This is a genomic window from Luteimonas sp. J29 (assembly GCF_000472505.1).
Lineage (GTDB): Bacteria > Pseudomonadota > Gammaproteobacteria > Xanthomonadales > Xanthomonadaceae > Luteimonas.
Map to the genome: position 1 here is coordinate 111,422 of NZ_AWZR01000007.1, position 164,072 is coordinate 275,493.

Sequence of the window (164,072 nt, forward strand, 5' to 3'; positions counted from 1 at the left end):
GATGGGCGCCTTGCACGGGCATTCGCCGGATCCCGGCCCGCGTGGGGCATGCGCGCAAGACGGGGCAATCCCACGTCCCCCGGCCGGGAGCGCGCGTGACCGGCACGGCGACGCGGAGCTACTTGGTCAGGATCAGCTTGTCGTTGCGCGTGTGCCGCAACCGGTAGCACTCGCCGCCGTGGCGGATCAGCACTTCGCGCCTGCCCTGGAGCAGCTGGCCGCTGTCGATCTCCACGGCGCCGGCCCGCTGGCGCGACGACCGCACGTCGTCCGGCACAGAAGCGGTTCCGGGGTGGTCATCCGGGGTCACGAACATCGGGCATCCTCGCCGGCGGGATTGTCGATGCTAATGATTCTCATTCGGCTGTCAACCGCGATGCCACGCTCAGCCGACGACCGCCTCCAGCCGCCGCCACACCGGTTCGTCGAACCGCCCCGCCAGCTCCAGCGCACCGAGGTTCTCGACCAGCTGGTCCGGCCTCGATGCGCCGAGGATGACGCTCGACACGTGCGGATTGCCCAGGCACCAGGCGATCGCCAGCGGCGCCGGCGCCACCCCGAGTTCGGCCGCGACCGCGCTGAAGCGGCGCGCCCGCGCCAGCCGTGCCTGCCCGTCCGGACTGTCGAGCCGGCCCGGCGCGTCCGGCCGGGCCATCCGGCTGCCTTCGGGGATGCCGGCGTCGTACTTGCCGCTGAGCAGGCCGAAGGCGAGCGGCGACCACACCGTGGTCCCCAGGCCGCACTCGGCGTACAGCGAGGCGTATTCGAGCTCGACCCGCTCGCGATGGAGCAGGTTGTACTGAGGCTGCTCCATCGTGGGCGGCGCGAGGTGGTGCGCGCGGGCAACGTCGAAGGCTTCCCGGATGAGCGTTGCCGGCCACTCCGACGTGCCCCAGTACAGCACCTTGCCCTGCCGCACCAGGTCGTCCATCGCGCGCACGGTTTCGGCGACCGGGGTGTCGGGATCTGGGCGATGGCAGAAGAACAGGTCGAGGTAGTCCACGCGCAGGCGACGCAGCGCGTCGTGGCAGGCGTCGCGCACGTGCTTGCGCGACAGACCGGCCTGGGTCGGGCGCGGCTGCGCGGCCGAACCGAAACAGACCTTGCTCGACACGCAGAACCCGTCGCGCGGCAGGCGCAGGTCGGCGACCACGTCGCCCAGCACCCGCTCGGCCTCGCCGTGGGCGTAGTTCTCGGCGCTGTCGAAGAAGTTGACGCCGTGGTCCCAGGCCAGCGCCACCAGTTCGCGCATCTCGCCGCGGCCCAGGCGCGCGCCCGCGGTAAGCCAGGTGCCGAGCGACAGGGCCGAGAGCTTCAGGCCCGAACCGCCGAGCCGGCGATACTGCATGGCTGTCCTCCGGATGGGATGCGCCACAGTCTAGCCGTGCCGGCACCCTCCGGGGCCACGCGCAGGCGCGGCGCGGTATGCTCGCGCGGCGTTCACGGCTGCCAAGGTCCATGCACGATTCCTCGCTCAGGCGCTTCCTCGCCAGCCTCTTCGGCCGCCCCGACGAGGTGATGCTCGAACTGGGCGCCGTCGGCGAACGGATGGTGGCGAAGGTACGCGCGCTGCTGTCGCTGCTGGCGCTGGCGCTGCCGCTGGCCCCGGTGCTGACCCACGGCGACACCGGCCGCATCCTGGTGGGCCTGGGCGTGGCGGTGTTCGTGAACCTGATGGCGCAGATCTGGCTGGCGCTCGCGCGCGACCACCGCCGGCTGCGCTGGCTGCCCTACGCCACGGGTACCTACGACATCAGCATCATCACGGCGGTACTGGCGCTGCAGGCCACGGGCGATGCGACGGCCGCCCTCAACGGCGTGGGCGTGTGGAGCTTCTACCTGTTCGCGATCGCGCTCACCGCCCTGCGCCACGACGGCCGCCTCACCCTCTGGGTCGGCGGGCTGGCGGTGCTGCAGTACGGCCTGCTGGTGGCGATGGTGCTGGGGATGGCGAACGAGCCGCTGCTGTCGATCGAGCACGGCGCGGTCACGGTGCGCGGCCAGGGCACGCGGCTGGTGCTGCTCGGGCTGATGACCCTGCTCGCCGCCACCCTGGTGTACCGGATGCAGCGGCTGATCGAGATGTCCGGGCGCGACAGCCTGACCGGGGTGCCCAACCGCGCCTGGCTGATGCAGCGGCTGCCGCGCATGTTCGAGGCCGCGCGGCGCGAGGGCCGATCGGTGTCGATCGGGCTGGTGGACCTGGACCACTTCAACCGCGTGTACCAGGAGCTGGGCCAGGCCACAGGCGACCGCGCCATCCGCCACCTGGTGGGGCACCTGCGGGAAATGCTGGACGAGGACGAGCACCTGGCGCGGATCGGCGGCCAGGAGTTCGTGCTGGTGCTGCTGTGCCCGATCGGCAGCGCCTGGGAGCGGATCGACCGCTACCGCCGCAGCCTGGCCGAACGCCCGTTCCAGACCGACCGCGGCAACGAACCGGTGGCGCTGAGCTTCAGCGCCGGCCTCGCCGCCTTCCCCCAGGACGGCGCCACCGCCTCGGCCCTGCTCGGGGCCGCCGACCGGCGGCTGCAGGAAGCCAAGCGCTGCGGGCGCAACCGGGTGGTCGCCCGCGACGGCTGAGCAGGTCGGTCGGGAATTTTCAAGGTTGCCGCGCGCGGCGCGCTGCTCTAGGCTGCCGCGTCAGTCAGCGCCGGAACAGGGTCGATGGAAGCAGTAGCACGGGTCGGTTTCGGCGTCGTCGGCCTGGCGGTGCTGATCGGGCTCACGTGGTTGTTCTCCAGCAACCGGTGGAAGGTGGACTGGCGACTGGTGGCGATCGGCCTGGTCCTGCAGGTGCTGGTGGCGGCCTTCGTGCTGCTCACGCCGTGGGGCGCCGGCGTCTTCGACGCCCTGTCCGGCGGCTTCGTGAAGCTGCTCGGCTTCACTTCCGAGGGCGCCCGGTTCATCTTCGGCGACTTCGGCGACCCGTCCAAGTTCGGCTTCGTGTTCGCCTTCCAGGTGCTGCCGACGATCATCTTCTTCGCCAGCTTCATGAGCGTGCTCTACCACCTGGGCGTGATGCAGAAGGTGGTCCAGGGCATGGCCTGGGTGATCACGCGGGTGATGCGCGTGTCCGGCGCCGAGACCCTGTCGGTCTGCGCCAACGCCTTCATCGGCCAGACCGAGGCGCCGCTGGTGGTGCGCCCCTACATCGCCGGGATGACGATGTCGGAGCTGCTGACCCTGATGGTGGGCGGCATGGCCACGATCGCCAGCGGCGTGCTCGGCGCGTACGTCCTGCTGCTCGGCGGCGACGACCCCGCGCTCCAGGCCGCCTACGCCAAGCACCTGATCACCGCCAGCATCATGGCGGCGCCGGCGACGCTGGTGATCGCCAAGATCCTGGTGCCCGAGACCGGCACCCCGCAGACGCTCGGCACGGTGCGCGTGCACGTGGAGAAGACCACCGCCAACGTCATCGACGCGGCCGCCGCGGGCGCGGCCGACGGCCTCAAGCTGGCCCTGAACGTCGGCGCGATGCTGCTGGCGTTCATCGCCCTGATCGCGCTGATCAACGCGCCGCTGTCCTGGCTGGGCGAGATCACCGGGCTGGAGCAGGCCTTGGGCAAGCCCACCACCCTGTCCACCCTGCTCGGCTACCTGCTGGCGCCGCTGGCCTGGGTGATCGGCGTGCCGTGGCAGGACGCCGGCACCGTGGGCGGCCTGATCGGCACCAAGGTGGTGCTCAACGAGTTCGTGGCCTACGTGCAGATGGGCGACATCCTGCAGGGCCGGGTGGAGGGCGTGTCGCTGACGTCTCAGGGCGCGCTGATCGCGACCTACGCGCTGTGCGGGTTCGCCAACTTCAGCTCGATCGCGATCCAGATCGGCGGCGTCGGCGGCCTGGCCCCCGAACGGCGCCAGGACCTGGCGCGGCTGGGCCTGCGCGCGGTGCTGGGCGGCTCGATCGCGACCATGATGACCGCGACCATCGCCGGCGTGCTCACGGGCCTGGGAGGCTGAGGCAGGGGCGATGTCCGCCGCAACCCACCCGCGCGTCGTCGTCGTCGGCTCGTTCAACGTCGACCATGCGTGGCAGTGCGACAGCCTGCCGCGCCCGGGCGAGACCCGCGCCGGCAGCTACCGCACCGGACCGGGCGGCAAGGGCTTCAACCAGGCCACCGCGAGCGCGCGCTGCGGCGTCGACACCGTGTTCGTGTGCGCGCTCGGCGACGACGACGGCGGCCGCCTCGCGCGCACCCTGGCGGCGGCCGACGGCATCGACCTGCGCGCAGAGGACAGCCCGGAACCGACCGGCACCGCGGGCATCCACGTCGATGCCCACGGCAACAACAGCATCGTGATCGGCCCCGGGGCGAACGGGGTCCTCTCGGCCGAGTTCGTGGCCCGCCAGGCCGAGGCGATCTCCGGCGCCAGGATCGTGCTGGCCCAGCTCGAATCGCCGGTGGAGAGCGTGCTCGAGGCGATGCGCATCGCGCGTGCGGCCGGCGTGCGCACGATCCTCAACCCCGCCCCGGCCAACGCGCAGGCACCGCGCGAACTGCTCGCGGTGGCCGACGTGCTGACGCCCAACGAGACCGAGTTCGCCGCCCTGCTCGCGCACCACAACAGCGGGCGCATCGACCCGGCCGACGTCGCCGGCGCCGACGACGGACACCTGCACGACCTCTGCCGCACCCTGCTCCCGCGCGGCACGGTCGTGGTCACCCTGGGCGCGGCCGGGGCGTTCGTCTCGCATCGCGAGGACAAATGCCGCGGCGACGAACTGCCGTTCTACCGGGTGCCGGCCTACGAGGCGGCGGTGGTCGACACCACCGGTGCGGGCGACGCGTTCAACGGCGCGCTGGCCGCCTCGCAGGCGCGTGGTGGCGAGGGCGGCTTCATCGCCCACGTGCGCTTCGCCGCGCACTATGCCGCGCGCTCCACCGAACAGCCGGGCGCCGCCGTCGCGATGCCACGGCTGCCACGCCAGCCCGAAGGTTGACCGCCGCGCGGCACGACCAAGGCTGGCTCATTCCCGCCCACCGGGCACCACGAGCGAGGTCGACATGGCCGGCAAGTTCGAAATCGGCAAGCGCAAGAACGGCGAATTCCAGTTCAACCTGAAGGCCGGCAACGGCCAGGTGATCCTTTCCAGCGAGGGCTACAAGGAGAAGGCCTCGGCGCTCAACGGCATCGAGTCGGTGCGCAGGCACGCCGCGGACGAGGCCAACTTCGAGCGTCTCACCGCGAAGGACGGCAGCCCCTACTTCAACCTGAAGGCCTCCAACGGCCAGGTCATCGGCCACAGCGAGATGTATTCCAGCGCCGCGGCGCGCGACAACGGCATCGAGTCGGTCAAGTCCAACGCGCCCGGCGCCGCGGTGGCCGACCTGACCGCCTGACCCGGCACGGACGGGGCGGCCGCGCCGCCCGCTCGCGCGGCCGCGGCGCGGCTGCGACAATGGCGGGATGCGCATCGGCCCCCATGCCATCGAACCGAAGGTGGTCCTCGCCCCGATGGCGGGGGTCACCGACAAGCCGTTCCGGCTGCTGTGCAAGCGGCTGGGCGCGGGGCTGGCGGTGTCGGAAATGACCACCAGCGACCCGCGCTTCTGGAACACGCGCAAGTCCGTGCACCGCATGGACCACGCCGGCGAACCCGACCCGGTGAGCGTGCAGATCGCCGGCACCGAGCCGGCCGCCATGGCCGAGGCCGCGCGCCACAACGCCGCGCACGGCGCGCGCATCATCGACATCAACATGGGCTGCCCGGCGAAGAAGGTGTGCAACGCCTGGGCCGGGTCGGCGCTGATGCGCGACGAGCTGCTGGTGGCGCGGATCCTGGAGGCCGTGGTCGGCGCCGTGGACGTACCGGTGACGCTCAAGATCCGCACCGGCTGGGACGCCGGCCACCGCAACGCCCCGGCGATCGCGCGCATCGCCCAGGAAAGCGGCATCGCCGCGCTCGCCATCCACGGCCGCACGCGCGACCAGCACTACACCGGCCAGGCCGAATACGACACGATCGCGGCGATCAAGGCCCGGGTGGCGATCCCGGTGATCGCCAACGGCGACATCGATTCGCCGGAGAAGGCGCGCGCGGTGCTCGACCACACCGGCGCCGACGCGGTGATGGTCGGACGCGCGGCGCAAGGGCGGCCGTGGATCTTCGGCGCGATCGCCCACTACCTCGCCACCGGCGAGCGCCTGCCCGAGCCGACGCCGGCGCAGGTGCGCGACATCCTGCTTGGCCACCTCGAGGCGCTGCACGCCTTCTACGGCGAGCAGGCCGGCGTGCGCATCGCGCGCAAGCACCTGGGCTGGTACGCGAAGGACCGGCCGGAGAACCGCGCCTTCCTCGCCCTGGTCAACCGCGCCCAGACCGCGCAGGAGCAGCTGCGCTCGACCCGCGACTACTTCGATGCGCTGGCGGCAGGGGTGAAGCCGGAGCTGCCGGCAGCGGCCTGATCGCACGCCGCCGCGGCACGCCGGGGTCGCGCTGAGGGCGCGGGCTTGCCAGCGCGCCGCTGCCTGCCCATCATCGGCCGCTGGCATCGGATCGCGGCCGGGGTCGCGATCGCATCGGGGACATTGCATGGAACAGCAGCCGCCGGGGACGGACGCGTCGCGCCGGCCGATCAAGGCACGCGGCAACGCCGTCATCCAGCGCATCGCCGCCGCGCTCGCGCGCACGCCGCTCACGCCCAACGCGATCTCGGTGCTGAGCATGGTCTTCGCCGCCGCCGGGGCGGCCGCCCTGCTGTGGCTGCCGGACTGGGGCGCCTGGCTGTGCGCGCTGGGCATCCAGCTGCGGCTGCTGTGCAACCTGTTCGACGGCATGGTGGCGGTGGAAGGCGGCAAGTCCACGCCCGCCGGCGCGCTCTACAACGAAGTGCCCGACCGCGTGGCCGACAGCGTGCTGCTGGTGGCGCTGGGCCATGCCGCCGGCTTGCCGTGGGCCGGATGGCTGGCGGCGCTGTTCGCCGCCGCGACGGCCTATGTCCGCACGCTCGGCGGAGCGCTCGGCCAGGCCCAGGACTTCCGCGGGCCCATGGCCAAGCAGCACCGGATGGCGGTGATGACCGCGGCTTGCGTGCTGGCGCCGGCCGAGGCGCTCGCGACCGGCACCGGCTACGCGCTGCCGGTCGCGGTGCTGACGATCGCCGCGGGCGCCCTGCTCACCTGCTACACCCGGCTGCGCGCGATCGCGGCGCGGCTGGAGCACGCGCCATGATCGCGCGCCTGGCCGGCGCGGCGCTGGTCGGCTTCACCCGCACCCTGGTCGGCGCGCGCGCGCACTGGCGTGCAGCACCGCCGCCGGGCCAGTGCATCTACTTCGCCAACCACTCCAGCCACCTGGACACGGTGGCGATCTGGTCGGCGCTGGCCCCGCACCTGCGCGCCCACGTGCGGCCGGTGGCGGCGCGCGACTACTGGGACCGCCCCGGCCTGCGCGGCTGGCTGGCGCGGCGGGTGCTGCACGCGGTCCTGATCGACCGCCAGCGCGGCGACCCCGACGCTGATCCGCTGGCACCGGTGCGCGCGGCCCTCGACCAGGGCGATTCGCTGATCCTGTTCCCCGAAGGCACGCGCAACAGCGAACGGCTGCCGCAGCAGTTCCGCCCCGGCCTGTTCCGGCTGGCCACGGACTACCCGCACGTGGAGCTCGTGCCCGTGTACCTCGACACCCTGCACCGTGCGCTGCCCAAGGGCGCCCTGCTGCCGTTGCCATTGCCGCTGTATTGCAACGTCCATTTCGGCGCGCCGCTGCCGCGCCTGCCGGGCGAAGGGCGCGATGCCTTCCTCGAACGCGCGCGCGCCGCGGTGGAGGCGATGGCATGAGCGCACAGGCCAGGATGCTCTGGGTATTCGGCGGCATCGTCGCCCTGCTGGTGGTGGCCTCCGTGGTCGGCTGGCTGCTGCACCGGCGCGGCGGGGACGGCGGCGGCCCGACGGTGCGCAACCTCAACGCGCGGATCCGCGCGTGGTGGGGCATGGTCGCGGTGCTGGCGGCGTGCTTCGCGATCGGGCCGGTCGCCACCCTGGTGGTGTTCGGGGTGATCTCGTTCTTCGCCCTGCGCGAGTTCATCACCCTCACCCCGACCCGCGCCGGCGACCACCTGCCGCTGGTGGTGGCGTTCTACCTGCTGATCCCGCTGCAGTACTGGCTGATCCACGCCCAGTGGTACGGGCTGTTCGCGATCTTCATCCCGGTCTACGCCTTTCTCGCGCTGCCGGTGCTGGCGGTGTTCGGCGGCGACACCACCGACTTCCTCGAGCGCAGCACCAAGGTGCAATGGGGCGTGATGGTGGCGATCTACTGCATCAGCCACGCGCCGGCGCTGATGATCCTGCGGCCCGGGGTGGAAGGCCAGCTGCTGCTGCTCTACCTGATGCTGGTGGTGCAGATCAGCGACGTGATGCAGTACGTATTCGGCAAGCTGCTGGGCCGGCGCAAGCTCGCGCCGGTGGTGAGCCCGTCCAAGACCGTCGAGGGCCTGGTCGGCGGCGGGTCGGCGGCGGTGGGCATCGGCACCGCGCTGTGGTGGATGACGCCGTTCGCGCCGCTGCAGGCGGCCGCCATGTCGACGGTGATCATCATCGCCGGCGCCTGCGGCGGGCTGGCGCTGTCGGCGGTCAAGCGCAGCCTCGGCGCCAAGGACTGGGGCCACATGATCGAAGGCCACGGCGGGATGATGGACCGGATGGATTCGGTGGTGTTCGCCGCGCCGGTGTTCTTCCACTTCACCCGCTACTGGTTCCCCGGCTGAGCCGGTGCCGGCGCGCCAGGCGCCCCGGCGACCGCGGCGTCGGGCTCGTTCCAGATGCGGTGCCACATCTGCGCCAGGCGCCGCCGCGCCTCCCACGGCCACGACAGCTGCTCGGGCGCGATCGCGCGCCAGCGCCGGCCGTCGCGCTCGGCCACGGCGAAGTTGAAGCTGTAGTCGGGTTCCGCGCCCATGCGCAGGTCGCTCACCACCAACCGGCCGTCGCGCACCGTGGCCTTCATGAAGCCGCGGTTGAACCAGGCCAGCCGCGCCACCGCCGGCGCGTGCGCCACCTGCGCAAGCGCGTCGACCTCGGAGCGATGGTGGCGGAACGCGATCGGACGGCGGTCGGCGACGAGCGAGTGCTCGCCCTCGACGAAGCCGTCGGGCGTCATCGCCACCACCCGCCAGAGCAGGGTGTTGAACGGCATCGGCACCGAGAAGCGCGGTGCATCCGCCAGGCCCAGCGCGGCCAGCGAGCGCTCCGCCTCGCGTTCCACCATCGCCTTGGCCACCAGCGACCAGCCCAGGTAGGCCGTGCTCAGCGCGAGGCCCAGCGCCAGCGCGCGCCCCGCCACCGGCCGCGCCCCTGCCCACGCCGCCACCGCGACGCCCAGCAGCAGCCAGACGGTGTAGCCCGGGTCGATGATGAACACGCTCGACCACATCGCCGGCGGGACCGGGATCGGCCACAGCAGCTGGGTGCCGTACACGGTGAACGCATCGAGCAGCGGGTGGGTGACCAGCGCCAGCTGGATCGCCCACAGCCATGGCCCGGGCGCCTGCGCCACGCGTCCGCCCCGGCGCCGGAAGAAGGCCCAGATCGCCCAGGCCACCAGCGGCAGCACGAGCAGCGAATGGCTGGCGCTGCGGTGCAGGGTCATCAGCGCGACGGGGTCGTCGGTGACCATCGCCACCGGCAACGAATCGAGGTCCGGCAGGGTGCCGAGGACGGCCCCGGCCAGCATCGCCGCGCGCCGGTGCCCGGCCGGGACCACGGCGCCGGCGACGGCGGCACCGAGCAGGATCTGGGAGAGCGAATCCATGCCGGCATTCTAGGCAGGCGGTGCGACGGCGCCGCCGGTGCGGGAGCGTGCCGCAGCGCGCGGGCCGCCTGCCGCGGCCTGTCCACTGGAGTAGCCTCTGGCCTGCCGGCCGCCGTGGCGGGCGGACCACCGGGAGCGGGTGCACGCCGGGGCCGGCGCGTGTATCATCCGCACCCATCTTTTCATCCGCATTGAAGGATATAACCGATGTCCAGCTACCTGTTCACGTCCGAATCGGTCTCGGAAGGCCATCCGGACAAGATCGCCGACCAGATTTCCGACGCGGTGCTGGACGCCATCCTGGCCCAGGACAAGCGCGCGCGCGTGGCCTGCGAAACCCTGGTCAAGACCGGCGCGGCGATCGTCGCGGGCGAAGTCACCACCAGCGCGTGGGTGGACATCGAGGCGCTGGCGCGCCGGGTGATCAACGGCATCGGCTACGACAACTCCAACGTCGGCTTCGACGGCCACACCTGCGCGATCATCAACATGCTCGGCAAGCAGTCGCCGGACATCAACCAGGGCGTGGACCGGAAGAGGCCCGAGGAACAGGGCGCCGGCGACCAGGGCCTGATGTTCGGCTACGCCTGCACCGAAGCGCCCGAGTACATGCCCGCCCCGCTCTACTACAGCCACCGCCTGGTCGAGCAGCAGGCGAAGGTGCGCAAGAACGGCAAGCTCAAGTGGCTGCGCCCGGACGCCAAGAGCCAGGTGACCCTGCGCTACAGCGGCGACGGCAACGAGATCATCGGCCTCGACGCGGTGGTGCTGTCGACCCAGCACGACCCGGACATCAAGCAGAAGGACCTGGTCGAGGCGGTGCGCGAGCACATCCTCAAGCCGGTGCTGCCCAGGAAGTGGCTGGAGTCGCTGCCGAAGAGCAAGGTGCACATCAACCCGACCGGCAAGTTCGTGATCGGCGGCCCGGTGGGCGACTGCGGCCTGACCGGCCGCAAGATCATCGTCGACACCTACGGCGGCATGGCCCGCCACGGCGGCGGCGCGTTCTCCGGCAAGGATCCGTCCAAGGTCGACCGCTCGGCCGCCTACGCCGCGCGCTACGTGGCCAAGAACATCGTCGCCGCCGGCCTGGCCGCGCGCTGCGAGGTGCAGGTGAGCTACGCCATCGGCGTGGCCGAGCCGACCTCGATCTCGGTCACCACCTTCGGCACCGGCAAGGTCCCGGACGCGGTGATCGAGAAGCTGATCCGCAGGCACTTCGACCTGCGCCCCTACGGCATCACCCGGATGCTCGACCTCGAACACCCGATCTACCAGGCGACCGCGGCCTACGGCCACTTCGGCCGCAAGCCGAAGGAGATCACCTACACCGACGGCGCCGGCAAGAAGCACAAGGCCACGGCCTTCTCGTGGGAAAAGACCGACCGCGCCGAGGAGCTGCGCAAGGCCGCCAAGCTGTAACCCGCCGGCGGCGTCGCCGCCGGCAACGCCCGCCGCCTGCCGCTGGCGACGGGACGGGACGCAACCCACGGGCCGCGCAACGCGGCCCGTGTCGTTTCCGGGTGCCGGGCGTCGACGCCGGCCCGGCAGGCAGGAGCCCGTCGTGGCCAGCCCGGTCGCGACCCCTCGACCGCAGTCGACGGCCTCCGTTTTCCGCACTGCAACATCTAGGCAATCCCCGCCCTGCGTGGTATGACGGAACGACGCGGAGCACCAGGGGCCAGCCAGGCGATGCCGGACGGTTACGACGAGATGTATGCCGCCGACGGCAGCGTCCGCCCCCACTACGCGGCCTTCCAGCGCTGGCTGGAGGAAACCCCCGACCTGCAGGTGGCGCACAAGCGCCGCCAGGCCGAGATCTCGTTCCACCGCGTCGGCATCACCTTCTCGGTCTACGGCGAGGAAGCCGGCACCGAGCGCCTGATCCCCTTCGACCTGGCGCCACGCATCGTCCCCGCCGCGGAATGGCGGATGCTCGAGGCCGGGCTCCGCCAGCGCGTGCATGCGCTCAACCTGTTCCTCGGCGACGTGTACGGCGAGCAGCGCATCCTCAAGGACGGCCGGATCCCGCTCGACCTGGTCACGGAGAACGGCGAGTACCGGCACGAGATGCGCGGGTTCCAGGTGCCGGGCGGCGTGTACTCGCACATCTCCGGCATCGACCTGGTGCGCGCCGGCGACGGCGAGTACTACGTCCTCGAGGACAACCTGCGGGTGCCGTCGGGCGTGTCGTACATGCTCGAGAACCGGCGGATGATGACCCGCCTGCTCCCGGAACTGTTCGCGCGGCTGCAGATCGCGCCGGTCGAGCGCTACCCCGACACCCTGCTCGACGTGCTGCGCCAGGCCGCGCCGGGCGGCATCGACCACCCGGTCGTGGCGGTGCTCACCCCCGGCGCGGCCAACTCCGCCTACTTCGAACACGCCTTCCTCGCCCAGCAGATGGGCGTGGAGCTGGTGGAGGGCGCCGACCTGTTCGTGCGCGACGACATGGTCTACATGCGCACCACCCGGGGGCCGCAGCGGGTGCACGTGCTGTACCGGCGCATCAACGACGACTTCCTCGACCCGACGGTCTTCCGCCCCGGCTCCCTGCTCGGCGTGCCGGGCCTGTTCCGCGCCTACCGCGCCGGCAACGTGACCCTGGCCAACGCGCCTGGCACCGGCGTGGGCGACGACAAGTCGGTCTATCCCTACGTGCCGGAGATGATCCGGTACTACCTGAGCGAAGAACCCATCCTGCACAACGTGCCGACCTGGCAGCTGCGCCATCCCGACGACCTGAAGTACACGCTCGAGCACCTGCACGAACTGGTGGTCAAGGAAGTGCACGGCGCGGGCGGCTACGGCATGCTGGTCGGCCCGGCGTCGACCAGGGCGGAGGTCGAGGCGTTCCGCGAACGGATCCTGGCCAACCCCGCCAACTACATCGCGCAGCCCACGCTCTCGCTCTCGACCTGCCCCACCTTCGTCGAAAGCGGCCTCGCCCCCCGCCACATCGACCTGCGCCCGTACATCCTCAGCGGCCACCGCATCCAGGTGGTGCCCGGCGGGCTGACCCGGGTGGCGCTGCGCGAGGGCTCGCTGGTGGTGAACTCCTCGCAGGGCGGCGGCACCAAGGACACCTGGGTGCTGGAATCCGACGGGGGGCGGCCCTGATGCTGTGCCGGACCGCCAGCGACCTGTACTGGGCCGCGCGCCACATCGAACGCGCCGAGAACACGGCGCGCCTGATCGACACCACCCTGCGGATCGCGATGCTTCCCGAGCGCTACGACCGCGGCAAGGCCGAAGCCGCGCCCTGGCGGCGCGCGGCCGATGCGCTGGGGCTGGCCGACGTGGTGCGCAACCGCTACGGCCGCATCGACTCCGACAGCGTGCTGCGCCACCTGCTGCTGTCGCCGGAGAATCCCTCGTCGGTCTACAGCAGCCTGCGCACGGCGCGCGAGTGCGCGCGCGCCCAGCGCGTCGCGATCACCTCGGAGATGTACGAGGACCTCAACACCTCGTGGCTGGAGATCCGGGCCCAGACCTGGGGCAGGCTGCATGCCGACGGGGTCAGCAACCTGCTGGAGTGGGTGAAGGGGCGTTCGGCGTCGTTCCGCGGGGTCACCATCGGCACCCTCGGCCGCGGCGAGGGCTACCAGTTCCTGCAGCTCGGCGCCTTCATCGAACGCGGCGACTGGGCGATCCGCCTGCTCGACCTCGCCGGCAGCGAAAGCAGGACCGACGGGCGCGAACAGGACGCGGTCGACTACTTCCGCTGGAGCGCGCTGCTGCAGTCGCTGTCGGCGTTCGAGACCTACCGCCGGCTCCACCGGCAACCGGTCGGCGCCGCGGGCGTGATCGACCTGATGCTGCTGCAGGACCGCAACCCGCGCTCGCTGCTGACCTGCACCGCCAAGGCGCACTCGGTGCTGCAGGCGCTGGCCGGCGGCGCGAACCTGGAAGTCGTGCGCCAGGCCGGCGCGCTGTCGGCCCAATGCCGCTACGCCCGCATCGACGAGATCCTCGGGCTCGGCCTGGAACCCTGGCTGCAGGACGCCATGGCCCGGCTGACCCGGCTCGGCGACGCCATCCACCGCCAGTTCATGGTGTCCACCGACGTCGCCGCGCCGGTCGCGCCCGGTCCCGCGCGCCACTGGGGCCAGGACCAGTAACGCATTCCACAAAGGTATGCCGGGCCTGCACAATGCATGGACCCGGGGCCGCAACCCGAAGCCTGACGACATGACCTATTGCATCGGCATCAACCTCGACGAAGGCATGCTGTTCGCCTCCGACTCCCGCACCAATGCCGGCGTCGACGACGTCCGCCGCTTCGGCAAGATGCGCGTGTTCGCCGTGGACGGCGACCGGGTCATCGTCACCCTGTCGGCCGGCAACCTCTCGCTCACCCAGAACACGCTCAACCTGCTCGAGCACCGCGCCAACCACGGCGACGGCGTGGGCCTGTACAACGCGCAGTCGATGTTCGAGGTGGCGACCCTGGTCGGCGACGCCATGCGCGAGATCCGCAAGCGCGACGAGCCGTACCTGCGCGACAGCGGGATCGACGCCAGCGGCACCTTCATCGTCGGCGGCCAGATCAGGGGCGAGGCGCCGCGGCTGTTCCTGGTCTATTCGGAAGGCAACTTCATCGAGTCCAACCCTGACACGCCCTGGTTCCAGACCGGCGAGATCAAGTTCGGCAAGCCGATCCTCGACCGCGTGGTCACGCCGCAGACGAGCCTGTCCGAGGCGGCCAAGTGCATGCTGGTCTCGTTCGACTCGACGATGCGATCCAACCTCTCGGTCGGGCCGCCGATCGACGTGCTGATGTACCGGCGCGACGCGCTGTCGGTCGGCGTGCAGCAGCGCCTCGACGACGACGACCCGTACCTCAACCAGGTCCGCACCTACTGGAACGACAGCCTGCGCACTGCGCTGCAGGCGATGCCGGCGCCGGGGTGGCTGCCGCCGGCGTAGGCCCGGGCCCGCCCCCTGCCGCCGCGGCGGCGCAACCGGCGTCCCGCACCGGCTTCCGCGCCCTCACAGCCGCACCACGACCTGCACGTCCTCCGGGCCGGCGGCGCGCGCGGCCAGGACGCGTTCGCCCACGCGCTCGAACGCCAGGTCCACGCGCACGCCGGCCACGTCCACCGCATCCACCCGCAGGCGCTCCACGCCGGGCGGGAGCTGTGGGTGGTCGATCACCACCCGGCCCTCGACCGCGTCGACCTCCACCCCCAGGCAGGCGTGCAGCAGCATGAACACCGCGCCGGCCGACCAGGCCTGCGGCATGCACGCCACCGGATAGGCGATCGGCGGCTCGCCGGCGCTGCGCGGGAAGCCGCAGAACAGCTCCGGCAGGCGCATGTCGAAATGGGTCGCAGCCTCGAACACCTCGTCCAGCAGGCGCGTGGCCTGGCGGCGCGCGCCATAGCGGGCCATGCCCGCCGCGCACAGCGCCACGTCGTGCGGCCACACCGAGCCGTTGTGGTAGGACATCGGGTTGTAGCGCGGCTGGTCGGTGGCGAGCGTACGCACGCCCCAGCCGTTGTCGAAACGCGGCGCGGAGAGTTGCTCGACCACGCGCAGCGCGCGCCCGGGCGACGGCAGGCCCACGTACAGCAGGTGCCCGGGGTTCGATGCCAGCACCCGGCACATGCGGCCGTCTCCGTCGCGCGCCAGCGCGTAGAAGCCCAGCGCCTCGTCCCAGAAGCGCGCCTCGACCGTGGCGCGCAGGCGCTCGGCGCGCGCCTGCCGGGCCGCCGCCGCCGCGTCGTCGCCGCGCACCCTGGCGAGCATCGCCATCGCCAGCAGCGCCTCGTACGCATAGCCCTGCACCTCGACCAGCGCGACCGGCCCGGCCGGCAGGCGGCCGTCCTCGTGGAACACGGAGTCCTCGCTGTCCTTCCAGCCCTGGTTGGCGAGGCCGCTGTCCTCGCCGCGCGCGTACGCGAGCAGGCCGTCCGGATCGGCGTCGCAGCTGCGCTCGATCCAGCCGGTGGCGCGCTCGAGCGCCGGCCACAGCCGGTCGAGGAAGGCGCGGTCGCCGGTGCGGCGGAAGTGGCGCCCGGCCAGGATCACGAACAGCGGCGTGGTGTCGACTCCGCCGTAGTACAGGCCGAACGGTACCTCGCCCAGCGCCGCCATCTCGCCCTTGCGGGTCTCGTGCAGGATCTTGCCGGGCGCCGCATCGCGGAAGCTCGACTCCTCCGCCGCCTGGCGCTCGGCCAGGAACGCGAGCACGCCGCGCGCCAGCCCCGGGTCGAGCCACAGCGTCTGCAGCGCGGTGATGATCGCGTCGCGCCCGAACGGGGTCGAGAACCAGGGAATGCCAGCGTACGGATAGCGGCCCGACGGCAGGTCGCTGGCGAGCAGCGCGATGTCGGTGCGCGAGCGCTCCACCCAGGCATCGAACAGCAGGCCGCCGCCGTGCAGGCGTGCGCCCGAACGGCGGCGCGCGCGCAGTGCGCGGCGGGCCTGCACCATCGCGCGGCGGTGGCGGGCCGCACCCGGCTGGCCCACCTCGACGCCGGCTTCCAGGTACAGGTCCACGCTCTCGTGCGGCGCGAGCCGGAACTCGAAGCGCGCCGCGTCCTCGGACAGCGCGCGCGGCGGCATCGAGAACGCCAGCACCGTGCGCCGGGCCACGCCGTCGAGGCCGTCGTAGCGCAGCACGACGCGGTCGCCGTCGACCTCGACTTGCGGATAGCTGCCGCGCCGCGCGCGCGCCATGCCGCGCACCTCGAACATGTCGCGGAAGTCGGCGCCGAACTCGACCACCAGCGGCACCGACACCGGCGCCGGATCGTAGTTCGAACAGGTGATGCGCTCGTGGAGGCGTCCCTGCCACAGGAAGCGCGAGCGACGCAGGTGGATCACCCCGCGCGCCGCCGCGCTTCCGCCGATCGGCGGAAGCGGCCGGTTGGTCAGGTGCGCGCTGAACACCACCCGGTCCTGGGCGACGGCGGAGCTGAGCAGGGTCGGCACGGTGTCGCCCAGGACCAGGCGCAGCCGCGACAGCACCCGCGTGCCTTCGTGGAACAGGCCGTCGGCCTCGTCGCCGCCATGCAGGTCCCCGCGCGCGTCGCAGACCAGGAAGCTGTCGCCGTCCTTGAGCGACCAGCTCGCCTGCCGGGTGGGCGGAAGCGTCGGCGCCACGGCGGCGGCCTCAGGCCAGGCGCGCCAGGCGCGCGCCCTCGTCGTCGCCGGGCAACCCCGGCAGCCGGCGGTACAGGTCGAGGTAGGCGCGGGCCATGACCGTGGCCGAGAAGCGGCGCTCGAACTCGCGCCGGATCGTGGCGCGGTCGAGCTCGTGCAGGCGGCCGATCGCCGCCACCGCCTCCGCCTCGGACTCGACGATGAAGCCGGTGACGCCGTGCTCGACCACCTCGGGCACCGAGCCGTTGCGCCACGCGATCACCGGGGTGCCGCAGGCCATCGCCTCGATCATCACCAGGCCGAACGGCTCCGGCCAGTCGATCGGGAACAGCAGCGCCGCGGCGTGGCCGAGGAAGCCCGGCTTGCGCGCGTCGCCGATCTCGCCGATGAACTCCACGCCGCCCCCCTCCAGCATCGGCTCGATCGTCTGCCGGAAGTACATCGTGTCGGCCGCGTCCACCTTGGCCGCGATCCGCAGCGGCATGCCGGCGCGGCGGGCGATGTCGATCGCGCGGTCGGGCCGCTTCTCCGGCGAGATGCGGCCGAGGAAGGCCAGGTAGTCGGCGCGTGGCGACGACACCGGCCGCAGCAGGTCCTCGGGCAGGCCGTGGTACACGGTGGCGGCCCAGTTGGCGAAGCGCAGCGGCGCGCGCTGCTGGTCGGAGATCGAGACCAACGGGAACCGGGGCCAGCAGCGGTACGCCTCCGGCAGTCCGGCCAGGTCGAGGCGGCCGTGCAGCGTGGTCACGGTGCGCCCGGCCATGTCCTCGAACAGCGGGAAGTGCAGCAGGTCCACGTGGAAATGCAGCAGGTCGAACTCGTCGGCGCGCCTGCGCACCTCGTGCAGCATCGCCAGGTGCGCGGCGATGTCCGACTTGAGCGGCTGCGGATCCAGGCGCAGGGCGCGCTCGCGGCACGGCACCAGGCGCGCGCGGGTGCGGCTGTCGCCGCTGGCGAACACGGTCACGTCGTGGCCGAGGTCCGCCTGCGCGTCGGCCAGCCAGGCCACGATCCGCTCGGTCCCGCCGTACAGGCGCGGCGGGACGGCTTCGTACAGGGGCGCGATGTGGGCGATGCGCATGGCGGCCTCCTCAGGCGGACGTCGCCTTGCGCCGGGCGGCCGCGCGCAGCGCACGGGCGTGATGGACCGGGATCGGGGTTCTCGCGTTCATCAGGCTCCTCCTCGTTGCATCGCCGGCGGCCGGCCACGGGCCACCCTGCGGCCCGGCACGCCGGGTCGCAGGCGATCGGAAGGACGCACGGCCAGCATCGTCGGCGGGCCCGGCGTGGACACGGGCGGACGATGAGCGGTGTCGGATCCGCGGCCGGCCGTGGGCGCCGCCGCGCCGGACATGTAGGGACGCGGCGCGGCTTTTCAAGGGCCGCCGTGCGCACGCGATCGCGCGGCCCGCGCGTGGTGGGCGGCGTGCGCACCGCTTACCATGGCATCCATCGCCAACCGCCATCGTGGGATCCCGACATGACCGACGTCTTCCTGGTCTCCGCCATGCGCACCGCCATCGGCACCTTCGGCGGCGCGCTCAGGGACGTGCCGCCGTCCGACCTCGGCGTGGCCACGGCCAAGGCCGCGATCGCGCAGGCCGGGGTCCCGGTCGACGCCATCGGCCATGCCGTGTACGGCCAGGTGCTGCCGAGCGAGCCGGCCGACGCCTACCTCGCCCGCGTCATCGCGGTGAAGGCCGGCGTGCCGGTCGAGACGCCGGCGTTCACCGTCAACCGCCTGTGCGGCTCCGGCCTGCAGGCGATCGTCTCCGCGGCGCAGGCGCTGGCGCTGGGCGACTGCGAGGTGGCGCTGGCCGGCGGCGCGGAGTCGATGAGCCGCACGCCGTTCCACCTCCCCGGCCACCGCTGGGGCCGCAAGCTCGGCGACGACACCCTGGTCGACGCGCTCAACGAGGGCCTGAAGGACCCGTTCGACAAGGTGCTCATGGGCATCACCGCCGAGAACGTCGCCGAACGCCACGCCATCGACCGTGCGCGCCAGGACGCACTGGCGCTGGAGAGCCACCGCCGCGCCGCGCGCGCGATCGCCGAGGGCCGGTTCGAGGGCCAGATCGTGCCCGTGACGGTGGGCCGGCGCGGCAGGGAGACCGTGTTCCGCGTGGACGAGCACGTGCGCGCGGACGTGGGCGCCGACGACCTGGCCGGACTGCGTCCGGTGTTCAAGGCCGACGGCACGGTGACCGCGGGCAATGCCTCGGGCATCAACGACGGCGCGGCCTCGGTGGTGCTGGCCACGGGCGAGGCGGTGCGCCGCCACGGCCTCAAGCCGCTGGCGCGGCTGGTGGCCTACGCGCACGCGGGCGTGGAGCCGCTGTACATGGGCATGGGCCCGGTGCCGGCCACGCGCGCGGCGCTGGCGCGCGCAGGCCTGACGGTCGAGGACCTGGACATCGTCGAATCCAACGAAGCCTTCGCCGCGCAGGCCTGCGCGGTCGCCGACGCGCTGGGGTTCGATCCGGAGAAGACCAATCCCAACGGCAGCGGCATCTCGCTGGGCCATCCGGTGGGCGCGACCGGCGCGATCATCACCGTCAAGCTGGTGCACGAACTGCACCGCACCGGCGGCCGCTACGGCCTGGCGACGATGTGCATCGGCGGCGGCCAGGGCATCGCCGCCATCTTCGAACGCACCTGAAGCCCGCGCGGCGCCGCGCTCAGTACATGCGCGTGGCGCCGCCGCCGTCGACCTCCAGCACCGCGCCGTTGACGTAGCCGGCCTCGTCCGAGCACAGCCAGGCGATGGCGTTGGCCGCCTCGCGCGCCTCGCCCAGCCGGCGCATGCCGCCGTGGCGCGCGACCATCCGGGCATAGTGCTCCGCCGCCCCCGGCCGCCCGGTGTCGACCATCTCCGAACGGGTGTAGCCGGGCGCCACGGCATTGATGCGCAGCGCCTGCTGGCCGTAGTCGGACGCGGCCGAACGGGTCAGCCCGACCACGCCGTGCTTGCTCGCGGCATAGGCCGAATGGCCGACGTCGCTGGGCTTGAGCCCGTAGATCGAGGCGACGTTGACGATGGCACCGCCGCCTCCGGCGAGCATGGCGGGGATCTCGTGCTTCATGCACAGCCACACGCCCTTGAGGTTGACCTCCATCACCGCGTCCCACTGTGCCTCCTCCACCTCGGCCAGCGGGGTGCGCATGGGGCCGGCGATGCCGGCGTTGTTCACCGCGCAGTCGAGCCGGCCGAACCGGTCGAGCGCAGCCGCGATCATCGCCGCCACGTCCGCGGCCCGGGACACGTCGGCCTGCACCGCCCAGGCCTCGCCGCCGGCCGCGCGGATCCGGCCTGCAAGCGCCTGGCAACGGTCGCTGCGCCGCGCGGCGAGCACCACCTTCGCGCCGCGTTCGGCCAGCGCGAGCGCGGCGGCCTCGCCCAGGCCGGAGGACGCGCCGGTCACCAGCGCCACCTTGCCCGCGAACGGCCGGTGGCCGCCGTCCTTCGACGACGTTGGTCCGCCGGCGGGAGACGTGTTCACGCCGGCGCGTCCGCCCCCGCGTGGGCGCGGGCGCTCGCGATCTCGCGCTCGGCCTGGGTGAACCCGTAACCGGGGATGACCTGCCCCTGCGTCGACGACACCGCGTCCCAGGCCGCGATCAGCCGCTCGCCCGCATCGTCGCCTCCGCCGATGTAGCGGCCCTGCGTGAGCGCGACGTGGGCACGCGCGAAGTGACCGGCGCCGGCGCAGACGATGGCGCGGGTGGGCGCGTCCTCGACCACCAGCGGCAGCAGCGCGGGGCTGACCAGCCGCGGGTCGAGCGCGTCGAGCTGCTCCTGCGGCAGGATGCCCTCCATCATCCGCGTGTACGCGGTCGGCGCCAGGCTGTTGACCGTGATCCCGTACTTCGCGCCCTCGATCGCCAGCGTCTGCATCAGGCCGACCAGCGCCATCTTGGCCGCGCCGTAGTTGGCCTGGCCGAAGTTGCCCCACAGGCCCGACGAGGACGTGGTCATCACGATCCGCCCGTACCGCTGCGCGCGCATCGTGTCCCAGACCGCCTTGCAGCAGATCGCAGCGCCCACCAGGTGCACGTCGAGCACCTGCCGGAACTCCTCCAGCGACATCTTGCCGAAGCTCCTGTCGCGCAGGATGCCGGCGTTGTTGACCAGGATGTCGATCCGCCCCCACTCGGCGAGCGCGGCGTCGACGACGGCCTCCACCGCGGCGGCGTCGGCCACCGAGCCGGCGACCGCGATCGCCGTCCCGCCCGCGGTGCGGATCTCCGCGGCGACGGCCTCCGCCGCCTCCTGCCCCAGGTCGTTGACCAGCACCTTCGCGCCCTTGCGGGCGAGGTAGAGCGCGTGCTCGCGGCCCAGGCCGCCGCCGGCGCCGGTGACGATCGCAGTGCGTCCCTCGAGTGGCATCGTGTGCGTACTCCCGTCAATGGATGGCGCGGGACGGGAGCGCGCCGGCGGCGATCAGCCGGATGCCTTGCGCGTCCCCTTCCGCGGTTTGCAGATGGCCTTGAAGCCGGCGGCCATGAAGGTGGCCATGCGCGCCTTCACCGCCTCGTAGTCGTCCGACCGGCACAGCCCGCCCGACAGCCGGTCGATGCGGCCCGTGCGCGCCAGGGTGAGCATCAGCGCGCCGGTGACGAAGTGGTAGCCCCAGAAGACGTCCTCGTCCGCGGCCTCGGGCATGGCCTTCTTGAGCAGCGCGACCAGGCGCAGCACCACCGGATCGAAGTGCTGGTCCATCAGTTCGCCGCCGTGGCGGGTGTTGGACATCAGCGCGCCGAGCGCGCCGTAGTTCTTCCAGGCCTCGCCGCCCTGGCTGTACAGGTCCAGGTCGGTGTCCAGGAACGCGCGCAGCGCGCCCTCCACGGTCGGCTTGCCGTTGCAGGCCTGCTCGTACTCGTCGAGCGCCCGCATGCGCGCACTGCTGGTCACGCCGGCGCGCCGCGCGATCACCGCGTCGAACAGGGTCTGCTTGTCGTTGAAGTAATAGTTGACCAGGGTGTGGTGCACGCCCACCCGCTTGGCCACGTCCTTGAGCGTGACCCCGTACAGGCCATCGCGCGAGAACAGGTGCTCGGCCGCGTCCAGGATCTGCTCGGTCATCTCCGCGCGCTGCGCGGCCTTGGTCATGCGCTTGCCGGTCGCCGCGGCCTTGCGGCGCTTCGCACCGGCGCCGGCCTGCCTGGTCCTGGAACCCGTGACCTTGTCTGCCACCCTGCAGCCTCCCATGCCGCCCCGGATGCGCGCTGGCCGGAGACATCACGCCTCCCGTCGCCACCGTGCGCTCCCGTATTCGGCCTTCAGCCGCATTTTGTCAACTTTGCCGGTCGCTGCCAAAGGCATGCGTTCCAGGCGGATCACCTCGTCGGGCACCCACCACGACGCGACCTCCTTGCGCAGCACCTCGAGCAGGTCCTCCTCGCGCGTGGTGCTGTCCGGACGCATCTCGACCAGCAGCACCGGCCGTTCGCCCCACCTGGGATGGGCGCGCCCAATCACCGCCGCCAGCGACACGCCGGGCACGCGCCCCACCACCTCCTCGATCTCGGCCGGGTTGATCCACTCGCCGCCGGACTTGATCAGGTCCTTGGCGCGGCCGGTGATGACCAGGTTGCCGGCCGCGTCGATCCGGGCCAGGTCGCCGGTGGGGAACCAGCCGTCGGCATCCACCGCGGGCGCGGCCTCGCCGAAGTAGCGGCGGATGGCGCTGTCGCCGCGCACGCGCAGGTGGCCCTCGTGCCCGCGCTGCTCGGGCAGCGGCCTGCCTTCGGCATCGGTGAGCAGCAGATCCACGCCGAGCGAGGGTCGGCCCGACAGGTGCGCGGCGCGCTCGGGATCGTCGGGCGCCGCCACGGTGCCGGTCGGGGACAGCTCGGTCATGCCCCAGCTGGTCTGCACCACCACGCCCAGGCGCTGTTCGATGCGCTCCATGAGCGCGGGCGCCAGCGGCGCGCCGCCGACGATCACGCGCCGCAGCGAGGGCACGTCGCCGCCGTGCGCGTCGAGGAAGTCCACCAGGCCCAGCCAGACCGTGGCCACGCCGATCGCCACGGTCACCGATTCGGCGCGGATCAGGGCCGCCAGGCTTTCGCCGTCGAGGAAGCGGCCGGGCAGCACCAGCCTGGCGCCGACCGCGGGCGCGGCGAACGGCACGCCCCACGCGTTGGCATGGAACATCGGCACCGCCAGCAGCACGCTGTCGCGGCGGGTCAGGGCCATGGTGTCGGCCTGCAGCGCGCGCAGCGTGTGCAGGTAGCTGCCGCGATGGGTGTAGGTCACGCCCTTCGGCGCCCCGGTGGTGCCGGATGTGAAGCACAGCCCGCAGGGCGTGCGCTCGTCGAAGCCGCCCCACGCCGCCTCGTCGCCGGACTGTTCCAGCAGCGCTTCGAGCGGTTCGCCCAGGTGCGCGTCGTCGCCCGCGTCGACGGCGTCGTCGATCCACAGCAGGCGCTTCACCGCGCCGGAACGCTCGGCCACGCGGCGCGCCATCGGCAGCAGGTCGGAGGACGCGACCAGTACCGTCGCCCCCGACTGTTCGAGCATCGACGCCAGGTGCGCCTCGCTCACCCGCGGATTGAGCGTGTGGCAGACCGCACCCATGCCGACGACCGCGTACCAGGTCTCCATGTGCGCCTGCGTGTTCCAGGCGAGCGTCGCGACGACGTCGCCCCTGCCGATGCCGCAACCGGCCAGCGCCGACGACAGCCGGCGGCAGCGCCGGTACAGCCCGGCGTAGCCGATGCGAGCCACCACCGCGCCCTTGCGGCCGGTGACGACTTCGCGATCGGGATGCCACTTCGCGCCATGCTCGAGGATGCGGTCGAGCGTCAGCGCGGTGTCCTGCATCTCGCCGTGGATCAACGGCATGCGTCCGCCTCCGGCGGAAGCGGCGGCGAGATGATGCCCACGTTCCAGTGCCAGGGCTGGTCGCCCTGCGCGCGACGGCGGCAGACCACCTGCTCGAGCAGCTCGAACATGCCCGGCATCAGGTGCGTGCCCGGCTGCGGGTTGCCGGCGATGCCGAGGTAGGCGCGCGCCTCGCCGTAGGCCGGCCACTCCGGCGCGCCCTCGGCGGCGGGGCGGCCGTCGCGCGCGAACGAAGCCCAGTAGCCGAGCATGGTCGTGCCCAGCGCGCGCTCTGCGGCGGTGTCGGGCACCGCCGGCCAGTACGGCGGGGTGCCGTCGCGGGTACCGAGCACGTAGGGGATCTCGCTGGCGTGGAAGGCGTGCAGGCCGGCCTCGTCCGCGGCGCGATAGCCGTGGTCCCAGAAATACAGGTAGGACGGCTGCCCGAGCGCGGTCTGGCTGCGCACCAGCCGTTCGGCGGTCCAGCCGTAGAGCGCGTCGCGGGTGGTCGCGAGCATCGCCGCGTCGAGGTCGTGCGACGGGTAGCGCTCGAGCATCGCGTCGGCCAGGTCGCGATAGGCGCCGCGGATCGCCGCCTCGTACGTCGCCGCGTCGGCGGGCGCCGGGGGCAGCAGGAAGCGCAGCGAGCGGATCTCGCCCTCGTTGAAGCCGGCCAGGATCGGCACCGGCGCCTGTTCGCCGCGGTCGAACACCTCGACCAGCTGCGCCGGCAGCACCTTGCCGTCGACGTTCCCCAGCGGCATGTAGCCGGCCATCGCGGCCTTGACCGTGAGTTCCTGCGGATCGGCCGCGCGCAGGCGCGGCAGGCCCCGGATCCCGAGCTTGCGGGCCAGTTCGACGCCCGCGGACTCGGCCGGCGGCGTGCCGTGGACGTCCTCGCGCAGCGCCGGCATCGAGATCATGTACGCGCTCTGCGCGATCGCCTTGTGGAACAGCCCGCGCGCCGGCGGCGCCGCCATCAGGTACATCACGCTCAGCGCGCCGGCCGACTCGCCGGCGATGGTGACATTGCCCGGGTCTCCCCCGAACGCGGCGATGTTGTCGCGCACCCAGCGCAGGGCCTGGATCTGGTCGAGCAGGCCGTAGTTGCCGGACACGCCATCGGGCGACTCCTCGCTCAGCTGCGGATGGGCGAGGTAGCCGAGCACGCCGAGGCGGTAGTTGATCGACACCACCACCAGCCCCTGGCGGGCGAGCGCGGCGCCGTCGTACAGCGGCTCGCTGGTGCTGCCTCCGCTGAGCGCGCCGCCGTGGATCCACACGAACACCGGCGCCGACCGCGCGCCTTCCGGGGTCCACACGTTGAGGAACAGGCAGTCCTCGCTCATCTTCGGCGCCTCGGCCGGCGCGTAAAGGCTGCCGGGGCGGGACGGCGGCTGGTGGCAGGACGCGCCGAACCGACTGGCGTCGCGCACGCCTTCCCAGCGCGCCGCCGGCTCCGGCGCGCGCCAGCGCCGCTCCTTCACCGGCGGCCTGGCGTACGGAATGCCGCGGAACGCGTGCACTCCGTTCAGGGCCTCGCCGCGCACCGCGCCGGCGGGCGCCTCCACCACCGGCGCGGCGGCAAGCGCCGGCGCGGCGAACAGGGCCGCGACGCCCAGGGAAAGCAGCAGGGAACGGATCATGGCTCCACCTCGTGGTGCTGTTGTCGGATGGCCTTCGCGAGCCAGAGGAACAGGCCGATCGCCACCGCGTAGAACGGCAGCAGGGTGTAGAAGGCCAGCTGCAGGGAATTGTCCGGATGGCTGGCGCGGAACAGGTCGCTGGCGAAGCCCAGGTAGGTCGGGCCGAGGCCGAGGCCGACCAGGTTCATCACCAGCAGCAGCAGCGCGCCCGCGAGCACGCGCTGGTCCGGCGCCACTTCCTGCTGCACCAGGGTTACGGCCGGCGACAGGTAGAAGTAGTTCAGGCCGATCGGCAGCAGCAGGAAGGCCAGCGCCAGTTCCCAGCCCGGGGCCCAGATGAAGGCGACGAAGAACGGCACCGCCAGCGCCAGCCCCGCGGCGGGGACGTAGGCGTAGGCCGTCTTGCCGCGCGGCACCAGCCGGTCCACCAGGCGCCCGGACACCACCATGCCCGCGCTGACGCCGAACAGCACGACCAGCGCGTACCACACCGCCACGTCCTCCAGCCCCATGCCCTTCTCGCGCATCAGGAACAGCACGGTGAAGTTCATCGTGGCGTAGGTGATGAACTGGGTCGCGGCGCAGGCCAGCGACACCCGCAGCAGCACCGGGTCGCGGAAGAAGCTCGCGCAGCCGGCCCAGAAGCCCACCGGCGCGCCTTTCGGCTTCGCCGCCGCCGCGCCGTCGAGGCCGCCGCGCGGTGGTTCGCGCACCGCCAGCCAGACCGCCAGGCCGGTGACCACGCCGACGAGGCCGACCCAGATGAACGCCTGCCGCCACGAGTAGGCGGCCGCGACCGACGCCCCGAACGCCACGCCCAGCGCCTGGCCGATCGGTGGTCCCATGTTGAACAGGCTCAGCGCGGTGCCGCGCAGCCCCGGCGGGAAGTAGTCGGAGATGATGGCGTACGAGGGCGGCACGCCGCCGGCCTCGCCGACGCCCACCGTCATCCGCGCCAGCACCAGCTGCGGATAGGTGGAGGCCATGCCGCAGGCGGAAGTGGCCGCGCTCCACAGCATGCAGGCGAACGCGAGCACCCGCACCCGGCTGGTCCGGTCGGCCAGCCAGCCGACCGGGATCGCGAGGATGCAGTAGAACATCGCGAAGTACAGCCCGCCGATCAGGCCGAGCTGGCCGTCGCTGACCCCGAGGTCGTCCTGGATCGGCTTGGCGAGGATCGACAGCAGCTGCCGGTCGAGGAAGTTGAGGACGTAGACGAAGGTCAGGATGCCCAGCACCACCCAGGCCCGCGCCCCCGGGCGCGCGACCGGCGCGCCCGGACTGGCCGCGGCGGCGGGGACGCCGGCCATCAGAACCGGTATCCCACGCGCACGCCCACGGTCCGCGGCCGCACGACGCCGTAACGGCTGTCGAGGAAGGCCTCGGGATGGACGTAGTTGATCGAGCGGTCGTCGAACAGGTTCTCGGCGTACACGCCGACCGTGAACCGCTCGAACGCCGCCGCCAGCGATGCGTTCACCAGGGTGTAGTCGTCGGTGTAGTCGAAGGTCGGGCTGACCACGCCCGGCTGGCCCGGCACGTACGGGAACGAGCCCGGGAAGTCGCCGACGTGGACCACCGCCAGGGAGGCGTTGCCTACCGAGTTGCGGAACCAGTCGAACTGGTAGTTGACCGTGAACGAGCCGCTGACCTCGGGGCCGGCCAGGCGCGCGCCGCGCACCGCGCCCGAGACCGCCGCCTCCTCGTCGGTGAGCGAGTCGACCTTGGCGCGGTTGGCCGAGCCGTTGAGGGTGAAGGTCCAGTTCTGGTTCGGCATCGCCATCAGCTCGAACTCGACGCCGCGGCTGTAGGCGCCGCCGATGTTGGTGGCGAACTGGATCGAATCCGACACCCGGTTGGCCTGTACCTGGATGTCGTTCCAGTCGATGTTGAACAGGGCGATGTTGGCCGCGAGGCGCCCGTTCCACCAGCGCCCCTTGAGTCCGACCTCGTAGCTCACCAGGTCGTCGGAATCGGCGCCGAACGGGATCACGAGATCGTCCGGGTCGATCGTGCTGACCGCGCCGGCGCGGGCGTTCACGACCGGCGCGCGGAAGCCGGTGGCCACCGCCGCGTAGGTGGTGATCGACGGCGTCGGCCGCCACGAGGCGCTGACCCGGTACGACGGGCCGGTTTCCTTCGCCACCAGGCCCTCGGCGGCGTCCACCGGCGCGACCGTGGCCGGCAGCCCGCAGATGCCGAGGAAGCTGCAGTAGTAGGCCAGGGTGAGGTAATCGCTGGTGTAGCCGCCCGCCAGGGTGGAGCCCTGCGCCTCGATGCTGCCGTAGCGCAGGCCGAGGGTCGCCCACACGTCGTCGGTGAAGTGCCAGGTCAGCTGCCCGAACAGCGCCTGCTCCTTCGTCACGTCGCGGGTGCGGTAGTCCATGAAGTACTCGTTGGGCAGCCCGGTGATGCCGCTGCGGGCAAGGTACTCCTCGTTGGAGCGGTAGCCGAAATTGACCACGCGGTCGCGCTCGAAGTAGAAGCCGCCGAGCACCCAGTCCAGCTTGCCGCCGGTGTCCGAGACCAGGCGCACCTCCTGGACGAAGGTGTCGCTTTCGAACGGCGCGTCGAGCGCGAAGGCGAAGGCCTGGCCGTAGGTGCCGGCCAGGTCGACGTTGAACAGGGCCTCGTAGTCCGACCAGGTCGAGGAGCTGGTCAGCTCGGCGCCGTCGAACTGGTAGCGCAGGGTGAGGTTGTAGTTGGTCATCTCGCCCGAGAACATGTCCGGGCGGTCGGACAGGCGCTTGTCCTCGCCGAGCTCGGGATTGACCAGCGAGGAGTCCTCCGGCGTGCTCTCCTCGCGCGAGACCCGCACCTGGGCCGAGAAGCGGTCGGTCGGCTCCCACAGCAGGGTGGCGCGGCCGCCCCGGCTCTCGAGCGAGTTGGCGTTCTCGATCCCGGTGCCGACGTTGTCGATGTAGCCCTCCTCGTCGCGCGAGAAGGCGACCACGCGCAGCGCCAGGGTGTCCTGCGCCAGCGGGATGTTGAGCATCGCGTTGTAGCGCTGGCGCAGCGAGTTCGAGCCGGTGATGCCGACGTCGGCCAGGAACGAGCCTTCCAGCACGTTGGGGTCCGGCGCGTGGGTCAGGATCCGCAGCGCGCCGGCCAGCGAGCCGGAGCCGAACAGCGTGCCCTGCGGGCCGCGCAGGAACTCCACCCGCTCCACGTCGTACAGGCTCGGGTCGAGGATGGTGGAGTTGCCGTTGGCCGAGATCGGCAGCTCGTCGATGTAGATCGCCACCGTGCTCTGCAGGTTGGCGTTGTAGCCGTTGGTGGCGATGCCGCGCGCGGTGAAGTTGTTGAAGTTGGCGCTGGCGCGGTTGAGCACCACGCCCGGGGTCTCGTGGGCCAGGCCCTCGTAGCCGACCACGCCCTTGGCGTCGAGCTGGTCCTGCGAGAGCGCGGTCACGCTCAGCGGCACGTCCTGCAGCCGTTCGCTGCGGCGCGTGGCGGTGACGACGATGGCGTCCAGTTCCTGGGCCTCGGCCGAGGCGGCCGATCCGGTACGCTGGCGTTCGGTGTCGATCGCGTCGGCCGTGGCCTGGGCCATGGCCGACACGGGCATTGCAAGCAGCGCGGCCACGGACGCGGACGCGATCAGGCGGCTTCCCATCTCAGATCCCTCCCACAGGATGCTGGTGAACCAGTCTGCTCGGGATACTGCCGGCCGCTCACCCGCGTGTCAACATTCACTCTCGCGAATGTGAATTTCTTTTGCGGGGCGGCAAATTCCTTTGAAATCAGTGCTGCGGCGCAACAAGCCAGCGCGCCTGGATGCGCCCTGGCCGCCCCGCCCGCCCGCCTGCGGCCGGCCATCGCTCATCTTCGCGGCCGGCGGATCCGGTAGAATCCGAGCCCCCGCCGAGGGGCGCTGCGACCGTCGCGACACGGCCAGGCTCGGCGCGGTCTCCCCGTACCAACGGCGCCCGTTTGAACCGTGCCCCTGCCGGGGCCCCGTTGAACGGAGTGATCGCATGAACGCTGTCTCGAAGAGCTTCTCCACCGCGGGCGACTACAAGGTCGCCGACATCTCGCTGGCCGACTGGGGCCGCAAGGAAATCGACATCGCCGAGCACGAGATGCCGGGCCTGATGTCGATCCGCCGCAAGTACGCGCCGCAGGCCCCGCTCAAGGGCGTGCGCGTGACCGGCTCGCTGCACATGACGATCCAGACCGCGGTCCTGATCGAAACCCTCAAGGACATCGGCGCCGACGTGCGCTGGGCCTCGTGCAACATCTTCTCCACCCAGGACCACGCCGCCGCGGCCATCGCCGCCACCGGCACCCCGGTGTTCGCCTGGAAGGGCGAGACGCTCGAGGAGTACTGGGACTGCACCCTCGACGCGCTGAGCTTCCCCGACGGCAAGGGCGGCTTCCTCGGCCCGCAGCTGGTGGTGGACGACGGCGGCGACGTGACCCTGCTGATCCACAAGGGCTACGAGCTCGAGCAGGGCGACGAGTCCTGGGTCGACTCGCCCTCCTCCAGCCACGAGGAGCAGGTGATCAAGAACCTGCTCAAGCGCGTGCGGAAGGAGCGCCCGGGCTACTGGACCCGCGTGGTCGCCGACTGGAAGGGCGTCTCCGAGGAGACCACCACCGGCGTGCACCGCCTCTACCAGCTGGCCGAGGCCGGCAAGCTGCTGGTGCCGGCGATCAACGTCAACGACTCGGTCACCAAGTCGAAGTTCGACAACCTCTACGGCTGCCGCGAGTCGCTGGCCGACGGCCTCAAGCGCGCGATGGACGTGATGCTGGCCGGCAAGGTGGCCGTGGTCTGCGGCTACGGCGACGTCGGCAAGGGTTCGGCCGCCTCGCTGCGTGCCTATGGCGCGCGCGTGATCGTCACCGAGATCGATCCGATCTGCGCCCTGCAGGCGGCGATGGAGGGCTACGAGGTCAAGACCGTCGAGGACACCCTCGGCGAGGCCGACATCTACGTCACCACCACCGGCAACCGCGACATCATCCGCGTCGAGCACATGCAGGCGATGAAGGACCAGGCCATCGTCTGCAACATCGGCCACTTCGACAACGAGATCCAGGTCGATGCGCTCAAGGCGCTGCCGGGCGTCAAGCAGGTCAACATCAAGCCGCAGGTGGACCGCTTCGACCTGCCCAACGGCCGCTCGATCTTCCTGCTGGCCGAGGGCCGCCTGGTGAACCTGGGCTGCGCCACCGGCCACCCGTCGTTCGTGATGTCCAACAGCTTCTCGAACCAGACCCTTGCCCAGATCGACCTGTGGGCGAACAAGGACCAGTACGAGCCCCGCGTCTACATCCTGCCCAAGAAGCTGGACGAGGAAGTGGCGCGCCTGCACCTGGAGAAGATCGGCGTGAAGCTGACCCAGCTCACGAAGGAGCAGGCCGACTACATAGGCGTGCCGGTCGAGGGCCCGTACAAGCCCGAGCACTACCGCTACTGATCCGCCCCGCGCGGCACGAGACCGGGCGCCCCGCGGCGCCCGGTTCTTTTTTGAGGATCCACTCCAGGATGAGCAGCGCTTCCCGACCGGTGCCCGTGGCTGGACCGGTATTCCTGCGCCAGCTGGCCCGCGTGGCCGGTCCCGGCCCGGACGCCGGCGCGCAGGCGCCGCTGGCGGCGACGCTGGCGCAGTGGATCGACTGGCCGCGCGCGGTGGCGCTGGCGGGTGCGCTCGACGGCCGTCCGGCCGATGCCGGCGAAGCGCCGGCGCCGGATCCCGCCATCGCCGGCGAATGCACGGCCGCGCAGGCGCGGCTGCGCGAGGCGATCCTCGCCGACCCGCTGCTCGCGGTGTCCGGCCCCTCGCCCGCCGACGCGGAACCCGGGTTCGCCCCGTTCCGTGCCTGCCACCAGGCGCACCAGCGCGCCATGCTCGCGGCGACCGGCCGGCTGCGCGGACGCCTGCGCGACCTCGTCGCCGCGGCGCCGACCCTGGCCCGGCTGGCCGAAGTGGACGCGGCCCTGGAGCAGGCGCTGGCGCCGCGCGAGCACGCCCTGCTCGGCCGGCTGCCCGATCTGCTCGACGGCCACTTCGCGCGCCTGCGGGCGCAGCACGTGCCCGGCATGCCGGGCGCGTGGCTCGACCGCTTCCGCCTCGACCTGCGCGACCTGCTGCTGGCCGAACTCGACCTGCGCTTCTCACCCGTGCACGCGCTGCTTGCCGCGCTCGCCAACGACGAATCCCTGCCATGACCCGACTCCCACGCCTCCTCGCGCCCTGCATCTTCGTCGCCGGCCTGTCCGTCGTCGGCTGGATCGGCGCGGGCTACCTCGGCACCAGCCTGCTGGGGCTGGCCGTGGTGCTGCTGGTCGCGCTGTGCTACCTGGCCGGCGCGCTCGACCTGCGCCGCCACCGCGCCGGCACCGCGGCGCTGACGCGCGCCCTCGACGACGTGGACGCCGAAGCCGGCGACCTGCAGGCCTGGCTGGCGCGCCTGCCCCCGCCGCTGCGCCAGCCGGTGCGGCTGCGCATCGAGGACGGGCGCGCCGCGCTGCCCGCGCCCGCGCTTGCGCCGCCACTGGCCGCGCTGCTGGTCCTGCTGGGCATGCTCGGCACCCTGCTCGGCATGATGGCGACGCTGCGCGGCACCGGCCTGGCGCTGGGCAGCGCGCTCGACCTCGACGCGATCCGCGCGTCGCTGGCCACGCCCGTGCATGGACTGGCGATCGCCTTCGGCACCTCGATCGCCGGCGTCGGCGCATCCGCCGCGCTCGGCCTGCTGTCGGCGCTGGCGCGGCGCGAGCGGATGCAGGTGGCGCAACGGCTGGACGAGGCCATCGCCGGCCCGCTGCGCATCCACACGCGCGCCCACCGCGACGAACAGGCCTTCGTCCTGCTGCAACGCCAGGCCGGACTGATGCCCGCGCTGGTCGACCGCCTGCAGGCGATGACCCACGCGATCGAACAGCAGGCCGCCGCCTCGAACGCACGGCTGGAGGCGCGGCAGGACGCGTTCCACGCCGAAGTGCAGCGCAGCTACGAGGCGCTCGCAGCGTCGGTCGGGCAGTCGCTCGCGACCAGCGTCGCCGAGGGCAGCCGCGCGGTCGCCGCATCGCTGCAGCCGGTGGTGGCCGACACCCTGGCCGGCGTGGCGCGCGAGACCGATGGGCTGCGCCAGGTCGTCGCCCAGGCGGTGGAACGGCAGCTCGCGCAGCTCTCGTCCGGATTCGAGGCCGCCAGCACCCGCGCCGCGGACGGCTGGCGCAGCGCCCTGGACGCGCAGCGGCAGGCGAACGAGGGCCTCGCCGGCGGACTGGCCGCGCTGTTCGAGCGCTCGGCGCAGGCGCAGGAACGACGCGCGGCCGAACTCGTCGATGGCATGGCGACGCGGCTGGAGGCCGCCAGCGCCGCCGTCGCCGACGCCTGGACCGTCGCGCTCGCGCGCCAGCGGGCCACCGCCGAGGCGCTGGCCAGTCGCAACGAAGCCGCACTGGTTGCGGCCACGACGGGACTGGAACGCCAGGCGGCGGCGCTGGTCGACGGCCTGCGCGCCTCGGGCGACGCCCTGCAGTCCACGCTCGCGGCGCGGGACGAAGCGCGCCTGGCCGCCTGGAGCGAACGCCTCGAGGCCCTGTCCACCGACCTCGTCCGCCGCTGGGAGCAGGCCGGCGAGGACGTGGCCGCGCGCCAGCGCGCGATCTGCGACACGCTCGAGCGCACCGCGTCCGCGATCGCCGCGCAGTCGCAGAAGCACGCCGACGCGACGATCGCCGAGGTCTCGCGCCTGGTCCAGACCGCGTCGGAAGCCCCGCGCGCAGCCGCGGAGGTCGTCGCCGAGCTGCGCCAGTCACTGTCGGAGAGCATGGTCCGCGACACCGCCATGCTCGAGGAACGCACCCGCCTGCTCGCCACCCTGGAAACCCTGCTCGACGCGGTGAACCACGCCTCCGGCGAGCAGCGCGCCGCGGTGGATGCGCTGGTCTCGACCTCGGCCGACCTGCTCGAACGCACCGCGGCGACGCTGGGCGAGCGCATCGATGCCGGGGCCGGGCGCCTCGACGCCGCCGCCGCCCAACTCACCGGCAGCGCGATCGAGGTGGCCAGCCTGGGCGATGCCTTCGCCGCGGCGGTGGAGTCGTTCGGCGCCGCCAACGAGGCCCTGCTCGAACGCCTGCAGCAGGTGGCCGCCGCGCTCGACGGCTCGCTCGCGCGCAGCGACGAGCAGCTGGCCTACTATGTGGCCCAGGCGCGCGAGGTGGTCGAACTGAGCGTGTCCTCGCAGCAGCAGATCCTGGCCGGCCTGCAGCGCGTGGCCGGCACCGGCGAGGCGGCCGCGGCATGAGCGCCGGGATCGACCGCGGGGACGGCGACACCGCCACCGTCTGGGCCGCCTTCGGCGACCTGATGGCGGTGATGCTGGGCGTGTTCGTGCTGATCCTGCTGGGCGTGGTCGCCGTGCACCTGCACACCGCCGCGAAACTCGAGCACGTCGAGCGCGAACAGGCGCGCCTGGCCGCACAGCGAGAGGCGCTCGAGCGGGCGCTCGCCGCGCCGCTCGCGGCCGGGCGCGTGACCCTGGTGGACGGACGCATCGGCATCCGCGGCAGCCTGCTGTTCCCGGTCAACTCCGATGCGCTGCAGGACGAGGGACGCGCCCTGCTGCGCGAACTCGCCGCCCCGCTTTCGGGCTACCTGTCCGCACGCGAGGAAATCCTGATGGTCAGCGGCTTCACCGACGACCGCCCGGTGCTGGAGGGCAACCGCCGCTACGCCGACAACTGGGAGCTGTCGGCGCAACGCGCGCTCACCGTCACCCGTGCCCTGGTCGAGGAAGGCGTGCCCGCCGATTCGGTGTTCGCCGCCGCCTTCGGCGAGCAGCAGCCGGTCGATTCCAACGACGACGAGGCCGGCCGCGCCCGCAACCGGCGGGTGGAGATCGCGCCGGTGCCGCGTCCGCGCCAGCCGCAGGCCCCTGCCGATGGGCGATAACGCGCCGCACCTGCAGCCGCTGCTCTCCACGCTGCGCGTCGACCCGCCGTCGTGCGGCCGCGCGCGGCTGCAGCGTATCGACGCGCTTGCGGCGCGGACGGCGACGCTCGAGCCCGGCCCGGTGCGCGCGGTGCTGGAAGACAGGCTGCGCTGCCTGATCGAAGCGGTTCCGCAGCAGCAGGCCGGTCCTGCCCGCCCGACGCGCGCGCTTCCAGGCCACGGCCTGCTGGCGCTGGCAGGCCTGCTCGCCGAACTGCGCGCCCGGCGCGCATCGCCGGCCGCACCCCCGGCTCCGGCCGGGCGCACGGAACCGGCGGCGCCGAAACGGTCCGAAGACGGCCACGGCTTCGCGCCCCTGCCCGCACTCGACGCCGCGCGCCAGGCCTGGGCGCGGCTGCGCCTGGATGCGCAGCTGCGCGACGTGCTGGCGGAAATCCCGGACGACGCCGGGCCCATGCACTCGACCGTCCTGGTCCATCGCGCCATCGCCGTGATGCTGGAATCCGCACCCGGCTATCTCCGGCACTTCCTCGGCCATGCCGACGCGCTCGCGACCCTGGAACGGCACTGTCCGGCAGCCGCCGCTGCGCCGGCGCGGCAGCGCACGCGCGGCAGGCGGCGACCGGGTTGAGGCCAGGCAGGACCGCCAGGTCGGACCACCGCACGGGCTCCAGCCCGGCTGACGACGCGTGCCGCGCGTGAGCGCGCGGTCGAACGATCCGGCAGCGCGCGGCCAATGCGGCGCGCCCGCCTTCCGCCACGCAGGAACGACGCCTGAACGCCAACGCTGCTCCCGCGCAGGTTCAGCTCCGATTCCCGGCTCGCGGACGCTGCCTCGACGTGCGCGCGCCGATCATGCGTGCGTGCCGCGAAGGCATGCCACGCACACGCCGCCATGCGCCCCTTCCTCGTCTCGATCCTCGCCTGCGCGGCGCTCTCCACATGCGCCCTGGTGTCCTCGCCCGGCAGCGTCCGGGCCGCGACCGGCGTGGCGCGCTGCGCGATGCCCGACGGCACGTTCGCCTACACCAACGTCGCGTGCAGCCGCCTGGGCGGCCGCCACGTCGCCCTGCCGGCGGACGTGCAGAACCGCATCCGTCGCGAGCGGGTGCACGAAGCGCGGCTGACCGGGGCGCCGCCACCGGTGGACGACGGCCTGCTCGTCGCCGCTTCCCTCGACCCGGGGCGCCCGAAGGGACAGGGTTGCGCGACCACGCCCAGGCAGCTCGCGGTCGACCTGCGCGCGTCCATGGCCCAGGGAGACGTCAACCGCATCGCGGAAAGCTTCGACTGGGCCGGCATGTCGCACGCCACGGCGATGCGGATGATGGCGCGGATCCAGCGACTGGGCGGCATGGCCCTGGTGGACGCCGAATTCTTCGGGTCGCCCGCCGCCGGCGGGACCCTGCAGGTCGTCCTGCAGGATGCGGGCGGACACAGGGTCACCGACTTCGACGTGCGGCGCCACGGCGGCTGCTGGTTCGTGCGCCACACCTGGTCGGCCTGAGCCGCGTTCCCGGCCGCATGCGGGGCCGAACCGTGCCCGGCGACGGTGAATCCCCTTACAATTGCCCCGCGGTCGGCAATGCGACCGCACCACTCCTTGGGGAGTAGCCGGCCGCCGCGACCCGCGGCGGCGCGCCCGTCAACACACTTGGCCTGCACCGGCCATGGCGGTCGCAACCTTCCGGTTGGCGAGACCAGCGAGCCATGCACGTCAGCCGGCCGGGCGCGTGCTGGTCCGTTGCGCCCAGCCCCGGCCGCGTGGCGATGCGATGCACCCCGTTTCCATCCTGCTCCTGGGCCTGGCGCTGTCGACCGATGCCTTCGCCGCCGCGATCGGCAAGGGCGCGGCGATGCGCCTGCGCTGGCCCGACGCCCTGCGCACCGGCGCGATCTTCGGCGTCGTGGAAGCGCTCACGCCGCTGTCAGGCTGGGCGCTGGGGTCGGTCGCGCAGCGCTGGATCGAGGAATGGGACCACTGGATCGCCTTCGGCCTGCTGTGCGGGCTCGGCCTGCACCTGGTCTGGAAGGCATTGCACGGCGACGGCGCCGGCGACGACGCGCCGCGTGGCACCGGATTGTGGGCGGTGGCGGTGGCCGGACTGGCGACCAGCATCGACGCGATGGCGGTCGGCGTCGGCCTGGCCTTCGTGGACGTGAACATCCTGCTCGTCGCCACCGTGATCGGCCTGTGCACCTTCACCCTGGTCACCATCGGAGTCATGGCCGGGCGCGCTCTCGGCCGGATGATCGGCCGCCGGGCGGAGATCGTCGGCGGCCTGGTGCTGATCGCGGTCGGCACCACCATCCTGCACCAGCACCTGGCCGGCTGAGCGACGGCCTCCCGCACCGCACGCGCGCTGCCCGTCGCGGCGCGCGCCCGCCTCAGCGGCGACGCAGCAGGCCCCAGGCGACCAGCCCCAGCGCGCCGATCCCCGCGGCCACCAGCGCGGTCTTCGCCGGCGAGCGCCGGGCGTCCTCGCACAGCCCTTCGACCACGTCGACCCGGTCGGCGGCGACCAGCAGCAGCCAGTGGCCGATGTCGTTCTCGCTGCGACGGAAGGCGGCGCGGCGGATCGCCCCGCTCAGCCCCTTCGGCGGCAGCCGCGTGCCGAAGGTGCGCGAATGGTCCGGGCGCTCGACCGACTTCAGTACTTCCACCGTCATCGGCTGCTGCGGGGGCGGATCGCTCCACGGCACGTCCAATCGCGGCGGCGTGCGCTCCATCGGCACGGCGGGGCGGTTCTCGCGCGGCAGGTCGGAACCCCATCCGGGGATGTGGGCGTACGGGCGGTCGCTGGTTTCCATGTCCGTCTCCATGTTCCCGGTGCTCATGCCGCGTCGCGTGCCGAAGGCGGCACCAGCACCGGCTTGATGCAGTTGTCGCGCTTGTTGACGAAGATGTCGTAGGCGTCGGCCACGTCCTCGAGCGGGATGCGATGGGTGATGACCTCGCGCGGCGAGATATGGCCGGCACGGATGTGCTCGATCAGCCGCGGCAAGTGCCGCTTCACGCTGGCCTGGTTCATGCGCAGGGTCAGGCCCTTGTTCACCGCGTTGCCGATCGGAATCATGTTGAAGGTCGGCCCGTAAACGCCGACGATCGAGATGCGCCCGCCCTTGCGCGCGCTGTTGATCGCCCAGTGCAACGCGATCGGCGAGCCGGCCTGCAGCATCAGGATCTTGCCGGTGATGTCGTGGAAGGCGCTGCCGGTGGCGTCGCAACCAACCGCGTCGATGCACACGTCCGCGCCCAGCCAGTCGGTCATCTTCTTCAGGTGGGTGGCGACGTCGTCCACCTCGAGGAAGTTCACCGTCTCGGCATGCGCGAACCTGCGGGCGAACTCCAGCCGGTAGTCCTCGCGATCGACCACGATCACCCGGCCGGCGCCGAAGAACCACGCGCTCTTCGCCGCGAACAGTCCGACGGGGCCGGCACCGAAGACCACGACGGTGTCGCCCTCGCGGATGCTGCCCATTTCCGCCGCCTGGTAGCCGGTCGGGAAGGCGTCGGTGAGCAGCACCGCGTCCTCGATGTGGATGTCGTCGGGGATGATCGTCGGGCCCACGTCCGCGAACGGCACGCGCACATACTCCGCCTGGCCGCCGTCATAGCCACCGGCGGTGTGGGTGTAGCCGTAGAAGCCGCCCATGGCGCTGGCCTGCGAATTGACGTTGTGGCAGTTGCCGTACAGCTCCTTCTGGCAGAAGAAGCAGCTGCCGCAGAAGATGTTGAACGGCACCAGCACCCGGTCGCCGACCTTCAGGTTCTGCACCGAGGGCCCCACTTCCTCCACCACGCCGCAGAACTCGTGGCCGATGATCGAGCCGACCCGGGTGTCCGGCACCAGGCCGTTGTAGATGTGGATGTCCGAGCCGCAGATGCACGAGCGCGTGACCCGGACGATGGCGTCGTTGGGGTGCTCGATCCCGGGTTCGGCGACGTGTTCGATGCGCATCCTGCGCGGACGCCGGTAGGTGGTGGCGAGCATGGCGGAGCTCCGGACGGGACGGTGGTTGGCATACGCCGGCACCGCCCCACCTTCACGGTTGGGCCGTGAACGCAGTGCGTGCGTTCCGTGGTCGATGCGTGAGCGCGGCGCCCGCCCGGCCGGAACGTGGGTGTGGCCGCCCGCTGGACGGTATGCTTGCGTGCGCCCCGCGCCATCCCTGGCCGCGGGGCCGATCCAGGTGAGGCGACGATGCACGCGACGGTTCCCGGACCCGATGGCCGGCCCCGCTGCCGCTGGTGCGCGGCGGCGCCGGAGTTCTTCGCCTACCACGACGGGGAGTGGGGCTTCCCGGTCGCCGACGACCGGCGCCTGTTCGAGAAGCTGAGCCTGGAAGCGTTCCAGTCGGGGCTGAGCTGGCGCACGATCCTGGCCAAGCGCGACAACTTCCGCGCCGCCTTCCACGGCTTCGACTTCGCGCGCGTGGCGCGCTTCGGCGAACGCGATGTCCAGCGCCTGCTGCAGGATCCGGGCATCGTCCGCCACCGCGGGAAGATCGAGGCGGTCGTCAACAACGCCCGCCGCGCGCTGGAACTGGTCGAGGCGGAAGGCTCGCTGGCCACCTTCGTCTGGCGCTTCGAGCCCGACCCGCGCAGCCTGCCGCCGCCGCAGTCGCGCTCGACCTCCCCCGAATCGGTCGCGCTGTCGAAGGCGCTGAAGAAGCGCGGCTGGACCTTCGTCGGGCCCACCACCGTCTACGCCTTCATGCAGGCGATGGGCCTGGTCAACGACCACGTGCCCGGCTGCGTGGTGCGCGAGCGCGCGCAGCGCGCGCGGCGCACGTTCCGCCGCCCCGGGTGAGCCGGCGGGCGCTCAGCGCCAGTTGGCGTTGCGCTCCCAGAACCCGACGCTGCGCAGGTAGGCCTCGCGGTCGATCGGCACGCCGGAGCCGCCTTCCTCCACGCCCAGCGCGTTGCGCATCATGGTGATCGGCGCCATCGGGATCTCCTCCGGTTCGGCGGTGTACAGGCAGCCGACGATGCCCCAGTCGCCGTCGATCGGCGCGCCCTCCTTCGCCATCTGCTCCGCGCTGTAGAGGATGGGGATGAGGTAGTTCGCCACCGGCGGCTCGACGCCCTCGAACCAGCGCACCAGCACCGGCAGCTCCTGCTTCGTGCGCGCTTCGTAGGCCGAGCGCAGCAGGTGGCGGTTGTCGTCGGTGATCGGCACGGTCAGGCAGCGGGTCGAGGTCCAGTTGCGGTGGACGTGCAGGCGGCAGAACGGCGCGTAGCCCTCGAGCACCTTCAGCGGCGGCTCCTCGTTGAGGCGCCGCTCGAATTCCTCGGGGCTGCAGTCCTGGATGGTGTTGGGGCGCGCCTCGCGCGGGAACAGGCGCGCGCGGGCGAACGGGGTGAGCACGATGCGCATGGGGCGCAAGGATGCCAAATGCGCGCGCCCCCGTGCGTTCCTGCAGGAGCGGCTCCAGCCGCGACCCGTCGATGGCCGGGATACGGAGCGCGACCTGGCGCCCCGGAGGTCGCGGCTGAAGCCGCTCCTACAGGTCGCCGGGGGAACATCCCACCGGCGTCTCTTAACATCCATCGCGATAAAGAGATATGATTTCCCGGTCCCCGCCCGGCCGCCCGCGATGACCGCCATCAGCTTCGAGTTCTTCCCGCCCAAGACCGACGAGCAGCGCGCGCAGCTCGACCGCACCGTGGCGAAGCTGCGCCCGTACCGGCCCGAGTTCGTCTCGTGCACCTTCGGCGCGGGCGGCTCGACCCTGACCTACACCTCCGGTACCGTGCGCCACCTGCTGCGGGAGCACGGCCTGGACGCCGCGCCGCACCTGTCGTGCGTGGGCGGCAGCTGCGACGAGATCGCCGCCCTGCTCGACGAGTACCGTGAACTGGGCTGTCGCCGCATCGTCGCCCTGCGCGGCGACCTGCCGTCGGGCATGGGCCAGCCCGGCGAACTGCGCTACGCCTCCGACCTGGTGGCGTTCATCCGCAAGCGCCACGGCGACCATTTCCGGATCGAGGTCGCCGCCTATCCCGAGACCCATCCGCAGGCCGACGACGCGCTGGCCGACCTGCGCCACTTCCGCGCCAAGGTCGCGGCCGGCGCAGACTCGGCCATCACCCAGTACTTCTACAACGCCGACGCCTACTTCCACTTCGTCGACGCGGTGCGCGCGCTGGGCGTGGACGTGCCGATCGTGCCGGGCATCATGCCGATCTCCAACTTCTCCCAGCTGCGCCGGTTTTCCGCCCAGTGCGGCGCCGAGATCCCGCGCTGGGTCGAGAAGAAGATGCAGGCGCTGGGCGACGATGTGGACGCGATCCGCGAGTTCGGCGCGGACCTGGTGGCGAAGCTGTGCCGGCGCCTGCTCGACGGCGGCGCACCGGCCCTCCACTTCTACACCCTCAACCTCGCGCGGCCGACCCAGGCGGTGCTCGCGCGCCTGCAATAGGCGGTCGAGGACGCGCGACGCGGTCCCTGCCGGCGCTGAACGCCGCGCCCGCCCGGCTTCCCGCAGGCGCGCCCGGGCGCTAGGCTGCCGCGATGATCCGCCGGACCACCTGTGCCCTGCTCCTGCTGACGTCCGCGCTGGGAGCCGGCCCGGTCGCCCACGCCCAGGTCCGCCGCTGCACCACCGACGACGGCCGCCACGTCTATACCGACCGCCAGTGCGCCGACGTGGGCGCGAGCGAGCGCGTGTCGCCGCTCGGCCCCGCCGGCTCCACCGGCGCCCCGTTGCGACGCGACTGCGCCCGGCGGCTGCAGGACCTGGTATTCGAGCTCACCGCCGCGATCGACTCGCGCGACGTGAACCGGCTCGCCGGGATCTACCACTGGCCCGGCATGTCCTCCAGCGCGGGCTACGCGGTGATGTCGCGGCTCGATGCGATCGTGAACCGGCCGCTGGTCGACATTACGCCGCTGCATCCGCAGCCCCCGCCGCCGCCCGAACCGGTGCCCGCCGCCGGGCCCGCCCCCGCATCCGGGTGGGTGGAACTGCCGTCGGGGGTGCGGGTCTGGCGCACGCTGCCCCGACCAACGGACCGGGAAGACGCATCGCACCCGGATGCCATGGCCGGTGACTCCAGCGTCCGCGAGCCGACCGCCGCCGCGCCCGGGCCGCCGCCCCCGCGCCTGTCGGGGCCGCCCACCGCACTGGTCGTCGACCAGACCGCCCCCAACCGGGTCACCCCGATGCAGACGGTGTTCTCGCTGCGGCGCCACCTCGGCTGCTGGTGGCTGAGCCTGTAGCCGCTGCCGGAACGCCGCCTGCGCCCGGGCCCGCCGTCTCCGACCCCGTCTGGGGCGCCGGGCGATCGTGCAGAATGTCGCTTTCCGCATCGAGAGCGTCCCCATGCAGTATCCCGACTGGATCTGGCACAACGGCGCGATCAAGCCGTGGGCCGAGGCGACGACCCATGTCATGGCGCACGCCCTGCACTACGGCTCGTCGGTGTTCGAGGGCATCCGCTGCTACGACACCGCCGGCGGACCGGTGATCTTCCGCCTCACCGACCACAACCGCCGCCTGTTCATGTCGGCGAAGATCCACGAGATCGACATCCCCTATTCGCTCGAGCAGATCAACGCCGCCTGTCGCGAGGTGATCGCGGCCAACGGAAACAGCACCGACTACCTGCGCCCGGTCGCGTTCCGCGGCCTGGGCGGCTTCGGCCTGTCGGCGGAAACGCCGGTGGACGTGGCGGTGGCGACCTGGAAGATGGGCAAGTACCTCGGCGACGAGGCGCTTTCGAGCGGCATCGACGCCTGCGTGTCGAGCTGGCAGCGCTTCGCGCCCAACACCATCCCGGCCGGCGCCAAGGCCGGCGGCAACTACCTCTCGGGCACCCTGGTCGCGCGCGAGGCGCGGCGGCTGGGCTTCGGCGAGGGCATCGCGCTGGCGTCCACCGGACTGCTGAGCGAAGGCGCGGGCGAGAACCTGTTCCTGGTGTTCGACGGCGCGCTGCACACCACGCCGGTGAGCGCGGCCCTGCTCAACGGCATCACCCGCAACTCGATCCTCACCCTGGCGCGCGATGCGGGCATCGAGGTGGTCGAACGCGACCTGCCGCGCGAATACCTGTACCTGTGCGACGAACTGTTCATGTGCGGCACGGCGGCGGAGATCACCCCGATCCGCTCGGTGGACGGCCGCCAGGTCGGCGCCGGCAAGGCCGGCCCGGTGACGCGCCGCATCCAGGAACTGTTCTTCGGCCTGTTCGACGGCTCGACGCCCGACCGGTACGGGTGGCTCGAACCGGTCTGACCCACCGTCGGGCGACCCTACCCCGGCCCTCCCCCGCAAGCGGGGCAGGGAGCCAGCGCCCGCCGCCCCGCCTTCGGTCGCTCCCGCGCCCCGCCCGGCCCTAGCGCCCGCCCCGGTCCCGGTCCGCCGCCTCGCCCGTCAGCGGTACGAACCGGACCGGCGTGACGCTGCGCTCGCGCAGTTGCCCGCCTGCATCCTTCTCCACCAGCCGCAGCTCCTGCGTCGCGTGCACCGGGCCGACCGGGATCACCAGCCGCCCGCCCGGCGCAAGCTGGTCGAGCAGCGGCCGCGGAATCCGCTCCGGCGCCGCGGTCACGACGATCGCATCGTAGGGCGCATGCTCCGGCCACCCCGCGTACCCGTCGCCGGCGCGCACGTGGACCCGGTCGTAGCCCAGCGCTTCGAGCACCTGCGCCGCGCGCGCGGCCAGCGGCTCCACGATCTCGATCGTGTAGACCTCCGCGCCCATCTCGGCCAGCACCGCGGCCTGGTAGCCCGACCCGGTCCCGACCTCGAGCACCCGCGCGCCCGGCGCCGGCCGCGCCAGCGACGTCATCAGGGCGACGACATACGGCTGGGAGATGGTCTGGTCGTGGCCGATCGGCAGCGGCTGGTCGAGGTAGGCGCTGGCCGCCACCGCCTCCGGGACGAAGCGGTGGCGCGGCACCGCGCGCATCGCGGCGAGCACGCGCGCGTCGTCGATGCCGCGCGACGCGATCTGGCGCTCCACCATGCGCTCGCGGGCCTGGGCAGTGGGATCGTCGGACGGCGGGGACGTGGCGCAGGCCGCGGCCGGGACCCAGAACAGCCCCAGCAGCCACTGGCGCAGGCGCGAACCGCGACGCGGTGCGTTGCTGGACATCGGCACCCTCCTCCGCCGTACCGCAACGGGCGATCATGCCACGGGGGCGGTGGCGACGGCGTTGGCGTCACCCGTGCAGGGTGCGGCGACGGGTCCGGCGCTGGCCCTGGTGTTGGGAGGAGCGCGGCGACCGGGACCCCAGATCGCGGCAGAAGCCGCTCCCACGAGGGGCGGATGCGGGGCGTGGGGTCAGGCGTCGTCGCGCGAGAACGTCAGCGTGGCGACGACGCCCTGCTGCTCGCCGGGCACCACGCGCACGCTCCAGCCGTAGAGGTCGCACAGCCGGCGCACGATCGACAGGCCGATGCCGCCGCCCTGCGAGTGCTCGGCATGGGTGCCGCGGTAGCCGCGCTCGAACAGGCGCGCGGCATCCTCCGCGCTCAGTCCGGGGCCCGAGTCGATGACGTCCACCGCGTTGTCGCGCAGCCGCACCACGACCTCGCCCTGCTGGGTGTACTTGACCGCGTTGCCGACCAGGTTGCCCAGGGCCACGGTGACCGCGGACTCGGGCGCGTCCACCACCACCTGGCCCGGCCCGCCCTCCAGCCGCAGGGTGAGCGGCTTGCTGCCGAGCTGTCCGCGGTGCGCGTCGAACAGCTGTTCGGCCACCCGCGCCACGTCGGTGTTGCCGTGCCCGCGCTCGTTGCGCGAGAGCAGCAGCAGGGCGCTGATCAGGTCGGTGCACTGCTGCTCGGCGCGCTGGATGCGCAGCAGGCGCGCGCGCGTGCGGTCGTCGAGCTCGGGCTTGGACAGCAGCAGCTCGACCGCACCGCGGATCACCGCCAGCGGCGTGCGCAGCTCGTGGCTGACGTCGGCATTGAACTCGCGGTCGCGCTGCACCACCTCGGTCAGGCGCGAGGCGTAGTCGTCCAGGGCCTTGGCCAGCTCGCCGACCTCGTCGTCGGCGAAACGCGGCGCGAGCGGCGCCGACAGCCCGCCCTCGCCCGAGCGCGACAGGCGCTTGGCCAGTTCGGACACCGGGCTCATCACGCGCGAGGCCGACCACCAGCCCACCAGCAGCGACACCAGGCTCAGCGCCGCCACCAGCAGGATCAGCGCGGTGCGCAGCTGCTCCTCGCTCTCGCGCTCCTCGGCGATGTCGTAGCCGAGGAAGAACCAGTACTGCGGGTCCTTGCGCACCGCCAGCTTGTAGACCCGCTTCTCGCCGCCGGGCCCCTCGGACTCCAGTTCGTGCACCCCGTTGGGCAGGTCGCGCCATTCCGGCGGCACGCGGTCGAGCCGGTCGACGCTGAACATCCGGCCCTGGATCTTCTCGAACGGTACGCCCACCGCGTCCGGGTCGGCGTACCAGCCTTCGGCGAAGATGTTGTTGTTCTTGAGCAGGGTGTCGGAGATGACCTGGTTGTCCACCCGGTTCTGGACGTAGAAGGTCGCGGCCGCGATGAACGCGGACAGGAACATGCCCAGGGTGAAGAATGAAACGATGATGCGGGTGCGCAGGCGTCGCCGGTAACGGCGCCTGCTGCGAGCGGGCCGTGCCGCCTGCGCGTCAGCCTGCGCCATCGGGCGCTGCGATCCGGTAGCCGATTCCGTGGCGGGTCTGGATCAGCGGCACGTCGAACGGCTTGTCGATCACCGCGCGCAGGCCATGGATGTGCACGCGCAGCGAGTCCGAATCCGGCAGCTCCTCGCCCCAGACCCGGGTCTCCAGGTCCTGCCGGGTGACCACCGCCGGCGAGGCCTCCATCAGCGCCTGCAGGATCTTGAGCGCGGTCGGGTTGAGCTGGACCAGCTTGCCCTGGCGCCGCACCTCGAGGGTGTCGAGGTTGTACTCGAGGTCGCCGACCTCCAGCACCCGCGTCTGCACGCCCTTGCCGCGGCGCGAGAGGGCGTTCAGGCGCACCTCCACCTCCTGCAGGGCGAACGGCTTGACCAGGTAGTCGTCGGCGCCCGAGTCGAACCCGGCCAGCTTGTTCTCCAGGCTGTCGCGGGCGGTGAGCATCAGCACCGGGGTCTGCTTGCGGGCGTCGTTGCGCAGCTTGCGGCAGACCTCCAGGCCGTCCATGCCCGGCAGGTTCAGGTCGAGCACGATCGCATCGAAGTCATGGACCACCGCCAGGTGCAGGCCGGTGACGCCGTCCGCCGCGAAGTCGACCGTGTGCCCCCGGTCCTCGAGGTAGTCGCCAAGATTGGCGGCGATGTCCTGGTTGTCTTCGATGACGAGGATGCGCATGAGCGGATTCCATGTGGGCGGCCTGCTTGGACCGCGGGGGCAGGTGGCGGTTCCGCCATCGCGGGAGAGCCGGGATTCTGTCACACGGCCGGGTCGCCGCCGCGTGGACACGCGCCTACAAAAGAGCCCAGACGAGGCCATCGCCTGGGCCCAAAAGGACTGCCCCGATTACCGTAATCCGTTGTGCTGTCCCATGGACAAGGAAACAGGAGAGAGCGCGGAATCCGGTGCCGACAAGGTAGCCCCGGAAGGGTTAAACACCCGTTAATCCAGGCCACCCGCAGACGTTAAGGACGGGGTTTGCGGCGCGTGTTCATTTTCGCCGACGTTCCAGTATTTTTCGCGATGTTAGCGGCATATTCGACGATTTTTGTGGCGATGTCGATCCCCGTCGCGTCCTCGATCCCCTCCAGTCCCGGGGACGCGTTCACCTCGAGCACCAGGGGGCCGCGCCGGGACTGGATCAGGTCCACGCCGGCCACCCCGAGGCCGACCGCGGCCGCCGCGCGCACGGCCACGTCGCACTGGTCCGCAGTGGGTTCGACCGCCACCGCGGTCCCGCCGCGATGCAGGTTGGAGCGGAAGTCGCCTGCCGCCGCCTGGCGCCGCATCGCCGCCACCACCTGGTCGCCGACCACGAAGCAGCGCAGGTCGGCGCCCTCGGCTTCGGCCACGAACTCCTGCACCAGGAAGTTGGCGTACAGACCGCGCAGGGCCTCGACCACGCCGCGCGAGGCCGAAAGCTTCTCGGTCAGCATCACCCCGGCGCCCTGGGTGCCCTCGTTGAGCTTGACCACATGCGGCGGCGGCCCGAGCAGGGACAGCAGGTCGGCGGTGTCGTCGGGGTTGTCGCCGAACACCGTGGCCGGCAGCCCGATGCCGCGTGCGGCCAGCAGCTGGTGGCACGCCAGCTTGTCGCGCGCCAGAGCGACCGCGGCGGCGGGGTTCGGGGTGCGGCTGCCCATCAGCTCGAACTGGCGCAGCACCGCGCAGCCGTAGCGGGTGATCGAGGCGCCGATGCGCGGGATCACCGCGCCGTAGCCGTCGATCGCACGGCCCTTGTAGCGCATCGCGAAGCCGTCGCTGGCGATGCGCATGTAGCAGCGCAGCGGATCGAGCACGCGCGCGCTGTGGCCCGCCGCGCGCGCGGCCTCGACCAGCCGCCGGGTCGAGTAGAGCTTGCCGTTGCGGGAGAGGATCGCGAGCTTCATGCGGGCGCCGGTCGGGCCGGAAAGAGAAACGGCGGCACCATCGTAACGATGGTGCCGCCGCCTGGATGTGGAGCGGGCGATGGGAATCGAACCCACGCTAGCAGCTTGGGAAGCTGCAGTTCTACCATTGAACTACGCCCGCGCGTGGCCCCAGTCTAAGCCCATGCGGCGCGGCCGTGCAACGCGGCGCCGGGGGCCCGGCGCCGCGCCGCGGAGCCTCAGAATCCGGCCCCGATGGTGGCGAACGCGGTGGTCTGGCGACCGCCCTTCTCGCCCTGGTTCAGGCTCACGCCGAGGTTGGCGTCGAGGCCGAACAGGCGGGTGCGCGCACCGATGGTCAGCGTGGTCCAGCCGTCGTCGTAGCCCGGACCGGGGACCGCGTAGTCGAGCCCGGTGGACTGGGAACGGGCGAACACCTCGTCCGGGCCGTCCTCGAACTCGCGATCGAGCGTCAGCCGCGCGTACGGCGCCAGGTGGGCACTGATCGCGTAGCTGGCCTGCCAGCCGATGCTCCCGACCAGCGAGTCGAACTTCTGGTCCGGGTAGGCGAGCGAGGTGGAGCTGGCGGGCGCGTCCTCGGCGAAGCCGTCGATGTCGATCTGCTGCGACACCAGGCCGATCACCGGCCCGTGGCTCAGCGCGCCCTCGCCCAGGTTCCAGCCGGCATGCACGGCCGCGGTGAGGTTGCTGCCGTCGGTGCCGCCGCGGTGGCGGCGCAGCGCCGGGCCGATCGGCGCGGTGCGGTCGGTGTCGATGTCGAGCCAGGTGTAGCTCAGCTGCGCGCCCACCCAGGCGCCGCTGTCGCCCTTCCAGCCGAGGAAGCCGCCGACCGTGGCCTCCGACTGGTCCCAGCTGCCGCGGCGCAGGCCCCAGTCGTTGTCCTGGCGGCCGTAACCCACGAAGCCGCCCCAGGACAGGTGGCCATCGCCCCAGCCCAGGCCCGCGGTCAGCGCCGGGCCGGCGCCGTCGTAGCGGTCGCCGTGGTCGTAGCGCTGGAAGTCGCCGCGCACGTCGGCCCACCAGCGGCGGCCATCCGCGCCGGCCAGCGACGACAGCTGCGCGCCCACGCGCTCGGCGCGGCCGCGTCCCGTCGTCGCCGCCGAACGCGGCAGCACCGCGATCTGGCGCGGGCCTTCGATCTGGGCGATGGCGAGGTCGGCCAGCCCGCGGTGCGCGGCCGAGGACGGATGCACGCCGTCGGCGAACAGGTAGGACTGGTCCGCGCCCGGCGACACGTAGGTACCCGGATGGCAGGTGATCGACTGCGCGGTGATCTGCGGCTGGCACGCGGTGCCGGTCACGTTGCCGTAGCCGTAGGCGGCCGGATCGGCCACCACTTCGCGCAGGAAGGTGAAGGTGTCGAGCGGGATCACCCGCAGGCCCTGGGCCTGGAGCCCGCCATAGAGCGCGTTGTTGTACGCCGTCGACAGCGCCGTGCCCTGGCCCGCGGCCACCGGGCCCCGGGCCAGGAAGGCCGGGGTCAGGCCGAGGTCGGGGATGTTGGGCACCAGCACGTAGCGGGCGCCGGCCGACTGCAGCGCACCGACCAGACCCACCTGCGCGGTGACCGCGGCGCCGATGATCTGCTCGGCCTGGGCCGGGTTGGCTTCGACCGAGAACAGGTCGTTGGCCCCGCCCCACACCGTGTAGAGGGCATCCGGATCGGCGCGGCCGCCGCTGGCCGACAGGTGCGTGGCGACCTGGGTGGCGAGCGAGGGCGTCAGCCCGAACGGCGGGCCCATCCGGTCGGTGGCGACCATCGCGCCGCCGGCCGCATGGTTGTCGCCGGACTGGCCGTTGCCGTTGGGCGTGGCGTCGGCGCCGTAATGCAGCGCCAGCCACTCCGCCCAGACCAGGCCCGGGTTGGTGGTGAAGCGTCCGAGCACCGCGGCCGCCGGATCCTGCTGCACCAGCAGCGGGCGGAAGTAGCCGGCGTCGGTGAGGCTGTCGCCGAAGAACACGGTGCGCGAGAAGGCATCGCTCGCGAAGGTGGGGGCCGCCGCCAGCGCCACGGCGGCAGCCAGCAGGCGGGGCACGAGGCGGGATCGGGTCTTGCTGTGGGACATCCTTCTCTCTCCATTTGGACGTCGCGGCACATACGCGGCCGCACGGACGGCCAAGTGTCCACGCGCCCACCGCGCGGTCAAGCGTCGGTGCATCATTCGCCGCGCCCGGCGGGCGCCCGGCGGCGGGATGCAGCCCGCGCGCCGACGGGCGACAATGCAGGCATGGACATCCAGCTCAATGGCGAAACCGTCGCGGTCGGCGACGGCATCACGGTGGTCGCCCTGCTCGAGCAGCAGGGCCTGGGCGCGCGCCGGGTGGCGGTGGAGGTCAACGGCGAGATCGTGCCGCGCGGGCGCCACGCCGAGCACCGGCTGCAGCCCGGCGACCGGGTCGAGATCGTGCACGCGCTCGGCGGCGGCTGAGCGAGACGCAACGCCGCGCGGAGGACGCCGCGCACGCCGACGGCTTTGCGCGATAATCGCGTGATGACCACGCACCCCCAGCCCGAAGACGGCCTCGTCATCGCCGGCCGCACCTATCGCTCGCGCCTGCTCACCGGCACCGGCAAGTTCAAGGACCTCGACGAGACCCGCCGCGCCACCGAGGCCGCCGGCGCCGAGATCGTGACCGTGGCGATCCGCCGCACCAACATCGGCCAGAACCCGGACGAACCCAACCTGCTCGACGTCCTGCCGCCGGACCGCTACACGATCCTGCCCAACACCGCCGGCTGCTATACCGCCGAGGACGCGGTGCGCACCTGCCGCCTGGCGCGCGAACTGCTCGACGGCCACAACCTCGTGAAGCTCGAGGTGCTCGGCGACCAGAAGACGCTCTATCCCGACGTGGTGCAGACGCTCAAGGCCGCCGAGCTGCTGGTGGCCGACGGCTTCGAGGTGATGGTCTACACCAGCGACGACCCGATCCTCGCCCGCCAGCTGGAGCAGATCGGCTGCGTGGCGGTGATGCCGCTGGCCGCGCCGATCGGCTCGGGCCTGGGCATCCAGAACCGCTACACGCTGCTGGAGATCATCGAGAACGCGAAGGTGCCGGTGCTGGTCGACGCCGGCGTGGGCACCGCCTCCGACGCGGCCATCGCGATGGAACTGGGCTGCGACGGCGTGCTGATGAACACCGCCATCGCCGGGGCCCGGGATCCGGTGCGCATGGCCCGGGCGATGAAGCTCGCGGTCGAGGCCGGGCGCGACGCCTTCCTCGCCGGGCGCATCCCGCGCAAGCGCTACGCCTCGGCCTCCTCGCCCATCGACGGGCTGGTGGGATGACGCGCACGGCCGCGCCCGCGCCACTGGCGGCGGTCGGCGCCCGGGGCGCGCGATGACCGACCCGCTGCACAAGAAGCCCTACACCGCCGAGCCCGGCCGCCGCGCGGTGCGCAGCTTCGTGCTGCGCCAGGGCCGATTCACCGAGGCCCAGCAGCGGGCGTTCGGGTCGCTGTGGCCGCGCTACGGCCTCGACTTCACCGGCAACCCGCGCGACTTCGACGCGGTGTTCGGCCGCAGGGCGCCGCGGGTGCTGGAGATCGGCTTCGGCAATGGCGAGGCACTGCGCTTCGCCGCCGCCCATGACCCCGACCGCGACCTGGTCGGCATCGAGGTGCACGCGCCGGGCGTCGGCCGGCTGCTCAATGCCCTGGCCGCCGATGGCGCGACCAACGTGCGGGTCTACCACCACGACGCGGTCGAGGTGCTCGAGCGCGAGATCGCCGACGCCAGCCTCGACGAGATCCGGATCTACTTCCCCGACCCCTGGCACAAGAAGCGGCACCACAAGCGGCGCCTGGTGCAGCCGCCGTTCGCCGCCCTGCTGGTGCGCAAGCTCGCGCCCGGCGGACGCTTGCACCTCGCCACCGATTGGCGGGACTATGCCGAGCAGATGTGGGACGTGCTCGACGCCACCCCGGGACTGCGCAACCGCGCCGGCGCGCGCGGCCACGTGCCGCGTCCGCACTGGCGACCGCAGACCCATTTCGAGGCCCGCGGTCAGCGGCTCGGGCACGGGGTCTGGGACCTGATCTACGACCGCGTGGACGCCGGCGACCAGGGACCGGGGCCGGAGGGCGCGTGACCACACCCGCGCGAGCCTTCGTCCTCCAACACCCGACCACCGGTCCGGGCACGCCCGGCCTTCCCTTCCCGGCGGGAGCCCCGCCCCGGCCCTGATGGACACCCAGCTCGCCCTCACCACGGACATGAAGATCGTCCTCGGGCTGGTGGCCCTGACGATGCTCCTGTTCCTGTTCCAGCGCGTGCGCTCGGACCTGGTGGCGCTGGTGGTGCTGGTGATGCTGGGCCTGACCGGCCTGGTCCAGCCCGAGGACCTGTTCAACGGCTTCTCGTCCAACGCCGTGATCAGCGTGATCGCGACCATGATCCTGGGCACCGGCCTGGACCGCACCGGCGCCCTCAACCGCCTCGCGGCCTGGCTGCTGCGGCGCGCGCGCGGCATCGAGCAGCGGCTGCTGCTGCTGGTCTCGGGCATCGCCGGCCTCAACTCCTCGGTGATGCAGAACCCGTCGGTGATGGCGCTGTACCTGCCGGTGATGTCGCGGCTGTCCTCGCGCACCGGCATCCCGCTCTCGCGCATGCTGCTGCCGGTGGCGGTGGCCATCGTCACCGGCGGCACGCTGACCATGGTCGGCACCTCGCCGCTGATCCTGCTCAACGACCTGCTGGTGGCGGTCAACGCCAACCTGCCCTCGGGCGCCGCCACGCTCGAACCGCTGAACATGTTCGCGCCGCTGCCGATCGGCCTGGCGCTGCTGGTCGCGAGCCTGGCCTACTTCCGCTTCTTCGGCGACCGCAAGCTGCGCGGCGAGGGCGACGCCAACGTCACCCCCGCGCGCACCGAGAGCTACTTCTCGCGCACCTACGGCATCGACGGCGACGTGCACGAGCTCACCGTCACCGCCGACAGCCCGCTGGTGGGCATGACCTTCGGCGAGGCCGAGGCCCTGCACAACGCGCCGCTGCTGCTGGCCCTGCAGACCGGCAACGAATCGCGCCTGGCGCCGCCGGCCGACGCCCGAATCTGGGTGGGCAGCGTGATCGGCGCGATGGGCCCGCGCGACCAGGTGATGGACTTCGCGCAGAACCACTTCCTGCGCATGAGCTCGCGCCTGCGCCAGTTCGCCGACCTGTTCAATCCCAGCCGCGCCGGCATCTCCGAGGCGGTGGTGCCGCCGACCTCGCGCTTCATCGGCAAGACCGCCGCCGACCTGCAGCTGCGACGCCAGTACGGCATCAGCCTGCTGGCGATCAACCGCGACAAGACCGTCATCCGCGACAACGTGCGCAACACCCCGCTGCGCGCGGGCGACATGCTGGTGCTGCACAGCATCTGGCAGGACCTCGCCCAGGCCGCCGGCAAGCGCGACTTCGTGATCGTCACCGACTACCCCAAGGGCGAGCAGCGGCCGCACAAGTTCCGGATCGCGATGGTGATCTTCGCCGTCACCATGCTGATCGCGGTGTCCGGGCGCGTACCCACCTCGATCGCGCTGATGACCGGCGTGGCCGGCATGCTGGTGTTCGGCGTGCTGAAGATGGACGAGGCCTACTCGGCGATCTCGTGGAAGACCGTGTTCCTGATGGCCTGCCTGATCCCGCTCGGCTGGGCCATGGACGGCAGCGGCGCCGCGGCCTGGGTGGCCGGCCACACCATCGAGCGCATGCCCGAGGGCATGCCGATCTGGCTGATCCAGTTCGCCGTCGCGCTGCTCACCGCCGCGTTCTCGATGGTGATCAGCCACGTCGGCGCGACGATCGTGGTGGTGCCCCTGGCGATCAACTTCGCCCTCGCCGCCAACGGCAACCCGACCGCATTCGCCCTGATCGTGGCCCTGTCGGCCTCGAACAACTTCGTCACCCAGTCCAACCCGGTGATGTCGATGATCACCGGCCCCGGCGGCTACCGCGCCCCCGAACTGCTGCGCATCGGCATCCCGCTGTCGCTGCTGTACTCGTTCATCGTGGTGCTGATGGTGAACCTGATGTTCTGAAGCCGGGCCTCGCGCGCAACGCGCACCGCCCGGCACCCTTCAGATGGCGCATGGAGGGAAGGCACCGATGCGTCGTCCGCACCAGCCAAGCGCATCCGGGAGCATGCGGATCGTGGCCACCGTCGCCTTGGATTCGGCCAATGACCCGGCCTCGCCAGGCCCGCACGCGGATCGCGACGAGAGCGTGCGGAGAAGCCGTCAGCCCGCCGCCCACACCTCGCCATCCACCACCCGCACCGGCACCGCGCGCAGCGACTCGCCGCGGCACGGCCCGGCCACGCACTCGCCGTGGTCGAGCTCGAAGCTGGCGCCGTGGGCGGCGCAGACCAGCAGGCCGTCCTTCGTCTTGAGGAACTGGCCCGGCGCCCAGTCGAGGCGGCGGCCGGCGTGGGGGCAGACGTTGAGCCAGGCGCGGACCGCGTCGCCCTCCCGGTACAGCAGCACGGACTCGGCGCTGCCCTCCACATCGGCCTCGACCTCGGCAAAGCCGCCGTCGGGGATGGCGTCGAGGCGGATCAGGGACCTGGGCGTTTCGGAGACGGTCATCACGCCGATTTAACGAACCTGTTACACGTGAAAGTCGGAGGCCACCGATACTGGCCGCCTCGCATTGTGGCACCGATGATGACCGTACTGTTCCGCACCCTCCATGCCCGTTTCGACGCCTCGCCGCTGCGCGGGGCGTTCACGCCGCGCAAGCCCCGCAATCCGCTGGTGCGCGTGCTGCTGGGCCTGGTCGGGGTGGCGATCCTGTCGCTGCTGCTGGTGGTGGGGCTGGTGGTAGGCGCGGCCATGGTGTCCTTCGGCCTGCTGCGCGCCGCCTTCCGCCGTCGTCCGGCCCCCGCCCGCGGGGACGTGCTCGACGCCGAGTACCGGGTGGTGACCAAGCCGGGCCAGCCCGTCCTGCGCTGAGGCCCATGCACGACCACGACGTCGTTCCCGCGGCGCCGGTGCCGCGCATCCGCGTGCGTGGCGGCGGCACGTTCCCGGTCCGCCGCGTCTACTGCGTGGGACGCAACTTCGCCGACCACGCCCGCGAGATGGGCGCCGCCGCCCCGGCCTCGAAGGCCGATCGCGGCACGCCGGTGTTCTTCCACAAGCCGGCCGATGCGATCGTCACCGACGGCGTCGTGCCCTATCCGCCCGCGACCTCCGACCTGCACCACGAGGTCGAACTGGTGGTGGCCCTGGGCCGCGACGCGCCGCCCGGCGTGCTGCCGGTGGCCGACGCCGGCGGCCTGGTGTTCGGCTACGGCGTCGGCCTCGACCTGACCCGCCGCGACCTGCAGGCGAAGGCCAAGGCCGGCGGCCTGCCCTGGGACACGGCCAAGGGCTTCGACGCCTCCGCGCCGGTCAGCGAACTGCTGCCCGCGGCCGACGTCGACGCGCTGGGGCCGCGCGTGCTGTCGCTCGAGGTCAACGGCCAGCTGCGCCAGCGGTCCACGCTCGACCAGCTGATCTGGGACGTGCCCGAGATCCTGCACGAGCTGTCGAAGCTGTACGCGCTGCGCGCCGGGGACCTGGTCTTCATGGGCACGCCCGCCGGCGTGGCCGCGCTGCAGCCGGGCGACGCGTGCGTGGCCAGACTCGACCGGCTGGTCGAACTGCGTTGCCAGGTGGGCGCGTCCGTCGCATAGTGCGCGCGACCGCTACGCGGCCGTTCCCCCGACACAGGAGACGCCCATGGGCATGATCACCGAGTTCAAGGAATTCGCGATGCGCGGCAACGTGATCGACCTCGCCGTCGGCGTGGTCATCGGTGCCGCGTTCGGCAAGATCGTCACCTCGCTGGTGGACCAGATCATCATGCCGCCGATCGGCCTGCTGCTGGGCGGCGTGGACTTCTCCGACCTCGCCTGGACCCTGCGCGAGGCCACCGTCAACGCCGCCGGCGAGGAGGTGCCCGCGGTGACGATCGGCGTCGGCGAGTTCATCAACACCATCGTCCAGTTCCTGATCGTGGCCTTCGCGATCTTCATGGTGGTGCGCACCATCAACCGCCTGCACCGCAAGCCCGAGCCCGCCCCCGAAGCGCCGCCGGAGCCGTCCGAGGAAGTGGTGCTGCTGCGCGAGATCCGCGACTCGCTCAGGAAGTAACCCGACTTTCCGCACATGCGGATCCCGCCGCGGGCCGGCAGGCTCGCGCGGGCACGCTTTCCCCGGAGGACCCCCACGATGCGCCTTGCCACGCTGCTGCTGGCCGCCTGCCTGTTGCCCGCCCAGGGCGTCGCCGCCGAGACCCGCATCCCGCCATCGGCACTCGACACCGCCGCCCAGCTTCGCGAGCGCGCCCTGGCCGACGGCACCGCGTGGCAGGTGCTCGAGTCGCTGACCACCGAGATCGGCCCGCGCCTGGCCGGAAGCGAGGCCGACGCGCGCGCCGTGGCCTGGGCCCAGGCCAAGCTGCGGGAGCTGGGCTACGACAAGGTCTGGATCGAACCGGTCACCTTCCCGACCTGGGAGCGCCGCGGCGAAAGCGCGGAGGTGCTCGGCGCACACGCGCAGCCACTGGTGGTGACCGCGCTCGGCGGCAGCCCGGGCGGCACGGTCGAGGGCGAGGTCGTGCGCTTCGAGAGCCTGGAGGCGCTACGTGCGGCTCCGGAGGGTTCGCTGGCGGGCAAGATCGCCTTCGTCGACCAGCCGATGGAGCGCGCGCACGACGGCAGCAATTACGGCAAGGCCGGCCCCGTGCGCAGCCGCGGCCCGTCCGAGGCGATCCGCAAGGGCGCGGTCGGCTTCCTGATGCGCTCGCTCGGCACCACGCGCCACCGGGTGGTGAATACCGGCCTCACGCGCTTCGAGGAGGGACTGGAGCCGATTCCGTCGGCGGCGGTCGCGCTGCCGGACGCCGACCAGCTGGCGCGGCTGCTGCGCCGCGGCCCGGTGCGCGTGCGCCTGGCGCTCGACTGCGGCTGGACCGGCGCGGACTACACCTCGCACAACGTCATCGGCGAAATCACCGGCCGCGAGGCGTCGGAGGAAGTGGTGCTGATCGGCGGCCACCTCGACTCCTGGGACCTGGGCACCGGCGCGGTGGACGACGCATCGGGCATCGCGATCACCATGGCCGCGGGGCACCTGATCGGGCAGCTCCCGCAACGCCCTCGCCGCACGATCCGCGTGGTCGCCTTCGCCAACGAGGAGCAGGGGCTGATCGGCGCGCGCGAGTACGCGCGGCGCCATTCCGGCGAGGTCGCCAACCACGTCATCGGCGCGGAAAGCGACTTCGGTGCGGGCCGCATCTACGGCTTCGACGCCAGCGCCCCCGAATCGGCGCAGGCGGCGGTGCGCGACATCGCGGCCGCGCTCGCGCCGCTGGGCATCGAATACATGCCCGGCGAGGGCGGGCCGGGGCCGGACATCATTCCGCTGGCCACGATCGGCGGCGCCTGGGCGTGGCTGGGCCAGGACGGCAGCCGCTACTTCGACCTGCACCACAACGCCGACGACACCATCGACCAGGTCGATCCGGCCGACCTCGCCCAGAACGTCGCCGCCTACACCGTGTTCGCCTGGCTCGCGGCCGAGGCCGAAGGTGGCTTCGGCAGCGCCGCCAGGGCGATGCAGGGCGCGAACGAGTAGCCGGGCGGGCGCGCCGCCCGCGGACGCCGACCCCGGCCCGCCCCGCAAGCGGGGGCCGGCGGTCGGCAGGCGGTCCATCCGCGGTCGCCCTTGACGATCATTTCCCCGCGCGGCCGTCCTCCCTCCCGCGACCGCGTGGGAGGGCCGGGATGGAGGCACGCCGCCGTCCCGGCCCTACGAGGTCGACCGCGCCCACTGCGCGAGCAGCACCGCCGTGGCCGACGCCACGTTGAGGCTCTCCACCGCACCGGTGCCCGGGATCGACAGGCGCAGGTCGCAGGCCGCGGCCAGCGCTTCGCCCATGCCCTCGCCCTCCGCGCCGAGCACGTACACCAGGCGCCGCGGCAACGTGGCCCGGAACAGGTCGTCGCCGTCGCGCACCACGGTGGCCGCCAGGGTCAGCCCGGCGGCGCGCAGGCGCGCAATCGCATCGTCGGCGGGCCCGAGCCGCACCAGCGGGACGTGCTCGGCGCCACCCTCGGCGACGCGGGCGGCCGCACCCGACAGCGACAGCGTGGACGACTCCGGCAGCAGCAGCCCGGCCACGCCGAAATGCGCGGACGCGCGCAGGATCGCGCCGAGGTTGTGCGGATTGCCGACGCCATCGAGCCACAGCGCGCAGCAGGGACCCTCCGGCAGCGCCGACAGCCACTGCGCGAGCCCCAGTGGCGCCTCGCGCAGGACGTCCGCCACCACGCCTTCGTGGTGGGTGCTGGCCGACAGCCGGCGCAGCTCCTCGACGTCCTCGACCACGCGGTAACCGACGCGGTTGGCCACGCACCACTTGAGCAGCGACTGCAGCGCGGGAATGCGCTCGGACGACAGGTAGAGCTTGCGGATCGCCTGCGGCCGGCGCGCGAACACCGCGTTGACCGCGTTCAGGCCGTAGAGGCGCACTTCGTCGCGGGCGCCGCTTTCGGTGCGCGGGCGCGGCGAGGGCTCGCGCGCGTCGCGGCCGGACGCCGCGCGCCGCGACCCGTGACCGGCCCATGGCGCGTCGCGTCCGGGCGACGGCGGCGGGCGGCGGCTCATCTCACTTCGGCCGCCGCCAGAACTCGGCATTGCGGATCCCCAGCGCTTCCGGGTCGAACACCGGGTCGACGCCCTGCGCCTTCTGCCGCTCATAGTCGCGCAGCGCCAGCAGCGCCGGCTTCTGCAGCACCAGGATGGCGACGATGTTGAGCCAGGCCATCAGCCCCACGCCGATGTCGCCCAGCGTCCAGGCCGCGCCGGCGCTGCGCACCGCGCCCAGGATCACCGCCAGCAGGATCGCCACGCGCAGCACCAGGATCATCCACGGCCGGTGCACCTTGCGGTTGATGTAGGCGATGTTGGTCTCGGCCATGTAGTAGTAGGCGACGATGGTGGTGAAGGCGAAGAACAGCAGCGCCAGCGCCACGAACCCGGCCCCGTAGCCGGGCAGCACCGATTCCACCGCCGCCTGGGCGAAGCCAGGGCCCGCCTCCACGCCCGGCAGGGCCTCGACCAGCATCCCGGCCTCCGGCGAGGCGACGTTGTACATGCCGGTGGAGATGATCATGAACGCGGTGGCCGAGCACACCAGCAGGGTATCCACGTAGACCGAGAACGCCTGCACGTAGCCCTGCTTGGCCGGATGGCTGACCTCGGCCGCGGCGGCCGCGTGCGGACCGGTGCCCTGCCCGGCCTCGTTCGAATATATGCCGCGCTTGACGCCCCATTCCACCGCCAGGCCCAGCAACGCGCCGAAGCCGGCCTCCATGCCGAAGGCGCTGCGGAAGATCAGCGACACCATCTGTGGCACCTGCTCGGCGTTGAGCACCATGATCACGAACGCCACCAGCATGTAGGCCAGCGCCATGAACGGCACCACCAGCTCGGCGAAGCGGGCGATGCGCTTGACCCCGCCGAAGATGATGAAGCCCAGCGCCAGCACCACGCCGGTCGCGGTGACGGTGACCGGGATGTTCCAGGCGTTGGCCATGCCCGAGGCGATGCCGTTGGCCTGCACGCCGGGCAGGAAGAAGCCGGTGGCCATGATCGTGGCGATCGCGAACAGCCACGCGTACCACTTCTGGCCCATCGCCTTCTCGATGTAGTACGCCGGGCCGCCGCGGTAGCGGCCTTCGTCGTCGCGCTCCTTGTAGATCTGGGCCAGGGTCGATTCGACGTAGGCGGTCGAAGCGCCCAGGAAGGCCATCACCCACATCCAGAACACCGCGCCCGGGCCGCCGAACGCGATCGCGGTGGCCACGCCGGCGATGTTGCCGATGCCCACCCGCCCCGACAGCGACATCGCCAGGGCCTGGAACGAGGACACCCCCGCCTCCGAGGACTTGCCCGACAGCAGCAGGCGGACCATCTCCCGCACGCTGCGCAGCTGCATGAAGCGCGTCCGGATCGAGAACCACAGTCCCGCGCCCAGGCACAGGGCGATCAGCGCCTTGCTCCAGATGACGCCGTTCAGCCAGTCAAGGAATGCTTCCACGGATCGGTTCTCCCCGGTGATGATGGGTCGCGGCGCCGGGCGCCGGGCGACGAAGGCGACACGATAACGGCATCGGCCCGGCTCGCGCCACGCCCGATGGGCATCCGGCGACTCATCCTTCCCTGATGCGGGCGAACAGGCGCAGGTCGTGGACCTCGCCGCGTTTGCGCACCGCCCGGCGCAGGACGCCCTCCTCGACGAAGCCGTTCTTTTCCAGCACCCTGGCCGAGGCCTGGTTGAAGTCCAGCACGACGGCCTGCAGGCGCAGGATCTCGAGCACATCCATCACCCAAGGCGCATACGCCGCGACGACGCGCGTCATCAGCCCCCTGCCCCAGCAGTCACGCCCGAGCCAGTAGCCCAGCTCGGCCCCGATCGCGCGCTCGCCCGCCAGCCGCCGTGCGCCGATGCCGCCACGCGCCTGGCCGTCGACCTCGATCGCGAACACCGGATCGGAGAAATCGACCACGCGACCGGCGAGGAAGGCCTCGCCGTCGCCGCGCGTATACGGATGCGGGAACCGGTCGCTGGTGCCGCGCGAGACCTCCGCGTCGTCGGCGTGCCTGAGCAGCGCCTCCAGGTCACCCGCGCGCCACGGCCGCGGCCGCACGCCGCCACCCACGTCGATCCGCACGCCGCTCCAGTCCACGTGCGCGCTCCCGCGACCGCGACTCAGGCGTGGCCGCCCACGGGCGCGGTCTCCGCTTCTAGCTGCTCGAGCTTGCGCGCCAGTGCGTCCGGCGACCGGGTGAAAGGCGCCAGCAGCGCGTAAAACGCAGGCACCACGAACAGCGACAGCAGGGTGGCGAACGCGACGCCGGAGATGATCACCACGCCGATCGTGGCGCGGCTGGCCGACCCCGGCCCGCCCGCGACCACCAGCGGCACCGCGCCCATGACCGTCGCCGCCGAGGTCATCAGGATCGGGCGCAGGCGCACCGCCGACGCCTCGGCGATCGCCTCGCGCACGCTGCGGCCCGCGTCGCGCAGCTGGTTGGCGAACTCGACGATCAGGATGCCGTTCTTCGCCGCCAGGCCCACCAGCATCACGATCCCGATCTGGCTGAACAGGTTGAGCGTGCCGCCGGTCAGCCACAGGCCGATCAGCGCGCCCAGCACCGCCAGCGGCACGGTCAGCATGATCACCAGCGGGTGGATGAAGCTCTCGAACTGCGCGGCCAGCACCAGGTACACGATCAGCAGCGCCATGGTGAAGGTCACCAGCACCGCGCCACCGGCGCGCTGGTACTCGCGGGTCTCGCCCTTCCAGTCGATCTGGGCGTACTCGGGGAGCTCCTCGGCCACCACGCGCTCGGTCCACGCGATCGCCTCGCCCATGCTGTAGCCGGGCGCGAGGCCGGCGCTGATGGTGATCGCGCGCAGCCGATTGAAGCGGTTGAACGTGCCCGGTTCGGCGATCTCGGCCAGGGTCACCAGGTTGGACAGCGGCACCAGAGCGCCGTCGCGGCTGCGCACGTACGTGTTGGCGAGGTCGGCCGGGGTCATCCGCGCCTCGCGCCCGGCCTGCACCATCACCTCGTATTCCTCGCCGTCCTGGACGAAGGTGGTGACCCGGCGAGAGCCCATCATCGTCTCGAGGGTGCGCCCGATCTCGTTGACCGACACGCCCAGGTCGGCCGCCCGCGCGCGGTCGATCTCCACCCGCATCTGCGGCCGGGTTTCCTTGTAGTCGGAGTCGGGATCCATGATCCCGGGGTTCTCCTCCATCCGCGCCAGCACCCGGTCGCGCCATTCGGCGAGCTCGGCGTAGTCGGGGCCGCCCAGCACCAGCTGGTAGCGCTGGCCGCGGGTGCCGACCAGGCCACCGGGCACGTTGGCGCGCACCAGCACCCCGGGCAGTTCCGCCAGCTTCGCGCGCACCGAGGCCACCACTTCGTCGGTCGCCACGTCGCGCCTGTTCCAGTCCTCCAGGAACACGATCACCTGGCCGGTATGCATCTCCTCGCTGCCGCCCCAGCCGCGCGGCACGCGCGCGTTGGCGCGCTGCACCGGCTTGCCCTCGCCCACCTGCTCGAGGATGATCCGCTCCACCTGCTGCATCTGGCTCACGGTGTAGTCGAAGCCCGCGCCCTCGGGGCCATCCATCATCAGGAAGAAGCGGCCGCGGTCTTCCGCAGGCGCCAGCTCGCTGGGGACGCGCGTGAACAGCAGCGCCGCCGCCAGCGCGCAGCCCCCCATCACCGCCAGCACCACGACCAGCAGCCGCGCGGGCGCCATCGTCACCAGCCGCTCCACCCGGCGCCCGTAGCCGGCGCTGACCCGGCCCAGCTGGCGGTTCATCCAGGCGTTGAATCCGGTGACCTTGCCGTGCGGGCGCAGCAGCTTCGAGCACATCATCGGGGTCAGGGTCAGGGCCACGAACGCCGACAGCGCCACCGCCGACGCCAGCGCCACGGACAGTTCGCGGAACAGCCGCCCGGTGTTGCCCTCCATCAGCCCCACCGGCAGGAACACCGACACCAGCACCGCGGTCGTCGCGATCACCGCGAACGCCACCTGCGCGGTGCCGCGGCGCGCCGCGACCAGCGGAGGCTCGCCGAGGTCGCAGCGACGCTGCGCGTTCTCCAGCACGATGATCGCGTCGTCCACCACCAGGCCGATGCACAGCACCAGGGCCAGCAGGGTGAGCAGGTTGATCGAGTAGCCGAACGCGTAGAGGGCGATGAACGAGGCGATCAGGCACACCGGGACGGTCACGGCCGGGATCAGCGCCGCGCGCAGGCTGCCCAGGAACAGCCAGATCACCAGGAACACCAGGACCATGGCCTCGCCCAGGGTCCAGTAGACGCGCTTGATCGAGGCATCGATGAAGGTGGTGCCATCGTAGGCGACGAAGATGTCCGTCCCCTCGGGCAAGGTCTGCTGGATCACCGCGGCCTCGGCGCGGGCCGCGCGCGCCACGTCGAGCGCGTTCGCGGTCGAGGTGCGCACGATGCCCAGGCCCACGTTCGGCACGCCGTTGCTGCGCAGGTAGGCGCGACGCTCCTCCGGCCCCAGCTCCACCCGGGCCACGTCGCCCAGACGCACCACGTAGCCGTCCTCGCCCTTGCGCAGCGGCATCTGCGCGAACTGCTCGGGCGCGCGGTAGCCGCGCTCCACGCGCAGGGTGAAGTCGCGGTCGGCCGATTCGATGCGGCCGGCGGGAAGTTCCACGTTCTCGCTGCGCAACGCCGACTCGATGTCGGAGGCGGTGATCCCGCGCGCCGCCATCGCGTCGCGGTCGAGCCAGATCCGCATCGCGTAGCGCTGGCTGCCGCCCAGCTGCACCCGCGCGACGCCATCGAGCGCCGACAGGCGATCGACGATGTAGCGCTCGGCGTAGTCGGTCAGCTCCATCGTGTCCATGGTCGTGGAGCGCATGTTCAGCCACACGATCACGTCGGCGTCCGCCTCCACCTTTGCGATTTCGGGCGGATCGGCCTCGTCCGGCAGGCGGTCCATCACCCGGCTGATGCGGTCGCGCACGTCGTTGGCCGCGGCCTCGATGTCGCGGGTGAGGTTGAACTCGATGGTCACGTCGGCGCGGCCGTTGCGGCTGCTCGACTGGATGGTGTTGATGCCCTCGATGCCCGACAGCGCGTCCTCGAGGATCTGGGTGACCCTGGTCTCGACCACCGCCGCCGATGCACCCGGGTAGGTCACGTCCACCGACACGATGGGCGGATCGATGTTGGGCAGCTCGCGCAGGGTCAAGCGCATGAACGACATCAGCCCGACCACCACCAGGAGCAGGCTGACGACCGTGGCGAAAACCGGGCGCCGGATCGAGAGGTCGGACAGCTTCATCGCAGGTCAGCCTTCGTTGCCGGCATCGGCGTCGTCCGCGGGCGTGGGCGTGGGCGACCGGGCGCCTGCGTCGGTGATTGCCATGCCCGGGCGCAGCTTGCCGGTGCCCTCCACCACGATCCGGTCCCCGGCCTGCACGCCTTCGAGCACTTCGACCGCACCGGCGCGACGTTCGCCCAGGCGCACCATGGCGCGCTCCACCGTCCCGCCTTCGGTCACCCGCCAGACGAAGGTGTCGCGACCCACCTGCACCACCGCGATCTCGGGGACCACCAGGGCCTCGCGCGAGGTGTGCCCGAGCTCGATCTGGACCAGCATGCCCGGACGCAGCCGCCGCTCGGCGTTGGGGAAGTCGCCGCGCACCATGACCGCGCGCGTGGCCGGGTCGATGCGGGCATCGATGCTGGCGACCTCGCCGGCGAACCGCACGCCCGGCCAGGCGACGCTGGTGCCGGTGAGCGGCAGGCCCGGGGCCAGCCGCGCCAGGTGTACTTCGGGCACCGGGAAATCGACGTACACCCGCGAGATGTCGTCGAGCGTCGCGACCACGGTCCCCGGCGTAACCAGCGCGCCCGGGCTGACCTGGCGGATCCCCAGGACCCCGGCGAACGGCGCACGGATGTGACGGTCGCCGATGTCGGCCCGCATCTGCGCCACCCGCGCCAGCGCCGCGTCGCGCGTGGCCCGCTGGGTGTCGAGCTGGGAACGGGAGATGAGCTGCTGCTGCACCAGTTCGCTGCCGCGGCGGTACTGCTGCTCCGCTTCGCGGGCCGCGGCCTCGGCGGCCTCGAGCGCGGCCTGCTGCTGCAGGCCCGAAAGCGTGACCAGGGTGGCGCCGGCCTGGACCTCGTCGCCGCTCTCGAAATGCACCCGCTCCACGGTCTCGCTGACCTTGGCGGTGATCGTCACCGACTCGCGCGCCTTGACCGTGCCCAGCGCCGAGATGGTGTCCTGCCAGGGCGCCGGCGCCACCACCGCGGTGGTCACCACCGCGGCCGCTCCCTGGCCGCGCGACCCGTTCGACGGGGACGAATCCCCGCAGCCGGCAACCAGGACAGCCGCGCAGGCCGCAACCAGCAGGGCGCGCAGCGACGGGGTACGGAAATCAGCGAACATCATCCACCGGGTCGAGGGCAACCGGCCGATTCTAGCGGCGCCAACGTGACGGCGTGCGTGCCAAAAGCCCTGCCCGGCAGGGCCGCCGCGGGTGTCAACCCGGCGCCCCCTCGTGCGTTGCATCCCGGTTGGGCGGACGCCGCCGACCGCGGAGCGTCCCACCTGGCCCGATGCGGGCACGGGCGCCCGCGGACCATGCCGTGCCTGCGGGGGCTATGCCCCGGGCCCCAGCCAGGGCAACGCCGGCTTGATCCTCACCGGCAGCCGCGACCAGCCGTCGAACCCGATGTCCTCGACCAGCCGCTGCTGGAACACGCGCAGCGCCGCCAGGACCTGACCGGTCCGCTCCCGGCACTCGGGCAACGGATACACCCGCTCCCCATGGACCAGCTTGTTGCGCATCGTCACCGCCGCCGGCACGTGCTGCCAGTACGCACCGCCGACGTAGGCGGCAAGCGCCTGCCCTCCGGGCGCGAACACCGGCCACAGCTCCTTGAGCTTGTCGAAGCCCAGGCGGTCGAACAGCACCTTCGACTGTCGCGAGGTAAAACCGCGCTGCACCGCGCAGTAGCGCAGCGCGCGGCGCAGCGTCTTCTCGAACGTGAACACCGAAGTGATCAGCGCCTCGGCGTGGTGGCCATGGCGCGTGAGTGCCGCCATGCGGCGTTCGGCTTCCTCGAAACCCAGCGTCACCGGATACATCGGGCCTCCCGTCGATCAGGTCGAAGGCAGCGCGTTGACGCCCCCCAACGGTGCAGGCACGGCAGGACGGTTCCATCCCCGTCGCGCAGCGGCCCGACATGGTCGTGGCCGGGACCGCCGCCTGGCGGGCCCGGCAGCGTCTGGCGCCAGCGATCGCTGCGGGCGACGCCGGCCACGCCGATGATGGTCCATGTCCGTTTCATGGCTCCTCCCGCGGATACCCGGCGCAGCCGCCCACCTTGTGTCGTCGCCGCGTGCCGTCATCGCGCTGGCGCTCAGGACTGCGGGTCGTATCCGAAGACGCGCAGCTCCTGGTCGCAGCGACAGGCCCGGGCGATGCGCGCGGCCCAGTCCAACGCCGCGTCGTCGGACGGTAGTTCCAGCACCGTGAATCCACCGTCGAGCGGCGGCGCCCAGGGATAGCCGCCTTCGGACACCGCGCCCGAGCCCGACACCAGCCGCGGCGCCACGCCCGCATCGATGCCTCCGCCGAAGACGTAGACGCCTGCCGCCTTCGCCTCCTCGATCACCGCGTGCGAGTCCCGGACGACGGCGTCCCACTCGCCCTCGGGCACGACCATCGCCGCGGCCGGGAATGACACCAGGTACTTCGCCATGTCCATCTCCGTGTCGTGGCGGCGCCATGGTCGCGGGCCGTCTTTCCTGCAAGCCTCGCAACGGCAGTCCGAGGCGATGCCGGGGCATGCCGGCCGGCGCTTGGGAACGCCGGGCACACCGGCTCAGGCGCGGGCGCGCTCCCACCGCCCCAGCGCCGCGAGTGCGTTGGCGCGGGCGCGGCGGATCACCGCGTCCTGCGCCTTGCCGGCATTGCTGGCCGGGTCCTCGGCCCAGACCTGCAGCGCGGCCGACTGCAGCGCGCGTCCGTAGGAGAACGACAGCACCCAGGGATGCGGCCCCATGCGGTTCATGGCGTCGAGATGGGCGGTGGCGCGCTCGTCGTCCTGGCCGCCGGACAGGAACAGGATGCCGGGCACGATCGCGGGCACCGTCGAGCGGATGCAGGTGAGCGTGGCCTCGGCCACTTCGTCCACGCCCGCCTCATCGTCCCCATCGCTGCCCGGCAGCACCATCGAGGGCTTGAGCAAGGTCGCGTCGAGCATCACGTTCTGCTGGTAGAGCGCGTCGAACAGCGAACGCAGCACCACCTCGTGCACCTCGTAGCTGGTGTCGAGGTCGTGGTCGCCCTCCATCAGCACTTCCGGCTCGACCATCGGCACCAGGCCCTGCTCCTGCGCCAGTGCCGCGAAGCGCGCCAGCGCATGGCTGTTGGATTCGATGCAGGTGCCGGTGGGGATCCCTTCCCCGATGCGGATCACCGCGCGCCACTTGGCGAAGCGGGCACCGAGCTTGCGGTATTCCTCCAGGCGCTGGCGCAGGCCATCCAGGCCCTCGGTCACCACCTCGCCCGGGCAGCCGGCCAGCGGCTGGCTGCCCTTGTCCACCTTGATCCCGGCCAGGATCCCCTGGTCGTCCAGGTAGCGGGCGAACGGCACGCCGGTACTGGTCGACTGGCGGATGGTCTCGTCCGACAGGGCCACGCCGCTGATCGACCCGGCCAGCCCGGGCGCGGTGATCAGCAGTTCGCGATAGGCGCGCCGGTTGGCCTCGCTGTTCGGCAGCCCCACGTCGGCGAAGCGGCGCGCGATGGTAGGGCCGGACTCGTCGATGGCGAGGATGCCCTTGCCCGCGGCCACCAGTGCGCGCGCATTGTCGGCGAGGTCTTCGATGCTCATCTCGGAAGGGCCGGCAGCACGGACGGCGGAAGTATACGCGGCTCCGGTGGCGGGCCTGCCGCCCGACACGCCGATCCGGCGCACCTCCGGCCGAACGGGCGGCGGCGGACGCCGCCACCCGTGGCCGGATCAGGACGGGTCCGGAAGCGGATTCCACCGCAGCAGCGCCAGCGTGAGCACCGCCATTCCCGACGCGAAGACGACCAGCGGCCATGCGGTCGCACCATCGAGCAGCACCACGCAGGCCGTCCCCACGACGCCGGTGACCAGGCTTTGCAGGCAGAAGTGGAGCGCGACGGCGCGGCCGGCGATGTCGTCGAACCCGGCAAGCGCCCCGTTCGCCGTGACCGAAGCCGCGAGCGCGATGCCGGCGGCCACGATCCACATCGGTGCCACGAAGCTCCAGAACGACGGCGCGAGCCACGACTGCCCGGCGGCCAGCGCCACCGCACCGGCGAGCAGCAGGGCCATGCCGCGGGCCAGGCTGCCTGCGGTTCCCCAGCGCCGGATGTGGTGCTTGGCCAGCCAGCTGGTCGCCATCATCACCAGCGCCACCGTGGAGAACGCGAGGCTGAAGCCCGTCTCGGCGAACCCGGCCCCGTCGATCAGCACGCGCGGCGCCGTCGAGAAGAACACGAAGAACGTGCCCATCGCCGCGCTGAACCCCAGCGTGTAGGTACGGAAGGACGGGCTGCGCACCATTGCCCCGAACCCGGCGCCCCGCAGTCCGCGGCAAGGCGGCCGCGTCTCGCGCCAGCGGGGTTCGGCGTACAGGGCCGAGAGCGCCGCAAGCGCGCCGAGCAGCAGGAACACGCCCTGCCAGTCGAGGATCGCGATGACCAGGGCGCCGGCCAGCGGACCCAGCGCCGGCACGCATGCCAGCATGCCGTTGAGCAGCCCGTAGACCACCGTGCTGCGCGGATCGCCGGCATAGACGTCGCGCACCGTGGCGAACAGCGCCACCAGCGCCGCCGACGCGCCCGCGGCCTGCACCAGGCGCAGGCACACGAAGGGCACGGCCGAGGTGGTCGCCGCCAGCGCGAACGACGCGGCTGCGAACACGAAGGCCCCGCAGAACAGCACGGGCCTGCGGCCGACGCGGTCCGACACCGGGCCGAACAGCAGCTGCCCCACCCCGAGCACCACCAGGTACACGGTCAGGGTCAGCTGGACCACGGCGGGGGTGGTTCCCAGGGCCGCCGGCATGCGGGGCACGGCCGGCAGGTAGATATCCATGGCCAGCGACGCCAGGATGTTGAAGGGTGCCAGCAGCAGCATGGCCGCAGGCAGGGTACGGGCCCAGGGCCCGTCGCTCTGGATAGGAGGCATGACGAATCGTCCGCTTGAATGTGGAATCCAGCGGCGATCTGCTCGTCGTCAGCGTTGGACAATCATGCAGACAGCCGCAACAACAGGGAGCCTGTCGCTGCGGCCATTCAGTCCGACGATTTCGAGTCCATGTTCGCGGGCCTGCTCGGAGGCCGCGCACTATAAAGGATCGACGGCGGCCGTCAAAGCTCGCCGAGGCCCTCGGCGCGGCCGTCCTTGCCCACCTGCAGCAGGCGCAGGGTGTTGGTGGCGCCGTGGGTTTCCATGTGCTCGCCGCTGGTGAACACCACACGGTCGCCAGTCTCCAGCACGCCCGCCTCGACCAGCAGCTGGATGCTGCCGCGCGCGGCCTGGCGCGGGGTCTGGCCGCGGCTGTCGTAGTCGATCGGGAACACGTCGCGCATCAGCGCCATGCGCCGGCGCGCGCCGGCATGGCGGGAGAAGGCGTAGATCGGCGGGCCGGCGCGATAGCGCGAGAGGTAGCGCGCGGTGCCGCCGGACTCGGTCATCGCGACGATCGCGGCCACGCCGATGTGCTCGCTCAGGAACATCGACGCCATCGCGATCGCCTGGTCGGCGCGCTCGAGGCCGCGCTCGGCCTTCTCGAAATCGAAGTCGTGGGCGAACTGGCGCTCGGCGCCGATGCAGATGCGGGCCATCGCCTCGACCGCGCGCACCGGGAAGCTGCCGGCCGCGGTCTCGGCCGAGAGCATCACCGCGTCGGTGCCGTCGATCACCGCATTCGCGACGTCCAGCACCTCGGCGCGGGTCGGGATCGGCGAATCCACCATCGACTGCAGCATCTGGGTGGCGGTGATCACCACCTTGTTGCGCGCCAGCGACTCGCGGATGATCTTCTTCTGCAGCCCCGGCAGCTCGGCGTCGCCGATCTCCACGCCCAGGTCGCCGCGCGCCACCATCACCACGTCGCTGGCTTCGATCACCTCGGCCAGGTTCTCGATCGCCTCGGCACGCTCGACCTTCGAGACCATCGCCGCGTCGCTGCCGTGCGAGCGGGCGATCGCACGCGCCTCCTCCATGTCCTCGGCGTTGCGGCAGAACGAGACCGCGATGAAGTCGACGCCGATCTGGGCGGCGACGCCGATCAGTTCGCGGTCGCGCTCGGTGAGCGCGCCCAGCGACAGGCCGCCGCCGAGCTTGTTCAGGCCCTTGCGGTCTGACAGCACGCTGTCGTTGAGCACGGTGTTGACGATGCGCTCGCCCTCGATGCGCTCGACGCGCAGCTGCACCAAGCCGTCGTCGAGCATCAGTACGTTGCCGGGAGCGAGGTCGCCCGGCAGGCCGAGGTAGCTCACGCCGACCTCGTGGCGGGTCCCCGGCGGCGCGTCCTCGCGCGCGACCAGGTCGAAGCGGTCGCCGGCCTTGAGTTCGACCTTGCCTTCCGCAAAGCGCTCGACGCGGATCTTCGGACCTGGAAGGTCGGCAAGGATGCCGACTTCGACGCCGACGCGCGCCGCCGCTTCACGCACCGCCTGCGCGCGCGCGATCTGCCCGGCGGGATCGCCATGCGAGAAGTTCAGCCGCACCACGTTCACGCCGGCCCGCAGGATCGCGTCGAGCACGCCCGGCGGATCGGTGGCCGGACCGAGGGTGGCGAGGATGCGGGTACGGCGACGATGCTCGGACATGGGCAGGAAACCGTTGCAGGCGGAATTGTCCGGGCGAAGCGCCCGAACGGGACCGCTATCCTAGCCCAGCCGGGGTGCGATATCGCGCGACGTCGCCGGCGCCGCGCGATGCGGAAAGACCGCGTTTCGATACCCGTCCGTATATCTCAGCCGCCGCGCGCTTCCAGCGCGGCCACCGCCGGCAGGGTCTTGCCCTCGAGGAACTCCAGGAACGCGCCACCGCCGGTGGAGATGTACGACACCTTGTCGGCGATGCCGTACTTGTCCACCGCCGCCAGCGTGTCGCCGCCGCCGGCGATGGAGAACGCCGCCGAGTCGGCGATCGCGTGCGCCAGGGTACGGGTGCCGTTGCCGAACGCGTCGAACTCGAACACGCCCACCGGTCCGTTCCACACCACGGTGCCCGCCTTCGCGACCAGCGCGGCGTAACGCGCGGCGGTGTCCGGGCCGATGTCGAGGATCAGGTCCTCCTCGCCCACCTCGGCCACCGGCTTGACCGCGGCCTCGGCATCCGGGTGGAACTGGCGCGCGACCACGACGTCGGTCGGCAGCGGGATGTCGGCGCCGCGCGCCTTCGCGTCGGCGATGATCGAACGCGCGGTGTCCAGCAGGTCGGGTTCATGCAGCGACTTGCCCACCGGCAGGCCCTGCGCGGCAAGGAAGGTGTTGGCGATGCCGCCACCGACGATCAGCTGGTCGACCTTGCCCACCAGGTTGGTGAGCAGTTCCAGCTTGGTCGAGACCTTGCTGCCGGCGACGATCGCCAGCAGCGGCCGCGCCGGCTTGTCCAGCGCCCTGGCGAGCGCGTCGAGCTCGGCCATCAGCAACGGGCCGCCCGCGGCGACCGGGGCGAAGCGGATCACGCCGTGGGTCGAGGCCTGGGCGCGGTGTGCGGTGCCGAACGCATCCATCACGAACACGTCGCAGAGCGCGGCGTACTTCTTCGCCAGCTCCTCGCTGTCCTTGCCCTCGCCCACGTTCATGCGGCAGTTCTCGAGCAGGACGATGCCGCCCGGCTCCACCTCCACGCCGTCGACCCAGTCGCGCACCAGCGGCACCGGCCGGCCGAGGAGTTCGCCCAGGCGGCGCGCCACCGGCGCCAGCGAGTTCTCCTCGCTCCACTCGCCCTCCTTGGGCCGTCCCAGGTGCGAGGTCACCAGCACCGTGGCGCCGGCGTCGAGGGCGGCGCGCAGGGTCGGGATCGAGGCCACGATGCGCTGTTCGGAGGTGATCCGGCCGTTGTCGATCGGCACGTTCAGGTCCTGCCGGATCAGCACGCGCTTGCCGGACAGGTCGAGATCGGTCATGCGGAGGATGGTCATGGGCATCGTTCGCTGCGTGGCGTGAGCCATCCATTGTCCGCGCGCGGCAGGTGGCAGGCAAACGTTGCGCCTGCCACCATCGCCTCAGTCGCGCGGGCCGCGCAGCAGGCGAAAGGCCATCGCGGCGACCATCGCCGCACCGGCCACCAGCAGCCCCCAGAGCATCCAGGTCGTCCAGTCGCGGGCCGGGCGCAGCGCGGCGTCGCCGGCGAGCGGCGCGCCTTGCCCGAGCGTGGCCAGCGGCGGCTGCCAGTCCGCGCCACGCGCCGAACGCACCGCTTCGAGCGATCTCGCGACGGGGGCGTCGCCGCGCACGGCGCGCGCGTTGCCGGCCACCACGCGGAAGGGCGGCGCGTCGCCGGCCACGAACACCAGCGACTCCGGCCGCCACCCCAGTCGCAGCACGGGCGGCCGTGCCGGCGCCGGCATCGCCTCGAGCTTCCAGTAGCGGTCGCGCAGCGGGCGCGCCAGCGGCTGCGGCGGTGAGCGCTCGTCGCCGATCCGGAAGCCGAGCCAGGGGCCGGCGCGCTCCACCCAGGGCGCATCGGCCTCGTCGCGGCTGTACAGGCGCCACTGCGCCGTCGCGCCGGCGGCGAGCGACACGTCGACGCTCTCGACGGGAAAGCGGCCGTCGAGTTCGTACAGGAGCGCCTCCGCGTCCCGGCCGGCGCCCGGTCGTCCCTCCAGGTCCAGCCACTGGACGGGCCCCACGCGCGCCGGTTCCTCGCCGCGCTCCGCCTCCACCTTGGTCACGACCAGCCGCCCGGCACCCGACAGCGGCACCAGGCGCAGGTAGCGCGCGGCCGCCCCCACCGGCAGCCGGTCGCGGCGCAGGCGCAGGCCCCCGCCATGCAGGTCGAACAGGACCGCGCTCGACTGCAGCACGCGCCACTGGCGCAGGTCGTCGCTGCCTTCGATGCGGAACGTGGCTTCGAGCGGCGACGGCGCCTCGCGCCAGTCCAGCACCAGCGCGTCGATGGATCCACGCATCGCGCTCGCATCGACCAGCCAGCTGGTCGACGCCGCCGGCGCGGTCGCATCCGCGTCCATGCGCACGTCCACGCGCACCACGCTGCCATCGGTTGCGCGTTCCACCACGAGCGCGAGGTCCCCGCCGCGACCGGCATCGGCGCCAGGCAAGGGAAACCAGGGCAATGACGAGCGTACCGTCGCCACTTCCACCGGAGCGCGCGCGGCGAGCAGCTGGGCGGGCACCGGGCGACCCTGCCCATCGAGGACATCGACGTCGTCGAGCCGCGGCGAGAGCGCGGCGCGGTACACGTCCGGACCGAGTTCGACGCGGTACAGGCCGGCTTCGGCGTCCGGCAGCGACAGCGGCCACTGTCGCGCGTAGTCCGCTGCGCCGGCCGCCACGGACGTCGCGAATCCCAGGCCCAACGCCACCAGCAGGACGGACGCCCTCATGCCATCGCTCCTTCGCGGGTCGTACTGCGCGGCGGCGCCGGCGCGAGGTAGCCCACCAGCGTGCACAGCAGGCCGTAGGCGATGAACGAGCCGATGCCGAACAGGTCGCCCAGGTGCTGGCGGTCGACCAGCACCAGCTTCGCCAGCACCACGCCCATCAGCACCGCGCCGGCCAGCCACAGCAGGCGCTGGCCGCGGCGCGAACCGGAGATCCATCCCGCCACGCCGAGCAGGCTCCAGACCACGGTCAGGCTGGCCTGCGCCAGCGCGCTGCTGGCCAGGCCGGCGTCCCACGCCACCCCGCCCCAGTGGTGCACCGAGCGCAACGTGAGCGTGGTCGCCAGGAGGAATCCGGCGGCCGCGAGCAGGCCCGCGCGCGTGCCCTCCAGCCGTGCCGCCCGCGCGGACCAGAGCCAATGCGCCAGCAGCGCCAGCAGGCCCACCTGCACCAGTTCGAGCGGGTTGAGCACTGCCACCCACGGAAGCGGTGCCGCGCTGCCCGCGGCGAACTGGCTGGCGAACCACCACAGGGCAAGCGCGACCGCCACCAGCGCCTGCAGCACCGGCCGCAGGGGGTCGAGGTCCCCGCCGCGCGGCGACCGCAGCACTGGCCAGTGCCGCTGCGACAGCACGAACAGCACGATCCACGGCAGCACGAGCGCCGCCAGCTCCCAGCCCTCGCCGAAGCCCTGGCGGTCGGCCAGCCACGCCAGCGACAGCGATACCGCCAGCGGCCAGCCCAGCCACCATCCGAACTGTGCCCAGTCGGCCAGCGCGTCGTCGTCGCGCAGGCAGGCCAGGCTGCGCAGCCCCAGCACCGCAAACGCCAGCCATGCCCATGCGCCGGCGCCGGCGAACGGGTGACCGTGTTCGCCGGCCTGGGCCAGCGCGAACGGCACCGCCGCGAGCATCGCGACCAGCACCGTCGCCGACAGCACGCGCGCGGGCCGCACGCGATGCGCCTCGGCCGCCAGCCACCCGCTCAGCACCAGCGCGGCGAATCCGGCAGCCAGCGCGGCACCGGGGGGAACGAAGGCGTCGATCTCCAGAGCGAGGTTGGCGCCCCACCAGCACAGGCCCCACAGGTAGTACGCCAGGGCAATGCGCGACGCGCCGGCCGCGCGGCTGGTCCACGCACTGGCGAACCCGGCCAGGGCGATCAGCAGCATGCCCATGAAGCCCGGGTTGAGCAGCGGCCGCACGAAGCCGTCCAGCGCTTCGTCGCGCGCCAGCAGGTGGAAGACGCCCGCCGCCAGCTGCAGGGCGGCGCCTGCCACCTGCGGCAACCTCCGGCGCTGGCGCAGGCCCAGCCAGACCAGTCCCGCGCCCTCGAGCGCGAATACGCTCGCGGTCGCCTGCGCCGACAGCGCCAGCGGCACGGCCAGCGTCGCGAAGCCGGCCGCGAGCAGCGCATGCGCATCCGACAGCAGCCGGTACCCCTCGCGCCGGCGCAGCAGCCACGCCAGCACCGCATAGAGCGCGGCCAGTCCGAGCGCGCACCAGGCCAGCGGCATGCGCTCGCCTTCGAGCAGCGCCGCCTGCAGCGAGAACGCCACCAGCGGCGTGCCGAACAGCAGGCAGCCGTCGATCATGTCCCGCCGGCCCTCCGGCTGGCGGCGCGCGAACAGGATCGGCAGGAGCAGGTAGAAGGCGAAGAACAACGCCAGGAACGGCTGGGTGGTGTCGCGATACTCGGGTGCGTAGGCCAGCACGCCCCAGGCGATGCCGATGCCCCAGGTGAACACGAAGCCAAGCAGGTTCAGCAGCCGCCACGACCTGACCCAGGCGATGGCGACGATCGCGGCATTGAGCACCGCGTAGTACGAGAACAGCGCGACGTGGTTGCCGCTGCCGGTGGACAGCCAGATGGGCGCAAGGAAGCCGGCGACGATGCCCAACCCCGCCATGCTGCGCGAATCCTGCAGCACCGCCAGCACGCACAGCCCCGCGACCAGGGCGATGCTCAGCCCGAACGCCGCCGTCGCCGGCAACAGCCCGTAGACCTTGAAGGCGGCGAAGACGACCAGCAGCAGCACGCCGATCGCCCCGCCCTGCAGCGCCAGCGCGAACGCAGGACGCGCCTGCCGCTGGCGCCAGCCGAAGGCCAGGCCCGCGATCGCGGCCAGGGCGACGCCCGCCAGGCGCAGTTCGACCGGCATCCGCAGCCAGCCCTGGTCGCTGGCGTACTTGAGCAGCGCCGCCACGCCGGCCAGCAGCACCAGCATGCCGACCTTCACCGGCACGTTGCCGACGGTGACCCAGCGCCGGACGGCGCGCAGGAACGAACCGCCCCCGTCCGCCGCGGCACCCGCGTGCGGCGACCGACGCGGCGAGGCGGCCTGCGCCTGGTTATCGGCGCCCGCGGCGCGTGCGGCGGCGGCCGCGGCGCCCTGGTCCGCCGTGGCGCGCGGCGGCAGCGGCGGGGGCACCGCCGGCCCGGCTTCCTGCGGCGGGACGTGCGGACCTGGCCCCGGCGCAGCGCCCGGCTCGACCTGGAAGGGAGCGGAGATTCCCGAGGCCGCCCCGGTGGCATGCCGGACGGTGCCCCGACCCGTGGCCGAGAGGGGAACCGCTTCGCGCTGCGGCGACGGCGCGGCCGCGTCCGCCGTTCCCGCGCGCAGCCGGGCGACGGCGTCCTCGAGCTCCCGCACCCGCCGCCGGAGAGCGGCCACCGACACCAGCGCCACGACCAGCAGCACCGGCATGGCGAGCACGGCCAGCGCCAGCAGGGTCAGCAGTCCTTCCATCGCGTCCTCCCCGCGCGCCCTGCGCAGGCGCAACGCCGGCCACATTAGCCGGACGGATGCCGAAAACAAGGAGCCCCGCCAGGGGCGGGGCTCCGGTATCGCCTGCGGCTACCGCCGGCTCACTTGCCGGCGACCACGCGCACCATTTCCAGGCACTTGTTCGAGTAGCCCCACTCGTTGTCGTACCAGGCCACGATCTTCACGAAGGTCGGGTCGAGCTGGATGCCGGCGTCGGCATCGAACACCGAGGTGCAGGTCTCGCCGATGAAGTCGGTGGCCACCACCTTGTCCTCGGTGTAGCCGAGGATGCCCTTGAGCGCGCCTTCGCTCTGGGCCTTCATCTCGGCCTTGATCTCCTCGTAGGTCGCCGGCTTCTCGAGCTCGGCGGTGAGGTCGACGACCGACACGTCGGAGGTCGGCACGCGGAACGACATGCCGGTGAGCTTCTTGTTGAGCGACGGGATCACCACGCCCACGGCCTTGGCCGCGCCGGTGGACGAGGGAATGATGTTCTCGAGGATGCCGCGGCCGCCGCGCCAGTCCTTGCTGCTCGGGCCATCCACGGTCTTCTGGGTGGCGGTGGCCGCGTGCACCGTGGTCATCAGGCCGCGCTTGATGCCCCACTTGTCGTGCAGCACCTTGGCCACCGGCGCCAGGCAATTGGTGGTGCACGAGGCGTTGGAGATGATCGCCTCGCCCTTGTAGGTGTCGTGGTTGACGCCGAACACGAACATCGGCGTGTCGTCCTTCGACGGCGCCGACTGGATGACCTTCTTCGCCCCCGCGTCGAGGTGCTTCTGGCAGGTCTCCTTGGTCAGGAACAGGCCGGTGGACTCGATCACCACCTCGGCACCCACCTCGTCCCACTTGAGGTTGGCCGGGTCGCGCTCCTGGGTCAGGCGGATGCGGTTGCCGTTGACGATGAGCGTGTTGCCCTCGACCGACACCTCGCCCTTGAAGCGCCCGTGCACCGAGTCGAAGCGCAGCATGTAGGCCAGGTACTCGGGCTCGAGCAGGTCGTTGATGGCGACGATCTGGATGTCGCTGAAGTTCTGGACCGCCGAGCGCAGGACGTTGCGGCCGATGCGGCCGAACCCGTTGATGCCTACCTTGATCGCCATGGTGCGCGGACTCCTGGAACAGGTTGGGGACAAGGCCCGGGATTCTAGCATTCCGGCGCGGGCCGCCCGGTCCCGGCGCGGCCGCCACGCGGTGGTTGCGGCTGCAATGATCCTGATCAAGGTCGCGGCCCCGCGGGCTGCCCAGACTTGGCGCACCCCACACACGGAACAACGCCAATGTCCCGCATTCCCGTCCTGCTTGCCGCGGCCGTCGCCGCCTCCCTCGCCCTGCCGGCCGCCGCCCAGTCGCGCGGCGACTGGACCCTCGGCGTCGGCGTCCACTCGGTCGACCCCAAGTCCGACAACGGCCGTCTCGACGCCACCGCCCTGGAGCTGGGCCTCCTGCCCCCGACCGAGGTGGGCAGCAGCGTCCGCCCGACCATCACCGCCGAGTACTTCATCCGCGACAACCTGGGCATCGAAGTGCTGGCCGCCGCGCCGTTCCAGCACGACATCAGCATCCGCGGCCTGGGCAAGGTGGGCAGCACCCGCCACCTGCCGCCGGTGGTCTCGCTGCAGTACCACTTCGCCAACGCCAGCGCGGTCACCCCCTTCGTCGGCCTGGGCGTGAACTACACCACCTTCTTCAGCGAGGACACCACCGGCGCGCTGTCGGGCACCCACCTGTCGCTCGGCGATTCCTGGGGCCTGGCCGCGCACGCCGGCATCGACATCGCCATCGGCGAACGCGGCGCGCTGCGCATCGACGCCCGCTGGGCCGACATCGACACCACGGTGAAGGTCAACGGCGTCGACGTCGGCAAGGCCAACCTCGACCCGCTGGTGTACGGCCTGGCCTGGGTCTGGAAGTTCTGACCGGCCACAGCCTGCGCCGGAGATCGCCCACGCCGGCGCGCGTGGGCGCTTCTGCCCGGGACCACCGCGCGTCGCGGCGCTGTCCGCGGCGCGCCACTGGCCGCCTCCGCGCCGCCGCACTACAGTGCGCGCATGCGCATCATCACTGCCCTCGCCGCCCTCGCCTTCGCCCTGTCCTGGCCGACCGCCGCCCACGCCTGGGGCCCGCTCGGCCACCGCCTCGTCGCGCGCCTGGCCGAATCCCGGCTCGACCCGGCGACCCGCGCCGAGGTCGAACGCCTGCTCGCCACCGAAGGCCTGCAGTCGCTGGCCGACGTCGCCAACTGGGCCGACAACCTGCGCGAGCTGGATCCGGACCTGGGCCGGCGCACGTCGCGCTGGCACTACGTCAACCTGGGCGAGCTGGGCTGCCGTTACGACGCGGACGCCGCCTGCCCGGGCGGCCACTGCGTGGTGGAGGCGATCTCCGCCCAGGCCGCGATCCTCGGCGACCGCAGCCGCAGCGACGCCGAGCGCCTGCAGGCGCTGAAGTTCGTGGTCCACTTCGTGGGCGACGTCCACCAGCCCATGCACGGCGGCAACGCCCGCGACCGTGGCGGCAACAACGTCCAGGTCAACCTGCACGGCAAGGGCACCAACCTGCACGCGCTGTGGGACAGCGGCCTGCTGCGGTCGGCGCGGCTGGACGAGGAGCGCTACCTGCAACGGCTGCAGGAGGCCGAAAACGGGCCACCGGCCACCGCCCAGGACACCAGCACCCCGGCGCAGTGGGCCGAGCAGTCGTGTGCGATCGCGGTGGAGGCCTACCCGCCCAGGGCCACGATCACGGACGCATACCTGGCACAGCATCGGCCGGTGGCCGAACGGCAGGTGCAGATCGCGGGCGAACGACTCTCCGCATTGCTGGGTACCGTCCTGGCCCGTGCCCCGGCCACGGAGATCCCCGACGCCGACTGACCGGAGCCTCCGCGGATCGACCGTGCTCCGCGTCCCGTCTAGGCTCCGCCCCGCATCGCCATCGTGCCGCCCGGATTTCCCGGCGAGCCGGGCGCCGGCTGCGGTTGGAACGCGTTGTACGGGCTGAACTGGCCGAGCGTGCCCTGGAACAGCATCGCGGCGACCGGCGGCGCACTGACGATCAGCGTCGTCAGGATCAGGCCGAGCCCCCCCTGCTGCATCGCCATGCTCGTGACACTCTCACCATCGCTGCCGAAGCCGAGGATGTTGCTGATCCAGAACGCAGTGCCGACGGCGATCACCATGTCCAGCGCGAGCGTGACGGTCACCGTCAACACTGCCATCGAGAAGATGGCGCCGATTCCGTACAGCAACCATCTGTGGAACAAGGCCTTGGTCTGGTCGAACAGCAGGCACAGGATGAAAACCGGCCCCAGTGCCAATACCAGGCCGATCGCGAACTTGTTGAGCATGATCGCGGCGGCGGCGGTGATCGCCGGGAGCCCTAGCCCGGCTGTGATCATCGCCATCGACCGCTCCTTCTGCCCACGCGTTTCTTCGTCGTAGGTCCCGTCCACGGAGTCCACCACCACGAGCGCAGCCTGGAGGATCGCCAGGCTGCGGTCCACGTTTGCGTAGGCCCCTTCTGGATCCGCGTCGCCGGTCATGGTCTCGTTGATCGTCCGTGACAACCCGTCGGTCACGGCTCCGTAGATCGGACCGAATGCGGCACCGATCCCCAGCGCGACGCCTACGATGAACGTCGCCCGCAGCGCATTGACCACCAGCGCCATCATCGACTCCCGCGACTGCCCGGTGACGATCCGGAAACCTTGCACCATGATCCACAAGGTGAGCACCAGCACCCCGATTCCACCGAGCACCCGCATCACGCGTTGGCCGAGGTTCGGCAGATACTCGTGGATCAGTTCGTCGTCGATGAAGCCGTGGATCTCGTGGAAGAACACGAAGTTTGGCAAACCCGCCGTCACGGGCACCAGGTCCTGGATGGTCTGTGCATACAGTTGCATGCCGGTATCCTTTCCGTCATGTGCCGCCGGTTACCACCGACGCCTGCCGGTAATGATCAGCGCTCGCGGCTTCTCGCGATCTCCAGCGCCGCCTTCAGCGTCCCGTACTGGACAAGCTGGGCATCCAACCGCCTGCTGTTGCTGAAGGCCACGCGTCCGTAGTACGCCATGTCGTTGCGCAACGCCTCGATCTGCTGCGCGTAGTACTGCAGCTGCCTCTGCGCATTCTCCATCTCCGCTGCCTGCGCCGCCTGCAGCTGTTCAATCGCGTTGCTGTTGCGCGCGAGCCTTCCGCGCTCATCCGGCCTCGCGCTCGCACTGTCCCGCTGCAGCTTGGCGATCTCCCGGTCGTTGTCCTGGATCTTGCCGATCACATCCACCAGGAAGTTGTGCCTGCGGTTGTCCAGGCGGACCATCTTCGCGCAGGCTTCGTACTGCTTCTCCCGGGCCGCGTTGACACGCCCGGGTCCAAACCCGCCGCCCCCTCCGACCAGCGTGAGCAGACCACCACCGGAGGGACTGCCGCAGCGCTGCCCCAGAAACGCATCTTCCGTGCGGCGCTCGATGTTGGTGTCGCGGGGGCCCGGATCCCACCCCGGCTTCAGGCCGTCGAGCTGCTGTTCGCGGATGTCCCGCAGCTGCGCCTCGAGCTGCTGGACCTGCTGGAAGATCTGGCGCAGCTGGTTGGTCTCGTCCCGATACATCTGTGCGTACTGCTGGGCCCAGGCGAACCGGTTGGTGTTGATGTGAAGCGCGTCCGTGACGGGCGTCTGCGCCGCAACCGGGCAGGCCAGGGACAGGCCGAGAAGGAGCGCGACTGCGGCGAGTGCAGTTCTGGGGAATGTCGGACTCATCGGAAGCTCCTTATCCTCATCCTGTGGACTCTCGTGACCGTCCAACCTCGACGAACTGCGGGCGCGAGACCTGTGGCGTACCCCCGGATTGGCCCGGGGCCGAGTTGCGTTCGCTCGCCTCCGACCGCTCACCAGTGCGACCGGAGCCCTTCCTCTCCCGATAGAACAAGGGCAGCCAGTCGTCCGGGGCCAAGCCGTCCGGGACAGTACCCTGCCTCGCGGCTACCTCGGCGAGGATCCGGTGCATGATCGCGATGTTGCCGGTGTTCGCCGAGATCACCGCCAACGCGTCATCCAGCCCGCGCAAGTTGAGCTGGCAGACGGCGGACGCATGCCCCTGCTTGACCAGGAACGTCCGGGAGCGTTCGTCAAGCCCCTTGACCACATCGAACTCGGCCTCGGTCAGCTTGAGTCCATCGATGTAGTCCTTGCGAGAGGCATTCGGGTTGGGCAGGAGCACCATAGTTGCGGTCTGCTCGATCAGCGCGGCCGAAATGTCGCTGGACAGCGCGTCCTCCGGGCTCTGCGTGGCGAAGATCCCGAAGCCGTTCTGCTTGCGGATGGTCTTCTGCTTGTTCTTGGCAAACTCCTTGAGACCGCCGCCGCCGTCGAGGATCTTCCAGAATTCGTCCATCACGTAGATCAACCGACGGCCGTCGATCATCTGCTCCAGCCGGTGGAGCAGGTAGTTGATGACGGGCACCCGCACCTCCGGATTGTCGATAAGATCCGTGTAGTCGAAACCGATGATGCTGGCTCGCTCCAGGTCGATGGTGTCGGCCGGGTTGTCGAAGACCCAGCCGAGCGCATGCCCAGCGGTCCACCTGCGCAACCGGGCGTACAAACCGTCGTCACCCATGTTGGGCAAGCTCTTTCGCAGGTTGGACAGGGTCCGCAGGTGCATCGGCATGTCCATTACGCCGTCGACGGCACGATGGATGTCCTCGTCCTCCCGCGCGCTGTAGCGCTCCTTTCCTGCCAATACCTTCACGAGACCTGCCAGGAACTGCGTGTTCGATTCGTTACGCTCGCACTGGAAGGGGTTGAACCCGGTGGGCGCACCGTTCTCGAGGGCCAGATAGTTGCCGCCGCAAGCGCGCACGAAGATCTCGGCGCCACGGTCCTTGTCGAAGAAGAAGATCGTCGGGCACGGATCGAACTTCTGCACCTGGCTCAGCAGGAAGTTGATGAGTGCGGTCTTGCCGGTCCCGGACTTTCCAATCACCATCGTATTGGCGATGGCCTTCTCATCAAGCGAATCTTCTGCAGGATGGGTGGCGTGGAAGTTGAAGTAGTATGGCTGTCCGTTGGTTGTCTGAAGCACTGTCACGCACTCGCCCCATGGATTGCGATCACGCTTTCCCGAGGCGAAGCTGTGCAGCGGCGAAAGACCAAGAAAGTTCAGCGAGCTGACGTTGGCAAGGCGCGTCCGGCACGACCAGTTCCCGGGCAACTGGGAATAGAACGCAGAGCACACCGCCAGGTCTTCGCGCGCAGACACGAACCCGGCATTCGACAGTTCGGCGCGGGCACGGGCGATGTTCTGCGCCAGCTGCTCCTGGCTGTCGGCATACAGGGCCATGACGAAGTGGTACTCGCCGAGCACGAAACTGCCGGAGGCCACCTGGTCCATGGCGTGGTCGAGTTCCGCAATCTGGCTGACCGCCTTGTCGCCGGACGAGATCATCATCCCCTTGGTGCGGTCGAGCACCCGCAGCGCGTCCTGCCGCCCCATCGGGCTGAACGAATGGGTGATCACGTACTCGAAGTCGAGGTACTTGAGCCCGTTGAGGATGCCCGGCCAGGTCCCGTCGCAGTATTCCTTGATGTTGAGGATCGCGCCGAAGACGTTTCGTCCTTCCGGAGTTCGGATGAGGAACTCGCCCGTCCGGCTGGAGAAGACGTGCCGACTGACCGCCAGGTAATCGTGGACCGGCGCAGCAAGGGCAGGCACGGGTTCGTCGATGCGGTTGAGGACGAATCCGAAATGCTCGAGGACCTCGGAGAAGACAACCCCATTGTCCGCCTCGTACAGGCCGAGCCGTACAGGGGCATAGTCCTTGAGAACGGCCTCGACGTTGCCGGCGAGCTCCATCAGCTTGGCGACCGACTGGTCCTGCTGTGCCTGGAGTACGCCCAGATCCCACGAACGTTCAACCAGCCGCTTCCCGACCACGATCGGACGGTAGAGCATTGTCAGGTAGAGCTCGTTGCGCATGCTCCGCTGCGACGACAGCATGCCGAAGTAATGGTCCGACAGCACCTGGTTGAACCGGGCGTCGAATCGCCCCATGGACTCGATGCCCCCACGCCGCCGCAGGTCATGCACCCAGAAGGCAACGTTGACGAAGTCCGGGGCGCGGAGGGACTGGAGCATCCGGTTGAACGTGTCGTGGCGATGCTCGATCTCCCATTCTTCCCGACCGACGAACGGCAGTCCGTCCAATCGCCACGTCATCAGGAAGTCCCCGCCCGTGGTCTTCACGACGTGCCGCGAGACATGGGACGATAGCGGGATCAGGCCCGCAATCGGCGCGTCGGCAACAAGTCTTCGTGGCTCAGCGGCAGGCATGTTGGCGGAACCCTTTCCGGTAGCTGTTCGGGGCGAACACCCACATGCCCTTGTGGTAGACCCGGTTCCGCACCTTCACGCGGAACCTCAGCCTCAAGCCGAGCAGGCGGAAGATCATTTCGTCGCGCCGGGCCATCTGCCGCATGACGAGCACCACCACTGGTAGCAGGACGATGAAGTACGGGTGGATGTAGAACGCGAGTAGCAGGCAGCTGCCGCCGGCGATCGTGAACGGCACGTACGGCACGCCCATGAACATGGGCGGCCGCGTGCAGCCACGGAAGACGATGTCCTTGCGCATGTCAGCACATCATCCCGACGATGCCGATCCAGCCATTCCCCTCCAACGCGACTCCACCGTTGTCTGCGAGCAGCATGCGCGAGATCTGCGCCGCGGCACCAATGAGGAATCCTCCGATCAAGACCGGTGCGACATCGCTGATGCGCTTGTGGTTGAACGCGATCTGGTAGCCGGCGAAGATCACCGCGATGGTGACGATGGCCACGGAGGCGATGTTGAGCAGCCCTGTGATGCTGGTGAAGAAGCTGTTGACCTTTCCGGCCGCATCGACGCTGCCGGGGGCGGCCAGCGCGAGGCCCGGCATGGCCACGACCATGGCGGCAATGGTCCTGGCGGGCAGGCTGCCCGGGGCAAAGATCGAAGTGGGGATGCGATGTGCATGGTTCATGGTTCCGTTCCCTGGTTGATTGCGACGAGCCGTCGGCTCCGGGACCTCGTTCAGAACACGAAAGCTGCGTCCCTTGACGCCGTTGGCGTGCTGGTTGCCGAGTTTCCTTGCAGGGCACCCGCCGTCGGCGGCGACGGATGCGCAGGAGGTGGTACGACGTCAGCGGCTGGCGCCACCGGACGCATTGGCGGCGCCCCGCGTGGCTGCAGGTACACCGGGCCCGAGGCTTCCGACGGGAACGCCGGCACGCTGTTCCGGGTCGCGAGCTGTGGCACATCGATCGCCACGCCACCGGGCTCGGGATCGACTGCCACGGCCGGCCCCTGGATGCGGCGCTCAAGCAGCGACGCCCGTTCCGCTTGGCCACGGCGCTGGCCCGTTGGCGACGGACCGGATCCGGCCAGCGGAACGGGATCCGAACCGGGCGGGTCCTGACCCGCGCCATTCCAGGTGGCGAGGACCTTCTGCACGTATCCGTGTTGGAATCCGGTCCTGAAGTCACCGGAGTAGTAACAGCTCAATGCCTTGCCCCAGTCGCCCTTGGCGCGATCGTGGCACTCGGCGAGGATCTTCGATCCGGCCTGCAGGTTGGCGCACACGTCGAAGGCACGTTCGTAGCTGTCCAGGCCATACGGTCGCAGATTGTGCCGGTTGACCTGCGCGATCCCGAGCGAGAAGTTGAACCCTCTTTTCTCCAGCATCCTCGCCGTCGCCACGGCTTCGTCGCGGTTGCGCGGCTGGCGCACGAGTCGTCCTCCAACCACGCCGATGGCATAAGGGTTGAAGCCGGACTCCACGCGCACGACATGGCGCATGACCTCTACCGGGACCGACAGGTCCGCGCAGGCCGCGAGCTCAAGCCCGGGCAGCATGAACTGTCCCTCCCGGCACGCAGAGCCACGTCAAGTATCCGGCCGCGCAGTCTTCCATCTTCGTTCCCTCTCAGTGACCCGCCATCCTCCGCTCCGGATCGAAGTCGATCCCTGTGATGCAGCGCCGGCCCGAATGCGCCTTGATATGCACCACGATATCGATCGTCATCATCAACAGCCGCTTGATGACGGAGAACTCGAGCCCGGAACCCTCCGCCGACGCCTTGATCATGAGCGCGAGCTGGTCCCAGGCCTGCGCCGTACTTCCTGCATGGCAGCTCGTGATCGAGCCGGGATGACCCGAGGCGCAGTTGCGGACGAAGTAGAAAGCCTCGTCGCCACGCAGTTCGGCAAGGATGATCCGGTCCGGCTTCATGCGCAGGCACGCCTCCATGCAGGTCTTGGCGGTGACGTTGCTCGCGCTCTGCCCGCCTTTGGAGTAGAGCAGGTGAACCACGTTGGGTTGTGGGATGAAAAGCTCTCGCGCATCCTCTATCGTCACCAGCCGCTCGCCGGCATCGATGTGGTTGACCAGTGACTTCATGAAGGTGGTTTTTCCGCTACCCGTGGCGCCCGCCACCACCACGTTCTTGCGGCACTGGACCGCCTGGCTGAAGAACTGCCGGTACTCGCCCGCACGCAGCAGTCCCTGGAGCTCGCGGTCCTGGCCGCTGACTTGCCCAGCGTCCCGCACGATTTCCGAGAAGAACCCGTCATCCTGGTACTGCTCCAGGGTCCTGCTGGACCGCGCCGGCAGGCGTATGGTGATTGAGACCTTGTTGGCATCGCAGGCTGGCGGAATCACGAACTGCGCCCGCTGCCCGGTCGGAAAGGTCAGGGACACCATGGGTTCGGCATCGGTGATGCGTTGGCCAGTGTTGCTCTCGTTCACGACCGAAGTGCAGAACTGCCGCGCGCGCTCGTAGGTGAGCGTCGGGACTTCCACCCGCTGCCAACCCCGTACCGTCTCGAGATAGAGCTCGCCTGGCCGGTTGATGCAAATCTCCGTCACGTCCGGCGATGACAGGTGCTCCGCGATGCCCAGCACCCGGTACTGGTACTCGAGGAATTCGCCGCTGATGTCCACCGTTCCGGGCTTTGTGCCATCCATGCATTCTTCTCCGGTCAGCGCAGCACGGCGGCGAAGTCGACGTCCTGGGCAACGTACACGTTGATCATCGTGCCCTGGTTGATCGTCACGGTGGGCGGGCGCGCCATGTTTCGCTCAAGCGCAATATTCGCCATGCGCTCCAACGTCCTGGCGGTGTTGCTCTCGTAAGGGTTCTGTACCGCGACCCCATCAGTGAAAGCCGTGGATTGGGGTCCGTGCTTGGCGCCGGCATACTTGAATGCATCGCTGAGCATGCTGATCATCAGTGCGGACGAGATCCGCTGCCCCCAGTGCGCGCTGTAGTGACCCTCGTTCCCGGCTGATCCGAGCATGTCAACACCCGGACTGCTCATGTTGACGTCCAGGCCGTTGGGCGTAGTGATCCGGTCCCAGACCACCGCCGCGCGCCTCCCGACGATCGCGTCCGACTGGTATCGGCCCATCACCTTCGATCCACGTGGAAGCAGCAGCTTGCGTCCGTTCACGGAGTAGACGGGCTCGGTCACGATGCAGGATGTGAAGCCTGGCACGTCGGTAATGATGCGCGACTCGAGAATGCAGCGGATGTACGTACCGCGGAGCAGCAGCGTGTCCGGGTTGTAGAGCGGTTGCGCGGTCGAACGCCGGCTGGCTCCGCTCGCAGCCGGCAGGGGCGGCGAGGCGGGGGGACCGCTCTCCATCGACATGATCCTGGCGTACTCCTCCGGCGTGACCCGGCCGGGTCCGGTGGCAACGTCTCCGCCACCGTGTATGCCGGTCACATCGATTCTCCGACGATCAAGCAGCGAAGGGGCCCCGCTTCCAACCGGCCACGTCGGGTCGCTCGCGGACGCCGCAGCAGGCGTGTCCTGGACGACGGGAAGTGGCGGCAATTCAGGCTCCATCGCCACGGGAACGGTGCGCTCGGGTGGCAGGTCCGGCAATGCGGGGGCCTCCGGGATCACCAGCTGCTGCTGGACGCGCGCCGGGGTCGCCACCGGCTTGTCGGACATCGCGCTGTTGAATATGAGCACCGCCGTCACCAGCAGCAGCACGACCAGCCCAGACAGGAACAGCAGCGCCTTGCGGTTCAGCCGCTGGACCTCGGTGGAGCTGAGATAGGGGGCGGACGCGTCGAGGTCGGGCGCGCCCATTGCCTCGTGGCGCGCCCCGTATGGATTCCGGTGGGGAGGCACGTCATGCCCGCCGCCGGGCCCAGCGGTCGCCTCGCTCATCGTTCGCTCCTCCTGCGCAGGCCCACCGCTTCGTCGCCGTGCCTCAGCACGAGATACGGATAGGTGCCGTGCACGATGATCGTGTCGCCTTCTACCGTCGTATTGACGATGAACTCGTCCCCGTTCTCGCGCTGGCGCCCGAATACCGCCGGGAAGTTGCCGCTGGGGAACCGCGTCCGCGCGCCCATCCGGATGTAGGTGAACTGCAGATCGTCGTAAACCGTCGAAGGGACCAGCCAGGTGGCGCCCTTGCGCCGGTACGCGACGTCGTACGCGAAGTGGTAGGTTCGACCGGGCTGCAGCCTCGTGCTGAGCTCGTACGGCTCCTCCGCCGGATCGTCTGCAACGGCGAAAGCGGCATCTCCTGGATACGTGAACCGGATGCGGTACTGGACCCCGGCCGCCTTGGCCTGTTCCAGCGCCCGCCAGTCGGTGGCGACCACTTTCAGTTCCAGCACGTACGTATGGACCGCGGTCCTGATCAGGAGGTTCGTGTCGACGTCGATGTCCCTGGGCTTCAGGTAGAACACATTGTCGCGCCGGTTCAGGTCCCAACCGGCGCTGAAGCCGGTGCTGTAATCGAGAATCTCCTCGTGCGGACTTAGCTCGATCTGGGTAGTAATGCCCAGTCCGGTCCGCACCTGGTAGATGCGATCCGGTTCGTACGCGTACTCGTCCAGCGGCTGCGCCTTCGCCATCGCGGCGACGACGCAGAGGCAAACCAGTGCCGCGGCGCGCAGCGCGCAGGCCAGCACCCGGCTCACTGCAAGCCTCCCGGCGACGCCAAGGTGGGCTCGTCGCCCGCCACGGGCACGTGACCCGCGGGCGCGATCGTACCGCCCTCGCCGTGCCCGTGGCCCCGCGATCCGGGCGCGATGATCTCTTGCGGACCAGGGAACACGGGCTCGGGGGCCGGCGGAACGCCGTAGTCGTTGTCCACCCGGTAGTCGGTGACGAGAAACCCCAGCGGATTGAGCAGCCGATCCCGCTCGTCGAACTTCAGGTCCGGATCGTAGATGAACTCCATGGTCGCGATCTTGCCGTCCATGACCTGGCTGCTTCCGTCAAGCTTGTTGAAGAGGCTGCGCTGGAAGCGCACCGTCGCGCCGCGCGGAGGCCTTCCCTGCGTCCCGGGAATGAGCGAAATGCTGAGTATGCGGATCCTGATTGCGAACTTGTTTCCGTACTGGTTGTAGGGCCGCCGCGGATTCGACTCCGCGTGCAACGTACGGAACGCGGGCGCCACGCGGGCGCCAGCCATCGCCAGCGTCTGGCGCCAGTTCTGCTGTCCGATGATGCCGGTATCGTACGATTCCCGTGCCAGCACGAACTGCGCGACGTTGCTCTTGTTGACGGCCTCCTGCGTCGTGATCGCCGGATCCTGGAAGTCGCCGACGAGGCGCGCGACCGTCGCGGTCCCTGTATAGGGATCCGCCATGACCAGGTACGGAACCTTTTCCTTCAGCGGCAGGAGATGGAAGTAGCCGGCCATCAGGACCATGGCCATGGCCATGGCCACACCAGCCACCAGCCACGCGCGGCGCTCGCTTCTTCCTGCGCGCTCTGCAAGCGACAGCTCGTAGTTCACGCCGCGCGCGACCACCGCGTTCACCGCCTGCGTTGCCCTCTTCTTCCCGAACATCCCTGTTCCCGTCCGCCTCAATCCGATTGGAGTTCGTCGAGCGAAGCAATGGGCATGCCGCGGGCCCGAGCCACCACGATCCTGCCGTCATCCATGAAGATCTTGATGCCTTGCCCGATGTATGCCGAGGTCAAGGCCGCTGTCGCGGCGGCGAGGTCATGCGTACGGATATCGGCCACTCGCGCATGCAGCGTGTAGTCGTAGTCGTGCTCGTAGGACAGTACCCGTCCGGCGTCCCGCGCCCACCGTTCGAGCATGGACTTGAGTGTCCCGTCCGCTGGCGTGGCCTGGTACAGGTAGGCGTGTCGCAGTGGAATCGGTTGCGGAGTCTCGGCGAACCGGTTCAGCGGCACCCAGCGACCGCCGATGTCCCGCGCCTCGGGCGTGGCGCAACCCGCCATGGATCCGGCAAACAACATCGCCAGCAACGCGCCGTTCCGTCCTGAGATTGTCACTGCCTTCCCCCTGCACGCCACTTGCGGGCGCACGTACCCCACCTGACCTGCCATCAGGCAAGACCAGACCGACCGCGCACGGCATGACCGGCGCGCCATGGACTCATTCGAGACAATGGAGAGGCGCAATCGCCTCTGAGCGAATGGGACCGTGCAAGCTCCTTTTGTTGTCCGACCAGGTTCCTTCCTGAGTCCCGCATCCCCGGCACGCCGCTGGCGGCCATCCGGGACAAGCGATTGCATGCCAAGGCATGCGACTTGAACTTATCCCGGTGCTGCGCGGTCGTCAAGCACCCTTCGTGCATACTGCGTCACATGCCGGCTCCCGCAAGAGGAGCCACTAACTGCGGTTGCGGCGGACGGGCGCCTGATCCAAGATCGCACAGGCTTTCGGGCGCATACCACGGGGTCAGGCCGCCAGGAAGGTGGTCCACTGGAGCGAAGGCTCCGACCGGAAGCGGGGCGGCCTGCCAGGCGCGGCCGTCGATGAACCGGCCACAGTTCGAGGGATCGACGCATGACGGCACATGGAACGTGTCCACCCTTCCGTGACAACCTTTCCGACGTGCCGTGCCGACCCGGTCTCGGCGGCGCATCCACGGCCGTTCCCTCTCCAGGTCGCCACCTTCACCCGCGGGGGGCCCATCCTTGCGATCACGCTTCTTCTTCGCAAGGAGGCTGACATGGAGCAGAAGTCGGTTGAGGAGTTCGTCGCCAGTGCCGCCTTGCTGGGTGCACATCTCACTCGGCAATGCGAGTCCGCGTGCGCCCAGTTGCACGATCTCTCCGTCTCGCTTTCCCGCGCCATGGACGAAGGCCAGTCACGGCTCGCGGCCAGCGCCCGCGACGCACTGCGGGAGTCCATGGCCACGGAGCTCCCGGCCGCCCTGCAGGTTCTCGGCCAAGGAACTCGCCAGCTCCATGCGATGATCGAGCGGGCGCGCGTCGAGCAGGCCGCGCTGGAACGGCGTGCGCGCTGGATGGGGCTCAAGGCGGTTGCAGTGGCGCTGGTGGGCGCGCTCGCCGCAGTGGCCGGCTCCGGCTACGTGGCCGCGATCAACGTCGCGCGCAGCCGCGAGGCGACGGTGCGCCTGGAGGTGATCAAGGCGCTGGACGAGGTGACCATCACCTCGTGCGACGGTCGACCATGCATCAAGCTCGCGGACGGCCTGCGCCGCTGGGAGAGGAACGACCACTACGTACTGGTCGACAGCGATCCGCCGCCGGAACTGCAGCCCCGCTGACCGGATCGAAACTGCCACCGTCCCCAGAGCCAAGGAAGACATCGTGGACAACAGGATCATCGCAGCGCTCGCCGCCACCGTGCTTTGCGTGTTGGCCACCCTCTACTTCTCCGGCTGGCTGGCGCTGATGTTTCTCGGACTCGATCCCGGCCAAGGCAGCATCGGGACCTACCTTGGTTACTTGCGGCACATCGAGCATCCCGCGGTGTCGCGCTACTCGACGCGCATCATCGTTGCAGGGGCAATGGCGGGCGGACTCATGCTGCTGGTATGGGCGTCGTTGATGGTGATGCTGTTGAAGCCGCGCGACCACAGGAACATCCACGGCCGCGCGCGCTTCGCGACGCTGGTGGAACTCGCCAGCCGCGGATTCCTGCGTCGGCGGGACGATGGAATCGTGATCGGTCGGATGAATGGAAGGATCCTGCGCCTGTCCGGGCAACAGTTCGTGATCCTCGCCGCACCCACCCGCTCCGGCAAGGGCGTCGGCGTGGTGGTTCCGAACCTGCTGGATTACCGCGAATCCGTCGTGGTGCTCGATATCAAGCAGGAGAACTTCGATCTAACCTCGGGCTGGCGCAAGTCCATCGGGCACGAGGTCTACCTGTTCAATCCTTTCGCGGAGGATCGCCGGACACACCGCTGGAATCCGTTGTCGTACGTGTCGCAGGATCCCGCCTTCCGGATCTCCGACCTCCAGGCGATCGCGGCCATGCTGTACCCGGACGGTGACGACAAGGACCGCTTCTGGTGCAGCCAGGCGCGCAATGCGTTCGTGGCCTTCGCGCTCTACCTGTTCGAGACACGCGAAGCACAGCTGCGCGAAGGCGCAGTCCTGGATGCCCTGCCCCAGCCGACGCTGGGCGCGGTGCTGCGACTGGCGGCTGGCGATGGTGGCGAACTCAAGCCCTACCTGCAAGGCCTGATGGGCAACCCGGCGATCGGCGAACACACCCGGACAGCGTTCTCTGGCCTCCTGTCCCAGGCCGACGTGACCTTCGCGTCGATCATCGGCACCTTCCGCGAGCCGCTCAACGCCTGGCTCAATCCGGTTCTTGATGCGGCCACCGGCGGCGACGACTTCCGCCTGGACGAAGTACGCCGCAAGCGCATGACGATCTACGTCGGCATCCAGCCGGACAAGCTGGCGGAGAGCAGGCTGGTCGTGAACCTGTTCTTCAGCCAACTGATCAACGTCAACACCCGCGCACTTCCGCAGAGCGATCCAGGCCTGCGCCACCAGTGCCTGCTGCTGATGGACGAATTCACGTCGATCGGACGGGTCGATATCATCTCCCGCGCAGTCGCCTACATGGCCGGCTACAACCTGCGACTGCTGCCCATCATCCAGTCGATGGCGCAACTCGACGCCGTATACGGAAAGGAGCTGTCCCGCACGATCATCACCAACCACGCGCTGCAAATCATCTTCGCTCCGCGCGAGCAGCAGGATGCGAACGATTATTCGGAGATGCTCGGCTATCGCACCATCAAGCGCAAGGCGCGAACCCGATCCCATGGAGGGGGCAGTCACGTGTCCGACAACGAGGTGCTGGAAAAGCGTGCGCTGATGCTGCCCCAGGAGCTCAAGGCCCTCGGCCCGCAGAAGCAGATCATCCTCTACGAGGCCCTTGCCAATCCGGCGCTGTGCAGGAAGATCCGCTACTACAAGGATGGCTACTTCACCCGGCGTCTCCGGCCGAAGGTCGAGATTGCGCCGCTGCGTGTGCCCTGCGACCGGTTGATGCGGCCGACGACGCCCGGCAGCGGCAGCACGATGGCGTTGGACATGCGCGTCCCGCACCCGTCCGCGACGGCGGACCGCGTGGGCTAGTCCGGCCCCGGGGCGCGATCCGGCCCGCATTGGCCCACCGCGCGCGCAGGGGCTTTGCGCCCTGCCGCTGGCAATTGCAATCGCCAGCCGCTGACGCCACATTGCGCCCATGCCCGACTTCCCCACCCTGATCTTCCTGATGCTGGCCGGTTCGGCGGCCTATGCCTGGTGGAATTCCGCGCGCGCCGCGGCCGAGCGGGCCACGCAGCTGGGGCGCGACGCCTGCCGGGCGGCGGGGGTGATCTGGCTGGACCAGAGCGTGCACGCCAGCGGCCTGCGGCTGCGGCGGCGCGAGGACGGGCGGCTGGGCCTGGAGCGCCGCTTCCGCTTCGAGTATTCCGAGGACGGCATCGACCGCCACGTCGGGCAGCTGGTGCTGCACGGGGAGCGTCTGGTCGCGTTCAGCGGCCCCGCCCGCGCGGCGCAGGCGGTGACCCTGCACCCGGGCCGCGGGGCGGCTACTTGATGACGCGCAGGTGCGAGCCGCGGCGCGGCGCGGGCTCGTCGCCGGGGCCATCGCCCGGGCCGTCGGACGGCGGGGTGGGATCGTCCTCGGGCGGCGGGTCGCCGTGGCCGACGTCTTCCGGCAGGGCCATGCCCTGCCCGGTCTCGCGGGCGTAGATCGCCAGTACCGCCCCCACCGGCACCTGCACCGGGTGGCTGACGCCGCCGAAGCGGGCGGTGAAGCGCACCGCGTCGTTGTCCAGTTCCAGCCGCGCGACCGCACGGTCGGCGATGTTGAGCACCACGCGGCCGTCCTTGATGGTGTGCGCGGGCACGCGCACGCCCGGTTGCGATGCGTCCACCAGGATGTGCGGCGTCATGCCGTTGTCGGTGATCCACTCGTACAGCGCCCGCAGCAGGTACGGGCGGTGGCTGGTCATCGTGGGTGGGGAATCTGGCATCGCGGGTCGTGGGCCCCGTGGCGCGCCCGCCGCGCAGGCGGCCGGGCGCAGCGGATCAGTCCGGCAACTCGCGCAGGTTCTTCTCCTGCGGGGTGAGGCTGCGCAGGAAGCCGGGATTGCGGAAGATGCGGTTGCCGTACTCCTCGATCACCTTGCCATCCTTGGGCAGCGGCACGTCGAGCGCGGGCAGGCGCCAGATGATGGGGGCCATGGCGCAGTCGGCCAGGCTCATCTCCGGGTTGAGGAAGAACTTGCTGGCGCGGAACAGCGGCACCGAGGCGGTGAGCAGCTCCTTCAGGCGCTTGCGGCCGGCGTCGGCCTGCTGCTTGCCGCCGTACTGGATCGCCTGCACCTGCGGCACCCAGTCGTGCTCGATGCGCAGCATGGCCAGGCGCAGGCGGGCACGCGAGAGCGGGTCCACCGGCATCAGCGGCGGATGCGGGTAGCGTTCGTCGAGGTATTCGCAGACCACGCTGGCCGCGTACAGCACCTGGTCGCGCTCGGCCAGGGTCGGCACCGAATGGTACGGGTTGAGGTCGATCAGGTCGGGCGGGGGGTTCTGCGGGTCCACCGGCACCAGGTCGTACGCCACTCCCTTGGCGGCCAGCACCAGCCTCACCCGGTGGCAGAGCACATCGTCTACGGCCGAATACAGCGTCATCGCGTTGCGCATACGTGGACTCGCAGCCATGAAGGCCTTCTCCCGCGACCGGAATCCGCCGGTCGCACGGTGCCGGCCGCCCCTCGCGGCAGGTCACCACGGTCTGGCATCCCCGCAGCAGCCGGTGGCGCGGTCCCGATCCCGCGGGACCGCACTCCCCCGGCCGGGGTGCAACTCAGTGCACGTCCCTCCAGTACTCGTTCTTCAGCAGCCAGGCCAGCACGGACAGGAAGGCCAGGAACAGCACGACCCACACGCCGATGCCCTGGCGCTTGATCGCGACCGGCTCGCCGGCGTACTCGAGGAAGGTGGTGAGGTCGCGCACGGTCTGGTCGAACTCGGCCGGGCTCTGGGTGCCGGGGGTCGAGATCTCCAGGTGCTCGACCGGCGCCTCGCCGGTGGCGTCCGGCTCGCCGTACACCGCGTGCTGCAGGCCCTGCTGCTTCCACAGCGGGTTGGGCATCGAGGCGTTCGGGAACAGGGTGTTGTTCCAGCCGAGCGGACGCGATTCGTCGAGGTAGAACGACTTGAGGTAGGTGAACACCCAGTCGCTGCCGCGCACGCGGGTGATCAGGCTCAGGTCGGGCGGCACCTGGCCGAACCACTCCGAGGCCTTGTCGGCCGGCATCGACGACACGATATGGTCGCCGAAGGCCGCGCCGGTAAGGTTGAGGTGGGTCATCACCTCTTCCTCGGTCAGGCCCAGGTCCTCGGCCATGCGCGAATAGCGCAGGTACTTCAGCGAGTGGCAGCCCGCGCAGTAGTTCATGAACAGCTGCGCGCCCCGCTGCAGCGACGCGCGGTCGCTGATGTCGGTGCCGGCGTGCTGCAGGTTGCCGCCGCCGGCGGCGAGCACGGAGAACGACAGGAGCATGCCGCAGGCGAACGCGGCGATGCGGGCGAGGAAGGTCTTATTCATGCATCGTCACCCGATCCGGCACCGGCTTGGTCTTGTCCCAGGCCGTCCACAGCGGCATGGTCAGGAAGAACACGAAGTAGTAGGCAGTGAGGAACCGGCCGATGATGGTCTCGACCGGGTCGGTGCCCGGACCGGCGCCGATCTTGCCCAGCCAGATGAAGCTGATCGCGAACAGCCCCAGCAGCACCTTCGACAGCAGGCCGCGGTAGCGGTAGGACTTCACCTTCGCGCGGTCCAGCCACGGCACCAGGAACAGGATCGCGATCGCGCCGAACATCACCAGCACGCCGGACAGCTTGTGCGGCACCACGCGCAGCATCGCGTAGAACGGGGTGTAGTACCACACCGGCTTGATGTGCTCGGGCGTCACCAGGCGGTTGGCCTCGGTGAAGTTGTCGTGCTCGAGGAACCAGCCGCCGAACGCGGGCGCGAAGAAGATCACGAACGCGCAGATGACCAGGAAGCAGCAGACGTAGAAGCCGTCCTTCACCGTGTAGTACGGGTGGAACGGGATGCCGTCGGCCGGCGCGGCCGGCGACCAGCGGTTGCCCTTCGGGCCCTTCTTGATCTCGACGCCGTCGGGGTTGTTCGACCCGACCTCGTGCAGCGCGAAGATGTGCAGCACCACCAGCAGCAGCAGCACCAGCGGCAGCGCGATCACGTGCAGGGCGAAGAAGCGGTTGAGGGTGGCGTCGCTGGGCAGGTAGTCGCCCATGATCCACTCGGTCAGGCCGTTGCCGACGACCGGGATCGCGCCGAACAGCGAGATGATCACCTTGGCGCCCCAGAACGACATCTGGCCCCAGGGCAGCACGTAGCCCATGAAGGCCTCGGCCATCAGCACCAGGTAGATCAGCATGCCGACGATCCACACCAGCTCGCGCGGCTTCTGGTACGAGCCGTACATCAGGCCGCGGAACATGTGGATGTACACCACGATGAAGAACATCGAGGCGCCGGTGCTGTGCATGTAGCGGATCAGCCAGCCCCACTCGACGTCGCGCATGATGTACTCGACCGAGGCGAACGCTTCCGCGGCGCTCGGCTTGAAGTGCATCGTGAGGAAGATGCCGGTGACGATCTGGTTGACCAGCACCACCAGCGACAGCACGCCGAAGATGTACCAGATGTTGAAGTTCTTCGGAGCGTAGTACTCCGACATGTGCTTCTTGTAGAACGGCAGGAAACCCGGCGCACGCGCGGTGAACCAGTCCCAGACGCCGTTGACGCTGCGAACGATCACGTTGGACATCTCACGCCGCTCCCGGGTCGACGCCGATGACGATGGTGTTGTCGTCGGCGAAATGGTGTGGCGGCACCGCCAGGTTGGTCGGTGCGGGCACGCCCTGGAAGACGCGGCCGGCCATGTCGAACTTCGACTTGTGGCACGGGCAGAAGTAGCCGCCCTTCCACTCGGGGTCGAACGGCTCCGGGCGGATCTCGGCGACCATCTCCGGCGAGCAGCCCAGGTGCGTGCACAGGCCTACGAGCACCGAGATCTCGGGCTTGAGCGAGCGCAGCTGCGGGTTGGCTTCGGCGATGTAGGCCGGCTGCTGGTCGGCGTTTTCCGAGTTCGGGTCGCGCAGCAGCGGGTCCAGGGTGGGCAGCGCCTCCAGGATCGCCTTGGAGCGCTTGACGATCCAGATCGGCTGGCCGCGCCATTCGACGATGATGCGCTGGCCTTCCTGCAGGGCGCTGATGTCCACCGTCACCGGGGCACCGGCGAGCTGCGCACGGGCGCTCGGGTTCCAGGACTTGATGAACGGGACCGCCGCGAACCCCACGCCGACGGCGCCGACGGCCAGTGTCGTGCCGGTGAGGAACCGACGCCTGCCCTTGTGGTCGGGCTCCCCGCCGTCGGCGGGATCCAATACCGCTTCGTTGGCCATCCGGCTCTCCGCGAAACCTTTTCGGTAGCTGTCTAGGAATGTGGCTGCCGCGCATCGCCCCGTCCCCGGAGGCGTGCGCAAAGAACAATGAAGTGTAGCGGAACGCTGAATCCGGCGACAACGTCTGCGACCGCCGGGCGCCTGATTTCCCTGCCGGCTCAGCAGCTTGCGGCGGCCGCACGGCCAGGCGGCCGCGGCCGCCCGGGTGCCGGCGCAATGGCCGCGGCAAGGGTCGCGGACGCCATCGGCCGGCCCGCGCGGGTGCGGGGCCGGGACGCGCGGCGCGGCGCCGGGATCAGTTGTTGGCGGCCAGGTGGCCGCGGTAGCGCTCGGCCAGCTGGGCGACGCGGACCACGTAGCGCTGGGTTTCGCTGTAGGGGGGCACGCCCTTGTAGCGGTCCACCGCGCCCTCGCCGGCGTTGTAGCCGGCGGCGGCCAGGGTCAGGTCGCCGTTGTAGCGCTTGAGCAGCCAGGCCAGGTACTCGACCCCGCCGCGGATGTTCTGGGCCGGGTCGTAAGGGTTGGCCACCCCGAAGCGCCGGGCGGTGGCGGGCATCAGCTGCATCAGGCCCTGGGCGCCGGCGCGGGACAGGGCGTTCGGGTTGAAGGCCGACTCGGCGTGCATGATCGCGCGCACGATCGCCTCCTCGACCCCGAACTGGGCCGCGGCCGCCTTGATCTCCGCGGCGTAGGCGGTGGTGTTCAGGCGCACGGTGCCGAAGTTCACCCCCGGCAGCGGGGCGCAGGCGTAACAGGTCTCGAAGAAGCTGTAGCGGATGGTGCGCACCGCGCTGCTGGCGACGCCGCCGCGCGGCGGCTGGCTGGTGTAGTGGCGCACCCCGTCCTTGACGTAGGAATAGACCTGCCCCTGCTGCAGGCGGCGCTGCGGCGTGGAACCGGACGACGCGGTGACCGCGGGTGCAGGGGCAGGCGCGGACGTGGCCCCGGACCCGCCGCCGCCCATGAAGGTGGCCGGAGGGTTGGCGCTGGCCGAGGCCGGGATCGCGGACCCGCCGGACGCGGCGGGCGGCGGGCGCTGCGCGGACGCCGACGAGCTGCGGTAGCTGGTCACGGCCTTGCAGGTGGCGCCGGGAACGCGCTTGCTGACGTAGCTGCGCTGGCCGTCGGCCGTATCGCAGCGGTAGATGGTGCCGGCGAACGACGGCGGGGCCAGCGCCACGAGCGCCAGCCCTGCGACCGCGATCAGCCCCCATCCCCCTTTCATGCGCGCAGTGTCCACGCTTCCGGCCCGCATTCCAAGTGCTTGATTGTTAAACGGCGCACGGTTCCGGAACCGGACGCGGCCGGCCACCGGCCGCGCCAGGCCCTACACTAGCGGGCCGGCGGGGGACCCCATCGCGCCGGCAGGCGCCCGCCGCGCCCGCCCGGGCGCCCGGTTCCCCACCCGGATGCCCACCCCTCCGGCCCGGATTCACCGCCGCGCCCCGGAACACCGCCATGACCGAACTGCCCATCCTCGCGGATCCCGCGTCCGCCCCGGCCACGCCCCGCCCCGCCGGCGGCCCGCGCGGCAAGCTCTTCATCCAGACCCACGGCTGCCAGATGAACGAGTACGACTCGGCCCGCATGGCCGACGTGCTAGCCGCCAGCGAGGGCCTGGAGCTGACCGCCAACGTCGAGGAAGCCGACGTGGTCCTGGTCAACACCTGCTCGATCCGCGAGAAGGCGCAGGAGAAGGTGTTCAGCCAGCTCGGCCGCTGGCGCCTGCTCAAGGAGGAGCGCCTGCGCAGCGAGGGCCGCGAGGTGATCATCGGCGTCGGCGGCTGCGTGGCCTCGCAGGAAGGCGAGGCGATCATCCGCCGCGCGCCGTTCGTGGACCTGGTGTTCGGCCCGCAGACCCTGCACCGGCTGCCGGAGCTGATCCGCGCCCGCCGGGAGGAAAAGCAGCCGCAGGTCGACATCAGCTTCCCCGAGATCGAGAAGTTCGACCGCCTGCCCGAGCCGCGCGCCGAAGGCCCGTCGGCGTTCGTGTCGATCATGGAAGGCTGCTCGAAGTACTGCAGCTTCTGCGTGGTGCCCTACACCCGCGGCACCGAGATCAGCCGCCCGTTCGAGGATGTGCTGGTGGAGATCGTGCAGCTCGCCGGCCAGGGCGTGCGCGAGGTCAACCTGCTGGGCCAGAACGTCAACGCCTACCGCGGCGACATGGGCAACGGCGAGGTCGCCGACCTGGGCCTCCTGATCCGCACCATCGCGCAGATCGACGGCATCGACCGGATCCGCTTCACCACTTCTCACCCGCTGGAGTTCTCCGACTCGCTGGTCGAGGCCTACCGCGACGTGCCGCAGCTGGCCAACTACCTGCACCTGCCGGTGCAGTCGGGCAGCGACAGGATCCTGGCGGCGATGAAGCGCGGCTACACCGCGCTCGAGTTCAAGCAGAAGATCCGCAAGCTGCGCGCGGTGCGGCCGGACATCTCGATCAGTTCGGACTTCATCGTCGGCTTCCCCGGCGAGACCGACGCCGACTTCGAGAAGACGATGAAGCTGATCGAGGACGTGGGCTTCGACCAGAGCTTCTCCTTCATCTACTCGCGCCGCCCGGGCACGCCCGCGGCCGACCTGCCCGACGACGTGTCCGACGAGGTCAAGCACGCGCGCCTGTCGCGCCTGCAGGCCACCATCAACGCCAACGCCGCGCGCATCTCTCAGGCGATGGTCGGCACGGTGCAGCGGATCCTGGTCGAGGGCCCCTCAAGGAAGAATCCGGCCGAACTGACCGGCAAGACCGAGAACATGCGCTCGGTGAACTTCCCCGCGCCGGCGCGGCTCGTCGGCCGGTTCGTCGACGTGGTGATCACCGAGGCCATGAGCAACTCGCTGCGCGGCCGCGTGGTGGTCGACGGCGACTGACGACGCGCCCGGCCCGCCCGCCACCGGCGCGGCGTTACAGTACCCCCTCCCCCCAGCCGGACCGCCCGGACCCAGCGCCAATGACCCGCCCGCAGCGCGACTTCACCCTCGACCCGCCCGACACCGAGCGGCTGGCCAACCTGGCCGGTCCGTTCGACGCCCACCTGCGCCAGATCGAACTGCGCATGGGCGTGGAAATCGCCAACCGCGGCAACGTGTTCCGGGTGACCGGGGCCGACGAACGCGCGGTGGCGCGCACCGAGTCGCTGCTGCGCCAGCTCTACGACGAGGCGGCGGGCGAGCCGCTCGACGCCGGCGCGATCCACCTGCGCCTGTCGGCCGCCGGCGCCGCGCGCGACGACGACGAGGTGTTGCCGCAGGAGGTGGCGGTGCGGGTCAAGCGCGGCACCATCCGCGGGCGTGGCCCGAACCAGGCCAGGTACCTGCACGCGATCGCCACCCACGACATCAACTTCGGCGTCGGCCCGGCCGGCACCGGCAAGACCTTCCTCGCCGTCGCCATGGCGGTCGATGCGCTCAACCAGTCGCGGGTGCAGCGCGTGGTGCTGGTGCGCCCGGCGGTGGAGGCCGGCGAGAAGCTCGGCTTCCTGCCCGGCGACCTGAGCCAGAAGGTCGATCCGTACCTGCGCCCGCTGTACGACGCGCTGTACGAGATGCTGGGCGTGGAGAAGGTGGTCCGGCTGCTGGAGAAGAACGTCATCGAGATCGCGCCGCTGGCCTACATGCGTGGCCGCACCCTCAACGACGCGTTCGTGATCCTGGACGAGGCGCAGAACACCACCATCGAGCAGATGAAGATGTTCCTGACCCGCCTGGGCTTCGGCTCCACCGCGGTGGTCACCGGCGACATGACCCAGATCGACCTGCCGCGGCACGTGCGCTCCGGGCTCAAGGACGCGATCGAGGTGCTGCGCGGCGTGGACGGCGTCAGCTTCACGTTCTTCCAGCCGCGCGACGTGGTCCGGCATCCGCTGGTGGCGCGGATCGTGGACGCCTACGACCGGCGCGACGCCATGGATGCGGAGTCCGGCCCCCAGGGCTAGGATGGCCTGGCCGGGCGCCGGGGAGCGCCCGCGAGCCCTGGAGCCCGCGATGCCCGGAGTCCGACATCAGGCCGGCTGCCTGCTCGCCGTGCTGCTCGCCTGCACCGCCGCCCGCGCCGAGCCGCCCTCCGGGACGGCCGTGGCGCCCGATGCGCCGGCGCGCGCCCTGATCGAGCGCACCTGGGTGGTGGCCCCACGCCAGGTCGGCGACTTCGTCCTCCAGCACGCGCACTACGACCCCGCGCAACGCTTCGCCGGGGGTCATGCTGCGCTATGCGCTGCCGGGCCACGACGAGACGCGCATCGACCTGTTCATCTATCCCTTCGGCCAGGACCGCGCGGAAGCGGCGCTGGACCACGGCATGCGCGATTTCGTCGCCAGCCTGCGGACGGCCGAACGGGAGGGGCGGTTCCGCGCCCTGTCGATGTCCGACGCGGTGGCGTTCGACCTGGGCCAGGCGCCCGCGGACGGCGACGGGCCCGGCAAGCGCAGGCGCGACCGGCGCGGGTCGGGGGACGCGGACGTCGAGCGGATGCTCATGGAGGCGCTTGCCGCGGTGGACCGGCGCATCCGCGGCCGCAGGCTCGACCTCGCCTTCGAGTATCCCGGCCAGGTCGAGGGCGACTGGTTCGCGATGCATTCGCGCGGCTACCTGTTCTACCGCCACCTGTACTTCTTCAAGGGGCGGGTCAGCGCCACGGCCGCGCGCATCGACCGCGGGCGTTTCGCCGCGCTGGCCGACCGCGCGATGCGCGAGCTGGTGCCCGCGGTGCAGGCTTACAACGTCGGCGGGTGCGCCGACACCACCCTCCACGTGGACCCGGGACTCCCGCGACGCGAAATGCAGCAGATGCTCCTGCGCGGGATGGTGGCGGCCCAGGCGTCGCTGGAGGCGGGCAACTGCCGCGACGCGGCCGACGAGGCGGAACTGGCCGCGCTGTCCCACGACGCCGAGCTGGTGCTGGTCGAGTACCCCGCCGACGACTGGCGCGACTGAGCGGGCGGCCTCGCGCCCGGCGGCGGCCGCGCGGTTAGACTGGGCGCCATGACCAGGGGCCCCATCCGTCTGGACGTCGCCGTCGGCTACGCGGTCCCGCGCAAGGGCCTGCCGTCGGCCGTCTCGTTCCGCAAGTGGGTGGCGGCCGCGCTGGCCGGCCGGATCCGGGAGGCCGACCTCGCCATCCGCCTGGTCGGCACCCGCGAGGGGCGCGCCCTCAACCGCCACTACCGCGGCCGCGACTACGCCACGAACGTGCTCAGCTTCCCCGCCGACCTGCCCGAGGGGCTGCCCCCGGGGATCCGGATGCCGCTGCTCGGCGACCTGGTGCTGTGCGCGCCGGTGGTGCTGCGCGAGGCGCAGGAACAGGGCAAGCCGGTGGCCGACCACTTCGCCCACCTCACCGTGCACGGGGTGCTGCACCTGCTCGGCTGGGACCACGGCAACGCCGTGGAGGCCGAGGCCATGGAGCAGCTCGAGCGCGAGATCCTGGCCGGGCTGGGCATCGCCGACCCGTACACGCTGCCGGGCTAGGCCGGGACGGCGCCGGCCACCGCGCCAGGCCGTCCGCAGGCGGGGGATTTGGGGCCCCGCCCCGGGTCCGTTAGACTGGACCCGCCGCCCACCCGGGCGTATGCCAGATCAAGCACTTACTGCAATGTCCGAGGACGACAGTAGCAGCGTCTCCGACCAACCGGAAAAGACCCCGGAACGAAGGCGCAGTTGGCTGGAACGACTCAGTTCCGCCATATCCGGCGAGCCCAGCACTCGCGACGACCTGATCGAACTGCTCCGCGACGTCCAGTCGGACGGGCTGATCGAGGCCGACACCCTGCGCATGATGGAAGGCGCGCTGGCGGTGTCCGACATGACCGTCGCCGACGTCATGGTGCCGCGCGCGCAGATGGTCTCCCTGCCCGCCGACGCCCGCTTCCTCGACCTGATGAAGAAGGTGGTCGAATCGGGGCATTCGCGCTTCCCGGTGCACGGCGAGGACAAGGACGAGATCCTCGGCATCCTGCTGGCGAAGGACCTGCTGCGCGGCGTGGTCGCCGACAACGGCCCCTCCTCGATCCGCGAGCTGCTGCGCCCGGCGGTGCTGATCCCCGAGTCGAAGAAGCTCAACGTGCTGCTGCGCGAGTTCCGCCAGTCGCGCAACCACATGGCGATCGTGATCGACGAGTACGGCGGCGTCGCCGGCCTGGTCACGATCGAGGACGTGCTGGAGGAGATCGTCGGCGAGATCGACGACGAGCACGACGACGCCGAGGATCCCGAGGCGCTGATCGCGGCCCAGGCCGACGGCCAGTACGTGGTCGACGCGCTCACCCCGATCGACGACTTCAACGAACGCTTCGGCGCCGACTTCGACGACGACGAGTACGACACCATCGGCGGCCTGGTCACCGCGGCCATCGGCCACCTGCCAGAGGCCGGCGAGGAACTCACCCTCGGCCGCTTCGGCTTCCGCGTGGCCCGCGCCGACGCGCGCCGGCTGCACGCGCTGCACGTGACCGTGCTCGGGAATGGGACGGACTGAGCATGCCGCTGCCCTGCCCGCACGCGCGCCGGCGGCTGGCGCGGCCTTGAACGGGTCGCCGGCGCGCGACGCCGTCGTCCGCACCGCGCTGCTGGCGCTGTGCCTGCTGCTGGCCCCGCTGGCGCAGGCCGCGCCGCGCATCGGCGTGGCCACCATGCTGCCCGGCGAGATCTTCTTCGAGCGCTTCGGCCACAACGCCATCGTGGTCGACGATCCCGCGCTGCCCGAGCCGGTGTCGTACAACTTCGGCTTCTTCGACATGGAGGAGCCGGGCTTCATGGCCCGCTTCGTGCGCGGCGACATGCGCTACCGGCTGGTCGCGCTGCCGCTGTCGCACGACCTGGCCTACTACCGCGAGGTCGGCCGCGGCGTGTCGATCCAGTGGCTGGACCTCGACCCGGCCCAGGCCGGGGCGCTGGCGGCGGCCCTGGCCGAGAACGCGCGGCCGGAGAACGCGGTCTACCGCTACGACTACTTCACCGACAACTGCTCCACGCGGGTGCGCGACGCGCTCGACCGCGCGCTCGGCGGCGCGCTGCGGCGCCAGGTCGCGGGGCGTTCGCGCGGCAACACGTTCCGCGGGGACGCGGTGCGCCTGGCCTCGCCCGCGCCGTGGATGTGGCTGGGCTTCGACCTCGGCCTCGGGCCCGCCGCCGACCGCCCCAACTCGCTGTGGGAGGACGCCTTCGTGCCGATGCGCCTGGCCGACGTGCTTGCCGGCGTGCACCTGGACGACGGCCGCCCGCTGGTGATCGCGACCGAGGAGATCCTCCCGCACCGGCTGGCGCCGGAGCCGCCGGAGTCGCCGCGCCGCTGGTGGCCATGGCTGCTGGCCGGCCTGGCGCTGGCGGTCGCGATCCGCCTGGCCGCACCGCGCCATCCGCGCGTGGTCGCGGGCGCGGCGATGGCGCTGTGGACCGCATGCACGGTGCTGGGTGCGGCAATGCTGTTCCTGTGGGTCGGCACCGGGCACCGCTTCGCCTGGGCCAACCACAACCTGCTGCTGTTCCCGCCCCTGAGCCTGCTGCTGCTCCACGGCGGCTGGCGCATCGTGCGCGGGCGCGCGCCCGGCGTCGCGTTCCGCGTGCTCGCCTGGGCGGTGGCGGCGTGCGCGGTGCTCGCGCTGTTCCTGCACCTGCTGCCGGTGCTGCCACAGCGCAACGCGCACTGGATCGCGCTGATGTTGCCGGTGCACCTGGCGCTGGCATGGGCCCTGGCGGCCCGTCCCCGCGCGACCGGCTGAGCAGGTCCGCGCGCGCTCGCCGCGTGCATGCATACGTATGCGACGGGCGCACCCACGGCGCCGTGGCTACCATCGGCCGATCTTCACGAGGGAGGAGACGCACGATGTGGATCCATCGACTGTCCGCGCTCGTGTTGCTGTGCGCCGCACCTGCCGCCGCGCAGGACGCGCCAGCGACCGCGGGCGCGTGTTCGCCCGGCAACGTGGTGTGCGTCGAGCTGGGGCTGGATGGCGACGGCCGGCCGAGATACGCGGTCACGCGCGCCGGGCGGCAGGTCCTCGCGCCATCGCGCCTGGGCATGATCCTGGCCGATGCACCCAAGCTCGACCGCAACCTCGCGATCGCCGACGTCCGCCGGTCCACCTTCGACCAGACCTGGGAGCAGCCCTGGGGCGAGCGCCGCGAGATCCGCAACCACTACAACGAGCTGACGGTCACCCTGCGCGAGAAGTCGGGTCCAGGGCGCGACTTCGACGTGGTGTTCCGGCTGTACGACGACGGCCTCGGCTTCCGCTACGTGTTCCGTCGCCAGCCGGCGCTGGAGCGGCTGGAGATCGTCGAGGAGCTGACCGAGTTCCACCTCGCCGAAGACGCCGCGGCGTGGTGGATCCCCGCCTTCGAGTGGAACCGCGCCGAGTACCTCTACCACGCGACCCCGCTGCGCGAGGTCGGCGACGCGCAGACCCCGATCACGCTGCGCATGGATGACGGCATGCACGCGTCGATCCACGAGGCGGCGCTGGTCGATTACGCCGGCATGAACCTGACCCGGGTCGAAGGCCGCCGCCTCAAGGCCGCGCTCACCCCCGGCACCAGCGCGCGGGCCAAGGTCTCGGTCGCCACCCCGTTCCGGACGCCCTGGCGCACGCTGCAGCTGGGCATGCGCGCGGGCGACCTGGTCGAGTCCCCGCTGATCCTCAACCTCAACGAACCCAACCGCCTCGGCGACGTGTCGTGGGTCAAGCCGATGAAGTACGTCGGGGTGTGGTGGGAGATGCACATGGACCTCAAGTCCTGGGCCTCCGGACCGAAGCACGGCGCGACCAACGAGAACGTGCGCCGGCACATCGACTTCGCCGCCCGCCACGGCTTCGGCGGGGTGCTGGTGGAAGGCTGGAACCTCGGCTGGGACGGCGACTGGTTCGGCAACGGCGAGGCGTTCAGCTTCACCCGGTCCTATCCCGACTTCGACCTCGAGGCGTTGAGCGCCTACGCGCGCGAGAGGGGCGTGGTGCTGATCGGCCACCACGAGACCTCGGGCCACGCCGCCCACTACGAATCGCAGATGGACGCCGCGTTCGACCTCTACCGGCGCGTGGGCGTTCCCGCGGTCAAGACCGGCTACGTCGCCGACGCCGGCCAGGCCAAGGTGCGCGACGCCGACGGCAACCTCGTCTTCGCCTGGCACGAAGGCCAGGACATGGTGAACCACCACCTGCGCGTGGTGGAGGCGGCGGCCAGGCGCCGGATCGCGGTCAATCCGCACGAGCCGGTCAAGGACACCGGCCTGCGCCGCACGTATCCGAACTGGCTCACCCGCGAAGGCGCGCGCGGCATGGAGTACAGCGCCTGGGGCCAGCCGGGCAATCCGCCGGGGCACGAGCCGACCCTGGTGTTCACCCGCCTGCTGGCGGGGCCGATGGACTACACGCCGGGCATCTTCGGCATGGAGACCCGGGCGCCCGGCGGCGTGGAGACGACCTGGGCCAAGCAGCTGGCGCTGTACGTGGTGATCTACAGCCCGCTGCAGATGGCGGCCGACCTGCTGGACAACTACGAACGCAACCCCGGCCCGTTCCAGTTCATCAAGGACGTGCCGGTGGACTGGGAGGCCACGCGCGTGCTCAATGGCGAGGTCGGCGAGTACGTGACCATCGCGCGCCGCGAGCGCGGCGGCGACGACTGGTACCTGGGCGCGGTGACCGACGCGCAACCGCGCACGCTCGAGGTCGCGCTCGACTTCCTCGAACCCGGCCGCCGCTATACCGCGCAGGTGTACCGCGACGGCGACCGTGCCGACTACCGTGGCAACCGCGAGGACATCGTGATCGAGGCGCGCGAGGTCACGTCCGTCGACACGCTCACCCTGCGCCTGGCGCCCGGCGGCGGGCAGGCGATCCGGTTCGTGGCGCAGTAGCCCATCCTGGCGGGCGGCTCCGGTTGCCGCCCGCCGCCGGCGGGCGCAGGATGCGCGCATGGAACAGACCGCCCCCGCCAATCCGCCCAGCGTCGTCAACTCCATCGTGTACGCGGGGGACGGCGCGCATCGCGACGTGCCGCTTGGGCGGATCGGCGCACTGCTCGCGCGCGATCCCGGCAGCTTCGCCTGGATCGGGCTGTACGAGCCCGACGACGCCGTGCTCGAACGGCTGCAGGAACAGTTCGGCCTGCACGACCTGGCGATCGAGGACGCGCACAAGGCCCACCAGCGGCCCAAGCTCGAGGGCTACGGCAACTCGTTCTTCCTCGTGGCCAGCACCGCGCAGGTGGTGGACCGCAGGATCGCCTACGGCGAGACCCACGTGTTCTTCGGTCCGCGCTACCTGATCACGGTGCGGCACGGCGCCTCGCTGTCCTATGCGGCCGCGCGTGCGCGCATCGAGCGCGAGCCGGAACTGCTGGCGCTCGGCCCGGCGTTCGGCCTGTACGCGGTGCTCGACGCCATCGTCGACAACTACGTGCCGATCGTGGACGAGTTCAAGGCGGCCCTGCCGGCGCTGGAGAAGGACATCGTGAGCGACTCGTTCGACCGCGACACCGTGATCCGGCTCTACGACCTCAAGCGCGAGCTGACCTACATGCAGGTCAACGTGGCGCCGATGCAGGACGTGCTCTCGCAGCTGGTGCGCAGTGCCAACCCGCTGCTGCCGGAGGAAGTGCGGGTGTACCTGCGCGACGTGCTCGACCACAGCCTGCGCATCAACCAGACCATCGACGTGCTGCGCGACATGCTCGGCACCGCGCTCACGGTGAACCAGGCGCTGGTGACCCAGGCCCAGGGCGAGGTGGTCAAGCGCCTCGGCGCCTGGGCCGCCCTGCTGGCGGTGCCGACCCTGGTCACGAGCTGGTACGGGATGAACTTCCGTGCCATGCCGGAGCTGGACGGCCGCTACGCGTATCCGGCGCTGCTGGTGGGGGTGGCCGCGATCTGCGTGGGGCTGTACCGCCGGTTCCGCCGGATCGGCTGGCTCTAGCCGGCGCCTTCGAGCAGCGCGGCGAACCGCGCCAGCGCCGCCTCGCCCACCACGTCTTCGGCCAGCAGCGGCAGTTCCACCCGCGGAATCGACGGCAGCGCCGCGTCGAGCGTGTCCAGGTGTACCTGCTCCTGTGCGCGCCGCCCTGCCAGGAAGCCACCGGCGTCGGCGGGCGAGCGCCGGTTGACCACCAGCGCCGCGACGTGGACGCCCGCGGCCTCGAGGCTGGCCTGGAACTCGATGGTCTCGAGCACCGGAAGCCGTTCGGCGGCGAGCACCACCACGAAGGCGGTGGCCTGCGGGTCGGCCATCGCCTCGCGCAGGTGCGCGAACAGGTGCCGCCGCCGCTCCAGTACCGCCCGGATCGCCTGGTCCCGGTCGCCCGCGGTACCCGGCGCCGCGCCGCCGCCGATCGCGCGCTCGGCCACGCCATCGTCGCCGCCGAGGTTGCGCAGCGCGGCGCCGAAGCGCGCGCTGCGCTCCTGGCGGCGCAGCAGGCCGTCGGTCCAGGCGGCCATCATCTCGGGCAGCGCCATCAGCCGCGCGGTGTGCCCCGAGGGCGCAGTATCGAACACCAGCAGGTCGTGCTCGCGCGGGGCGTCGTGGACCAGGGTCGCCACCCGCTCGAGCAGCGCCGCCTCGTGCATGCCCGGCGCATCGCGCGACAGGGCCAGGTGGCGGTCGACCTCGCCGGCCAGGTGCGGCGGCATCAGGCGACGCAGCGAATCGCCGACCTGGCGCAGGTGGGCGTCGACGGTGGCCGCGGGATCGATCTCCACCGCCTGCAGGTTGTCGACCAGCGCGCGCGGCTCGGGACCGATCGCGCGCTGCCAGAGGTGGCCGAGGCTGTGCGCGGGGTCGGTGGAGACCAGCAGCACCCGCCGGCCGGCGCGGGCCTGGGCCAGCGCGACGGCGGACGCGACCGTCGTCTTGCCCACCCCGCCCTTGCCGCCGAAGAACAGCATCCGCCGCCCGGCGGCGAGGGTCAGCAGCATCCGACGTGGTCCAGCGGCGAGCGCTCCATGCCCATCCGGCGGTGCCAGTCATGGAAGCGCTCGTACATCACCGGCATCAGCTCGAGCGTGTACCAGGAGGCGGGATTCGGCACGCCCAGGGCCTCCGAGTACACCAGCAGCATGAACAGGTCGTCCTCGTCGCGTCTGGCCCGGGCGAAGGTGCGCCGGTACGGCGCCGCGTAGAACTCGCCGAGGGCGGCCGAGAGGCGCGCCCACCACGATTCCGCCGGCGCCGCCGGTTCCCGCATCAGGCGCGCTCCGACTCCAGCGTGCCGTCCGGCGCCGCGTTCGGGTCGCGGCCCTGACGCATCGCCAGCACCGCCTCGAACGACACCCACAGCGCGGCCACCAGGATCACCAGGTCCATGCCGAACAGCAGCCAGTTCTCCTGGGCCTTGAAGGTGCCGAGCTGGACGATCAGCGCGTACACCGACATCACCAGCAGGAACGCCAGCGGCACCAGGGTGAAGACCGGATTGCGGCCCTTGCGGATCAGGATCACCGACACCACGGCCAGGGTCAGCGCCGCCAGCAGCTGGTTGGTGGTGCCGAACAGCGGCCAGATCACCATGCCGCCGCTGCCGTCGCTGCCGGCGCCGAAGGCCAGCGCCATGCACACGGCCAGCGCCACCACCGTGCCCAGGAACGTGCCGACCTTGAAGCCCGCGAGCTCGGCCGCTTCCTGCACCACGAAACGCTGCAGGCGCAGGCCCGTGTCCATGGTGGTGGCCGCGAACAGGATCGCCATCGTCGCCAGCAGCGTTGCGCCGAGCTGCTCCGGCATGCCGAGACCCTCGATCAGCAGCGCGTCGCCGCCATTGACGAAGGCGCCCACGCCGCCGCCGCCGAACTGCGCGTACACCGCCTGCCAGTCGACCAGCGTGGCGAAACCGGCGGTGCAGCAGATGATCGCGGCCAGCGACAGCATGCCCTCGCCGATCGCGCCGAAGTAGCCGACGAAGCGCGCGTCGGTTTCCTTGTCCAGCTGCTTGGACGTGGTGCCCGAGGCCACCATGCCGTGGAAGCCGGAGATCGCGCCGCAGGCGATGGTGACGAACAGCAGCGGCATGATGCCCGGCGTGCCTTCCGGCACCGCATGGTTGATCGGCGGCGCGACGATCGTCGGCGAGGCCAGCAGCACCGCCACGTACAGGATCCCGAGGCCCACGAACAGCTGCAGGCCGTTGATGTAGTCGCGAGGCTGCAGCAGCACCCACACCGGCAGCAGCGAGGCGATGCCCGCGTACAGGAACAGCAGCACGATCCAGGCCGAGCGCGGGGTCATGCCGAGGATCGGGTCCGGCAGCACGATTGGATAGCTGTTGCCGACCAGGATCAGCGCGTAGAGCACGATCACGCCGCCGATCGACGGCCACAGCAGGCCGACCTTCCAGCGGTAGATCAGCTGGCCGATGACCAGCGCCACCAGGATCGCGCCCCAGACCGGGATCACCGAGGTCGGCGTGGACACCAGCAGGTTGGCGATCACCACCGCGAAGGCCGCGTTGACCATCAGCAGCAGCAGGAAGATCACGACCAGGAACAGGTTGCGCCCACGGCGTCCGATGTAGCTGCCGCTGAGCATGCCCATCGACTTGCCCTTGTTGCGCACGCTGGCCCACAACGCGCCGAAGTCGTGCACGCCGGCGAAGAAGATCGTGCCCAGGGTCACCCACAGGAACGCGGGCAGCCAGCCCCAGATCACCGCGATCGCGGGGCCGACGATCGGCGCCGCGCCGGCCACCGAGGTGAAGTGGTGCCCCCACAGCACGAAGCGGTTGGTGGGCACGTAATCCACGCCGTCGCGCATGGTATGTGCGGGCGTCGGGTAGTCGGCCTGCAACCGGTAGATCTTCTCGGCGATGAACTTCGAGTAGAACGCGTAGCCCAGCGCCATCGCGCCAAGTCCGATCAGCATCAGGACGATTGCATTCACAGTGTGCTTCCCCCGGCTTGCTTCGGTCCCCGCGAGATTACTCCCTCGCGGGCCTGATCGGCACCCTGCGATAGTCGACGGCCTGCTGCATTGCAGCAGGCAGGTGCGTGTATGGCGCGCGGCCACCGCTTCCGCGGCAGGCGTCCGCCCGCCCGCCATGGCTCAGCGGCGTGGGGCGCCGCGGAAGACCAGCCTGGACAACACCAGGTAAGAGACCACCACCACCACCGAGCCGGAGGCAAGGAAGTTCACCGCTTCGGGCAGGCCGGCGCGCTGCCCGGCCCGCGCCAGCAGGCCGACCATCACGGCGTTGAGTGCCTGCAGCAGGCAATAGCGCACGAAGGCCGGTGCAGCCGCGCTGCGGTCACGGAAGGCGAACCTCCTCTGCAGGGCGAACGTGGGCGGTATGGACGCCAGCGTCGCGAGCAGCGCCGCGGGGCCGGCAGCGAAGCCGGGCCAGCGGACCAGCAACATCGACAGCATGAAATAGAGCGCGAACCCCATTCCGCCCGCCAACACGAATGCGAGCTTGCGATGCAATCCCTCGCGCAGACGGCCCATCACCTTCCGCCTCCCCGGCAGCATCCGCGATGCGCCTGCGCCAGGTCGGCCACGACGTCTCCCGCCGACGGGCGGACCGCAGACACCTCCCCGACCGGATGCGCCGATCGACGCGTCCGGACCGCGGGAATGCCGCACATCGACTTCGGCTCCGCCGGCTCAGGCACCAGCCATCATGCGCAGGATCTGGCCGATGCCATAGGCGACGAGGGTGCCGGTGGCGTAGCCGACGGTGCCCAGCAGCACGCCCACCGGAGCCAGAGTCGGATGGAAGGCGGCCGCCACCACCGGCGCCGAGGCCGCGGCGCCGATGTTGCCCTGCGAGCCGATCGCGAAGTAGAACAGCGGCGCCCGCACCAGCTTCGCCGCGCCCCACAGCACCAGGATGTGCACCGCCATCCAGACCACGCCCAGCAGCAGCAGCCAGGGCCGGTCGGCCAGGTGCAGGAAGTCCATCTGCATGCCGATGCTGGCGATCAGGAAGTACAGGCAGGCGCTGCCGATCCTGGCCATCCCGGCGTTCTCCAGCCTGCGCACTGGCGTGAAGCTGAGCAGCAGGCCAGCGACGGTCGACCCCACCACCACCCAGACGAAGCTCGAGTCCAGGCTGAAGCGTGCCGCGTTGGGCACGTGGGCCGCGAACCAGGCTGCCAGCGGCGTGGCCACCGCGTGCGCGAGGCCGACGATGCCGAAGCCGACGCCGAGGATCACCATCAGGTCGGTCAGGGTCGGGATGCGCGCGTTGGCGGCCTCGTAGGCCTCGAGCCGCGCCTTCATCTCGTCGATGGCGCGGGTGTCCGCGCCGCTGCGCGCGTCGATCGTGGCCGCGCGACCGGCCAGGAACAGCAGGGTGGCCATCCAGAGGTTGGCGACCGCCACGTCCACCACCGCGAACTGCCCGAACAGGGTGGCATCGACCCCGTACAGCTCGCGCACCGCGACCATGTTGGCGCCACCGCCGATCCAGCTGCCCGCCAGCGCGGCCATGCCCTTCCAGACGTCGCCGGCCACCACGTCCGGCTTGAGCCATTCGAACAGCTGGAACGACACGATCGCGCCAAGGGCGATCCCGAGCGTGCCCATGCAGAACACGAACAGCAGCTTCGGGCCCAGCCGCAACACGCCCCTGAGGTCGATGGTCATGGTCAGCAGGACCAGCGCCACCGGCAGCAGCACGCGACTGGCGATCGGGTTGTAGATCGTGCCCTGGCTGCCGTCGATCAGGCCGACGGTGTTGTAGATCGCCGGCACGAAGTAGCACAGGAGCAAGGCCGGGACCCAGGCGAAGAACTTCTTCCAGAACGGCGTCGGCCCGCTGGCCAGCCAGAAGATCAGCCCCAGGGTCGCGGCGATCAGGCCGAACACGACGATGTCGTTGGTGATCAGCGCGGTCGACGGGGCATCGGTCTCGATCGCCATGCGGGACTCCGTGGGATGGCCGGGCGCAGCCGGTGCAGACGGCGGAAAGCCGGCTTGCGCCGGCCTTCCAGGGGCGTCACTGGCCGATGTGCCGCTTCAGCCAGGCGTTGACGGTGTCGTGCCAGAGGATGCTGTTGTGCGGCTTGAGCACCCAGTGGTTTTCGTCCGGGAAGTACAGCAGCTGCGACTCGATGCCGCGGCGCTGCAAGGCGGTGAACGTGGACAGGCCCTGGTCCACGGGCACCCGGTAGTCGAGTTCGCCCTGCACCACCAGCATCGGCACGCGCCACTTGGCGACGTGGTTGACCGGATTGAACTTCTCGTAGTTCTCCGGCTTGTCGTACGGGGTGCCGCCGTTCTCCCACTCGGTGAACCACAGTTCCTCGGTCACGTAGCCCATCGACCGGGTGTCGAACACGCCATCGTGGTTGACCAGGCACTTCCACGGCTCGTTCCAGTTGCCGGCGATCCAGTTGATCATGTAGCCGCCGTAGCTGGCGCCGAGGGCGCAGGCGCGGTCGCCGTCCAGGAACGGGTACTTCTGCTGCGCGGCCGCCCACCCCTTCTGGAGGTCCTCGAGCGGCTTGCCGCCCCAGTCGCCGCTGATGGAATCGGTGAAGGCCTGGCCGTAGCCGGTCGAGCCGTGGAAGTCGATCATCACCACCGCGTAGCCCTGCCCGGCGTAGGTCTGCGGGTTCCAGCGCGTGCTCCAGCTGTTGCCGAAGCTGCCCTGCGGACCGCCGTGGATCAGGAAGGCGACCGGGTACCTGCGTCCCTCCTGGAAGCCCGACGGCTTGACCACGTAGCCGTGCACGATGTCGTTGCCCGCGCCGCGGAAGGTGAACTGCTCGAAGGCCCCGAACTCGACCTCGGGCAGGCGCTCGCCGTCGGTGGGCGTGATCTTGCGCAGCGGCGCGCCCGGCGCGGCTTCGGTCACGTACAGCACGTTGCCGGTGTCGAGCGCGTTGCGGGTCAGGGCGATGGTGTCGCCGGCGACGTCGAAGGCCGACACCGAGCCGTCGCCGACGAGGCGCTCCACCTTGCCGGTGGCCGCGTCCACGCGGAACAGCGGGTACTGGCCGGTGTCCTGCGCGGCCACGAACAGCGTGCTGCCGTCGTCGGCGACCGCCAGGCTGCTGGGCGAGCGGTCCCAGTCCGGCGCGACTTCGCGCACCTGTCCGGTGGCCACGTCCATGGCCATGATCGCGTAGCGGTCGGCCTCGAAGCCGGGGCGCTTCATCGCCAGGTAGTACAGGGTGCCGCCGTCGCGGCTGTACACCGGCGTGGCATCCCAGGCCTTGTTGGCCTCGGTCAGGTTGACCGGCTCGCCGCCGTCGAGCGGCAGGCGATAGAGGTCGAAGTTGGTGGACCACGCCTCGGTGCGGCCGGCGATGCGCACGCTGGCGACGACGTGGCTGCCGTCCGGCGCCCAGGTGTAGTCGGCGGCGTCGCCGAAGGGCCTGGACGGGATGTCGCCGTCGAGCGACACGCTCAGCGCCTGCGCGGCGTCGACCGGGCCTTCGCCCTCGCCCGGCAGGGTCGCCACGAACAGGCGGCTGCGGCGGCCGTCGCTCCAGGTGTCCCAGTGGCGCACGAACAGCCTGTCGTACACGCGGCCGCTGGCCTTGCGCGCCGCCTGCTCGTCGAGGCGGCTCTTCGTGCAGCCGAGGTCGGCGCCGCAGTCGGCGAAAGTCTCGGCGCTGAAGGCGATGCGGCGGCCATCGGGCGACAGCCTGTAGCTGCCGACATCGAGCGCGAACGCGGTGAGCTGGCGCGGCTCGCCGCCGCCGGCCGGCATCGCGTAGAGCTGCTGCGAACCGTCCTTCGCGCTCAGGAAGTACAGGGTCGAGCCGTCGGGCGAGAATGCGGGGTCGCTCACGCTCCAGCCCTCGGGCGTGATCCGCCGCGGCGGCGCCAGGTCGCGGGTCAGCAGGTGGCGCGCGTAGAGGGCCGTGGTCGCCTTGAGGTCGGCGTCGACGCTGCGCTGGGCGAACACCACCACGTGCCCGTCGGGCGACAGCACCGGCGAGGAGACGCGGTCGAGCGCGACCATGTCGCGCACGTCGAAGCCGCGCGCCTCGGCCACGGCGGGCAGCGCGGCGAGCAGGCAGAGCGGCAGCAGGGCACGTCGCAGCATCGTTCGGACTCCGGGAAGATCGGGATTCCGGGATGGTAGGCGCAGCCCCGCCCCCGGCGCAAAGGACGTCCGGCACATGCGCCGGACGCCCGCCGGGCGGTCAGGCCTCCGCGATGGCGCGCTTGCCGGTGCGGTACAGCAGCCAGCCGACCAGGAACAGCACCACCAGGCCGACCCACTGCGCCGCGGCGCCCAGGTCGATGGACAGCGCCAGCACCTCCGCGTCCTGGGTCAGCACGATCGGCAGCGCGATGGCGATGCCCATCAGCGCCTCGCCGGTGATCAGGCCGGCCGAGAACAGCACGCCGGGGCGATGCACCCGGTCCAGGCCCGCCTCGTCGTCGTCGCGGACCTTGTGGAAGCGCTGCACCAGGTGCGCCAGCAGGCCGCCGAGGAAGATCGGCACCATCAGTTCCAGCGGCAGGTAGATGCCGATGGCCGCGGCCAGCACCGGCACGCGGAAGCGCTTGCCGGCCTTCTTCAGCCAGCCGTCGATCGCGATCACGACCGCGCCGATCACGCCGCCGATCGCGATCATCGTCCACGGCAGCTCGCCGCCGAACAGGCCCTTGGCCACCGAGGCCATCAGGTTGGCCTGCGGCGCCGGCAGGGTCTTGGAGCCGATGCCGTAGGCCTCCTGCAGCAGGTTCAGCACCGGGGCCATGATCAGCGCGCAGGAGAACGCGCCGATGCCCAGCATCAGCTGCTGCTTCCACGGGGTGGCGCCGACCAGGTAGCCGGTCTTGAGGTCCTGCAGGTTGTCGCCCCCCACGGCGGCGGCGCAGCACACCACCGCGCCGATCATGATCGCCGCCACCGCGCCCAGCGGCGCGCCGCCGACCTGGGCCTGGCCATCGGCACCCAGCAGCAACAGCAGCACCACCGAGGCGAACAGGATGGTGGCGATGGTGATGCCCGACACCGGGTTGTTGGACGAGCCGACGAGGCCGGCCAGGTAGCCGGACACCGACACGAACAGGAAGCCGGCCACGATCATGATCAGGGTCATGGCGAAGCTCGCGACCCAGAAGCCGACGATGGCGTGGTACAGCAGCCACAGCGGCACCACGAAGGCGACCAGCGCGACCAGCATCCACTTCATCGGCAGGTCGCGGTCGGTCTCGGCGATGACCGCGCCGTGCATCGCGCCCTTGCGCGCGGCGGCGAAGCCGCTCCGGATGCCGGCCAGCAGCGAGTTGCGCAGCGACAACAGGGTCCAGACGCCGCCGACCAGCATCGCGCCCACGCCCAGGAAGCGGATCTTGGACGACCAGATGGCGAAGGCCGCGTCCTCGGCCGGCGCACCGGCGATGGCGCTGGCCAGGGCCGGATCGCTGTCGAGGAAGAAGGCGTGGTAGAGCGGGATGGCGATGTGCCAGGACAGGATCGCGCCCGACAGCACCACGATGCCGACGTTGAGCCCGACGATATAGCCCACGCCCAGCAGCGCCGGCGACAGGCCCGTGCCCAGGTAGCCGATGACGCCGCGGCCGCCGCCGAGGTAGCCAGCCACCGCCCAGCTGTCCGGGATCAGGCGCAGGCCGTTGGCCGCGGCCAGCTTGACCGCGCCGCCGATGACCGCCGACAGACCCAGGATCTTCAGGCCCGGCCCCGGGTTCTCGCCCGCCTTGAGCACCTCGGCCGCGGCCTTGCCCTCGGGGAATGGCAGCGGCTCCTCGACGATCATCGTGCGCCGCAGCGGCACCGAGAACAGCACGCCCAGCAGGCCGCCGAGGCCGGCGATGCCCAGCACCCACCAGTAGTCGAAGTCGGGCCAGTAGCCCATCAGCACCAGGGCCGGGATCGTGAAGATCACGCCCGCGGCGATCGAGGAACCGGCCGAAGCGCCGGTCTGGACGATGTTGTTCTCGAGGATGGTGCCGCCGCCGAGCAGGCGCAGCACGCCCATCGAGACGACGGCCGCCGGGATGGCGGTGGCCACGGTCAGGCCCGCGAACAGGCCCAGGTACGCATTGGCAGCGGACAGCACCACCGCCAGCACGATCGCCAGCAGCACCGCGCGCAGCGTGAGCTGCGGCATTCCCTTCTCGGCCATCACGGCCCCCCTGGAACTGGAAGATGCGACACGCTAGCGGCCGCGGCGGGGCAAGTCCAGCGACGGCCGGCGCGGCGCCGCCCGCCGCCCGCGACGCAAGCCCGTCCCGGCCCTCCGGGCCGCGCGGACGGGTTTGCGCCGCGGCGCCCCGCTAGGCCAGGACGGCCTGCAGGGCCTGCGCCCAGTCGGGCGGCACGATGCCGAAATCGCGCTCGAGACGACTGCAATCAAGGCGCGAATAGGCCGGGCGCCGCGCGGGGGTCGGGTAATCGGCGGTGGCGATCGGGACCACGCGCGGCATCCGCGGGATCCTGCCGAGCGCGTGCGCGCGCGCCACGATCGCGCTGGCGAAGCCGTGCCAGCTGGTCTCGCCGGACGCGGTCAGGTGCCAGAGCCCGGACCCTGCGAACGGCCGCGCGAGCACCGACGCGGTCGCGTCGGCGATCAGCGCCGCCGGCGTGGGGCTGCCGACCTGGTCGGCGACCACGCGCAGCTCGTCGCGTTCGGCGGCCAGGCGCAGCATGGTCCGCATGAAGTTGCGGCCGCGGTCGGCGTACACCCAGGCGGTGCGGAACACCATGTGGCGCGCACCGCTGCCCTGCACCGCGCGTTCGCCGGCGAGCTTGCTTTCGCCGTACACGCCCAGCGGCGCGACCGGATCGTCTTCGCGGTACGGGCGGGTGCCGCTGCCGTCGAACACGTAGTCGGTGGAATAGTGGACGAACAATGCGTCGCGGCGCGCGCAGGCCCTGGCAAGCGCACCGGGCGCTTCCGCGTTCGCCCGGAAGGCGGCTTCGCGCTCGGACTCGGCGCGGTCCACGGCGGTGTACGCGGCGGCGTTGACCACCACGTCCGGTTCGATGCGGTCGACCAGCGCCGGCAGGGAGTCCGGCCGGTCCAGGTCGGCTGCCTCGCACGCCCCGCCGCCATCCGCCAGGCGACCGTCTCGGGTGGCGCACACCACCTCGCCCAGCGGCGCCAGGCTCCGCCGCAGCTCGTGCCCGACCTGGCCGTTGGCGCCGAGCAGCAGGAACCTCATGCGACGTACACGGGCAGCCGTTCGGGCGGCACGTCGGCCAGCAGCGGCGCCTTCGCGTCCTTCGGCGACAGCGTGGGCTCGGCGACCGGCCAGTCGATCGCGAGGCCGGGGTCGTCCCAGCGGATGTTGGCGTCGGCCGCCGGATCGTAGGTCGCGGTGCAGAGATAGGTGAACAGCGCGCGCTCGCTGAGCGCGACGAAGCCGTGGGCGAAGCCTTCCGGGATCCAGAAGTGGCGCCTGTTCTCCGCGCTCAGCAGCACGGCGGTCCAGCGCCCGAAGTGCGGCGAGCCGCGGCGGATGTCGACGGCCACGTCCCACACCTCGCCTTCCAGCACCGAGACATACTTGCCCTGGGGGTTGGGCCACTGGTAGTGCAGGCCGCGCAGCACGCCGCGCGCCGAGGAAGAGACGTTGCCCTGCACGAAGCGCGGCGACAGCCCATGCGCGCCGAGCTTGTCGAGGTTGAACGACTCGAAGAAGAAGCCGCGCTCGTCGCCGAACACCTGCGGCTCGACGACGACGCAACCGGGCAGGTCGGTCTCGATCAGCTTCATGGCACGTAGCCGCGATCGGCCAGGCTCAGCAGGTACCGGCCGTAGCCGTTCTTGGCCAGCGGTGCGGCCAGCGCCTGCAGCTGCACCTCGTCGATCCAGCCGTTGTTCCAGGCGATCTCTTCCGGACAGCACACGCGCAGGCCCTGGCGGGCCTCGATGGTCTCGATGTAGTTCGAGGCCTCGAGCAGCGACTGGTGGGTGCCGGTGTCGAGCCATGCGTAGCCGCGGCCCAGGCGCTCCAGGTGCAGCTCGCCCTGGTCGAGGTAGCAGCGGTTGAGGTCGGTGATCTCGAGTTCGCCGCGCGCCGACGGCGTGAGCGTCGCGGCGAACTCCGGCGCGCGCCCGTCGTAGAAGTACAGGCCGGTCACGGCGTAGTTCGAGCGCGGCTGCGCCGGCTTCTCCTCGAGCCCGATCACGCGCCCGAGCTCGTCGAACTCGGCCACGCCGTAGCGCTCCGGGTCGGACACCCAGTAGCCGAACACCGTGGCCCCGGTCTCGCGCGCGTCGGCACGCTTGAGCATCGCGGTCAGGCCGGGGCCGTGGAAGATGTTGTCGCCCAGCACCAGGCAGCTCGGCGCGCCGTCGAGGAACTCGCGGCCGATCAGGAACGCCTGCGCCAGGCCGTCCGGGCTGGGCTGCACGGCGTACTCGATCGTCATGCCCCACTGCGAGCCGTCGCCCAGCAGCGCCTTGAACAGCGCCTGCTCGTGCGGGGTGTTGATGACCAGCACCTCGCGGATCCCGGCGAGCATGAGCACGCTCAGCGGGTAGTAGATCATCGGCTTGTCGTAGACCGGCAGCAGCTGCTTGCTGATCGCCTTGGTGATCGGGTAGAGCCGGGTGCCCGAGCCGCCAGCCAGCACGATGCCCTTGCGCGCGGTCATGCCGGCACCCCGATCCGCTCCAGGCGGTAGCTGCCGTCGAGCACGTGGCGCACCCAGTCCTGGTTGGCCAGGTACCAGTCCACCGTCTCGGCCAGGCCGCGCTCGAACGTGTACTTCGGCTCCCAGCCGAGCTCGTTGCGCAGCTTGCTGGCGTCGATCGCGTAGCGGCGGTCGTGGCCGGGGCGGTCGGCCACGAAGGTGATCTGCGACTCGCGCGGCTTGCCGTCCTCGCGCGGACGGCGCTCGTCGAGCAGCGCGCAGATCGCCTTGACCACCTCGATATTCTGCTTCTCGGCGTTGCCGCCGATGTTGTAGGTCTCGCCCACCCGGCCACCGGCCAGCACCGTGCGGATGGCCTCGCAGTGGTCGCTCACGTACAGCCAGTCGCGCACCTGCCTGCCGTCCCCGTACACCGGCAGCGGCTCGCCGGCCAGGGCCCTGGCGATCACCAGCGGGATGAGCTTCTCCGGGAAGTGGTACGGCCCGTAGTTGTTCGAGCAGTTGGTGGTGAGCGTCGGCAACCCGTAGGTATGGTGGAACGCGCGCACCAGGTGGTCGGACGCGGCCTTCGACGCCGAGTACGGCGAGTTCGGCGCGTAGGGGGTCTGCTCGGTGAACCTGCCGGTCTCGCCGAGCGAGCCGTACACCTCGTCGGTGGACACGTGCAGGAAGCGGAACGCCTCGCGCGCCGTGCCCTCGAGCGACTTCCAGTAGTCGCGCACGGACTCCAGCAGGGCCAGGGTGCCGACCACGTTGGTCTGGATGAACGCCGCCGGGCCGTCGATCGAGCGGTCGACGTGGCTCTCGGCGGCGAAGTTCAGGACCGCGTCCGGCCGGTACTCGGCCAGCAGCCGCGGCACCAGCGTGCGGTCCCCGATGTCGCCGTGGACGAAGACGTGGTCCGGGTTGCCGTCGAGGTCCCTGAGCGACTCGAGGTTGCCGGCGTAGGTGAGCGCATCCAGGTTGACCACGCGCACGCCGCGCGCGACCGCCTCACGGACGAAATTGCCACCGATGAATCCGGCGCCACCGGTCACTAGCCATGTTGGCACGGCATCTCCTGTGTCGTACGGATGATGGGGGCCCGGGGGAACCCGGGACGGACGGCTCAGAACGGGATCTCGTCGTCCGGGAAGTCCTCGACCGGCGCCGGCTGGCGGCTCGGGGCGGACTGCTGCCGCGGCTCCTGCCGCTGCGGGCGCGAGCGCTCGTAGCCGCCACCGCCGCCACCGCCCTCGCCGCGGCCGCCGAGCATCTGCATCTCGTCGGCGATGATGTCGGTGTAGTAGCGCTTCTGGCCGTCGTCGCCGGTGTGCTCGCTGTAGCTGATCCGGCCCTCGACGTACACCTGCGAACCCTTGCGCAGGTACTCGGCCGCGATCTCGCCGAGCTTGCCGAAGAAGGTGACGCGGTGCCACTCGGTCTTTTCCTGGGTGTTGCCGTCGCGGTCCTTGCGCACGGTGGTGGTGGCCAGGCTGACCTTGGTGACGGCCATGCCGCCCTGGGTGTATCGGGTTTCGGGATCGTTGCCGAGATTGCCGACAAGGATCACCTTGTTGATGCCACGGGCCATGGGAGTCCTCGGGTGTCGCCGGCGTGCCCGGCGAAAGGCATTGGATTATAGCCCGGCGACCCGTGGCGTCAGGTCGCGCCGCCCCGGCGCGTAGGACTGCGCCACGCCGGCCGCGGGGCGGGATCTATAATCTCCCGTTCATCTTCCACGGACCCCCAATGGACGCCCCCGCCCCCACCGCGCCCGGGCTCGACCTGCCCGCCATCCAGGCCCTGGCGGCCGACGACATGGCCGCGATCGACGCCCTCATCCGCCGCCGCCTGGCCTCGGACGTGGTCCTGATCAACCAGATCGCCGAGCACATCGTCTCCGCCGGCGGCAAGCGCCTGCGGCCGATGCTGGTGGCGCTGGCCGGGCGCGCGACCGGGGCGGTCGGCGCGCACCACCACCAGCTGGCGGCGATCATCGAGTTCATCCACACCTCGACCCTGCTCCACGACGACGTGGTGGACGAATCCGACCTGCGCCGCGGCCGCAGCACCGCCAACGCGATCTGGGGCAACGCGGCCAGCGTCCTGGTCGGCGACTTCCTGTACTCGCGCTCGTTCCAGCTGATGGTGGAGATCGACAGCATGCCCGTGATGCGGCTGCTGGCCGACACCACCAACCGCATCGCCGAGGGGGAGGTACTGCAGCTGCTGCACGTCCACAACCCGGACACGACCGAGGCGGCGTACCTCGAGGTGATCGAACGCAAGACCGCAGTTCTGTTCGCCGCGGGCACGCAGCTCGGCGCGCTGGCCTCCGGCGCGGACGACGCCACCCAGCGCAAGCTGTACGACTACGGCCTGCAGCTGGGCCGCGCGTTCCAGATCGCCGACGACGTGCTCGACTACAGCGCCGACGCCGGCGCGCTGGGCAAGAACCTCGGCGACGACCTGGCCGAGGGCAAGGCCACCCTGCCGCTGATCCACGCCATGGCGCACGCGGACGAGGCCACGCGGCAGCGCCTGCGGGGAATCGTGGAACGGGGCGACGCCTCGGCGATGCCCGAGGTGCTGGCCGCGATCGAAGGCGCCGGCAGCCTCGACTACAGCCTCCGGCGCGCGCACGAGTACGCCGCCGCCGCGGAGGCCGCGCTCGACGGCCTGCCGGACGGCGAGGCGTTGGCCGCGCTGCGCGGCCTGGCACGCTACGCCGTGGACCGCGGCCACTGACCGCGGCCGGCGCGGGAGTCAGGGCCCGAACCGCTCGCGGAAGAACCCGCGCATCATCGCGAACGCGCGGCGTGCCGTGCGTTCGTCGTACCTGCAGTTCGAATCCGGCGGGCCGTCGGCATTCTCCGGCTGCGAGAAGCAGTGCCGCGCGCCACCGAAGCTGACCAGCTGCCAGTCGGCGCCACCCTCGCGCATTTCCCGCGTGAATGCTTCGACGTGTTCGGGCGGGACGCTGCTGTCGTCGGCGCCATGAAGCACGAGCACCGGGGTCCGGATCGGGCCGTCGGCGGGCTGGTAGCCCTGGAGGTTGCCGTGGAAGCTCACCACGCCGCCGGACAGTTCCCGTCCCGAACGCGCCAGTTCCAGCACCACGCCGCCGCCGAAGCAGAACCCGACGGCGCCGATCCGGCCTGGCTGCACGGGCACGCCATCGAGTCCGGCCAGCACGTCCACGGCCCTGTTCGCGCGCAGGCGCAGGGTCCTGCCGCCATCGGCATAGGCGGCCACCACCGCCTGCCGCGCCTCGGCAGCGTCCGCCGGCCGCACGTCGCGCCCGTAGACGTCGGCCACCAGCACGACGTAATCCGTGCCCGCGATGCGCCTGGCCATGGCCACGGCGGCCTCGCCCACGCCCATCCAGTTGGGCACCATCACCAGCCCGGGGCGCGGGTCGTCCGTGCTGTCGTCGTAGACCAGCACGCCCGAGAAGGGCTGCCCGTCCAGGGTCCATTCCAGCGGCTGCTCGCGCAGGGCCGTCCGTGCGGGAATGGACGACAGGGCCAGACATGCGAGCCAGGCCAGGCGTGTCAGCAGCGACATGCGGGTCCCTCCAGGTTCAACCGGCGGCAGTCTTGCACGACGCCCGTGACGGAGGATTGACCGGTTCAGGCGATTCCCAGTCCCGGGATCGCGGTGATCGCATCGGGGTCGACGCCGGCCAGCCGAGCGAAGTGACGGCCGCGCTCGGTGTAGTCGCGGTACGCACCGAAGCTCGGCGCGCCCGGCGAGAGCAGCAGTACGCCGTCGCCCGCCAGCAGCGCTTCGGCCTGCGCCACCGCATCGGCGAGGTCGGTGGCCTGGCGCAGCACGCAGCCGTCCTCCCGCGCCACGCCCCCGAGCAGGTCATGGATGCGCGGGCCGTTCTGGCCCATGGTGACGATCGCCGCCGGCGGCCGCGCGCGCACGCCTTCGGCGAAGGCGCTCCAGTCCAGGCCGCGGTCGTGGCCGCCGACCAGGATCGCCACCCGGCGCCCGGCGAAGACCTCGAGCGCGGCCAGGCTGGCGTGTGGCGTGGTGCTGATCGAATCGTTGACGTACTCGATGCCGTCGCGCACGCCCAGCGACTGCAGCCGGTGCGGCAGCGGGCGGAAGCCGGCCACGTGCGGCGCCAGCGCCACCGCGTCCAGGCCCAGCGCCTCGATCGCGGCGAGCACGCCGCACAGGTTGGCACGGTTGTGGCGGCCGGGCAGCGGGACGCCGCGGGTGTCGAGCACCTCCCGTCCGCCACGCCACAGCGCGTCGCCGCGCAGGTGCCAGCCATCGGGGCTCCCGAACCAGCGCACCTCGCTGTGCGGCAGGTCGCGGCCCGTTTCGGCCAGCAGCGGATCACCGGCATTGAGCACGGCGATGCGCGGGTACGCGCCGGTCAGCAGCGCCAGCTTGTCGCGCACGTAGCGCGCGTGGCTGCCGTGCCAGTCCAGGTGCTCCGGGAAGACGTTGGTCACCAGCGCCACGTGCGGCCGTACGCCGCTCATCGCGACGTCGCCGGTCTGGTAGCTCGACAGCTCCACCACCCAGTAGTCGGCCTGCCCGTCGAGCAGCTCCAGCAGCGGCTGGCCGATGTTGCCGGCAAGCGCGGTGCGATGGCCACCGGCGCGCAGCAGGTGCGCCAGCAGCGCCGACGAGGTGCTCTTGCCCTTGGTGCCGGTGACGCAGAGCGTGGTCGCGTCCGGGCGCGAGGCGAACCAGAGCGCCGTGCCGCCGATGAAGCGCGTGCCGCGTGATGCGGCTTCCAGCGCCTCCGGCCGGTAGGGGCTGATGCCCGGCGACTTCACCACCACGTCGAACGCGGACAGGCGCTCCGCGCTGGCGTGCGTCTCCACCCGCAGCCGCGGGTCGCCGAGCGCCCGCGCCTCGCCGGCTTCGGAGTCGGAGCAGAACAGCGTCAACGTTCCCGGAAACCGGTCGTCGTCGCCGGCAGCGGGCAGCCGGTCGGCCGCCGCGCGCAGGGCTGCGTGGGCGGCGCGGCCCTCGCGCCCCCAGCCCCACAGGGCCACGCGGCGCCCGGCGAGCGAGGCGATGTCAGGCGGCGAAGCGTTCACGCAGCCGCTCCCACAGCGGCGCGGGGATGCCGTGTTCGCCCTGCGGCGCCAGCAGGGCGTCGACGTCGACCTCGTCCGCGCCCAGCTGCGGCGCGATCTCGCGCGCGAAGCGCGCCACCACCGCGTCCTCGCGCCACTCCGGCCGCGCCGCCAGCGCCGCCATCGCGGCGCGCGACTCGCGGCCCTCGCCAACGCACTCGAATGGCTTGTGGTCGCGGTATTCGAGCAGCGCGTCGAAGCCCGGGACCTGGGCGGGATCGTCGAGCAGGTTGCGGCCGAAGATCCCGACCAGCCGCGGCTTGGGCATGAACGGCGCCAGCGCCAGGAACACGAAGTGGCACTTCGGGCACACCCCGCACCAGCGGTTCACCGGCCGCTCGCCGAGCAGGTGGAAGTTGCGGTTGCAACTGGAGAAGTGCGCGTCGTAGGCGTCGAGCTTCGCGAACTGGCGCGCGACCGCCAGCTCGCTCAGCGGCCGCAGCAGCGAGTAGTAGCGCAGGTCCGCGGCCACGTGCGAGCGCAGGTGCGCGGCGAAGGCGCGCTCGAACGCCCAGCCCTTGGACCACTGGTGGTTCACCTCGCCGGTGCCCTCGATCAGGCTGCCGTAGCTGGCCGAACGCTCGTTGGAGAACACCACCTGGTCCACGCCGAGCACCACCGCGGCGAAGGCGAGGATGGCGGAGTTCACCGCGGTCACCGGGATGTGGCCGTTCCACGCGCCCTGGCGGTTGAACTCGAACAGTTCCGGCGCGAGCTGGCGGCCGATGTTGAGCATCGGCAGGCCGGTGCGCCCGGCGCAGGCGCGGATCAGCTGCGAGCCGCCGATCCAGGCGACGGTCTGCCCGACGCCCAGCGCGCGCAGCGCCTCGATGCTGACCAGCGAATCCTTGCCGCCGCCGATCGCCACCAGCGCGTGTTCGCGCAGCCCCAGCGCCGGCGCGTCGCCTCCGGCCACCCCGTTCGAAACCGGAAAGCGCACCCGGCCGTGCAGGTCCAGCCCGTTGCGGTACGCGAACTCGCCCAGCCCGTTGAGGTACACCTCCTCCACCAGCGCCCCGGTGGCGGCATCGATGCCACCGTCCTCGACGAGGATCGTCGCCGGCACCGCCGCCTTGTAGTAGCTCACGCCGGCGACCAGGTGCAGCAGCCGCAGCGCGCGCATGGCCGCCGCCGCGCGGGCGTCGTCGAGCGCGAACGGCGCGCCGGGCAGGGTGACCGTCTCGACCAGCTCGGGGCCGTCGTCGAAGGCGTAGACCAGCCGCGCCACGCCGCTGGCGGGATCGAACCCGCTGCGCACGAAGCGGAACGCAACGATCGCGTCGCGGTTGAACTGCCACTGGCTCATTCGATGATGTCCTCCACCGGCAGCGCGCGCAGGTTGTAGGCGCTGGCCATGGTGTAACCGTAGGCGCCGGCGTCGGCCACCAGTACCACGTCGCCGGGCGCGGTCGCCTCGGGCAGCTTGACCCGGTGGCCGAACACGTCGCTGGATTCGCAGATCGGGCCGACCACGTCGAAGTCGCGCAGCGGCCCGTCGTCGATCCGGTCCAGGTTCACGATGTCGTGCCAGGCGTCGTAGAGCGCGGGCCGGATCAGCGCGTTCATGCCCGCGTCCAGGCCGACGCGGTGCACGCCGTCCTTCTCCACCACCTGGCTGCAGCGCGCCAGCAGCACGCCGGCCTCGGCCACCAGGAAGCGGCCCGGCTCGATCGCCAGCTGGAACGCCGGGTGCACGGCCTTCACCCCGGCCAGGCCCGCGCCCCAGTCGTCGAGGTCGAAGGGCTCGTCGTCGGCCGAATACGGGATCGGCAGCCCGCCGCCGATGTCGAGCACCTCGACGGTGCCGATCCGGCGGGCGAACCCGGCCATCTCGTCGACCATCTGCCGCCAGTGCTCGCGCGTCTCCACGCCGCTGCCCAGGTGCGCGTGCAGGCCGGCGATACGCACGTCGAGCGCGCGCGCCAGCGCTTCGAACTCCTCCACCCGCGATGCGGACAGGCCGAACTTGGAGGCCTTGCCGCCGGTGGTCACCTTCTCGTGGTGGCCGTCGCCGAAGCCCAGGTCGATGCGCAGCCACAGCGTCCGCCCACGGAACACCTCCGGCCAGCGCTGCAGCAGCTCGCAGTTGTCCACGGTCACGGTGACGCCGCGCCCGAGCGCGTGCGCGTACTCGTCGATGGGCGCGAAGCTCGGCGTGAACAGCACGCGGGCGGGGTCGAGGCCCGGCACGCTGGCGAACACGTGCTCGACCTCGGCCAGCGACACGCACTCCAGGCCGAAGCCCTCGGCCACCAGCGCGCGCAGGATCGCCGGATGGGAATTGGCCTTGATCGCGTAGTAGCGGCGGTCCACGGCCTCCACCGCGAGCAGCTGCCGCGCGCGCTCGCGCACGGTCGGCAGGTGGTACACGTAGCGCGGCGTGCCCCCGGCCGCCAGCGCCCGCAAGCGTTCGCGCTCGCCGCGCCACCACGGCACCGGGCGCGGGCGCACCGTGCCGATGATGTCCTTCCAGCGCGGGCCGAAGACGCCGTTCTCGTACACCGGCATCGCGCCCGAATCGATCAGTTCGGCATGCAGCACCGGAAGCAGGCCGTCGGCATCGGCCTCGTCGATGACGAAGGTCAGGTTGAGGTCGTTGGACGACTGCGAGATCAGGTGCACGCGCTCGCGGCCGAAGGTCGCCCACACGTCGGAGAGCTTGTGCAGCAGCGAACGCATGCCCAGGCCGACCAGGGTGATCGCCGCGCACGGCGCGATCACCTTCACTCGGCACACCTGGGCCAGGTCCTCGGACAGGCGCGCAAGCACGTCGGTGCTGACCAGGTTCTCGCTCGGGTCGAGCGAGACGGTGACGTTGGTCTCGGCCGACCCGATCAGGTCCACCGACAGGCCGTGGCGGCGGAAGCGCTCGAAGATGTCGGCCAGGAAGCCGACCGACTGCCACATGCCCACGGTTTCCATCGACACCAGCACGATGCCGTTGCGGCGGCTGATCGCCTTGACGCCCGGCACGTGCGCGGCCTCGGCGTCGATGCGCGTGCCCGGCAGTTCGGGGCGCCCGGTGTCGAGGATCGCCATCGGCACGCCGCTGACCCGGCACGGTCCGAGCGAGCGCGGGTGCAGCACCTTGGCGCCGGTGGTCGCGATTTCCTGCGCCTCGGCGTAGTCCAGGCGGGTGAGCAGGCGCGCGTCGGGCACCTCGCGCGGATTGGCGGTGAACATGCCCGGTACGTCGGTCCAGATCTCCACCCGGCGCGCGCGCAGCAGGCCGCCGAACAGGGCGGCCGAAGTGTCCGAACCGCCGCGGCCCAGGATCGCGGTGCCGCCTTCGGGATGGCGGGCGATGAAACCCTGGGTCAGCAGCAGGCGCGTGGGTTGCGCGGCGAAGCGCGCGCGCCAGTCGTCGTCGGCCTCGCGCCGGCACGACACCGACAGCCGCCTGCCCCACCCGCTCTGGTTGGGCAGTTCGATCGCGTCGAGCCAGTCGCGCGCGTCGGCCCAGCCGATGTCCAGGCCCTGCGCGCGCAGGTAGGCCACGCCCAGCGTGGACGAGAGCAGCTCGCCCTGGGCCAGCACCTCGGCCTGCCAGTCGAGCGTGCGCGTCGCCGCGCGCGCATCGTCCAGCAGCGCGCGCAGCGCGGCCAGCCGCGCGCCGAGCACCACGTCCGGGTCGAGGTCGAGTTCCTGCACGAAGGCGCGGTGGCGTGCGGCCAGCGCCTCGACCCGCGCCGCGCTGTCGGCGGCGCCGTCGGCGATCGCGGTCAGGTCGTTGGTCACACCTGAAAGCGCCGAGACCACGACCAGCACGCGCCCCCCGATCTCCTCCGCGCGTTTGCCCGCGAGCCGTCCGATCGTGTCCCAGCGATGGCGTTGCGACACCGACGTGCCGCCGAACTTGAGCACGACCCAGGGCGTGCCGATCGGGGGGGAAGGCATGGAAATGGCGGGATCCGGGGATGCGGGCGGGTGCGCCTGCGGGCGCAGCGCGGATTCTAACCGGATCGCCGCGCGCGCGAGTCCCGGCCTCCGGCGCCCGACCGGGTTGGTAAGCTGCGCCGCCCACCTGCACCGCGACGCGCCCATGCCACGACGCTACCTGCAGCTCGACGTCTTCGCCGACCGGCCCGGTGCCGGCAACCCGCTCGGCGTGGTCCTGGACGGCGACGGACTCGACGACGCGGCGATGCAGGCGCTGGCCGCGTGGCTGAACCTCTCCGAGACGGTGTTCTTCCAGCCGCCCCCCGAGGGCGTCGGCTACAGCGTGCGCATCTTCACCCCGAAGGGCGAGCTGCCGTTCGCCGGGCATCCGAGCGTGGGATCGGGATGGGCGGCACTCGCCCACGGGCTCGCCGTCGCCCGCGATGGCCGCCTCGTGCAGCACTGCGGCGCCGGCCTGCTGCCGGTGCGCATCGAAGGCGACGGCGCGGCGCGCCGGGTGCACGTGCGTTCTCCGCGCGGCGAACCGCGCGCCGCGGCGTTCCCGCTCGACACCCTTCCGGCGCTGGCGCGCCTGCTCGACCCCGCCCTGCCGCCGCAGCTGTGGAACAACGGTCCCGACTGGTGGATCGTGGCGCTGCGCAGCGAACACGAACTGCGCCGGTACCACCCCGAACTGGAGGCGATCGCCGCCCTGTCCGGGAAGGGCAAGCTGGCCGCCTTCGCCCCGGCCGCGCACGGCGAGGCCGGTTACCGCTACGTCGTGCGCGCCTTCGCGCCCGGCGTCGGCATCGCCGAGGACCCGGTCACCGGCAGCGCCAACGCGCTGGTCGCCGCCCGCCTGCTGCAGGCCGGCCTGGTCGGCCCCGGCACCGGCTATGTCGCCAGCCAGGGCCGCGAGCTCGGCCGCGACGGCAGGGTCGAGGTCCGCGTCGACGACGACGGCGAGGTCTGGATCGGCGGCCGCGTGCAGCCCGTGATCGAAGGCCGGATCGACTGGCCGGCCAACGCCCCTTCCCTGCATCGGAGCCCTGCATGACCGCGCGACGCTTCACGACCGTCGATGTCTTCGCCGACCGGCCCGGCGCCGGCAACCCGCTGGCCGTGGTGCTCGATGCCGGGGGACTGGACGACGCCGCCATGCAGGCGATCGCGCGCTGGACGCGCCTGCCCGAGACCACCTTCGTGTTCCCACCGTCCGCGCCCGGCGCCACCCATGCGCTGCGCATGTTCAGCCCGCAGCGCGAGGTGCCCTTCGCCGGCCATCCCAGCGTCGGCACCGCGCACGCCGTGCTCGAGGCCGGCCTCGCGCAGCCCCGGGACGGACGGCTGGTGCAGGAAGGCTCGGCCGGCCTGCTGCCGCTGCGCGTGCGCGGCGAAGGCGATGCGCGCACGATCGCGATCCGCACGCCGCGCGCGCGGGTGGCCGAAGTGGCCGCGCCGGGAGACCCGAGGCTGGCCGGCGCGCTTGCGGGCCTCGCGTGCGGGGCACTGCCGCCCGCGCTGATGGACGGCGGCCGTCGCTGGTGGCTGGCGGAACTGGCCGACGAGGCCACGTTGCGCGGCGCGAACCCGGACTGGACGGCAATCGAACGCCTGGCGCGGGAGACGGGCAGCATGGGCCTGTGCGTCTACGCGCGCTGCGCAGGCCGCGCGTACGACCTCGCCGTGCGCGCCTGGGTGGGCGCGGGACGCTGCTTCGAGGACGCCGCGTCCGGCGCGGCCAATGCCACCCTCGCGGCCTGGCTGGCGTCGCGCGACGCACTGCCCGGCCACGGCGGCCGCTATCGGGTGAGCCAGGGACGCGAGGTCGGCTTCGACGCCTGCATCGAACTGGAGGTCGACGACGACGGCGAGGTGTGGTCGGGCGGACGGGTGCGGACGGTCGTGCGGGGCACGCTCGACTGGGAGGCACCGGCGCCTCGCTGAGCGCTGAGCGCAGCCCGGCGTCGCGCGTCGCGACTACGGCACGGCGCGCACGTCCACCCGCACCCGGATGCGGTCGCCGGGATGGTGGTCGGTGCGGGTCACGTACTCGCGCCCGCCGTATTCGTAGGTGACGTCGTAGGCCACCACGTCGCGGGGGTCGTGGTCGCCGACGCCGGCATACCGGTCGCCGTAGGGCTCCGGTCCGCACACGGTGACCACGCCTTCGCGCGGGCGCCGGTTCGCCTCGTAGATGCGGCGGCCCGCGGTGCTGCCGACCACGGTACCGACCGCGGTGCCGATCGCCTGGCCGCTGCCGTCGCCGATGCGGCTGCCCAGCACCGCGCCGGCGACGGCGCCGAGCACGCTGGCGACGAGGCGGCCGTCGTCGTCGCGGCGGCGCGCGTAGGGATCGTCGCCGCCGTAGCCGCCGCCGTACCCGCCATACGGGTCGTCGCGATGGACGTATCCGCCGCGGCGCACCTCGCAGTCGCGCCCCGCCCGGGTCGAGCGTGCGTACTCGTCGAACACCGGGTCCACGCGCAGCACGCGCGCCCATGCGTACTGCGGCTGCGGATCGGAGCCGCGCCAGTCGCCGCCACGGGATTCGGCGGTGCGATGGGGATAGTCGCCGTACGGTCCGCGGTATTCGCGGTAGTCCTGGGCGGACGCAGCGCCCATGGCGAGGGCGAGTGCGGCGGCAAGGCAGGTCGCCTGGAGCTTCATCGTGTCGTTTCCGGCGCGTGGACGAAGGCGCGCCGTCCCACGCTAGGCACACATCGCTAACGCGCGCCTGAACCCGGGCGCCGGCCCGGGCCCGCGCCCCGCTCCGTTCAACGCGCCGACAGCCAGGCCAGCACCTGGCCGGCGCAGTCGGCGGCGCCACGCCCGAGCAGCGGGCCGACATGGCTGACCGCGGGTGCGCGCAGCAGCGAGGCCTGGTGCTCGCTGGCCAGGGCGGCGGTCAGCGCGGGCGGCACGTCGTCGTCCACCATCGAGGCCACGTACAGCGCCGGGCACGCCGGATGCGGGACCTGGCGTCCGGCGTAGGCCTCGCGCATCGCGCGGCCGCTCTCGTCGCGCCAGTTGCGGAACGCGAACAGCGCGGTCGCCTCGTCCGCGTCGGGCAGCGCGCGCCGGGTACCCGTCAGGCGCGCATCGCGCTGCCACGGGACCACGTCCGGCCACTCGCGGCGCGGCAGCTGCGCGTGCCAGGGCGCGGGCGGCAGCGGATTGACCAGCACCAGCGCGTCGGCTTCGGCCGCGCATTCGAGCGCCAGCAGCCCGCCCAGGCTGGCGCCGACCAGGGCGCGCGGCCGCGGCAGCGCCCGCAGCGCCTCGCGCACCTGGACCAGGTACCAGTCGAGGCCGGTCGCGGCCAGGCCCATGGGCGAGGGCTGCAGGTCGGGCGCGGCCACGCGCACCCGTCCGGCCTCGAACACGCCCTTCCAGATGTTCCATTCCCAGCCGCCGCCCCCGCCTCCGTGCACCATCAGCGCCGCACGCGGGCCGCTACCCAAGCAGTTCCGCCTCCAGCGTGATCGGCACCGCGCTCAGCGCCTTGGACACCGGGCAGTTCTGCTTGGCGTCGTCCGCGATCGCGCGGAACGTCTTCTCGTCCAGCCCCGGCACCTTGGCCTTCATGCCCAGGCGGATGGCGCTGAGCGTGGGCCCGCCCTCCAGCGACAGGTCCACCGCGGCGGTGCCCTCGAGCCACTCCGGCGGGTGGCCAGCCTCGGTGAGCTTGGCCGACAGCGCCATGGTGAAGCAGCCGGCATGCGCGGCCGCGATCAGTTCCTCGGGGTTGGTGCCGCGTTCCTCGCCGAAGCGGCTGTTGAATCCGTAGCGGGTGCCGTCGAGCAGCCCGCTGGCCGGGGTGGTGAGGCTGCCGCGGCCGGTCTTGAGGTCGCCTTCCCAGCGCGCGGTGGCCTTGCGTGAGATACCCATGTGTCGTGCACTCCTGTTCGTCCGGACGATCCCGTCAACGCTACCCGGCGTTGCGTTACCGCCGCGTGCGCGGCGGCGTGGATGCTGCGACGCAACGCGCCGGGGCCGCGCTGTCGCGATAAGGTGGCCCCCCGCCATGACGCCCCTCGAGCGAACGCTCGCTCGGCAGCGTTCCTCCTCCCGTGGACTGCCATGACGGCCGCAAGCGGATCCGCCCGCGGAACGGGACCACGGCGCCCGGGCAGCGACGCGGATCTCCCCGCAGACGCCGGCCGGCGGCCGGCCCCAGCAAGGGAGGATCGGCCCCATGCCCCACTCGACGCAACAGATCCGCAACGTGGCCCTGGCAGGCCACCCCGGCGCCGGCAAGACCACCCTGTTCGAAGCCCTGCTGCATGCCGGCGGCGCGATCCAGACGGCAGGCACCGTCGAACGCGGCAACACCGTGTCCGACTTCGATCCGGTGGAGAGGCAGCGCGGGCATTCGATCGACGCCGCGATCGCGAGCCTCGACCACGCGGCCGGCCCCGCCGGGCCGGTACACCTCAACCTCGTCGACCTTCCCGGCTACCCGGACTTCCGCGGACCCGCGCTTGCGGCGCTGGCGGCGGTGGACACCGCGCTGGTGGTGGTCGATGCCGCGGGCGGCGTCGAACACGGCACCCGGCGGCTGATGGCGCGCGCGAAGGAACGCGGCCTGTGCCGCGCGATCGCCATCAACCGCATCGACGCCGACGGCGCGGATCCCGGGCAGGTGCTGGAGCAGCTGCGCGAGGCCTTCGGCACCTGCGTGCTGCCGCTCAACCTGCCCGCCGCCGGCGGCACCCGGGTCGTCGACTGCTTCGGCCAGTCCGATGGCGACAGCGACCTCGGCCCGGTGGCCGACTGGCACCAGCGGATCCTCGACCAGGTGGTCGAGATCAACGAGACGGTGATGGACCACTACCTGGAACTGGGCGAGAGCGGGCTGCGCGGCGACGAGCTGCACGACGCGTTCGAGCAGTGCCTGCGCGAGGGCCACCTGGTGCCGGTGTGCTTCGTCTCCGCCCGCACCGGCACCGGCGTGCGCGAGCTGCTCGACATCGCCGCGCGCCTGTTCCCGCACCCGGGCGAGGCCAACCCGCCACCGTTCGTGAAGGGCACCGGCGCCGACGCGCAGCCGTTCGCGACCCGGCCCGACCCCGATGCGCACGTGGTCGCCGACGTGTTCCGGATCCTGCACGACCCCTTCGTCGGCAAGGTCGGCGTGTTCCGCGTCTACCAGGGCACGGTGCGGCGCGACAGCCGCCTGTTCGTCGACGACGGGCGCAAGCCGTTCCGGGTGGCGCACCTGTTCCGGCTCCAGGGCAAGGACCACGTCGAGATCGACGAGGCGGTGCCCGGCGACATCGCCGCGGTGGCCAAGGTCGAGGAACTGCACTTCGACGCGGTGCTCCACGACAGCCACGACGAGGACCACATCCACCTCGCGCCGGTGGCCTTCCCCACGCCGATGTTCGGGCTGGCGGTGGAAGCGGGCAGCAAGGGCCAGGAGCAGAAGCTGGCGACCGCGCTGCAGCGCCTGGCCGAGGAGGACCCGTGCTTCCACGTCGAGCACGAGGAGGAGACCCGCGAGACCGTCGTGCGCGGCCTGTCGGACCTGCACCTGCGGGTGCAGATCGACCGCCTGCGCGACCGCTTCGGGGTCGAGGTGCGCACCCGCCCGCCGCGCATCGCCTATCGCGAGACCATCTCGGCGCCGGCCGAAGGCCACTACCGCCACCGCAAGCAGACCGGCGGCGCCGGGCAGTTCGGCGAGGTCTTCCTGCGGGTCGAGCCGCTGCCGCGCGGGGCCGGGTTCGAGTTCGTGGACGAGGTCAAGGGCGGCGTGATCCCCTCGCAGTTCCTGCCCGCGGTGGAGAAGGGCGTGCGCCAGGCGCTGCGCTCGGGCGCGATCGCCGGCTTTCCGATGCAGGACCTGCGGGTGGTGGTGTACGACGGCAAGCACCATCCGGTCGACAGCAAGGAAGTGGCCTTCGTCGTGGCCGGCCGCAAGGCGTTCCTCGACGCGGTGCTCAAGGCCGGGCCGCAGGTGCTCGAGCCGGTGGTCGACCTGGAAGTGCACGCGCCCGAGTCGTGCATGGGCGACATCAGCGGCGGCCTGGCGGCCAAGCGCGCGCGCATCAACGGCACCGACGCCACCGGCAGCGGCGACGTGGTGGTGAGCGCCCAGGTGCCCCTGTCGGAACTGGAAGGCTACGCCGCCGAGCTCAAGTCTGTGACCGCGGGCCGCGGTCGCTACACCCTGGATTTCAGTCACTACGAGCCGGTCCCGCCGCAGGTGCAGCAGGCGCTCGCGGCCGCATGGCGGCCGCGCCAGGACGACGACTGAGCCGGCGCGCGCGCATGACGCCTGGCCTGGCCGCCCTGCTCGCCGACACGGTCCTGGTCCTGCATGCGGGGGTGGTGGCGTTCGTGGTGCTGGTCGCGCTGGCGGTGCCGCTGGGCGGCGTGCGGGGCTGGCGCTGGGTGCGCGGATACGCGCTGCGCAGCGTGCACCTGGTGCTCGTGCTGGTGGTCGCGCTGCAGGCCTGGCTGGGCCGGCTGTGTCCGTTGACCACCTGGGAACAGGCGCTGCGAACCCGAGCAGGCCGGGACACTTACGGCGAATCCTTCATCCAGTACTGGCTGTCGCGGCTGATTTTCCTCGAGGCCCCGTGGTGGGTGTTCGTGCTCGGCTACACCCTGTTCGCCGGACTCGTGGCCGCCGGTTGGTGGCGGTGGCCGCCCCGTCGGCGGAGGGGGCGCCCGGGTCGAGGCGGGCGCTGACGCCCGCATTTTTTCGCGATTTCCTATTGGCGGCGGGTTGTGGATGTCCTACATTGCGCCTGCCGGCATGTACGGCCACCACACATACGCTGATCACATCACCCAGACGAGGGAACACAAAACCCATGGCAAAGAAGAAGGCCACGACCAAGAAGGCTGCCGCCCCGAAGAAGGCTGCCAAGCCTGCCGCGCCGAAGGCGATCAAGGAACCGCTGAGCAAGTCGGGCCTGGTCGCGCACATCGCCAACGCCACCGCCGTCGCCGCCAAGGACGTCCGTGCCGTGCTGGGCGCGCTCGAGGGCGCGATCCACGCTTCGCTCAACAAGAAGGGCGCGGGCTCCTTCACCCTGCCGGGCGTGGCCAAGTTCACCGCGGTGAACGTGCCGGCCAAGCCGCGCCGCAAGGGCATCAACCCGTTCACCAAGGAAGAGCAGTGGTTCGCCGCCAAGCCCGCCTCGGTGAAGGTGAAGGTGCGCGCGCTCAAGAAGCTCAAGGACGCGGCTGCCTGATCCAGGCGCCACGCCAGGAGTCGACCGGACGGGACGGCGCTGCCGTCCCGTTCTGTTTCCGGCGTTCGCGATCGCGAATGCCGTGCATGCCACGAGGACCGGGCGCATGGACCTCGACGGATTCCTCGGCCACCTGCTGCGCCCGGCGGCGCCGTCCACCCTCGCCGGACGCGACGGACGCGCCGGGATCGGGGGCATGCCCGAATCGGATTGCGGCAAGGGCGCCCTGGCCGGCGGCGCGCTCGGCCTGCTGCTCGGCCCGGCGCAGGTCGCGCGTGCCGCGAGCGCGCCCGAACCGGCCGCGGAGATGCGCCTGGCCGGTCTCGTGGCCTGCGGCGCCGACGACGACATGGAGCGCGCCTGCCCCGACGCACTGGCGCGCCAGCCCGGCATCGACGAATCCCTGAAGCAGCGTCTGGAGCAGGGGTTCCGTGCCGCGGCGGGCTGGGCGGCCGCGGTCGTCGACGCCCCCTCCGCCGCGCAGTAGCATGGCCGCGGCCATGGCTCGGGAGGACGGTGCGATGGACAAGCGGTTCTGGGTCTGCGGCGCGGTGATGACGTTCGCCGCGCTGGTGCTGACCCTGCTGGTCCACGCCGTGCTGCTCGGCGGCCACTACGCCGAACTCGGAGCGATGTACCGCGACGCCGGCGACGGCGCGCGTCGTTTCGGCTGGCTCCTGTTCGCGCACGCGCTGGTGGGCCATGCGATGACCTGGGTGTTCGCGCACGGCTTCGACCGCGGGCGTCCCACCCTCGCCCAGGGCCTGCGCTTCGGCCTGGCGATGGCGCTGTTCGGACCGGTCCCGGCGACCCTGCTGCAGTACGCCATGCAGCCGCTGCCCGGCGCGCTGGCCGTGCGCCAGGCGGTGCTGGGCACGCTGGCGATGCTGCTGCTGGGCATGCTGCTGGCGTGGCTGCAGCCACGGCGGGTCGCACTGGGCGAACCGGGCTGACCGCCTTCACCACCGGTTCGGCCGGCGCGGCGCACACTCGCGCCCCCCGCCAGCACCCACCGGCCCATGGCCCGCACCGCATCCGGTCCAGGATCCACGCACTCCGCCGCGCGCATCGCCTGCGTCCTGCTGCTGGCGGCGCTCGCCGGCGCCTGCGGCGAACGCGCCGGCGACCAGTCCACGCACTCCGGCGACGACGTCGAACCGTTGCCCGCACCGGCGCAGGTGCAAGGCTCGGTCACCGGCATGCCCGGGAAACCCGGTCCGGGCGAAGTGCCGCTCTCCGGCGATCCGCCGCCTCCGCCCCCGCGACCGGAAGGCATCGCCATGGACCTCGAACGGCTGGAGGACAACCCGGAGACCGGCCTGGCGACGCCCGCGACCGGAGACGCGGCCCAGGTCGTGCGCGACTACTACGCGGCACTCGCCGCCCGCGACCATGCCCGCGCCTATGCGGCGTGGTCCGACGGCGGCCGGGCAAGCGGACTGGACCCGGCCGGGTTCGCCGCGTCGTTCGACGACGTGATCGGCATCGAGGCGACGGTGGGGGAGCCGGAACCGGTGGCCGACGCGGACGGCGCGCGCCAGGCCGAAGTCCCGGTGATGGTCACGCTGGTGCGCGCGGACGGCAGCCGCCGGCGCATGGCGGGCCGCTTCCTGCTGCGTGCCGGGAGCGCCGGGGGCGAAGCCGCTGCCGGGGCGTGGAGGATCGTGTCCGCGGACCTGCGCGAGGCCGCGTCGCCCTGACCGCGCGCGGTGCGCGGCCGGGCCGGCGGGGACCGCTCAGCGCTTGGGCTGGAGCATCGTCCCCGTGCATTTCTTCGAGCCGCAGCGGCAAGCCCAGAGCTTCTTGAGCTTCGCGGTGTGCGGCTCGTCGAGCACGATGCCGTAGTTGTAGGTCAGCTCCTCGCCGGGGCGGATGTCGCGCAGGGCGACGATGAACACCTTGTCCTTCTCCGAGCGTCCCTTCGGGTCCTCCTCGATCTCGGACTCGCAGTTCGGCTCGCAGCTGTGGTTGATCCAGCGCGCGACGTTGCCGCGGATGTTGGCGTCGATCACGTACTCGTCGTTGAGCGTGAACAGGAAGGTGTGGCCGTCCTCGTCCTCGTCGCCGTACTCCTCGTCCACTTCCTCGTGGGTGCGCAGCTTGCCCTTGTACTGGACGATGCGCTCCCCCTTCCGGATCGGGGCGATGGCGAACACGCCATTGCCGTGGATCGGGGACTTGCGGGCTTCGATCTTCGTCTGCTTGGTGCTCTTCGACATCGTGCGTTCACGGGCGGAGGGAGGCGGCATTGTGGCATGGGTGCGCCGCTCGACGCCCCGTGGCCGGGCGGGGTGCGGGAAGTCACCGTGACCGGCAGGCCGGGACCGCCGGAGTGCGTCCGGTCCCGGTCGCGGCAGGCGTTGGACCCGATCGCATCCACCCGCCAGGCCCGCCCATGCGCCCATATCCCGTCCTGCTGTTGACCCTGACTGCCACCGTCCTCGCCGCCACCGGCTGCCAGCGCGGCACCGCCGCCGCGGCAGCGCCCGCCGCCACGGCCGCCCAGGCCGCCGCCGCCGACCCGCTGGTGGCCGAAGGCGAATACCTGGTGCGGATCGCCGGCTGCAACGACTGCCATACGCCCGGCTACTCCGACCGCGGTGGCGAGGTGCCCCGGTCCGAATGGCTGGTCGGCTCGCCGCTCGGCCAGCTCGGCCCCTGGGGCACGACGTATCCCACCAACCTGCGCCTGAGCATCAACGCGCTCCAGGAAGACGAGTGGCTGGCCTACACCGCCAACCTGCACACCCGTCCGCTGATGCCCGACTTCGCGGTGCGGCAGATGCGCGAGCACGACCGCCGCGCGATCTACCGCTTCGTGCGTTCGCTCGGCCCGGCGGGCGACCCGTCGCCCAAGGCGCTCCCCCCGGGCCAGCAGCCGCCGCCGCCCTACCTGCAGCTGGTGCTCCCGGACATGGCCGCCGCGGCTCAGGACCAGAATCCGGTCCAGTAGCCGGCCAGCCCCAGGCCGAACGCGGCCCGGAGCAGGCCCTTGAAGGCGCGCGCGGCGCGCCAGACCAGGAAGATCGCGCCGCCCGCCAGGACTGCGCGCGGAAGGTCGAGGCCGCGGCCCGCGGCCCCCGGATCGACGTGGCTGGACATGGATGTCTCCTCTGCGTGGCCGTCCTCTCCCGGGACGGCCCCATCCTCCGCCGGCCGGACCGGCCGGGGCAGTCGCGCCCGTCAGGCGCCGCGGATGACGGCTGTCAGCTGAAGCGTTCCAGGCACGGCGTTTGAGCCGCGCGGACCGAAAGCGTACAATTTTGGTCCCCTTTTCGAGAACGGTTCGCATCCGTGCTGCGCGTCACCCGCCTGACCGATTACGCCACCGTGGTCATGACCGTCCTGGCCTCCCGGCCCGAGGCCGTGCTCAGTGCGGCCGAACTGGCCGAGCGCGCGGGCCTGGAAGTGCCCACCGTGAGCAAGCTGCTCAAGCCGCTGGCCCAGGCCGGCCTGGTGGAGGGCTTCCGCGGCGTGCGCGGCGGCTACCGCCTGGCGCGCCCCGCGTCCGACATCACCCTGTGCGACATCGTCGAGGCCATGGAAGGACCGCTGGCGATGACCGAGTGCAGCCTCGACCACGGCGAATGCGGCATCTCCCAGCAGTGCGGCGTGCGCGCCAACTGGCGCCGGATCAACGACGTGGTCGCCGAGGCGCTGCGCGGCGTGAACCTGGCGCAGATGCTCGACGACGCCCCGCCCTCCCCCGCTCCCGCCAGGCGCATCCCCGCGCGGCTGGCCACCGTTTGAGACGACAGGCAGCCCCCATGGCCACCGACATCGACACCCCCACCGCGGAACCGGTCGCGAACCGGGAAATCCACGAACAGCTCGGCCGCCGCTACGAGGCCGGGTTCGTCACCGACATCGAGTCCGACTCGCTGCCGCCGGGCCTGGACGAGGACGTGATCCGCGCCCTGTCCGCGCGCAAGCAGGAGCCCGAGTGGATGACCCAGTGGCGCCTGGCCGCGTACCGCCGCTGGCTGGAAATGCCGGTGCCGGACTGGGCCAAGCTCCGGATCGGGCCGATCGACTTCCAGGCGATCAGCTACTACTCCGCGCCCAAGGCCAAGTACAACTCGCTCGACGAGGTGCCGCAGGAGCTGCTCGACACCTACGACAAGCTCGGCGTGCCGTTGCACGAGCGGGCCAGGCTCGCCGGCGTGGCGGTGGACGCGGTGTTCGACTCGGTCTCGGTCGGCACCACGTTCCAGAAGGAACTGCGCGAGAAGGGCGTGATCTTCTGCTCGATGTCCGAGGCGATCCGCGAGCACCCGGAGCTGGTGCGCCAGTATCTGGGCACCGTGGTGCCCGTGGGCGACAACTACTTCGCCGCGCTCAACTCTGCGGTGTTCTCCGACGGTTCGTTCGTGTTCATCCCCAGGGGCGTGCGCTGCCCGATGGAGCTGTCCACCTACTTCCGCATCAACGCCGGCCACACCGGCCAGTTCGAGCGCACCCTGATCGTGTGCGAGGACAAGGGCTACGTCTCCTATCTCGAGGGTTGCACCGCGCCGATGCGCGACGAGAACCAGCTGCACGCGGCGGTGGTGGAGCTGGTCGCGCTCGAGGACGCGGAGATCAAGTACTCCACGGTCCAGAACTGGTACCCGGGCGACGAGGAAGGCCGCGGCGGCATCTACAACTTCGTCACCAAGCGCGCCGAATGCCGCGGCGCGCGCAGCAAGGTCACCTGGACCCAGGTCGAGACCGGTTCGGCGATCACCTGGAAGTACCCCTCGTGCGTGCTGCTGGGCGACGACTCGGTGGGCGAGTTCCACTCGGTCGCGCTCACCCACCACCGCCAGCAGGCCGACACCGGCACCAAGATGATCCACGTCGGCAAGCGCACCAAGAGCAAGATCGTCAGCAAGGGCATCAGCGCCGGTCGCGGCCAGAACACCTACCGCGGCCTGGTGAAGGTGGCCGCCGGCGCCGAGGGCGCGCGCAACTACACCCAGTGCGACAGCCTGCTGATCGGCAAGCAGTGCGGCGCGCACACCTTCCCCTACATCGAGGTGAAGAACCCCGACGCGACCGTCGAGCACGAGGCCACGACCTCCAAGATCAGCGACGACCAGCTGTTCTACTGCCGCGCCCGCGGCATCTCCGAGGAAGACGCGGTGAGCCTGATCGTCGACGGCTTCTGCAAGCAGGTCTTCAGGGAACTGCCGATGGAGTTCGCGGTGGAGGCCAAGAAGCTGCTGGACGTGAGCCTGGAAGGCAGCGTCGGCTAGCCGGAGCTGCCATTCCCGCCCGCGCGGCCCCACCCCAACCCTCCCCGCAACCGGGGGAGGGAGCAGACAAACGACCGGAACACATCATGCTCAAGATCGACAACCTCCACGCCAGCGTCGGCGGCAAGGACATCCTCAAGGGCCTCAGCCTGGAGGTGAAGCCGGGCGAAGTGCACGCCATCATGGGACCTAACGGCGCCGGCAAGTCCACGCTCGGCAACATCCTCGCCGGTCGCGACGGCTACGAGGTCACCGCCGGCACGGTCGAGTTCGACGGCAGGCCGCTGCTGGAGCTCGAACCGGAGGAGCGCGCCGCCGCCGGCCTGTTCCTGGCCTTCCAGTACCCGGTCGAGATCCCGGGCGTGAACAACACCTACTTCCTGCGCAGCGCGCTCAACGCCCAGCGCAAGGCGCGCGGCGAGGAGGAGCTCGACTCGATGCAGTTCCTCAAGCTGGTGCGCGAGAAGCTGTCGGTGCTGCACCTGGACGACAAGCTGCTGCACCGCGGCGTCAACGAGGGGTTCTCGGGCGGCGAGAAGAAGCGCAACGAGATCTTCCAGCTCGCGGTGCTCGAGCCGAGGCTCGCGATCCTGGACGAGACCGACTCGGGCCTGGACATCGACGCGCTCAAGCACGTCGCCGACGGGGTCAACGCCCTGCGCTCGCCCGAGCGCGCGTTCGTGGTGATCACCCACTACCAGCGCCTGCTCGAGTACATCCGCCCCGACGTGGTCCACGTCCTGGCCGACGGCCGGATCGTCGAGTCGGGCGGACCGGAGCTGGCGCAGCAGCTCGAGGAGCACGGCTACGCCTGGATCGCCGGGCGCCAGGCGCCGGAGGCCGTCGCGTGACCAGCCCGCTGCTCGAATCGCTGGCGGCCGGGTTCTCCGGCGACGCCGCGCGCCGCGCCCTGCTCGACGCCGCGCTGCGCGACGGCCTCCCCGGCCCGCGCAGCGAGCGCTGGAAGTACACCCCGCTGCGCGCGCTCGACCGGCGCACCTTCGGCGTCGCGGCCGCGGCCCCGGCCGTGGACGCGACGCTGCTGGCCGATATCCCCGCCCCGCGGGTCGTGTTCGTCAATGGCCGCTTCGACGCCGCCCTCTCGCGCCTGGACACGCTGCCCGATGGAATCGAACTCGGCGCAGGCACGCCCGACCGGATCGAACTCCCCGAAGCCACGGGCGACGCCCCGGTGCGCCCCGGCGACACCGTGTTCGCCCGGCTCAACGTGGCCCTGGCCGAGAGCGGCGTCGTGCTGCGCGCGGCCGCGGGCGCGGTCGCCGCGCAGCCGGTGCACCTGGTGTTCGTCGGCGCGCCGGGCGGGTCCGACGCGCTGGCCTGGCACCTGCGCCACCGGATCGAACTGGGCGCGGGCGCGTCGCTGCGCGTGATCGAGCACCACCTCGCCGACGGCGCGCACCGCCACCTGGACACCGCGACCGTCGCGATCTCGCTGGCGGCGGGCGCCCAGCTCGAACATGCACGCGTGCAGCGCGCGGCCGAGGGCGCGACCTCGTTCGCCCGTACCGATGCCGTGCTGCAGGCCGACGCCCGCTACCACCGCGTGGACCTGGAGCTGGGCGGCGCATTGTCGCGGCACGAGCTCAACGTGCGCCTGGAAGGCGAGCGCGCGGCGCTCGCCGCGCACGGCGTGCTGCTGGCCAATGGCCGCCGCCACGTCGATACGCGCCTCGGCATCGAGCACGTCGCCCGGGACACGAACTGCGAGCTGCTGTGGCGCGGCATCGGCGCCGGCCGCGGCCACGTGGTCTTCCACGGCGGCATCACCATCCACCCGGGCGCGGACGGTACCGACGCGCGGTTGTCGAACAAGAACCTGCTGCTCTCGGCGAATGCCGAGGTCGATACCCAGCCGGTGCTGGTGATCCACGCCGACGAGGTGCAGGCGGCGCACGGCGCCACCGTCGGCCAGCTCGACGCCAACGCGCTGTTCTACCTGCGCGCGCGCGGCGTGCCGCTGGACGAGGCGCGGCAGATGCTCACCGCCGCGTTCTGCCGCGAACCGCTTGCCGTGATCGAGGACCCGGCCGTGGGCGATGCGCTGCTGGCGCGCCTGGACGCGGCGCTGGAGGGCCTGTCCGCATGAACGCCGGACAGGCCACGCAGGCGACGGCCGGCGCGCCCCTGCGCGCGGGCGATGCCGCCGGCGGCGTGGACTGGACGCGGGTGCGCGCCGACTTCCCGCTGCTCCAGCGCCAGGTCCACGGCAAGCCGCTGATCTACCTCGACAGCGCCAACACCGGACAGAAGCCCGCGTCGGTCATCGCGGCCGTCGACGATTTCTACCGCCGCCACAACGCCAACGTCAGCCGCGCCGTCCACACTCTCGGCACCGAGGCCACCGAGGCCTACGAGGCCGCGCGTACCGCGCTGGCCCGCTTCCTCAACGTGCGTGGCGAGGAGCTGGTGCTGTGCAGCGGCACCACCTTCGCGATCAACCTGGTCGCGTACTCCTGGGCGCTGCCCCGGCTCAAGGCCGGCGACGTGATCCTGGTCACCCGGATGGAGCACCACGCCAACATCGTGCCCTGGCAGCTGGTGGCCGAGCGCACCGGCGCGGTGGTGCGTCCGGTCGACCCCACGCCGGACGGCGCGCTCGACCTCGACGCGCTGTACCGCGCGATGACGCCCGAGGTGAAGCTGCTGGCGGTCACGCACGTGTCGAACGTGCTGGGCACGGTGAACCCGGTGCGCGAGATCTGCCGCGAGGCCCGCCGGCGCGGCATCGCCACGGTGGTGGACGGCTCGCAGGCGGTGCCGCACCGCGCGGTGGACGTGGCCGCGATCGGCTGCGACTTCTACGCGTTCACCGGCCACAAGATGTGCGGGCCCACCGGCACCGGTGCGCTCTGGGGCCGGCGCGAGCACCTGCAGGCGATGCCGCCCTTCCTGGGCGGCGGCGAGATGATCCGCGAGGTCAGCTTCGAAGGCACCGTGTTCAACGACCCGCCGCACCGGTTCGAGGCGGGCACGCCCAACATCGCCGGCTTCGCCGGCCTGCGCGCCGCCGTGGACTACCTGCAGGGCGTGGGCATGGACGCGATCGAGGCGCGCGAGGCCGCGCTGCTGGCGCACCTGACCGACGCGCTCGACGCGGCCGGCGGCGTGCGGATCCTCGGCCGCGCGCCGGAGAAGGCCGCGGTGGTCTCGTTCCTGGTCGAGGGCGCGCACGCGCACGACCTCGCCACCCTGCTCGACCTGGAGGGCGTGGCGGTGCGCTCCGGCCAGCACTGCGCGCATCCGCTGCTGCAGTTCTATGGCGTGGCCGCGACCTGCCGCGCGTCGGTCGCGTTCTACAACACGCACGAGGAGATCGACGCCTTCGTGGCGGCGCTGCAGAAGGTGCGGCGGCTGCTGGCCTGACGGATCGGTCGCCGCCGAAGCCGCTCCTGCAGTTCCCCGCAGGAGCGGCTTCAGCCGCGACCCGCACCCGCCTCCCCCCTAGCCCCCGTCCGGCCACGGGCGCCAGCGCAGCCGCCTTCGTAGAATCCCCGCATGCACGACCCAGCCTTCCGCGCCGCCACCGAGGCGGACATCCCCGCCCTCGTCGCCCTCGTCACCTCCGCCTACCGCGGCGAATCCAGCCGCGCCGGCTGGACCACGGAAGCCGATTTCCTCGCCGGCCCGCGCATCGATCCGGAGGTGCTGCGCGCCGACCTGCTGCGCCCGCGCAGCCGGGTGGTGGTGGTCGACGGCGAGGGCGGCCCGGTCGCCTGCGCCCACGTCGCGAACCAGGATGGCGCCGGCTACTTCGGCATGTTCGCGGTGCGCCCCGGCCTGCAGGGCGGCGGACTGGGTGGCCGCCTGCTGACCGAGTGCGAGCGCATCGCCCGGGAAGAATGGGGCCTGCCGCTGATGCGCATGACGGTGATCGACCTGCGCGACGCACTGATCGCGTACTACGAACGCCGCGGCTACCGCCGCACCGGCCGCCACCTGCCCTTCCCCTACGGCGACGAGCGCTTCGGCATCCCGCTGCGCGACGACCTGCGCTTCGAGGTGCTGGAGAAGCCGCTGGAGGCCTTCGCGTGAGCCACACCTGGACCTACGTCTGCACCACCGCCGAGCTGCTGCCCGGCGAAATGCGCACCGCCTTCGACGAAGTGACCGGCGCCGGCATCGTCGTGGTCAACCTCGACGGCGACCTGTACGCGCTCGAGGACCGCTGCAGCCACGAGGACTTCGAACTCTCGGCCGGGCAGGTCGATCCGGCCGAGGGCAGCATCGAATGCGTGCTCCACGGTGCCCGCTTCGACCTGCGCGACGGCCGCGCCCTGTGCGCGCCCGCCTACGAGCCGGTGGCGAAGTTCCCGGTCAAGGTGGAAGACGGCGCGATCTGGGCGCGCGACGACCGGGAGTAGCGCGGGGCGGGCACAGGCGACGCCTCCCCCGCCCGCGATGCCTCCCTCCCTCAACCGTTGCCTCCCTCCCCCGGCCGCAGTACCTCCGTCCCTGCCCGTCGAGACTCCCTCCCCCGCCCGCGGGGGAGGGCCGGGGTGGGGGCAACGCGCATGAAATCCCTCCCCATGACCCGCCAGCAGGCCTGAAATCGCATCCCGCGCCCCCCCGCTCGGGGAAACAGCGAGGCGGCGGGCCACCACCGATCCCACCCCAACATGAGCATGGTTCTAACATTGCGTGTGAGAACTATTCTCGTTTAAGATGCGCGCCATTGATGCCGCCCCGTGGCGTCCGGATGGCTCCCGTGCCCCAGTTCCCGCGTACAACGCCCGCCGCAGGATCCCGCCGTGCAGGCGGGGCGCGGGTCGCGTCCCGCCAGGCGACAGGCCCTCTGGCCGCGTCTCCTCCCGGCCAGGCGCCCCCGTAGGCAAGCGTCCTCCCGCTCTCCCCTGAACGCGCCCGGCCGGCCAGCAGCCGCCCGCCAGGACCCAGGTCGCGCCCCACCGCAACCTTCCGACAACCCACTCGCATGCCCCTTCCTTCCGCCCGCACCGCGCGCCTGCGCCGGTCCCCGCTCGCCTGCACCCTGTCCCTGCTCATCGCCACGCCCGTCCTGGCGGCGCCCGGGCCCGATGCGGACCCGGTGGATTTCAACGCGGTCGTGGTCACGGCCTCCGGCTTCGAGCAGAAGATCGTCGACGCCCCGGCCAGCATCAGCGTGATCACCCGCGAGGACCTCGCGCAGCGCCCGTACATCACCCTGCTCGACGCGGTCCGCGACCTCGAGGGCGTGGACATCGGCGAGACCCGCGACAAGACCGGCCAGGGCACCATCTCCCTGCGCGGCATGGGTGCGGACTACACCCTGGTGCTGATCGACGGCCGCCGCCAGAACAATCATGGCGACATCTACCCGAACAACTTCGGCGGCAACCAGTTCAACCACATCCCGCCGCTGGACGCGATCGAGCGCATCGAGGTGATCCGCGGCCCGATGTCGACCCTGTACGGCGCCGACGCCATGGGCGGCGTGATCAACATCATCACGAAGAAGACGCTGGACGCCTGGTCGGGCTCGTTCACCGCCGGCCATACCTTCGAGACCGACGACGTGTACGGCGACGACCGGACGATCGACGCCTACCTCACCGGCCCGCTGGTCCCGGGCAGCCTGAGCCTGGCCGCGCGGGCCAGCTGGTACGAGCGCGATGCCTCCAATCCCGTGTATGCCGACGCGATCGATCCGGCCGGCGAGCCGCACGCGCGCGCGCTGGGCTTCGGCGGCGGCGGCAAGACGGTCGACAACACCAACAAGGCCGGCGGCATCACCCTGACCTGGACGCCGGACGATCGGCAGACAGTCAGCTTCGACTACGACAGCTCGCGCCAGCAGTACGACAACGCGATCCGCCGCAACGACGACGGCGTCGAGGAGTACCCGGTCGGCACCGTGGACAACTACGGCGCGGTGCTGCGCATCGGCAACAGCGGCCGGGTGGAGCCGCGCGCCGGCTACGCCCCGCGGCAGCGCTTCAGCCGCGACACCTGGTCGCTCGCGCACGAAGGCAGCTGGGGGTCCGGCAACACCCAGGCCGTGCTCTCGCACGTCCAGACCCGCAACGAGGGCCGCACCCTGCCGTTCACGGTGGCCGAGCGCCAGCAGCTGCAGGCACTGTGGAACGCCGCCTGCACGGCGATGGGCGGCAGCGTCGGCGGCAACGGCTTCTGCCCCACCGCCGGCACCGGCTACGCGAACTCCAACGCCTGGAACAACCAGTCCGAGGCCGACAAGCTGGAGGTCCTGCGCGCCCACCTCGGCGACGACGCCTACGCGCAACTGCTGGGCTTCCTGCCGCGCCCGGCGCGCACCCTCGAGAGCGCCCAGTACACCCTCGACCTCAAGGCCGACGTCGCGTTCCAGGCCCGGGGCCGGCACACCCTGGTGCTGGGCGCCCAGGTCGTGCGCGGCGAGTTGACCGACGGCGTGTTCGGGATGGAGGCCGGCACCCCGGGCGGCAGCCAGGACCACGACATGTATTCGCTGTTCGTCGAGGACACCTGGGAGGTCTCCGGCCCGTTCTCGCTCACCGGCGGCGTGCGCTACGACAACCACGACGTGTTCGGCAGCCACGTGAGTCCGCGCCTGTACGGCGTGTACGCCATCGGCCCGCGCTGGACGGTCAAGGGCGGCGCCAGCACCGGCTTCAAGACGCCCAGGACCACCGACCTGTACGACGGCGTGATCGGCTTCGGCGGGCAGGGCACCACGCCCTTCTTCGGCAATCCCGACCTGCAGCCCGAGACCAGCCGCAGCGTGGAGCTGGCCGTGTACTGGCAGCACCCCGAGGGCCACGACTTCAATGCCACCGTGTTCCGCAACACCTTCGACGACAAGATCAGCTCCCAGCCCTGCGGCCCCGGCACCGGCCTGGCCTGCTCGGACACCGGCGAGTACGCCGACCTCGGCTACGCCAACAGCAGCCGAACGGTGAACATCGACAAGGTGGTGATCCAGGGCGCCGAGCTCTCGGGCCGCTGGCAGGTGACCGACGCGGTCTCGCTGCGCGCCAACTACACCCATACCGACAGCGAGCAGAAGAGCGGCGCCCAGGCCGGGCTGCCGCTCACCGACAGCGCCCGGCACATGGCCAACGCGAGCCTGGACTGGCAGGCCACCGGGCGCCTGCGCCTGTTCCTGAAGGGCGAAGCGCGCTCGCGACGCTTCTCCGACCTGCACCCGGTGACCGGCGAGGAGCGCTACTACCGTGACTACAGCGTGTTCCACCTGGGCGGCTCGTACGCGGTGAACGACGCGGTGACGCTCAACGCCCGGATCAACAACCTGTTCGATCGGGACTTCACCACCTACGATACGCAGTTCAGCGACCTCGACGGCGACGGCGTCTACGAGGACGGCACCAACGAGGTCATCTACTTCGACCACTACAACAACAAGGACAAGGCCCGCAGCGTCTGGCTGAGCGTCAACGTCAGCTTCTGATCCGCGCCGCCGACCCGAAGCCCGCAGCATGACGCCACGAACCGCTTCGATCCCCGACCTGTCCCGCCAGCAGCGGCGCGGCTTCTGGCTGCGCACGCTGCACCAGTGGCACTGGATCAGCTCGGCCGTGTGCCTGGTCGGCATGCTCCTGTTCGCGGTCACCGGCATCACCCTCAACCACGCGGCCCTGATCGAGGGCGATCCGCGGGTCGACAACCGCCAGGCCGTGCTGCCCGCGCCGCTGCTCGAAGCGCTCGGCGACATGCCGGACGGCAATGCGCCGCTGCCGGCGCCGGTGGCGGCATGGCTGTCCAGGCAGTTCGACGCGCCGATCGGCCGGCAGGAGGCCGAGTGGTCCGGCGGGGAGGTCTACCTGTCGCTGCCCGGCCCCGGACGCGACGCCTGGCTGAGCATCGACCGGCGCAGCGGCGAGGTCGAGTTCGAGCGCACCTCGCGCGGCACCATCGCCTACCTCAACGACCTGCACAAGGGACGCAACGCCGGGCCCGCCTGGGGCTGGTTCATCGACGTCTTCGCCATCGCCTGCGTGGTGTTCACCGTCACCGGCCTGTTCCTGCTGCAGCTGCACGCGCGCCAGCGCCGCATGACCTGGCCGTACGTGGGGCTCGGCCTGCTGGTGCCGGTGCTGCTGGCGCTGCTGTTCATCCACTGATTCCACAACGACCCGGGAAGTCCGCCCATGCGCCTCCAGTTGACCGTCGCCCTCGGCAGCCTGCTCGCCGTGCCCGCGCATGCCGCCGACGTCACCGTCTCGGTCCAGATCCCGCAGCTGCGGGTGGCCGAGTACCACCGTCCGTACGTGGCGGTGTTCGTCGAGGACGCCGCCGGCAAGCACGCCGCCAACCTCTCGGTCTGGTACCTGAGCCGCGACACCGCCGAAGGGCACGGCACCAAGTGGCTGCCCGACCTGCGCCAGTGGTGGCGCAAGTCCGGCCGCACGCTGGAGCTGCCCGTCGACGGCGTCACCGGTCCCACCCGTCCCGCCGGCACCCACGAACTCGGATTCGACGATGCGCATCCGGAACTGGCGAAGCTCGCCCCCGGCGAGTACGTGCTGGTGGTCGAAGCCGTGCGCGAAGTCGGCGGTCGCGAACTGCTCAGGATCCCCTTCAGCTGGCCGGTGACGTCCCCGCAGAGCGGGCGCGCCCAGGGCAGCAGCGAACTCGGCGCGGTCTCGCTCAGGCTCACGCCCTGACCGCGCGCATTCCGATCACGACAAGGAGCCCTCCATGAAGCGCAGTTCCCTGCTCGCCCTCGCGGTCGCCGCGCTGCTGCCGCTATCGGCCGCCGCGCACAAGCAATGGATCATTCCCTCGCAGGCCGTGGTCAACGGCAACGACGCGTGGGTGACCTTCGACGGCGCGATCTCGAACCAGCTGTTCTTCCCCGACCACGTGCCGATGCGGCTGGACAACGTGACCGCCACCGCGCCCGACGGCAGCACCGTCGAGCTGCATAACGCCAGCACCGGGAAGTACCGCAGCACCTTCGACGTCCGGCTCGAGCAGCCGGGCACCTACCGCATCGCCAACGTCAACGACGCCCTGTCCGCGCGCTGGGACACGCCCGAAAGCCTGGCCGCGAAGGCCGCGGCCGAAGCCGAAGGCAAGCCAGCCAGCGGCCCCGGCGCGCCGCCGGCCACCCGCGGCGGCTTCCTGCGCGGGGCCACGCCCGGGGATCTGGCGACAAAGGTGCCCGCCGACGCGATCGGCCTGCAGGTCACGCAGGCGATCACCCGGGTGGAGACTTTCGTCACCAACGGCGCGCCCACAACCGGCGCGCTCGCGCCGACCGGCCGCGGCATCGAGCTGTCGCCGGTCACCCATCCCAACGACCTCTACGCCGGCGAGGAAGCCACGTTCCGCTTCCTGGTGGACGGCGAGCCGGCCGCGGGCCTGGCGTTCGAGATCGTGCGCGGCGGCACCCGCTACCGCAACGCGCAGGAGGAGATCCTCGCCACGACCGACGCCGAGGGCCTGCTGCGCGTCACCTTCCCCGAGCCCGGCCTGTACTGGCTGGAGACGAGCCTGGAGGACGAGCGCCCGTCGGTGCCCGAGGCCACGCGGCGCCGACTCGGCTACGTGGCGACGCTGGAGGTGCTGCCGCAGTGATGGCGCCCCGCGGCGCGCGGCGGGGCTGATGCCAGCGCCTCCGCGCCACCACGCCCGGCCATGAGCAGCAGCACCGCCCCCGCCAGCGCGTCCGTCGTGCACACCCTGTACGGCGAAACCATGGGCACGCGCTGGCGCGTGGACCTGGTCGCGCCGCGGGACATGCTGCTGCACCCGCTGCACGCGGCACTGCAGGCGCGACTGGACGCGATCGTCGCGCAGATGAGCACCTGGCGCGACGATTCGGACCTGATGCGCTACAACCGCGGCGCACCCGGCAGCTGGCATCCGTTGGCCGACGACTTCTTCGCCGTGGTCGACTGCGCCCTGCAGGTCGCCGCGGCCAGCGACGGCGCCTTCGATCCCACCGTCGGCCGCCTGGTCGGCGCTTGGGGATTCGGGGCCCATGCCGGGCCGCGCGGCGTGCCCGATCCGCGGCTCCTGGCGGAGGCACGCAGCACGGCCGGGTGGCGGCGGCTGGAGCTGCGGCGCGGCACGCGCGAGCTGCTCCAGCCGGGCGGCACCTGGCTCGATCTCTCGGCGATCGCCAAGGGCTACGCGGTGGACGCGCTGGCGGCGCTGCTGCGCGCGCGCGGGATCCCGGCGGCGCTGGTGGACGTCGGCGGCGAGCTGCGCGGCTACGGCCGCAAGCCGGACGGCGCGGCCTGGCGGGTCCTGGTCGAAGCCGGCGACGACGCCGTCGCCGACCCCTGCGTGGTGGCTTTGGACGACGCCGCGGTCGCGACCTCGGGCCCGTACTGGCAGCGTTACGAGGTCGAGGGCCGCGAGTGCTCGCACACCATCGACCCGCGCACCGGAAGGCCCGTGACCGACGCGCCGGCGGCCGTCAGCGTCGTCGCCGGCGACGCGATGCGCGCCGATGCCTGGTCGACGGCGCTTGCGGTGATGGGCGTGGGCGCCGGTGAACGGTTCGCGCGGGTGCACGGACTTGCCGCGCGCCTGCTTCCCGCCGGCCCCGGCGCGACGCCGCGCACGACGCCCGATTTCGAAGCACGCCTGCTGCGATGAAGTCCGCGCACCCGCCACATCCCCGCTGGCGCGCCGCGCTCGGCAACGGCGCGATCCTGGCCGTGCTGCTGGCGACCGCAATCGCGCTGCTGCCGCTGCACGGCGATGCATGGTGGCCGGCGATGCCGCGGCCGCGCGACTGGTGGTCGGCCGCTGCCAGCCTGGCGCTGTACCTGGCACTGTGCGCATGGCGGCTGCCGCGCGGCCGCGGGCGGCGCTCCGACGACGGTGGCGCGGCGCTGCCGTGGCTGGTGGCGCACGCGAGCCAGACCGGCTTCGCCATGGAACTGGCCGGGCACACGGCCGCCTCGCTGCGCGCCGCGGGCGCGCAGGTCGTGCTGCGTCCGCTGTCGGACATCGACGCGCCGCTGCTGGCGCGCACGCAGCGCGCGCTGTTCATCGCCAGCACCACGGGCGAAGGCGATCCGCCCGACCTCGCGCTGTCGTTCCTGCGCGACACCATGGCGCAGGCGGCGGACCTGGCCCGCCTCGAATACGCCGTGCTGGCCCTTGGCGACCGCGACTACGCCCGCTTCTGCGCCTTCGGCCACCGCCTCGACCAGTGGCTGCGCCAGTGCGGCGCGCGTGCACTGTTCGACCTCACCGAAGTGGACAACGGCGACCCGGGCGCGCTGCGCCACTGGCAGCACCACCTCGCGCTGGCCGCGGGCGCGGCCGCGATGCCCGACTGGACGCCGCCGCGCTACGAGCGGTGGACGCTGGCCGCGCGCACGCTGCTCAATCCGGGCAGCCAGGGCGGTCCCGCGTTCCACCTGGTGCTGCGCCCGCCACCGGGCGCCGCACCGGAATGGCAGGCCGGCGACATCGCCGAGGTCGGACCGCGCAACGCTCCGGCAGCCGTCGAGGGGCTGCTCGCGGCGACCGGACTCGATGGCGATGCCGTGGTCCGGTTCCGGTCGCAGGCAACCACGCTGCGCGAGGCGCTGGCCGCCGCCCACCTGCCCGACCCGGCGACGCTGCCCGCCCGTCCGCAGGCCGTGGCGGATCTGCTGCAGCCCTTGCCGCACCGCGAATACTCGATCGCCTCGCTCCCCGCAGATGGCGCAGTGGAACTGCTGGTGCGGCAGATGCAGCGCGAGGACGGCCGCCCCGGCCTCGGCAGCGGCTGGCTGTGCCGGCATGCACGGGTGGGCGACACGATCGACCTGCGCATCCGCGCCAATCCCCAGTTCCATCCACCGGCGGGCGACCGCCCGCTGCTGCTGGTCGGCAACGGCACCGGGATCGCCGGGCTGCGCGCCCTGCTCAAGGCGCGCGCCGGCGCGGGGGCGAGGCGCAACTGGCTGCTGATGGGCGAACGCCAGCGCGCGCACGACGCGTTCTTCGAAACCGAGCTCCGGCGCTGGCTCGACGATGGCGTGCTCGAACGCTGCGATTTCGCCTGGTCGCGCGACGAACCGCGCCGCTACGTGCAGGACGCGCTGCGCGAGCAGGCGCCGCGGCTGCGCGCATGGGTGGACGAGGGCGCCGCGATCTATGTCTGCGGCAGCCTCGCGGGGATGGCGCCCGGCGTGGACGCGGTCTTGCGCGAAGTGCTCGGCGAGGACGTCGTGGACGCGCTGCGCGAGCAGGGCCGCTACCGGCGCGACGTCTACTGAGCCGCCCGGCGCGGATCGATCCGCACCAGCAAGGCCTCGCCGCTGCCGTCGAAGGCATGCCGCGTGCGCGCCTGTCCTGCGCCGAGCAGCGCGGTGTCGCCAGCGGCCAGCGGCGGCAGCCCGGCCGCATCGCCATTGAAGACGACACGGCCGGTCAGCAGGTGCAGCACCCAGGTCGAGCCGGGGTCGGTGAACACCACCATGGTGCCGACCATCGGCCGATGCCACAGCTGGGCCTCGACCACCTCGCGCCGCCACATCAGGTTGAAGCAGGTGGCGCGGCCGCCCTGCGGCAGGCCCTCCACCGCGCGCTCGCCGTCGAACCGCAGGCGCTGGTGGGGCCGCTGCAGCGCGTGCCGCCCGCCATCGGCGAAGACCAGCTCCAGGCCCTCGCCCTCGAGCAGGACCAGCTCGCGATCGACGCCGGGGAACCGCGAGAAGGCGGCCGGCGCCTCGACCTCCGCGATCGACAGACGCCAGTCCCAGGAGTCTCCGCCCTCGGCGTGGATCTCTCGGGTCCAGCCGAGCCCGTTGCGCCAGCGTTCGCGCCGGTACTCGTGGGCGGGGATGAGGTGTACGCGGGGCTGCATCCGCGGAAGTCTAGCCGCCCACGCCGCGCGGCGCGGAACGAGCGCCGCCCGCCATGCCTTCCCTGGCACGGAACGGGCGGCGGGTACGTCCCTGTATGACGGCGGCACGCCGTCCCGCGGGGCCTCCTGCCCCACCCGGCGCGCGTCCCTGCGCCCCGGAAGTCGACCGGTTCAGCGCGTCTGCGCAGTGGCGCGGGTGGGCGCGGCCGCGGGCCTGGCCGGCGCCGGGCCGGCGTTGACCACGATACGGTCCCGGTTCAACTCGACGGTCCGCAGGCCGATGCCCTTGACCTCGGCGAGCTGTTCGGCGCTGCGGAACGGCCCGTTGGACTTGCGATGGGCCACGATGGCCTCGGCCTTGGACGCGCCGACGTTCACCAGCACGCGTTCGAGGGTGGCGGCGTCGGCGGTGTTGATGTTGACCTTCTCGGCCGCGATCGCGTTGCCGGCCATCGCCAGCGCGAGCAGCAGGACCGCCAGCAGGTGCCTGATCGTGTTCATTCCTGTCTCCTTGGAGTGATGTGGTGTCCATTCCCCGGCCGCGTCCAGCGTGCCGGCAATTGGAGTCTCGCGTGGGCGCCGGCACCTGCCCTATCGCCATGGGGTCCCGTGCGCGCCGGGTTAGTGCGGCATCGGGAGTGGGAAAACCCCTACCCTTGACCCCGCGTGGCGCGCACGCGAATACTCGGGACGGCAGCATCGGGGACTCCGGAATGCCCAGGCGACCGGCCGGCCATCGTCATCCCGTCACCACCAAGGTCGACGGCCACCGCGCCCTGGCGCTGGCGGCGTGCGCCGCCTTCCTCGTGGTGGGCATCCCATACTGGGCCAGGCCCTTGTCCGGACTGTCGCTGCCCCGCGACATCCTTGGCGTGCCACTGGTCGCGGTCGGCGTGCTCGCGGCGCTGTCGTGCATCGTCGGGCGCACCGGATTCTGGAAGACCGGCCTGGCCGTATCCGCGTCGGTCCCCGCCGCAGTGATGGCCCGTGTCGTGTGCGAGGCCAGCCTCGTCCCCGGCACGCACAACCTGTGGCCGTTCGAGCTGGTCCTGGTGGCGGGCCCTGCGCTTGCCGCAGGCTTCTGCGGGGCGGCGGTCGGAAGCCTGCTCCGGAGGCTCATGGCCTGACCGGGCCCACGGTTGCCGGTCGCGCGCGTGCGCAAGGGGACGGCAGGCAATTGAACGCGCGCAGCGACGGGAGCACGATGGCGCCGCGGACAGCGGGCGCGCGACCGTGGCCGGACGGTTCACCGCGTTGCTGGCGTCCCTGCCCCTGGCGACGGGCGGGGTGACGGGCTGCATCCTGCGCGCCCGCCATCGGCCAGGGTGGCCAGCTTCCGCACGCGCCCGCCTGCGGCGATCGCGATGCCACGACCAGGGAGGCCTCCATGCCGGAGCACGGGAAGATCAACTACGTCGAGTTCCCCAGCCGCGATCCCGAGGCGACGAAACGGTTCTTCGGCGAAGCCTTCGGCTGGACCTTCGAGGACTACGGACCCGACTACATCGCGTTCTCCGGGCAAGGCCTGGATGGTGGCTTCTACCGCTCGGCGCTGGCGGCGCGAACGGCCGTCGGCAGCGCGCTCGTCGTCCTCTACAGCAACGACCTCGAGGCGACGCTGCGCAAGGTGCAAGCCGCGGGCGGCACCATCGTCAGGCCGGTCTTCGCCTTCCCGGGCGGCCGCAGGTTCCACTTCACCGAACCTGGCGGCAACGAGCTCGCGGTGTGGTCGGATCCGGCGGAGTGATCCGACCGCGGAACTGAACGTTCCGCCGGCGCAGGACACGAGCGGGCGGGCATCGCGAACGCACGCGACAGCGCGGTGTTCGCGCGGATCACCGGCCCGGCCGCCAACGCGGCGCCCCTGCCCCGCCGCGCCGGGTGAAGGGCCCGTGCGCGGCCGCGGCGGTACAATGACGCTTTCCGCATACCGGCAGGCACCATGGACGCAGGCAGGATCGATCGCTACGTGGGCACCAAGTGGGACGACGACATCGTCCCGCAGCTCGTCGAGTACATCCGCATTCCCAACAAGTCGCCGATGTTCGACGCCGACTGGGAACAGCACGGCTACATGGCCGACGCGGTCAAGCTGATGGAATCCTGGGCCCGCGCGCAGGACATCCCCGGCATGCAGGTCGAGGTGGTGCAGCTGGAAGGCCGCACGCCGCTGATCTTCATCGAGATCCCGGCCGCGCACGGCGGCAGCAACGACGACTGCGTGCTGCTCTACGGACACCTCGACAAGCAGCCGGAGATGAGCGGCTGGGACGACGACCTCGGCCCGTGGAAGCCGGTGCTGCGCGACGGGAAGCTTTACGGCCGCGGCGGCGCCGATGACGGCTACGCGATCTTCGGTTCGCTCGCCGCGGTGATGGCGCTGCAGGAACAGCAGGTGCCGCACGCGCGCTGCGTGGTGCTGATCGAGGCTTGCGAGGAGTCGGGCAGCTACGACCTGCCGGCCTACGTGGACCACCTGGCCGAGCGCATCGGCCAGCCTTCGCTGGTCGTGTGCCTGGACTCGGGCTGCGGCAACTACGAGCAGCTGTGGTGCACCACGTCGCTGCGTGGCCTGGCCGGCGGCAACCTGACCGTGGAGGTGCTCGAGGAAGGCGTGCATTCGGGCGACGCCTCGGGCGTGGTGCCCTCGAGCTTCCGCCTGCTGCGCCAGCTGCTGTCGCGGATCGAGGACGAGCAGACCGGCCGGGTCCTGATCGAAGGCCTGCACGCGCAGATCCCTCCCGAGCGCCTGGAGCAGGCGCGACGCGCGGCCGAGGTGCTCGATACCGCGATCTACGACAAGTTCCCCCTCGTGCCCGGCCTGCGGCCGATGGCCGACGACCTCACCGAGCTGGTGCTCAACCGGACCTGGCGACCGGCGCTGTCGGTGACCGGCATGGGCGGCATCCCGCCGCTGGAGTCGGCCGGCAACGTGCTGCGCCCGCGTACCGCGGTGAAGCTCTCGATGCGCCTGCCGCCCACCGTCGACGGCAAGGCCGCCGGCGACCTGCTGCAGGCCGAACTGCTGCGCGACCCGCCCAACGGCGCGCGGGTGACGGTGGCGATGGAGAAGGCGGCGACCGGCTGGAACGCACCGGCGCTCGCGCCCTGGCTCGCGCAGGCGATCGACGCCGCCAGCCAGGAATTCTTCGGCCGCCCGGCGATGTACATGGGCGAAGGCGGCTCGATTCCGTTCATGGGCATGCTCGGCGAGAAGTTCCCCGGCGCGCAGTTCATGATCACCGGCGTGCTTGGGCCGCACTCCAACGCGCACGGGCCGAATGAATTCCTGCACATCGACATGGGCAAGAAGGTGACCGCCTCGGTCGCGCGCGTGATCGCCGAGCACCAGCTGGCCAGCCAGCGCGGCGAAACCACCGGCGCGGCGGTCGCGCCCGACAGCGGCACGCGCCACGGCGACCACGGCTGCTGCTGAGGTCCGGGGCCGGCGGGACTGGCGCACGGGCGCTGGTCCTGCCAGCCTTGCGCCTGATCTTCGACAAGGGGGAATACGCATGCACGGAGTCTTCGGCGGCGACAGCTGGCTGTGGATCATCGTCGTCGGCCTGGTGGTCGGCCTGCTGGCGCGACTGCTCAAGCCCGGCCGCGACCGGATGGGCCTGGTCCTCACCACGCTGCTGGGCATCGGCGGCGCGCTGCTGGCCGGCTGGGTCGGCCGCACCATGGGCTGGTACGCGCCGGGCGAGAAGGTCGGCTTCCTCGCCTCGCTGGTGGGCGCGATCGTGATCCTGCTGGTGGTGGGCAAGCTGCGGCGCTGAATCCGGAAAGGGGATCGCGCGGTCGTGGCGGGACGCGGCGATGAACGTTGCGGGCCGTGCGGGCCGTGCGGGTCGCGCGGGTCGCGCGGGTCGCGCGGGTCGCGGCTGAAGCCGCTCCCACACGGGAGCGGGGAAATGCGAGGCCTGTAGGAGCGGCTTCAGCCGCGACCGCACGACGGGTCGACCCTGGCCGCGACAGTCCCGCGCGTCCGGCCACGACCGCCCATCGGCGGCACGCCGGACGCCCAGGGCGCGGCTCAATCGAGCAGGCGCGCGATCACCTGTTCGGCCAGCACGGCCGGATCGGCGGCGGTGGTGTCGAGCACCAGTTCCGGCGACTCCGGCGGCTCGTAGGGCGAGTCGATGCCGGTGAAGTTCGGCAGCTCGCCACGGCGCGCCTTGGCGTAAAGGCCCTTCACGTCGCGCCGCTCGGCCTCCTCCAGCGGGGTGTTGACGTACACCTCGATGAAATCGCCCTCGTCGAACAGCGCGCGCGCCGCGCGACGCTCCGCGCGGAACGGCGAGATGAAGCTCACCAGCACGATCAGGCCGGCGTCGGTCATCAGCTTCGCCACTTCCGACACCCGGCGCAGGTTCTCCACCCGGTCCTCGTCGGTGAAGCCGAGGTCGCGGTTGAGGCCGTGGCGGACGTTGTCGCCGTCGAGCAGGTAGGTGTGCAGGCCGCGCGCCAGCAGTCCGCGCTCGACCAGGTTGGCGATCGTGGACTTGCCCGCCCCCGACAGGCCGGTGAACCACACGCAGCGCGGGTGCTGCCCCTTGAGAGCGGCGCGCGCCTTGCGGTCCACGTCCAGCGCCTGCCAGTGGATGTTGTCGGCGCGGCGCAGGCCGTGGCGGATCATGCCGGCGCCGACGGTCGCGCGCGAGATCGGATCGACGAGGATGAAGCCGCCCAGCGCCGCGCTCTCGGCATAGGGCGCGAACGCGACCGGGCTGTCGAGCGACAGCACGAGCTCGCCGATCTCGTTGAACTCCAGGCGCTTGGCGGCCAGAGGCTGCAGGCTCTCGGGGTCGTGGCGATACTTGAGCTCGCTCACGCGCGCGCCCACGGTGCGCGGGCCGAGCTTGACCTGGTAGCGGCGGCCGGGCAGCAGCGGCGCCTCGTCGAACCAGAGCACGTCGGCCTGGACCTGGTCGCTGTGGGCGAGCGGCGCGTCCGGCGTGGCGAGCACGTGGCCACGGCCGACATCCACGTCGTCGGCCAGCCGCACCGTCACCGCCTGGCCGGCAGCGGCCTGGGGGCGCGGGGTGCCGGCCACGCACAGTGCGGCCACCTGGCTCGCGACGCCGGACGGTTCGACGCGGACCGCGTCCCCCGCGTGGAGCACGCCCGACACCAGGGTGCCCGCCAGCCAGCGCGCGCCATCGGCGTCGCGCAGCACCGACTGCACCGGCAGCCGCATCGGCCCGGCGGCCTCGTCGCGCCGCACCGGCACCGACTCCAGGTGCTCGAGCACGCTCGGGCCTTCGTACCAGGGCATCGCCGGCGAACGCGTGGTCACGTTGTCGCCGACCGCCGCGGCGACCGGCACCGCCACCACGTCCGGGATGCCCAGCCGGCCGGCGTGCTCGCCGAAGCGCGAGGCGATGCCGTCGAACACGGCCCGGTCGTAACCCACGCGGTCCATCTTGTTCACCGCCAGCAGCACGTGGCGCACGCCGAACAGCGACAGGATCGCGGCGTGGCGGAACGTCTGCGGGAGCAGGCCACGCGTGGCGTCGACCAGCACCACGGCCAGGTCGGCCACCGAGGCGCCGGTGGCCATGTTGCGGGTGTACTGCACGTGGCCCGGGCAGTCGGCGATCAGGAAGCGGCGGCGCCGGGTCTCCAGGTGGCGCCAGGCGACGTCGATGGTGATGCCCTGCTCGCGCTCGGCGTCGAGGCCGTCGAGCAGCAGCGCGTAGTCGATCTCCCCGCCGCGGGTGCCGTGGGCGGCGCTGGCGCGTTCCAGCGCGGCGCGCTCGTCGTCGGGCACGCGCCCGGCCTCGTACAGCAGGCGCCCGATCAGGGTGCTCTTGCCGTCGTCCACGCTGCCGCAGGCGATCATGCGCACGAAGTCCGAGCCCGGATCGCGCCCGCCCTTCAGCGCGCGCCGGGGCGCATCGCCGGCGGCGTCGCCGGTCGGGCGGTAGAGGTCGCTGGCCACGCTGCTCATCCTGTCATCTCCCACCGCGCAAGGCCACCACGGACGCATCGGCGGCGCATCCGGGCCCCGGGCACGCCGGGGCCCCGCGCCACGCCACCGTTCAGAAATAGCCTTCGCGCTTCTTCTTTTCCATCGAGTCGCCGTCGGCGTGGTCGATCAGCCGGCCGGCGCGTTCGGACAGTGCGCTGGACTCCATCTCGGCGATGATCGCGTCCAGGTCCGCGGCATCGGACTCGACCGCGCCGGTCAGCGGGTAGCAGCCCAGGGTGCGGAAGCGCACCCGGCGACGTTCGACCTTCTCGCCTTCGCGCAGCACGAAGCGATCGTCGTCGACCATGATCCATGTGCCGTCGCGCCACACCACCGGGCGTTGCGCGGCGAAGTACAGCGGCACCACCTCGATGTTCTCGCGGCGCACGTAGCGCCACACGTCCAGCTCGGTCCAGTTCGACAGCGGGAACACGCGCACGCTCTCGCCTTCGCCGACGCGGGCGTTGTACAGGTTCCACAACTCGGGCCGCTGCCGGCGCGGATCCCAGCGGTGCTTCGCGTCGCGGAACGAGAACACCCGCTCCTTGGCCCGCGACTTCTCCTCGTCGCGGCGCGCGCCGCCGATCGCGGCGTCGTAACCGCCCGCCTCCAGCGCCTGCTTGAGCGCCTGGGTCTTCATCACCTCGGTGTGCACGCTGGCGCCATGGGTGAAGGGGCCGACGCCGTCGCGCAGGCCGTCGGGATTCACGTGCACGCGCAGCTCGACGCCGGTGTCGGCCGCGCGCCGGTCGCGGAACTCGATCATCTCGCGGAACTTCCACGTGGTATCCACGTGCAGCAGCGGGATCGGCGGCAGCGCGGGGGCGAAAGCCTTGAGCAGCAGGTGCAGCAGCACCGAGCTGTCCTTGCCGATCGAGTACAGCAGCACCGGGCGCCGGCACTCGGCCGCGACCTCGCGCAGGATGTGCAGGCTCTCGGCTTCGAGCCGGTCGAGGTCGGCGTGGGCCGGATCGGGGGCGGGCATGGGCTTCATGGCTGGCGGCGATTGTAGCCACCGCCCCTCCCCGCCCCGTAAATCACCGCAGGGCATGTCTGCATAACCGACCCTCCTTTCCGACGGCCCCCGTGCGCACCTTAGCCTTGCCCGGTACCCGTCAAGCAAGGATCGCCGGAGGATGTCCGCACCTGCAGCCCTGCCCGCGCTGCCCTTTCCGCAGGAAACGGCCGATGCCCTGGTGCGCCTGACCCAGGGGCTCGACGCAGCGGGACTGTGGTGGCTGTCGGGCTACGCCGCGGGCCTGGCCAGCCGCGCCGGCGGCGTGGCCGCGGCAGGCGCCGCGCCGCGCGCCGATGCGGCCGCCGGGCCCGGCCAGCGCCTGACGATCCTCTACGGCAGCCAGACCGGCAACGCCCGCCGCGCCGCCGAGGCCCTGTTCGAACGGGTCCAGGCCGCGGGCCTGCCCGCCCGGCTGGTGCGCGCGGACGCCTACCCGACCCGCGAGCTGGCCGGCGAACGCCTGCTCTACATCGTGATCAGCACCCAGGGCGAAGGCGACCCGCCGGACGACTCGATCGGCTTCGTCGAGTTCCTCAACGGCCGCCGCGCGCCCAGGCTGGCGGAGCTGCGCTACGCGGTGCTGGGGCTGGGCGACACCAGCTACGCCGACTTCTGCGGCATCGCCACCCGGATCGACGCCCGCCTGGCCGAACTTGGCGCGCAGCGCGTCGCCGAAGTGGCCAGGGCCGACCTCGACATCGACACCGTCGCCGATCCGTGGCGCGAGACCGCCCTGGCCAAGGCCAGCGAACTGCTCAAGACCTCCGCCGCGCCGGCCGGGCACCTGGCCACCGTCACCCCGCTGCGCCCGGCCGCGAGCTGGTCGCACGAGCGTCCGTTCCCGGCCGAGGTCCTGGAGAACCAGTCGCTCAGCGGGCGCGAGTTCCGCGGCACCGGCTTCCGCCGCTACGGCGAGGTGACCAAGGACGTACGCCACATCGAGCTGTCGCTCGACGGCTCCGGCCTGGCCTACGAACCCGGCGACGCGCTCGGGATCCGCCATCGCAATCCCGAGCCGCTGGTGGCCCAGGTGCTGGAGGCGACGCGCCTCGACGGCGATGCCGTGGCCACCGTGGGCGGCGACAGCCTGCCGCTGGCCGAGTGGCTCGCCACGCGGCGCGAACTGACCCGGCTCTCGCGTCCGTTCCTGGCGACGCTGGCCGAACGCAGCGGCAGCGCCGAGCTGTCCGGCCTGCTGGCACCGGGCAACGCCGCGTTCGCCGCGCTGCTCGCCGAGTACCAGCTCATCGACGCCCTGCGCCGCTGGCCGGCCGAGTGGACCGCCGACGAGCTGCTTGCCGCGCTGCGGCCGCAGGCGCAGCGGCTGTACTCGATCGCCTCCAGCCGCAAGCGCGTGGGCGACGAGGCGCACCTGACCGTCGACGTCCTGCGCTACGAGGCGCACGGCCACGGCCACGTCGGCGCCGCGAGCGCCTTCCTCGCCGGCCTGGGCGAAGGCGACCAGGTGCCGGTCTACGTCGAGCCGAACGAGCGCTTCCGCGTGCCCGCCGACGCCTCGCGCGACATCATCATGGTCGGCCCCGGCACCGGCGTGGCGCCGTTCCGCGGCTTCGTGCAGGAGCGCGCGGAAACCGGCGCCGGCGGCCGCAACTGGCTGTTCTTCGGCGCGCAGCACTTCAACACCGGCTTCCTGTACCAGGTCGAGTGGCAGGAAGCGCTGCGCAAGGGCGAACTGCACCGCCTGGACCTCGCCTTCTCGCGCGACCAGGCCGGGAAGGTCTACGTCCAGCACCGCCTGCGCGAGCGCGGGCGCGAGGTCTACGACTGGCTGCAGTCGGGCGCGCACCTCTACGTCTGCGGCGCCATCGCCATGGGCAAGGACGTGCACGCGGCGCTGCTGGAGATCGTGGCCGCGCACAACGGCGGCGATGCCGAGGCCGCCGCCGAGTACCTCTCCTCCCTGCAGTCGGAGGGCCGCTATGCGCGCGATGTGTACTGATCAGCCCCGCCTCCCCCGCTCGCGGGGGAAGGTGCCCGACGGCTGGAACGGGGCCACCACCCCCGCCTCGCTCCCATCCCTGCCCTCCCGCGCGAGCGGACGGGGGCGCTCGAAGATCGACGCCTGACCGCCATGAGCCACCCTTCCGTCGAAGACATCAAGACCGGCAGCCGCGGCCTGCGCGGCACGCTGGTCGAAGGCCTGGCCGACCCGGTCACCGGCTCGCTGTCGTTCGAGGACCAGCGGCTGGTCAAGTTCCACGGCAGCTACCAGCAGGACGACCGCGACCTGCGCGACGAGCGCCGCCGGCAGAAGCTCGAGCCTGCGCACCAGTTCATGATCCGGATCCGCGCCCCCGGCGGCGTGTTCACGCCGGAGCAGTGGCTCAAGCTCGACGCCATCGCCACCACCTGGGCGAACCATTCGCTGCGGGTCACCACCCGGCAGACGTTCCAGTTCCACGGCGTGGTCAAGCGCGACCTCAAGGCCACGATGCAGGCGATCAATGCCGCTGCGCTCGACACCATCTCGGCCTGCGGCGACGTCAACCGCAACGTGCTCGCGGCCAGCAACCCGGGGCTCTCGCGCCTGCACGCCGAGGCCCACCTGTGGGCGAGGCGCCTGTCCGAAGCCTTCCTGCCCAGGACCCGCGCCTACTACGAGATCTGGCTGGACCACGAAAAGCTGGCCGACAGCGGCGAGGAAGAGGAGCCGCTGTACGGCAAGGCCTACCTGCCGCGCAAGTTCAAGATGGCCGTCGCGGTGCCGCCGCAGAACGACGTGGACGTGTTCGCCAACGACTTCGGCCTGGTCGCGATCGCCGACGACGACGGGGCGCTGGCGGGCTTCAACGTCCTCATCGGCGGCGGCATGGGCGCTACCCACGGCGACCCGGCCACCTACCCGCGCCTGGCCAGCGTCATCGGCTTCGTACCGCCGGAGCGCGTGCTGAAGATCGCGGAAGCGGCGATCGTCGTGCAGCGCGACCTGGGCGACCGGGTCGAGCGCAAGCATGCGCGCTTCAAGTACACCATCGACGACCACGGCCTGGACGCGATCGTGGCGCGGATGGAGGCGCACGCCGGGTTCGGGCTGGAGCCGGCGCGCCCGTTCCGGTTCGAGCGCAATGGCGACACCTTCGGCTGGAGCGAGGGCGAGGACGGGCGCTGGCACCTGGCCCTGTCATTGCCGGCCGGCCGCATCGCCGACCTGCCGGGCGGCTTCCTGCTGACCGGCCTGCGCGAGATCGCGCGCATCCACCGCGGCGAGTTCCGCCTGACCGCGAACCAGAACCTCATCATCGCCGGCGTGCCCGCGTCCGAGCGCGCGCGGATCGACGCGATCGTCGCCCAGCATCGCGTGGACGTGGCCGGCCGCGCGCCGACCGCCCTGGCGCGCCACGCCGTGGCCTGCGTGGCGCTTCCGACCTGCGCCCTGGCCATGGCCGAGGCCGAACGCTACCTGCCCGACTTCACCGCGAAGCTGCAGCCGCTGCTGGACAAGCACGGCCTGGCCGAGGCGCCGATCCTGCTGCGCATCTCCGGCTGCCCGAACGGCTGCTCGCGGCCGTACCTGGGCGAGATCGCACTCGTGGGCAAGGCGCCGGGCCGCTACAACCTGATGCTCGGCGCCGACCACCGCGGCCAGCGCCTGAACACCCTGTACCGCGAGAACATCACCGAGCCGCAGATCCTCGCCGAGCTCGAGCCGCTGTTCGAACGCTATGCGGCCGACCGCCAGCCCGGCGAAGGCTTCGGCGACTTCCTCGTGCGCACCGGCGTCGTCGACATCCCGGCGAAGGACCGCCGTGCCGCGATCACGATCGAAAGCACCCTGGTCGAGGAACCCGCATGACACTCCCCACCCCCGAAGCCGCGCTCGAATCGGCCCAGGCGCGCGCGGAGATCAACGACTGGCTGGCCGCCCGCAGCGCGGAGGAGCGCGTGGCGTGGGCGCTCGAACACCTGCCCGGCGAACACATCCTGTCCTCCAGCTTCGGCGCCCAGGCCGCCGTGTCGCTGCACCTGGCCACCGCCCAGCGCCCGGACATCCCGGTGGTCGTGATCGACACCGGCTACCTGTTCCCCGAGACCTACCGCTTCATCGACGAACTCACCGACCGCCTCTCGCTCAACCTGAAGGTGTACCGGCCGCAGATCGGCATCGCCTGGATGGAGGCGCGCATGGGGCGGATCTGGGAAGACGGCGTCGAAGGCCTCGAGCGCTACAACCGCCTGCGCAAGGTCGAACCGATGCAGCGCGCCCTGGCCGAGCTGGGCGTGGGCACCTGGATCGCCGGCCTGCGCCGCAGCCAGAGCCGCACCCGCGCCAACATCCAGTTCCTGGAGCGCAAGGACGACCGCTGGAAGCTGCACCCGATCGCCGACTGGACCGACCGCGACGTCGGCCAGTACCTGTCCCGCCACGGGCTGCCCTACCACCCCCTGTGGGAGAAGGGCTATGTCTCCATCGGCGACGTCCACACGACCCGCCCCCTGACCGCCGACATCACCGAGGAGCAGACCCGCTTCTTCGGCCTGAAGCGCGAGTGCGGGCTGCATTTCGAGGAGGAGGCGTTGTCGGGGCTTTGAGTCTCCCTTCCTCCGACTACGTGGTGATGACCTGAGTATGGAACTTGTAGCCAATCAGGCAGTGAGTCCGGGGTGAATGGTATCGGGTTCCGACCAGTTCCGGCGAACGGTCGCCGGGGGTTTGTAGCCATGGGCGCTGTGCGGCCGCTGCCCGAGAGCGATCACGACAGCGTCGGGACCAGCCACTTCCAGAATTCACATGCGTTTCCGGAAAGAAAGCGGGCTCAATTCTTGCTGCTGGAACCAGCGTCGTCGCGAATCCGCCAACTGATCCACACGGTGCCACGGGCATCTGGGCTCTGAAGCTTCCGATTGCCTGCCGGCCGCACG

Annotated in this window: 151 protein-coding genes, 1 tRNA gene, 1 pseudogene and 1 riboswitch; of the genes and pseudogenes, 75 read left to right on the top strand and 78 right to left on the bottom strand. The window is 71.5% G+C overall.

Annotated features, from left to right (window positions below):
- Positions 1-118 precede the first annotated feature (118 nt).
- Positions 119-316 carry a hemin uptake protein HemP gene (locus LUTJ29_RS0112585; protein ID WP_027072824.1) on the bottom strand — a complete coding sequence of 66 codons (198 nt, stop codon included), beginning with the start codon at positions 314-316 and terminating at the stop codon, positions 119-121.
- 69 nt (positions 317-385) lie between these two features.
- A complete protein-coding gene (locus tag LUTJ29_RS0112590) occupies positions 386-1,348 on the bottom strand; it encodes an aldo/keto reductase (protein WP_027072825.1) in 963 nt (320 codons plus the stop codon).
- A gap of 110 nt (positions 1,349-1,458) precedes the next feature.
- Here LUTJ29_RS0112590 and LUTJ29_RS0112595 point away from each other — a divergent pair, with 110 nt between their 5' ends.
- The 8 genes from LUTJ29_RS0112595 (at position 1,459) to LUTJ29_RS0112630 (ending at position 8,717) form a co-directional block, all read left to right on the top strand.
- Positions 1,459-2,583 (top strand): GGDEF domain-containing protein, encoded by a 1,125-nt coding sequence (locus tag LUTJ29_RS0112595; RefSeq protein ID WP_027072826.1) that lies wholly within the window; start codon positions 1,459-1,461, stop codon positions 2,581-2,583.
- 84 nt (positions 2,584-2,667) lie between these two features.
- Positions 2,668-3,966, top strand: a complete 1,299-nt coding sequence (locus LUTJ29_RS0112600; protein ID WP_027072827.1) for a nucleoside transporter C-terminal domain-containing protein — start codon at positions 2,668-2,670, stop codon at positions 3,964-3,966.
- 10 nt (positions 3,967-3,976) lie between these two features.
- Positions 3,977-4,948 (top strand): ribokinase, encoded by a 972-nt coding sequence (locus LUTJ29_RS0112605; protein WP_027072828.1) that lies wholly within the window; start codon positions 3,977-3,979, stop codon positions 4,946-4,948.
- A 64-nt stretch (positions 4,949-5,012) separates the two neighbouring features.
- On the top strand, positions 5,013-5,348 hold the full coding sequence (locus LUTJ29_RS0112610) for a YegP family protein (RefSeq protein ID WP_027072829.1): 336 nt from the start codon (positions 5,013-5,015) through the stop codon (positions 5,346-5,348).
- A 67-nt stretch (positions 5,349-5,415) separates the two neighbouring features.
- Positions 5,416-6,414 carry a tRNA dihydrouridine synthase DusB gene (dusB, locus tag LUTJ29_RS0112615; protein WP_027072830.1) on the top strand — a complete coding sequence of 333 codons (999 nt, stop codon included), beginning with the start codon at positions 5,416-5,418 and terminating at the stop codon, positions 6,412-6,414.
- 127 nt (positions 6,415-6,541) lie between these two features.
- Complete coding sequence (locus tag LUTJ29_RS0112620) at positions 6,542-7,180, top strand: CDP-alcohol phosphatidyltransferase family protein (protein WP_027072831.1); 639 nt, start codon at positions 6,542-6,544, stop codon at positions 7,178-7,180.
- On the top strand, positions 7,177-7,788 hold the full coding sequence (locus LUTJ29_RS0112625) for a lysophospholipid acyltransferase family protein (protein WP_027072832.1): 612 nt from the start codon (positions 7,177-7,179) through the stop codon (positions 7,786-7,788). Before LUTJ29_RS0112620 ends, LUTJ29_RS0112625 begins: the two co-directional genes overlap by 4 nt.
- Entirely contained in the window at positions 7,785-8,717 is a 933-nt protein-coding gene (locus LUTJ29_RS0112630) for a phosphatidate cytidylyltransferase (protein WP_027072833.1), read from the top strand. The genes LUTJ29_RS0112625 and LUTJ29_RS0112630 overlap by 4 nt, the downstream gene beginning before the upstream one ends.
- Here LUTJ29_RS0112630 and LUTJ29_RS0112635 read toward each other — a convergent pair.
- The gene (locus tag LUTJ29_RS0112635) at positions 8,699-9,760 is read right to left on the bottom strand and encodes a metal-dependent hydrolase (RefSeq protein WP_027072834.1); all 1,062 of its coding nucleotides are present in this window, start codon (positions 9,758-9,760) and stop codon (positions 8,699-8,701) included. The two genes, LUTJ29_RS0112630 and LUTJ29_RS0112635, sit on opposite strands and share 19 nt — an antisense overlap.
- 207 nt (positions 9,761-9,967) lie before the next feature.
- Between LUTJ29_RS0112635 and metK the strand changes: the two genes are divergently transcribed.
- The 4 genes from metK (at position 9,968) to LUTJ29_RS0112655 (ending at position 14,689) form a co-directional block, all read left to right on the top strand.
- A complete protein-coding gene (gene metK, locus LUTJ29_RS0112640) occupies positions 9,968-11,182 on the top strand; it encodes a methionine adenosyltransferase (RefSeq protein WP_027072835.1) in 1,215 nt (404 codons plus the stop codon).
- Between the two features lie 270 nt (positions 11,183-11,452).
- Complete coding sequence (locus LUTJ29_RS0112645; RefSeq protein ID WP_027072836.1) at positions 11,453-12,880, top strand: circularly permuted type 2 ATP-grasp protein; 1,428 nt, start codon at positions 11,453-11,455, stop codon at positions 12,878-12,880.
- Positions 12,880-13,881 (top strand): alpha-E domain-containing protein, encoded by a 1,002-nt coding sequence (locus LUTJ29_RS17395; protein ID WP_051322998.1) that lies wholly within the window; start codon positions 12,880-12,882, stop codon positions 13,879-13,881. The genes LUTJ29_RS0112645 and LUTJ29_RS17395 overlap by 1 nt, the downstream gene beginning before the upstream one ends.
- A 70-nt stretch (positions 13,882-13,951) precedes the next feature.
- Entirely contained in the window at positions 13,952-14,689 is a 738-nt protein-coding gene (locus LUTJ29_RS0112655; protein WP_027072837.1) for a peptidase, read from the top strand.
- A gap of 63 nt (positions 14,690-14,752) precedes the next feature.
- On the opposite strand, the gene LUTJ29_RS0112660 is transcribed toward LUTJ29_RS0112655, so the two are convergent.
- Positions 14,753-16,870: an amylo-alpha-1,6-glucosidase gene (locus tag LUTJ29_RS0112660; protein ID WP_027072838.1), complete on the bottom strand. Its 2,118-nt coding sequence runs from the start codon at positions 16,868-16,870 to the stop codon at positions 14,753-14,755.
- Between the two features lie 10 nt (positions 16,871-16,880).
- A complete protein-coding gene (locus LUTJ29_RS0112665; RefSeq protein WP_027072839.1) occupies positions 16,881-17,951 on the bottom strand; it encodes a glycosyltransferase family 4 protein in 1,071 nt (356 codons plus the stop codon).
- Positions 17,952-18,350: 399 nt separating this feature from the next.
- Here LUTJ29_RS0112665 and bktB point away from each other — a divergent pair, with 399 nt between their 5' ends.
- Entirely contained in the window at positions 18,351-19,529 is a 1,179-nt protein-coding gene (bktB, locus tag LUTJ29_RS0112670) for a beta-ketothiolase BktB (protein WP_027072840.1), read from the top strand.
- A 19-nt stretch (positions 19,530-19,548) separates the two neighbouring features.
- Here bktB and LUTJ29_RS0112675 read toward each other — a convergent pair whose 3' ends face one another.
- The 7 genes from LUTJ29_RS0112675 to LUTJ29_RS0112705 are packed head-to-tail and all read right to left on the bottom strand — an operon-like array spanning position 19,549 to position 28,958.
- Positions 19,549-20,370, bottom strand: a complete 822-nt coding sequence (locus tag LUTJ29_RS0112675) for a glucose 1-dehydrogenase (RefSeq protein ID WP_051322999.1) — start codon at positions 20,368-20,370, stop codon at positions 19,549-19,551.
- Positions 20,367-21,257: an SDR family NAD(P)-dependent oxidoreductase gene (locus tag LUTJ29_RS0112680; RefSeq protein WP_027072842.1), complete on the bottom strand. Its 891-nt coding sequence runs from the start codon at positions 21,255-21,257 to the stop codon at positions 20,367-20,369. The genes LUTJ29_RS0112675 and LUTJ29_RS0112680 overlap by 4 nt, the downstream gene beginning before the upstream one ends.
- A 54-nt stretch (positions 21,258-21,311) precedes the next feature.
- The gene (locus LUTJ29_RS0112685; RefSeq protein WP_232221214.1) at positions 21,312-22,064 is read right to left on the bottom strand and encodes a TetR/AcrR family transcriptional regulator; all 753 of its coding nucleotides are present in this window, start codon (positions 22,062-22,064) and stop codon (positions 21,312-21,314) included.
- A 45-nt stretch (positions 22,065-22,109) separates the two neighbouring features.
- Positions 22,110-23,717 carry an AMP-binding protein gene (locus tag LUTJ29_RS0112690; protein WP_027072844.1) on the bottom strand — a complete coding sequence of 536 codons (1,608 nt, stop codon included), beginning with the start codon at positions 23,715-23,717 and terminating at the stop codon, positions 22,110-22,112.
- Positions 23,708-25,342, bottom strand: a complete 1,635-nt coding sequence (locus LUTJ29_RS0112695) for a carboxylesterase family protein (RefSeq protein ID WP_027072845.1) — start codon at positions 25,340-25,342, stop codon at positions 23,708-23,710. The genes LUTJ29_RS0112690 and LUTJ29_RS0112695 overlap by 10 nt, the downstream gene beginning before the upstream one ends.
- Complete coding sequence (locus LUTJ29_RS17400; protein ID WP_043741376.1) at positions 25,339-26,652, bottom strand: MFS transporter; 1,314 nt, start codon at positions 26,650-26,652, stop codon at positions 25,339-25,341. Before LUTJ29_RS17400 ends, LUTJ29_RS0112695 begins: the two co-directional genes overlap by 4 nt.
- A complete protein-coding gene (locus tag LUTJ29_RS0112705) occupies positions 26,652-28,958 on the bottom strand; it encodes a TonB-dependent receptor (RefSeq protein WP_027072846.1) in 2,307 nt (768 codons plus the stop codon). The genes LUTJ29_RS17400 and LUTJ29_RS0112705 overlap by 1 nt, the downstream gene beginning before the upstream one ends.
- A gap of 244 nt (positions 28,959-29,202) precedes the next feature.
- Positions 29,203-29,280: riboswitch (S-adenosyl-L-homocysteine riboswitch) on the top strand.
- 39 nt (positions 29,281-29,319) lie between these two features.
- On the opposite strand from LUTJ29_RS0112705, the gene ahcY reads away from it, so the two are divergent.
- From ahcY to LUTJ29_RS0112740, 7 genes are all read left to right on the top strand, one after another.
- Positions 29,320-30,768: an adenosylhomocysteinase gene (ahcY, locus tag LUTJ29_RS0112710; protein ID WP_027072847.1), complete on the top strand. Its 1,449-nt coding sequence runs from the start codon at positions 29,320-29,322 to the stop codon at positions 30,766-30,768.
- Positions 30,769-30,836: 68 nt separating this feature from the next.
- On the top strand, positions 30,837-31,520 hold the full coding sequence (locus LUTJ29_RS0112715) for a DUF3348 family protein (protein WP_027072848.1): 684 nt from the start codon (positions 30,837-30,839) through the stop codon (positions 31,518-31,520).
- On the top strand, positions 31,517-33,610 hold the full coding sequence (locus tag LUTJ29_RS0112720; protein ID WP_027072849.1) for a DUF802 domain-containing protein: 2,094 nt from the start codon (positions 31,517-31,519) through the stop codon (positions 33,608-33,610). Before LUTJ29_RS0112715 ends, LUTJ29_RS0112720 begins: the two co-directional genes overlap by 4 nt.
- Positions 33,607-34,257: an OmpA family protein gene (locus LUTJ29_RS0112725; RefSeq protein ID WP_027072850.1), complete on the top strand. Its 651-nt coding sequence runs from the start codon at positions 33,607-33,609 to the stop codon at positions 34,255-34,257. Before LUTJ29_RS0112720 ends, LUTJ29_RS0112725 begins: the two co-directional genes overlap by 4 nt.
- Positions 34,247-34,888, top strand: a complete 642-nt coding sequence (locus tag LUTJ29_RS17405) for a DUF2894 domain-containing protein (protein WP_051323000.1) — start codon at positions 34,247-34,249, stop codon at positions 34,886-34,888. The genes LUTJ29_RS0112725 and LUTJ29_RS17405 overlap by 11 nt, the downstream gene beginning before the upstream one ends.
- Positions 34,889-35,152: 264 nt before the next feature.
- Positions 35,153-35,764 (top strand): hypothetical protein, encoded by a 612-nt coding sequence (locus LUTJ29_RS0112735; protein ID WP_027072851.1) that lies wholly within the window; start codon positions 35,153-35,155, stop codon positions 35,762-35,764.
- A 268-nt stretch (positions 35,765-36,032) separates the two neighbouring features.
- Positions 36,033-36,593 carry a manganese efflux pump MntP family protein gene (locus LUTJ29_RS0112740; RefSeq protein ID WP_027072852.1) on the top strand — a complete coding sequence of 187 codons (561 nt, stop codon included), beginning with the start codon at positions 36,033-36,035 and terminating at the stop codon, positions 36,591-36,593.
- Between the two features lie 52 nt (positions 36,594-36,645).
- Here the strand turns inward: LUTJ29_RS0112740 and LUTJ29_RS17410 are convergent, their stop codons facing one another.
- Complete coding sequence (locus LUTJ29_RS17410) at positions 36,646-37,068, bottom strand: hypothetical protein (RefSeq protein ID WP_198012683.1); 423 nt, start codon at positions 37,066-37,068, stop codon at positions 36,646-36,648.
- 23 nt (positions 37,069-37,091) lie between these two features.
- Positions 37,092-38,252, bottom strand: a complete 1,161-nt coding sequence (locus LUTJ29_RS0112750) for a zinc-dependent alcohol dehydrogenase (protein ID WP_027072853.1) — start codon at positions 38,250-38,252, stop codon at positions 37,092-37,094.
- A gap of 210 nt (positions 38,253-38,462) precedes the next feature.
- On the opposite strand from LUTJ29_RS0112750, the gene LUTJ29_RS0112755 reads away from it, so the two are divergent.
- Positions 38,463-39,071 carry a DNA-3-methyladenine glycosylase I gene (locus tag LUTJ29_RS0112755; protein WP_027072854.1) on the top strand — a complete coding sequence of 203 codons (609 nt, stop codon included), beginning with the start codon at positions 38,463-38,465 and terminating at the stop codon, positions 39,069-39,071.
- Between the two features lie 12 nt (positions 39,072-39,083).
- Here the strand turns inward: LUTJ29_RS0112755 and LUTJ29_RS0112760 are convergent, their stop codons facing one another.
- On the bottom strand, positions 39,084-39,638 hold the full coding sequence (locus LUTJ29_RS0112760) for a DUF3228 family protein (protein WP_027072855.1): 555 nt from the start codon (positions 39,636-39,638) through the stop codon (positions 39,084-39,086).
- Positions 39,639-39,858: 220 nt separating this feature from the next.
- On the opposite strand from LUTJ29_RS0112760, the gene metF reads away from it, so the two are divergent.
- The 3 genes from metF (at position 39,859) to LUTJ29_RS0112775 (ending at position 42,498) form a co-directional block, all read left to right on the top strand.
- The gene (metF, locus tag LUTJ29_RS0112765; protein WP_027072856.1) at positions 39,859-40,683 is read left to right on the top strand and encodes a methylenetetrahydrofolate reductase [NAD(P)H]; all 825 of its coding nucleotides are present in this window, start codon (positions 39,859-39,861) and stop codon (positions 40,681-40,683) included.
- A 92-nt stretch (positions 40,684-40,775) separates the two neighbouring features.
- Positions 40,776-41,483 (top strand): DUF4124 domain-containing protein, encoded by a 708-nt coding sequence (locus tag LUTJ29_RS0112770; RefSeq protein WP_027072857.1) that lies wholly within the window; start codon positions 40,776-40,778, stop codon positions 41,481-41,483.
- A gap of 103 nt (positions 41,484-41,586) precedes the next feature.
- On the top strand, positions 41,587-42,498 hold the full coding sequence (locus LUTJ29_RS0112775) for a branched-chain amino acid transaminase (RefSeq protein ID WP_027072858.1): 912 nt from the start codon (positions 41,587-41,589) through the stop codon (positions 42,496-42,498).
- 100 nt (positions 42,499-42,598) lie between these two features.
- On the opposite strand, the gene LUTJ29_RS17415 is transcribed toward LUTJ29_RS0112775, so the two are convergent.
- The 6 genes from LUTJ29_RS17415 to LUTJ29_RS17420 all read right to left on the bottom strand — a co-directional run bounded on the left by LUTJ29_RS17415 (position 42,599) and on the right by LUTJ29_RS17420 (position 48,831).
- A complete protein-coding gene (locus LUTJ29_RS17415; protein WP_084524873.1) occupies positions 42,599-43,360 on the bottom strand; it encodes a protein-L-isoaspartate(D-aspartate) O-methyltransferase in 762 nt (253 codons plus the stop codon).
- A 189-nt stretch (positions 43,361-43,549) separates the two neighbouring features.
- On the bottom strand, positions 43,550-44,884 hold the full coding sequence (locus LUTJ29_RS0112785; protein WP_027072859.1) for a HAMP domain-containing sensor histidine kinase: 1,335 nt from the start codon (positions 44,882-44,884) through the stop codon (positions 43,550-43,552).
- Positions 44,871-45,554 (bottom strand): response regulator transcription factor, encoded by a 684-nt coding sequence (locus tag LUTJ29_RS0112790; RefSeq protein ID WP_027072860.1) that lies wholly within the window; start codon positions 45,552-45,554, stop codon positions 44,871-44,873. The genes LUTJ29_RS0112785 and LUTJ29_RS0112790 overlap by 14 nt, the downstream gene beginning before the upstream one ends.
- 287 nt (positions 45,555-45,841) lie before the next feature.
- The gene (gene rimK, locus LUTJ29_RS0112795; protein ID WP_027072861.1) at positions 45,842-46,765 is read right to left on the bottom strand and encodes a 30S ribosomal protein S6--L-glutamate ligase; all 924 of its coding nucleotides are present in this window, start codon (positions 46,763-46,765) and stop codon (positions 45,842-45,844) included.
- Between the two features lie 68 nt (positions 46,766-46,833).
- A tRNA-Gly gene (locus LUTJ29_RS0112800) sits at positions 46,834-46,907 on the bottom strand.
- Between the two features lie 76 nt (positions 46,908-46,983).
- Positions 46,984-48,831, bottom strand: coding sequence for an autotransporter domain-containing protein (locus LUTJ29_RS17420; protein WP_051323001.1), 1,848 nt, complete (start codon positions 48,829-48,831; stop codon positions 46,984-46,986).
- Positions 48,832-48,993: 162 nt separating this feature from the next.
- Here LUTJ29_RS17420 and thiS point away from each other — a divergent pair, with 162 nt between their 5' ends.
- From thiS to LUTJ29_RS0112825, 4 genes are all read left to right on the top strand, one after another.
- Positions 48,994-49,194, top strand: a complete 201-nt coding sequence (gene thiS, locus LUTJ29_RS0112810; protein WP_027072862.1) for a sulfur carrier protein ThiS — start codon at positions 48,994-48,996, stop codon at positions 49,192-49,194.
- A gap of 63 nt (positions 49,195-49,257) precedes the next feature.
- Positions 49,258-50,055 carry a thiazole synthase gene (locus tag LUTJ29_RS0112815; RefSeq protein WP_027072863.1) on the top strand — a complete coding sequence of 266 codons (798 nt, stop codon included), beginning with the start codon at positions 49,258-49,260 and terminating at the stop codon, positions 50,053-50,055.
- Positions 50,056-50,107: 52 nt separating this feature from the next.
- Entirely contained in the window at positions 50,108-50,857 is a 750-nt protein-coding gene (gene trmB / locus LUTJ29_RS0112820) for a tRNA (guanosine(46)-N7)-methyltransferase TrmB (protein ID WP_027072864.1), read from the top strand.
- A gap of 94 nt (positions 50,858-50,951) precedes the next feature.
- Complete coding sequence (locus LUTJ29_RS0112825) at positions 50,952-52,790, top strand: SLC13 family permease (protein ID WP_027072865.1); 1,839 nt, start codon at positions 50,952-50,954, stop codon at positions 52,788-52,790.
- Between the two features lie 198 nt (positions 52,791-52,988).
- Here LUTJ29_RS0112825 and LUTJ29_RS0112830 read toward each other — a convergent pair whose 3' ends face one another.
- On the bottom strand, positions 52,989-53,336 hold the full coding sequence (locus LUTJ29_RS0112830; RefSeq protein WP_027072866.1) for a Rieske (2Fe-2S) protein: 348 nt from the start codon (positions 53,334-53,336) through the stop codon (positions 52,989-52,991).
- A gap of 75 nt (positions 53,337-53,411) precedes the next feature.
- Here LUTJ29_RS0112830 and LUTJ29_RS0112835 point away from each other — a divergent pair, with 75 nt between their 5' ends.
- The 4 genes from LUTJ29_RS0112835 (at position 53,412) to LUTJ29_RS0112850 (ending at position 56,372) form a co-directional block, all read left to right on the top strand.
- Positions 53,412-53,702 carry a hypothetical protein gene (locus tag LUTJ29_RS0112835; RefSeq protein WP_232221215.1) on the top strand — a complete coding sequence of 97 codons (291 nt, stop codon included), beginning with the start codon at positions 53,412-53,414 and terminating at the stop codon, positions 53,700-53,702.
- A 5-nt stretch (positions 53,703-53,707) separates the two neighbouring features.
- Positions 53,708-54,427 carry a fumarylacetoacetate hydrolase family protein gene (locus tag LUTJ29_RS0112840; protein ID WP_043741382.1) on the top strand — a complete coding sequence of 240 codons (720 nt, stop codon included), beginning with the start codon at positions 53,708-53,710 and terminating at the stop codon, positions 54,425-54,427.
- A gap of 46 nt (positions 54,428-54,473) precedes the next feature.
- Positions 54,474-54,887, top strand: coding sequence for a large-conductance mechanosensitive channel protein MscL (gene mscL, locus LUTJ29_RS0112845; RefSeq protein WP_027072869.1), 414 nt, complete (start codon positions 54,474-54,476; stop codon positions 54,885-54,887).
- A gap of 78 nt (positions 54,888-54,965) precedes the next feature.
- On the top strand, positions 54,966-56,372 hold the full coding sequence (locus LUTJ29_RS0112850; protein ID WP_027072870.1) for a M28 family peptidase: 1,407 nt from the start codon (positions 54,966-54,968) through the stop codon (positions 56,370-56,372).
- A 174-nt stretch (positions 56,373-56,546) separates the two neighbouring features.
- Here LUTJ29_RS0112850 and LUTJ29_RS17425 read toward each other — a convergent pair whose 3' ends face one another.
- The 14 genes from LUTJ29_RS17425 to gap form a co-directional block, all read right to left on the bottom strand.
- On the bottom strand, positions 56,547-57,404 hold the full coding sequence (locus tag LUTJ29_RS17425) for a TrmH family RNA methyltransferase (RefSeq protein WP_051323002.1): 858 nt from the start codon (positions 57,402-57,404) through the stop codon (positions 56,547-56,549).
- Between the two features lies 1 nt (position 57,405).
- On the bottom strand, positions 57,406-58,839 hold the full coding sequence (locus tag LUTJ29_RS0112860; RefSeq protein ID WP_027072871.1) for an alanine/glycine:cation symporter family protein: 1,434 nt from the start codon (positions 58,837-58,839) through the stop codon (positions 57,406-57,408).
- 112 nt (positions 58,840-58,951) lie between these two features.
- Entirely contained in the window at positions 58,952-59,488 is a 537-nt protein-coding gene (locus LUTJ29_RS0112865; protein ID WP_043741385.1) for a GNAT family N-acetyltransferase, read from the bottom strand.
- A gap of 23 nt (positions 59,489-59,511) precedes the next feature.
- The gene (locus LUTJ29_RS0112870) at positions 59,512-62,646 is read right to left on the bottom strand and encodes an efflux RND transporter permease subunit (protein ID WP_027072873.1); all 3,135 of its coding nucleotides are present in this window, start codon (positions 62,644-62,646) and stop codon (positions 59,512-59,514) included.
- Positions 62,647-62,652: 6 nt separating this feature from the next.
- The gene (locus LUTJ29_RS17430) at positions 62,653-63,762 is read right to left on the bottom strand and encodes an efflux RND transporter periplasmic adaptor subunit (protein WP_051323018.1); all 1,110 of its coding nucleotides are present in this window, start codon (positions 63,760-63,762) and stop codon (positions 62,653-62,655) included.
- A gap of 213 nt (positions 63,763-63,975) precedes the next feature.
- Positions 63,976-64,464 carry a hypothetical protein gene (locus LUTJ29_RS0112880; protein WP_027072874.1) on the bottom strand — a complete coding sequence of 163 codons (489 nt, stop codon included), beginning with the start codon at positions 64,462-64,464 and terminating at the stop codon, positions 63,976-63,978.
- 275 nt (positions 64,465-64,739) lie between these two features.
- Positions 64,740-65,081 (bottom strand): transcription initiation protein, encoded by a 342-nt coding sequence (locus LUTJ29_RS0112885; protein ID WP_027072875.1) that lies wholly within the window; start codon positions 65,079-65,081, stop codon positions 64,740-64,742.
- Between the two features lie 123 nt (positions 65,082-65,204).
- Entirely contained in the window at positions 65,205-66,218 is a 1,014-nt protein-coding gene (locus LUTJ29_RS0112890; protein WP_027072876.1) for a class I fructose-bisphosphate aldolase, read from the bottom strand.
- 129 nt (positions 66,219-66,347) lie between these two features.
- Positions 66,348-67,538: a CmlA/FloR family chloramphenicol efflux MFS transporter gene (gene cml, locus LUTJ29_RS17435; RefSeq protein ID WP_144774166.1), complete on the bottom strand. Its 1,191-nt coding sequence runs from the start codon at positions 67,536-67,538 to the stop codon at positions 66,348-66,350.
- A 191-nt stretch (positions 67,539-67,729) separates the two neighbouring features.
- Entirely contained in the window at positions 67,730-69,196 is a 1,467-nt protein-coding gene (pyk, locus tag LUTJ29_RS0112900) for a pyruvate kinase (RefSeq protein WP_027072877.1), read from the bottom strand.
- Positions 69,197-69,342: 146 nt separating this feature from the next.
- On the bottom strand, positions 69,343-70,518 hold the full coding sequence (locus LUTJ29_RS0112905) for a phosphoglycerate kinase (protein WP_027072878.1): 1,176 nt from the start codon (positions 70,516-70,518) through the stop codon (positions 69,343-69,345).
- Between the two features lie 84 nt (positions 70,519-70,602).
- Entirely contained in the window at positions 70,603-71,943 is a 1,341-nt protein-coding gene (locus tag LUTJ29_RS0112910) for a DUF3999 domain-containing protein (RefSeq protein WP_027072879.1), read from the bottom strand.
- Positions 71,940-74,690, bottom strand: a complete 2,751-nt coding sequence (locus LUTJ29_RS0112915; protein WP_027072880.1) for a DUF2339 domain-containing protein — start codon at positions 74,688-74,690, stop codon at positions 71,940-71,942. Before LUTJ29_RS0112915 ends, LUTJ29_RS0112910 begins: the two co-directional genes overlap by 4 nt.
- Before the next feature lie 119 nt (positions 74,691-74,809).
- Complete coding sequence (gene gap / locus LUTJ29_RS0112920) at positions 74,810-75,811, bottom strand: type I glyceraldehyde-3-phosphate dehydrogenase (protein ID WP_027072881.1); 1,002 nt, start codon at positions 75,809-75,811, stop codon at positions 74,810-74,812.
- Between the two features lie 177 nt (positions 75,812-75,988).
- Between gap and LUTJ29_RS0112925 the strand changes: the two genes are divergently transcribed.
- Both LUTJ29_RS0112925 and LUTJ29_RS17440 read left to right on the top strand, forming a co-directional pair.
- Positions 75,989-76,627, top strand: coding sequence for an OmpW family outer membrane protein (locus LUTJ29_RS0112925; protein WP_027072882.1), 639 nt, complete (start codon positions 75,989-75,991; stop codon positions 76,625-76,627).
- A gap of 132 nt (positions 76,628-76,759) precedes the next feature.
- Positions 76,760-77,584, top strand: a complete 825-nt coding sequence (locus LUTJ29_RS17440) for a S1/P1 nuclease (protein ID WP_043741391.1) — start codon at positions 76,760-76,762, stop codon at positions 77,582-77,584.
- A gap of 38 nt (positions 77,585-77,622) precedes the next feature.
- On the opposite strand, the gene LUTJ29_RS17445 is transcribed toward LUTJ29_RS17440, so the two are convergent.
- The 11 genes from LUTJ29_RS17445 to LUTJ29_RS0112980 all read right to left on the bottom strand — a co-directional run bounded on the left by LUTJ29_RS17445 (position 77,623) and on the right by LUTJ29_RS0112980 (position 87,997).
- Entirely contained in the window at positions 77,623-78,615 is a 993-nt protein-coding gene (locus LUTJ29_RS17445) for a type IV secretion system protein (protein ID WP_051323003.1), read from the bottom strand.
- A 56-nt stretch (positions 78,616-78,671) separates the two neighbouring features.
- Entirely contained in the window at positions 78,672-79,469 is a 798-nt protein-coding gene (locus LUTJ29_RS0112940) for a hypothetical protein (protein WP_027072883.1), read from the bottom strand.
- A gap of 16 nt (positions 79,470-79,485) precedes the next feature.
- Positions 79,486-82,041 carry a VirB4 family type IV secretion/conjugal transfer ATPase gene (locus LUTJ29_RS17450; protein WP_084524874.1) on the bottom strand — a complete coding sequence of 852 codons (2,556 nt, stop codon included), beginning with the start codon at positions 82,039-82,041 and terminating at the stop codon, positions 79,486-79,488.
- Positions 82,028-82,342 (bottom strand): VirB3 family type IV secretion system protein, encoded by a 315-nt coding sequence (locus LUTJ29_RS0112950; RefSeq protein WP_027072884.1) that lies wholly within the window; start codon positions 82,340-82,342, stop codon positions 82,028-82,030. The genes LUTJ29_RS17450 and LUTJ29_RS0112950 overlap by 14 nt, the downstream gene beginning before the upstream one ends.
- Position 82,343: 1 nt before the next feature.
- Positions 82,344-82,658 (bottom strand): TrbC/VirB2 family protein, encoded by a 315-nt coding sequence (locus LUTJ29_RS17455; protein WP_232221218.1) that lies wholly within the window; start codon positions 82,656-82,658, stop codon positions 82,344-82,346.
- A 122-nt stretch (positions 82,659-82,780) separates the two neighbouring features.
- The gene (locus tag LUTJ29_RS18460) at positions 82,781-83,602 is read right to left on the bottom strand and encodes a lytic transglycosylase domain-containing protein (RefSeq protein WP_084524875.1); all 822 of its coding nucleotides are present in this window, start codon (positions 83,600-83,602) and stop codon (positions 82,781-82,783) included.
- A 70-nt stretch (positions 83,603-83,672) separates the two neighbouring features.
- Complete coding sequence (virB11, locus tag LUTJ29_RS0112960) at positions 83,673-84,713, bottom strand: P-type DNA transfer ATPase VirB11 (RefSeq protein WP_027072885.1); 1,041 nt, start codon at positions 84,711-84,713, stop codon at positions 83,673-83,675.
- A 14-nt stretch (positions 84,714-84,727) separates the two neighbouring features.
- Entirely contained in the window at positions 84,728-85,927 is a 1,200-nt protein-coding gene (locus tag LUTJ29_RS17460) for a TrbI/VirB10 family protein (protein WP_051323005.1), read from the bottom strand.
- Complete coding sequence (locus LUTJ29_RS0112970) at positions 85,924-86,691, bottom strand: TrbG/VirB9 family P-type conjugative transfer protein (RefSeq protein WP_051323006.1); 768 nt, start codon at positions 86,689-86,691, stop codon at positions 85,924-85,926. The genes LUTJ29_RS17460 and LUTJ29_RS0112970 overlap by 4 nt, the downstream gene beginning before the upstream one ends.
- Entirely contained in the window at positions 86,688-87,569 is an 882-nt protein-coding gene (locus LUTJ29_RS0112975; RefSeq protein WP_027072887.1) for a type IV secretion system protein, read from the bottom strand. Before LUTJ29_RS0112975 ends, LUTJ29_RS0112970 begins: the two co-directional genes overlap by 4 nt.
- Positions 87,570-87,586: 17 nt before the next feature.
- A complete protein-coding gene (locus LUTJ29_RS0112980; RefSeq protein WP_144774125.1) occupies positions 87,587-87,997 on the bottom strand; it encodes a hypothetical protein in 411 nt (136 codons plus the stop codon).
- A gap of 710 nt (positions 87,998-88,707) precedes the next feature.
- On the opposite strand from LUTJ29_RS0112980, the gene LUTJ29_RS18705 reads away from it, so the two are divergent.
- The 3 genes and pseudogenes from LUTJ29_RS18705 to LUTJ29_RS0112995 all read left to right on the top strand — a co-directional run bounded on the left by LUTJ29_RS18705 (position 88,708) and on the right by LUTJ29_RS0112995 (position 91,568).
- Entirely contained in the window at positions 88,708-89,268 is a 561-nt protein-coding gene (locus LUTJ29_RS18705; RefSeq protein WP_144774124.1) for a hypothetical protein, read from the top strand.
- Between the two features lie 40 nt (positions 89,269-89,308).
- Positions 89,309-90,982, top strand: a pseudogene (locus tag LUTJ29_RS17465) (type IV secretory system conjugative DNA transfer family protein); the annotation flags it as partial.
- A 229-nt stretch (positions 90,983-91,211) separates the two neighbouring features.
- Positions 91,212-91,568 carry a DUF3301 domain-containing protein gene (locus LUTJ29_RS0112995; protein ID WP_043741394.1) on the top strand — a complete coding sequence of 119 codons (357 nt, stop codon included), beginning with the start codon at positions 91,212-91,214 and terminating at the stop codon, positions 91,566-91,568.
- Here LUTJ29_RS0112995 and LUTJ29_RS0113000 read toward each other — a convergent pair.
- The 6 genes from LUTJ29_RS0113000 to LUTJ29_RS0113025 form a co-directional block, all read right to left on the bottom strand.
- Entirely contained in the window at positions 91,561-92,007 is a 447-nt protein-coding gene (locus LUTJ29_RS0113000; RefSeq protein ID WP_027072891.1) for a ClpXP protease specificity-enhancing factor, read from the bottom strand. The genes LUTJ29_RS0112995 and LUTJ29_RS0113000 overlap by 8 nt on opposite strands.
- A gap of 55 nt (positions 92,008-92,062) precedes the next feature.
- A complete protein-coding gene (locus tag LUTJ29_RS0113005) occupies positions 92,063-92,698 on the bottom strand; it encodes a glutathione S-transferase N-terminal domain-containing protein (protein WP_027072892.1) in 636 nt (211 codons plus the stop codon).
- A gap of 145 nt (positions 92,699-92,843) precedes the next feature.
- Positions 92,844-93,587: a cytochrome c1 gene (locus LUTJ29_RS0113010; RefSeq protein WP_027072893.1), complete on the bottom strand. Its 744-nt coding sequence runs from the start codon at positions 93,585-93,587 to the stop codon at positions 92,844-92,846.
- Positions 93,580-94,839, bottom strand: coding sequence for a cytochrome bc complex cytochrome b subunit (locus tag LUTJ29_RS0113015; RefSeq protein ID WP_027072894.1), 1,260 nt, complete (start codon positions 94,837-94,839; stop codon positions 93,580-93,582). The genes LUTJ29_RS0113010 and LUTJ29_RS0113015 overlap by 8 nt, the downstream gene beginning before the upstream one ends.
- Before the next feature lies 1 nt (position 94,840).
- Positions 94,841-95,476 (bottom strand): ubiquinol-cytochrome c reductase iron-sulfur subunit, encoded by a 636-nt coding sequence (gene petA / locus LUTJ29_RS0113020; protein WP_027072895.1) that lies wholly within the window; start codon positions 95,474-95,476, stop codon positions 94,841-94,843.
- A 295-nt stretch (positions 95,477-95,771) separates the two neighbouring features.
- Entirely contained in the window at positions 95,772-96,701 is a 930-nt protein-coding gene (locus tag LUTJ29_RS0113025) for a lytic transglycosylase domain-containing protein (RefSeq protein ID WP_027072896.1), read from the bottom strand.
- Between the two features lie 233 nt (positions 96,702-96,934).
- Here LUTJ29_RS0113025 and miaB point away from each other — a divergent pair, with 233 nt between their 5' ends.
- From miaB to LUTJ29_RS0113065, 8 genes are all read left to right on the top strand, one after another.
- Entirely contained in the window at positions 96,935-98,350 is a 1,416-nt protein-coding gene (gene miaB / locus LUTJ29_RS0113030) for a tRNA (N6-isopentenyl adenosine(37)-C2)-methylthiotransferase MiaB (protein ID WP_027072897.1), read from the top strand.
- 80 nt (positions 98,351-98,430) lie between these two features.
- Positions 98,431-99,414, top strand: coding sequence for a PhoH family protein (locus LUTJ29_RS0113035; RefSeq protein WP_027072898.1), 984 nt, complete (start codon positions 98,431-98,433; stop codon positions 99,412-99,414).
- Between the two features lie 263 nt (positions 99,415-99,677).
- Entirely contained in the window at positions 99,678-100,412 is a 735-nt protein-coding gene (locus tag LUTJ29_RS0113040; protein WP_027072899.1) for a hypothetical protein, read from the top strand.
- 48 nt (positions 100,413-100,460) lie between these two features.
- Positions 100,461-100,946, top strand: a complete 486-nt coding sequence (gene ybeY / locus LUTJ29_RS0113045; RefSeq protein ID WP_027072900.1) for an rRNA maturation RNase YbeY — start codon at positions 100,461-100,463, stop codon at positions 100,944-100,946.
- A 124-nt stretch (positions 100,947-101,070) separates the two neighbouring features.
- Positions 101,071-101,952 carry a transporter associated domain-containing protein gene (locus LUTJ29_RS0113050; RefSeq protein WP_027072901.1) on the top strand — a complete coding sequence of 294 codons (882 nt, stop codon included), beginning with the start codon at positions 101,071-101,073 and terminating at the stop codon, positions 101,950-101,952.
- 46 nt (positions 101,953-101,998) lie between these two features.
- Positions 101,999-103,195: a DUF4105 domain-containing protein gene (locus tag LUTJ29_RS17470; protein ID WP_051323007.1), complete on the top strand. Its 1,197-nt coding sequence runs from the start codon at positions 101,999-102,001 to the stop codon at positions 103,193-103,195.
- A 104-nt stretch (positions 103,196-103,299) separates the two neighbouring features.
- Complete coding sequence (locus LUTJ29_RS0113060; protein ID WP_043741396.1) at positions 103,300-105,333, top strand: glycoside hydrolase family 97 protein; 2,034 nt, start codon at positions 103,300-103,302, stop codon at positions 105,331-105,333.
- A 58-nt stretch (positions 105,334-105,391) separates the two neighbouring features.
- Positions 105,392-106,390, top strand: coding sequence for a magnesium and cobalt transport protein CorA (locus LUTJ29_RS0113065; protein WP_027072903.1), 999 nt, complete (start codon positions 105,392-105,394; stop codon positions 106,388-106,390).
- On the opposite strand, the gene LUTJ29_RS0113070 is transcribed toward LUTJ29_RS0113065, so the two are convergent.
- From LUTJ29_RS0113070 to ssb, 12 genes are all read right to left on the bottom strand, one after another.
- The gene (locus LUTJ29_RS0113070) at positions 106,387-107,385 is read right to left on the bottom strand and encodes an ArsA family ATPase (RefSeq protein ID WP_027072904.1); all 999 of its coding nucleotides are present in this window, start codon (positions 107,383-107,385) and stop codon (positions 106,387-106,389) included. The genes LUTJ29_RS0113065 and LUTJ29_RS0113070 overlap by 4 nt on opposite strands.
- Complete coding sequence (locus LUTJ29_RS0113075) at positions 107,376-107,654, bottom strand: cory-CC-star protein (RefSeq protein WP_027072905.1); 279 nt, start codon at positions 107,652-107,654, stop codon at positions 107,376-107,378. The genes LUTJ29_RS0113070 and LUTJ29_RS0113075 overlap by 10 nt, the downstream gene beginning before the upstream one ends.
- Complete coding sequence (locus tag LUTJ29_RS0113080) at positions 107,654-109,501, bottom strand: carbon starvation protein A (protein WP_255327223.1); 1,848 nt, start codon at positions 109,499-109,501, stop codon at positions 107,654-107,656. Before LUTJ29_RS0113080 ends, LUTJ29_RS0113075 begins: the two co-directional genes overlap by 1 nt.
- Positions 109,502-109,504: 3 nt before the next feature.
- Positions 109,505-109,903 (bottom strand): GtrA family protein, encoded by a 399-nt coding sequence (locus LUTJ29_RS0113085; protein WP_043741459.1) that lies wholly within the window; start codon positions 109,901-109,903, stop codon positions 109,505-109,507.
- A 159-nt stretch (positions 109,904-110,062) separates the two neighbouring features.
- The gene (locus LUTJ29_RS0113090; protein WP_043741398.1) at positions 110,063-111,322 is read right to left on the bottom strand and encodes a DUF819 family protein; all 1,260 of its coding nucleotides are present in this window, start codon (positions 111,320-111,322) and stop codon (positions 110,063-110,065) included.
- 76 nt (positions 111,323-111,398) lie between these two features.
- Entirely contained in the window at positions 111,399-113,459 is a 2,061-nt protein-coding gene (locus LUTJ29_RS0113095) for a S9 family peptidase (RefSeq protein ID WP_027072909.1), read from the bottom strand.
- 100 nt (positions 113,460-113,559) lie between these two features.
- Entirely contained in the window at positions 113,560-115,515 is a 1,956-nt protein-coding gene (locus LUTJ29_RS0113100; RefSeq protein WP_027072910.1) for an oligopeptide transporter, OPT family, read from the bottom strand.
- Positions 115,516-115,666: 151 nt separating this feature from the next.
- Positions 115,667-116,554, bottom strand: a complete 888-nt coding sequence (rfbD, locus tag LUTJ29_RS0113105; RefSeq protein WP_027072911.1) for a dTDP-4-dehydrorhamnose reductase — start codon at positions 116,552-116,554, stop codon at positions 115,667-115,669.
- Positions 116,551-117,108 (bottom strand): dTDP-4-dehydrorhamnose 3,5-epimerase, encoded by a 558-nt coding sequence (gene rfbC, locus LUTJ29_RS0113110; RefSeq protein WP_027072912.1) that lies wholly within the window; start codon positions 117,106-117,108, stop codon positions 116,551-116,553. The genes rfbD and rfbC overlap by 4 nt, the downstream gene beginning before the upstream one ends.
- On the bottom strand, positions 117,105-117,992 hold the full coding sequence (gene rfbA, locus LUTJ29_RS0113115; protein ID WP_027072913.1) for a glucose-1-phosphate thymidylyltransferase RfbA: 888 nt from the start codon (positions 117,990-117,992) through the stop codon (positions 117,105-117,107). Before rfbA ends, rfbC begins: the two co-directional genes overlap by 4 nt.
- Positions 117,989-119,044 carry a dTDP-glucose 4,6-dehydratase gene (gene rfbB, locus LUTJ29_RS0113120; protein ID WP_027072914.1) on the bottom strand — a complete coding sequence of 352 codons (1,056 nt, stop codon included), beginning with the start codon at positions 119,042-119,044 and terminating at the stop codon, positions 117,989-117,991. Before rfbB ends, rfbA begins: the two co-directional genes overlap by 4 nt.
- Positions 119,045-119,100: 56 nt before the next feature.
- Positions 119,101-119,565, bottom strand: coding sequence for a single-stranded DNA-binding protein (gene ssb / locus LUTJ29_RS0113125; protein ID WP_027072915.1), 465 nt, complete (start codon positions 119,563-119,565; stop codon positions 119,101-119,103).
- Positions 119,566-119,723: 158 nt separating this feature from the next.
- On the opposite strand from ssb, the gene LUTJ29_RS0113130 reads away from it, so the two are divergent.
- Positions 119,724-120,722: a polyprenyl synthetase family protein gene (locus tag LUTJ29_RS0113130; RefSeq protein ID WP_027072916.1), complete on the top strand. Its 999-nt coding sequence runs from the start codon at positions 119,724-119,726 to the stop codon at positions 120,720-120,722.
- A gap of 18 nt (positions 120,723-120,740) precedes the next feature.
- Here the strand turns inward: LUTJ29_RS0113130 and LUTJ29_RS0113135 are convergent, their stop codons facing one another.
- The 4 genes from LUTJ29_RS0113135 to LUTJ29_RS0113150 form a co-directional block, all read right to left on the bottom strand.
- Complete coding sequence (locus LUTJ29_RS0113135; protein ID WP_051323008.1) at positions 120,741-121,541, bottom strand: dienelactone hydrolase family protein; 801 nt, start codon at positions 121,539-121,541, stop codon at positions 120,741-120,743.
- A 65-nt stretch (positions 121,542-121,606) separates the two neighbouring features.
- Positions 121,607-123,043 (bottom strand): UDP-N-acetylmuramoyl-L-alanine--D-glutamate ligase, encoded by a 1,437-nt coding sequence (gene murD, locus LUTJ29_RS0113140; RefSeq protein ID WP_232221216.1) that lies wholly within the window; start codon positions 123,041-123,043, stop codon positions 121,607-121,609.
- Positions 123,024-124,388: a UDP-N-acetyl-alpha-D-muramoyl-L-alanyl-L-glutamate epimerase gene (gene murL, locus LUTJ29_RS0113145; protein ID WP_027072919.1), complete on the bottom strand. Its 1,365-nt coding sequence runs from the start codon at positions 124,386-124,388 to the stop codon at positions 123,024-123,026. The genes murD and murL overlap by 20 nt, the downstream gene beginning before the upstream one ends.
- On the bottom strand, positions 124,385-126,979 hold the full coding sequence (locus LUTJ29_RS0113150; RefSeq protein ID WP_027072920.1) for a bifunctional aspartate kinase/diaminopimelate decarboxylase: 2,595 nt from the start codon (positions 126,977-126,979) through the stop codon (positions 124,385-124,387). The genes murL and LUTJ29_RS0113150 overlap by 4 nt, the downstream gene beginning before the upstream one ends.
- Positions 126,980-127,124: 145 nt before the next feature.
- On the opposite strand from LUTJ29_RS0113150, the gene LUTJ29_RS17475 reads away from it, so the two are divergent.
- A complete protein-coding gene (locus LUTJ29_RS17475; protein ID WP_051323009.1) occupies positions 127,125-128,018 on the top strand; it encodes a PhzF family phenazine biosynthesis protein in 894 nt (297 codons plus the stop codon).
- Positions 128,015-128,908 carry a PhzF family phenazine biosynthesis protein gene (locus tag LUTJ29_RS0113160; RefSeq protein ID WP_027072921.1) on the top strand — a complete coding sequence of 298 codons (894 nt, stop codon included), beginning with the start codon at positions 128,015-128,017 and terminating at the stop codon, positions 128,906-128,908. The genes LUTJ29_RS17475 and LUTJ29_RS0113160 overlap by 4 nt, the downstream gene beginning before the upstream one ends.
- Before the next feature lie 33 nt (positions 128,909-128,941).
- On the opposite strand, the gene LUTJ29_RS18180 is transcribed toward LUTJ29_RS0113160, so the two are convergent.
- From LUTJ29_RS18180 to LUTJ29_RS0113175, 3 genes are all read right to left on the bottom strand, one after another.
- Positions 128,942-129,631: a glycine zipper 2TM domain-containing protein gene (locus tag LUTJ29_RS18180; RefSeq protein ID WP_051323010.1), complete on the bottom strand. Its 690-nt coding sequence runs from the start codon at positions 129,629-129,631 to the stop codon at positions 128,942-128,944.
- A 107-nt stretch (positions 129,632-129,738) separates the two neighbouring features.
- Positions 129,739-130,425, bottom strand: a complete 687-nt coding sequence (locus LUTJ29_RS0113170) for an alpha/beta hydrolase (RefSeq protein WP_144774459.1) — start codon at positions 130,423-130,425, stop codon at positions 129,739-129,741.
- Positions 130,418-130,852: an OsmC family protein gene (locus tag LUTJ29_RS0113175; protein ID WP_027072923.1), complete on the bottom strand. Its 435-nt coding sequence runs from the start codon at positions 130,850-130,852 to the stop codon at positions 130,418-130,420. Before LUTJ29_RS0113175 ends, LUTJ29_RS0113170 begins: the two co-directional genes overlap by 8 nt.
- A gap of 307 nt (positions 130,853-131,159) precedes the next feature.
- On the opposite strand from LUTJ29_RS0113175, the gene fusA reads away from it, so the two are divergent.
- From fusA to LUTJ29_RS18185, 6 genes are all read left to right on the top strand, one after another.
- Positions 131,160-133,223 (top strand): elongation factor G, encoded by a 2,064-nt coding sequence (fusA, locus tag LUTJ29_RS0113180; RefSeq protein WP_027072924.1) that lies wholly within the window; start codon positions 131,160-131,162, stop codon positions 133,221-133,223.
- A gap of 14 nt (positions 133,224-133,237) precedes the next feature.
- Complete coding sequence (locus LUTJ29_RS0113185) at positions 133,238-133,660, top strand: DUF2784 domain-containing protein (RefSeq protein ID WP_043741400.1); 423 nt, start codon at positions 133,238-133,240, stop codon at positions 133,658-133,660.
- A 125-nt stretch (positions 133,661-133,785) separates the two neighbouring features.
- A complete protein-coding gene (locus LUTJ29_RS0113190; protein WP_027072926.1) occupies positions 133,786-134,169 on the top strand; it encodes an HU family DNA-binding protein in 384 nt (127 codons plus the stop codon).
- Between the two features lie 106 nt (positions 134,170-134,275).
- Positions 134,276-134,656, top strand: coding sequence for a DUF533 domain-containing protein (locus tag LUTJ29_RS0113195; protein WP_027072927.1), 381 nt, complete (start codon positions 134,276-134,278; stop codon positions 134,654-134,656).
- 34 nt (positions 134,657-134,690) lie between these two features.
- Positions 134,691-135,122, top strand: coding sequence for a hypothetical protein (locus tag LUTJ29_RS0113200; protein ID WP_027072928.1), 432 nt, complete (start codon positions 134,691-134,693; stop codon positions 135,120-135,122).
- 66 nt (positions 135,123-135,188) lie between these two features.
- Entirely contained in the window at positions 135,189-135,869 is a 681-nt protein-coding gene (locus LUTJ29_RS18185) for a hypothetical protein (protein ID WP_051323011.1), read from the top strand.
- 36 nt (positions 135,870-135,905) lie between these two features.
- On the opposite strand, the gene LUTJ29_RS0113210 is transcribed toward LUTJ29_RS18185, so the two are convergent.
- Complete coding sequence (locus LUTJ29_RS0113210) at positions 135,906-136,388, bottom strand: SET domain-containing protein-lysine N-methyltransferase (RefSeq protein ID WP_027072929.1); 483 nt, start codon at positions 136,386-136,388, stop codon at positions 135,906-135,908.
- A gap of 176 nt (positions 136,389-136,564) precedes the next feature.
- On the opposite strand from LUTJ29_RS0113210, the gene LUTJ29_RS17490 reads away from it, so the two are divergent.
- On the top strand, positions 136,565-137,122 hold the full coding sequence (locus LUTJ29_RS17490) for a cytochrome C (protein WP_198012685.1): 558 nt from the start codon (positions 136,565-136,567) through the stop codon (positions 137,120-137,122).
- Here the strand turns inward: LUTJ29_RS17490 and LUTJ29_RS18710 are convergent.
- Positions 137,098-137,271 carry a hypothetical protein gene (locus LUTJ29_RS18710; RefSeq protein ID WP_156911575.1) on the bottom strand — a complete coding sequence of 58 codons (174 nt, stop codon included), beginning with the start codon at positions 137,269-137,271 and terminating at the stop codon, positions 137,098-137,100. The two genes, LUTJ29_RS17490 and LUTJ29_RS18710, sit on opposite strands and share 25 nt — an antisense overlap.
- A gap of 192 nt (positions 137,272-137,463) precedes the next feature.
- Here LUTJ29_RS18710 and LUTJ29_RS0113225 point away from each other — a divergent pair, with 192 nt between their 5' ends.
- From LUTJ29_RS0113225 to LUTJ29_RS0113285, 13 genes are all read left to right on the top strand, one after another.
- On the top strand, positions 137,464-137,919 hold the full coding sequence (locus LUTJ29_RS0113225) for an SUF system Fe-S cluster assembly regulator (RefSeq protein WP_027072930.1): 456 nt from the start codon (positions 137,464-137,466) through the stop codon (positions 137,917-137,919).
- A 17-nt stretch (positions 137,920-137,936) separates the two neighbouring features.
- The gene (gene sufB, locus LUTJ29_RS0113230) at positions 137,937-139,406 is read left to right on the top strand and encodes a Fe-S cluster assembly protein SufB (RefSeq protein ID WP_027072931.1); all 1,470 of its coding nucleotides are present in this window, start codon (positions 137,937-137,939) and stop codon (positions 139,404-139,406) included.
- Between the two features lie 86 nt (positions 139,407-139,492).
- Complete coding sequence (sufC, locus tag LUTJ29_RS0113235) at positions 139,493-140,257, top strand: Fe-S cluster assembly ATPase SufC (protein ID WP_027072932.1); 765 nt, start codon at positions 139,493-139,495, stop codon at positions 140,255-140,257.
- Positions 140,254-141,513: a Fe-S cluster assembly protein SufD gene (gene sufD / locus LUTJ29_RS0113240; protein ID WP_043741402.1), complete on the top strand. Its 1,260-nt coding sequence runs from the start codon at positions 140,254-140,256 to the stop codon at positions 141,511-141,513. Before sufC ends, sufD begins: the two co-directional genes overlap by 4 nt.
- Positions 141,510-142,790, top strand: a complete 1,281-nt coding sequence (locus LUTJ29_RS0113245) for a cysteine desulfurase (RefSeq protein ID WP_084524877.1) — start codon at positions 141,510-141,512, stop codon at positions 142,788-142,790. The genes sufD and LUTJ29_RS0113245 overlap by 4 nt, the downstream gene beginning before the upstream one ends.
- 132 nt (positions 142,791-142,922) lie before the next feature.
- Positions 142,923-143,459, top strand: a complete 537-nt coding sequence (locus tag LUTJ29_RS0113250) for a GNAT family N-acetyltransferase (RefSeq protein ID WP_027072935.1) — start codon at positions 142,923-142,925, stop codon at positions 143,457-143,459.
- Positions 143,456-143,788 (top strand): non-heme iron oxygenase ferredoxin subunit, encoded by a 333-nt coding sequence (locus LUTJ29_RS0113255; RefSeq protein ID WP_027072936.1) that lies wholly within the window; start codon positions 143,456-143,458, stop codon positions 143,786-143,788. Before LUTJ29_RS0113250 ends, LUTJ29_RS0113255 begins: the two co-directional genes overlap by 4 nt.
- A gap of 569 nt (positions 143,789-144,357) precedes the next feature.
- The gene (locus tag LUTJ29_RS0113260; RefSeq protein WP_027072937.1) at positions 144,358-146,829 is read left to right on the top strand and encodes a TonB-dependent receptor; all 2,472 of its coding nucleotides are present in this window, start codon (positions 144,358-144,360) and stop codon (positions 146,827-146,829) included.
- A 28-nt stretch (positions 146,830-146,857) separates the two neighbouring features.
- A complete protein-coding gene (locus tag LUTJ29_RS0113265; RefSeq protein WP_027072938.1) occupies positions 146,858-147,502 on the top strand; it encodes a PepSY-associated TM helix domain-containing protein in 645 nt (214 codons plus the stop codon).
- A gap of 27 nt (positions 147,503-147,529) precedes the next feature.
- Entirely contained in the window at positions 147,530-148,045 is a 516-nt protein-coding gene (locus LUTJ29_RS0113270) for a DUF2271 domain-containing protein (RefSeq protein WP_027072939.1), read from the top strand.
- A gap of 34 nt (positions 148,046-148,079) precedes the next feature.
- Positions 148,080-148,961, top strand: a complete 882-nt coding sequence (locus LUTJ29_RS0113275; RefSeq protein ID WP_027072940.1) for a DUF4198 domain-containing protein — start codon at positions 148,080-148,082, stop codon at positions 148,959-148,961.
- Between the two features lie 60 nt (positions 148,962-149,021).
- Positions 149,022-149,990 (top strand): FAD:protein FMN transferase, encoded by a 969-nt coding sequence (locus tag LUTJ29_RS17495; RefSeq protein ID WP_043741405.1) that lies wholly within the window; start codon positions 149,022-149,024, stop codon positions 149,988-149,990.
- Positions 149,987-151,609: a sulfite reductase flavoprotein subunit alpha gene (locus tag LUTJ29_RS0113285; protein WP_027072941.1), complete on the top strand. Its 1,623-nt coding sequence runs from the start codon at positions 149,987-149,989 to the stop codon at positions 151,607-151,609. The genes LUTJ29_RS17495 and LUTJ29_RS0113285 overlap by 4 nt, the downstream gene beginning before the upstream one ends.
- Here the strand turns inward: LUTJ29_RS0113285 and LUTJ29_RS0113290 are convergent.
- Positions 151,603-152,199: a HutD family protein gene (locus LUTJ29_RS0113290; protein WP_027072942.1), complete on the bottom strand. Its 597-nt coding sequence runs from the start codon at positions 152,197-152,199 to the stop codon at positions 151,603-151,605. The two genes, LUTJ29_RS0113285 and LUTJ29_RS0113290, sit on opposite strands and share 7 nt — an antisense overlap.
- Before the next feature lie 171 nt (positions 152,200-152,370).
- Positions 152,371-152,700, bottom strand: a complete 330-nt coding sequence (locus LUTJ29_RS0113295) for a ComEA family DNA-binding protein (protein ID WP_027072943.1) — start codon at positions 152,698-152,700, stop codon at positions 152,371-152,373.
- Between the two features lie 212 nt (positions 152,701-152,912).
- Between LUTJ29_RS0113295 and LUTJ29_RS0113300 the strand changes: the two genes are divergently transcribed.
- From LUTJ29_RS0113300 to LUTJ29_RS0113315, 4 genes are all read left to right on the top strand, one after another.
- Positions 152,913-153,326, top strand: a complete 414-nt coding sequence (locus LUTJ29_RS0113300; RefSeq protein WP_198012686.1) for a hypothetical protein — start codon at positions 152,913-152,915, stop codon at positions 153,324-153,326.
- A gap of 260 nt (positions 153,327-153,586) precedes the next feature.
- Positions 153,587-153,946, top strand: a complete 360-nt coding sequence (locus tag LUTJ29_RS0113305; RefSeq protein WP_027072945.1) for a VOC family protein — start codon at positions 153,587-153,589, stop codon at positions 153,944-153,946.
- Positions 153,947-154,141: 195 nt separating this feature from the next.
- Positions 154,142-155,635 (top strand): M20 family metallopeptidase, encoded by a 1,494-nt coding sequence (locus LUTJ29_RS0113310; protein ID WP_027072946.1) that lies wholly within the window; start codon positions 154,142-154,144, stop codon positions 155,633-155,635.
- A 79-nt stretch (positions 155,636-155,714) separates the two neighbouring features.
- Positions 155,715-155,978, top strand: a complete 264-nt coding sequence (locus tag LUTJ29_RS0113315) for a GlsB/YeaQ/YmgE family stress response membrane protein (protein ID WP_027072947.1) — start codon at positions 155,715-155,717, stop codon at positions 155,976-155,978.
- A 257-nt stretch (positions 155,979-156,235) separates the two neighbouring features.
- Here the strand turns inward: LUTJ29_RS0113315 and cysC are convergent, their stop codons facing one another.
- The gene (gene cysC, locus LUTJ29_RS17500) at positions 156,236-158,152 is read right to left on the bottom strand and encodes an adenylyl-sulfate kinase (protein WP_043741407.1); all 1,917 of its coding nucleotides are present in this window, start codon (positions 158,150-158,152) and stop codon (positions 156,236-156,238) included.
- A 91-nt stretch (positions 158,153-158,243) separates the two neighbouring features.
- Positions 158,244-159,158 (bottom strand): sulfate adenylyltransferase subunit CysD, encoded by a 915-nt coding sequence (gene cysD / locus LUTJ29_RS0113325; protein WP_027072948.1) that lies wholly within the window; start codon positions 159,156-159,158, stop codon positions 158,244-158,246.
- 151 nt (positions 159,159-159,309) lie between these two features.
- Here cysD and LUTJ29_RS0113330 point away from each other — a divergent pair, with 151 nt between their 5' ends.
- From LUTJ29_RS0113330 to LUTJ29_RS0113340, 3 genes are all read left to right on the top strand, one after another.
- Positions 159,310-161,151, top strand: coding sequence for an assimilatory sulfite reductase (NADPH) flavoprotein subunit (locus LUTJ29_RS0113330; protein WP_027072949.1), 1,842 nt, complete (start codon positions 159,310-159,312; stop codon positions 161,149-161,151).
- Between the two features lie 132 nt (positions 161,152-161,283).
- The gene (cysI, locus tag LUTJ29_RS17505) at positions 161,284-163,005 is read left to right on the top strand and encodes an assimilatory sulfite reductase (NADPH) hemoprotein subunit (RefSeq protein ID WP_051323012.1); all 1,722 of its coding nucleotides are present in this window, start codon (positions 161,284-161,286) and stop codon (positions 163,003-163,005) included.
- Positions 163,002-163,742, top strand: a complete 741-nt coding sequence (locus LUTJ29_RS0113340) for a phosphoadenylyl-sulfate reductase (protein ID WP_027072950.1) — start codon at positions 163,002-163,004, stop codon at positions 163,740-163,742. The genes cysI and LUTJ29_RS0113340 overlap by 4 nt, the downstream gene beginning before the upstream one ends.
- Positions 163,743-164,072 lie beyond the last annotated feature (330 nt).

What these genes read in the sequence shown, in the direction of transcription:
- LUTJ29_RS0113095 (WP_027072909.1), bottom strand. Translation starts at nt 113,459, where the DNA reads ATGCTGCGACGTGCCCTGCTGCCGCTCTGCCTGCTCGCCGCGCTGCCC.
- LUTJ29_RS17395 (WP_051322998.1), top strand. Translation starts at nt 12,880, where the DNA reads ATGCTGTGCCGGACCGCCAGCGACCTGTACTGGGCCGCGCGCCACATC.
- LUTJ29_RS0112755 (WP_027072854.1), top strand. Translation starts at nt 38,463, where the DNA reads ATGCACGCGACGGTTCCCGGACCCGATGGCCGGCCCCGCTGCCGCTGG.
- LUTJ29_RS0112720 (WP_027072849.1), top strand. Translation starts at nt 31,517, where the DNA reads ATGACCCGACTCCCACGCCTCCTCGCGCCCTGCATCTTCGTCGCCGGC.
- thiS (WP_027072862.1), top strand. Translation starts at nt 48,994, where the DNA reads ATGGACATCCAGCTCAATGGCGAAACCGTCGCGGTCGGCGACGGCATC.
- LUTJ29_RS17440 (WP_043741391.1), top strand. Translation starts at nt 76,760, where the DNA reads ATGCGCATCATCACTGCCCTCGCCGCCCTCGCCTTCGCCCTGTCCTGG.
- rfbC (WP_027072912.1), bottom strand. Translation starts at nt 117,108, where the DNA reads ATGAAGCTGATCGAGACCGACCTGCCCGGTTGCGTCGTCGTCGAGCCG.
- LUTJ29_RS0113250 (WP_027072935.1), top strand. Translation starts at nt 142,923, where the DNA reads ATGCACGACCCAGCCTTCCGCGCCGCCACCGAGGCGGACATCCCCGCC.
- LUTJ29_RS0113305 (WP_027072945.1), top strand. Translation starts at nt 153,587, where the DNA reads ATGCCGGAGCACGGGAAGATCAACTACGTCGAGTTCCCCAGCCGCGAT.
- LUTJ29_RS0113270 (WP_027072939.1), top strand. Translation starts at nt 147,530, where the DNA reads ATGCGCCTCCAGTTGACCGTCGCCCTCGGCAGCCTGCTCGCCGTGCCC.
- LUTJ29_RS0113135 (WP_051323008.1), bottom strand. Translation starts at nt 121,541, where the DNA reads ATGTCGCTGCTGACACGCCTGGCCTGGCTCGCATGTCTGGCCCTGTCG.
- LUTJ29_RS0113330 (WP_027072949.1), top strand. Translation starts at nt 159,310, where the DNA reads ATGTCCGCACCTGCAGCCCTGCCCGCGCTGCCCTTTCCGCAGGAAACG.
- LUTJ29_RS0113130 (WP_027072916.1), top strand. Translation starts at nt 119,724, where the DNA reads ATGGACGCCCCCGCCCCCACCGCGCCCGGGCTCGACCTGCCCGCCATC.
- LUTJ29_RS0112620 (WP_027072831.1), top strand. Translation starts at nt 6,542, where the DNA reads ATGGAACAGCAGCCGCCGGGGACGGACGCGTCGCGCCGGCCGATCAAG.
- LUTJ29_RS0112595 (WP_027072826.1), top strand. Translation starts at nt 1,459, where the DNA reads ATGCACGATTCCTCGCTCAGGCGCTTCCTCGCCAGCCTCTTCGGCCGC.
- LUTJ29_RS0113010 (WP_027072893.1), bottom strand. Translation starts at nt 93,587, where the DNA reads ATGAATAAGACCTTCCTCGCCCGCATCGCCGCGTTCGCCTGCGGCATG.
- LUTJ29_RS0112870 (WP_027072873.1), bottom strand. Translation starts at nt 62,646, where the DNA reads ATGAAGCTGTCCGACCTCTCGATCCGGCGCCCGGTTTTCGCCACGGTC.
- LUTJ29_RS0112605 (WP_027072828.1), top strand. Translation starts at nt 3,977, where the DNA reads ATGTCCGCCGCAACCCACCCGCGCGTCGTCGTCGTCGGCTCGTTCAAC.
- LUTJ29_RS0113200 (WP_027072928.1), top strand. Translation starts at nt 134,691, where the DNA reads ATGGACAAGCGGTTCTGGGTCTGCGGCGCGGTGATGACGTTCGCCGCG.
- LUTJ29_RS0113015 (WP_027072894.1), bottom strand. Translation starts at nt 94,839, where the DNA reads ATGTCCAACGTGATCGTTCGCAGCGTCAACGGCGTCTGGGACTGGTTC.
- LUTJ29_RS18705 (WP_144774124.1), top strand. Translation starts at nt 88,708, where the DNA reads ATGGAGCAGAAGTCGGTTGAGGAGTTCGTCGCCAGTGCCGCCTTGCTG.
- LUTJ29_RS17430 (WP_051323018.1), bottom strand. Translation starts at nt 63,762, where the DNA reads ATGTTCGCTGATTTCCGTACCCCGTCGCTGCGCGCCCTGCTGGTTGCG.
- LUTJ29_RS17445 (WP_051323003.1), bottom strand. Translation starts at nt 78,615, where the DNA reads ATGCAACTGTATGCACAGACCATCCAGGACCTGGTGCCCGTGACGGCG.
- LUTJ29_RS17425 (WP_051323002.1), bottom strand. Translation starts at nt 57,404, where the DNA reads ATGAGCCGCCGCCCGCCGCCGTCGCCCGGACGCGACGCGCCATGGGCC.
- LUTJ29_RS17450 (WP_084524874.1), bottom strand. Translation starts at nt 82,041, where the DNA reads ATGCCTGCCGCTGAGCCACGAAGACTTGTTGCCGACGCGCCGATTGCG.
- LUTJ29_RS0113260 (WP_027072937.1), top strand. Translation starts at nt 144,358, where the DNA reads ATGCCCCTTCCTTCCGCCCGCACCGCGCGCCTGCGCCGGTCCCCGCTC.
- LUTJ29_RS0113005 (WP_027072892.1), bottom strand. Translation starts at nt 92,698, where the DNA reads ATGGCTGCGAGTCCACGTATGCGCAACGCGATGACGCTGTATTCGGCC.
- LUTJ29_RS0112635 (WP_027072834.1), bottom strand. Translation starts at nt 9,760, where the DNA reads ATGGATTCGCTCTCCCAGATCCTGCTCGGTGCCGCCGTCGCCGGCGCC.
- ssb (WP_027072915.1), bottom strand. Translation starts at nt 119,565, where the DNA reads ATGGCCCGTGGCATCAACAAGGTGATCCTTGTCGGCAATCTCGGCAAC.
- LUTJ29_RS0113190 (WP_027072926.1), top strand. Translation starts at nt 133,786, where the DNA reads ATGGCAAAGAAGAAGGCCACGACCAAGAAGGCTGCCGCCCCGAAGAAG.
- pyk (WP_027072877.1), bottom strand. Translation starts at nt 69,196, where the DNA reads ATGTCCGAGCATCGTCGCCGTACCCGCATCCTCGCCACCCTCGGTCCG.
- LUTJ29_RS0112600 (WP_027072827.1), top strand. Translation starts at nt 2,668, where the DNA reads ATGGAAGCAGTAGCACGGGTCGGTTTCGGCGTCGTCGGCCTGGCGGTG.
- LUTJ29_RS17455 (WP_232221218.1), bottom strand. Translation starts at nt 82,658, where the DNA reads ATGGTCGTGGCCATGCCGGGCCTCGCGCTGGCCGCCCCCGGCAGCGTC.
- LUTJ29_RS0112645 (WP_027072836.1), top strand. Translation starts at nt 11,453, where the DNA reads ATGCCGGACGGTTACGACGAGATGTATGCCGCCGACGGCAGCGTCCGC.
- LUTJ29_RS0113090 (WP_043741398.1), bottom strand. Translation starts at nt 111,322, where the DNA reads ATGGCGATCGAGACCGATGCCCCGTCGACCGCGCTGATCACCAACGAC.
- LUTJ29_RS0113185 (WP_043741400.1), top strand. Translation starts at nt 133,238, where the DNA reads ATGACGCCTGGCCTGGCCGCCCTGCTCGCCGACACGGTCCTGGTCCTG.
- LUTJ29_RS0112705 (WP_027072846.1), bottom strand. Translation starts at nt 28,958, where the DNA reads ATGGGAAGCCGCCTGATCGCGTCCGCGTCCGTGGCCGCGCTGCTTGCA.
- mscL (WP_027072869.1), top strand. Translation starts at nt 54,474, where the DNA reads ATGGGCATGATCACCGAGTTCAAGGAATTCGCGATGCGCGGCAACGTG.
- LUTJ29_RS0112890 (WP_027072876.1), bottom strand. Translation starts at nt 66,218, where the DNA reads ATGAGCATCGAAGACCTCGCCGACAATGCGCGCGCACTGGTGGCCGCG.
- LUTJ29_RS18180 (WP_051323010.1), bottom strand. Translation starts at nt 129,631, where the DNA reads ATGAAGCTCCAGGCGACCTGCCTTGCCGCCGCACTCGCCCTCGCCATG.
- ybeY (WP_027072900.1), top strand. Translation starts at nt 100,461, where the DNA reads ATGACCAGGGGCCCCATCCGTCTGGACGTCGCCGTCGGCTACGCGGTC.
- LUTJ29_RS0112915 (WP_027072880.1), bottom strand. Translation starts at nt 74,690, where the DNA reads ATGGAAGGACTGCTGACCCTGCTGGCGCTGGCCGTGCTCGCCATGCCG.
- LUTJ29_RS0113285 (WP_027072941.1), top strand. Translation starts at nt 149,987, where the DNA reads ATGAAGTCCGCGCACCCGCCACATCCCCGCTGGCGCGCCGCGCTCGGC.
- cysC (WP_043741407.1), bottom strand. Translation starts at nt 158,152, where the DNA reads ATGAGCAGCGTGGCCAGCGACCTCTACCGCCCGACCGGCGACGCCGCC.
- cysI (WP_051323012.1), top strand. Translation starts at nt 161,284, where the DNA reads ATGAGCCACCCTTCCGTCGAAGACATCAAGACCGGCAGCCGCGGCCTG.
- LUTJ29_RS0112950 (WP_027072884.1), bottom strand. Translation starts at nt 82,342, where the DNA reads ATGCGCAAGGACATCGTCTTCCGTGGCTGCACGCGGCCGCCCATGTTC.
- LUTJ29_RS0112735 (WP_027072851.1), top strand. Translation starts at nt 35,153, where the DNA reads ATGCGCCCCTTCCTCGTCTCGATCCTCGCCTGCGCGGCGCTCTCCACA.
- trmB (WP_027072864.1), top strand. Translation starts at nt 50,108, where the DNA reads ATGACCGACCCGCTGCACAAGAAGCCCTACACCGCCGAGCCCGGCCGC.
- LUTJ29_RS0112905 (WP_027072878.1), bottom strand. Translation starts at nt 70,518, where the DNA reads ATGACCATCCTCCGCATGACCGATCTCGACCTGTCCGGCAAGCGCGTG.
- LUTJ29_RS0113295 (WP_027072943.1), bottom strand. Translation starts at nt 152,700, where the DNA reads ATGAACACGATCAGGCACCTGCTGGCGGTCCTGCTGCTCGCGCTGGCG.
- LUTJ29_RS18460 (WP_084524875.1), bottom strand. Translation starts at nt 83,602, where the DNA reads ATGCTGCCCGGGCTTGAGCTCGCGGCCTGCGCGGACCTGTCGGTCCCG.
- LUTJ29_RS0113150 (WP_027072920.1), bottom strand. Translation starts at nt 126,979, where the DNA reads ATGCCTTCCCCCCCGATCGGCACGCCCTGGGTCGTGCTCAAGTTCGGC.
- LUTJ29_RS17410 (WP_198012683.1), bottom strand. Translation starts at nt 37,068, where the DNA reads ATGGAAACCAGCGACCGCCCGTACGCCCACATCCCCGGATGGGGTTCC.
- LUTJ29_RS0112725 (WP_027072850.1), top strand. Translation starts at nt 33,607, where the DNA reads ATGAGCGCCGGGATCGACCGCGGGGACGGCGACACCGCCACCGTCTGG.
- LUTJ29_RS0113245 (WP_084524877.1), top strand. Translation starts at nt 141,510, where the DNA reads ATGAACGCCGGACAGGCCACGCAGGCGACGGCCGGCGCGCCCCTGCGC.
- petA (WP_027072895.1), bottom strand. Translation starts at nt 95,476, where the DNA reads ATGGCCAACGAAGCGGTATTGGATCCCGCCGACGGCGGGGAGCCCGAC.
- LUTJ29_RS0112775 (WP_027072858.1), top strand. Translation starts at nt 41,587, where the DNA reads ATGCAGTATCCCGACTGGATCTGGCACAACGGCGCGATCAAGCCGTGG.
- LUTJ29_RS0112630 (WP_027072833.1), top strand. Translation starts at nt 7,785, where the DNA reads ATGAGCGCACAGGCCAGGATGCTCTGGGTATTCGGCGGCATCGTCGCC.
- LUTJ29_RS18185 (WP_051323011.1), top strand. Translation starts at nt 135,189, where the DNA reads ATGGCCCGCACCGCATCCGGTCCAGGATCCACGCACTCCGCCGCGCGC.
- LUTJ29_RS0113315 (WP_027072947.1), top strand. Translation starts at nt 155,715, where the DNA reads ATGCACGGAGTCTTCGGCGGCGACAGCTGGCTGTGGATCATCGTCGTC.
- LUTJ29_RS0112825 (WP_027072865.1), top strand. Translation starts at nt 50,952, where the DNA reads ATGGACACCCAGCTCGCCCTCACCACGGACATGAAGATCGTCCTCGGG.
- LUTJ29_RS17460 (WP_051323005.1), bottom strand. Translation starts at nt 85,927, where the DNA reads ATGAGCGAGGCGACCGCTGGGCCCGGCGGCGGGCATGACGTGCCTCCC.
- LUTJ29_RS0112975 (WP_027072887.1), bottom strand. Translation starts at nt 87,569, where the DNA reads ATGTTCGGGAAGAAGAGGGCAACGCAGGCGGTGAACGCGGTGGTCGCG.
- LUTJ29_RS0112815 (WP_027072863.1), top strand. Translation starts at nt 49,258, where the DNA reads ATGACCACGCACCCCCAGCCCGAAGACGGCCTCGTCATCGCCGGCCGC.
- LUTJ29_RS17495 (WP_043741405.1), top strand. Translation starts at nt 149,022, where the DNA reads ATGAGCAGCAGCACCGCCCCCGCCAGCGCGTCCGTCGTGCACACCCTG.
- LUTJ29_RS0112840 (WP_043741382.1), top strand. Translation starts at nt 53,708, where the DNA reads ATGCACGACCACGACGTCGTTCCCGCGGCGCCGGTGCCGCGCATCCGC.
- bktB (WP_027072840.1), top strand. Translation starts at nt 18,351, where the DNA reads ATGACCGACGTCTTCCTGGTCTCCGCCATGCGCACCGCCATCGGCACC.
- LUTJ29_RS0113210 (WP_027072929.1), bottom strand. Translation starts at nt 136,388, where the DNA reads ATGTCGAAGAGCACCAAGCAGACGAAGATCGAAGCCCGCAAGTCCCCG.
- sufB (WP_027072931.1), top strand. Translation starts at nt 137,937, where the DNA reads ATGGCCACCGACATCGACACCCCCACCGCGGAACCGGTCGCGAACCGG.
- LUTJ29_RS0112925 (WP_027072882.1), top strand. Translation starts at nt 75,989, where the DNA reads ATGTCCCGCATTCCCGTCCTGCTTGCCGCGGCCGTCGCCGCCTCCCTC.
- LUTJ29_RS0112995 (WP_043741394.1), top strand. Translation starts at nt 91,212, where the DNA reads ATGCCCGACTTCCCCACCCTGATCTTCCTGATGCTGGCCGGTTCGGCG.
- LUTJ29_RS0113060 (WP_043741396.1), top strand. Translation starts at nt 103,300, where the DNA reads ATGTGGATCCATCGACTGTCCGCGCTCGTGTTGCTGTGCGCCGCACCT.
- LUTJ29_RS0113300 (WP_198012686.1), top strand. Translation starts at nt 152,913, where the DNA reads ATGCCCAGGCGACCGGCCGGCCATCGTCATCCCGTCACCACCAAGGTC.
- LUTJ29_RS17490 (WP_198012685.1), top strand. Translation starts at nt 136,565, where the DNA reads ATGCGCCCATATCCCGTCCTGCTGTTGACCCTGACTGCCACCGTCCTC.
- LUTJ29_RS0113050 (WP_027072901.1), top strand. Translation starts at nt 101,071, where the DNA reads ATGTCCGAGGACGACAGTAGCAGCGTCTCCGACCAACCGGAAAAGACC.
- LUTJ29_RS0112790 (WP_027072860.1), bottom strand. Translation starts at nt 45,554, where the DNA reads ATGCGCATCCTCGTCATCGAAGACAACCAGGACATCGCCGCCAATCTT.
- LUTJ29_RS0112655 (WP_027072837.1), top strand. Translation starts at nt 13,952, where the DNA reads ATGACCTATTGCATCGGCATCAACCTCGACGAAGGCATGCTGTTCGCC.
- LUTJ29_RS0112590 (WP_027072825.1), bottom strand. Translation starts at nt 1,348, where the DNA reads ATGCAGTATCGCCGGCTCGGCGGTTCGGGCCTGAAGCTCTCGGCCCTG.
- LUTJ29_RS0112940 (WP_027072883.1), bottom strand. Translation starts at nt 79,469, where the DNA reads ATGAGTCCGACATTCCCCAGAACTGCACTCGCCGCAGTCGCGCTCCTT.
- LUTJ29_RS0113035 (WP_027072898.1), top strand. Translation starts at nt 98,431, where the DNA reads ATGACCCGCCCGCAGCGCGACTTCACCCTCGACCCGCCCGACACCGAG.
- LUTJ29_RS0113085 (WP_043741459.1), bottom strand. Translation starts at nt 109,903, where the DNA reads ATGGGCCGTCTGCGCGAGGGATTGCATCGCAAGCTCGCATTCGTGTTG.
- LUTJ29_RS0112850 (WP_027072870.1), top strand. Translation starts at nt 54,966, where the DNA reads ATGCGCCTTGCCACGCTGCTGCTGGCCGCCTGCCTGTTGCCCGCCCAG.
- miaB (WP_027072897.1), top strand. Translation starts at nt 96,935, where the DNA reads ATGACCGAACTGCCCATCCTCGCGGATCCCGCGTCCGCCCCGGCCACG.
- LUTJ29_RS0112665 (WP_027072839.1), bottom strand. Translation starts at nt 17,951, where the DNA reads ATGCGCATCGCCCACATCGCGCCCCTGTACGAAGCCGTCCCGCCGCGC.
- LUTJ29_RS0112750 (WP_027072853.1), bottom strand. Translation starts at nt 38,252, where the DNA reads ATGCTCGCCACCACCTACCGGCGTCCGCGCAGGATGCGCATCGAACAC.
- LUTJ29_RS17475 (WP_051323009.1), top strand. Translation starts at nt 127,125, where the DNA reads ATGCCACGACGCTACCTGCAGCTCGACGTCTTCGCCGACCGGCCCGGT.
- LUTJ29_RS0113065 (WP_027072903.1), top strand. Translation starts at nt 105,392, where the DNA reads ATGGAACAGACCGCCCCCGCCAATCCGCCCAGCGTCGTCAACTCCATC.
- rimK (WP_027072861.1), bottom strand. Translation starts at nt 46,765, where the DNA reads ATGAAGCTCGCGATCCTCTCCCGCAACGGCAAGCTCTACTCGACCCGG.
- cysD (WP_027072948.1), bottom strand. Translation starts at nt 159,158, where the DNA reads ATGCCCGCCCCCGATCCGGCCCACGCCGACCTCGACCGGCTCGAAGCC.
- LUTJ29_RS18710 (WP_156911575.1), bottom strand. Translation starts at nt 137,271, where the DNA reads ATGTCCAGCCACGTCGATCCGGGGGCCGCGGGCCGCGGCCTCGACCTT.
- LUTJ29_RS0112760 (WP_027072855.1), bottom strand. Translation starts at nt 39,638, where the DNA reads ATGCGCATCGTGCTCACCCCGTTCGCCCGCGCGCGCCTGTTCCCGCGC.
- LUTJ29_RS0113025 (WP_027072896.1), bottom strand. Translation starts at nt 96,701, where the DNA reads ATGAAAGGGGGATGGGGGCTGATCGCGGTCGCAGGGCTGGCGCTCGTG.
- metK (WP_027072835.1), top strand. Translation starts at nt 9,968, where the DNA reads ATGTCCAGCTACCTGTTCACGTCCGAATCGGTCTCGGAAGGCCATCCG.
- LUTJ29_RS0112680 (WP_027072842.1), bottom strand. Translation starts at nt 21,257, where the DNA reads ATGCCACTCGAGGGACGCACTGCGATCGTCACCGGCGCCGGCGGCGGC.
- LUTJ29_RS0112585 (WP_027072824.1), bottom strand. Translation starts at nt 316, where the DNA reads ATGTTCGTGACCCCGGATGACCACCCCGGAACCGCTTCTGTGCCGGAC.
- LUTJ29_RS17415 (WP_084524873.1), bottom strand. Translation starts at nt 43,360, where the DNA reads ATGTCCAGCAACGCACCGCGTCGCGGTTCGCGCCTGCGCCAGTGGCTG.
- LUTJ29_RS0112785 (WP_027072859.1), bottom strand. Translation starts at nt 44,884, where the DNA reads ATGGCGCAGGCTGACGCGCAGGCGGCACGGCCCGCTCGCAGCAGGCGC.
- LUTJ29_RS0112625 (WP_027072832.1), top strand. Translation starts at nt 7,177, where the DNA reads ATGATCGCGCGCCTGGCCGGCGCGGCGCTGGTCGGCTTCACCCGCACC.
- LUTJ29_RS0112690 (WP_027072844.1), bottom strand. Translation starts at nt 23,717, where the DNA reads ATGCCGTTGATCCACGGCGAGATGCAGGACACCGCGCTGACGCTCGAC.
- murL (WP_027072919.1), bottom strand. Translation starts at nt 124,388, where the DNA reads ATGAGCCAGTGGCAGTTCAACCGCGACGCGATCGTTGCGTTCCGCTTC.
- LUTJ29_RS0113290 (WP_027072942.1), bottom strand. Translation starts at nt 152,199, where the DNA reads ATGCAGCCCCGCGTACACCTCATCCCCGCCCACGAGTACCGGCGCGAA.
- rfbA (WP_027072913.1), bottom strand. Translation starts at nt 117,992, where the DNA reads ATGACCGCGCGCAAGGGCATCGTGCTGGCTGGCGGCTCGGGCACCCGG.
- gap (WP_027072881.1), bottom strand. Translation starts at nt 75,811, where the DNA reads ATGGCGATCAAGGTAGGCATCAACGGGTTCGGCCGCATCGGCCGCAAC.
- virB11 (WP_027072885.1), bottom strand. Translation starts at nt 84,713, where the DNA reads ATGGATGGCACAAAGCCCGGAACGGTGGACATCAGCGGCGAATTCCTC.
- LUTJ29_RS0112740 (WP_027072852.1), top strand. Translation starts at nt 36,033, where the DNA reads ATGCACCCCGTTTCCATCCTGCTCCTGGGCCTGGCGCTGTCGACCGAT.
- sufC (WP_027072932.1), top strand. Translation starts at nt 139,493, where the DNA reads ATGCTCAAGATCGACAACCTCCACGCCAGCGTCGGCGGCAAGGACATC.
- LUTJ29_RS0113340 (WP_027072950.1), top strand. Translation starts at nt 163,002, where the DNA reads ATGACACTCCCCACCCCCGAAGCCGCGCTCGAATCGGCCCAGGCGCGC.
- LUTJ29_RS0113160 (WP_027072921.1), top strand. Translation starts at nt 128,015, where the DNA reads ATGACCGCGCGACGCTTCACGACCGTCGATGTCTTCGCCGACCGGCCC.
- LUTJ29_RS0112835 (WP_232221215.1), top strand. Translation starts at nt 53,412, where the DNA reads ATGATGACCGTACTGTTCCGCACCCTCCATGCCCGTTTCGACGCCTCG.
- LUTJ29_RS0113265 (WP_027072938.1), top strand. Translation starts at nt 146,858, where the DNA reads ATGACGCCACGAACCGCTTCGATCCCCGACCTGTCCCGCCAGCAGCGG.
- LUTJ29_RS0113075 (WP_027072905.1), bottom strand. Translation starts at nt 107,654, where the DNA reads ATGCGGGAACCGGCGGCGCCGGCGGAATCGTGGTGGGCGCGCCTCTCG.
- fusA (WP_027072924.1), top strand. Translation starts at nt 131,160, where the DNA reads ATGCCCCACTCGACGCAACAGATCCGCAACGTGGCCCTGGCAGGCCAC.
- LUTJ29_RS0113040 (WP_027072899.1), top strand. Translation starts at nt 99,678, where the DNA reads ATGCTGCGCTATGCGCTGCCGGGCCACGACGAGACGCGCATCGACCTG.
- dusB (WP_027072830.1), top strand. Translation starts at nt 5,416, where the DNA reads ATGCGCATCGGCCCCCATGCCATCGAACCGAAGGTGGTCCTCGCCCCG.
- LUTJ29_RS0113100 (WP_027072910.1), bottom strand. Translation starts at nt 115,515, where the DNA reads ATGGCCGAGAAGGGAATGCCGCAGCTCACGCTGCGCGCGGTGCTGCTG.
- LUTJ29_RS0113310 (WP_027072946.1), top strand. Translation starts at nt 154,142, where the DNA reads ATGGACGCAGGCAGGATCGATCGCTACGTGGGCACCAAGTGGGACGAC.
- LUTJ29_RS0112610 (WP_027072829.1), top strand. Translation starts at nt 5,013, where the DNA reads ATGGCCGGCAAGTTCGAAATCGGCAAGCGCAAGAACGGCGAATTCCAG.
- LUTJ29_RS17400 (WP_043741376.1), bottom strand. Translation starts at nt 26,652, where the DNA reads ATGGCCGGCGTCCCCGCCGCCGCGGCCAGTCCGGGCGCGCCGGTCGCG.
- LUTJ29_RS0112885 (WP_027072875.1), bottom strand. Translation starts at nt 65,081, where the DNA reads ATGGCGAAGTACCTGGTGTCATTCCCGGCCGCGGCGATGGTCGTGCCC.
- LUTJ29_RS0113175 (WP_027072923.1), bottom strand. Translation starts at nt 130,852, where the DNA reads ATGGGTATCTCACGCAAGGCCACCGCGCGCTGGGAAGGCGACCTCAAG.
- LUTJ29_RS0113275 (WP_027072940.1), top strand. Translation starts at nt 148,080, where the DNA reads ATGAAGCGCAGTTCCCTGCTCGCCCTCGCGGTCGCCGCGCTGCTGCCG.
- LUTJ29_RS0113195 (WP_027072927.1), top strand. Translation starts at nt 134,276, where the DNA reads ATGGACCTCGACGGATTCCTCGGCCACCTGCTGCGCCCGGCGGCGCCG.
- LUTJ29_RS0112910 (WP_027072879.1), bottom strand. Translation starts at nt 71,943, where the DNA reads ATGAGGGCGTCCGTCCTGCTGGTGGCGTTGGGCCTGGGATTCGCGACG.
- LUTJ29_RS0113080 (WP_255327223.1), bottom strand. Translation starts at nt 109,501, where the DNA reads ATGGCGGGCGGGCGGACGCCTGCCGCGGAAGCGGTGGCCGCGCGCCAT.
- LUTJ29_RS17420 (WP_051323001.1), bottom strand. Translation starts at nt 48,831, where the DNA reads ATGTCCCACAGCAAGACCCGATCCCGCCTCGTGCCCCGCCTGCTGGCT.
- LUTJ29_RS0112715 (WP_027072848.1), top strand. Translation starts at nt 30,837, where the DNA reads ATGAGCAGCGCTTCCCGACCGGTGCCCGTGGCTGGACCGGTATTCCTG.
- LUTJ29_RS0112830 (WP_027072866.1), bottom strand. Translation starts at nt 53,336, where the DNA reads ATGACCGTCTCCGAAACGCCCAGGTCCCTGATCCGCCTCGACGCCATC.
- LUTJ29_RS0112770 (WP_027072857.1), top strand. Translation starts at nt 40,776, where the DNA reads ATGATCCGCCGGACCACCTGTGCCCTGCTCCTGCTGACGTCCGCGCTG.
- LUTJ29_RS0112880 (WP_027072874.1), bottom strand. Translation starts at nt 64,464, where the DNA reads ATGTATCCGGTGACGCTGGGTTTCGAGGAAGCCGAACGCCGCATGGCG.
- ahcY (WP_027072847.1), top strand. Translation starts at nt 29,320, where the DNA reads ATGAACGCTGTCTCGAAGAGCTTCTCCACCGCGGGCGACTACAAGGTC.
- LUTJ29_RS17405 (WP_051323000.1), top strand. Translation starts at nt 34,247, where the DNA reads ATGGGCGATAACGCGCCGCACCTGCAGCCGCTGCTCTCCACGCTGCGC.
- LUTJ29_RS0112695 (WP_027072845.1), bottom strand. Translation starts at nt 25,342, where the DNA reads ATGATCCGTTCCCTGCTGCTTTCCCTGGGCGTCGCGGCCCTGTTCGCC.
- metF (WP_027072856.1), top strand. Translation starts at nt 39,859, where the DNA reads ATGACCGCCATCAGCTTCGAGTTCTTCCCGCCCAAGACCGACGAGCAG.
- rfbD (WP_027072911.1), bottom strand. Translation starts at nt 116,554, where the DNA reads ATGAGGTTCCTGCTGCTCGGCGCCAACGGCCAGGTCGGGCACGAGCTG.
- LUTJ29_RS0113070 (WP_027072904.1), bottom strand. Translation starts at nt 107,385, where the DNA reads ATGCTGCTGACCCTCGCCGCCGGGCGGCGGATGCTGTTCTTCGGCGGC.
- LUTJ29_RS0113000 (WP_027072891.1), bottom strand. Translation starts at nt 92,007, where the DNA reads ATGCCAGATTCCCCACCCACGATGACCAGCCACCGCCCGTACCTGCTG.